Source organism: Streptomyces sp. NPDC079167, assembly GCF_040686735.1.
Taxonomy (GTDB): Bacteria; Actinomycetota; Actinomycetes; order Streptomycetales; family Streptomycetaceae; genus Streptomyces.
In genome coordinates this window covers 173,015-373,805 of sequence record NZ_JBFBLO010000008.1, presented here as the reverse complement: position 1 = coordinate 373,805, position 200,791 = coordinate 173,015, and the positions used below count along the sequence as shown (strand labels likewise).

General features: G+C 70.8%; 188 protein-coding genes, 6 pseudogenes and 1 riboswitch (1 of these 195 only partly in view). Of the genes and pseudogenes, 81 read left to right on the top strand and 113 right to left on the bottom strand.

Annotated elements, in window-relative coordinates:
- Positions 1–350: 350 nt before the first annotated feature.
- Positions 351–962, bottom strand: a complete 612-nt coding sequence (locus tag AB0P41_RS19740) for a DNA-3-methyladenine glycosylase (protein WP_365933166.1) — start codon at positions 960–962, stop codon at positions 351–353.
- Between the two features lie 199 nt (positions 963–1,161).
- On the opposite strand from AB0P41_RS19740, the gene AB0P41_RS19735 reads away from it, so the two are divergent.
- From AB0P41_RS19735 to AB0P41_RS19725, 3 genes are all read left to right on the top strand, one after another.
- Positions 1,162–1,944 carry a sporulation protein gene (locus AB0P41_RS19735; RefSeq protein ID WP_356711821.1) on the top strand — a complete coding sequence of 261 codons (783 nt, stop codon included), beginning with the start codon at positions 1,162–1,164 and terminating at the stop codon, positions 1,942–1,944.
- 55 nt (positions 1,945–1,999) lie between these two features.
- Positions 2,000–2,533, top strand: coding sequence for a YbhB/YbcL family Raf kinase inhibitor-like protein (locus AB0P41_RS19730; RefSeq protein WP_356711823.1), 534 nt, complete (start codon positions 2,000–2,002; stop codon positions 2,531–2,533).
- A gap of 141 nt (positions 2,534–2,674) precedes the next feature.
- Positions 2,675–3,181 (top strand): HNH endonuclease, encoded by a 507-nt coding sequence (locus AB0P41_RS19725; RefSeq protein ID WP_104790099.1) that lies wholly within the window; start codon positions 2,675–2,677, stop codon positions 3,179–3,181.
- A gap of 71 nt (positions 3,182–3,252) precedes the next feature.
- On the opposite strand, the gene AB0P41_RS19720 is transcribed toward AB0P41_RS19725, so the two are convergent.
- The 4 genes from AB0P41_RS19720 to AB0P41_RS19705 all read right to left on the bottom strand — a co-directional run bounded on the left by AB0P41_RS19720 (position 3,253) and on the right by AB0P41_RS19705 (position 6,451).
- Positions 3,253–4,020, bottom strand: a complete 768-nt coding sequence (locus AB0P41_RS19720; RefSeq protein ID WP_356711825.1) for a sulfite exporter TauE/SafE family protein — start codon at positions 4,018–4,020, stop codon at positions 3,253–3,255.
- A gap of 84 nt (positions 4,021–4,104) precedes the next feature.
- The gene (locus AB0P41_RS19715) at positions 4,105–5,034 is read right to left on the bottom strand and encodes an SPFH domain-containing protein (protein WP_356711827.1); all 930 of its coding nucleotides are present in this window, start codon (positions 5,032–5,034) and stop codon (positions 4,105–4,107) included.
- A 122-nt stretch (positions 5,035–5,156) separates the two neighbouring features.
- Positions 5,157–5,585 carry an NfeD family protein gene (locus AB0P41_RS19710; RefSeq protein ID WP_356711829.1) on the bottom strand — a complete coding sequence of 143 codons (429 nt, stop codon included), beginning with the start codon at positions 5,583–5,585 and terminating at the stop codon, positions 5,157–5,159.
- A gap of 65 nt (positions 5,586–5,650) precedes the next feature.
- Positions 5,651–6,451 carry an ABC transporter ATP-binding protein gene (locus AB0P41_RS19705; protein ID WP_356711831.1) on the bottom strand — a complete coding sequence of 267 codons (801 nt, stop codon included), beginning with the start codon at positions 6,449–6,451 and terminating at the stop codon, positions 5,651–5,653.
- A 120-nt stretch (positions 6,452–6,571) separates the two neighbouring features.
- On the opposite strand from AB0P41_RS19705, the gene AB0P41_RS19700 reads away from it, so the two are divergent.
- On the top strand, positions 6,572–7,351 hold the full coding sequence (locus AB0P41_RS19700) for a hypothetical protein (RefSeq protein WP_356711833.1): 780 nt from the start codon (positions 6,572–6,574) through the stop codon (positions 7,349–7,351).
- Between the two features lie 69 nt (positions 7,352–7,420).
- On the opposite strand, the gene AB0P41_RS19695 is transcribed toward AB0P41_RS19700, so the two are convergent.
- Genes AB0P41_RS19695 through AB0P41_RS19685 form a run of 3 tightly spaced genes read right to left on the bottom strand, consistent with a single transcriptional unit; the run spans position 7,421 to position 9,457 of the window.
- A complete protein-coding gene (locus AB0P41_RS19695) occupies positions 7,421–7,633 on the bottom strand; it encodes a chaplin (protein ID WP_356711836.1) in 213 nt (70 codons plus the stop codon).
- 41 nt (positions 7,634–7,674) lie between these two features.
- The gene (locus tag AB0P41_RS19690; RefSeq protein WP_099175983.1) at positions 7,675–8,319 is read right to left on the bottom strand and encodes a response regulator transcription factor; all 645 of its coding nucleotides are present in this window, start codon (positions 8,317–8,319) and stop codon (positions 7,675–7,677) included.
- Entirely contained in the window at positions 8,312–9,457 is a 1,146-nt protein-coding gene (locus tag AB0P41_RS19685; RefSeq protein WP_356711838.1) for a GAF domain-containing sensor histidine kinase, read from the bottom strand. The genes AB0P41_RS19690 and AB0P41_RS19685 overlap by 8 nt, the downstream gene beginning before the upstream one ends.
- Positions 9,458–9,639: 182 nt before the next feature.
- Between AB0P41_RS19685 and AB0P41_RS19680 the strand changes: the two genes are divergently transcribed.
- The 3 genes from AB0P41_RS19680 to AB0P41_RS19670 all read left to right on the top strand — a co-directional run bounded on the left by AB0P41_RS19680 (position 9,640) and on the right by AB0P41_RS19670 (position 12,456).
- Positions 9,640–10,353, top strand: a complete 714-nt coding sequence (locus AB0P41_RS19680) for an SDR family NAD(P)-dependent oxidoreductase (protein WP_365933180.1) — start codon at positions 9,640–9,642, stop codon at positions 10,351–10,353.
- Positions 10,350–11,402, top strand: a complete 1,053-nt coding sequence (locus AB0P41_RS19675) for an S-adenosylmethionine:tRNA ribosyltransferase-isomerase (RefSeq protein WP_365933161.1) — start codon at positions 10,350–10,352, stop codon at positions 11,400–11,402. Before AB0P41_RS19680 ends, AB0P41_RS19675 begins: the two co-directional genes overlap by 4 nt.
- Before the next feature lie 307 nt (positions 11,403–11,709).
- Positions 11,710–12,456, top strand: a complete 747-nt coding sequence (locus tag AB0P41_RS19670; RefSeq protein WP_356711842.1) for a transglycosylase SLT domain-containing protein — start codon at positions 11,710–11,712, stop codon at positions 12,454–12,456.
- A gap of 140 nt (positions 12,457–12,596) precedes the next feature.
- Here the strand turns inward: AB0P41_RS19670 and AB0P41_RS19665 are convergent, their stop codons facing one another.
- Complete coding sequence (locus AB0P41_RS19665) at positions 12,597–15,167, bottom strand: FHA domain-containing protein (protein ID WP_365933159.1); 2,571 nt, start codon at positions 15,165–15,167, stop codon at positions 12,597–12,599.
- 279 nt (positions 15,168–15,446) lie between these two features.
- Between AB0P41_RS19665 and serB the strand changes: the two genes are divergently transcribed.
- A complete protein-coding gene (gene serB / locus AB0P41_RS19660) occupies positions 15,447–16,703 on the top strand; it encodes a phosphoserine phosphatase SerB (protein ID WP_356711846.1) in 1,257 nt (418 codons plus the stop codon).
- A gap of 59 nt (positions 16,704–16,762) precedes the next feature.
- On the opposite strand, the gene AB0P41_RS19655 is transcribed toward serB, so the two are convergent.
- From AB0P41_RS19655 to AB0P41_RS19640, 4 genes are all read right to left on the bottom strand, one after another.
- Positions 16,763–17,281, bottom strand: coding sequence for a histidine phosphatase family protein (locus AB0P41_RS19655; RefSeq protein ID WP_365933157.1), 519 nt, complete (start codon positions 17,279–17,281; stop codon positions 16,763–16,765).
- Positions 17,282–17,356: 75 nt separating this feature from the next.
- Positions 17,357–17,566 (bottom strand): hypothetical protein, encoded by a 210-nt coding sequence (locus AB0P41_RS19650; RefSeq protein ID WP_356711850.1) that lies wholly within the window; start codon positions 17,564–17,566, stop codon positions 17,357–17,359.
- 136 nt (positions 17,567–17,702) lie between these two features.
- The gene (locus AB0P41_RS19645) at positions 17,703–17,819 is read right to left on the bottom strand and encodes an SGM_5486 family transporter-associated protein (RefSeq protein WP_086010434.1); all 117 of its coding nucleotides are present in this window, start codon (positions 17,817–17,819) and stop codon (positions 17,703–17,705) included.
- 17 nt (positions 17,820–17,836) lie between these two features.
- Positions 17,837–19,099, bottom strand: a complete 1,263-nt coding sequence (locus AB0P41_RS19640; RefSeq protein WP_365933155.1) for an MFS transporter — start codon at positions 19,097–19,099, stop codon at positions 17,837–17,839.
- A 162-nt stretch (positions 19,100–19,261) separates the two neighbouring features.
- On the opposite strand from AB0P41_RS19640, the gene AB0P41_RS19635 reads away from it, so the two are divergent.
- On the top strand, positions 19,262–19,936 hold the full coding sequence (locus tag AB0P41_RS19635; protein WP_356711854.1) for a FadR/GntR family transcriptional regulator: 675 nt from the start codon (positions 19,262–19,264) through the stop codon (positions 19,934–19,936).
- A 17-nt stretch (positions 19,937–19,953) separates the two neighbouring features.
- Here the strand turns inward: AB0P41_RS19635 and AB0P41_RS19630 are convergent, their stop codons facing one another.
- From AB0P41_RS19630 to AB0P41_RS19590, 9 genes are all read right to left on the bottom strand, one after another.
- Entirely contained in the window at positions 19,954–20,316 is a 363-nt protein-coding gene (locus AB0P41_RS19630; RefSeq protein ID WP_365933153.1) for a hypothetical protein, read from the bottom strand.
- Positions 20,317–20,475: 159 nt separating this feature from the next.
- Complete coding sequence (gene fabI, locus AB0P41_RS19625) at positions 20,476–21,243, bottom strand: enoyl-ACP reductase FabI (protein WP_356711857.1); 768 nt, start codon at positions 21,241–21,243, stop codon at positions 20,476–20,478.
- Between the two features lie 5 nt (positions 21,244–21,248).
- Complete coding sequence (gene fabG, locus AB0P41_RS19620; RefSeq protein WP_099175996.1) at positions 21,249–21,968, bottom strand: 3-oxoacyl-[acyl-carrier-protein] reductase; 720 nt, start codon at positions 21,966–21,968, stop codon at positions 21,249–21,251.
- 128 nt (positions 21,969–22,096) lie between these two features.
- Complete coding sequence (locus AB0P41_RS19615; RefSeq protein ID WP_365933178.1) at positions 22,097–22,483, bottom strand: PIN domain-containing protein; 387 nt, start codon at positions 22,481–22,483, stop codon at positions 22,097–22,099.
- A gap of 5 nt (positions 22,484–22,488) precedes the next feature.
- Positions 22,489–22,776: a hypothetical protein gene (locus tag AB0P41_RS19610; RefSeq protein ID WP_365933151.1), complete on the bottom strand. Its 288-nt coding sequence runs from the start codon at positions 22,774–22,776 to the stop codon at positions 22,489–22,491.
- A gap of 88 nt (positions 22,777–22,864) precedes the next feature.
- Complete coding sequence (locus AB0P41_RS19605) at positions 22,865–23,986, bottom strand: restriction endonuclease (RefSeq protein WP_365933149.1); 1,122 nt, start codon at positions 23,984–23,986, stop codon at positions 22,865–22,867.
- Between the two features lie 125 nt (positions 23,987–24,111).
- Positions 24,112–26,316, bottom strand: coding sequence for an AAA family ATPase (locus AB0P41_RS19600; RefSeq protein ID WP_365933147.1), 2,205 nt, complete (start codon positions 26,314–26,316; stop codon positions 24,112–24,114).
- Between the two features lie 28 nt (positions 26,317–26,344).
- On the bottom strand, positions 26,345–27,271 hold the full coding sequence (locus AB0P41_RS19595) for a hypothetical protein (RefSeq protein ID WP_365933146.1): 927 nt from the start codon (positions 27,269–27,271) through the stop codon (positions 26,345–26,347).
- Between the two features lie 466 nt (positions 27,272–27,737).
- The gene (locus AB0P41_RS19590) at positions 27,738–28,190 is read right to left on the bottom strand and encodes an ATP-binding protein (protein ID WP_365933145.1); all 453 of its coding nucleotides are present in this window, start codon (positions 28,188–28,190) and stop codon (positions 27,738–27,740) included.
- Positions 28,191–28,374: 184 nt separating this feature from the next.
- On the opposite strand from AB0P41_RS19590, the gene AB0P41_RS19585 reads away from it, so the two are divergent.
- Together AB0P41_RS19585 and AB0P41_RS19580 are read left to right on the top strand one after the other, a co-directional pair.
- A complete protein-coding gene (locus AB0P41_RS19585; RefSeq protein ID WP_365933143.1) occupies positions 28,375–29,241 on the top strand; it encodes a helix-turn-helix transcriptional regulator in 867 nt (288 codons plus the stop codon).
- A complete protein-coding gene (locus tag AB0P41_RS19580) occupies positions 29,238–29,456 on the top strand; it encodes a DUF397 domain-containing protein (protein ID WP_365933142.1) in 219 nt (72 codons plus the stop codon). Before AB0P41_RS19585 ends, AB0P41_RS19580 begins: the two co-directional genes overlap by 4 nt.
- Before the next feature lie 73 nt (positions 29,457–29,529).
- Here the strand turns inward: AB0P41_RS19580 and AB0P41_RS19575 are convergent, their stop codons facing one another.
- Genes AB0P41_RS19575 through AB0P41_RS19565 form a run of 3 tightly spaced genes read right to left on the bottom strand, consistent with a single transcriptional unit; the run spans position 29,530 to position 42,250 of the window.
- On the bottom strand, positions 29,530–34,011 hold the full coding sequence (locus tag AB0P41_RS19575; RefSeq protein WP_365933141.1) for a DNA methyltransferase: 4,482 nt from the start codon (positions 34,009–34,011) through the stop codon (positions 29,530–29,532).
- Positions 34,008–36,992 carry a helicase-related protein gene (locus AB0P41_RS19570; RefSeq protein WP_365933139.1) on the bottom strand — a complete coding sequence of 995 codons (2,985 nt, stop codon included), beginning with the start codon at positions 36,990–36,992 and terminating at the stop codon, positions 34,008–34,010. Before AB0P41_RS19570 ends, AB0P41_RS19575 begins: the two co-directional genes overlap by 4 nt.
- Positions 36,989–42,250, bottom strand: coding sequence for a DEAD/DEAH box helicase (locus tag AB0P41_RS19565; RefSeq protein ID WP_365933137.1), 5,262 nt, complete (start codon positions 42,248–42,250; stop codon positions 36,989–36,991). Before AB0P41_RS19565 ends, AB0P41_RS19570 begins: the two co-directional genes overlap by 4 nt.
- 189 nt (positions 42,251–42,439) lie before the next feature.
- Here AB0P41_RS19565 and AB0P41_RS19560 point away from each other — a divergent pair, with 189 nt between their 5' ends.
- The 3 genes from AB0P41_RS19560 to tyrS are packed head-to-tail and all read left to right on the top strand — an operon-like array spanning position 42,440 to position 46,675.
- Entirely contained in the window at positions 42,440–43,963 is a 1,524-nt protein-coding gene (locus AB0P41_RS19560) for a TldD/PmbA family protein (protein WP_365933135.1), read from the top strand.
- Positions 43,960–45,354 carry a metallopeptidase TldD-related protein gene (locus AB0P41_RS19555; RefSeq protein WP_365933133.1) on the top strand — a complete coding sequence of 465 codons (1,395 nt, stop codon included), beginning with the start codon at positions 43,960–43,962 and terminating at the stop codon, positions 45,352–45,354. Before AB0P41_RS19560 ends, AB0P41_RS19555 begins: the two co-directional genes overlap by 4 nt.
- 52 nt (positions 45,355–45,406) lie before the next feature.
- The gene (tyrS, locus tag AB0P41_RS19550) at positions 45,407–46,675 is read left to right on the top strand and encodes a tyrosine--tRNA ligase (protein ID WP_356711864.1); all 1,269 of its coding nucleotides are present in this window, start codon (positions 45,407–45,409) and stop codon (positions 46,673–46,675) included.
- 71 nt (positions 46,676–46,746) lie between these two features.
- Here tyrS and AB0P41_RS19545 read toward each other — a convergent pair whose 3' ends face one another.
- Positions 46,747–47,031 carry a GlsB/YeaQ/YmgE family stress response membrane protein gene (locus AB0P41_RS19545; protein ID WP_356711865.1) on the bottom strand — a complete coding sequence of 95 codons (285 nt, stop codon included), beginning with the start codon at positions 47,029–47,031 and terminating at the stop codon, positions 46,747–46,749.
- A gap of 212 nt (positions 47,032–47,243) precedes the next feature.
- On the opposite strand from AB0P41_RS19545, the gene AB0P41_RS19540 reads away from it, so the two are divergent.
- Positions 47,244–47,624 (top strand): DUF3099 domain-containing protein, encoded by a 381-nt coding sequence (locus tag AB0P41_RS19540; protein WP_356711867.1) that lies wholly within the window; start codon positions 47,244–47,246, stop codon positions 47,622–47,624.
- 234 nt (positions 47,625–47,858) lie between these two features.
- The gene (locus AB0P41_RS19535) at positions 47,859–48,107 is read left to right on the top strand and encodes a hypothetical protein (protein ID WP_365933130.1); all 249 of its coding nucleotides are present in this window, start codon (positions 47,859–47,861) and stop codon (positions 48,105–48,107) included.
- A gap of 47 nt (positions 48,108–48,154) precedes the next feature.
- Here the strand turns inward: AB0P41_RS19535 and moaA are convergent, their stop codons facing one another.
- The 3 genes from moaA to AB0P41_RS19520 all read right to left on the bottom strand — a co-directional run bounded on the left by moaA (position 48,155) and on the right by AB0P41_RS19520 (position 51,340).
- A complete protein-coding gene (gene moaA / locus AB0P41_RS19530) occupies positions 48,155–49,144 on the bottom strand; it encodes a GTP 3',8-cyclase MoaA (protein ID WP_365933129.1) in 990 nt (329 codons plus the stop codon).
- 193 nt (positions 49,145–49,337) lie between these two features.
- Complete coding sequence (locus AB0P41_RS19525; RefSeq protein ID WP_365933127.1) at positions 49,338–50,981, bottom strand: cation acetate symporter; 1,644 nt, start codon at positions 50,979–50,981, stop codon at positions 49,338–49,340.
- On the bottom strand, positions 50,978–51,340 hold the full coding sequence (locus AB0P41_RS19520) for a DUF485 domain-containing protein (RefSeq protein ID WP_356711876.1): 363 nt from the start codon (positions 51,338–51,340) through the stop codon (positions 50,978–50,980). The genes AB0P41_RS19525 and AB0P41_RS19520 overlap by 4 nt, the downstream gene beginning before the upstream one ends.
- Positions 51,341–51,649: 309 nt before the next feature.
- Between AB0P41_RS19520 and AB0P41_RS19515 the strand changes: the two genes are divergently transcribed.
- On the top strand, positions 51,650–53,182 hold the full coding sequence (locus AB0P41_RS19515; RefSeq protein ID WP_356711878.1) for a S8 family serine peptidase: 1,533 nt from the start codon (positions 51,650–51,652) through the stop codon (positions 53,180–53,182).
- Here AB0P41_RS19515 and AB0P41_RS19510 read toward each other — a convergent pair.
- Positions 53,137–53,952, bottom strand: coding sequence for a lysoplasmalogenase (locus AB0P41_RS19510; RefSeq protein WP_365933125.1), 816 nt, complete (start codon positions 53,950–53,952; stop codon positions 53,137–53,139). The two genes, AB0P41_RS19515 and AB0P41_RS19510, sit on opposite strands and share 46 nt — an antisense overlap.
- The gene (locus AB0P41_RS19505; protein WP_356711882.1) at positions 53,949–54,839 is read right to left on the bottom strand and encodes a sterol desaturase family protein; all 891 of its coding nucleotides are present in this window, start codon (positions 54,837–54,839) and stop codon (positions 53,949–53,951) included. The genes AB0P41_RS19510 and AB0P41_RS19505 overlap by 4 nt, the downstream gene beginning before the upstream one ends.
- A 726-nt stretch (positions 54,840–55,565) precedes the next feature.
- Here AB0P41_RS19505 and AB0P41_RS19500 point away from each other — a divergent pair.
- Positions 55,566–56,201: pseudogene (locus tag AB0P41_RS19500) on the top strand (NACHT domain-containing protein); the annotation flags it as partial.
- Here AB0P41_RS19500 and AB0P41_RS19495 read toward each other — a convergent pair.
- Together AB0P41_RS19495 and AB0P41_RS19490 are read right to left on the bottom strand one after the other, a co-directional pair.
- Positions 56,084–56,419 (bottom strand): thrombospondin type-1 domain-containing protein, encoded by a 336-nt coding sequence (locus tag AB0P41_RS19495; RefSeq protein WP_365933176.1) that lies wholly within the window; start codon positions 56,417–56,419, stop codon positions 56,084–56,086. The pseudogene AB0P41_RS19500 and the gene AB0P41_RS19495 sit on opposite strands and share 118 nt — an antisense overlap.
- Positions 56,420–58,104: 1,685 nt before the next feature.
- Entirely contained in the window at positions 58,105–58,824 is a 720-nt protein-coding gene (locus tag AB0P41_RS19490) for a VIT family protein (protein ID WP_365933123.1), read from the bottom strand.
- Positions 58,825–58,966: 142 nt separating this feature from the next.
- On the opposite strand from AB0P41_RS19490, the gene AB0P41_RS19485 reads away from it, so the two are divergent.
- The 5 genes from AB0P41_RS19485 (at position 58,967) to AB0P41_RS19465 (ending at position 63,785) form a co-directional block, all read left to right on the top strand.
- Complete coding sequence (locus AB0P41_RS19485; protein WP_356711886.1) at positions 58,967–59,974, top strand: DEDDh family exonuclease; 1,008 nt, start codon at positions 58,967–58,969, stop codon at positions 59,972–59,974.
- A 63-nt stretch (positions 59,975–60,037) separates the two neighbouring features.
- Positions 60,038–60,271: a hypothetical protein gene (locus AB0P41_RS19480; protein ID WP_078850781.1), complete on the top strand. Its 234-nt coding sequence runs from the start codon at positions 60,038–60,040 to the stop codon at positions 60,269–60,271.
- Between the two features lie 68 nt (positions 60,272–60,339).
- The gene (locus AB0P41_RS19475) at positions 60,340–61,140 is read left to right on the top strand and encodes an SURF1 family protein (RefSeq protein WP_365933121.1); all 801 of its coding nucleotides are present in this window, start codon (positions 60,340–60,342) and stop codon (positions 61,138–61,140) included.
- A gap of 73 nt (positions 61,141–61,213) precedes the next feature.
- A complete protein-coding gene (locus AB0P41_RS19470) occupies positions 61,214–63,025 on the top strand; it encodes a glycoside hydrolase family 15 protein (protein ID WP_365933119.1) in 1,812 nt (603 codons plus the stop codon).
- 4 nt (positions 63,026–63,029) lie between these two features.
- Positions 63,030–63,785 (top strand): SDR family oxidoreductase, encoded by a 756-nt coding sequence (locus AB0P41_RS19465; RefSeq protein WP_365933117.1) that lies wholly within the window; start codon positions 63,030–63,032, stop codon positions 63,783–63,785.
- 70 nt (positions 63,786–63,855) lie between these two features.
- Here AB0P41_RS19465 and amaP read toward each other — a convergent pair whose 3' ends face one another.
- The 5 genes from amaP to AB0P41_RS19440 are packed head-to-tail and all read right to left on the bottom strand — an operon-like array spanning position 63,856 to position 66,190.
- Positions 63,856–64,434: an alkaline shock response membrane anchor protein AmaP gene (amaP, locus tag AB0P41_RS19460; RefSeq protein WP_356711894.1), complete on the bottom strand. Its 579-nt coding sequence runs from the start codon at positions 64,432–64,434 to the stop codon at positions 63,856–63,858.
- Between the two features lie 4 nt (positions 64,435–64,438).
- Complete coding sequence (locus AB0P41_RS19455) at positions 64,439–65,125, bottom strand: DUF6286 domain-containing protein (RefSeq protein WP_365933115.1); 687 nt, start codon at positions 65,123–65,125, stop codon at positions 64,439–64,441.
- Positions 65,122–65,475: a hypothetical protein gene (locus tag AB0P41_RS19450; protein ID WP_365933114.1), complete on the bottom strand. Its 354-nt coding sequence runs from the start codon at positions 65,473–65,475 to the stop codon at positions 65,122–65,124. Before AB0P41_RS19450 ends, AB0P41_RS19455 begins: the two co-directional genes overlap by 4 nt.
- Entirely contained in the window at positions 65,472–65,663 is a 192-nt protein-coding gene (locus AB0P41_RS19445; RefSeq protein ID WP_030920082.1) for a hypothetical protein, read from the bottom strand. The genes AB0P41_RS19450 and AB0P41_RS19445 overlap by 4 nt, the downstream gene beginning before the upstream one ends.
- Positions 65,664–65,695: 32 nt before the next feature.
- Entirely contained in the window at positions 65,696–66,190 is a 495-nt protein-coding gene (locus tag AB0P41_RS19440) for an Asp23/Gls24 family envelope stress response protein (protein ID WP_356711901.1), read from the bottom strand.
- A 92-nt stretch (positions 66,191–66,282) separates the two neighbouring features.
- Here AB0P41_RS19440 and AB0P41_RS19435 point away from each other — a divergent pair, with 92 nt between their 5' ends.
- The gene (locus tag AB0P41_RS19435; protein ID WP_356711903.1) at positions 66,283–66,978 is read left to right on the top strand and encodes a hypothetical protein; all 696 of its coding nucleotides are present in this window, start codon (positions 66,283–66,285) and stop codon (positions 66,976–66,978) included.
- A gap of 76 nt (positions 66,979–67,054) precedes the next feature.
- Here the strand turns inward: AB0P41_RS19435 and AB0P41_RS19430 are convergent, their stop codons facing one another.
- From AB0P41_RS19430 to AB0P41_RS19420, 3 genes are all read right to left on the bottom strand, one after another.
- The gene (locus AB0P41_RS19430) at positions 67,055–67,846 is read right to left on the bottom strand and encodes an enoyl-CoA hydratase/isomerase family protein (RefSeq protein WP_365933111.1); all 792 of its coding nucleotides are present in this window, start codon (positions 67,844–67,846) and stop codon (positions 67,055–67,057) included.
- Positions 67,847–68,002: 156 nt separating this feature from the next.
- Positions 68,003–68,224, bottom strand: a complete 222-nt coding sequence (locus tag AB0P41_RS19425) for a helix-turn-helix domain-containing protein (protein ID WP_018518904.1) — start codon at positions 68,222–68,224, stop codon at positions 68,003–68,005.
- A gap of 358 nt (positions 68,225–68,582) precedes the next feature.
- A complete protein-coding gene (locus AB0P41_RS19420; protein ID WP_356711907.1) occupies positions 68,583–70,181 on the bottom strand; it encodes an ABC-F family ATP-binding cassette domain-containing protein in 1,599 nt (532 codons plus the stop codon).
- A 265-nt stretch (positions 70,182–70,446) separates the two neighbouring features.
- On the opposite strand from AB0P41_RS19420, the gene AB0P41_RS19415 reads away from it, so the two are divergent.
- On the top strand, positions 70,447–70,857 hold the full coding sequence (locus tag AB0P41_RS19415; RefSeq protein WP_356711909.1) for a VOC family protein: 411 nt from the start codon (positions 70,447–70,449) through the stop codon (positions 70,855–70,857).
- Between the two features lie 43 nt (positions 70,858–70,900).
- Here the strand turns inward: AB0P41_RS19415 and AB0P41_RS19410 are convergent, their stop codons facing one another.
- From AB0P41_RS19410 to AB0P41_RS19400, 3 genes are all read right to left on the bottom strand, one after another.
- A complete protein-coding gene (locus tag AB0P41_RS19410; RefSeq protein ID WP_365933175.1) occupies positions 70,901–72,199 on the bottom strand; it encodes a hypothetical protein in 1,299 nt (432 codons plus the stop codon).
- 185 nt (positions 72,200–72,384) lie between these two features.
- Complete coding sequence (locus AB0P41_RS19405) at positions 72,385–73,524, bottom strand: alpha/beta fold hydrolase (RefSeq protein WP_365933108.1); 1,140 nt, start codon at positions 73,522–73,524, stop codon at positions 72,385–72,387.
- 67 nt (positions 73,525–73,591) lie between these two features.
- Positions 73,592–74,251, bottom strand: coding sequence for a class II aldolase/adducin family protein (locus AB0P41_RS19400; RefSeq protein WP_356711913.1), 660 nt, complete (start codon positions 74,249–74,251; stop codon positions 73,592–73,594).
- A gap of 247 nt (positions 74,252–74,498) precedes the next feature.
- Here AB0P41_RS19400 and AB0P41_RS19395 point away from each other — a divergent pair, with 247 nt between their 5' ends.
- From AB0P41_RS19395 to AB0P41_RS19365, 7 genes are all read left to right on the top strand, one after another.
- Entirely contained in the window at positions 74,499–75,749 is a 1,251-nt protein-coding gene (locus AB0P41_RS19395) for an inorganic phosphate transporter (protein WP_365933105.1), read from the top strand.
- 12 nt (positions 75,750–75,761) lie between these two features.
- Positions 75,762–75,986 (top strand): hypothetical protein, encoded by a 225-nt coding sequence (locus AB0P41_RS19390; protein WP_356711917.1) that lies wholly within the window; start codon positions 75,762–75,764, stop codon positions 75,984–75,986.
- Between the two features lie 143 nt (positions 75,987–76,129).
- A riboswitch (cobalamin riboswitch) is annotated at positions 76,130–76,320 on the top strand.
- Between the two features lie 107 nt (positions 76,321–76,427).
- Complete coding sequence (locus tag AB0P41_RS19385; protein ID WP_365933103.1) at positions 76,428–77,372, top strand: cobalamin biosynthesis protein; 945 nt, start codon at positions 76,428–76,430, stop codon at positions 77,370–77,372.
- Complete coding sequence (locus AB0P41_RS19380) at positions 77,369–78,919, top strand: cobyric acid synthase (protein WP_365933101.1); 1,551 nt, start codon at positions 77,369–77,371, stop codon at positions 78,917–78,919. Before AB0P41_RS19385 ends, AB0P41_RS19380 begins: the two co-directional genes overlap by 4 nt.
- On the top strand, positions 78,916–80,937 hold the full coding sequence (locus tag AB0P41_RS19375) for a putative cobaltochelatase (RefSeq protein ID WP_365933100.1): 2,022 nt from the start codon (positions 78,916–78,918) through the stop codon (positions 80,935–80,937). Before AB0P41_RS19380 ends, AB0P41_RS19375 begins: the two co-directional genes overlap by 4 nt.
- Positions 80,937–81,536 carry a cob(I)yrinic acid a,c-diamide adenosyltransferase gene (cobO, locus tag AB0P41_RS19370; protein ID WP_267076435.1) on the top strand — a complete coding sequence of 200 codons (600 nt, stop codon included), beginning with the start codon at positions 80,937–80,939 and terminating at the stop codon, positions 81,534–81,536. The genes AB0P41_RS19375 and cobO overlap by 1 nt, the downstream gene beginning before the upstream one ends.
- Positions 81,530–82,876: a cobyrinate a,c-diamide synthase gene (locus AB0P41_RS19365; protein WP_365933098.1), complete on the top strand. Its 1,347-nt coding sequence runs from the start codon at positions 81,530–81,532 to the stop codon at positions 82,874–82,876. The genes cobO and AB0P41_RS19365 overlap by 7 nt, the downstream gene beginning before the upstream one ends.
- Positions 82,877–82,950: 74 nt before the next feature.
- On the opposite strand, the gene AB0P41_RS19360 is transcribed toward AB0P41_RS19365, so the two are convergent.
- Positions 82,951–83,673 carry a ZIP family metal transporter gene (locus AB0P41_RS19360; protein WP_356711928.1) on the bottom strand — a complete coding sequence of 241 codons (723 nt, stop codon included), beginning with the start codon at positions 83,671–83,673 and terminating at the stop codon, positions 82,951–82,953.
- 91 nt (positions 83,674–83,764) lie between these two features.
- On the opposite strand from AB0P41_RS19360, the gene cobC reads away from it, so the two are divergent.
- Complete coding sequence (cobC, locus tag AB0P41_RS19355; RefSeq protein WP_365933096.1) at positions 83,765–85,276, top strand: Rv2231c family pyridoxal phosphate-dependent protein CobC; 1,512 nt, start codon at positions 83,765–83,767, stop codon at positions 85,274–85,276.
- 85 nt (positions 85,277–85,361) lie between these two features.
- Here cobC and AB0P41_RS19350 read toward each other — a convergent pair whose 3' ends face one another.
- Both AB0P41_RS19350 and AB0P41_RS19345 read right to left on the bottom strand, forming a co-directional pair.
- The gene (locus AB0P41_RS19350) at positions 85,362–86,387 is read right to left on the bottom strand and encodes an SCO1860 family LAETG-anchored protein (protein ID WP_365933095.1); all 1,026 of its coding nucleotides are present in this window, start codon (positions 86,385–86,387) and stop codon (positions 85,362–85,364) included.
- Between the two features lie 319 nt (positions 86,388–86,706).
- Positions 86,707–87,807, bottom strand: coding sequence for an amidohydrolase family protein (locus tag AB0P41_RS19345; RefSeq protein ID WP_356711934.1), 1,101 nt, complete (start codon positions 87,805–87,807; stop codon positions 86,707–86,709).
- A 102-nt stretch (positions 87,808–87,909) separates the two neighbouring features.
- On the opposite strand from AB0P41_RS19345, the gene AB0P41_RS19340 reads away from it, so the two are divergent.
- The 7 genes from AB0P41_RS19340 to AB0P41_RS19310 all read left to right on the top strand — a co-directional run bounded on the left by AB0P41_RS19340 (position 87,910) and on the right by AB0P41_RS19310 (position 94,574).
- Positions 87,910–89,016, top strand: coding sequence for an aminotransferase class V-fold PLP-dependent enzyme (locus AB0P41_RS19340; RefSeq protein WP_365933093.1), 1,107 nt, complete (start codon positions 87,910–87,912; stop codon positions 89,014–89,016).
- A gap of 337 nt (positions 89,017–89,353) precedes the next feature.
- Positions 89,354–89,878 (top strand): diaminobutyrate acetyltransferase, encoded by a 525-nt coding sequence (ectA, locus tag AB0P41_RS19335; protein ID WP_356711938.1) that lies wholly within the window; start codon positions 89,354–89,356, stop codon positions 89,876–89,878.
- A 97-nt stretch (positions 89,879–89,975) separates the two neighbouring features.
- On the top strand, positions 89,976–91,238 hold the full coding sequence (gene ectB / locus AB0P41_RS19330; protein ID WP_356711940.1) for a diaminobutyrate--2-oxoglutarate transaminase: 1,263 nt from the start codon (positions 89,976–89,978) through the stop codon (positions 91,236–91,238).
- Between the two features lie 63 nt (positions 91,239–91,301).
- On the top strand, positions 91,302–91,700 hold the full coding sequence (locus AB0P41_RS19325) for an ectoine synthase (RefSeq protein ID WP_099176037.1): 399 nt from the start codon (positions 91,302–91,304) through the stop codon (positions 91,698–91,700).
- A 2-nt stretch (positions 91,701–91,702) separates the two neighbouring features.
- Complete coding sequence (thpD, locus tag AB0P41_RS19320; RefSeq protein WP_356711942.1) at positions 91,703–92,596, top strand: ectoine hydroxylase; 894 nt, start codon at positions 91,703–91,705, stop codon at positions 92,594–92,596.
- Positions 92,597–92,801: 205 nt separating this feature from the next.
- Positions 92,802–94,052: an MFS transporter gene (locus AB0P41_RS19315; protein ID WP_365933090.1), complete on the top strand. Its 1,251-nt coding sequence runs from the start codon at positions 92,802–92,804 to the stop codon at positions 94,050–94,052.
- Between the two features lie 282 nt (positions 94,053–94,334).
- Complete coding sequence (locus tag AB0P41_RS19310; protein WP_365933089.1) at positions 94,335–94,574, top strand: hypothetical protein; 240 nt, start codon at positions 94,335–94,337, stop codon at positions 94,572–94,574.
- A 240-nt stretch (positions 94,575–94,814) separates the two neighbouring features.
- On the opposite strand, the gene AB0P41_RS19305 is transcribed toward AB0P41_RS19310, so the two are convergent.
- Positions 94,815–95,075 carry a hypothetical protein gene (locus AB0P41_RS19305; protein ID WP_356711948.1) on the bottom strand — a complete coding sequence of 87 codons (261 nt, stop codon included), beginning with the start codon at positions 95,073–95,075 and terminating at the stop codon, positions 94,815–94,817.
- A 106-nt stretch (positions 95,076–95,181) separates the two neighbouring features.
- On the opposite strand from AB0P41_RS19305, the gene AB0P41_RS19300 reads away from it, so the two are divergent.
- The 3 genes from AB0P41_RS19300 to AB0P41_RS19290 all read left to right on the top strand — a co-directional run bounded on the left by AB0P41_RS19300 (position 95,182) and on the right by AB0P41_RS19290 (position 97,021).
- Positions 95,182–96,018 (top strand): helix-turn-helix transcriptional regulator, encoded by an 837-nt coding sequence (locus tag AB0P41_RS19300; RefSeq protein WP_356711950.1) that lies wholly within the window; start codon positions 95,182–95,184, stop codon positions 96,016–96,018.
- Positions 96,015–96,221 carry a DUF397 domain-containing protein gene (locus AB0P41_RS19295; protein WP_365933087.1) on the top strand — a complete coding sequence of 69 codons (207 nt, stop codon included), beginning with the start codon at positions 96,015–96,017 and terminating at the stop codon, positions 96,219–96,221. The genes AB0P41_RS19300 and AB0P41_RS19295 overlap by 4 nt, the downstream gene beginning before the upstream one ends.
- Positions 96,222–96,340: 119 nt before the next feature.
- The gene (locus tag AB0P41_RS19290; RefSeq protein WP_365933085.1) at positions 96,341–97,021 is read left to right on the top strand and encodes a hypothetical protein; all 681 of its coding nucleotides are present in this window, start codon (positions 96,341–96,343) and stop codon (positions 97,019–97,021) included.
- 15 nt (positions 97,022–97,036) lie between these two features.
- Here the strand turns inward: AB0P41_RS19290 and AB0P41_RS19285 are convergent.
- Both AB0P41_RS19285 and AB0P41_RS19280 read right to left on the bottom strand, forming a co-directional pair.
- A pseudogene (locus AB0P41_RS19285) lies at positions 97,037–97,946 on the bottom strand (IS5 family transposase).
- Positions 97,947–97,977: 31 nt separating this feature from the next.
- On the bottom strand, positions 97,978–98,562 hold the full coding sequence (locus AB0P41_RS19280) for a S1 RNA-binding domain-containing protein (RefSeq protein ID WP_365933083.1): 585 nt from the start codon (positions 98,560–98,562) through the stop codon (positions 97,978–97,980).
- A gap of 50 nt (positions 98,563–98,612) precedes the next feature.
- Between AB0P41_RS19280 and AB0P41_RS19275 the strand changes: the two genes are divergently transcribed.
- The 4 genes from AB0P41_RS19275 to AB0P41_RS19260 all read left to right on the top strand — a co-directional run bounded on the left by AB0P41_RS19275 (position 98,613) and on the right by AB0P41_RS19260 (position 101,425).
- Entirely contained in the window at positions 98,613–98,765 is a 153-nt protein-coding gene (locus AB0P41_RS19275; protein WP_365933081.1) for a hypothetical protein, read from the top strand.
- A gap of 50 nt (positions 98,766–98,815) precedes the next feature.
- Positions 98,816–99,016, top strand: coding sequence for a type II toxin-antitoxin system VapB family antitoxin (locus AB0P41_RS19270; protein WP_365933079.1), 201 nt, complete (start codon positions 98,816–98,818; stop codon positions 99,014–99,016).
- Positions 99,017–99,269: 253 nt separating this feature from the next.
- Entirely contained in the window at positions 99,270–100,280 is a 1,011-nt protein-coding gene (locus tag AB0P41_RS19265) for an aldo/keto reductase (RefSeq protein ID WP_365933077.1), read from the top strand.
- 137 nt (positions 100,281–100,417) lie between these two features.
- Positions 100,418–101,425, top strand: coding sequence for a VOC family protein (locus AB0P41_RS19260; protein WP_365933075.1), 1,008 nt, complete (start codon positions 100,418–100,420; stop codon positions 101,423–101,425).
- 3 nt (positions 101,426–101,428) lie between these two features.
- Here the strand turns inward: AB0P41_RS19260 and AB0P41_RS19255 are convergent, their stop codons facing one another.
- On the bottom strand, positions 101,429–102,988 hold the full coding sequence (locus tag AB0P41_RS19255) for an arabinogalactan endo-1,4-beta-galactosidase (protein ID WP_365933073.1): 1,560 nt from the start codon (positions 102,986–102,988) through the stop codon (positions 101,429–101,431).
- 43 nt (positions 102,989–103,031) lie between these two features.
- The gene (locus tag AB0P41_RS19250) at positions 103,032–105,077 is read right to left on the bottom strand and encodes a beta-galactosidase (protein ID WP_365933071.1); all 2,046 of its coding nucleotides are present in this window, start codon (positions 105,075–105,077) and stop codon (positions 103,032–103,034) included.
- Between the two features lie 187 nt (positions 105,078–105,264).
- Between AB0P41_RS19250 and AB0P41_RS19245 the strand changes: the two genes are divergently transcribed.
- From AB0P41_RS19245 to AB0P41_RS19230, 4 genes are read left to right on the top strand one after another with little or no spacing between them, the layout of a single operon-like run.
- On the top strand, positions 105,265–106,578 hold the full coding sequence (locus AB0P41_RS19245; RefSeq protein ID WP_356711964.1) for an extracellular solute-binding protein: 1,314 nt from the start codon (positions 105,265–105,267) through the stop codon (positions 106,576–106,578).
- The gene (locus AB0P41_RS19240) at positions 106,575–107,501 is read left to right on the top strand and encodes a sugar ABC transporter permease (RefSeq protein ID WP_365933069.1); all 927 of its coding nucleotides are present in this window, start codon (positions 106,575–106,577) and stop codon (positions 107,499–107,501) included. Before AB0P41_RS19245 ends, AB0P41_RS19240 begins: the two co-directional genes overlap by 4 nt.
- Positions 107,498–108,358, top strand: coding sequence for a carbohydrate ABC transporter permease (locus AB0P41_RS19235; protein WP_356711968.1), 861 nt, complete (start codon positions 107,498–107,500; stop codon positions 108,356–108,358). Before AB0P41_RS19240 ends, AB0P41_RS19235 begins: the two co-directional genes overlap by 4 nt.
- Positions 108,359–108,400: 42 nt before the next feature.
- Positions 108,401–109,435 (top strand): LacI family DNA-binding transcriptional regulator, encoded by a 1,035-nt coding sequence (locus tag AB0P41_RS19230; protein WP_356711970.1) that lies wholly within the window; start codon positions 108,401–108,403, stop codon positions 109,433–109,435.
- Positions 109,436–109,525: 90 nt separating this feature from the next.
- On the opposite strand, the pseudogene AB0P41_RS19225 reads toward AB0P41_RS19230, so the two are convergent.
- Positions 109,526–109,882 (bottom strand): annotated as a pseudogene (locus AB0P41_RS19225) (GNAT family N-acetyltransferase); the annotation flags it as partial.
- A gap of 129 nt (positions 109,883–110,011) precedes the next feature.
- Positions 110,012–111,082: an alkene reductase gene (locus AB0P41_RS19220; RefSeq protein ID WP_365933066.1), complete on the bottom strand. Its 1,071-nt coding sequence runs from the start codon at positions 111,080–111,082 to the stop codon at positions 110,012–110,014.
- Between the two features lie 147 nt (positions 111,083–111,229).
- On the opposite strand from AB0P41_RS19220, the gene AB0P41_RS19215 reads away from it, so the two are divergent.
- Positions 111,230–111,733 carry a MarR family winged helix-turn-helix transcriptional regulator gene (locus AB0P41_RS19215; protein ID WP_365933065.1) on the top strand — a complete coding sequence of 168 codons (504 nt, stop codon included), beginning with the start codon at positions 111,230–111,232 and terminating at the stop codon, positions 111,731–111,733.
- Position 111,734: 1 nt separating this feature from the next.
- On the opposite strand, the gene AB0P41_RS19210 is transcribed toward AB0P41_RS19215, so the two are convergent.
- The 3 genes from AB0P41_RS19210 to AB0P41_RS19200 all read right to left on the bottom strand — a co-directional run bounded on the left by AB0P41_RS19210 (position 111,735) and on the right by AB0P41_RS19200 (position 114,300).
- Complete coding sequence (locus AB0P41_RS19210) at positions 111,735–112,796, bottom strand: aminotransferase class V-fold PLP-dependent enzyme (protein WP_365933064.1); 1,062 nt, start codon at positions 112,794–112,796, stop codon at positions 111,735–111,737.
- 70 nt (positions 112,797–112,866) lie between these two features.
- The gene (locus tag AB0P41_RS19205) at positions 112,867–113,604 is read right to left on the bottom strand and encodes a DsbA family oxidoreductase (RefSeq protein WP_365933063.1); all 738 of its coding nucleotides are present in this window, start codon (positions 113,602–113,604) and stop codon (positions 112,867–112,869) included.
- Between the two features lie 57 nt (positions 113,605–113,661).
- Positions 113,662–114,300: a TetR/AcrR family transcriptional regulator gene (locus tag AB0P41_RS19200; protein WP_356711980.1), complete on the bottom strand. Its 639-nt coding sequence runs from the start codon at positions 114,298–114,300 to the stop codon at positions 113,662–113,664.
- Between the two features lie 171 nt (positions 114,301–114,471).
- Between AB0P41_RS19200 and AB0P41_RS19195 the strand changes: the two genes are divergently transcribed.
- From AB0P41_RS19195 to AB0P41_RS19180, 4 genes are all read left to right on the top strand, one after another.
- A complete protein-coding gene (locus AB0P41_RS19195) occupies positions 114,472–115,620 on the top strand; it encodes an NAD(P)/FAD-dependent oxidoreductase (RefSeq protein WP_365933061.1) in 1,149 nt (382 codons plus the stop codon).
- Positions 115,621–115,756: 136 nt separating this feature from the next.
- Entirely contained in the window at positions 115,757–115,921 is a 165-nt protein-coding gene (locus AB0P41_RS19190) for a hypothetical protein (protein WP_365933059.1), read from the top strand.
- A gap of 45 nt (positions 115,922–115,966) precedes the next feature.
- Positions 115,967–116,461, top strand: coding sequence for a DUF664 domain-containing protein (locus AB0P41_RS19185; protein ID WP_356711988.1), 495 nt, complete (start codon positions 115,967–115,969; stop codon positions 116,459–116,461).
- 19 nt (positions 116,462–116,480) lie between these two features.
- Positions 116,481–116,954: an NUDIX hydrolase gene (locus AB0P41_RS19180; RefSeq protein WP_365933057.1), complete on the top strand. Its 474-nt coding sequence runs from the start codon at positions 116,481–116,483 to the stop codon at positions 116,952–116,954.
- A 90-nt stretch (positions 116,955–117,044) separates the two neighbouring features.
- On the opposite strand, the gene AB0P41_RS19175 is transcribed toward AB0P41_RS19180, so the two are convergent.
- The 4 genes and pseudogenes from AB0P41_RS19175 to AB0P41_RS19160 all read right to left on the bottom strand — a co-directional run bounded on the left by AB0P41_RS19175 (position 117,045) and on the right by AB0P41_RS19160 (position 120,499).
- Positions 117,045–117,986 carry a DUF1963 domain-containing protein gene (locus AB0P41_RS19175; RefSeq protein WP_365933056.1) on the bottom strand — a complete coding sequence of 314 codons (942 nt, stop codon included), beginning with the start codon at positions 117,984–117,986 and terminating at the stop codon, positions 117,045–117,047.
- A gap of 70 nt (positions 117,987–118,056) precedes the next feature.
- Positions 118,057–118,200 (bottom strand): annotated as a pseudogene (locus tag AB0P41_RS19170) (hypothetical protein); the annotation flags it as partial.
- Between the two features lie 167 nt (positions 118,201–118,367).
- Entirely contained in the window at positions 118,368–118,982 is a 615-nt protein-coding gene (locus AB0P41_RS19165; protein ID WP_365933054.1) for a DUF1349 domain-containing protein, read from the bottom strand.
- Positions 118,979–120,499 carry an aldehyde dehydrogenase (NADP(+)) gene (locus tag AB0P41_RS19160; RefSeq protein WP_356711996.1) on the bottom strand — a complete coding sequence of 507 codons (1,521 nt, stop codon included), beginning with the start codon at positions 120,497–120,499 and terminating at the stop codon, positions 118,979–118,981. Before AB0P41_RS19160 ends, AB0P41_RS19165 begins: the two co-directional genes overlap by 4 nt.
- Before the next feature lie 154 nt (positions 120,500–120,653).
- On the opposite strand from AB0P41_RS19160, the gene AB0P41_RS19155 reads away from it, so the two are divergent.
- The 7 genes from AB0P41_RS19155 to AB0P41_RS19125 all read left to right on the top strand — a co-directional run bounded on the left by AB0P41_RS19155 (position 120,654) and on the right by AB0P41_RS19125 (position 128,777).
- A complete protein-coding gene (locus AB0P41_RS19155) occupies positions 120,654–121,424 on the top strand; it encodes an IclR family transcriptional regulator (protein WP_365933052.1) in 771 nt (256 codons plus the stop codon).
- 123 nt (positions 121,425–121,547) lie between these two features.
- Positions 121,548–122,999, top strand: a complete 1,452-nt coding sequence (locus AB0P41_RS19150) for a penicillin-binding protein 2 (RefSeq protein ID WP_365933050.1) — start codon at positions 121,548–121,550, stop codon at positions 122,997–122,999.
- A 143-nt stretch (positions 123,000–123,142) separates the two neighbouring features.
- Positions 123,143–125,158 (top strand): Ig-like domain repeat protein, encoded by a 2,016-nt coding sequence (locus AB0P41_RS19145; protein WP_365933047.1) that lies wholly within the window; start codon positions 123,143–123,145, stop codon positions 125,156–125,158.
- Positions 125,159–125,458: 300 nt separating this feature from the next.
- Positions 125,459–126,031, top strand: a complete 573-nt coding sequence (locus AB0P41_RS19140; RefSeq protein ID WP_356712002.1) for a SigE family RNA polymerase sigma factor — start codon at positions 125,459–125,461, stop codon at positions 126,029–126,031.
- Entirely contained in the window at positions 126,031–126,741 is a 711-nt protein-coding gene (locus AB0P41_RS19135; RefSeq protein WP_365933045.1) for a hypothetical protein, read from the top strand. Before AB0P41_RS19140 ends, AB0P41_RS19135 begins: the two co-directional genes overlap by 1 nt.
- Before the next feature lie 125 nt (positions 126,742–126,866).
- Entirely contained in the window at positions 126,867–127,715 is an 849-nt protein-coding gene (locus AB0P41_RS19130; protein ID WP_365933043.1) for a pectate lyase, read from the top strand.
- A gap of 156 nt (positions 127,716–127,871) precedes the next feature.
- Entirely contained in the window at positions 127,872–128,777 is a 906-nt protein-coding gene (locus tag AB0P41_RS19125) for a hypothetical protein (protein WP_365933041.1), read from the top strand.
- On the opposite strand, the gene AB0P41_RS19120 is transcribed toward AB0P41_RS19125, so the two are convergent.
- The 17 genes and pseudogenes from AB0P41_RS19120 to AB0P41_RS19040 form a co-directional block, all read right to left on the bottom strand.
- Complete coding sequence (locus AB0P41_RS19120; RefSeq protein ID WP_365933039.1) at positions 128,774–129,871, bottom strand: dienelactone hydrolase family protein; 1,098 nt, start codon at positions 129,869–129,871, stop codon at positions 128,774–128,776. The two genes, AB0P41_RS19125 and AB0P41_RS19120, sit on opposite strands and share 4 nt — an antisense overlap.
- On the bottom strand, positions 129,868–130,971 hold the full coding sequence (locus tag AB0P41_RS19115; RefSeq protein WP_356712012.1) for a pectinesterase family protein: 1,104 nt from the start codon (positions 130,969–130,971) through the stop codon (positions 129,868–129,870). The genes AB0P41_RS19120 and AB0P41_RS19115 overlap by 4 nt, the downstream gene beginning before the upstream one ends.
- Before the next feature lie 95 nt (positions 130,972–131,066).
- Positions 131,067–132,395, bottom strand: a complete 1,329-nt coding sequence (locus tag AB0P41_RS19110) for a pectate lyase (protein WP_365933037.1) — start codon at positions 132,393–132,395, stop codon at positions 131,067–131,069.
- A 46-nt stretch (positions 132,396–132,441) separates the two neighbouring features.
- Positions 132,442–133,200: pseudogene (locus AB0P41_RS19105) on the bottom strand (rhamnogalacturonan acetylesterase); the annotation flags it as partial.
- A 123-nt stretch (positions 133,201–133,323) separates the two neighbouring features.
- Positions 133,324–134,658, bottom strand: coding sequence for a sugar ABC transporter substrate-binding protein (locus tag AB0P41_RS19100; protein ID WP_365933036.1), 1,335 nt, complete (start codon positions 134,656–134,658; stop codon positions 133,324–133,326).
- 44 nt (positions 134,659–134,702) lie between these two features.
- Positions 134,703–135,773, bottom strand: coding sequence for a pectin esterase (locus tag AB0P41_RS19095; protein WP_365933034.1), 1,071 nt, complete (start codon positions 135,771–135,773; stop codon positions 134,703–134,705).
- Between the two features lie 24 nt (positions 135,774–135,797).
- On the bottom strand, positions 135,798–137,345 hold the full coding sequence (locus AB0P41_RS19090; RefSeq protein ID WP_365933032.1) for a glycoside hydrolase 43 family protein: 1,548 nt from the start codon (positions 137,343–137,345) through the stop codon (positions 135,798–135,800).
- Positions 137,342–138,166: a PmoA family protein gene (locus AB0P41_RS19085; protein ID WP_356712025.1), complete on the bottom strand. Its 825-nt coding sequence runs from the start codon at positions 138,164–138,166 to the stop codon at positions 137,342–137,344. The genes AB0P41_RS19090 and AB0P41_RS19085 overlap by 4 nt, the downstream gene beginning before the upstream one ends.
- The gene (locus tag AB0P41_RS19080) at positions 138,163–139,332 is read right to left on the bottom strand and encodes a Gfo/Idh/MocA family oxidoreductase (protein WP_356712027.1); all 1,170 of its coding nucleotides are present in this window, start codon (positions 139,330–139,332) and stop codon (positions 138,163–138,165) included. The genes AB0P41_RS19085 and AB0P41_RS19080 overlap by 4 nt, the downstream gene beginning before the upstream one ends.
- Entirely contained in the window at positions 139,329–140,699 is a 1,371-nt protein-coding gene (locus AB0P41_RS19075; protein WP_365933030.1) for a pectate lyase, read from the bottom strand. Before AB0P41_RS19075 ends, AB0P41_RS19080 begins: the two co-directional genes overlap by 4 nt.
- Before the next feature lie 5 nt (positions 140,700–140,704).
- A complete protein-coding gene (locus AB0P41_RS19070) occupies positions 140,705–141,622 on the bottom strand; it encodes a carbohydrate ABC transporter permease (protein ID WP_356712031.1) in 918 nt (305 codons plus the stop codon).
- The gene (locus AB0P41_RS19065; protein ID WP_356712033.1) at positions 141,619–142,557 is read right to left on the bottom strand and encodes a sugar ABC transporter permease; all 939 of its coding nucleotides are present in this window, start codon (positions 142,555–142,557) and stop codon (positions 141,619–141,621) included. The genes AB0P41_RS19070 and AB0P41_RS19065 overlap by 4 nt, the downstream gene beginning before the upstream one ends.
- A gap of 123 nt (positions 142,558–142,680) precedes the next feature.
- Positions 142,681–144,423, bottom strand: coding sequence for an L-arabinonate dehydratase (araD, locus tag AB0P41_RS19060; protein ID WP_356712035.1), 1,743 nt, complete (start codon positions 144,421–144,423; stop codon positions 142,681–142,683).
- Entirely contained in the window at positions 144,420–145,322 is a 903-nt protein-coding gene (locus AB0P41_RS19055; RefSeq protein ID WP_356712037.1) for a dihydrodipicolinate synthase family protein, read from the bottom strand. The genes araD and AB0P41_RS19055 overlap by 4 nt, the downstream gene beginning before the upstream one ends.
- A 50-nt stretch (positions 145,323–145,372) precedes the next feature.
- A complete protein-coding gene (locus tag AB0P41_RS19050) occupies positions 145,373–146,029 on the bottom strand; it encodes a GntR family transcriptional regulator (RefSeq protein ID WP_356712040.1) in 657 nt (218 codons plus the stop codon).
- Between the two features lie 221 nt (positions 146,030–146,250).
- On the bottom strand, positions 146,251–147,435 hold the full coding sequence (locus AB0P41_RS19045) for a hypothetical protein (RefSeq protein WP_365933026.1): 1,185 nt from the start codon (positions 147,433–147,435) through the stop codon (positions 146,251–146,253).
- On the bottom strand, positions 147,432–148,391 hold the full coding sequence (locus AB0P41_RS19040; protein WP_356712045.1) for a 5-dehydro-4-deoxyglucarate dehydratase: 960 nt from the start codon (positions 148,389–148,391) through the stop codon (positions 147,432–147,434). The genes AB0P41_RS19045 and AB0P41_RS19040 overlap by 4 nt, the downstream gene beginning before the upstream one ends.
- A gap of 342 nt (positions 148,392–148,733) precedes the next feature.
- Between AB0P41_RS19040 and AB0P41_RS19035 the strand changes: the two genes are divergently transcribed.
- The 4 genes from AB0P41_RS19035 (at position 148,734) to AB0P41_RS19020 (ending at position 151,862) form a co-directional block, all read left to right on the top strand.
- Positions 148,734–149,543 (top strand): NAD(P)-dependent oxidoreductase, encoded by an 810-nt coding sequence (locus tag AB0P41_RS19035; protein WP_356712048.1) that lies wholly within the window; start codon positions 148,734–148,736, stop codon positions 149,541–149,543.
- A 146-nt stretch (positions 149,544–149,689) separates the two neighbouring features.
- Entirely contained in the window at positions 149,690–150,262 is a 573-nt protein-coding gene (locus AB0P41_RS19030; protein WP_356712051.1) for a peptidoglycan-binding domain-containing protein, read from the top strand.
- Between the two features lie 69 nt (positions 150,263–150,331).
- Positions 150,332–150,565, top strand: coding sequence for a hypothetical protein (locus AB0P41_RS19025; RefSeq protein WP_356712053.1), 234 nt, complete (start codon positions 150,332–150,334; stop codon positions 150,563–150,565).
- A gap of 64 nt (positions 150,566–150,629) precedes the next feature.
- Entirely contained in the window at positions 150,630–151,862 is a 1,233-nt protein-coding gene (locus AB0P41_RS19020; protein WP_365933023.1) for a TerD family protein, read from the top strand.
- A gap of 108 nt (positions 151,863–151,970) precedes the next feature.
- On the opposite strand, the gene AB0P41_RS19015 is transcribed toward AB0P41_RS19020, so the two are convergent.
- The 7 genes and pseudogenes from AB0P41_RS19015 to AB0P41_RS18985 all read right to left on the bottom strand — a co-directional run bounded on the left by AB0P41_RS19015 (position 151,971) and on the right by AB0P41_RS18985 (position 159,697).
- Positions 151,971–152,201, bottom strand: a complete 231-nt coding sequence (locus AB0P41_RS19015) for a hypothetical protein (protein WP_014156926.1) — start codon at positions 152,199–152,201, stop codon at positions 151,971–151,973.
- Positions 152,202–152,280: 79 nt separating this feature from the next.
- Positions 152,281–152,453, bottom strand: a pseudogene (locus AB0P41_RS19010) (TROVE domain-containing protein); the annotation flags it as partial.
- A gap of 7 nt (positions 152,454–152,460) precedes the next feature.
- Positions 152,461–153,930 (bottom strand): alkaline phosphatase PhoX, encoded by a 1,470-nt coding sequence (locus tag AB0P41_RS19005; RefSeq protein WP_356712057.1) that lies wholly within the window; start codon positions 153,928–153,930, stop codon positions 152,461–152,463.
- Between the two features lie 235 nt (positions 153,931–154,165).
- Positions 154,166–156,484 carry an esterase-like activity of phytase family protein gene (locus AB0P41_RS19000; protein WP_365933021.1) on the bottom strand — a complete coding sequence of 773 codons (2,319 nt, stop codon included), beginning with the start codon at positions 156,482–156,484 and terminating at the stop codon, positions 154,166–154,168.
- Positions 156,485–156,674: 190 nt separating this feature from the next.
- Complete coding sequence (locus tag AB0P41_RS18995) at positions 156,675–158,147, bottom strand: hypothetical protein (protein ID WP_365933019.1); 1,473 nt, start codon at positions 158,145–158,147, stop codon at positions 156,675–156,677.
- Between the two features lie 116 nt (positions 158,148–158,263).
- A complete protein-coding gene (locus AB0P41_RS18990) occupies positions 158,264–158,971 on the bottom strand; it encodes an antibiotic biosynthesis monooxygenase (protein WP_365933017.1) in 708 nt (235 codons plus the stop codon).
- Between the two features lie 84 nt (positions 158,972–159,055).
- Positions 159,056–159,697 (bottom strand): DUF4232 domain-containing protein, encoded by a 642-nt coding sequence (locus tag AB0P41_RS18985; protein ID WP_356712066.1) that lies wholly within the window; start codon positions 159,695–159,697, stop codon positions 159,056–159,058.
- Between the two features lie 140 nt (positions 159,698–159,837).
- On the opposite strand from AB0P41_RS18985, the gene dapA reads away from it, so the two are divergent.
- On the top strand, positions 159,838–160,725 hold the full coding sequence (dapA, locus tag AB0P41_RS18980; protein ID WP_365933015.1) for a 4-hydroxy-tetrahydrodipicolinate synthase: 888 nt from the start codon (positions 159,838–159,840) through the stop codon (positions 160,723–160,725).
- Here dapA and dapD read toward each other — a convergent pair.
- The 3 genes from dapD to AB0P41_RS18965 form a co-directional block, all read right to left on the bottom strand.
- A complete protein-coding gene (dapD, locus tag AB0P41_RS18975; protein WP_356712070.1) occupies positions 160,722–161,720 on the bottom strand; it encodes a 2,3,4,5-tetrahydropyridine-2,6-dicarboxylate N-succinyltransferase in 999 nt (332 codons plus the stop codon). The genes dapA and dapD overlap by 4 nt on opposite strands.
- 103 nt (positions 161,721–161,823) lie before the next feature.
- Positions 161,824–162,372 (bottom strand): TetR family transcriptional regulator, encoded by a 549-nt coding sequence (locus tag AB0P41_RS18970; protein WP_356712072.1) that lies wholly within the window; start codon positions 162,370–162,372, stop codon positions 161,824–161,826.
- On the bottom strand, positions 162,372–162,692 hold the full coding sequence (locus AB0P41_RS18965; RefSeq protein ID WP_365933013.1) for a multidrug efflux SMR transporter: 321 nt from the start codon (positions 162,690–162,692) through the stop codon (positions 162,372–162,374). Before AB0P41_RS18965 ends, AB0P41_RS18970 begins: the two co-directional genes overlap by 1 nt.
- A 158-nt stretch (positions 162,693–162,850) precedes the next feature.
- Here AB0P41_RS18965 and AB0P41_RS18960 point away from each other — a divergent pair, with 158 nt between their 5' ends.
- Positions 162,851–163,999, top strand: coding sequence for a hypothetical protein (locus AB0P41_RS18960; protein WP_365933011.1), 1,149 nt, complete (start codon positions 162,851–162,853; stop codon positions 163,997–163,999).
- Between the two features lie 68 nt (positions 164,000–164,067).
- Here the strand turns inward: AB0P41_RS18960 and AB0P41_RS18955 are convergent, their stop codons facing one another.
- The 8 genes from AB0P41_RS18955 to AB0P41_RS18920 are packed head-to-tail and all read right to left on the bottom strand — an operon-like array spanning position 164,068 to position 170,644.
- The gene (locus AB0P41_RS18955) at positions 164,068–164,406 is read right to left on the bottom strand and encodes a metal-sulfur cluster assembly factor (RefSeq protein WP_093539690.1); all 339 of its coding nucleotides are present in this window, start codon (positions 164,404–164,406) and stop codon (positions 164,068–164,070) included.
- Positions 164,403–164,858 carry a Fe-S cluster assembly sulfur transfer protein SufU gene (gene sufU, locus AB0P41_RS18950; protein ID WP_356712079.1) on the bottom strand — a complete coding sequence of 152 codons (456 nt, stop codon included), beginning with the start codon at positions 164,856–164,858 and terminating at the stop codon, positions 164,403–164,405. Before sufU ends, AB0P41_RS18955 begins: the two co-directional genes overlap by 4 nt.
- A gap of 29 nt (positions 164,859–164,887) precedes the next feature.
- The gene (locus AB0P41_RS18945; RefSeq protein ID WP_356712081.1) at positions 164,888–166,156 is read right to left on the bottom strand and encodes a cysteine desulfurase; all 1,269 of its coding nucleotides are present in this window, start codon (positions 166,154–166,156) and stop codon (positions 164,888–164,890) included.
- Positions 166,153–166,917: a Fe-S cluster assembly ATPase SufC gene (gene sufC / locus AB0P41_RS18940; RefSeq protein ID WP_099176101.1), complete on the bottom strand. Its 765-nt coding sequence runs from the start codon at positions 166,915–166,917 to the stop codon at positions 166,153–166,155. Before sufC ends, AB0P41_RS18945 begins: the two co-directional genes overlap by 4 nt.
- Before the next feature lie 7 nt (positions 166,918–166,924).
- Positions 166,925–167,242 (bottom strand): bifunctional 3-phenylpropionate/cinnamic acid dioxygenase ferredoxin subunit, encoded by a 318-nt coding sequence (locus tag AB0P41_RS18935; RefSeq protein WP_018555702.1) that lies wholly within the window; start codon positions 167,240–167,242, stop codon positions 166,925–166,927.
- 1 nt (position 167,243) lies between these two features.
- Entirely contained in the window at positions 167,244–168,425 is a 1,182-nt protein-coding gene (gene sufD, locus AB0P41_RS18930; RefSeq protein ID WP_356712083.1) for a Fe-S cluster assembly protein SufD, read from the bottom strand.
- A gap of 60 nt (positions 168,426–168,485) precedes the next feature.
- The gene (gene sufB / locus AB0P41_RS18925) at positions 168,486–169,907 is read right to left on the bottom strand and encodes a Fe-S cluster assembly protein SufB (protein WP_033303094.1); all 1,422 of its coding nucleotides are present in this window, start codon (positions 169,905–169,907) and stop codon (positions 168,486–168,488) included.
- A complete protein-coding gene (locus AB0P41_RS18920) occupies positions 169,904–170,644 on the bottom strand; it encodes a metalloregulator ArsR/SmtB family transcription factor (protein ID WP_365933009.1) in 741 nt (246 codons plus the stop codon). Before AB0P41_RS18920 ends, sufB begins: the two co-directional genes overlap by 4 nt.
- Positions 170,645–170,878: 234 nt before the next feature.
- Here AB0P41_RS18920 and AB0P41_RS18915 point away from each other — a divergent pair, with 234 nt between their 5' ends.
- The 4 genes from AB0P41_RS18915 to AB0P41_RS18900 all read left to right on the top strand — a co-directional run bounded on the left by AB0P41_RS18915 (position 170,879) and on the right by AB0P41_RS18900 (position 174,262).
- Positions 170,879–171,805 (top strand): ABC transporter ATP-binding protein, encoded by a 927-nt coding sequence (locus tag AB0P41_RS18915; protein WP_356712088.1) that lies wholly within the window; start codon positions 170,879–170,881, stop codon positions 171,803–171,805.
- Positions 171,802–172,569: an ABC transporter permease gene (locus AB0P41_RS18910; protein ID WP_365933006.1), complete on the top strand. Its 768-nt coding sequence runs from the start codon at positions 171,802–171,804 to the stop codon at positions 172,567–172,569. The genes AB0P41_RS18915 and AB0P41_RS18910 overlap by 4 nt, the downstream gene beginning before the upstream one ends.
- A gap of 78 nt (positions 172,570–172,647) precedes the next feature.
- On the top strand, positions 172,648–173,631 hold the full coding sequence (locus AB0P41_RS18905; protein WP_365933174.1) for a COX15/CtaA family protein: 984 nt from the start codon (positions 172,648–172,650) through the stop codon (positions 173,629–173,631).
- A gap of 160 nt (positions 173,632–173,791) precedes the next feature.
- Positions 173,792–174,262, top strand: a complete 471-nt coding sequence (locus AB0P41_RS18900) for a hypothetical protein (RefSeq protein WP_356712091.1) — start codon at positions 173,792–173,794, stop codon at positions 174,260–174,262.
- On the opposite strand, the gene AB0P41_RS18895 is transcribed toward AB0P41_RS18900, so the two are convergent.
- Both AB0P41_RS18895 and AB0P41_RS18890 read right to left on the bottom strand, forming a co-directional pair.
- Entirely contained in the window at positions 174,259–174,627 is a 369-nt protein-coding gene (locus tag AB0P41_RS18895) for a hypothetical protein (protein WP_356712093.1), read from the bottom strand. The two genes, AB0P41_RS18900 and AB0P41_RS18895, sit on opposite strands and share 4 nt — an antisense overlap.
- Before the next feature lie 99 nt (positions 174,628–174,726).
- The gene (locus AB0P41_RS18890; protein WP_356712095.1) at positions 174,727–175,680 is read right to left on the bottom strand and encodes a heme o synthase; all 954 of its coding nucleotides are present in this window, start codon (positions 175,678–175,680) and stop codon (positions 174,727–174,729) included.
- 286 nt (positions 175,681–175,966) lie between these two features.
- Here AB0P41_RS18890 and tkt point away from each other — a divergent pair, with 286 nt between their 5' ends.
- Genes tkt through pgl form a run of 5 tightly spaced genes read left to right on the top strand, consistent with a single transcriptional unit; the run spans position 175,967 to position 182,552 of the window.
- Complete coding sequence (gene tkt, locus AB0P41_RS18885; RefSeq protein ID WP_356712097.1) at positions 175,967–178,054, top strand: transketolase; 2,088 nt, start codon at positions 175,967–175,969, stop codon at positions 178,052–178,054.
- Positions 178,055–178,088: 34 nt separating this feature from the next.
- Entirely contained in the window at positions 178,089–179,207 is a 1,119-nt protein-coding gene (tal, locus tag AB0P41_RS18880; RefSeq protein ID WP_365933003.1) for a transaldolase, read from the top strand.
- Between the two features lie 5 nt (positions 179,208–179,212).
- A complete protein-coding gene (gene zwf / locus AB0P41_RS18875) occupies positions 179,213–180,745 on the top strand; it encodes a glucose-6-phosphate dehydrogenase (protein WP_356712101.1) in 1,533 nt (510 codons plus the stop codon).
- Complete coding sequence (gene opcA, locus AB0P41_RS18870) at positions 180,742–181,773, top strand: glucose-6-phosphate dehydrogenase assembly protein OpcA (RefSeq protein ID WP_365933002.1); 1,032 nt, start codon at positions 180,742–180,744, stop codon at positions 181,771–181,773. Before zwf ends, opcA begins: the two co-directional genes overlap by 4 nt.
- Positions 181,770–182,552 (top strand): 6-phosphogluconolactonase, encoded by a 783-nt coding sequence (gene pgl, locus AB0P41_RS18865; RefSeq protein WP_365933000.1) that lies wholly within the window; start codon positions 181,770–181,772, stop codon positions 182,550–182,552. The genes opcA and pgl overlap by 4 nt, the downstream gene beginning before the upstream one ends.
- Positions 182,553–182,621: 69 nt before the next feature.
- Here pgl and AB0P41_RS18860 read toward each other — a convergent pair whose 3' ends face one another.
- On the bottom strand, positions 182,622–183,674 hold the full coding sequence (locus tag AB0P41_RS18860; protein ID WP_365932999.1) for an alpha/beta fold hydrolase: 1,053 nt from the start codon (positions 183,672–183,674) through the stop codon (positions 182,622–182,624).
- A gap of 223 nt (positions 183,675–183,897) precedes the next feature.
- On the opposite strand from AB0P41_RS18860, the gene AB0P41_RS18855 reads away from it, so the two are divergent.
- Positions 183,898–185,622, top strand: coding sequence for an alpha/beta fold hydrolase (locus AB0P41_RS18855; protein WP_365932997.1), 1,725 nt, complete (start codon positions 183,898–183,900; stop codon positions 185,620–185,622).
- 10 nt (positions 185,623–185,632) lie between these two features.
- Here AB0P41_RS18855 and AB0P41_RS18850 read toward each other — a convergent pair whose 3' ends face one another.
- The gene (locus AB0P41_RS18850; RefSeq protein ID WP_365932996.1) at positions 185,633–186,886 is read right to left on the bottom strand and encodes a beta-ketoacyl-[acyl-carrier-protein] synthase family protein; all 1,254 of its coding nucleotides are present in this window, start codon (positions 186,884–186,886) and stop codon (positions 185,633–185,635) included.
- Positions 186,867–187,049 carry a hypothetical protein gene (locus AB0P41_RS18845; RefSeq protein WP_365932994.1) on the bottom strand — a complete coding sequence of 61 codons (183 nt, stop codon included), beginning with the start codon at positions 187,047–187,049 and terminating at the stop codon, positions 186,867–186,869. The genes AB0P41_RS18850 and AB0P41_RS18845 overlap by 20 nt, the downstream gene beginning before the upstream one ends.
- Before the next feature lie 533 nt (positions 187,050–187,582).
- Between AB0P41_RS18845 and AB0P41_RS18840 the strand changes: the two genes are divergently transcribed.
- Positions 187,583–188,107 (top strand): helix-turn-helix domain-containing protein, encoded by a 525-nt coding sequence (locus AB0P41_RS18840; RefSeq protein WP_356712116.1) that lies wholly within the window; start codon positions 187,583–187,585, stop codon positions 188,105–188,107.
- Between the two features lie 64 nt (positions 188,108–188,171).
- On the opposite strand, the gene AB0P41_RS18835 is transcribed toward AB0P41_RS18840, so the two are convergent.
- From AB0P41_RS18835 to AB0P41_RS18810, 6 genes are all read right to left on the bottom strand, one after another.
- Positions 188,172–188,921 carry a response regulator transcription factor gene (locus tag AB0P41_RS18835; protein ID WP_365932991.1) on the bottom strand — a complete coding sequence of 250 codons (750 nt, stop codon included), beginning with the start codon at positions 188,919–188,921 and terminating at the stop codon, positions 188,172–188,174.
- 76 nt (positions 188,922–188,997) lie between these two features.
- Positions 188,998–190,431: an MFS transporter gene (locus AB0P41_RS18830; RefSeq protein WP_365932989.1), complete on the bottom strand. Its 1,434-nt coding sequence runs from the start codon at positions 190,429–190,431 to the stop codon at positions 188,998–189,000.
- Between the two features lie 98 nt (positions 190,432–190,529).
- Positions 190,530–191,459: a ThiF family adenylyltransferase gene (locus AB0P41_RS18825; RefSeq protein WP_365932987.1), complete on the bottom strand. Its 930-nt coding sequence runs from the start codon at positions 191,457–191,459 to the stop codon at positions 190,530–190,532.
- Positions 191,456–192,451: a hypothetical protein gene (locus AB0P41_RS18820; RefSeq protein ID WP_356712124.1), complete on the bottom strand. Its 996-nt coding sequence runs from the start codon at positions 192,449–192,451 to the stop codon at positions 191,456–191,458. The genes AB0P41_RS18825 and AB0P41_RS18820 overlap by 4 nt, the downstream gene beginning before the upstream one ends.
- Complete coding sequence (locus AB0P41_RS18815) at positions 192,448–193,674, bottom strand: acyl-CoA dehydrogenase family protein (protein WP_356712126.1); 1,227 nt, start codon at positions 193,672–193,674, stop codon at positions 192,448–192,450. The genes AB0P41_RS18820 and AB0P41_RS18815 overlap by 4 nt, the downstream gene beginning before the upstream one ends.
- Positions 193,675–193,736: 62 nt before the next feature.
- Positions 193,737–194,129 (bottom strand): hypothetical protein, encoded by a 393-nt coding sequence (locus AB0P41_RS18810; protein ID WP_365932985.1) that lies wholly within the window; start codon positions 194,127–194,129, stop codon positions 193,737–193,739.
- Between the two features lie 627 nt (positions 194,130–194,756).
- Between AB0P41_RS18810 and AB0P41_RS18805 the strand changes: the two genes are divergently transcribed.
- Entirely contained in the window at positions 194,757–195,905 is a 1,149-nt protein-coding gene (locus tag AB0P41_RS18805; protein ID WP_365932983.1) for a SagB/ThcOx family dehydrogenase, read from the top strand.
- Between the two features lie 21 nt (positions 195,906–195,926).
- Here AB0P41_RS18805 and AB0P41_RS18800 read toward each other — a convergent pair whose 3' ends face one another.
- The 6 genes from AB0P41_RS18800 to tpiA form a co-directional block, all read right to left on the bottom strand.
- Entirely contained in the window at positions 195,927–197,432 is a 1,506-nt protein-coding gene (locus tag AB0P41_RS18800) for a PH domain-containing protein (RefSeq protein ID WP_365932981.1), read from the bottom strand.
- The gene (locus tag AB0P41_RS18795) at positions 197,429–197,932 is read right to left on the bottom strand and encodes a PH domain-containing protein (RefSeq protein WP_356712134.1); all 504 of its coding nucleotides are present in this window, start codon (positions 197,930–197,932) and stop codon (positions 197,429–197,431) included. The genes AB0P41_RS18800 and AB0P41_RS18795 overlap by 4 nt, the downstream gene beginning before the upstream one ends.
- Positions 197,933–197,935: 3 nt before the next feature.
- Complete coding sequence (pgi, locus tag AB0P41_RS18790) at positions 197,936–199,588, bottom strand: glucose-6-phosphate isomerase (protein ID WP_356712136.1); 1,653 nt, start codon at positions 199,586–199,588, stop codon at positions 197,936–197,938.
- A gap of 156 nt (positions 199,589–199,744) precedes the next feature.
- Positions 199,745–200,080, bottom strand: a complete 336-nt coding sequence (locus tag AB0P41_RS18785; protein ID WP_099176117.1) for an RNA polymerase-binding protein RbpA — start codon at positions 200,078–200,080, stop codon at positions 199,745–199,747.
- Positions 200,081–200,189: 109 nt separating this feature from the next.
- Positions 200,190–200,426 (bottom strand): preprotein translocase subunit SecG, encoded by a 237-nt coding sequence (secG, locus tag AB0P41_RS18780; protein WP_031094498.1) that lies wholly within the window; start codon positions 200,424–200,426, stop codon positions 200,190–200,192.
- A 113-nt stretch (positions 200,427–200,539) separates the two neighbouring features.
- Positions 200,540–200,791: the 3' portion of a triose-phosphate isomerase gene (gene tpiA, locus AB0P41_RS18775; RefSeq protein WP_356712138.1), read on the bottom strand. 525 nt of this gene lie beyond the right edge of the window; 252 of the gene's 777 nt are visible here — the last part of the coding sequence; its start codon lies beyond the right edge, outside the window; the stop codon is at positions 200,540–200,542.

The window sequence follows — 200,791 nt, the reverse complement described above, 5'->3', positions numbered from 1 at the left end:
TTCCGACTCTATCAGACTCTTTCGTGTCCGATTCCCGGCCGAAGCGGGTTCCTGCTCAATCGCTTTCCAGTTCTTCGCTTTCGCGTTTCCCTTTCGGCGTGGTCACTACATTAGCCGATTTCCTCGGCGACTCATAATCGAGTCGATGGGCGAATTTCGGCATGCCGAAATCGCACCCGCCAGGGGTGAATCGTAGGTAGTGGTTGGCCCTCTCACGATGCTTCGACCCGGTCCGACGGACCGTGCCAAGAACGACTGCATCCGTTCAAGCGGCTCGGACTACATTAGGGAAACAGCAAGGGCGAGTCAAGTTGCCCTGCGGCGCGGCACATGAGTGCGCAACGGCCGGCTCAGACTTCGGCGGCCGGCTTGGCCCTGGGGCTCAGCCGGTACGCCGAGACCGTCGGGTCACCGGCGAGGTAGAAGCGGTGCTCCCAGTCGTGGGCCTTGCTGACGCCTACCCGGGGACCGACCCTGATGAGCGTGTCGGGAACCGGCTCACCCTCGGACAGCGTGACCGCCGTGCCTGCCAGCAGACCGGTTCCGTCGTGCTCCGCCGTGATGCCGAGCGCCTGGCAGAAGTTTCCCGGGCCCCGCGCGAGGCGTGGACTCTCGACCTTCGCCCCTCGCCGCTCACGTGCGAGGTCTTCCCCCTCGATGACCTTGCCCGCCCGGATGAGGACGGCCGAGGCGATGCCGTCCGTTCCGGTGACGATGTTGGCGCACCAGTGCAGGCCGTGGGACCGGTAGACGTACAGATGTCCTGCGGGCCCGAACATGACGGCGTTGCGGCGTGTCCTGCCCCGGTAGGCGTGGGAGGCGGGGTCGGTCGCACCGGAGTACGCCTCGGTCTCCGTGATGGTGATGCTGACGGTTCCCTCGGGAGCCTCGTGGGTGAGGACGGCGCCCAGGAGCTTGGGCGCGACTTCCTCGGCGGGGTGCGCGAGATCCACGACGTTCATGCCGACCGCCTCGCCGGGCCGTGGATCCGGTCCCGGAGGCAGGGTGCCGCCTCCGGGGCGGCCCTGTCGGAGAAGTCCCGCGTCAGCGGCGTACGGTCCATGCCTTCGTTCATGTCGTCCGAGGGTACTGGGACCGGTACGACGGGAACCGGCTACGGTCATGGCGCGTATGTAGGGGACAGGACCTAGGAGGAAAAACATGGGCTTCAAGCGGCTGCTCGCGAGCATGGGTGCCGGCGGTGCCTCGGTCGAGACCGAACTCACCGAACTCAACGTCGTCCCTGGAGGGGTGGTCCAGGGCGAGGTGCGGATCCAGGGCGGATCCGTGGACCAGCAGATCGAGGGACTCTCGGTCGGTCTGCAGGCGCGGGTCGAGGTCGAGGGCGGGGACCAGGAGACCAAGCAGGACATCGAGTTCGCCAAGCTGCGCCTCGGTGGCGCCTTCGCGGTGCAGGCGGGCGCGGTGCACGTCGTGCCGTTCGGGCTGGAGATCCCCTGGGAGACGCCCATCACCATGTTCGCCGGGCAGCAGTTGCGCGGCATGAACATCGGGGTGACCACGGAGCTGGAGATCGCCCGCGCTCTGGACTCCGGCGACCTGGACCCGGTCAACGTGCACCCGCTGCCCGCGCAGCAGGCGATCCTGGACGCCTTCGGCCAGCTGGGCTTCGGCTTCCGCAGCGCCGACATGGAGCGCGGCCACATCCGCGGTACGCGCCAGCGCCTGCCGTTCTACCAGGAGATCGAGTTCGTCCCCCCGCAGCAGTACCGGGGGCTGAACCAGGTGGAGCTGACGTTCGTCGCGGACGACCGCGAGATGGACGTCATCCTGGAGATGGACAAGAAGCCGGGGCTCTTCAGCGAGGGCAGCGACTCCTACCGTGCCTTCAAGGTCGGTCTCAACGACTTCCAGGGCACGGACTGGGCGGCGTACCTCAACCAGTGGCTCGCGCAGGTCGGCGGCCAGCGCAACTGGCTCTGAGGCACCCTCTAGGGTCGGTGGGAAGAACGCACAGCCGACCAGGAGAGGTGCTGACGTGACCGAACCGAAGAGGGCGCCGCTGCCGCACGACTTCCATCCCGAGGTCCCCTCGTTCACTGTGGTGAGCGAGGACCTAGCGCCGGGAGCCGTACTCGCGGACGCCCAGGTGTTCGCGGCGGGGAACACCTCGCCGCAGCTGCGGTGGGAGGGCTTCCCCGCGGAGACGAAGAGCTTCGCCGTGACGTGCTTCGACCCGGACGCCCCGACGGGCAGCGGGTTCTGGCACTGGGTGGTGTTCGACATCCCCGCCTCGGTGACCGCGCTTCCCGCCGGCGCGGGGAGCGGGGCGTTCGAGGGTCTGCCCGGGGGCGCCGTCCAGGCCCGCAACGACTACGGGGCGAAGGAGTTCGGCGGTGCCGCGCCTCCTGCCGGTGAGAATCACCGCTACGTCTTCACCGTGTACGCGGTGGACACCGAGAAGCTCGGGCCCGACAGCGACGCCTCGCCCGCCGTCGTCGGATTCAACCTGCGTTTCCACACACTGGGCCGTGCCCAGCTGATCGGGGAGTACGCCGCCCCCGGAAGCTGAAGGTTCGCCTGCTGTTTGCCCTGCCCTGGTCTTGGAGAGATCAGGGCAGGGCACTTTTTATTGCGTTGTCCATCACGGCTCGCCCGGACAGAGTTGATCCGGGCCCGCCGACCGACGGGCGGCACACGGGAGGTGGGCAGGATGCGGGACACACTTGTACTCAACGCGAGCTTCGAGCCACTGTCGACGGTGACGCTCAACCGTGCGGTGGTTCTGATCCTGCAGGACAAGGCTGTCGTCGAGCAGTCGCATCCCGGGCTCCGTATGCGTGGCGCCGCCGTGGACATTCCGGTACCCCGCGTGATCAGGCTCTGCCGGTACGTACGGGTGCCGTTCCGAAGACACGCGCCGTGGTCCAGGAGGGGGGTGCTCATACGGGACCAGCACCGGTGCGCGTACTGCGGGCGGCGGGCCAGCACCGTGGATCACGTGGTCCCGCGGGCCCAGGGCGGTCAGGACACCTGGCTGAACACCGTGGCCTCGTGCGCGGAGGACAACCACCGCAAGGCGGCCCGGACACCGGAGCAGGCGGGCATGCCGCTGCTGCGGGAGCCGTTCGTGCCTTCGCCGGCGGACGCGATGCTGCTCGCCCTGGGTGCCGGGGGCCGGTCGGCGCTGCCGGAGTGGCTGGCGCACTCCGCGGCGTAGACGCCTCGTCTCCCCCACATGACCATGTGCGGAGCCCGTCCCCCCGTGACCGGAGGGGCGGGCTCCGTCCGTCAGCGCAGCAGCAGTTGGACGATGGCCGCGGTACCGACGACCACGATCAGTGCGCGCAGGAAGCCCGGGCTGAGCCGCCGGCCCACCCTGGCACCTATCTGGCCGCCGATCGCGGATCCGACCGCGATGAGCACGACGGCCGTCCAGTCGAAGTGCGCGACGAAGAGGAAGAAGAGCGCCGCGACGCTGTTGACGACGGCGGCGAGGACGTTCTTGACCGCGTTGAGGCGCTGCATCGTGTCGTCGAGCAGCATGCCCATCAGGGAGAGGTAGATGATGCCCTGGGCCGCGGTGAAGTAGCCGCCGTAGACGCTGGCGAGCATGATCCCGGTGAACAGCAGGGGCCCGCCGTCGAGGCGGGCGGGGGTGCCGGTCCGGTCGCGGCGGCGCTGGACCGCTCTGCTGATGCGGGGCTGCAGGATGACCAGCACCAGTGCGAGGGTGACGAGGACGGGGACGATCGTCTCGAACGCGGTGGAGGGCAGGGCGAGCAGGAGGGTGGCGCCGGTGAGTCCGCCGATCAGCGCCCCGGCGCTCAGCTTCAGTATGCGGCGGCGCTGGCCGGCCAGTTCCTCGCGGTAGCCGATGGCGCCGCTGATGGAGCCGGGGATCAGGCCGAGCGCGTTGGACACGGTCGCGGTGACCGGCGGCAGTCCGGTGGCGAGCAGGACGGGAAACGTGATCAGCGTTCCCGAGCCGACGATGGTGTTGATCGTGCCGGCGCCGATCCCGGCCGCGAAGACCGCGAGCATTTCCCAGATGGACAAGGCCATCTCCTTCGATGGTCAGTGACGCCTCCCCGCCTTCAAGGTCGAGGGGCCTCACTGATCATGCACGAAGGTGTTCTCCGGTCATTCGACCGGGGGCTGCTCCCTGCGTTCCGTGCCGGTGTTGAAGCCGGGGACGCCGCCGCCGAGGTTGCCGAACGCACCGCTGAGGCCCTTGAGGGCGTCGCCGATCTCGCTGGGCACGATCCAGAGCTTGTTGGCGTCGCCCTCGGCGATCTTGGGAAGCATCTGGAGGTACTGGTACGAGAGGAGCTTCTGGTCCGGGTCTCCGGCGTGGATGGACTCGAAGACCGTGCGGATGGCCTGGGCCTCGCCCTCGGCGCGCAGTGCGGACGCCTTGGCCTCACCTTCGGCACGCAGGATCGCGGACTGCTTCTCGCCCTCCGCGGTGAGGATCGCGGACTGCCTGATGCCTTCGGCTGTGAGGATGGCTGCGCGCTTGTCGCGGTCGGCGCGCATCTGCTTCTCCATCGAGTCCTGGATGGAGGTGGGCGGTTCGATGGCCTTGAGCTCGACACGGTTGACGCGGATGCCCCACTTGCCGGTGGCTTCGTCGAGGACTCCGCGCAGCGCGGCGTTGATCTCCTCGCGGGAGGTCAGGGTCCGCTCGAGGTCCATGCCGCCGATGATGTTGCGGAGCGTGGTGACGGTGAGCTGCTCGATCGCCTGGATGTAGCTGGCGACTTCGTACGTCGCGGCGCGGGCGTCGGTCACCTGGTAGTAGATGACGGTGTCGATGTTGACGACGAGGTTGTCCTGGGTGATCACCGGCTGGGGCGGGAAGGGGACGACCTGTTCGCGGAGGTCGATCCTGTTGCGGATCGAGTCGATGAACGGGACGACGATGTTCAGCCCGGCGTTGAGCGTGCGGGTGTAGCGGCCGAAGCGCTCCACGATGGCGGCGCTGGCCTGCGGGATGACCTGGATCGTCTTGATCAGGGCGATGAATACGAGCACCACCAGAATGATCAGGACGATGATGATCGAATTCATCGTGTGCCTCGTGCCCTTCGGTTGCCGACGGATCGCGGTGATCGAGGTCGAGCGGTCAAGACGGTTTCATGATGATCGACTTCGAGTTTGGCAGACTGCGGCCTGCCGTGTGACCAGTTCGCTCACATGACGACGGCCGTTGCGCCGTCGATGTCCACGACGTCCACCTGGCGGCCGGGTTCGAAGACCTGGTCGCCGTCGAGGGAGCGTGCGGACCAGACCTCGCCGGCGAGCTTGATGCGCCCGCCGCTGCCGTCCACCCGTTCCAGGACGACGGCCTGACGGCCTTTCAGGGCGTCGATGCCGGTGGCCTCCCCTGGCCTGGACGCCCGGTGTCCGGCCGCGATCGGGCGGACGACCGCGATCAGCGCGACCGACACCACGACAAACACCAGGACTTGGGCGACGACACCGCCGCCGAGGGCCGCCACGACAGCCGCGGCCACCGCTCCGACGGCGAACATCCCGAATTCGGGCATCGCGGTCAGGACGAGGGGGATGCCCAGTCCCACCGCGCCGATCAGCCACCACACCCACGCGTCGATGTCCACATGGTCATCGTAGGACCGCGAGTGCCTTCCCCGACAGGGCGCAGAGGAGGTTGGCTGTGGTGCGACTACTGGCCGAGGGGCAGTCCGTGTGCGGTGTAGCGGTCGCCGCGGTGCTCGACGACGAGCGGCAGACCGAAGCAGAGGGAGAGGTTCCGGGAGCTGAGCTCGGTCTCCATGGGGCCGGCTGCGAGGACCTTGCCCTGGCGGATCATCAGGACGTGGGTGAAGCCGGGTGCGATCTCCTCGACATGGTGGGTGACCATGACCATGGAGGGGGCGTACGGGTCACGGGCCAGTCTGCCGAGCCGGCGGACCAGGTCCTCGCGTCCGCCGAGGTCCAGCCCGGCGGCCGGCTCGTCGAGGAGGAGCAGTTCGGGGTCGGTCATCATGGCGCGGGCGATGAGAGTGCGCTTGCGCTCGCCCTCGGAGAGCGTGCCGAACTTGCGGTCGAGGAACTCGGTCATGCCGAGGCGGTCGAGGAAGGCGCGGGCGCGCTCCTCGTCGACGGCCTCGTAGTCCTCGTGCCAGGTGGCGGTCATGCCGTAGGCGGCGGTGAGCACCGTCTGGAGCACGGTCTGCCGCTTGGGGAGCTTTTCGGCCATGGCGACGCCGGCGATGCCGATGCGGGGGCGGAGCTCGAAGACGTCGGTGCCGACGCCGCCGAGCCGCTCACCGAGGATCCTGGCCGTGCCGGTGCTGGGGAAGAGGTAGCTGGAGGCGATGTTGAGGAGGGTGGTCTTGCCGGCGCCGTTCGGTCCGAGGATGACCCAGCGCTCCCCCTCCTTGACCGACCAGGAGACGTCGTCCACCAGAGCGCGTCCGTCGCGGACCACGGATACGTCCACCAGCTCCAGTACATCGCTCATGGCGCGTTGTCTCCCCATACAGTGTCGAGATCGTCGCGTGCCTGTGGGCACAGCTCCCAGGGAAAACCTACGCCACCCGAGGAGTGCTCAGGCCCTGGGGCCGTTCCCTAGGCTGTTCCCATGCTTTCGGAACCACGCTCAGGGCGGCTTGCCGCATGGGGAAACGCGCTTCTGTCCGGACTTGTCTCACCGGACGACGCGGCGCTCGCGATCGTCGGGGAGGACGCGGTGCACCGCGTCGAGGGGCTGCCGGGTGAGGCGGGGCCTGTCGGGCTCACGCTGGCCCTCGGCCGGCTGAGGGGGCTCGGTGCGACCGGTTTCCGGGTCGCTCTGCCGGTGCCCGGCCATCCGCTGGGGCTCAGCGGGCCGCCGGACTTCAACGCCCGTGCGCTGGAGGCGGAGGAGGCGGTGGTCACGTCCGGGGCGCCGTACGGCCTGGTGCCGGAGGTGAGTGAGGCGGGGCCGGTGGGCGATCTGCACGTCGAGGTGGTGTGGCGCTGTCTGCCGGTACGGGAGGCGCCGCCCGCGGATGTGCCGTCGCTGAGCGAGGCGGAGCGGGAGCTCGCCGAGGCGCTGCGGGATGCGACGGCGGTGCTGGCGCGACTGGACGTCGCCGGGTCCGGCCCGGTCGCGGAGGCCGCCGTGGACGCCTACCGGGCGCGGGCGGAGCGGGGGCGGGAGGTACTGGCTCCGGGCTATCCGCCCCGCGCGGTGCGGGTGCTGGAGCTGGCCCAGCGCGTGGGGCTGCTCGTGGCGGTGGCCCATGAGAACGGGCACGGCGGGGCCGTGAGCGCTTCCGAGATCGCGGCGCGGGGCGAGGCGCTGCGGCCGGTGGAGCGGGTGGCCCGTCGGGCGCAGGTCGCGGCGTACAACGCGTACGTGGAGGAGCGGGGGCGGTAGCGGGCGAGGCAGCGCCGGGGCCCCGGCCGCCGGCCGGGCTCCGGTGGGCCTGCCCGGCGGCGGCGTCGGTCAGCCGTTCGGGCCGGAGCCGCCGAAGGCCGGGTTGAGCGGGCCCACCACGTCGACCGTGTTGCCGACCCCGCTCACCGGGACCTGGACGAGGTTGCCCGGGACGACGCCCGGGGAGCCGACGGCCGTGCCGTGGGCGGTGGCGCCGTGGCCCGGGGCGGAGGCGGCCCCGGCACCGGCGGCGACGATTTGCGACCGGTGCCGGGGCCGCACGGAGTGGAACCGTCCGCTCGTCCTGCGGCAGGGCGTCCTCCTCAGCCGGCCGCCCCGTGCCGGACCGCCCACAGAGCGGCCTGGGTCCTGTCCGACAGGTCGAGCTTCATCAGGATGTTCGAGACGTGCGTCTTCACGGTCTTCTCCGACAGGACCAGCGCGCGGGCGATCTCCCGGTTGGAGCGGCCGTCGGCGATCAGTCCGAGCACCTCCCGCTCCCGCTCGGTCAGGGTGCTGCCCCGCCCGGTGCCGTTCCCGGTGTCGTCCTGGGCCAGCAGCGCTCCGGCGACCTCGGGCTGGAGCAGCACATGGCCGGCGTGGACCGAGCGGATGGCCCCGGCCAGGGCGTCCGGGTCGACGTCCTTGTACACGTAGCCCGACGCTCCCGCCCGCAGGGCAGGCACCACCGTGCGCTGCTCGGTGAAGCTGGTGACGATCAGCACCTTGGCGGGGTTCTCCAGCTCCCTGAGCCTGCGGAGGGCCTCGATGCCGTCCGTGCCGGGCATCTTGATGTCCATCAGGACCACGTCGGGCCGCAGCTCCTCGGTCCTGGCGACGCCCTCGGCCCCGTCCGAGGCCTCCCCCACCACCTCGATGTCGTCCTGGATCTCGAGGAACGTACGCAGACCCCGCCGGACCACCTGGTGGTCGTCGACCAGGAGCACCTTGATGATCTTGTCAGCCACAGGGGACCTCCATCTGGACCGTGGTGCCCTTGCCGGGCTCCGAAGCGACGGTGAGGCGGCCGCCGACGCCGCCGGCCCGGTGCCGCATCGAGACGAGGCCCAGATGACGGCCCGCGCGCCGGACGGCGTGGGTGTCGAAGCCGCGGCCGTCGTCGGTGATCCGCAGCACCGTGGCCGAGGTGTGCCGGCTGAGGGTGACGGCCACCTGACCGGCGCCCGAGTGGCGCAGGGCGTTGTGCAGGGCCTCCTGGGCGACCCGGAGGACCGCCTCCTCCTGGGCGGCGGGCAGGGCGCGCACCCCGGCGCTCTCGAAGGTGACGTGGGCGGTGTGGGCGCGGTCCATGACCTGGATCTGGGTACGGAGCGTGGCGACCAGGCCGTCCTCGTCCAGGGCTGCGGGGCGCAGCTCTACGACGGCGGCGCGCAGCTCGTCCACGGCCTCCCCGGCCAGGGTGGCGACCTGCTGGAGCTCGCCCTTGGCGCGCACCGGGTCGCGGTCGACGAGGGCCGCGGCGGCCTGGGCGGTGAGCCGGAGCGAGAAGAGCTTCTGGCTGACCGCGTCGTGCAGCTCGTGCGCGAGCCGTGAGCGCTCCTCGGCGATGGTGAGCTCACGGCTGCGCTCGTAGAGCCGGGCGTTGGTGAGGGCGATCGCGGCGTGCTGGGCGAGGATCCCGAGGAGCTCCTCGTCCTCCTCGGTGAAGTTGCAGCCGCCCGTCGGGCTGGTGCAGCGCTTGTTGGCGAGGAAGAGCGCGCCGATCGTCTCGTCGCCGTCCTGGATGGGCAGGCCGAGGAAGTCGGACATGTCCGGGTGCGCGTCGGGCCACCCTTCGAACCGGGGGTCCTCGCGGACGTCGGCGAGCCGCTGGGGCTTGGCCTCGTGGAGCATCGCCGCGAGGATGCCGTGCTGGCGGGGCAGCGGGCCGATGGCCTTCCACTGTTCGTCGCTGACGCCGTCGACGACGAACTGGGCGAAGCCGCCGTGGTCGTCCGGCACGCCGAGGGCGGCGTACTCGGCGTCCAGCAGTTCACGGGCGGAGGCGACGATCGTCTTGAGGACGTCCCTCATCTCCAGGTGCCGGCTCATGGCGAGCAGCGCGGCGCTGACAGCGGCCAGGCCCGACGGTGGGCGATCACTCATGTGTTCACCGTACCGGCGGGCCCACCGCCCCCGTATCGGGCTGAGGACCACCGTCGTACGGGGCTGCGGACCTAGTCCCAAGTGCCGTACCCGGCTGCGGCGGACGGACGAGGCGGCGGGGCTCGCACCGTTCCTACGTTGGGTGGCGTCGGAACTCCACGAGGTGCGAGGGGATGGCTGTCATGCCGATCGCGATGATCACGGGCGGTTCGAAAGGGCTGGGGCGCGCGCTCGGCGCGGCCCTGGCCGCAAGGGGATGGGACCTGGTGCTGGGCGCCAGGTCGCAGGACGTGCTCCGTGCGACGGCCGCGGAGCTGGGCGGCCGGTACGGGACACGCGTGGTGGCCGTGGCCGGGGACGTCACGGATCCGGCGCACCGTGCGGCCCTGGTGGCGGCCGCCGGGGAGCTGGGCGGTCTCGACGTACTGGTGAGCAACGCGAGCGCCCTGGGCGCCGAGCCGCTCGTACGGCTGGAGGCGCTGCCGCTCGCGGGGCTGCGGCAGGCGCTGGAGACGAACGTGGTCGCCGCGCTCGGGCTCGTACAGGAGGCGCTGCCGCTGCTGCGGGCCTCGGCGGCCGGGGCGGTGGTCACGGTGAGCTCGGACGCGGCCACCGAGCCGTACGGGACCTGGGGTGGTTACGGGGCGTCGAAGGCGGCGCTCGACCAGCTGGCCGCGGTGCTCGGCGAGGAGGAACCGGGCCTGCGGGTGTGGGCCGTGGACCCCGGTGACATGGGGACGGACCTCTATACGGCTGCGGTGCCGGACGACACCGGGCCCCGGCCGCGTCCGGAGGGCGTGGCGCCCGCCTTCGTACGGTTGCTGGAGCTGCGCCCCGCAAGCGGCAGGTACACGGCCTCCGCACTGCTGGACGCGGACCGGCGGGCGGAGCGGTGACCGCGCTGGACTCCCTGCGGGTGCCTCCGGAGCTCTCGGCGCGGGTCCCGGCCGAGCAGCGGGGTGCGGGACGGGACGATGTGCGGCTGCTGGTCTCACGGGGCGAGGCGGTCACGCACCGGCGATTCAGGGAGCTGCCCGGCGAGCTGCGGGCCGGGGACGTGCTGGTGGTCAACACGTCGACGACGCTGGCGGCCGCGGTCGACGGGCGCCTTGGCGGTGAGCGGGTCGTCGTGCACTTCTCGACCCGGGGTGAGGACGGCCGGTGGGCGGTGGAGCTGCGCCGGCCGGACGGTGACGGGACGACCCGGCCGCGTCCCGGCGGCCCGGCGGGAGGGGCGGTACGGCTTCCGGGCGGGGAGGCGCTGGTGCTGGACGAGCCCCTCGGGCCGCGGGAGGGGGCCAGGCTCTGGTGGGCGCGGGTGGGGCGGGACCTGCCCGGACTGCTGAGCCGGTACGGGCGGCCGATCCGGTACGCGTACACGGAGCGGGACCAGCCGCTGTCGGCGTACCGGACGGTGTTCGCCGTGCCGTCGCCCGACGGGAGCGGTTCGGCCGAGATGCCGAGCGCGGCGCGGCCCTTCACGGCGGGTCTGGTGGCGGCGCTGGTGAGCCGCGGGGTGCAGTTCGCACCGCTGACGCTGCATACGGGGGTGGCCTCGGCCGAGGTGCACGAGCCGCCCTACCCGGAGCGCTTCGAGGTGCCGCGCTCCACGGCATGGCTGGTGAACGCGGCTCGGGCAGGTGGGGGCAGGGTGATCGCGGTGGGTACCACGGCGGTGCGGGCGCTGGAGTCCGCGGCGGGCGAGGACGCGGTGGTGCGGGCCTCGGCGGGCTGGACGGATCTGGTGGTGACGCCGCGACGGGGTGTGCGGGTCGTGGACGGATTGCTGACCGGGCTGCACGAGCCCGAGGCCTCCCACCTGCTGATGCTGGAGGCGGTCGCGGGGCGGGAGACGCTGCGGCGGGGGTACGCCCAGGCCCTGGACCACCGGTATCTCTGGCACGAGTTCGGGGACGCCCACCTGCTGCTGCCTCCTGCCCGATAAGTCGCTTACGCTCCGCATTACTGGAGCAACTTTTCGTGAGCGCGAAGGGGTCCCCGTGTGAGCCCAGGCATAGGACCCACGTCACTTACGAAGTCGGATAGTTGGCGTAAAACGGGCAACTCGCCTGGGTTCAAACCGGACAAGGAGGTATTAACGAGACCCCGTCCCACTACCCGGCTTCGTACGTCACACCTTTGCCACGCCATTTTGCTGGCGCTAAGAATTGCATCTGTCCCCGACGGAGATGCCTCGGCTCTTCCGTCTCGTCCTCGCCGAGGACCCCTGCAATTCGAAGAGGTACGACTGTATGTCCGTGTCCCGCATCACCAGCCGTAGCCGTCGCCTGAACAAGGCGCAGAAGCTCTCCGTCGCGGGGGTCTCGACCCTGGCCGCCGCCGCTGTCGCCTTCTCGCTCGTCCCCAACGACGCTTCGGCCACCACCGAGCCGCAGGCCGCCTCGGCCGCCGCGCCCGTCGCCTACACCGGCTCGCAGACCAAGAACATCCAGGCCGGCGCGATCGAGAAGAACTCGACGGCCGAGCAGCTGGTCAAGGCCGCCGACGCCGCCAAGGCCAAGGACGCCGCCGAGAAGAAGAAGGCCGCCGCCAAGGCGGAGGCCAAGGCCAAGGCCGTCGCCGAGGCCAAGAGCGAGGCCGCCGCGAAGGCGAAGGCCGACGCGAAGAAGCGTTCCGCCAAGAAGGCCAGCCGCGCGGCCGACCGCAAGCCGGTCTACGCCAACAACCTGGACGGCTGGATCCGTGAGGCGCTCGCCATCATGGACAAGAAGAACATCCCCGGTACGTACGAGGGCCTGCACCGCAACATCATCCGCGAGTCCAGCGGTAACCCGCGCGCCATCAACAACTGGGACATCAACGCGATCAACGGCATCCCCTCGAAGGGTCTGCTGCAGGTGATCAAGCCGACCTTCGACTACTACCACGTCAAGGGCACCAAGCACGACCAGTACGACCCGGTCGCCAACATCACCGCGGCCGCCAACTACGCCGCGGACAAGTACGGCTCGATCGACAACGTCGACAGCGCGTACTGAGCCACGCACGCACGAGCACAACCTGGCAGAGCTGACCTGCCGGTCCGCAGCGTCGCGTGACCGGCCGGCACATGCCGAAGGGCGGCACCCCACGGGGTGCCGCCCTCGGGCGTTTCCGGGTCCGGCGAGGACCGGCGGCGTTACTTGCGCATGACCTCGGGCTCGTGACGGCGCAGCAGTCGCGAGACGACGAAGAAGAGGGCCACGGCCATGAACAGCAGCACCGCGATGTTCACCCCCCACTGGCCGGCCGAGCTCTCCCAGAGCGGGTCCAGATCGGTCGGGTTGTCCGTGTCCCACGGCGGCATGAGGTGGGCGAGGTCTAGCGTGGCCCCGGCCGCGGCGACCGCCCAGCGCGAAGGCATCAGCCAGGCGAACTGCTCGAGACCGGGCGAACCGTAGAGCTGGAAGAGCACCCCGGTGAAGACCACCTGGACGATGGCGAACATGACCAGCAGCGGCATGGTCTTCTCGGCGGTCTTCACCAGCGCGGAGATCATCAGCCCGACCATCATCGAGGTGAACCCGAGCGCGATGATCGCCAGGCAGATCTCCGCGGCCGGGGACATGAACAGTCCCTCGTCGGGCAGCTTCCGGGTGGACAGGCCGATCCCGCAGATGATCACGCCTTGCAGGGCGGTGATCACACCGAGGACGATCACCTTGGAGGTCAGATAGGCGGAACGGGAGAGGCCGGTGGCCCGTTCCCGCTCGTAGATGACCCGCTCCTTGATCAGTTCCCGTACGGAGTTGGCCGACCCGGCGAAGCACATACCGACCGCGAGGATCAGCAGAATGGTGCCGGCCTTGCTGTTGAACCGCTTGTTGGGCACGTCGGGCGGGGCGAGCCCGAACTCCGCGGGGATGACGACGCTGACGATACCGAGCACCGCCGGCAGGACCACCATCAGGGCGAGGAAGCCCTTGTCGGACACGATCACCGAGATGTACCGGCGCATCAGCGTCAACAACTGCGCCGTCCAGCCCGACGGCTTCGGCGGCCGGATCCGCTGCGGCGGAGGCATGTGCACCGGCTGCGCGGCGACGGCGTCGATGTCCGCGGCGTACATCTGGTAGTGCTGCGAGCCGCGCCAGCGTCCCGCCCAGTCGTAGTCGCGGTAGTTCTCGAACGCGGAGAAGACGTCGGCCCAGCTGGTGTAGCCGAAGAAGTTCAGCGCCTCCTCGGGGGGACCGAAGTAGGCGACGGACCCGCCGGGCGCCATCACGAGGAGCTTGTCGCAGATGGCCAGCTCGGCCACGGAGTGCGTGACCACGAGGACCGTACGGCCGTCGTCGGCCAGGCCGCGCAGCAGTTGCATGACATCGCGGTCCATGCCCGGGTCGAGGCCGGAGGTCGGCTCGTCCAGGAAGATCAGCGACGGCTTGGTCAGCAGCTCCAGGGCGACCGACACGCGCTTGCGCTGGCCGCCGGAGAGCGAGGTGATCTTCTTGTCCTTGTGGATGTCGAGCTTGAGCTCGGCGAGGACCTCGTGGATCCGGGCGGTGCGCTCGGCCTCGGTGGTGTCCGCGGGGAAGCGGAGCTTGGCCGCGTACCGCAGAGCCCTGGTGACCGTGAGCTCCTTGTGCAGGATGTCGTCCTGCGGGACCAGGCCGATGCGCTGCCTGAGCTCGGCGAACTGCTTGTACAGGTTCCGGTTGTCGTAGAGGACGTCGCCCTGGTTGGCGGGCCGGTAGCCGGTGAGCGCCTTGAGCAGGGTGGACTTTCCGGAGCCCGACGGGCCGATGACGGCGATCAGCGACTTCTCGGGGACGCCGAACGAGACGTCCTTGAGGATGTCCTTGCCGCCGTCGACCGTCACCGTGAGGTGGCGGGCCGAGAAGGAGACCTCACCGGTGTCGACGAACTCTTCCAGCCGGTCCCCGACCAGCCGGAAGGTCGAGTGACCCACGCCGACGATGTCGTTCGGGCCGATGAGCGCGGAGCCGGACTTGCCGAGCGGCTGGCCGTTGACGTACGTGCCGTTGTGAGATCCGAGGTCCCGGATCTCGAAGCGGCCGTCGGGCGTCGCCCGGAATTCGGCGTGCAGGCGCGAGACCTGGAGGTCGGAGACGACCAGTTCGTTCTCCAGCGCACGGCCGATGCGCATGACCCGGCCGAGGTCCAGCTGGTGGAACGTGGTCGGGCTGCGGTCGCCGTAGACCGGCGGCGGTGCCGCGGCGGCGCCGTGCCCGCCGGCTCCGGGCGGGCCGGCGTGACCCTGCTGGTGCGGGAACGGGGGCTGCTGCTGCATCTGCGGTGCCTGCTGCTGCGCCGGGCCGCCGGGCCAGCCGGCGGCACCCTGCTGCTGAGGCTGCTGCGGCTTGCTCACCGGGGCCTGCTGCACGTGCGCGGCAGGCGCGGGCGCCTGCTGCGGCGCCGCCTGCCCGCCGTGGGCACCGGCGCCCGCCGCCGCGGTGAGGTTCAGCCGCGGGCCGTCGGTGGCGTTGCCCAGGTGGACCGACGTCCCCGGGGCGATCTCCATCTGCTGGATACGCCGGCCCTGCACGTAGGTGCCGTTCGTGCTGCCGTGGTCCTCGATGGACCAGCCGCGGCCGTTCCAGCTGATCGTGGCATGCCGCCACGACACTCTGGCGTCGTCGATCACAAGGTCGCCCTGCGGATCACGTCCGAGGGTGTACGACCTGGACGGATCGAGCGCCCAGGTCCTTCCATTCAATTCCAGTACGAGTTCCGGCACTCCGCGCCCCACTAGTTGTCCCCCGTGTCGCCCCCGTCGCAGGGAGCCTAGGGATGCTGAACATCGTGGGGAACTATTCCAGGAGCGGTCCCCTCACGGAAAGCCGGGCGGCGTGAAGAGCGCGCGGAGGCTGCCCGTCCCCTTCCGCGACCGGGGAGAAACAGGTCCGGAGCACCCCATTCGCGACGCCCCGTTCCCGGACCGGCGTCCGCGCCCCGAGCCGGCCTCCGGCTGTCCGCCACTCGGGACGGCTTCGGAGCCCGACCCGCCGCCCTATACGGTGGGACCACCATGAGCGCATCTCAGCCACCTCGGTCACCCCGGTCTCCTGAGCCCCCCGAGTCCCCTCGGGACACGGACGCCCCCACTCTTCTCGTCAAGATCTTCGGGAAGGACCGGCCGGGCATCACCGCCGGACTCTTCGACACTCTTGCCGCCTACGCCGTCGACGTCGTGGACATCGAGCAGGTCGTCACCCGTGGCCGCATCGTCCTGTGCGCCCTGGTGACCTCGCCGACGCCCGACGGCACAACGGAGGGCGACCTCCGGGCGACCGTGCACAGCTGGGCGGAGTCGCTGAAGCTCCAGGCCGAGATCATCTCGGGCACGGGCGACAACCGCCCCCGCGGCTCCGGCCGGTCCCATGTGACCGTGCTGGGGCACCCGCTGACCGCGGAGTCCACGGCGCTGATAGCGGCCAGGATCACCTCGACCGGTGGCAACATCGACCGGATCTTCCGTCTGGCCAAGTACCCGGTCACCGCCGTCGAGTTCGCGGTGTCCGGTGCCGGAACCGAGGACCTGCGGACGGCGCTGGCGACGGAGGCCGCGAACATCGGCGTCGACATCGCCGTCATGTCGGCGGGGCTGAGCCGCCGGGCGCAGCGGCTGGTCGTCATGGACGTGGACTCGACACTCATCCAGGACGAGGTCATCGAGCTCTTCGCGGCCCACGCGGGCTGCGAGGCCGAGGTCGCCGCGGTGACCGAGCAGGCGATGCGCGGCGAGCTCGACTTCGAGCAGTCCCTGCACGCGCGCGTGGCGCTGCTGGCCGGGCTCGACGTGTCGGTGGTGGAGAAGGTGCGCGCGGAGGTCCGGCTGACTCCCGGCGCCCGCACCCTGATCCGGACGCTGAAGCGGCTCGGCTACCAAGTGGGCGTGGTCTCGGGGGGCTTCACCCAGGTCACGGACGACCTCAAGGAGCGTCTCGGGCTCGACTTCGCCTCCGCCAACACGCTGGAGGTCGTCGACGGCAAGCTCACCGGCCGGGTCGTGGGCGACATCGTGGACCGGGCGGGCAAGGCCCGGCTGCTGCGCAGCTTCGCGGAGCAGGCGGGGGTGCCGCTGGCGCAGACGGTGGCGATCGGCGACGGCGCCAACGATCTGGACATGCTGAACACCGCGGGCCTGGGTGTCGCCTTCAACGCCAAGCCGGTCGTCCGTCAGGCCGCCCACACGGCGGTGAACGTCCCCTTCCTGGACACCGTGCTGTATCTGCTCGGGATCACCCGCGAAGAGGTCGAGACGGCAGACGGCCTGGTGGACTGACCGTACGCACGCGAGGGGCCCCGGCACAGCTGCTGTGCCGGGGCCCTCGCACTTCCTGCTCAGTCGTTCGGCGTCCAGTACTCGACGAGCTTGCCCACGCCGTGTTCGACGCTCTTCCACGAGCCGGGAAACTCCACCACGGCGTAGGCGGCCGTGGGGAAGCCGTCCTTGGTCATGCGGGCGAGCGCATCGCCCTGCGCCCCGCCGGAGAGCGCGTCCGCGGCAGCGTGCATGCCGGGATTGTGGCCGATGACCAGCAGATTCCGTACGTCGTCGGAGGTCTCGGCGAACAGCGCGATCAGCTCTCCGAGGGAGGCCTCGTACAGCCTCTCCTCGTACACGGTCCTGGGGCGCTGCTCGAATTCGTGGACCGCCAGCTTCCAGGTCTCACGGGTCCTGGTGGCGGTCGAGCACAGAGCCAGGTCGAAGACGGTGCCTGAATCGGCCAGCTTGCGGCCGGCGACGGGGGCGTCCTTCCTGCCCCGTTCCGCCAGTGGCCGCTCATGGTCGGACTCCTGCGACCATTCCGCCTTTGCGTGCCTGAGAAGGACGATCCTGCGAGGTGTATCGGCGCTCATACACCTCAGCTTCGCACGAATTGTGCCTCCGGGCGCAGGGTGTTGACGTGCTCGCCCGCTGGGGTGAAGGGCCGGTCAGGCGCGCAGCAGCCCCGCGATGTGCCCGAGCAGCCGCCCGAGGGCGGGGTCGCCGGCCGAGGCGTGCGCCTGGCCGGGTTCCACGATCAGCAGGAGGAGCGCCGCGAAGGCGAGTGCGGGCAGCGCGACGGCCCACCACGGCAGCCTGACCTCGACGGAGTCCGTGGCGGCCGGGCGGTGGGTCCGGGTGTGCGTACGGGCCGACATGTCCGCCTCCGTGGGTCCTCGGCTGTGTTACCCAGAACCTACGGGCCGGGCGGCGGCGGTCCCATCCGGTGACCCACCCACTCGACCCTGAACCTGGCCCCCTAGGGGACAGGGGGGCTGGCCCCACCCCCGGGGATCAGGGGGAGGCGATCGTGGCGATCACACCGATGACCACGGAGATGAGAAGCATCGTCCCGAAGACGAGGAGGAGCTTCTTCTGACCGTTCTGGGGATTCGGATCGAGCACTGGCATGCGCACAGTCTCGCATCTCAGCATTCGTCCTCGATCGCCCGGTCCCGGCCCGCGAGGATGCCGGCGATCGTCTGGGGCACGAGGAGCGCCGCCATGAGGGCGAGCGGCAGGCCCCAGCCGCCGCTGTGCTGGTAGAGCACGCCGACCAGCAAGGGGCCGGGGATCGAGAGCAGGTAGCCGGTGGACTGCGCGAAGGCGGAGAGCCTGACCACACCCGCGCCGGTCCGTGAACGCATCCCGATCATGGTGAGGGCGAGCGGGAAGGCGCAGTTGGCTATGCCCAGCAGCAGCGCCCAGAGCCAGGCACCGCCGGCCGGGGCCAGGTAGAGGCCCGCGTAGCCGAGGAGGCCGCAGGCGCTGAGGACGAGGACGATCGGGCCCTGGGTCCGCAGCCGGGTGGCGACCCGGGGGATCACGAAGGCCAGGGGCACACCCATGGCCATGACCACGGCGAGCAGGACGCCCGAGGTGCCCGCCGAGATCCCCGCGTCGCGGAAGATCTGCGGAATCCAGCCCATCGTGATGTACGCGGCCGTGGCCTGGAGCCCGAAGAAGCAGGCGAGGGCCCAGGACGTACGGCTACGGGTGATCCTGAGTGCGGCCGCCTGCTCCTTGGCCCGCCCCCCGGGCTGCCCGGCGCCTGTGCCGCGATCCCGTACGAGCGCGGTCCAGGGCAGGATCGCGACGGCCGACAGCGCCGCCCAGACGGCCAGTCCCGTCTTCCAGCTGCCGCCCAGCGCGTCCGTCAGGGGCACGGTGAGGGCGGCCGCGAGGGCGGTGCCCAGGGCCAGGGCCATCGAGTAGAGGCCGGTGACGGTGCCGACCCGGTCGGGGAACCAGCGCTTGACGACGACGGGCATCAGGACGTTGCTGACCGCGATACCCATCAGGGCGAGGGCGCTGGCGGCGAGGAACCCGGCGGTGCCGCCGACGAAGGGGCGGATCAGCAGGCCGACGGTGATGGCGACCATGCCCGCGCAGACGACGGCGCCGATGCCGAACCGGCGGGCCAGCCGTGGCGCCATGAAGCCGAACACCGCGAAGCAGAGCGGCGGCACGGAGGTCAGGACACCGGCGACGCTGCCGCTCATGTGCAGGGTGTCCCGGACCTCTTCGAGGAGGGGGCCGAGGCTGGTGATGGCGGGCCGGAGGTTGAGCGCGGCGAGGACCAGACCGACGGTGACGATCCGCAGCACCCAGGGGGAGGGTCCGGGGCCTTCGGACGTGGGGGTGCGGGGGCCGGCGGGAGGGCTCAGGGTCGGGGTCTCGTCGTGACGCATGGGCCCATCATAGAATCATGGGATGATTGACTGTCCACTCCGATTCCCTCCCTGAGACAATCGGAGCGGCGATCCGACGGGCCCGCACCTCCCGGACGACCTCCCCACCACCTTCCGGCCACCGCCGGGACCACCTCTTCCGGAACACGAGCAAGGAGCACCATGGCGCTGACGTCCACGCGGCGTTCGGCTCTCGCCGACCAGGTGATTGCCCAGCTGAGGAACCAGATCACCACGGGCGAGTGGCCTGTGGGCTCCCGGATCCCCACCGAGCCCGAGCTGGTCGAGCAGCTCGGCGTCGCCCGCAACACGGTGCGCGAGGCGGTGCGCGCCCTGGCGCACAACGGGCTGCTGGACATCCGCCAGGGCTCCGGCACGTACGTGGTGGCGACCAGTGAGCTGGCCGGGGTGATGCACCGCCGGTTCGCGGACGCCGACCCCCGGCACGTCGCCGAGCTGCGCTCCACGCTGGAGTCCTCGGCGGCCCGGCTCGCCGCCCTGCGCCGCACGGACCGGGATCTGCGGCAGCTGGACGCGCTGATGGCCCGGCGCGAGGAGACCTGGGCGTCCGGGGACGCGGAGGCCTTCGTGGCCGCCGACGCGACACTGCACCTCGCCGTGGTCGCGGCCTCGCACAACGACGTGCTGACCGAGCTCTACGCCGACCTGAACGACCTGCTCCGTGACTACCTGCGCGACGACGTGGGCCCGGAGCTGAGGCCGGAGGCGCACATGGACCACGCACGGCTCGTCGAGGCGATCCGGGCGGGCGACGCGGAGACGGCGGCGGCCGAGGCGGCCGCTCACGCGCTGAGCTGCCTGCAGGAACGGGTCTGAACCGGGAAGCTGGATCCCTAGGACACCGAGTGGCTGACCCAGGCCGAGCCGACCTCTTTCCAGCAGCGGTCCTCGAGCTTGACCGTCCGGCCGGGCTGCACCGCGACCGCACCGCCGTCGGCGTCGACGTCCCACCAGCGCGCGCACTCGGTGTGGAGCTGGACGAGATCGGTCGTGGGGTACGGGTTGTGGCAGTAGGCGACCACCCGGGAGCCCTCGACCGACGTACGGCATTCGGCGCCCGACGGCTCCGGTTCCGGGGGTGCGGCCGCTCCGCTCCCCGCCCGGTTGGCCGCGCTGACGGCCACCGGGGCCAGGAGCCCCGCGACCACGGCCGCCGCTGCGAGCAGGGCCCAGGTTCGGCGACGTGTGGAGCGCACAGCGATCTCCTCCCCACAGCCTGACCAAAAGTCCGGTTCCACCACATTCTGCGGTGGAACGGCCATCTTTTCGACTTGAGCGCCTGTGGAGGCCAGGACACGCGCGACGGCCGCGCACCCCGGCGAGGGGTACGCGGCCGTCGGTGAGGCGTGAGCGGGTCAGGCGCCCATCATGTGCACGCCGCCGTCGACGTGGATGATCTCGCCCGTCGTCTTCGGGAAGAAGTCCGAGAGCAGCGCCACGATGCCGCGGCCGGCCGGCTCGGGGTCGGTCATGTCCCACTCCAGCGGGGAGCGGTGGTTCCAGACGTCCGCGAGCTCACCGAAGCCCGGGATGGACTTGGCGGCCATGGAGCCGAGCGGTCCGGCCGAGACCAGGTTGCAGCGGATGCTGTCCTTGCCCAGGTCACGGGCGAGGTAGCGGGAGGTGGCCTCCAGCGCGGCCTTGGCCGGGCCCATCCAGTCGTACTGCGGCCAGGCGAACTGCGCGTCGAAGGTGAGGCCGACGATCGAGCCGCCGTCGTTCATCAGGGGCTTGCAGGCCATGGCGAGCGACTTCAGCGAGAAGGCCGAGACGTGCATCGCGGTGGCGACCGACTCGAACGGGGTGTTCAGGAAGTTGCCGCCGAGCGCGTCCTGCGGGGCGAAGCCGATGGAGTGCACGACGCCGTCCAGCGAGCCGAGCTCGTCCTTGACCAGGCCGGCGAGCCGCTCCAGGTGCTCGTCGTTGGTGACGTCGAGCTCGAGGACCTTGACGGGCTTCGGGAGCTTCCTGGCGATCCGCTCGGTCAGCGTCGGCCGGGGGAAGGCCGTCAGGATGACCTCGGCGCCCTGCTCCTGGGCCACCTTCGCGGCGTGGAAAGCGATGGACGACTCCATCAGCACACCCGTGATGAGGATGCGCTTGCCGTCGAGAATTCCGCTCATGGTGATCAGTGACCCATGCCCAATCCGCCGTCAACGGGAATGACGGCTCCAGTGATGTACGACGCGTCGTCGGACGCGAGGAAGCGCACCGCGGCGGCGATCTCGGCGGGCTGCGCGTAGCGCCCGAGCGGCACCTGCGACACGATGCCCTTGCGCTGCTCGTCCGTGAGCACCTGGGTCATGTCGGTGTCGACGAACCCGGGTGCGACGACGTTGAACGTGATGTTCCGCGAGCCGAGCTCACGGGCCAGCGACCGGGCGAAGCCGACCAGGCCCGCCTTGGACGCCGCGTAGTTGGCCTGTCCGGCCGAGCCGAGGAGGCCGACGACGGAGGAGATGAGGACGACGCGGCCCTTCTTGGCACGCAGCATCGCGCGGTTGGCCCGCTTGACGACGCGGAAGGTGCCGGTGAGGTTGGTGTCGACCACGGACGTGAAGTCGTCCTCGGTCATCCGCATCAGCAACTGGTCCTTGGTGATACCGGCGTTGGCGACCAGCACCTCCACGGGACCGTGCTTCTCCTCGATCTCCTTGTAGGCCTGCTCCACCTGCTCGGTGTCGGTGATGTCGCACCGGACCGCGAGGACACCCGCCTCGGTGAGCGCCTGCGGCGGCTCTCCGGAACGGTAGGTGACGGCCACCTTGTCGCCGTTGTCGGCGAAGGCGCGGGCGATGGCGAGGCCGATGCCCCGGTTTCCTCCGGTGACGAGAACCGAGCGGCTCAACGGATCACCCTTTCCTTGGCGGTCTGGTACATCGAAAACCTATCGGTACCACCCCTCATCCAAGGAATCGGCCTCTGACAGCGCCGCCGGGCCGCGACTGTCGGGTTCCCACAGTCTCGACGGCTGCCTCAGTCCGCCATGCCGGGCGCGAAAGCGGCCAGTCCTGTCTCCCGGGCCGCGTCAAGCATCCGTTTGTCGTACGTGATCAGAGAATCGATGGCGTCGCCGATCGCCAGCGCGCTCGCCACGTGGATGGCGTCCAGGGACCGCAGAGAGGCGGGAACCCTGGTGGCCAGGTCACGGACCTCTTCGGTGAGAAGGATTTCGGTGACCGTGGAATCGAGATCCGCGAGAGCGTGAGGGAACGATCCGACTCTGTCGAGCTGCCGGACCGTCTCTACCACACCGACCGTACTGGTGGCGATGGGCAGACCGGGACGGGCGGCCAGGAAGCTTCTGAGTTCCCCGGCGTTGGTCCGCCCTGTCAGCAGAGTCAGAAGGGCGGACGAATCCATGTAGATCAACGGTCGTCCTCCTCTCGCTCGGCGAGAAGGAGCGCCACCGGGTCGGGCGCGTCCGCAGGGAGTTCGTACGCGGCCATGCCGGCGAGTTCCGAGGTGGTGGCCGACTTGAGCCGTATCTTCCCCTGTGCGACGAGGTCGGAGTAGCGCGCCATGGGCCCGGAACTGGGGAGGAGCATGGCGATGACATTGCCATGGCGGGTCACCTGAACCGCCTCGCCCTTCTCCACGCGGGCGAAGACGGCGCTCGGGTTGTACGAGAACTCGCGGACGGAGATCGTGCTCACGAGGGGCCCCTTCAGCGTCTCACGGAAAAGTACCTACATTCGCGAATTGTACCTACAATGAAGGCAGCACGGACCAGGATCCCGGGAGCTACACGGTCGGGGACGGTAGTTTCGCCGCGCGATAGCTCGTGGGCAGCGACTCCGCGAGGGTTGCGGCAAGCCGGTCGATCCGGTTCCTCAGCTCCTGATGCGGCAGCCCCAGATCCAGCACGTGCCGGTGCAGCCTTATCTCACCGTCGCGCACCGGTACCCGCACCACGTTAGGTTTGCCGCCCGCGTACACGAGATGTCCGTCGTCGAGCCCGAGCCGCACGCAGTAAGCGAGCATCTGGTAGAGGTCATCGCGATGGAAGGCACGCTTGTATTTGGCGTCCACCACGATCGCGGGCTTCGATACACCGGACTCGCCGGGGAGGTAGTGCAAGAGGTCGGGCATCAGCAGATGCCGCCGCCCGGCAGTGAGGTAGTGGTTGCGATCTGCGGGTTCCGCCCTACCGCCCACCGTACTGACCAGTGCCTCACCGAGGGCGCGGCCGAGAAAGTCCTCGTAGACCTGCCACATCCGGAACACCAGGCCATCGACAGCAATCGTGCGTCCGTCCGCGAGCTCGTAGGACGCTCCTCCAAGGATCAGCGCCGCCAGAGCGAGCACCGGCTGGTATCGCTGGTTGAGACGGCTCGGCTGCCACACCGGCAACGGCGCACCGGGCATCTGCGGTGCCACGCCGTCCAACTGAGCAGCAAATCCCTGCAACTCCGCACGAAGGCGTGGGTCGAGGCCCGGTACTCGCAGCAGCCTGCGCACCGCACCGAGCAGCAACCTGTTCTCCGGTACATCGACGGTGTGCTCGTCATACGTCACCTCCAGCGGCACCATGAGCCCTGGGTGCCTGCTCAGCTGATCGGATGCCCTCAGCCGCCCCCGCAGTACCGGCAGGGTGTCATCGGTCTCCCGGTAGCCGCGCAGAGGCCCTGATCGCAGGGCCCGCCGGGTAGCGCGGTTGAAGGCGTGCGCGACGGCAGGCAGGAGGTCGGTGCGTGCCACTGCGTCGACCTGCTGTTTGTCCCAGACCAGTCGGTCCGGCGCATACCCGAGCAGATACATCAGCCGGTCCACCGGAACCTTCGGGTCGATGGACAGCCGCACGCGCCCGGCACCGCGCCCGAGCCGAACGGCGCCGACCTGGTCCCTGGCACGCAGCCTGCTCATCCCCACGCGGCCCGCGGCCCGCACATCGACGAGTTCGGACCGGTCCAGCTCCCACGCCTGTTCCGGCGTCAGCGACCACTCGGACCACGCCTCTCCTTCACGAAGCCGTACGTGCGTCTCACGCGTCATGCGTCGCTGCCCGGCCGACCTGTCTCCTCCGGTCCCAGTCCGAGGTGCTTCCTGATGCTCGGCAGACCGTACGTTTCCTCGATCTCCGTGCCGTCGCCCCAGTGGTACTCGGTGAGCAGCGGCAGGACCTGGGTACGCCAGATCAGATCCACGGCGCTTGGGCTGCTGTGGGCCATGGACTGCATCAGGTAGGAGTGCCCGACGCGGAAGTCCCGGTCGGTCGCGGGCCCTTCGGCGATGCGGCGGTTCAGCTCGTCGAGCAGCTGCGCGGCGGCCTGCGGGTACTCATTGGCTTCGAGCCAGCGACTGAGCAGTCCGGTGAGCGGGGGGACATCCGGGTGCAGTTCCATGAAGGAGAAGCGGCGACGCATGGCCGCGTCCATCAGCGCCACGGTCCGGTCGACAGTGTTCATCGTGCCGATGATGTAGAGGTTGGGCGGCAGCCGGAAGCCGCGTCCTTCGTCCGATCCGTAGAGGAGATGTACGAACTCCCTGCGGTACTCCAGCAGGAAGTACATCTCGCCGAAGACCTTGGCGAGATTGCCCCGGTTGATCTCGTCGATGACCAGGACGAAGACCTCGGCGGGACGCTCCTGCGCCGCGTCCGCCAGCCTTCGCAGCGGCCCTTGGACCAAGTCGAAGGCAAGGCCGGTCGCGGTGTCGTTGTTCCGCTCGTCGACCCGGCCGCCGGAGGGCTGCTTCTTCGGCAGCCGAGGGCGAAAGCCCTCGAAGAAGTCCTCGTAGGTGTACGCCGGGTGGAACTGCACCAGTCGTACGTTGCTGAGGCTGCCGCCTGTCAGGTGGCGGGCCAGCGCGAGTGCGGTGAAGGTCTTCCCCGTGCCGGGCGGGCCGTGGAAGATCAGCTGCGGTTTGCCCCGGAGCAGCTCGACGCATTCCTGCAGCCATTGGGTGCCGTCCAGGAAGAGCCCGTCCGCGAATTCCTGGGTGACGTCGGGAAGCCGGGCCTCGACATCGCGGGAGGGAGCGGCCCGCTCGGGCTCCGGTCCGACGAGCGGCTCAAGGCGGGACGCGAAGTGGCTGATGTCGACGATGCGGGCGTCCGCGTCGGCGACGCGGCCCGTCAGCTCACTGGGCAGGTCGCGGACGAAGTCGAGCGGTGCGTCGAGGTTCTGCCAGGCGACGGACCGTGTGTAGTGGGCCGCGTCGTCGCTCGGTGCCGAGTAGCCGGCGGGTCCCCGCACCACGCCCAAGTACGCCTTGGGCCCGTCGGTGCACACCACGATGTCCCCCTCCTGTATCCGGGAGAGGAAGATGTGGAGCTCCTCGGCCCGTCGGTCACGCTGGGCACCGGTCGCCCCGGAGTCGGCATCGTCGACGGCTTTACGGACCCGCTGCGGACCTGTGCCCTGCGGTAGCGGTGGCAGCCTGTCGGCAGGCAGCGTCACCACGCCTTCGTCGCACCAAAGGGTACGAATCAAGCTCGCACCCCGCTGGTCCGTACCCCGGATGATCCAGACCCGGCGCGGACGCTGCGGAACGCCCTCCTGGCCGGGCTCCTCCCCCAGCACGAGTGCGGTGAACTCCTCCGCTGTCAGCCGTCTGTCTGACAGTGCCCGTACGACATCGAGGCTCGACCTCGCCTCGTCGAACAGCTCGTCGCGTTCGAGGAGCAGCCGCCATGCCTCGGTCTCCGCTGGGAGCAGAGGCAGGCCGACTCCTGCCACACCGTCTTCCGAGAGAGCAAGATGCCAGCCATCGGGACGGGTCCCCTGCAAGCAGGCAGCCAGCGCCTCCGCGTCCACGTCGTACTCGCCCGCCAGGTCCTCCAGACTCACCCACCGTTCGTCGGGCAGCGTGGACAGGACTTTGGCGGCGGCATCGAAGCCGGTCCTTTTACTGACCCAGTAGTCGTAGCGGGCGTTCGCCTCCCAGAGGAAGGTGACCTCATCCGGGTAGGCGCCGAGCGCTTCGAGGCCCAGACCCGTAAGCCGCCAGATGCGGTTGGCGCGGGTCAGCCACCCGGCCTTGCTCAGCGCGGTCGCGGTGTAGCCGAGATTGGTGTCTACATCGCTCTTCGCCCTGGGGCCACGAGCGGCAACCCAGTCGTCCGCCAGGGCAGAGTCAGCCCGGTGGATCGACCGCTTCACTTCGCGGAAGGGAAGGCCGTCCGGAAGATGCTGGGCGAGGACGGTCGCTGCCAGACGGACGGCACGGGCGCTGATCTCGAATGCGGTGGGCACAACTTCCTTTCGTGGGGCCGCGGGGTGTTCAGTCCAGGGCGACGGGCGTGGTTGGCTCCACGGCGCCGTTCACGGTGACCAGCAGTAGGTCACCGACGGTCGCGTCGTCCCCGAGTCCCAGGTCCGACACAGGCCGTGCCCCTGGAATGTCACGTGCGGCGACCGGCATGAGATGAAGCTCGTTATTATCTCCCTGGAAGGCGAGCATCACGTAGGTCTCGTCTGCATGGATCTTCGACGCCACAGCGCTGAGAAGGTCGGGGAGTACGGCGCAGACCACGGTCAACCGCTGCCTTTCGGCCCGAGGGAAGGCCGAGATCATTTCCAGCAGCCCTGGGGCGGAGAGGGTGCCTTCCAGCAGGCGCGCCACAGCTGCCCGGTCGCCTGACCGCTCGTCCTCCTGCGCGTACACGAACCGTACGATCGGCAAGCCGTCGTCGAGCACCTGTTGCCAGCGGGGCAGCATGAAGTCGATGTGCAACGCGTCCTCACGGGTCGCTCCCGCGTCGCCGACACGCTCACCGAGGCCGGCCAGCCAGGCATTGATCTCGGCCCAGCGCCAGACGAGCGAGCGCCCGACCGTGCCCTCCGGGTCCGGAAACGCGCCGGCGTCTGATCGGCGCTCCCCGTTCACCCATTGGAGGACGTTCTGCCGACTGCGGCCTGTCCGCTCTGCGATATCCGACACGCCCACCAGATCGGGGTCCAGCCGCAGCAGTCGTAGCTGGGGCAGAACGCTTCTCAACCGTACGACCAGGCGGTGTGCGGCGTCGATGGCGCTGTCGCCCGACTCGGAGAGGTCAAGCAGGTGCTTGTCCCTGTGCTGAGTGAGCAGCCCGTCGAACTCGTCGAAAATGACGCCGACCGCCAGGTCGTCGTCCACGCTGATGCCGTCCACGACGAATAGAAACTCGTACTCCATCTCGCCCTCGTCCCCCTTTGGCTGTGCTGTCACATGCCTGCGCGCCAGGGTTCGCCACCCCTGTGAGGCAGACTTACCCAGGACCCATGCGTTGTCAAACGACAACGCCCCCGCTACGGGCACGGCGCGGATCACCTTCCGGGAGCGGGCAGAGCTTCGCGCGCCGCGCGAGGTTGCGTGCCGCGCGCCCCGGGTTCTTCGCCGTGCCCGGGACCGGGATGGTGAGGCAGCCCCCTTCGGGACAGGAGCAGTAGAGGCGACCCCAGTGCCCCTCTTTATGCAGAGTCCAGCCGTCAGCTATGAGCTGCTTGAGGACTATGCGGATCTCTTTGTCCTGGTGGTCCGCCGGTGACAACTTTGGCCCGACCATGCACCGTCTCCCCAACGTTCGGCGCCGGCAACACAGTTGAACGTCAACTCGGCGTGACGGAGAGACTACCCCCAGAGACTGACAACCGGCGAAATCGCACGTCAATGCAGCAATTGAACGGGAGTTCGATCAGTTGCGACTGTGCGGGAGCAGGCAACGGACCTGCTTGCCTACGGGCGTCAGCGCGACGTCCCAGCCGGGCGCGAGGAGGTCCATGAGCGGGAGCCCGCAGCCGGACTCGGCGGCGGGGTCGTCGAGTTGGACCCCTGAGCGATGCGGCAGGCGACACCGGTCGGGATCGTGGAGCCGGACCCACACACCGGCCGGGTCCGACTCGACCTCTGCGATCAGCGGGACGTAGTGGCCGCAGGCGTGGACGGCGTTGCCGTAGAGCTCGGAGAGGACGAGCTGGGCGGAGTCGACGAGGTCGGGAGCGACGCCCGCCCCGAGCAGGGTCGCCTCGGTGAGGCCACGGACCGCGCGGAGGTTGCGCGGGGAGGCGGACACATGGAGGGCGAAGCCGGTTTGGGTTGGAGTGAGGTAGTGACCCAGGGCGGCACTGGGGCGGGGCGCGTATTGCACATGAACCTCCGAGTGGGCGCTCTTTCGCGCGGGGCCTGACGACTCACCGAATGCACTAAGTCGCTTTGAGTGACCACCCGAGAATGCACACTTTCCATAGTTGGGCGCAACTTTTCTACCCAAACGGGTTACGGATCACCTCGGTTGCCCTCGCAACCTCACCCGGGGGTGCCAGACTTCGGCCATGCCCAACGCTCCCCTGGTCCCGACAGTCCGCCGTCGACGCCTTGGCGCGACACTCCGCAAGCTTCGCCACGACGCCGGTCTGACGCTCGATGAAGCCGCTACGGCCATGGGTTGGAAGGGCCCGAAGATGTCGAAGATTGAGAACGCGGCGCAGGGCGTTCGCCCCAACGATCTCCTCGGCCTGCTCGACGTCTACGGCGTGGCCGACTCCGAGGCGCGCACTGCCTTGGAGGGACTGGCTAAAGACGCAGGAAAACGAGGTTGGTGGCAGACGTACTCGGTGGTCGTCTCGCCCTCCTACGCAGACTTCATCTCGCTTGAGACCGACGCTGAGAAGATCTGCAGTTGGACACCGCTCCTCATCCCGGGGCTGCTCCAAACCGCTGCCTACGCCCGGGAAACCATCTCTGGAATCACAACGACGCGCAGTCCCGAGGAAGTAGCTGCTCTGGCAGAGGTCCGCATGGCCAGACAGTCAGTGCTCACTCGACCAGGCGCTTCCTTGGAGCTGTGGGCGATCATTCACGAGTCGGCACTCCACCAACGCTTCGCTGCTCGACCCGCCACCATGCGGGAACAGCTACGCCGGCTGCTGGACGCATCCGAGATGCCCAACGTGACAGTGCAGCTCATGCCGTTGACCTCAACTGCCCACCCGGGGCTGCTGGGTGGCTTCAGCCTGGCCAGCTTCGCCCGGCCGCTGCCGGAGGTTGTCGTCCTGGAGAATCTGAGCGGCGCGGCATACGTTGAGGGTGAGGACGCAGCTCCTTACGCACGCGCGTTCCAGCACGTTCAAGCGACGGCGCTGTCAGTGGAAGACTCGCTCGTGCGTATCACCGAGATGGAAGAAGGCCTCCGGAAGTGAACCGCAAGGCAGACCTGTACGCCCAGGACCTCACCGACTCCATATGGCGCAAGTCCTCGGCCAGCGGCGCGGAGCACGACTGCGTCGAGATCGCCGAGTTGCCGGGCGGCGCCAGGGCCGTTCGGGACTCGAAGAACCCCGAGCGAGCACCCCTGCGTTTCACTGCTTCGGAGTGGGCCGCGTTCCGGGCGGGTGTGATCGCGAACGAGCTCTGACCCGCCGCAGCACCCGAACGGCCACCCACCCGAATTGTCCGGGGAGCGGCCGCTGCTGCGCTCGGATGCCCAATCACTCCTCGCGTCCGAAGATGTCGAGCTGCACGTCGATTCCCTCGACCTCCTCCAGGCCGAACAGGGCACCCAGCTGACCGCCCGTGACCGGCTTGCTGCTCTTCCTTGTGGGCACGCGCGGAGGCTGCGCAGGCGGGGTGGGCGGAGCCACGCGGGTCAGAGGGCTCGTGCCGGGATCGTGGCGGGGGCCTTGGCCCGGGGGCGGAGCGAGGGACGTGACGTACGGGCCGGCTGTCATCGCCTCGTAGATGCGGATGATCTCGTCCTTGGTGCGCTTGAACAGCTCCGGCTTCCTATTACGGAAGGCCCGGAAGCTGTCCAGGACGAGGTCGAGATCCTGACGCGCGATGCCGTAGAGGTGGAGGTATGCGGCATCCAACTCTGCGCGCATCAGGAAGCGGCGGTCCTCATCCCAGATGAAGGGGGCGCCGTCATCGTCTAGGTAGCTGGCCCACGGTTTCGTTTCGTAGGACGTGTAGGTCAATTCGAGGATGCGGGCGCGAATCCAGGGGGCGGATGCATTGCCGTCCAGCCAGTCAACCGGGTTGGCGTACTCGCCTGGGGCGAGGACAGGGAGCTGCTCCAAATACGTGTATGTCAGGTGCGCACCCTGGATCTTTTGTCGGGCAGCAAAGTCAAGGACACATGAGGAAAGGTTCGCAAGGAAGGCGTCGAGCGGGGGCGTCAGGCTAGTAGGCATGAACAGGGGTTCTGTGTGGCCCACCGCTGTCCGGGGCAGTACAGACGCAATGACCGTCCGCTCGTCCGAAGCACGGCATACATCACGCCAGCCGAGCAGCCAGTTGTGCGGCCACTCCTTCCGTACGTTCGCCAAGTCCTCTGCGAGCCGCACATCGACCTCGGCTTCATGCACCCAATGCCGGGGCAAGGGCAGCGCCGTCGGGTCTTGGTGGGTCTCAGTGCCCAGCCTTGGCAGGGTGCCCTTGTTGATCTGAGCCTGGCTAGCGTTCTCGTAGGTCGCGAACCGCCCATCAAAGTGGTGGACGAACTTGCCCTCGTAGAGTGGCAGGTATCGCTCGTCGCCCTTGGTGAAGACAGTCCCCCTACGGACCCATTCCCCCCTTCTGAGCTGGTCAGCGGAGCGGAAGGACTTCGAGTTGGTGGCCATGTCCAGCATGCGCAGGAAGGGACCCAGTTCCCACTGATTGACTTCTGGCTCGCCAGGAGCCTTGCGCCAGAGAAGCGGAACACGCTTGTGGATCCCCTGAAGCACCCGCAAGTGCTCCGGGCTCTCACACACCGGCGCCGTCCGGCTGTTCGGGTTGATCCGGCGGAATCCCTCCGCATCCAGCGTGAACTCGCGGGCGTCCAGCTGATCCGGGCGGCGGGCCCGGAACGCGAGGCGGACGTGCGCGTACTCGTGGGCCAAGCCGCCGAAGGTGAACAGACAGAAGCGGTACTGGTTATGGACGTCCGCGAAGAGCTTCTCCTCGTTCTCCAGGTCCAGCACCGTGTTCAGCTGCCGCCGCTCCACCAGGTCCGAGAAGAACGCCGACGTCGTCTTGTCCGTCGCGATACCCGTCGGCAGGACCAGCCCCGCCATCCCCTCCGGACCCACCAGCATCCGTGACTTCTCCGCGAACACCGCGTACGTATTGACGTCGCCCTTGCCCGTCAGCGGGAAGATTCCTGAGTCCCGGAGCATGTTCGTCGTGCCCTTGGACTCGCGCTGAGCGGTCAGATACTCCCGGTGCAGCTTCCGGTCGTCCTCGATCACATTCCCGTGTTCATCGACCGACTCCAGAAGACGACCGATCCGGTACTCGCGCTCACTCGCCGTCCCGGCATCCGCGACATACGGGTTCTGCGCGGCGAACCACTCCTTCTTCTGAATCTTCACCCGCTCCCACGGCGGGTTCCCCAGCACACAGTCGAAGCCGCCCTGCCACCCCGTCACCGGATTCGCGTCGGCCGCATCGCGGTCCTCGACCCGGAACACGCGCGGGAACTCCAGGTGCCAGTGGAAGAATCGGTTACGGGCCACAACATCGCGCAGCTCCCGCTCCCCCGCGCTTTCACGCCACTCGCGGTCCTCGTCCGACTCCGGCACCGGGTCTTCGCCCATCGGCGGCAAGGGCTCCGGGATGCCGTCGAGCGCCTCGCCCAGCTCCAGCCGCTTCAGGGTCGACGTCGTAATCGGCGCCGGGGCGTCCTTCCGCTTGGGCCAGATGAAGGCCGCACACCAGGCGTCAGCCACCCGCTTGAGACGTTCCAGCTCCGGGTTGGCCTCGAACTCCTTGTGCCGCTTCGCCAACTCGCGGATGGCAGCGAGCCCCCTGCCTACCGGCTTCGCCGCTGCCTCCTCCGCCGCGACCCGCACCTTTGCGGTGCTCGTGTGGACCGCCGGCTCCCCCAGCTGGCTCTGGACCCAGACCTCAACGCCCTTCAGTTCCTTGCGGTTGCGGTCACGCGCCTCGTTGATCGCCGGGCCTTCGTCACCCTCCAGCTTCTTGAAGGCGTTCTCCGGGATTCCCGCCTCCAGCAGCAGCGGTGTCGTCCCCAGCAGGGCGTTGCCGACCTTGATGCGGTCGTCCAGGAAGGCGAGCGGCTCCCCCGGGTTCAGGGATTCCAGCCACAGGGACACCTTGGCGATCTCTGCGGCGAGCGGGTTGATGTCTACACCGTGGACGCAGGACCGTACGACCTTGCCCATCGCCTCGCGCACCTTGTCCGGTGCGGGCTCCAGCTCGTTGTCGTGCAGCTGGGCATAGCGCAGAGCTATGCGCCGGGCCGCCGCGACCAGGACATGGCCCGAGCCACAGCTGGGATCCACGAAGCGGATCCTGAGGAGGTGATCGGGGATGCCCGACTCGGCGTGGCGCTTGATCACCGGGTCGAGGGCGTTGTCGAGGAGCTTCTCGATGAGCACGGACGGCGTGTAGTACGAGCCGGTCGTCTTCCGCTTGTTCCCGGCAACCAGGTCCTGGAGCCAGAACTCCCGCTTCTCCGGGTCATGGCGCGGGATGAGCTCCAGCAAGGACTCGTAGACACTGCCGAGTTCGTCTGCGCCCAGGTGGCGGTAGTCCACCCGGCTCAGGCGGCCCTGCTTGTCCCGCACTCGGGAGAGAAGCCGTACCGCGTCGAGCAGGTTCTCGTTGGGGAGCTTCGCCGAGCGCAGGGGTTCCGGGCTGCCGGGGAGCAGGGCCAGATGTTCCTCACCGCCGTCTGCTCGGAAGTACAGGCCGCCGAGCTCGGGGAGCGCGAGGGCTTCCAGGCCACCGTCCTGGCCGAGCGCGTCCAGGACGATGCGCACGCCCTCCCACAGGTCGGTGTTGTGGTCGCCCTTCCTGCGTGAGGCGATCCGGCGCAGCCGGGCCGTCGAGAAGTAGCGGGCGTAGCGGGCGCGGGCCCGTTCGAGGGCGTCGATCTGCTTGCGGGAGGCGCCTGCCTCCGACTGCATGAGCAGCGCGTTGCGGTCCTCGGCGACGAAGAGGAAGACCAGCTGGTAGGCGAGTCGGAGCAGCTCGTGGTGGAAGTCGTCCAGGGCGGGCTTGCCGTTACGGGTGAGCGCCTCGCCGAACTTCGGGTTTGCCTGGAGAAAACCCGAGCCGAGGATGCTCAGGGCCTGCTTGACCTGATTGCGGAGGCGGTCCCGGGCGCGGATGCCGGTCTCGATGGAGTAGGCGCGCCACCATTCGAGGCGGCAGTCGGCCGGAGTGAGGACGGTCAGGTCGTCGTCGGCGGCTTCGTCGAGCGTGTCCTCGTCGGTCCCGGCCTCGGCGGTGTCGTTGTCTTCCTCGACCTCGGCGGCCGCGGCTCCGCGCCGCTTCTTCTCCGGCTTCGGCACCAGCTCGAAGCGAGTGGAGTGGAGCATCGCGTAGAGCAGCAGGAAGTCGGCGAACTGGTCGCCGCCGAAGATCGCTTCGAGGTTGAACTCGACGTACGCGGAGCCGACGAGTGCGGTCGAGTCGCGCAGGACGCGCAGGACCCTGCCGTTGGAAAGGAGGGCCCACAGGTGCTCGTCGGAGACGTTGAGGAGTTCCTGGACCATGGACTGTGGTGCGCGGTCGGTGCCGATGCCTCGGTCGAGGTCGGTGTTCCAGCCCAGGAGGTGGACGGGCAGGTGCTGCTGCCACTGGTGGCTCACCCCGTACGGGTCGGGTCGCCCCGGCACACGAATGCGCTCGCGCTTGGGCACGGTGGTGAGGCCCGCGTAGCCGAGCTCGTCGAGGAGGACCCCGAGCCATTCCTTGACCGTGACCTTTGCCGGGTCGGTGTTGTCGCCGAGCTCGTCGAGCTGGTCCTGGAAGGTCGCGTACGTGGCCTTGAGGTACTCCCACTTGCGGCTGGCTGCGTCTTCGACCCGTACACCGCGCGGCAGACGGTAGTCGGCGGGGGCAGCTCCGGGGAGCTCCCGGTCACCGAAGCGGATCTTGTTGATGAGGTCGGCGGAGAGCAGCGCTCCTTCGACGCGTACGGCTGTGCTCGCCGGAAGGTGGTCGGGGGCGAGAGTGGTCACCTGGATCCTCCGGGACGCTTGACGTACACGTACACACCGAGCAGGTCGGGTTCACCCGCGGGCTCGGCGGTGATGCGGCGGGCGGCTGCCGCACCACGTGCCCGGCCCCGCTCGCCGGCTGCCTCGCGTACGCGTTGGTGGGCGGCTTCGAGGCGGCGGGCGACCTGATCACCGTGGGCGGTCAGGTGGTCCTCGACCTCTTTGAGTTCCTCCAGGGCACGGGTGATCTGCTGGCCGCGCATCGACTGGTTGGTGTTGCGGTCGGGGGCGGCGAGGAGCAGTTGGGCGGTCTCCTCGTCGGTGAGCCATTCCCGCTTGCCCTCGGGGTCGTTGCGCCACGCCAGCAGCTGGGCGTCCTCGGCGACCAGTTCGCGCAGGGCCTCGGTGGTACGCCCGGTGCGGCGGCCGGGGAGGGTGAGGCGGAAACGGTAGCGGACCAGGAGAAGGACGGTGCGGTGGGCGACGTCGGGGGTGCGGATGACGCCGAGCCGACGGGCCGGACGGTCGTTCTCGCTCAGGCCCGGGTCGAGGGCCGAGTCCAGGGCGTAACGGGCGACGGCGCGTACCGCGGGGTCCGTACGGAACAGGGCGTGCGCCCCGGCCGGGACGGGGAGGTCTTGGTGGAAGACCAGGTTGTCCGCTGCCGGTTTGCGGCTCTTGGCCTTGGCCGTACGGGCCGTGGCCTGGGCGGCGCCGGGTCCGAGGGCCTGGTCGGCGTCCTCGTAGATGCCCAGGGCGTGGCGCAGACCGCGGGGCAGAGCTGCTGTCGGCGCGGTGAAACCGGTGGAGCGTGCGTCGGGGCGTACCGGGGAGCCGAGGGCCTTCAGCGTCTCGCGGGTGAACTCCGCGATGTCGGCGGGGTCGCCGAGGGCCTGGCGCAGAGCATCGAGTTCGGCCTTGACCTCGTCGGGGTGAAGACCACTCTGGGCGAATTTGGTCGGGACCTTCGACTCGCGCTCGGCCGCGCTCTCCCACTCGGTGTCGAGCTGTTGGCGTGCGAGGCCGAAGAGTTCGCTCGAGTCGAAGTCGAGAGCGAGCTGTCCGTCGCCCGCGCCCTCGCGGCCCCTGAGCAGGAGAGCCTTGGACAGCGCCTGCAGCACTCCGGCTCCACCGTCGGGGACCGGGACGATGACGCCCACCTGTTCGGCGATCTCCCGGTGCTTGCGGATGAGTACGTCCAGGACGAGGCCGTCGATCCCGGTGTCCGTGTCGTACATGGTGAGGGCGCGGACGTTTTCGCGGGACTGGCCGAAGCGGTCGACGCGGCCTTCGCGCTGTTCGTGCCGGGCGGGGTTCCAGGAGAGGTCGTAGTGGACGACGGCGCCGAAGTGCTCTTGGAGGTTGACTCCTTCGGAGAGGCAGTCGGTGGCGACCAGGACATGCCGGCCGCGCTTGGCGGTGAGTTCGTCGATGCGTGCCTGGCGGGCGTCGGGGTGGAGCATTCCGGTGACGGCGTCGACGTGGGCGCTGCGGCCGAGCGCTTCGGCGAGGTGCTGGGCGACGTACTCGGCGGTGGGGATGTAACGGCAGAAGACGATGGGGTCGTATCCGTCGACGAGGAGGCCCTTCACCGCGTCGATGAGGAAGGCCAGCTTGGTGTCGTGCTCCGGACCGGCCAGCGAGGCGGCGCGGTCGGCGAACTTCTTCAGCTGGCGGCTGCCGCCTCGAGTGGTGGTCTCCCCGTCGTCGACGTCTTCGAGGAGGGAGCCGGGTACGGCATCGAGTCCTTCGCCCGTTTCGTCATCGGTGAGTTCGAGGACCGCCTTGCGCCCGATGCGCTCGGCCTCGTCGGAGGTGCGTGCCGCGGCGACAGCAGCACGCACCTTGAGGGTCTCTGCCGCCGCGGCCGGCGAGGAGAGCACACAGCGCAGCAGGGCGAGGACGGACCACCAGGTGAGGCGCTGCTGCAAGGCGCCGTCGGGACGGCGGACCTGCTCGCGGGCGAAGGCGAGGACGTCGGCGACGAAGCGGGCGTACTCGGTGCCCAGCTGGTAGGGGGCCGGGCGCAGTTTTCGGTCGCGCGGAAAGGGGGTGTCCTCATCGAGGTAGCGCCGGATGTCGCGGCGGCGGCGCTGCACGAAGTGGCGGGCGAGCCGGTCGCGGTGGGCCGGCACGGTCGGGTCGAGCTCCTGGAGGCCGGGGTCGAGCAGGCTGGTGAGCTTGGCGAAGGCCTGGGCGTCGCCGCTGTGCGGCGTGGCGGTGACCAGGACCAGGTGACGGCTCTCGTCCTGGGCGAGCGCGCGAAGGAGTTCGTAGCGCTGCTGGTGGCCGGTGCCCGCTCCGACGCAGGTGTGCGCCTCGTCGACGATCAACAGGTCCGGGCAGGTGCGGCGGAATGCCTCACGGCGGTCGGGCTGCTTGATGAAGTCGGTGGAGACGATCGTGCAGGGGTAGCGCTCGAAGAGTGTCTGGCCGGGTTCGACGCCCTTTTGCAGACGGGCGGCGGTGGAGGGAAGGACCAGCTCCGCCTCCATCCCGAACTTCTCCCGCAGCTCGGACTGCCACTGCTCGGCGAGGGAGGGCGAGCAGAGCACCGACATGCTGGTGGCCGAGCCCTGTTCGAGGAGTTCCTTCGCGATGAGCGCGGCCTCGATGGTCTTGCCGATACCGACGTCGTCACCGATGAGGAGACGCACGGTGTCCATCCGCAGGGCCATCATCAGCGGGACCAGCTGGTACTGGCGCGGCTGGACGGCGATGGAGGCAAGGCTGCGGAAGGGCCCCGCACCATGAGTCGCGGCGATCCGCAGGGCCGTGCGCAGAAGTCCGGCCGACGCGAAGTCGCCGATCTCGCCCTCTGCCGCACGCGGTCGGCCGAAGCCGGGTTCCTTGATCTCGTACGGGAAGAGCGCGGTGATGAACTCACGGTCACCGTCGAGGGGCTGGGCGATCACGAGATCGTCGGACGCACCGGGCAGGACTACCCAGTCCCGCCCGCGGGCCGATACGAGATCGCCGGGGGCGCGGTCGGCGGCCGTCATCGGATGCTCCGTCCGGGGCCGAATACATCCGGGTGTGCGCGCACAGTGCTTTCCCATTCCTCGGTGTCGGCGCCGGCCCTGATCACGAGCCAGCCGTCGTCGATGAGCCGGTACTCGGCCGGCTTGTCCAGGTGCCGACCGGCCGCCGTGTCCAGGTAGACCGCGACATCCGCGCCGGGCAGGCGGTAGACGATGTCGGGATGGACGGGGGCGCCGGTCTGCTCCGTGTGTGTCTCATCGGGCAACCGGTGCCCCGAGCGGTCGAGCCACCCCACGAAGTCGGCCACCGGCCCCTGGGCACTCTCGGTCGCCCGCTCCAGCGCCCGGGCCCGCTGGGCTGCCGGAGTGGTCTGCCGCTCGCCCCTGGTGGTGGCCGCGGCGAGTCTCAGCAACAGCGGGACAGCGGTGTGCCGGTCGATACGGGTGTGGAAACGCTGGTTGCTGTAGGAGAGAAGGCAGTCGTAGCAGCCGAGCTCACACCGCTCGGGAGCGCCCTCGGCCCTGTCCTCGTCCTCGCCGCTGTCCGGGTTCACGTGAATGATCTTCAGCGCCGCACGGGCGACTTCGGCCAGAGCTCCCGGATCGTCGTGCAGCAGCCGCAGAACCCCTGCGCCGCCCTCCGCACCCTCGACGAAGAGCATCCGGCCACGCAGGTCCTCGTCGGGGAGGTCCTGACTGTCCAGCTCGGAGTCCTCCAGCTGGTAGCGAGCTTCTATACCGCGCTCAAGGGCATATCTGAGCGTGATGGCGATCTTCTCGTCGACCGGTTCGGCCAGTCTCAGTACGGCGATGTTCTTACGGTCCTCGACGTACGGAATGACCTGGAGCGCACGGTCCGCGGACGAAAACGCGCCCAACGCCTCGTCCTCTGCTGACGCCTCCTGTGCTTCGTTCACCTTCTTGGCACTGAGCCACCTTCCCTGTACCGGGTCGAGCCAGAATCCGCGGTCGCCGGGATGCTTGCGCTTGCGGCGGCCGATGTTGAAGACGCGGACGCGTGCGGTGTCGCCGTAGCTCACGCCGAGGACCGGCCCGTGGGTATCGGCGGAGACGGCGTCCAGCCGGCCGGCCGACTGGGAGAACTGATAACCCGTCAGGAGCTCGAAGCCGGATTTGAGGCGTTCCTCCTCGTCGGAGGAGATACGTCGTACCGGCGAGGCCTGGACGGTGGTCAGGACCATCGTCCGGCTCAGGGTGAGAGTGAGCGGGACGTGGCAGTCGTCACACTGGTCCGCGCCCTCGGAACGGTCGTACCAGGTGCCACAACTGCCACAGATCCGCACATCGCTGGTGGCGACCTGGCCGGGGGCGGAGCCCGTCGGGACCTGTACGCGGTCGACCGCGTACCGCTGCCCCTCGTGATAGATGAGTGCTCCGGGGCCGAACTCGGAGATGGCGATGAAGCGTGGACGCTGGATGTACGCACCGTTCTTCTGGCCATACCTACCCTCACCCCGCTGACCGGGAATGTAGGCGGCCAGCGGCAGGCGCGGGAAGGAGTAGCCGGGGAGAAACCCTTCCGAAGCGAAATAGCGGTAGGTGTAGAAGTCGCTGAAGGACTCCTCGCTGTCCTCGTTGCGCAGCAGCTTCAGCCGGCTCTCGGCCTCGGCGCGGCGGGCCTGTGCCCGGCGCCGGGACTTCGGGTCGACGGTGAGGTCTCCGGCGGTGCGATGCTGCTCCTCGCGTTCGGTGAGCGCTGAGCGGTAAAGGCGGCGCCAGCGCTCGCAGTCGTCGTCGAACCGGCGCGGCGCCGACCGTACGACGTCCTCGATCCAGCCGTCGTACCACCAGGTGGTGCGCTCCTCCAGATCGACCAGCAGAGGTCCCAGAACCTCGGCCGCCCTCGCGATGGCACGACGGCGGGCCGTCTCGCTGTCGAGCTGGTTACGCATCGCTTCGGTGAGCCGCAGAGGCACCGGTTCGCCGGGGGCCGCAGGAGTCTCCGCGTCCAGGAAATCGGTCATACGGGATTCGAGGGAGGCGCCTGTCTCGGCCAGCCAGATGGCATGGACGTGCGAGCGCAGCAGCTCCTCGTTGGCGAGGTCGAGACGGGGCGGTGTGACGCTGCCCGCGACCATCAGCTCGGGGCGACGGAAGTAGTACTGGTCGTGGGCGCTGCCTGTCGAACAGTACGTGGTGACCAGGGCAGGCTGTCCGGACCGTCCCGCGCGGCCGGAGCGCTGGGCGTAGTTGGCCGGAGTAGGCGGGGCGTTACGCATGGCCACCGCGTTCAAGGTGGCGATGTCCACGCCGAGTTCCATCGTCGGTGAGCAGTAGAGCAGGCTCAGCTCGCCCTCTCTGAATGCCTCCTCACGGATCTCACGTAGAGCCGAGGGAACCTGAGCGGTGTGCTCACGGGCTTCCAGGCCGATTAGTTCGGCCGCGCTGTCCCGGTAGAGGTCACGGAAGTAGGTATTGACGTGCGGCTCGGCGTCCGGGTCACTGACCTTCCGCAACGGGTCGGGCTCGGGGGTGGACCCGTCTCCGGGAAGCCAACGCAGCGCGGCGGACCTGACCTGGTGCCCCCGCGAACCGTCACGCTCCTCACGGACGACCGCGACCAGACCGTGGGTCTCCAGCACCTGGAGCAAGCTACGGATGACTGCGTCGGCATCCGCGACCGACATACGCCGACCGGCGAGGCCGGCAATGTCTCCGAACTGGCCGGGCCGGCGCAGGAAGCGTCCGTACGCTCCGAGACCACTGAGGTAGATGGCCTCGCCCGACGGGGCTCCCTTGGGTCCGCTGCCGGGGAACGCGACGCGCGAGGGAACGCGGGGTTCCTTCGTGGGCAACGCCCACACGCCGAGCAGGTGCCCCTCGGACAGTCGCTGAAGCTGGTCGAAGCCCTCCTGGGTGAGCAGCGGATCGTCCACGGCGAGCGACCGGCGGAGCTCGTCCAGCAGCACGCGGGCCAGGTGGGCACGATGTTCGGGCGAGTCGCCGGTGAGGGCTGGATGCGCACCCTGCCAGCACTCCTCATCGGCAGCGATCTCCGTGAGATCGGTGTAGCCGAAGCGGAGAAGCCCGGTTTGGGTGAGGTTGGGCATGGTGATGCGCCAGCCACGCTCCAGGTCTGCGTGGACCCGGTAGGCCAGGACGGTACGCAGCGCGGACCGCGCTGACTCCCGCTGACTGTATTTGGCACCCGGGTTGCGCGCGAATGCCTCCATGGGCAGGCCGAGCGCCTTCTCGACCGCCTGTGGCAGCACATCGTGCCGCAGCCCTTCGGGGCCTGCGGCGGCCAGAGCCCGGTAGAGCGCCCCGCGGATCTGGGTCACCTGGGCGAAGTCATTGAAGTGTCCGGCTTGGAGGCTGGCGTCCTGTCGGTTGTCGACGAAGGTCAGCAGTTTGCGGGCCCGCTCGTCGATGTCCTGCTGTGCGCGCAGGGAACGCACCACGCTGGCACTGATCAGGGAGACGGCCGAGCTGCGGCCCTCGGCGGCGAATGTCGCCAGCTTGACGAAGTCCCTGGCACGCAGCTGCTCATGGCTGACGCGGCAGCGCAGGCAGAACCGGAACGGAGCTCCGATCCACCAGGCGCGCAGCCCGTGCTCGCCTGAGGTCAGGAGAGTGCCGTCCGGAGCGACCCTGACCTCACGCGGCACGTCCCCCGACCGCGCCTGTACGACGGTCCTGGTGCCGTCTTCCGACGTTTCCACCCAGCTGTCGGGAAGACGGGACAGCCGCTGCTCGCTCTCGGTGGGCCACGGCTGCTCCTGGCTGACGTACAGATAACCGTCCGCAGCCTCGGCCGGGGCCTCCGGGTCCCGACGTGCGGTGAGGCGTGGCCCGGCCGGGCCCTCCTCCCGGGTCACCACCAGGTAGTCGTGTCCGCAGTCGCGGCAGAATGCCAGAGGAATCAGCGGTTTTTCCCGGTGCTCAGGCACGCTGACCTGGTACTGGCTGGTCAGGTGGCGCTGCCCGGCAGGTTCGAAGCTGGTGTAGACCGTGTCGCCTTTGGAGAGAAACTGGTGCAGCCGGAAGGCGAACAGCGGGCGCCGATGCTGCGGGTGCCGCGCCTCGGCGCCCGCCCGGAGAATCGCCTCGATGGCAGCTCTGCACAGGTCCTCGGGCTGCCCGCTCGCCTTGGCGAGTGCATGGCCAGCGTAGGGCACGGTGACAGGTGTCCGGCGCACAAGCCGCCCGCCGGACTTCTTGTCCTCCACCAGACCGAAGGAGTCCTCCACCCACACAGCGAGCGGGTCGGTCTGGAGGATCCTGTAGTCGCGTGGCAGCGCGTGGGGCTCCTCGGCTGCACGGCGTACAGCCTCGCCCAGGGCCGAGCGCCGTTCGCGGGCGGAGCCGCCGGATGAAGCACCGGGGTCCGTGGCGCGCTCGAGCGTCTCACCGATCACCCGCTCCGGGCGGACCACGGTACCGAAGAGGCTGGTGGCAACATCCGCAACCTTCGACTGTGCTTCGCCGAACGTGGCAGCACTGGCCATGGTCGCGGAGGTGCCGATGCACTGGAGCTCCGGAGCCGCGCAGGCGTCCCGCAGTCTCCGTACCAGCAGTGCGACGTCGGCTCCCTGTCGGCCGCGATACGTGTGCAGCTCGTCCAACGCAAGGAAACGCAGGCCCTGAGCAGCTCCGATCAGCTCTTCGCGCTCTTGGGGGCGGGTCAGCAGGTACTCCAGCATGACGTAGTTCGTCAGCAGGATGTCCGGCTTGGCGCGCAGGACCGCAGCCTTCTTCTCTCGGTCCTCCTGCCCGGTGTAGCGGGCGAAGGTCACCTTCCGGTCGGTTTCCGGAATGCCCCACTGCAGGTAGCGTGCCAGCTCGTGCTGCTGACTGTTGGCGAGGGCGTTCATGGGATAGACGACGATGGCGGAGATGCCATCAGGGTTGGGGCGGCGCAGCACCGCGTCAACGACGGGAAGAATATAGGCCAGGCTCTTTCCGGAACCCGTTCCTGTCGTCAGAACATAGGAATCCCCGGAGGCGGCCGCTTCAATGGCTTCTCGCTGGTGGCGGTGAAGGGTGAGCGTCCGGGAGCCGGGATCGTTCTCGTGCTCCTTGGAGCGGAAGTAACGGCGGCACCCATGATGCAGGAGACCTTCGTCGACGAGCTCAGCGACGGTTCCCCCGCTACGGAAACTGGGGTTGAGCGAAATGCGCGGGTCCGGCCAGCGGGCCTTGCGGTTTCGCTCCTCGTCGAGGTGCCGTTGGATATCTCGGTCCCGCACGCCGACCAGCGAGCTGGTGAAAGCGTCATAGTCCGTGATGAGTCTCTGGTGGACCCCGAAAACATCCATCGTCGCGCGTGCTCCCCATTACCTGCCGTGATGCGCGGCCCTGCCGACATCACTGCCGGCCCCCCGGCCATCGGTGACGATCAGCCTACTGCCGCACGACACCCTCGGGACCCGGGAAACGTGTGGCCGACCGGAGCCGTGCCGTTGCATGGTTCACTCCGGTGTACTCAGAGAGAAGGAGAGCCCTTCGTGGCCCACGAGGTAGATCAGTCGTTCCTGGCCCTGCCGCTGCGTGCCCTCGCCGACGCGGCTCTCGCCCGCGCCCGTGCGCTCGGCGCCGTACACGCGGACTTCAGGTTCGAGCGGGTGCGCGGTGCCTCCTGGCGGCTGCGGGACGCCCGGCCGTCCGGGACGTCGGACACCACCGACACCGGGTACGCGGTCCGGGTGGTGCACGGCGGGGCCTGGGGGTTCGCGTCCGGGGTGGACCTGACGATGGACGCGGCGGCGAAGGTGGCCTCGCAGGCGGTCGCCATGGCCAAGCTGTCCGCGAAGGTGATCGCGGCGGCCGGTTCCGACGAGCGTGTGGAGCTGGCCGACGAGCCGGTGCACGGCGAGCGGACCTGGGTGTCGGCGTACGACGTCGACCCGTTCTCCGTGCCGGACGAGGAGAAGGCCGGGCTGCTCTTGGAGTGGAGTGCGCGGCTGCTGGCGGCCGACGGAGTCGCGCATGTGGACGCCTCGCTGATGACGGTCCACGAGAACAAGTTCTACGCGGACACGGCCGGTACCGTCACCACCCAGCAGCGGGTGCGGGTGCATCCGCAGCTGACCGCCGTGGCCGTGGACGGCACGACCGGCGAGTTCGACTCGATGCGGACGATCGCTCCGCCGGTGGGCCGGGGCTGGGAGTACCTCACGGGCACCGGGTGGGACTGGGACGCGGAGCTGGAGCGCATTCCGGGGCTGCTGGCCGAGAAGATGCGGGCGCCGAGCGTCGAGGCGGGGACGTACGACCTGGTGGTCGACCCGTCCAATCTCTGGCTGACCATCCACGAGTCGATCGGCCACGCGACCGAGCTGGACCGGGCGCTGGGCTACGAGGCGGCGTACGCGGGCACCTCGTTCGCGACCTTCGACCAGCTGGGGAAGCTGACGTACGGCTCCCCCGTGATGAACGTGACCGGTGACCGCACCGCCGAGCACGGGCTCGCGACGGTCGGCTACGACGACGAGGGCGTCGAGGCCCAGTCCTGGGACCTGGTCAAGGACGGAACGCTGGTCGGTTACCAGACGGACCGGCGGATCGCGAAGCTGACGGGCCTGGGCCGGTCCAACGGGTGCGCGTACGCCGACTCCCCCGAGCACGTCCCCGTGCAGCGCATGGCCAACGTGTCGCTGCAGCCGGATCCGGGCGGGCTCTCCACCGAGGACCTGATCGGCGGGGTGGAGCGCGGGATCTACGTGGTCGGCGACCGGTCCTGGTCGATCGACATGCAGAGGTACAACTTCCAGTTCACCGGGCAGCGGTTCTTCAGGATCGAGAACGGCAGGCTGGCGGGCCAGCTGCGGGACGTGGCCTACCAGGCGACGACGACGGACTTCTGGGGCTCGATGGAGAAGGTCGGCGGCCCGCAGACCTACGTCCTGGGCGGCGCGTTCAACTGCGGCAAGGCCCAGCCGGGCCAGGTCGCGGCCGTCTCGCACGGCTGCCCGTCCGCCCTCTTCCGAGGCGTGAACATCCTCAACACGACGCAGGAGGCCGGGCGATGAGCCGCGTCAGCAAGCCGTACGAGATCGTCGAGCGCGCGCTGGAGCTGTCCACCGCCGACGGCTGCGTGGTCGTCGCGGACGAGAGCTCCTCCGCCAATCTGCGCTGGGCCGGCAACGCGCTCACCACGAACGGGGTGACGCGGGGGCGGACCCTGACCGTGATCGCGACCGTGGACGGCGCGGAGGGGACGGCGTCGGGTGTGGTGTCCCGTTCGGCCGTCACGAGGGACGACCTGGAACCGCTGGTGCGGGCCGCCGAGGCCGCCGCGCGTGGTGCCGGTCCGGCCGAGGACGCGCAGCCGCTGGTGTCCGGGGTGCCGGTGTCCGCCGACTTCACGGAGCCGCCGGCCGAGACCGGCTCCGCCGTCTTCGACGGCTTCGCCCCGGCGCTCGGCGACGCCTTCGCGCGGGCCCGCTCGGGCGGCCGTGAGCTGTACGGCTTCGCCCACCACCAGCTGAACTCGACGTATCTGGGTACGTCGACGGGGCTGCGGCTGCGCCACGACCAGCCGAACGGGACGCTGGAGCTGAACGCCAAGTCCCCGGACCGGACCCGTTCAGCCTGGGCGGGCCGGGCCACGCGCGACTTCAAGGACGTCGACCCGGCGGCCCTGGACGCGGAGCTGGCGCGGCGCCTCGGGTGGGCGGAGCGCAGGATCGAGCTGCCGGCCGGGCGCTACGAGACGCTGCTGCCGCCGACCGCGGTCGCGGACCTGCTGATCTACCAGTACTGGTCGGCGGGCGCGCGGGACGCCGCGGAGGGCCGGACGGTCTTCTCCCGGCCCGGAGGCGGTACGAGGATCGGCGAGACGCTGTCCGAGCTGCCGCTGACCCTGCGCAGTGATCCGCACGCGCCGGGCCTGGAGTCGGCCCCCTTCGTGATCGCGCACGCGTCGGGGGACGGGGCTTCGGTCTTCGACAACGGGTTGCCGCTGGCCCCGACCGAATGGATCAAGGACGGCAGGCTGGAGCGGCTGACCACGACCCGTCATTCCGCGGGGCTGACGGGCCTGCCGGTCGCCCCCTCGATGGACAACCTCGTCCTGGAGGGCGGCGGCGAGCGGTCCCTGGAGGAGATGGTGGCCGCGACGACCGGCCGCACCCTGCTGCTGACCTGCCTCTGGTACATCCGGGAGGTGGACCCGGCCTCCCTGCTGCTGACCGGCCTGACCAGGGACGGGGTGTATCTGGTGGAGGACGGCGAGGTCCTCGGCGAGGTGAACAACTTCCGGTTCAACGAGTCGCCGGTCGGGCTGCTGTCCCGGGCGTCGGAGGCGGGCCGTACGGAGAGGACCCTGCCGCGCGAGTGGGGCGACTACTTCACCCGGGCCGCGATGCCCGCGCTGCGCGTCCCCGACTTCCATATGAGCTCGGTCAGCCGGGGCGTATGACCCCCATAGACTGACCGGACAACCAATCGAACCCCGCAAGGAGAAAACGACCGTGACGGACATCGTCGACGAGCTGAAGTGGCGCGGGCTGTTCGCCCAGTCCACCGACGAGGACGCACTGCGCAAGGCTCTCGCGGACGGCCCGGTCACCTTCTATTGCGGCTTCGACCCGACCGCGGCGAGTCTGCACGTGGGCCATCTGGTGCAGGTGCTCACCATGCGGCGGCTCCAGCTCGCCGGCCTGAAGCCGCTCGCCCTGGTCGGCGGGGCGACCGGCCAGATCGGTGACCCACGGCCGACCGCGGAGCGCACGCTGAACGACCCGGAGACCATCGCCGCGTGGGTCCAGCGGCTGCGCGGGCAGATCGAGCCCTTCCTCACCTTCGAGGGCCCGAACGCCGCCACGATGGTGAACAACCTGGACTGGACCGCGGGCCTGTCCGCGATCGAGTTCCTCCGGGACATCGGCAAGCACTTCCGGGTCAACAAGATGCTCACCAAGGACTCGGTGGCCCGCCGGCTGGAGTCCCAGGAGGGCATCAGCTACACGGAGTTCAGCTACCAGCTCCTCCAGGGCATGGACTACCTGGAGCTGTACCGGCGCTACGGCTGCACCCTCCAGCAGGGCGGCAGCGACCAGTGGGGCAACCTCACGGCCGGGATCGACCTGATCCACCGCCTGGAGCCGGGTGCCGCCGTACACGCACTGGCGACGCCGCTGATGGTGAAGGCCGACGGCACCAAGTTCGGCAAGTCCGAGAGCGGAGCCGTCTGGCTCGACCCGGAGATGACGACGCCGTACGCGTTCTACCAGTTCTGGCTGAACGTGGACGACCGGGATATCTCGACGTACATGCGCATCCTCAGCTTCAAGAGCCGTGAGGAGCTCGACGAGCTGGAGAAGCTCACCGAGGAGCGTCCTCAGGCACGTTCGGCGCAGCGGTCGCTGGCCGAGGAGCTGACGACGCTGGTGCACGGCGGCGAGCAGTGCGCGGCGGTCATCGCGGCGTCGAAGGCGCTGTTCGGCCAGGGTGAGCTCGGCGAGCTGGACGAGGCGACGCTGAGCGCCGCCCTGTCCGAGGTGCCGCACGCCCGGGTCACCGAGCTGGGCCCGGTGGTGGACCTCCTGGTCGAGGTCGGGCTCTCCGCCAGCAAGTCGGCCGCCCGCCGCACGGTCAAGGAGGGCGGGGCCTACGTGAACAACGCGAAGGTCACCGACGGCGAGAGCGCGCCGGCCCACGAGGAGCTGCTGCACGGTCGCTGGCTGGTCCTGCGCCGGGGCAAGAAGAATCTGGCCGCCGTGGAGGTCACCGCCGGCTGAGTCCGGCGAGCACGGCACCGCGGCCGGTCACGCTTCACGCGTGACCGGCCGCGGTGCTGTGTCTTACGGGATCAGGCTCGCCGGCTCCTGCCCCGTTTGCCCCGGATCGACTGCCAGAGCATGTCTCCGACACCGACGACGACCACGGCACCGATCAGCTGCAGCACGTGGCGGATCCAGTCGATGCCCTTGGTGTCGTTGACACCGATCCAGGTGGCGACGGCGTTGCCGAGGATGCTGCCGAGGATGCCGAACACCACCGTCAGCCAGAGAGGGATGTCCTGCTTACCGGGCAGGATCGCCCGGGCGATGACACCCAGCACCAGCCCTACGATGATTGCCCACAACCAGCTCATATCGCCTCCTCGTGCGGCGCGGTGTGCGCACGTTCGCCCAGTCTCGGTCGGCCGGACGTACGCCGCATGCCGGACAGGGCCGTACGTGGGACCGCGGGCCGGAGCCGGGCGTACGGGGCTCGCCCCGGTCTCGAAGGAGGCGGGCGCCGGGCGTACCGTAGGAGCGCACCGTCCGGGGAAGTCCGGCACAGAGATCTGGTGGTGGAATCACGATGCGGAAGCAGAGCGGTACGGAGGTCTTCCGGATCACCGGTGCCCGTCAGGGGCTTGCCGACGATGTGCGGGGCAGACAGCGGCGCTACATCATCTCGATGTCCGTGCGCACCGTCTCCGTGGTGCTGGCCACGACCCTGTGGAACGTCGAGAGGCATGTGGCCGTGGTGGCGCTCGCGCTGGGTGTCCTGCTTCCCTATGTCGCGGTGGTCATCGCCAACGCCGGCCGTGAGAACGCCCCTTCGCTCCCCACGACGTTCGTGCCCGCGCCGATGCGGCCGGTTCTCGGCGCGGCTCCCGTGGCCGGCGCCGCCGAGCCCGCTCCGGAGCCGGTCACGGATCCCGGGCCGGCCGGCGGCGGTCCGCGGCCTGCGGGCTGAGCGGAAGGGCTCCGCCAAGCTCGCTCCGCGGAAGCTCAAGAAAAGCTCAGTTCAATCATGCCGTTCCGGTGCACCGGACCCTGACCCCCGTGGCATACTTCGGATGCGCTCCGCATCCCCCGTCGGAGCGACGGACCGACGCCGGGCAGCTCCCCCCGTGGCTGCCCGGCGTCGCCATTCTCCGGCGGGGATGCGTCGCGAAGGCCCCGCGCGGGAGCCCTTAGGGTTGAGGCCGTGAACCTCCCCGAGACTTCCGCCGAGAGCGCCTCCGGCGCACCGGTCTGCTCCGCCAAGGGCTGCCGCGCCGACGCCGTATGGGTGCTCGCCTGGAACAATCCCAAGCTGCACACCCCGGAGCGCCGCAAGACCTGGCTGGCCTGCGAGGAGCACCGGGAGCACCTCTCGTCGTTCCTCGGTGTGCGCGGCTTCCTCAAGGACGTCGTGACGCTCGCGGAGTGGGAGTCCTCAGAGGCCGCCGGGTGACCTCGGGCCTGGCGTGGCCCGCCCGGTCCGGGTCACCCGGCAGCCTCTCAGCCGCCGATCGCCGACATGGGCCGGTCGGGCTGGAGGAAGGTCGGGTCGTCGAGGCCGGAGCCCGCCTTCTTGCCCCACATCGCGAGCTTCCAGATCCTGGCGATCTCCTCGTCCGGCGCGTCGGACCGCAGTGCGCCGCGCAGGTCGGTCTCCTCGCGGGCGAAGAGGCAGGTGCGGACCTGTCCGTCGGCGGTGAGCCGGGTGCGGTCGCAGGCTCCGCAGAAGGGCCTGGTCACGGAGGCGATGACGCCGACGCGGTGCGGGCCGCCGTCCACGGTCCAGCGCTCGGCGGGGGCCGATCCGCGCTCCTCGTCGCCCTCGGCGGTGAGGGTGAAGCGCGTGCGCAGCGAGGTGAGGATGTCGCCCGCCGTGATCATGCCGTCGCGCTTCCAGCCGTGCTGGGCGTCGAGCGGCATCTGCTCGATGAAGCGGAGCTCGTAGGCGTTGTCCACGGCCCAGGCGAGCAGGTCGGGGGCCTCGTCCTCGTTGAGCCCGGGCATGAGGACGGAGTTGACCTTGACGGGGGTGAGTCCGGCCTCGCGTGCGGCCTCGAGCCCTTCCAGCACGTCCTGGTGCCGGTCGCGGCGGGTGAGCGTCTTGAAGACGTCCGGGCGCAGGGTGTCCAGGGAGACGTTGACCCGGTCGAGGCCCGCCGTCTTCAGGGCCGCCGCGGTGCGCTTGAGCCCGATGCCGTTGGTGGTGAGCGACATCCGGGGCCGGGGCTCCAGGGCGGCGCACTGCTCGACGATGGAGACCAGCCCGGGCCGCAGCAAGGGCTCGCCGCCGGTGAAGCGGACCTCCGTGATACCGAGCTCGGTGACGGCGATCCGGATGAGCCGGACGATCTCGTCGTCGCTGAGCAGCTCGGTCTTGGAGAGCCACTGCAGGCCTTCTTCGGGCATGCAGTACGTACAGCGGAGATTGCACTTGTCGGTCAGTGAGACACGCAGGTCGGTGGCGACCCGCCCGTAGGTGTCGATGAGCACTGTGGGCCCCCTCCCCCGGCGATGTCCGCGGATGCGGTCTGACACCACCGAGACTACGCGAGGCCTGTGACATCGCGGGGGCTCGGTTGACACGAGGTGCGGCAGGGCCCCGTCGTAGGTCTGTACGACGGGGCCCCGCCGCAGGTCTCCGGGACGGGGCCCCGCCGGGGCGTGGCCGGTGCGGCAGGGCCGGTCAGTGGGCTCCGGTGCCGGTGAGGGACTTGACCTCGAGTTCGGCGTACTTGCCCCTGTCCGGCTCCTCCTTGGAGACCACCGAGCCGACCCAGCCGAGGAGGAAGCCCAGCGGGATGGAGATGAGGCCCGGGTTCTCCAGGGGGAACCAGGCGAAGTCCACGTCCGGGAACATCGAGCTGGCCTTCCCCGAGACGACCGGGGAGAACAGCACCAGCAGGACGGACGAGGCGAGGCCGCCGTAGATGGACCAGAGGGCGCCCTGGGTGGTGAAGCGCTTCCAGAAGAGGCTGTAGAGGATGGTCGGCAGGTTGGCCGACGCGGCGACGGCGAAGGCGAGGGCGACGAGTCCCGCGACGTTCAGGTCGCGTGCCATCGCACCGAGGCCGATGGAGACGACGCCGATCGCGACGGTGGCCCACCGGGCGGCGCGCATCTCCTCCTTCTCGGTGGCCTTCCCCCTGCGGATGACGTTGGCGTAGATGTCGTGGGCGAAGGAGGACGAGGAGGCGAGGGTGAGCCCCGCGACGACGGCGAGGATCGTCGCGAAGGCGACGGCGGAGATGACGGCGAGCATGACGGCGCCGCCGGTGGTGCCGAGTCCGCCGAGGTACTCGGCTAGCTGGGGTGCCGCCGCGTTGCCCGCCGGGTTCTTCGCCTTGATCTCCTCGGGTCCGATGAGGGCCGCGGCGCCGAAGCCGAGGGCGATCGTCATCAGGTAGAAGGCGCCGATGATGCCGATGGCCCAGTTCACGGACTTACGGGCGGCCTTGGCGGTCGGGACGGTGTAGAAGCGGATCAGGATGTGCGGGAGACCGGCGGTGCCGAGGACGAGCGCGATGCCGAGCGAGATGAAGTCCAGCTTGGACACGTCGGTGACGCCGTACTTGAGGCCGGGCTCCAGGAACGCCGAGCCGTGGCCGCTCTTCTCCGCGGCGGTGCCGAGGAGGTCGGAGACGTTGAAGTCGAACTTCCACAGCACCATCAGGGTCATCAGCAGGGCGCCCGCGATGAGCAGCACGGCCTTGACCATCTGCACCCAGGTGGTGCCCTTCATGCCGCCGATGGTGACGTAGAGGATCATGAGCACGCCGACCAGCGCCACGATGAGGATCTTGCCCGCGTCGCTGGTGATGCCGAGCAGCAGGGCGACGAGTACGCCGGCGCCCGCCATCTGGGCCAGCAGGTAGAAGATCGACACGACGATGGTGGACACGCCCGCGGCGGTACGCACCGGCCGTTGCCGCATGCGGTAGGCGAGGACGTCGCCCATGGTGTAGCGGCCCGAGTTGCGCAGCGGTTCGGCGACGAGCAGCAGGGCGACGAGCCAGGCGACGAGGAAGCCGATGGAGTAGAGGAAGCCGTCGTAGCCGAAGAGCGCGATGGCACCGGCGATACCGAGGAAGGACGCCGCCGACATGTAGTCGCCGGAGACGGCGAGGCCGTTCTGGAAGGCGGTGAACTGCCGTCCGCCCGCGTAGAAGTCCGACGCGCTCTTGGTCTGCCGGCCGGCCCAGACGGTGATGCCGAGGGTCGCCGCGACGAAGACCGCGAAGAGGGTGATGATCAGCGGCCGGTGCTCGCTCGTCGACGACGTCTCCGCGGCGAGCTGGATCACGGCGTGCGAGGTGTGGGCGGCGCTCATGCGTCGGCCTCCAGACGGGACTTGATGGCCGCCGCCTGCGGGTCGAGCTTGTTCGTGGCGTGGCGCGAGTAGAACCAGGCGATGAGGAACGTGGTGGCGAACTGGGCGAGGCCGAACACGAAGGCGACGTTGAAGTTCGCGAAGACGATCTTGCTCATGAAGTCGTCGGCATAGCTGGACAGCAGCACGTACAGCAGGTACCAGGCGATGAAGCCGACGGTCAGCGGAAAGGCGAAGGAGCGGTGGGAGCGGCGCAGTTCGGCGAACTCCGGGCTGTTCTGCTCCTCGATGAACGCCTCGGTCGTGGGCTGGACGGGACCGCCCTCAGGGGTCTGGGGCGGCGGTGCTTCGGTGGCCACGGATTCTCCTCGCGACGCGGGTGCGGTGGTGGGAACGGTGGATTTCACGGGAAGTCCTCTGCGCTTTCGGCCGGCGGGGGCTGCTCGCACGACTCCCTGTGCAACGGCACGGAGAGCGCGGCGAGGCGGTTCACCGCAGGTTCTGTCTTCTCGGGCCGGCTCCCACGCACGCGACTCCCAGAGGTCACACCTCGAACTCACTTGCCCGTATTCATTGATACGCCGGGAAGATCAGCGATAGCTTCACTCGTCATGTACCGGACGGACACACCGGTGTCCGGCCCACGGCACGGATGATGTGGAGAACCCATGGCTCATCTGGCATCCAGACGGACTCGCGTACTCACGCTGCCCGTCGGACTCGCGCTCACGGCCTCGCTCGGCTTCCTCCCGACGGGGACCGCGGCCGCGGCACCCGCGGACGAGCCTGCGGCGACGGTTCGAACGGACGGCCCCGAGCTGTCGTACGTCGTGAACACGCGGGCTGGTCACGGCACGGTCAAGCAGGTGCGGAAGGCGATATCCGCGGCCGGCGGCACCGTCGTGACGTCGTACGACAAGATAGGCGTCATCGTCGTCCACTCGCAGAACCCGGACTTCGGCGCGACGATACGCAAGGCCAGGGGCGTCCAGTCGGCGGGCGCCACCCGCACCAGCCCCATCGCTCCGGCGGCGACGAAGGACATCGGGGTCGAGCAGCCCCTCACCGCGGCGGCGGCGCGGGCGGCGTCGGCGGACGCAGTGGCGGGGCAGGACCCGCTGGAGCCGCTGCAGTGGGACCTGCCGGCCATCAAGGCGGACCAGGCGCACAAGAAGTCGCTCGGCAGCAGCAAGGTCACGGTCGGCGTCATCGACACCGGCGTGGACGACACGCACCCGGACCTGGCCCCGAACTTCGACCGCGCGGCGTCGGTGAACTGTGTGTCCGGCGCCCCCGACACCACGGACGGCGCCTGGCGGCCCGCGGCCGGCGAGAGCGACCACGGCACGCACGTCGCGGGCACCATAGCCGCGGCGAAGAACGGCACCGGCGTCACCGGCGTCGCGCCCGGCGTGAAGGTCTCCGGTATCAAGGTGTCCACGCCGGCCGGGTTCTTCTACACGGAGGCCGTCGTCTGCGGCTTCGTCTGGGCCGCCGAGCACGGCGTCGACGTGACGAACAGCAGCTACTACACCGACCCGTGGCTCTTCAACTGCAAGAACGACCCCGACCAGGGCGCCCTGGTGGAGGCGGTCACCCGCGCCACCCGTTACGCCGAGGGCAAGGGCGTCGTGAACGTCGCCGCGGCCGGCAACTCCGACCACGACCTGGCCCTCGACGCCATCGAGGACACGACGAGCCCCAACGACTCGACGACGGTCACCCGCACGGTCGACCCGAGCGCCTGCCCCGACATCCCGACCATGCTGCCGGGTGTCGTGACGGTCTCCGCGACCGGTGCGAAGAACCTCAAGTCCTCCTACTCGAACTACGGTCTCGGAGTCATCGACGTGGCTGCCCCCGGCGGTGACTCGACGCGCTACCAGGCGCCCGACGCACCGGCGGACAACGGTCTGATCCTGTCCACGCTGCCCGGCGGCGGATTCGGCTACAAGGCCGGTACGTCCATGGCGTCCCCGCACGTCGCGGGTGTCGCGGCCCTGATCAAGTCGACCCACCCGCGCGCCTCGGCGGGCGCGGTGAAGGCGCTGCTGACGCTCCAGGCCGACGCCACCGCGTGCGGAGCGCCGTACGACATCGACGGTGACGGCACCGTCGACGCGGTCTGCGAAGGCGGCAAGCAGTACAACGGCTTCTACGGAGCCGGCGTCGTGGACGCGCTGGACGCGGTCCGCTGGTAACAACGCATGAGGGAGGGGCCGGGGGCAGCTGTCCCCGGCCCCTCCCGCGCGTGGCTACGGAGTGATGAGGACCTTGAGCGCCGTGCGCTCGTCCATCGCCTTGTAGCCGCCCGGCACCCCGTCCGGACCCACCGAGAGGCATCCGCCGTTCCGCCGAGCGCCCCCCTGGTGAGCAGGTACTGCGCGGCCAGATAGGTCAGCATGATCCAGAAGTCGTGGGCGGGGAGCTGCGGCCGGCCGGCGATGCCGGTGGCGATGAGCGCGTCGGAGAGCAGGAAGAGCGCGCCGCCGAGCGCGGCGTACCGGCCGAGCGCGCCGGCCCGCCAGGCCATGGCCGCGAGGAGCAGGCTGTATCCGGTCAGCGGGATCCGGAGCTCGCCCGGCAGCCCGGTCCAGAGGTAGGCGAGGAAGGCCACGAGGACGGCGGCGTACGCGAGTCCCGCGGCCGGACGGAGCCGGGCACGGCCGAAGAGCAGGAGATAGCAGACGTGGCCCGCGGCGAAGCAGGCCATCCCTGCGAGGAAGGCGGCCTCCGAGTCGGGCAACAGCAGCACGTCCCCGGCCCAGCCGCACAGCAGGGCGGCGACGAGCAGCCGGGGACCGCCGCGCGCCGCCGCGCAGGCGGCGAGCAGGGGCATCAGCAGCGGTTTGGCGACGAGGTGCGCGGTCTGCGCCCCGGCCAGGAGTCCGGCCAGGTCGACGGCGGCCACCGCGAGGAAGGCGACGAGCAGCGGGCGCACGAGCCGGGGCGCACCCGCGCGGGGCGTCATCCGGTGCGCTCGGCGGCGGGGCGCGGCTTCACGGTCGCGGCGGCGTCCGCGGGGCGCGACGGCTGCCAGCCCGGCCCGCGGAAGATCCGTCCGGCCCGTTCGCCCCAGGTGGTGGCCGCCCGTACGTCCCGGGCGATGGCGGCGTACTCATGGGTGGCGACGCGGAGCGGGTTGTGGGTGGCGATGTTCTTGGTGAGCCCGAAGACGGGCCGCTCGGTCTCGGCGGTGAAGGAGCCGAAGAGCCGGTCCCAGACGATCAGGATCCCGCCGAAGTTCCGGTCGAGGTATCCGCCCTGGGAGGCGTGGTGGACCCGGTGGTGCGAGGGGGTGTTGAGGACGAACTCGAAGGGCCGGGGCAGCTTGTCGATCCGTTCGGTGTGCACCCAGAACTGGTAGACGAGGTTCGCCGACGAGCAGAAGGCGAGCGCGGCCGGGTGGACCCCGCAGGCGATGAGCGGGACGTAGAACGGCCAGACGGTCAGCGAGGTCCAGGGCTGGCGCAGCGCCGTCGTGAGGTTGAACTTCCGGCTGGAGTGGTGGACCACGTGGCAGGCCCAGAGGATCCGGATGACGTGGTGGCCCCGGTGGGACCAGTAGTAGAAGAAGTCCTGGGCGAGCAGCATCAGAAGGACCGTCCACCACAGGACGGGGACGCGCAGCGGTGTCAGCTCGTAGACGGCCGCGTAGATCGCGACGATGGGTATCTTCCACAGCAGGTCGAAGACCAGGCTGCCGAGTCCCATGGTGACGCTGGTGGCGGCGTCCTTGGCGTCGTACCCGGCGGCGTCCTCGTCCGGGTGGAGCCGGTGGAGTGCCATTTCGAGGACGGTGAGCAGGACGAAGGCCGGGATCGACCACAGCACGACATCGGGCAGGTTCGGCTCCATGCGAGCACCGTAGAGCCCGGCGAGGTGCCGGGCATAGACGTTGTTACCGACAAGTATGTGAGACGTGGCGTCATCAGGATTTGGCGGGTTCCGCCAACTCCCCCGTCGTAGGATCTCCGGCACGCGCGCCGTCGAGGGGGAGGAACGCACGTGAGCGGTACGGAAGTTGCGCTGATCCGACTGGCCACCACGGTCGTCGGCACGGTCGCCAGGTCACTGCTGACCCCCAGGCCCGGCGCCGGGCTGGTCCCGGACCCGGTCCGGCCGCTTCCCCGCCCCGCGAAACCGGACCGGCTGGTCGAGGTGCTCGGCGGCAGGCTCACCGAGCGGTACGCGGACCTGCCCGAGCACGAGCGCCTCGCGGCCCTCGACTCCGTACACGCCGCCTTCGCCACGGCCGGTGACCTGGACGCGGAACGGCTGTTCGCGCTCGGCCTGGACGCCGGCCGGCTGCGGGCGGAGCTGTCGGCGCCCGCGGCCGGTCTCGCGCCACGCGCGGCCGAGCTGTACGAGGAGGTGCTCGGCCGGTGCTGCGAGCACCTCGTCGAGCAGTTGACCGCACACCCGTCGTTCGCCGCCCGTGCGGCGGTGGAACAGACCCGGGCGGGGGCGCGGACGCGGGAGCTGGTGGAGGACGTGCGCAGCCGGGTCGGCCCCAGGCCGGACGCCGCCGCTCTCGCCTTCGAGCAGCGGTACGCCGATTTCGTGGCCACGACGAACAGCCGGATGGGGCTGTTCGGGCTGACGCTCGGCCGGTCGGCGAGCGAGTGGCCGCTGGAGACGGCGTACATCAGTCTGAGCGTGAGCGGCGAGACGGCCGGGCAGGACGGACTGGACCGCACCGCCCCGACGACGCTCTCCATGGAGCAGGCGCTGTCCGGGACGGGCCGGCTGCTGCTGCGCGGCCCGGCCGGCTCCGGCAAGAGCACACTGGTGCAGTGGCTGGCGCTGAACGCGGCCCGGCGCACGTTCGGCAGCGGTCTGGAGGACTGGAACCGCTGCGTGCCGTTCGTCCTGCGGCTGCGCGCCTTCGCCCAGCACGGGACACTGCCCACCCCCGAGGAGTTCCTGCGCGCGGCAGGCGTGCCGCTGCACGGCGCCGAGCCGGCCGGCTGGGTCGACGGGCTGCTGACGGAGGGGCGGGGCCTGATCCTGGTGGACGGGGTCGACGAGGTTCCGGCCCGGTTGCGCCACCGTACGGAGATGTGGCTGAAGCACCTGATCGCTGCCTACCCGAGGTGCCGTTACGTGGTGACGACCCGTCCGTCGGCCGTACCGGAGAGCTGGCTGGCCGGATTCGGATTCGAGGCGCACTCCCTGCTGGCCATGGAACGCAAGGATCTCCTCGCGTTCATCGGCCACTGGCACGCGGCCGCCCGCTCCGAATGCCCGGAGCCGCAGGAGCGCGAGCAGCTCGAGGTGTACGAGGCCTCGCTGCGGCGCGCGGTCACGACCCGCCTCGACCTCGGCCGGCTCGCGACGAATCCCCTGATGTGCGCCCTGCTCTGCGCGCTGAACCGCGACCGGCGGATGCAGCTGCCCCGGGCCCGTAAGGAGCTGTACGACGCCGCGCTGGACATGCTGCTTGTACGCCGCGACACGGAGCGCGAGATCATCGGCGTCGAGGGCGTCGACCTGACCCGGGAGGAGCAGACGGCGCTGCTGCAGCGGCTGGCGTACTGGCTGATCCGTAACGGCCAGGCGGAGGCCGACCGCGACGAGGCCCTGGCCATGGTGGCCGAGTGGATGACGGCGATGCCCCAGGTCCGGGGCACGGCCGAGGAGGTGTTCGCGCACCTGCTGATCCGGAGTGGTCTGCTGCGCGAACCTGCCCCGCGGGCGGTGGGCTTCGTGCACCGGACGTTCCAGGACTACCTCGGGGCGAAGGCCGCCGTGGAGGCCCGCGACTTCGGCGTGCTGGTCAAGCACGCGCACGACGACCAGTGGCACGACGTGGTTCAGATGGCGGTGGGCCATGCCCGCCCCGACGAACGGGCCCGGCTCCTGCGCCAGTTGCTCAAACGCGCCGACCGGACACGCGAGCACCGGAACCGGCTGGTGCTGCTGGCCGCGGCGAGCCTGGAGCACGCACCGGAGCTGGACCCGGCCGTGCGGGCCGAGGTGCAGCAGCAGACCGCGGCCCTGCTGCCGCCGCGCAGCCGGGCGGAGGCGGAGGAGCTGGCCGGGGCCGGCGAACTGGTCCTGGAACTGCTGCCGGGACCGGACGAGGCCCCGGGCGCGAACGCGGCGGGCTACGTCGTGCTGACGGCCGCCCTCGTCGGCGGTGACGCGGCCTACGAGGTGATCAAGCGCTACCGGGAGGACGGGCGGGACTCGGTGGCCGCCCAACTCACCTACGCGTGGAGCTCCTTCGACGCCGAGACCTACGCCCGGGAAGTGCTCGCGCCACAGACGTGGAGCCGGGTCGACGTGTCGGTGGCCGACGCCCGGCAGATGGCTGCCCTGCGCCATGTCCCGGAGGCACGGCGTATCCGGCTGCAGGGCGACCACGGGGATCTCTCCTCGCTGGTCCCCAGAAAGGACATGTGGCGGCTCTTCGTCTACGACAACGAGGCACTGACAGGCATCGAGTCCCTGGCCTCGATGCGATCACTCACCGAGGTGGGTCTCAGCATGTGTCCCCGGATCAGTGATATCAGCCCTCTGGCGGATCTCAGGCTGACCTGGCTGTCGCTGGTCCGGCTGAATCCCGGCCTGCCGAAGGAACACCTGGAACCGCTCACGGAGATCAGCGAGCTCACCCTGAGCCATCGCTTTCCCGTCGAGAGCGTCGGCGAACTGGCTCTGGGCCGTCGCCTCAGGACACTCTTCCTGGGCCGCGAGGCCGGAGACCTGACCCTGGAGGGCATCGAACAGTGGACGGAACTCCGGGAGCTCGGACTGGTCGACCTGCGGCACCTCAGGTACGTGGGCCGCACCCCGTTCTTCCAGCGCCTCACCCGTCTGGACCTCGCCCAGCTGGCCCTTCCCGACCTGGCCCTGCTGAAGGGCCTCACGTCCCTGCGCGCACTCGTCCTCACTCACTGCCTGCTCACCAAGGGCCTGGGGCCCCTGCGGGAACTTCCCGCCCTGAGCCATCTGTACCTGTACTCCACCTACGACGACGGCCCGGTCGATCTGACACCGCTGGCGGATCTCGAAGGGCTGACGGTGCACCTGGGTGCCGACACGATGGCCATCGGCACCGACCTCTTCGCGCCGGAGCAGATCCTGCGGGACATGTAGAGGCGCTCGGGGGCCGGCCTCACACCCCCGCCGCACCCAGCAGCGCCCCCGCCGCGTACGTCACCCCCATGGCCACCGCTCCCCCGGCCATGTTCCGCAGCACCGCGCGCCGTACCGGTGCCTCGCCCAGGCGGGCGCTCCACCAGCCGGTGAGGGCCAGCGCCGCGAGCACCGACACGACGGTGACCGGCAGCCGCACGGAGACGGGGGGCAGCACGATCGCGAGGAGCGGCAGCAGCGCGCCCACGGTGAACGCCAGGAAGCTCGCCCCCGCCGCGTGCCACGGGTTGGTCAGCTCGTCCGGGTCGATGCCCAGCTCGACCTCGGCGTGGGCGCGCAGCGCGTCGCGCTGCGTGAGCTGGACGGCGGCCTCCCGGGCGAGAGTGTTGCTCAGCCCCTTCTCCTCCAGCAGTCCGGTCAGTTCGTCGAGCTCGGCCTCCGGGGTCTCCTCCAGCTCCCGCTTCTCGGTGGCCAGGGCGGCCCTCTCCGAGTCGCGCTGGGTGGACACCGAGACGTATTCGCCCGCCGCCATCGACATGGACCCCGCGAGCAGCCCGGCGAGGCCGGCCGTCAGCAGGGTGGAACGGGCGTCGGTGGCCCCGGCCACGCCGACGACGAGGCCGGCGGTGGAGACCACCCCGTCGTTGGCCCCGAGGACCGCGGCCCGGAGCCAGTTGAGCCGGGTGCCGAGGCCGCCTCGGTGGGGTTCGTCGTGTGTCTGCGCATGCGGGTCCGTCACCCCGGGAGCGTCTCACCGCGCCCTCCCCGGGCGCATCCCCGACCCGCGTCTCCGGAGGCGCGGTCAACTGCTCGGAAGCGGCTCCGCGTTCGCTTCGGGGGCCGCCCGGATAGGCCGCTGTCGGTCCCGGCCCGTATTCTCTGTGACCATGCTCGACGACCGTCAGACCGCAGCGCCGTGGCCGGCCGCGTATCCCCAGGGGTACGCGGTCGTCGACGTGGAGACCACCGGACTCGCCCGCGACGACCGGATAGTGTCCGCTGCCGTGTACCGACTGGACGCGAGAGGCGAGGTCGAGGACCACTGGTACACCCTGGTGAATCCCGAGCGGGACCCCGGCCCCGTCTGGATCCACGGGCTGACCAGCGATGTCCTGGAAGGCGCCCCGCTCTTCCCCGAGGTCGCCGCCCAGCTGTCCGAGCGGCTCGCCGGCCGGGTGCTCGTCGCCCACAACGCCGCGTTCGACTGGTCGATGATCGCCCGGGAGTACGCGCGTGCGGCGGTCACCGCGCCCGTCGAGCAGCGGCTGTGCACCATCGCGCTCGCCAAGGAGCTCCGGCTCCCCCTGCCCAACCACAAGCTGGAGTCGCTGGCCGCGCACTTCGGCGTGGTGCAGGAGCGCGCGCACCACGCGCTGGACGACGCGCGGGTGCTGGCCGAGGCCTTCCGGCCGAGCCTGCTCGCCGCGGCGAGGGACGGGGTGCGGCTGCCGCTGCTGGAGTGCCGCCCGCTGACCGAGTGGTACGACTCCCCGGTCACCCCGCGCGCCGGGTACCGCCCCTCGGGAGGCCAGGGCAGCTGGCGCCCCTCGCGCAAGCGGCCCGCGTGCCCGTATCCGAACCCCGGGCGCTACGAGTCGGACAAACCCCTCATGCAGGGCATGCGGGTGGCGTTCTCCGGTGACACGTCCGTCGACCGGGAGCTTCTGGAGGACCGCGCGGTGGAGGCGGGTCTGCACGTGGCGACCAGCGTGTCGCGGCTGACGAGCCTGCTCGTCACCAACGACCCGGACTCGGCGACGTCGAAGACGGTGAAGGCGAAGTCGTTCGGCACCCCCGTCCTGGAGGAGAGCGCCTTCACCCATCTGCTGAGGGACGTCGCACCGGCCAGGACGGTCGCCGTGCCGAAGCCGTCACCGTCATCGGAGTGAACCGGGGGCGACTCGCCCCGCTTCGGCTCGCCCGCCGCGGCCCGGCGTCCCACCCTGTGGCGCATGGCACGTTGTGAGGTTTGCGGAAACGACTACGGGATGTCCTTCGAGGTGCACGCGCAGGGCGCGGTGCATGTCTTCGACTGCTTCTCCTGCGCCATTCACCGCATGGCGCCTATCTGTGAGCACTGCCGGGTCCAGGTCATCGGCCAGGGCGTCGAGGCCGACGGTCACTGGTACTGCGGCGGCCACTGCGCCCGCGCCGAGGGAAGGGCGGGCATCGTGGACAAAGTATGACGGGCCGGCCCGTCCGCACGGGGGACCCTCCGTGCCGCACCCCATGACCCCGGTTGTACGGTCATGGGGTGTACCGCTTCCTGTTGACCCGGCAGTGGGTGATTCTCACCCTCCTCGTCCTCGCCATGATTCCCACGATGGTGGAGCTGGGCTTCTGGCAGCTGCACCGGCATGAACACCGGGTCGAGCAGAACGCGCTGATCACACGGAACCTGGAGGCGGACCCGGTCTCCGTCACCCGTCTCACCTCTCCCGGACACACGGTCCCCCGCTCCGACTACTGGCGGGCCGTGAAGGCCACCGGGACGTTCGACACCGAGCACGAGGTGGTCGTGCGCCGCCGCACCTCGCAGGACGAGCGCATCGGCGTACTGGTCCTGACCCCGCTGGACCTCAAGGGCGGCGGCACCGTCCTGGTCAACCGCGGCTGGGTCCCGGCCGCGGCCGACCAGCAGTCCTTCCCCGAGGTTCCCGCCCCGCCGCGCGGCGAGGTCACCGTCACGGGCCGGCTCAAGGCGGACGAGACGACGAGCGCGAGCGGCATCAAGGACCTCCAGGGCCTGCCGGACCGCCAGGTGATGCTGATCAACAGCTCCCAGCAGTCGCAGCTGCTCGGCCGTCCCGTGCTGGGCGGGTACGTCGAGCTGACCGCCCCCCAGCCCGCCGACGGCAGCCCCGAGACGATCGCCGCCCCCGACGACAGCTCCATCGGCCCGCACATGGCGTACGCCGTCCAGTGGTGGCTCTTCGCCGCCGGTGTCCCGGTGGGCTGGGTCATCCTCGTACGCCGTGAGAAGCGCGACCGCGAGGAGGCCGCCGCGGACAAGGACGGCGACACCGCGGCACGGCCGGAACCGGCGACCGCGTAGGGCCTGGGCCGCACCGTCCGTTCGTACCGCTTTCGCTGCTTAGCGGGGCTCAGGTTCGGGAAGACGCCAGAGCGTGACCCCACGCATCGAGGACTACGCCATCATCGGCGATCTCCAGACCGCCGCCCTGGTCGGCAGGAACGGTTCTGTCGACTGGCTCTGTCTGCCCCGCTTCGACTCGGGCGCCTGCTTCGCCGCCCTGCTCGGCGACGAGGACAACGGACACTGGCGCATCGCCCCCCAGGGCACGGACAGCACCGACACCTGCACCCGGCGCGCCTACGTGGGCGACTCCCTGGTCCTGGAGACCTTCTGGGAGACCAGGACCGGGACCGTCAAGGTCATCGACTTCATGCCGCAGCGCGACAAGGCGCCCGACGTCATGCGGATCGTCGAGGGCGTCAGCGGCAGCGTCGACATGAGCTCCGTCCTGCGGCTGCGGTTCGACTTCGGTTCCGTGGTCCCGTGGATGCGCCGCTCGCACGGCCACCGGGTGGCCGTCGCGGGCCCCGACTCCGTCTGGCTGCGCAGCGAGCCGCCGGTGAAGACGTGGGGCCAGCAGTTCAGCACCTGCTCCTCCTTCACGGTCGCCGAGGGCGAGACCGTGGCGTTCGTCCTCACCTGGCACCCTTCGCACTCCCCCCGCCCCAAGCTGATCGACCCTCACAAGGCGCTGAAGCACACCCTCACCGACTGGGCTAAGTGGGCGGCACGGTGCACCTACCACGGCAGGTACCGGGAGGCGGTGCTCCGTTCCCTGATCACCCTGAAGGCACTCACGTACGCCCCCACCGGCGGGATCGTGGCGGCCCTCACGACCTCGCTACCCGAGGAGATCGGCGGCGTACGGAACTGGGACTACCGCTACTGCTGGCTGCGGGACTCCACGCTCACCCTGGCCGCGATGGTCTCGGCCGGATACGTGGAGGAGGCGGCCGCGTGGCGGGACTGGCTGCTGCGGGCCGTGGCCGGCGACCCCGCGGATCTCCAGATCATGTACGGGCTCGCCGGTGAGCGCAGACTTCCCGAGACGGAGCTGCCGTGGCTGCGGGGGTACGAGAACTCCCTGCCGGTCCGCATCGGCAACGCCGCCGTGCGACAACAGCAGCTCGACGTGTACGGCGAGGTCATCGACTCGCTCAGGCTGGCCCGCGACGCCGGGCTCGACGACAAGCCGCACGCCTGGAACCTTCAGCTCAGTCTGCTCGGCTTCCTGGAATCCACCTGGCGTGAGCCGGACGAGGGGCTGTGGGAGGTCCGGGGGCAGCGCCGCCATTTCACCCACTCCAAGGTGATGGCCTGGGTCGCGGCCGACCGGGCGGTGCGCACCCTGGAGGAGAACCCCGGTCTGCCGGGCGACGCCGACCGGTGGCGGGCGATGCGGGACGCCGTGCACGCGGAGGTCTGCGAGAAGGGTTACGACCCCGTGCGCAACACCTTCACCCAGTACTACGGCTCCCAGGAGCTGGACGCCTCGACGCTGCTGATCGTGCGCACCGGCTTCCTGCCGCCGGACGACCCCCGGGTGACGGGGACCGTCGACGCGGTGAGCCGTGAGCTCGCCCACGACGGTCTGATCCGCCGCTACAGCACCGAGGGCGTGTCGGTGGACGGGCTCCCCGGGGACGAGGGGGCGTTCCTCGCCTGCTCCTTCTGGCTGGTCGACGCCCTGACCCGGACGGGCCGGAGGGACGAGGCCGAGGCCCTGTTCGAACGGCTCCTGGAGCTGCGCAACGACGTGGGGCTGCTGGCCGAGGAGTACGACCCGGTGGCCCGGCGCCAGCTCGGCAACTATCCGCAGGCGTTCAGCCACATCGGCCTGGTGAACAGCGCGGTCGACCTCGCCGGTGCGGTCGACCCCGCCGGCGAGGACTTGGCAGGATAGGGCCATGGATCTTGGACTGAAGGACCGTGTGTACATCGTCACCGGAGCCACCCGCGGGCTGGGCAACGCCACCGCGCGCGCCCTGGCCGCCGACGGCGCGAAGGTGATCATCTCCGGGCGTGACGAGAAGACCGCCGCCGAGGCCGCCGCGGAGCTGGGCCCCGACGCCGTCGGGCTCGCCGCGGACAACGCCGACCCGCTGGCCGCCAGGCGGCTGGTGGACGCGGCGAAGGAACGCTTCGGCCGGCTGGACGGCATCCTCATCAGCGTCGGCGGCCCGGCGCCCGGCTTCGTCACCGACAACACGGACGACCAGTGGCAGTCGGCCTTCGAGTCGGTCTTCCTCGGCGCCGTGCGTCTGGCCCGTACGGCGGCCGAGGCGCTCGGCGAGGGCGGCGTCATCGGCTTCGTCCTGTCCGGCTCCGTGCACGAGCCGATCCCCGGCCTGACCATCTCCAACGGGCTGCGTCCCGGTCTCGCCGGCTTCGCCAAGTCCCTCGCCGACGAGCTGGGCCCGCGCGGCATCCGGGTGGTCGGGGTGCTGCCGGCCCGGATCGACACGGACCGGGTGCGCGAGCTGGACGCCTTGTCCGGCGACGCGGACGCGTCCCGTACGGCGAACGAGGCGCGCATCCCGTTGCGCCGCTACGGCACCCCGGAGGAGTTCGGGAAGACCTCGGCCTTCCTGCTCTCCCCGGCCGCCTCCTATCTGACCGGCATCATGGTGCCGGTCGACGGCGGCGCCCGGCACGGTTTCTGACGGCTCCCCCAGGAGGGCGGGTCCCCGGGGATCCCCGGAGCGGATCCCCGGGCCGTTCCCGGGGCGCCCGTCAGGTCACCCGCTCCGCGCGGTGCTTGACCGCCTTCAGCCGGACCTCGGCGGGCAGCTCGTCCAGCCCGGCCGAGGTCCGCGCGTGGGTCAGCGCCCCCTCGGAGAGACCGCGCAGCACCAGTCCCGGGGACGCGTGCGGCTCCATCAGCAGCCGGACCCGTGCGCGGGGTGCGGTGCGCCGGCCGGTCAGCGTGGCCCTGGCCCCGGACACCCCGTCCAGGGCCCCGGCCTCGTCGCCGAGCGCGCTCTCCAGGGCCTTGCCGCGCAGCAGCGCTCCCTCGCCGTCGCCGCTGTCGACCAGCACCTCGGAGAGGCGCCCGCGGCGCAGCTGGGCCAGGAGCCACCACAGCGCGAGGACGACCAGAACGGCGAGGACCGCGATGACGGTGGGCCACCACCAGCCCTCGTCCCGCCACCTGGTCCGGTCGGCCTTGCTGAGCAGCACGTCGTCGGTGCCGCCGAAGGGCCACCAGGAGGGCGCGGACAGCCCGAGTCCCGTGGCGAGAACGGCGCCGCCGACGACGACGAGGATCAGCCCTGCCAGGCCGAGCAGGACCCGGTTGACGGTTTTGATCACGGGTTCACCCCTTCTTCGCCGGCCGGCGCACGTGAACCGAGAGGCCGGGCGGCCGCGCCAGGCCCAGTTCGCTGATGGCGTTCGTCAGGACGGTGTCCAGGTCGGCCCTGACATCGTCGAGTTCACGGAAGTGCGGGAGGGCGCGCACCTTCGCCTTGCGTCGGCTCGTCCTCACCCGGACGGACTGCACACCGGGCACTTCCACGGCCCGGTCGCGCAGGACGAAGGCGGCGGCGGTCCGGTCGAGCCCGGCCCGTACACCGGTGTGCCGGCGGGTCATGGGAAGCAGGGCGCGGAGTCCCGGGGTGAGGGCCAGGAGAAGCAGCCAGAGACCGAGCGCGGCCGCCAGCGCCGAGCCCGCGAGGACCCATACATCGTCCAGGTGACGGCTCGCCAGGTCGTCGGCGGCCGAGCGCCGCCACTGCATGGCCGGGTGGTCGGCCCGCACCGCCGCGATGTCGTACAGCAGAAGGCCGGCGCCGCCGAGCACGATCAGCGCGAGCAGGGCGGCGGGGATCCTGCGCCCCGACCAGAAACGGCCCGCCCTGCCGGCGGTCCGCTCCTGCGCGGGGGCGGCTTCGTAGGTGGAACCCGACGCGGACTGGTCCATCTCCAGCACGCCGCCGGGTGGCGACGACTCGACGACGGGCAGACGGCGCGTGCTGTTCTCCGGGTCCTGGGGCTCGGTCATCGGATGCTCCCCTCAGGCGCGGTGCCCTCTCCTGACCGGTGCAGCCGTTCGACCTGCACCGCCACTTCGGGCACCACCATCCCCGCGAGGTCCCTTACCCGTTCGGCCACGCGACGACGCACCGCGCCGCACTGCCGGCCGATGTCACAGGGATAGGCCAGGTCGAGACTGACCCGCACCCGGGCGGTGTCACGGTGCACGGTGACCGTGGCGCGCGGTGCGTCGGCGTCCTTGGGCCGTTCGTCGACGGCCTCCTTCGCCGCCTGCGCGGCGATCTTCGCGACGACCCGGTCGGCGATCCGGGTCTGCCCTCGCGCGGCGGCGTCGACCCGGTCTGTCACCCCCGTCACCGTCGCCGGTCGCCGCGCTCGCGACTCCGGAAGAAGTCGCCGGGTTCGAGGTCGCCGTCCAGGAAGCGGCCGGCGATGAAGCCGACCGCGCCCAGCGCGGCCACCAGCAGAAAGGCCCCGAATCCACCGAAGTATCCGGCGAAACCGAGCGCCATGCCGGCCACCAGGCCGACCACAGCCATGCTCATCGTGTGCTCCTCAACTGCCGCGCGGGGAAGGCCTACTGGACGCGTGACTCGGACTCGTCCTCGTCGTCGTCCTCATCGGGCAGCTTGACGTCGCTCACGGCGATGTTGACCTCGACGACTTCGAGGCCGGTCATCCGCTCGACCGCCGCGATGACGTTCTCGCGCACGTCGCGCGCCACTTCGGCGATCGCCACGCCGTAGTCGACGACGATCTCCAGATCGAGGGCGGCCTGCGATTCGCCGACCTCCGCCTTGACTCCGCGGGACACGGACTTGTTGCCGCCGGGCACCCGGTCGCGTACCGCGCCGAACGTCCGGGAGATGCCGCTGCCCATCGCGTGGACCCCGACGACGTCCCGTGCCGCCATTCCGGCGATCTTCTCGACCACGCCGTCGGCGATGGTGGTGCGGCCGCGTGTCGCGGGGGCTCCCCCGCCGCGCTTGTTGAACTGGCTCTGCCTGCCGTCGTCCCCGCCGGTCACACTGCCGGGGTTGTCGGGCCGGTTCCGCTGTGGGCTCTCGGTCATCGCCGCTCTTCCCTTCGGGGCGGGTGAACTTCCGTGGCCCACAGTAAGTGCGCTTGCCCGGTCCCGCGCCGTGGATGGGGCAGGGTGGAGCAATGACAACGGCTGACAGCCCGCACCGGGCGGATGGATGGACGTCTGCGGTACGCCAACGGCTCGGCCTCGGCAGACTGCTCCCTCTGGGCGGCCCCGCAGACGGATCCTGGATCGCGGAACGAGCGGCGGCGGAGGTGCTGAGGGACGCCGCGGCCGGAACGGGGGCCGCGCTCGGGAAGCTCAGGATCGGGCCGGCCGACGAGGACAGCGCCCCGGATCCCGTGGTGCCACGGCCTCCCAGCGGTCTGCGGCCCGGACCGCTGCGCATCGAGGCCGGCTTCTCCGCCACGGCGCGGCGGCCGCTGCCCGCCACCGCTGACGCCTTGCGCGCGGCGCTGCTGGCGGCGGCGGCCCAGCGGCTCGGCCTGGTGGTCGACGAGGTGGACCTCAGGGTGACGGAGCTGCTGGAGGAGGAGCCCCGCCCCGCCACGGAGCCGTCCGCCGTCGTCCACGCGGCGGAACCCGACGGATCCGCGGGAACGACGGCGGCGGGGGTACCGGGCGTCGTCTCGTTGACGCGGGTGCTGGGCAGCGCGGTGCAGCTCTCGGAAGGACATGTCCAGGTGGAGCTCGCGACAGCGGGGGACCACCGTGCGCTCGATGTCGCGCAGGCGGTGCGCGGAGCGGTGGCCGAGGCCCTGGAGGGCAGGCCGACGGTCGCCGTGGTGGTCACAGCGGTCGTGAACCGGGGCTGACACGGCCCCCCGCCGGACGGCGGGGGGCGGGGCATGCGGCTGCTGCCCAGCCGGGTTCAGCCGGGTTCAGTCGGGTTCAGTCGGAGAGGCCCGCGAGGTCGCGCAGACGGCGGCCCTGGGCGGCCCGCTCGGCGGTGCGCTGCTCCTCGTACGTACGTGAGAGGGCGCCGCTCAGCAGTGCCTTGGTCTCCACGACCGCGTCGCGCGGGGCGGCGAGCAGGGCCCCGGCCAGGTCGCGCGCCGCCGCGTCGAGCTGGTCGGCGGGGACGACGAGGTTGGCGAGGCCGGTGCGCTCGGCCTCCTCGGCGTGCACGAAGCGGCCGGTGGCGCAGATTTCCAGGGCGCGGGCGTATCCCACCAGGTTCACCAGGGGGTGGGTGCCCGTGAGGTCGGGGACGAGACCGAGACCGGTCTCGCGCATGGCGAACTGCACGTCCTCGGCGACGATTCGCAGATCGCAGGCGAGGGCGAGCTGGAAGCCGGCACCGATCGCGTGTCCCTGGACGGCCGCTATCGACACGATGTCGTTGCGGCGCCACCAGGTGAACGCCTCCTGGTACTCGGCGATGGTCGCGTCGAGTTCGGCCTCCGGGCCGCGCGCCATGTCGAGGAAGGACGGCTCGCCGTCGAAGCCCTCGGGTGCGAATGCCTGCCGGTCGAGGCCCGCGGAGAAGGACTTGCCCTCGCCGCGGAGCACGACGACCCGCACGCTGCCGGGGAGTCCCCGTCCGGCCTCTGTCAACGCCCGCCACAGAGCGGGAGACTGAGCGTTGCGCTTGGCCGGGTTGGTGAGCGTCACCGTGGCAACCGCGTCATCGACGGTGAGCCGTACGCCGTCCTTGTCGAGCACAGAGTCGAGCGAGGTCATGGAGCGCCTCCGGATCGGGTGCAGTCAGCACTTACTGGCAAGTAACTGAACTGAACAGTAACCACCCGGACGACCTCGCGGTCGGCCGGGTGGCCACCCGGTGTTCCGGTGAGCCCCGGGAGCGGACGCACGCCCGCTCCGAACCCGCTGCCGCCGTCAGGCCGTGGCGGCCTTCTTGCCGCGAGTCGCTCCGCCGCGTCCCCGCAGCGTGACTCCGGACTCGCTGAGCATCCGGTGGACGAATCCGTAGGAGCGGCCCGTTTCCTCGGCCAGCGCCCGGATGCTCGCACCGGAGTCGTACTTCTTCTTCAGGTCTGCCGCGAGCTTGTCGCGCGCGGCGCCGGTCACCCGGCTGCCCTTCTTCAGAGTCTCGGCCACCCGTGCCTCCTCAAGGAAGTGCGCTCTGGACTCTCATGATCACCCCTACCGCGCCTCCTGGCCACCCATTCGGCAAGGTCCGTACGACCCGATTCCGCGCAGGGAAGCGGCAGAACACAAGCGGAATCAGGCATTCCAGAGGCTTCCGGGGCCCTGAGGAGCGGCACCCGGGAAAAATGACCAGGTCAGGGCCGTACGGGGTGGAGTGGCCGGAAATGAGTGCGCCCGGCAGCTATCTGCCGGGCGCCGCGCCGGGGTACGAGACCCCCTCACCCAGATGATGGATCACCGATGGGCCGAATGATCCAGACGCATGGGATCACCGGGTCCCGCACCGGATCCAGGAGCCCCGGGCGGGTCAGGCGAGGGCCACCAGGTCCCGGTAGTCCGAACCCCAGAGGTCCTCGACCCCGTCGGGCAGCAGGATGATCCGCTCCGGCTGGAGCGCCTCGACGGCGCCCTCGTCGTGGGTGACGAGGACGACGGCACCCTTGTAGGTGCGCAGGGCCCCGAGGATCTCCTCGCGGCTGGCCGGGTCGAGGTTGTTCGTCGGCTCGTCGAGCAGCAGCACGTTGGCGGAGGAGACGACGAGCGTCGCCAGGGCGAGCCGGGTCTTCTCACCGCCGGAGAGCACTCCGGCGGGCTTGTCCACGTCGTCACCGGAGAAGAGGAAGGAGCCGAGCGTCTTGCGGACCTCGACGAGGTCGAGGTCGGGCGCCGCGGAGCGCATGTTCTCCAGGACGGTGCGCTCCGGGTCCAGGGTCTCGTGCTCCTGGGCGTAGTAGCCGAGTTTGAGGCCGTGACCCTCGATGATCTGACCGGTGTCGGGCTTCTCGGCACCGCCGAGAAGCCGCAGCAGCGTGGTCTTGCCCGCGCCGTTGAGCCCGAGGATGACGACGCGTGAGCCCTTGTCGATGGCGAGGTCCACGTCGGTGAAGATCTCCAGCGACCCGTAGGACTTGGAGAGGCCCTCGGCCATCAGCGGGGTCTTGCCGCAGGGCGACGGCTCGGGGAAGCGCAGCTTGGCCACCTTGTCGGAGACGCGCACGGCCTCCAGCCCCGAGAGCAGGCGCTCGGCCCGCTTGGCCATGTTCTGCGCCGCGACGGTCTTGGTCGCCTTGGCGCGCATCTTGTCGGCCTGCGAGTTGAGGGACGCGGCCTTCTTCTCGGCGTTCTGGCGCTCACGCTTGCGGCGCTTCTCGTCGGCCTCGCGCTGCTGCTGGTAGAGCTTCCAGCCCATGTTGTAGATGTCGATCTGCGCGCGGTTGGCGTCGAGGTAGAACACCTTGTTGACCACGGTCTCGACGAGCTCGACATCGTGGGAGATCACGATGAAGCCGCCGCGGTAGGTCTTGAGGTAGTCGCGCAGCCAGACGATCGAGTCCGCGTCGAGGTGGTTGGTGGGCTCGTCGAGCAGCAGGGTGTCGGCGTCCGAGAAGAGGATGCGGGCGAGCTCGACACGGCGGCGCTGACCACCGGAGAGGGTGTGCAGGGGCTGTCCGAGCACCCGGTCGGGCAGGCTCAGCGCGGCGGCGATGGTGGCGGCCTCGGCCTCGGCGGCGTACCCGCCCTTGGTGAGGAACTCCGTCTCCAGGCGCTCGTACCGCTTCATGGCCTTCTCGCGGGTGGCGCCCTTGCCGTTCGCCATCCGCTCCTCGTTCTCCCGCATCTTGCGCAGGATCTCGTCGAGCCCGCGGGCGGAGAGGATGCGGTCGCGGGCCAGGACGTCGAGGTCACCGGTGCGCGGGTCCTGCGGGAGGTAGCCGACCTCACCGCTGTTGGTGATGGTGCCGCCGGCCGGTGTCCCCTCCCCCGCGAGGCACTTGGTGAGGGTCGTCTTGCCGGCGCCGTTGCGGCCGACCAGGCCGATGCGGTCGCCCTTGGCGATACGGAAGGAGGCGGACTCGATGAGGATGCGGGCGCCGGCGCGCAGCTCGATGCCGGAAGCGGTGATCACGGAAAAACTCCAGGGCGGTATGGACGGCGGAGGGACAGCGGGCTCACGACTCGACGCCGTCTAATGCACAAGGAGAATTGCCATGGGACTCAGTCTACTGGCGGTGTCCACCTGCTTTACCGCATGCTCCGGCTGCTCTGCCGCACGCCCCCACCCCGTCACCGCGGCGCGTACGAGGCCTGCGACACCTTCGGCTGACGTTGTCGGTGGCCGGTGCGAGACTGAGACGGAGATCACATCGAATTGGCTGGAGAGGGTGAGCGTGATGGCGGGCACGGACGGTGTTCCCACGATCTTCCCGACACTTCTGTACGACGACGCGAAGGCCGCGATCGGAGTGCTGACCCAGGCCCTGGGGTTCACCGAGGAAGCGGTGTACGAGGGCGAGGACGGCAGCGTGCTCCATGCCGAGCTGTCCTGCGGCAACGGCCGGGTGATGCTCGGCTCCAAGGGGGGCGGGGGTGTCTTCGCCAGGGCCATGGCCGGCGCCGGACCCGCCGGGGTGTACGTGGTGGTGGAGGACGTGGACGCCCACCACGCGCGGGCCGTGGAGCACGGCGTGGAGATCCTGATGCCGCCCACCGACCAGGACTACGGCTCACGCGACTACATGGCGCGGGACGCGGAGGGCAACGTGTGGAGCTTCGGGACGTACGCCCCGGGGGCCTCGGGCTGAGTCCCCCGGGGGCCCGCCGTCGCCGCGGCGACGGCGCGCGCGGTCAGGCACCGCCCGTGTGCACCTGGAAGGCGGCGCGGCGTACGGCTTTGGCGAGCGCCGGGTCCGGGTGGGCGGCGGCCAGGGCGACCAGTACCTGGACGGTCCGCGGATGCCCCACGGCGCGCACCTCGTCCAGGAGCGCGGGGACCGTGCCCTGGACAGCGGAGTCGAGATGGCGGACCAGCAGCCCGGTCTCGCCGTGGTCGGCCACGGCCGCGGCCGTGTCGACCCAGAGCCAGGTCGCCTCCTCACGGCTGAGGACGTCCTGGGCGTCGTCCGGGTCGGTGCCCTCGTACTCGGCCAGCCAGAGCAGTGCGTACGGGCGCAGCGGCGCTTCCGTGACGACGGAGCGGACGACGGGCTCGGCGGGGGCGCCGACGACGCGCAGCGCCTCGAAGGCGAGGCCGCGCAGCAGGGCGTCCTCGCCGCGGGCGACGGCCAGCAGTTCGGCGACGGCGCTGCCGACGGGCCGGGCGGCGAGCCAGGCCCGGTATTCGGCGCGGGCCGGGCCGGGGGTGAGCCGCGCGCAGCCGAGCAGCATGTCGGCCGCGGACTGCTCGATGTTGCCGGCCGGGCTCTGTGCGGCGACACAGATCTGTTCGAGCTTGACCCAGACCGCCCAGTTGCCCAGCGGAGTGAGGGTGGCGTGGCCGGCGCCGAGCGTGAGGGCGCCGACGGAGGCGAGGCCCTCGAGCGCCCAGTCGAGCAGCAGCGCGTTGAGGTCGGCGGACCGGCCGCCCGCGGCCACGGGCTGTTCCCTCGGCCCGTACGGCACCTCGCACCGCTCCTCGTGGAGCTCCGCGACGCGCTGGCCCAGCAGGTCGAGGAGCGCGGGCACGGTGACGGCGCCCGCCGAGAGCTGGAGCAGGGAGAGGACCTGGGGCACCGCCTCGACGGCTTCCGCCACAGCGGTCGCCTCGATGCCGTCGGGTGAGGCGTGGACCAGCGACCAGGCGTCGAAGAGCGCCACCCAGCCCCGGAGCACGGCGGAGTCGTCGCGGTCCCAGGCCCTCAGCCGCCAGCCGGGGCGGGCGGTGTCGCCGTGCAGCTCGATCAGCCCGGCCAGCCTGGCCCGGTCCCAGCCGGCCCGGACCTGCGCCGGGGACAGCTCCAGTGCGGCGGCGGCCCGCTCCAGAGCCTGGGCGGCGAGCGGGGCGGAGCCCGTGCCCGTACCGTCCGCGGCCCAGTGGGCGATCCGTACGGCGTCGGCCAGTACGGCCCTGGCCTGGCGTGCCAGTTCCGCCGGGGGTGGTGTGCCCTCGGGTGGGCGGGGGGCCGGCCTGGTGCGCCGGGTCGTCACGGCCTTGCGGGCGGTCGCCTGGGGTCGCGGGCGGACAAGTCGCAGCCTGGAGTCGCGCGGGGTACGGGACGTCACGAGGAGCAGTCTTGCCTCTGACGGCCCGAAAGCCCAAACGGAAGCCGTGTCAACGGGGTTCGGAGGGCTCCGGGACCGGGGTGCCAACCGGGCGGTTCCGGCGCATCAGCTCACATCAGGGGCGTGAGGAAGCGCCGGAGCGCCTCTTCGTAACCGGCCGGGTCGGCATTCCACATCGCCGCATGCGGAGCCAGGGGTACGGAGTGCAGGGACACCAGGTCCTGGCGGCGTTCGGCGAGCTCCCTGGACTGCTGCCAGGGGGCCAGGGTGTCGTCGGGGCCGTGGACGATCATCGTGGGGACGTGCAGGGCCGTCGGCACCGAGGTGGCCAGGAGCGGGGCCCCGTGCAGTCCGGTCTGGCCCTGGGCGGCCCGGACGGCGAGCGGCAGCAGCGCGGAGGGGACGCCCCGGGCCGAGGCGAGGGCGCGCAGGGTGGTCTTCCAGTCCAGGACCGGGGAGTCGAGGACGAGGCCGCTGATGCGGTCACGGAGGGCGGAGTTGACGGCCGCGTGCAGGGCCATCGAGGCGCCGGAGGACCAGCCGTACAGGATGACGTTCTCGGCCCCGTAGCGCACCGCGTAGCGGATGGCCGCGTCGAGGTCGCGCCATTCGGACTCACCGAGGTGGGAGAGCCCGTCCGGGGAACGGGGGGCGCCCTCGTCGCCGCGGTAGGCCAGGTCGAGCACCGGGAGCTGCTGGTCGTTGAGGAACCCCATCACGTTCATGGGGTGGTCCCTGGTGGTGCCCAGGCCGTGCACCGTGATCACCCAGGTGTCCCGGGCTGCGGGTACGAACCAGGCGGGCAGGGGACCCAGTTCGCCGGGGATTTCGACCTCCTTGTAGGCGAGGCCGAGGGCGGCGAGCGGGTCGCCGCGGTGGAGCTCCGGGGTGAGACGGACCCGGGCACCCGGCTTCAGGCTGCCGAGGGTCACGCGCTCCAGCCGGCGGACCACGGTGTCGGGAGAGATGACGGAACGGCCCGGCACCTGCTCGATCACCGGGCCGGTCACCGCGTGGACGCCCCGGCCGGCCAGTCCGTACGTACCGGGGCGCAGCGCGGGAAAGGAGCGGGTCAGAGTGATCTGCCCGGCCGCGGTGGCGTGCACGGTGAGACGGCGGTCGGCCGGGAAGGGCCGTGGCGAGGGCGCCCCGAGGGCGGCGTCGCTGGCGTAGCGGCCGGCGGCGACCGCTGCCGCGCCGACGCCGAGGATCGAGGTGGCGGCCACTGCCGCCGCTGTTGCCGGGCGCACGGCTCCAGTGTCCTGGGCCGGGGCGCCGTTGGCCAGTGGGCGGGGCCCGTACGGTGCGGCGCCGGGCTCAGCCGCGCTGGCCGTAGCCCTTCAGGGCGTCCTGGACGTCGTCCAGCTGGGCCGGGGTGAGGAGGCTCGGGGTGTGGCCGGGCACGGAGCTCGCGGTGAGCCAGAGCCTGCACATCCATTCGAGCTGCGCGGTGCGGTCGTATGCCTCGTCGAGGGTGCGCCCGTAGGTGACGGTGCCGTGGTTCCGCAGCAGGCAGCCGGTGCGGTCGCGCAGGGCGGCCAGCATGTTGTGGGCGAGCTCCGGCGTGCCGTAGCGCGCGTAGGCGGCGGTGCGGACGGGACCGCCGAGCAGGGCGGCGGCGTAGTGGATGAGCGGCACCTCGGGGACGAGGGTGGAGACGGCCGTGGCGTGCACGGCGTGGGTGTGGACGACCGCCGCGGCGTCGCTGCCTCGGTAGACGGCCAGGTGGAGCGGGAGTTCGCTGGTCGGGACCAGGTCGCCGATGACCTGGCGTCCTTCGAGGTCGACGCCGACGGCGTCCCCGGGGCCGAGCCGGTCGTAGGGCACCCCGCTGGGGGTGACCAGGACGATGTCGCCGACCCGGGCCGACACGTTGCCGGAGGTTCCGACGACCAGGCCGTCCGCCGCCGTCCTCCGGGCCGTCGCGACGACACCGGCCCACGCCTGTTCCACAGCACGCTCATCCATGTCACCCATACGGGGATCCTAGGGTCACGTGACCGATGTCTCCCCGAAGGGGTGAATCGGCCACGGTCAAGATCCCCCGCGGCGGGTGGCACCGGGCCCCGCACCGAACGGCGGCGGTCCGGCCCACCCACCGTGCACACAAGCGGAACCTGTGCACGCGGTTGGGGTCACCGTGCCGCCCTGCCCAGTTCATCTTCCGTTCACCCTGGTTGCTTACGTTCCACGTGCCAATGACGTCGAACGATTGCCTGGGTAAATGGAACACATCACGCTGCTGCTTGCGATTGTGATCGTGACAGCTCTCGTGTTCGATTTCACGAACGGTTTCCACGACACCGCCAACGCGATGGCCACCACCATCTCGACCGGCGCTCTCAAGCCCAAGACAGCGGTGGCGATGTCCGCCGTTCTCAACCTCGTCGGCGCGTTCCTGTCGGTGGAGGTCGCCAAGACGATCTCCGGCGGGATCATCAACGAGAACGGCCTCAGAACCGAGGTCATCTTCGCGGCGCTCGTCGGCGCGATCCTGTGGAATCTGCTGACCTGGCTGGTCGGCCTGCCCTCCAGTTCCTCCCACGCACTCTTCGGCGGCCTCATCGGCGCCGCGGTCATGTCGGCCGGCTGGTCCTCGATCGACGGCGGCACCGTCGTCACGAAGGTCCTGCTGCCCGCGATCGCCGCCCCGGTCGTGGCCGGTATCGCCGCGCTGCTGGCGACGAAGCTGACGTACCGCCTCAACCGGAAGATCACCGACGAGGCGCAGCTGAAGTCGACCGCCAAGGGGTACCGCGCCGGGCAGATCGCCTCGGCCGGGCTCGTCTCGCTCGCCCACGGCACCAACGACGCGCAGAAGACGATGGGCATCATCACCCTGGCCCTGGTCACCGGTGGCGTCCTCTCCCCCGGCTCCAACCCGCCGGTCTGGGTCATCGCCTCCGCGGGTATCGCCATCGCGTTGGGCACCTACCTCGGCGGCTGGCGCATCATCCGCACCATGGGCAGCGGCCTCACCGACCTGCGTCCGCCGCAGGGCTTCGCGGCCCAGACCAGTGCGGCCACGGTCATCCTGGCCTCCTCCCACCTCGGCTTCTCCCTCTCCACCACGCAGTCCTGCTCCGGCGCCGTCATGGGCGCGGGTCTCGGCCGCAAGGGGGGCGTGGTCCGCTGGTCCACCGCCACCCGGATGTTCGTGGCCTGGGGCCTGACCTTGCCGGCCGCCGGTCTGATGGGCGCGGGCGCCGAGTTCCTGACCAAGCAGGGCCCCTGGGGCGTCGGCGTGGTCGCCGTCCTCCTCGTCGCGGGCTCCGGCGCCATCTGGCTGCTGTCGCGCCGCAAGCCGGTCGACCACACCAACGTGAACGCGGAGGCCGAGCCCGCGGGCGTCGTCACCACCGCCATCTCCGCGGTCAGCCCGCCCCCCGCCGGTACCGTCGTACCGGAGCTCAAGACCACCATCTCGGCCCCGGCCACGTCGGCCGGAACCCCGGCCGACCCGGCCACGGTGTAAGGACGGATCCGCATGAACATCGACTGGGCAGCTCTCGCGTCCGTCTTCGGCGTCAGCCTCGTGGTCACCGTCGCGCTGGTCGGCCTCTTCACGCTCGGCATCACGGGCATGGCCAGGCAGACCCCGACCGCACAGGGCGGCGGCGGTGCCAACGGCCTGGTGCGCACCGGTGCGTACGCCTGCTTCGGGCTGTGCGCGGCGGCCGTCGCGTACGGGATCTATCTGATCGTCGCCTGACCGCCCCGCGCGGACACCGACCCGGGCCGGACACACCACGTGTGTCCGGCCCGGTGTGCGTCTGAGCACATAGAAGCCTCGCAGGTCAGCGGCAGGTTGACGGGCGTTCGCGGGTCATGGTGGACTGCCGGAGCCATTTAGGCCGACCGGCACACATGTGACGGCCGGTCTTACGGCGACAGGAGAGGAAGCCGGTGCGAATCCGGCGCGGTCCCGCCACTGTCACCGGGGAGCAGCCTCCATACGGAAGTCACGGCCCGTCACCACGGGCTGGAAGGCCGGAGGAACTGCGGATCCGGAAGCCAGGAGACTCTCGTCGCCGGTCACGTCGAACCAGGGCGCGGACCCTGAGTGAGGACATACGCCATGTCTGGCTGCCCTGTGCCGGTCGCTGCACCACCTGCCACGAAGGTCCTCCGAGGCGCGACGGCCGGCTGAGCGGTGCGAGCCGACCGCATCTTCGCGTACGGAGCCGCCGCCGGTCTGATCGGCGACCTGCTGTTCGGTGATCCCCGGCGCGGCCACCCCGTCGCCGCCTTCGGGCGTGCGGCTGCGGGCGCCGAGCGCCGCCTGTGGCGCGACCACCGGGGCTGGGGCGCGCTGCACACGCTCGTCTGCGCCGGGGGTGCCGCGGGCGCCGCCGCGCTGGCCGCGCGTGGCGTCCGGAACCGTCCCGTCGCCGCCGTGGCGCTGACCGCCGCCGCCACCTGGTCCGTCGTCGGCGGCACCTCGCTGGGCCGTGAGGCCCGCGCCATCGGCGGGGCGCTGGCCGCCGGGGACATCGAGCTTGCCCGGGAGCGGCTCCCGCATCTGTGCGGCCGCGACCCGCAGTCGCTGGACGGGCAGCAGATCGCCCGCGCCGTGGTGGAGTCCGTCGCCGAGAACACCTCCGACGCCGTCGTGGGGGCCCTGGTGTGGGGTGCTCTCGGCGGAGTGCCGGGGCTGGTGGCCTTCCGGGCCGTCAACACTCTCGACGCCATGGTCGGGCACAAGTCGCCCCGCTACCGGCGCTACGGCTGGGCGTCCGCCCGGCTCGACGATGTCGCCGGCTGGCCCGGCGCCCGGCTCACCGCCGTGCTCGCGGTGACCGCCGGGGGGCGCCCGCGCGAGGCGGTCAGTGCCTGGCGGGCGGACGCGGGCCGGCATCCCAGCCCCAACGCGGGCCCGGTGGAGGCCTCGTTCGCGGGTGCGCTCGGCGTACGGCTCGGCGGCACCCTCGCGTACGGCGGGCGGGTCGAGCACCGGCCGGTGCTCAACGGCGGGGCCGGAAGGGACGTGCGGGTCACGGACATCGAACGCGCGGTGCGGCTGTCGCGCCGGGTGAGTGTGCTGGCCCTCGTCGTGTGCGCGGCGGGGCGGTCGGCCATGGGACGGAGAGTCGGATGAGCGGCGGGCTGCTGGTCGCGGGGACCACTTCGGACGCGGGCAAGAGCGTCGTCACGGCGGGAATCTGCCGGTGGCTGGTGCGCCGGGGGGTGAAGGTCGCGCCGTTCAAGGCGCAGAACATGTCGCTGAACTCGTTCGTCACCCGGGAGGGGGCGGAGATCGGCCGCGCCCAGGCGATGCAGGCGCAGGCCGCCCGGGTGGAGCCGTCGGCGCTGATGAACCCGGTGCTGCTCAAGCCCGGCGGCGACCGGTCGAGCCAGGTCGTCCTGATGGGCAGGCCGGTCGGCGAGATGAGCGCCCACGGCTATCACGGCGGCCGCCAGGAAGCGCTGCTGGGGACGGTCGTGGACTGTCTGGAGCAGCTGCGGGGCGCGTACGACGCCGTGATCTGCGAGGGGGCGGGCAGTCCGGCCGAGATCAATCTGCGGCGCACGGACATCGTGAACATGGGCATCGCCCGGGCCGCGCGCTTTCCCGTGCTGGTGGTCGGTGACATCGACCGGGGCGGCGTGTTCGCCTCGTTCTTCGGCACGACGGCGCTGCTGAGCCCCGAGGACCAGTCGCTGGTCGCGGGGTATCTCGTCAACAAGTTCCGCGGTGACGTGTCACTGCTGGAGCCCGGTCTCGACATGCTGCTCGGGCTCACGGGGCGGCCGACGTACGGAGTGCTGCCCTACGCCCACGGTCTGGGTATCGACGAGGAGGACGGCCTGCGCGTGTCGATGCGCGGCACCGTGCGGGAGTCCGTCGTGGCGCCGCCGCACGGCGAGGACGTGCTGCGGGTCGCGGTGTGCGCGGTGCCGCTGATGTCGAACTTCACCGATGTGGACGCGCTGGCGGCCGAGCCGGGTGTGGTGGTGCGGTTCGTGGACCGGGCGGAGGAGCTCGTCGACGCGGACCTCGTGATCGTGCCCGGGACGCGGGGCACCGTGAAGGCACTGGCGTGGCTGCGCGAGCGGGGGCTGGCCGACGCGCTGGTCCGGCGTGCCGCGGAAGGCCGCCCGGTGCTGGGGATCTGCGGAGGGTTCCAGGTCCTGGGCGAGCGCATCGAGGACGACGTGGAGTCGCGGGCCGGTCTCGTCGAGGGGCTCGGTCTGCTGCCCGTACGCGTCCGGTTCGGCCGGGAGAAGGTCCTGGGACGGCCCGTCGGGTCGGCGCTCGGGGAGCCGGTGGAGGGTTACGAGATCCATCACGGGGTCGCCGGGGTGAGCGGCGGCGAGCCGTTCCTCGACGGGTGCCGGGTGGGTTCGGTCTGGGGGACGCACTGGCACGGGTCGCTGGAGAGCGACGCGTTCCGGCGGGCGTTCCTGGGCGAGGTCGCGCGGGCTGCGGGGCGGCGGTTCACCGCGGCGCCGGACACGAGCTTCGGGGCGTTGCGGGAGGAACAGCTGGACCGGCTGGGAGATCTGATCGAGGAACACGCGGACACGGACGCGCTGTGGCGGCTGATCGAGACCGGCGCGCCGAAGGGGCTGCCGTTCATCCCGCCGGGCGCGCCGCCCGCGCCCGGACATGACGTTGTGGTTGCGACAGAGGAGGCCCTGTGAGTACGCCGTATCCCTTCACCGCCATCGTCGGACAGGACGACCTGCGGCTGGGTCTCCTGCTCAACGCGGTCAGTCCCGCCGTCGGCGGGGTCCTGGTCCGCGGCGAGAAGGGCACCGCCAAGTCCACCGCCGTACGCGCGCTCGCCGCGCTGATGCCCGAGGTCGACGTCGTGGCGGGGTGCCGCTTCTCGTGCGACCCGGGAGCCCCCGATCCGGCGTGTCCCGACGGCCCGCACGAGACGGGTACGGGCGTGTCGCGTCCGGCGCGGACCGTGGAGCTCCCGGTCGGCGCGTCGGAGGACCGGCTGGTCGGCGCCCTCGACATCGAACGGGCCCTCTCGGAGGGGGTGAAGGCCTTCGAGCCGGGACTCCTCGCCGACGCCCATCGCGGGATCCTCTACGTCGACGAGGTCAATCTCCTCCATGACCATCTGGTGGACCTGCTGCTCGACGCGGCGGCCATGGGCGCTTCGTACGTCGAGCGCGAAGGTGTCTCCGTCCGTCACGCGGCGCGCTTCCTGCTGGTCGGGACGATGAACCCGGAGGAGGGCGAGCTCAGGCCGCAGCTGCTGGACCGCTTCGGGCTGACCGTCGAGGTGGCGGCCTCGCGCGACACGGACCTGCGCGTCGAGGTCGTACGGCGCAGGCTCGCCTACGACGACGACCCGGCCGGCTTCGCGGCCCGGTGGGCCGACGAGGAGTCCGCGTTGCGTGAGCGGATCGTCGCCGCGCGCGCCCTGCTTCCCCACGTGGTGCTCGGCGACGCCGTGCTGCGGCAGATCGCGGCGACGTGCGCGGCGTTCGAGGTCGACGGCATGCGTGCCGACATCGTCATGGCGCGCACCGCGACGGCGCTGGCCGCGTGGGCGGGCCGTGAGGAGGTCGTCGAGGACGACGTACGGCAGGCCGCGCTCCTGGCGCTCCCCCACCGGCGCCGGCGCAACCCGTTCGACGCGCCCGGGCTGGACGAGGACAAGCTGGACGAGGCCCTCCAGGACGCGGCGGACGGCGACGGCGGGGGCGACGACGACCCGGACCCGGACGGGCCCGGCGGCGGTGTGCCCCCGCAGGGCGGCGGCCCCGACGACGGCGGTACGGACCCGGACGGGCCGGGTGACGACACGCCCGGCCGCGACGAGGCGGGCAGCGGCGACGCGCCCGCGCCGGGCGGCGGCGCCGGGGAACAGCAGCCGGTGCGGGCCGGCGAGCCGTTCCGTACGAAGATGCTCAGCGTGCCCGGGCTCGGCGAGGGCGCGGCCGGGCGGCGGTCGAGGGCGCGTACGGAGCACGGCAGGACCACCGGTTCGCGGCGGCCCGAGGGCGCGTTGACGAAGCTGCACCTGGCGGCGACCGTACAGGCGGCGGCGCCGCACCAGCGGGCGCGCGGGCGTTCGGGACGGGGTCTCGTCGTGCGGCGCGACGATCTGCGGCAGGCCACGCGGGAGGGGCGCGAGGGCAATCTCGTGCTGTTCGTCGTGGACGCCTCCGGGTCGATGGCGGCCCGGCAGCGGATGGCCGCCGTGAAGGGGGCGGTGATGTCGCTGTTGCTGGACGCCTATCAGCGCCGCGACAAGGTCGGCCTGGTCACCTTCCGGGGCAAGGACGCCGAGGTGGCGCTGCCGCCCACGTCGTCGGTGGACGCCGCCGCCGCGCGGCTGGAGACGCTGCCCACGGGTGGGCGCACCCCGCTGGCCGCCGGACTGCTCAGGGCGCACGACGTGCTGCGGGTGGAGCGGCTGCGTGATCCTTCGCGCCGGCCGCTGCTCGTGGTCGTGACGGACGGCCGGGCGACCGGGGGCGTCGACCCGGTGGCGCTGGCGGCGCGGGCCGGGCGGCTGCACGCCTCCGAGGGCACCGCGTCGGTCGTCGTGGACTGCGAGTCGGGGATCGTACGCCTCGGGCTCGCCGCACAGCTCGCACGGGATCTGGGGGGCAGCGCGGTCACGCTCGACGAGCTGCGCGCCGACTCGATCGCCGGGATGGTCAAGGACATCACTGCTACGGGAAGGGCCGCTTGATGCCACAGGGACAGCCGGTTTCGGTACCGGACGACGGACTGACGACACGTCAGCGGCGTAACCGCCCGCTGCTGTTCGTCCACACGGGCATCGGCAAGGGCAAGTCGACGGCGGCCTTCGGGCTGGCGCTGCGCGCCTGGAACCAGGGCTGGCCGATCGGGGTGTTCCAGTTCGTGAAGTCGGCGAAGTGGAAGGTCGGCGAGGAGAACGCGCTGAAGGTGCTGGGCGCGAGCGGCGAGGGCGGCACCGTCGACTGGCACAAGATGGGCGAGGGGTGGTCGTGGGTCCAGCGCGACAACCAGCTGGACAACGAGGAGAAGGCCCGCGAGGGCTGGGAGCAGGTCAAGCGTGACCTGGCCGCCGAGACGTACAAGCTGTACGTGCTCGACGAGTTCGCCTACCCGATGCACTGGGGCTGGATCGACACCGACGAGGTCGTCGAGGTGATGCGGGACCGTCCGGGCACGCAGCACGTGGTGATCACGGGCCGGAACGCGCCGCAGAAGCTGATCGAGGCCGCCGACCTGGTGACCGACATGTCGAAGGTCAAGCACCCGATGGACGCCGGCCAGAAGGGCCAGAGAGGCATCGAGTGGTGAGTGTTCCCCGACTGGTCGTCGCCGCACCGGCGTCCGGCAGCGGCAAGACCACCGTCGCCACGGGCCTGATGGCCGCCTTCGCGGGGCTCGGCCTCGCGGTCTCCCCGCACAAGGTGGGGCCCGACTACATAGACCCGGGGTACCACGCGCTGGCCACCGGCCGCCCGGGGCGCAACCTCGACGCGTACATGTGCGGGCCCGGTCTGATCGCCCCGCTGTTCACGCACGGGGCGAGCGGCTGCGACCTGGCCGTCGTCGAAGGGGTGATGGGGCTGTACGACGGAGCCTCGGGGCAGGGCGAGCTGGCCTCGACGGCCCAGGTGTCCAAGCTGCTGCGGGCTCCCGTCGTGCTGGTCGTCGACGCGTCCTCGCAGTCACGGTCGGTCGCGGCCCTCGTGCACGGTTTCGCCTCCTGGGACCCGGAGGTGCGGATCGGCGGCGTCATCCTGAACAAGGTGGCCTCGGACCGCCATGAGGCGCTGCTCCTGGAGGCGCTCGACGAGTCCGGGCTGCCGGTGCTCGGGGTGCTGCGGCGGGCACCGCAGGTGGCGACCCCGTCACGCCATCTGGGTCTGGTCCCGGTGGCCGAGCGACAGGCCGACGCCCTCGACGCCGTACGGGCGATGGGTGAACGCGTACGTGCGGGCTGCGACCTGGACGCGCTGATGGCGCTGGCGCGTTCGGCGCCCGCCCTGCCCGACGAGGCGTGGGAGCCGCAGGCCCACCCCCAGGAGGGGGCCCGGCCGGTGGTGGCCGTGGCGGGCGGCGCGGCGTTCACCTTCGCCTACGCGGAGCACGCCGAGCTGCTGACGGCGGCGGGCGCGGAGGTGGCCGTCTTCGACCCGCTGCACGACGAGAAGCTGCCCACGGGCACGGCGGGTCTGGTCATCGGCGGCGGCTTCCCCGAGGTGTACGGGCCGGAGCTGTCCGCGAACGAGCCGCTGCGCCGGGCGGTCACGGATCTGGCGCTCTCCGGTGCTCCCGTGGCGGCGGAGTGCGCGGGGCTGCTCTATCTGGCGCGTGAGCTGGACGGGCGGCCGATGTGCGGGGTGCTGGACGCCTCGGCCCGGATGTCCGAGCGGCTGACGCTCGGCTACCGGCAGGCGGTGGCGGTGTCCGACAGCGTGCTGGCCGTGGCCGGGACCCGGCTGCGCGGGCACGAGTTCCACCGGACGGTGCTGGAGCCCGGGGCGGGCGCGACGCCCGCCTGGGGTCTGCATCAGCCGGAGCGCCGGGTGGAGGGCTTCGTGCAGCAGGGTGTGCACGCGAGTTATCTGCACACGCACTGGGCGGCGGAGCCCGGGGTGGCCCGGCGTTTCGTGGAGCGGTGCCGGGGGTGACGCCGCTCCGCCCGCGCGGGCCGGTGCCGGGGGTTGCGCCGCTCCGCCGCCGTGGGCCGGTGCCGGGGGCGGTGTCACTCCGCGACGCCGACCACCAGCCAGATGAAACCCACTCCCGCGACCGTGCACAGCAGCGTGGAGCGGGCCGGGTGGTCGTGGTGCGCCTCGGGGAGGATCTCGGCAGCGGCGAGGTAGAGGAGCGCCCCTCCGAAGAAGCCGAGATAACAGCCGAGCAGTTCCTCCGGAAGGGTGAACAGCAGGGTCGTCGCAGCGCCGACGATCGGGGCCAGCGCGTCCGCGAAGAGCATCAGCAGCGCCTTGCGTCGGGCGTTCCCGTACAGGCTGGTGAGCGTGTACGTGTTGAAGCCGTCGGCGAAGTCGTGGGTGATGACGGCGAGCGCGACGGCGGCCCCCATGCCGCCGCCGATCTGGAAGGCGGCGCCGAGCGCGACGCCGTCCATCAGGCTGTGGCCCACCATCGCTGCGGCCGCCGTCAGCCCGACCTGGGGCACCCGTTCCTCGCTCGCCCCGTGTGCCGCCTGGCGTACGGCCAGCGAACGCTCCACGAGATGGGCCGTCAGGAAGCCGCCCACGAACAGCAGCAGGGCGGCGGGTACGCCGAACACCACGCCGCCCGCGGCCTCCACGGCCTCGGGCAGCAGGTCGAGACCGACGACGCCCAGCATCAGTCCGCCGGCGAAGCCGAGCACGAGGTGGCGGCGGTCGCTGACGCGCTGCGCGACCCAGCCGCCCGCCAGGGTCATCAGGAACGCGCCGAGCGCGACGAATACCGCCATGGGCCCTTGCTAGCGGATTGACCCCGCTTCCCGCACCTCAGGCCGCCCTTACCCGTGTCGCCCAGCCCTGCCCCCGGAAGGACCCTCTGTCATGACCCGAGCCGCGCTCGTCGTCGGTGTCGGCGCGCGTCGCGACGTCCAGGCCGAGGAGGTGCTCGGGCTGATCCGGCGGACGCTCAGAGAGGCCGGACTCGCGGCCGGTGACGTGGTCGAGCTTGCGACCCTGGACACCAGGGCGGACGACCCGGGGATCGCCGGCGCGGCGGAGCGCCTGGGGGTGCCGGTGCGGTCGTACACGGCCGGAGCCCTGGCGGAGGTTTCCGTGCCCAACCCTTCGGAGGCGCCCCGTAGGGCGGTGGCCACCGGATCGGTCGCGGAGGCCGCGGCGCTCGCGGACGCCGGTGAACTGCTGGTGCCCAAGCGGAAGTCGGCATCGGCGACGTGTGCGGTGGCCCGCCGGAGGCCATCGGCGGACACCTCGGCATCGACGAATGGCTCCGAGCCGTTCACCATTGCTGCCATGCTGCCCCCCACTGAGCACATCGAGAGCGCCGGGCCCGATCTGCGGCACCACGGCGACGCCGAAGTACGCGGCCTGGATCTGACCGACCTGGCCGTCAACGTACGGACCCACACGCCACCGGACTGGCTGCGGCAGCGGATAGCCGCGTCGCTGGTGTCGCTGGCCGCCTACCCGGACGGGCGGCCGGCACGGGCGGCGGTCGCGGGGCGGCACGGGCTGCCCGAGGAGAGGGTCCTGCTCACGGCGGGCGCGGCCGAGGCGTTCGTGCTGATCGCCAGGGCGCTGCCCGCCCGGCGGCCGGTCGTCGTGCATCCGCAGTTCACCGAACCCGAGGCGGCCCTGCGCGCGGCGGGGCACGAGGTCGTGCGGGTGCTGCTGCGCCCGGAGGACGGCTTCCGGCTGGATCCGGCGGCGGTGCCGGAGGACGCGGACCTGGTGGTCGTCGGCAACCCGACCAACCCGACGTCCGTGCTTCATCCCGCGGGGGTGCTGGAGCGGCTGGCGCGCCCCGGGCGGACCCTCGTGGTCGACGAGGCGTTCATGGACGCCGTACCGGGTGAGCGCGAGGCGCTGTGCGGGCGTACCGACGTCCCGGGGCTGGTGGTGCTGCGGAGCCTGACGAAGACCTGGGGGCTGGCGGGGCTGCGGATCGGTTATGTGCTGGCCGAACCGGCGACGATCGCCCTGCTGCAGGAGGCGCAGCCTCTGTGGCCGGTGTCCTCCCCCGCGCTGGCGGCGGCCGAGGCGTGCATGGAGCCGCGCGCCCTGGTCGAGGCGGCGGACGCGGCGGACCGGATCGCGGTGGACCGGGCGCATCTGCTGGCCGGGCTCGCGGAGTTCAGCGAGGTGCGGGTGGTGGAGCCGGCCGCCGGGCCGTTCGTGCTGCTGCGGCTGAAGCGGGCGGGCGAGGTACGGGAGCTGCTGCGCTCACGCGGATTCGCGGCGCGGCGCGGGGACACGTTTCCCGGGCTGGGCGGTGAGTATCTGCGGCTCGCCGTACGTGACCGTGTGACGACCAACAGGTTTCTGCAGGCGCTCGATCTGGCGCTGCAGGGGCTGCCCCGGAGAGCCGTCGGCTGACGGTTCTCCGGCTGAGCGAGAGCGGTGCTCCGGGCGAGCGAGAGCGGTGCTCCGATGTGCGGGCACCGCTCCCGCCGGAGGGTGATCAGCCTCGGGCGCGCTTACGGGCGAGGACCGTGGCGCCCGCTCCGACCGCCAGCAGGACGGCGGCTCCACCCGCGATGTACGGGGTCGAGGAGCTGGATCCGGTCTCGGCGAGGTCGCCGGAGCCCGCAGCGGCCTCGACCGGGTCGGATCCTGTCTGGGGCTTCACGTCGACGGGCTCTTCCTTGCCACCGGTGCCGCCGCTGTCGCCGCCCGTCGATCCGCCGTTGCCGGAGGAGCCCCCGGTCTCCGAGCCGCCGTTCCCGGAACCGCCGTTGTCGGAGCCTCCGTTGTCCGAACCGCCGCCCTCGGGCGTCTCGCACGTCGCCTCGGCCAGCGTGATCTCGCCCTCCACCTCGGCGACGTTCAGCTTCAACGGGTTCACGGAGACCCTCAGTCGCAGCGCCGTCGCGGCCGCCGTCCGCTCGGTCGTGACGGTCTCCGACAGGTCGAGCGTCACATCGCCGACGCCGGGCACCTCGACCTTCGTCGTGCCTGCCGACGTGAGCGTGGTCTTCTTGCCGAGCACCGTCACGTGCCCCAGCACGTTCGACTCCGCGACGGGCTTGTGGCCCACCTCGCACACGGCCTTGGACGTGACCTTCTGGATCTCGATCAGCGAGAGCGCCCGCAGCCCCGGCACGTGCACCCGAGCCCTGGCGAGGTTGCTGTACCCCTCCGCCTTGTGCGCGTCCACCGTGGCATTCGCCGTGGCGACGTCGGCCTTCAGCATGGAGAAGGGACGGCCCTTGTCGACGCCGTCGAGCTCGACGGTGAGCGCGGTCTTCTCCGCGCTCGCCGGCGCGTGGACCTCGTTGAGCGAGGTCTTGAGCGGCACCTGGACCGACTTGTTGAGGAGCGAGACGTCGAGTCCGGCGCGGAGCACGACCGCGCTCGCCTTTCCGTGGCCTCCGTCCGGAGTGGCCGGGGCCGTCGCGGTGGCTGCGTGCGCGGGGACGGCGACGAGCAGTGCGACGGGAGCTGCGGCGATCGCCAGGGCAGCCGAACGGAAGGTGTTGCTGTTCAAGATGGTGGAACCCCCACAAGAGACATGGAGCCACCGGAGCCGTCCAATGGGGGACATCGCGGGCACCGGTGGCCTCGACTCCGTGAATCTTTACGCACAGAGGGTGAACTGGCGGATACCTGGCGTCAGTTCACTCCAAAGAGGGGTTTCCGCTTGCACATTCGAATCCAACGGCACAGGAGTTCCTCGGAATCACCCGTTTCACGCCTCCTGGACGTACTCGACGGACAGCCCGGGCGGCACACCGAGAGGGTTCAACGAGAGCCGGGGCCCGGGGTCACCGCCGGTCAACGCGGCGTCCTCCGGGGCCGGCGGGCGGTCAGCCCATCACCCGTCCGTTGAGCACGACCGCGCGCGGGGACGCCAGCACCCGTACGTCCGCCCTGGGGTCCTCGTCGTACATCACCAGATCCGCCGGGGCCCCCTCCTCCAGCACCGGCCGGCCGAGCCACCGCCGCGCGCCCCAGGCCGTGGCGGAGAGCGCGTCGAGGGGCGGAATGCCGGCCTTCACCAGTTCGGCCACCTCGTCAGCGATCAGGCCGTGGGCGAGCGAGCCGCCCGCGTCCGTGCCGGTGAAGACCGGGATTCCCGCGTCGTACGCCGCTCGCACGGTGTCGTACCGGTCGGCGTGCAGCCGCCGCATGTGGGCGGACCAGCGGGGGAATCGGGCCTCTCCCCCTGCCGCGAGATCCGGGAAGGTGGCGATGTTGACCAGGGTCGGGACGATCGCCACGCCGCGCTCCGCGAAGAGCGGAATGGTGTCCTCGGTCAGCCCCGTCGCGTGCTCGATGCAGTCGATCCCGGCCTCCACCAGATCCCGCAGCGCGTCCTCGGCGAAGCAGTGCGCGGTGACCCGGGCGCCGAGCCGGTGCGCCTCGGCGATCGCGGCCTCGACCTCGCCACGCGGCCAGCAGGCGGCCAGGTCACCGGCGTCCCGGTCGATCCAGTCACCCACGAGCTTCACCCAGCCGTCACCCCGCCGCGCCTCCCGGGCGACGTAGGCGACGAGGTCGCCGGGCTCGATCTCATGGGCGAAGTTGCGGATGTAACGACGCGTCCTGGCGATGTGCCGCCCCGCCCTGATGATCTTCGGCAGGTCCTCGCGGTCGTCCACCCACCGGGTGTCGGAGGGCGATCCGGCGTCGCGGATGAGCAGCGTGCCGGCCTCCCGGTCGGTGAGGGCCTGCTTCTCGCTGGTCGCCGCGTCGACGGGCCCCTGGTGCCCGAGCCCCACATGGCAGTGCGCGTCGACGAGGCCGGGCAGCACCCATCCGGTGAGGGTCACGGCGTCGTCGGCGCCCGGCGGCCTCTCGTAGGTGATCCGCCCGTCGACCGCCCAGAGCCCGTCCCTCACCTCGTCGGGTCCGACGAGCACCTGCCCCTTGATCCGCAGCACCCGCGCCACCTCGTGATCACTCATGCACAGCACTGTACGAGGCCGTCCGGCGAGGAAGCAGAGGGCGGTCAGTACCCTCGTCCCAGGCGCTGAGCGCGCACCGGACGACCCGAAGAGAGCAGCACCGTGACACACCCGTTCCTCGACCTCGCCCCGCTCACCCCCGCGCGTTTCGCAGCGATCGAGCGGCGGGTGGCCGCCCTCCTCGGCACCGAGCAGGACGTCGTCATCATGCAGGGCGAGGCGCTGCTGCCCCTGGAAGGCTGCATCCGGGGCGGCGCCCGGCCCGGCTCGACCGCGCTGAACATCGTCACGGGTCCGTACGGCCGGACCTTCGGCGACTGGCTGCGCGACTGCGGCGCCGAGGTCGTCGATCTGCCGGTGCCGTTCCACACGGCGGTCACGGCCGGACAGGTCGAGCAGGCGCTGGCCGAGCACCCCGCCATCGACTTCGTGTCGCTCGTGCACGCGGAGGCGGCGACCGGCAACACCAACCCGGTCGCGGAGATCGGCGAGGTCGTGCGGGCGCACGGCGCACTGTTCATGGTGGACGCCGTCGCGTCGGTGGGCGCGGAGCCTCTGCTCGTGGACGACTGGGGCGTGGACCTGTGCGTCATCGGCGCGCAGAAGGCCATGGGCGGCCCGGCTGGGGTGTCCGCGGTGTCGGTGAGCGCGCGGGCATGGGAGCGGATGGCCGCCAACCCGCAGGCCCCGCGGCAGTCGTACCTCTCGCTGCTCGACTGGAAGGCCCGCTGGATCGACGGGGGCCGGAAGGCGCTGCCGCACGCGCCCGCCCAGCTGGAGATGCTGGCGCTCGACGCGTGTCTGGAGCGGATCGAGGCGGACGGCCCGGACACGGTCATGGCGCGGCACGCCTCGGCCGCCGCGGCGACCCGGGCGGGTGCGACTGCGCTCGGCGGCGGGCTGGAGCCGTACGTCCACGATGCCCGTGACGCGGCCCCGGTCGCCACGACACTGCGGGTGCCGGCGGACCTCGACGCGGCGGCGCTGGTCGGCCGTGCGCTCGCGGCCGACTCCTCGCTGCCGCTGATCGCCGGCGGCGGGTCTCTGTCCAAGGAGATGATCCGGGTCAATCACTACGGTGTGCACGCGACGCGGGACGCGGTGCTGTCCTCGCTGGCCGCCCTGGGCGCCGCACTCGAGGAGGCGGGCCGGAAGACCGATACCGATGCTTCCCGCCGAGCCGTCACGGAAACCTGGCAGAACAACTGAATTAATTGAAGCCCGCAACGTCGGCAATTCAACCGACGCGAAAGGGGAGCTGCTTTATCGGGAGCAGCTCCCCGCATTCTTCTTCCCCCGTTTTTCGAGGCTAAACGCCACAGTTTTCACCCGATCGGCCTACGCAATGCGAACGGATCTCAGGAGAGTTACAACGTTGTGACCGACTCCACATCGCGTCCGTTATGGCCGGTAAATTCCGGACAACACTAGCGAAATCGCCCCTGGGTCAGGCCGGGCCCGCGCCCGCGTGATAGCACAACGGGCCCGTTGACCCAACCCCCTGGGGCGATGCAATTTTGATTTTTGCTGGGTAAATTCAATTCGCATGACCGCCGCACCAGCAGATTTTGCAAGTGCCCGAAGCGAATTCCTCAGAATCGACACCCCGCGAGTGGAGGACGGAGCCGCGATCTGGCGCATAGCCCGCGACTCCGAGGTACTGGACCTCAACTCCTCGTACAGCTACCTGCTGTGGTGCCGTGACTTCGCGGCGACCTCCGTGGTCGCCCGCGACGAGAACGGCGACCCGATCGCCTTCGTGACCGGATACATCCGCCCCGACCGCCCCGAGACGCTCGTCGTCTGGCAGGTGGCCGTCGACCAGGCCCACCGGGGCAAGGGACTGGCGGCCACGCTGCTGGACGCACTGACCTCCCGTGTCGCCTCCGACCAGGGCCTGTCCTCGGTAGAGACCACGGTCACCCCGGACAACACCGCCTCCGACCGGCTGTTCACCTCCTTCGCGCAGCGGCACGACGTGCCGCTGGAGCGCGAGGTGCTCTTCGAGGGGGCGCTGTTCCCCGAGGGGACGCACCTGCCGGAGGTCCTCTACCGCATCGGTCCGTTCTAGGGCCTCTCAGCGCCCCACCGCGCCCCGCCCGGGCGCGGCTTTCCCGGGCATGCCTGACCCGCCGCCCGTCACACCCCCCTCGAGCAGGAGATCCGCTGTGACCATCACCCCGCCCGCCCTGAGTGTCTTCGAGACCCTGGAGTCGGAAGTACGCAGCTACTGCCGCGGTTGGCCCGCAGTCTTCGACCGCGCGCAGGGCGCCCGCCTCACCGACGAGGACGGACACTCGTACCTCGACTTCTTCGCCGGTGCCGGTTCACTGAACTACGGCCACAACAACCCGGTGCTGAAACGCGCGCTGATCGACTACATCGAGCGTGACGGCATCACCCACGGTCTGGACATGGCCACGACGGCCAAACGGGCGTTCCTCGAGACCTTCGAGAACGTGATCCTGCGCCCGCGCGACCTGCCCTACAAGGTGATGTTCCCCGGCCCGACCGGCACCAACGCCGTCGAGGCGGCGCTGAAGCTCGCCCGCAAGGTCAAGGGCCGCGAGTCCGTCGTCTCGTTCACCAACGCCTTCCACGGCATGTCGCTCGGCTCGCTCGCCGTGACCGGCAACGCCTTCAAGCGCGCCGGAGCCGGCATCCCGCTGGTGCACGGCACCCCGATGCCGTTCGACAACTACTTCGACGGCACCGTGCCCGACTTCATCTGGTTCGAGCGGCTCCTGGAGGACCAGGGATCCGGGCTGAACAAGCCCGCCGCGGTGATCGTGGAGACCGTGCAGGGTGAGGGCGGCATCAATGTCGCCCGCGCCGAGTGGCTCCGCGCCCTGCAGGAGCTCTGCCACCGCCAGGACATGCTCCTGATCGTCGACGACATCCAGATGGGCTGCGGCCGGACCGGCGGCTTCTTCTCCTTCGAGGAGGCCGGCATCGTCCCGGACATCGTCACGCTGTCGAAGTCCATCAGCGGCTACGGCATGCCCATGTCGCTCTGCCTCTTCAAGGGCGAGCTGGACATCTGGGAGCCGGGCGAGCACAACGGCACGTTCCGGGGCAACAACCCGGCCTTCGTCACCGCCGCCGCCACGCTCGACGCCTACTGGGCCGACGGCCAGATGGAGAAGCAGACCCTGGCCCGCGGCGAGCAGGTCGAGCAGACCATGCTGGCCATCTGCGGCGAGGAGCCGACCGCGCAGTTCCGTGGCCGCGGCCTGGTCTGGGGCCTGGAGTTCAGCGACCCCGAGCGTGCCTCCGCCGTCTGCGCGCGCGCCTTCGAGCTGGGCCTGCTGCTGGAGACCTCCGGCCCGCAGTCCGAGGTCGTGAAGCTGCTGCCGCCGCTGACCATCACCCCCGAAGAGCTGGACGAGGGCCTGCGCACGCTGGCCCGGTCCGTCCGCGAGACCGCCTGAGCGGGGCACGCACCCCGCGCAGGCACCACAGAGCAGGACAGAAGAGAAAGGCACCATCCCACCGTGATCGTCCGATCTTTCAGTGACATCGAGAACACCGACCGGCACATCAAGTCCGCTTCAGGTACCTGGGAGAGCAAGCGCATCGTGCTCGCCAAGGAGAAGGTGGGCTTCTCGCTCCACGAGACCGTGCTGTACGCGGGCACGGAGACGTCGATGTGGTACGCGAACCACATCGAGGCCGTTCTGTGCACCGAGGGCGAGGCCGAGCTCACCAACGACGAGACCGGCGAGAAGCACTGGATCTCCCCCGGAACGATGTACCTGCTGAACGGGCACGAGCACCACACCCTGCGGCCGAAGACCGACTTCCGCTGCGTGTGCGTCTTCAATCCCCCCGTCACCGGACGGGAGGACCATGACGAGAACGGTGTATACCCGCTGCTGACAGAGGAGGGCTGACCATGACCACCGATGTACGCGCCGACCTGTACCCCTCGCGCGGCGCCGCCGAGATGACCACTCCCCGCCAGGACCCGGTCATCTGGTCCGCGCCGGGCGCGCCGGGACCGATCGCCGCGAAGGACCTCCAGTCCTTCGAGCACGACGGCTTCCTCGCCATCGACCAGCTCATCTCGCCCGACGAGGTGGCCGGCTACCACGCGGAGCTGGACCGGCTGATCGCCGATCCGCGGGTCCGCGCCGACGAACGCTCGATCATCGAGCCGAAGACGCAGAGCGTGCGGTCCGTCTTCGAGGTCCACAAGCTCAGCGAGGTCTTCGCGAACCTGGTCCGCGACGAGCGCGTGGTGGGCCGGGCCCGCCAGATCCTGGGCTCCGACGTGTACGTCCACCAGTCGAGGATCAACGTCAAGCCGGGCTTCGGCGCCTCGGGCTTCTACTGGCACTCGGACTTCGAGACCTGGCACGCCGAGGACGGTCTGCCGAACATGCGGACCGTGTCGGTCTCGATCGCGCTGACCGAGAACTACGACACCAACGGCGGGCTGATGATCATGCCCGGCTCGCACAAGTCGTTCGTAGGCTGCGCGGGCGAGACGCCGAAGGACAACTACAAGAAGTCCCTGCAGATGCAGGACGCCGGCATCCCGTCCGACGAAGTGCTGACCAAGATGGCCGACCGCCACGGCATCAAGCTCTTCACCGGCAAGGCCGGCTCGGCGACCTGGTTCGACTGCAACGCGATGCACGGGTCGGGCGACAACATCACCCCGTACGCGCGCAGCAACGTCTTCATCGTCTTCAACAGCGTGGACAACACGGCGCAGGAGCCCTTCGCGGCTCCGATCCGCCGGCCCGAGTTCATCGGGGCGCGTGACTTCACGCCGGTGAAGTAGGGGCGTACGACGGTCAGGTGGGGCGGGACGCATCGCGCGTCCCGCCCCTCCGGCGTGCAGGTCGCCGGGCCCCGCCGGTTCCGGTCCGGGAAGTGGCCCGCCCTGACCACCCACGATTGGCCCGTGTTCCCAGGACGCCCCCTACCTAGGGTTGCCGGGCCAGCGACGGTGAGCGGCCCCCGGGCCACTTCGGCCAGGGAGTTCTGTGTCCATACGGTTGTCACCGCCCCCGGGCGCGCCTCGGACGCTGGCCGCCGCCCAGCTGAGCAACTCCATCGGCGACGGCATGTACTACACCTGCTCGGCGCTCTACTTCACCCAGATCGTCGGCCTCTCTCCTGCGCGCCTCGGCCTCGGCCTGACCGTCGCCTGGGCCATCGGCTCCCTGGCCGGAGTCCCCCTGGGCCACCTCGCGGACCGGCGTGGGCCGCGCACGCTCGCGGTCCTGCTCGCCCTGGCCACCGCGGCGTTCGTCGCCTCGTTCCTGGTCATTCGCTCGTTCGTGCCGTTCCTGCTGGTCGCCTGCCTGTACGCGACCGCCCAGTCCGGTCTGGCGGCGGTCCGCCAGGCCCTCCTCGCGGGCCTCGTCACGCCCGCCGAGCGGACCGGCGTCCTCGCCCACATGCAGTCCACGCTCAACGCGGGCCTGGCGCTGGGCGCGGCGCTGGGTGGTCTGGCCCTGAGCATCGGGACCCGCCCCGCCTATCTGGCCGTCTTCGCTCTCGACGCGCTGAGCTTCCTGGCCGGCGCGCTGATCCTGCTGCGACTACCCGTCGTACGGGGCACGCCCCGGCGTACGGACGACGAACCACGCCTCGCCGTACTGCGTGACCGCCCCTATGCCGTCGTCACCCTCGTCAACACGGTCCTGCTGCTCAGGCTGCCGCTGCTCAGCCTCGCCATCCCCCTGTGGATCGCCACCCGTTTCCCCGGACTGACCTGGCTGGCCTCCGGGCTCTTCGTCCTCAACACCGTTGCCGTGATGCTCTTCCAGGTGCGCACCGCACGCAGGGTCACCGGTCTGCGCTCGGCCGGACAGACCGTGCGCCGCGCGGGCGTCATCCTTCTCGCCTCGTGCGCCGTCTTCGCCCTCTCGGCGGCCCGCCTGCCGGTCTGGGCCACCGTGGCGGTGCTCACCGCCGGTGCGACGCTCCAGGTCATCGGGGAGATGAAGCAGTCGGCCGGATCCTGGCAGATCGGTTTCGATCTCGCCCCGCCCCACCAGATCGGCCAGTACCAGGGCTTCTTCGGCACCGGTGTGGCCGTGGCGCGCACCCTCGGCCCGGTACTGGTCACCGCACTCGTGGTGACCTGGGGAGTCCCCGGCTGGCTGCTGCTCGGCGGGCTCTTCGTCGCCGCCGGGTACGCCATGGGGCCGGCGGTGCGGTGGGCGGAGGCCGGCCGCCCCGGCCGCGTGCCGGAGTCCGGCACCCGGGGGGACCTCAGCCGGGCGTAGCTCCGTGGAAGGCGTCACCGGTGGTCGTCGGTTCGCATCCCGTGTGTCAGCGGCTGACCGGCCGTGGGCGGGCACGGAACCGCCGGGTGGGCCCGGTGCATCTCTCCTGGCGACGAGAGACGGGAAGGGGGCGAGGCCGTGGCGGGGAGCGCCGTGGACACCGGCCGGGGCAGGCGGCCGGGAGGCGGTCTCTGGGGACCTGGACTGGTGAACCTCGCTCTCGGCGTACCGGCGATGATTCCGCTCGACCGCGCGTGATGGCTGCTGACCGAGTACCTGCCGATGAGCTGCCGGAGCACGAAGGACGTGGGCCGCCCCGGGCATGCCGACTGCGAGTACACCACCCTTGATTACGCGGGCTCTGCGATGTTCATGCTGACGGTGGCCGGGCTGCTCGTGCTCCTGCTGGTCCTGTTGGTGGACGTGATCCTGCCACTGCGGCGTGGTGACCGTCTCGGCAGGCGGTTCGGCACAGCCGTCCTCATCCTGGCACCGATCACGGTGTGCGCGGCGCTGGACTAGGCAGGCCAGCCAGGCGCTGCGGGAAGACCCGGCCCCCTACCTGGCCGAACTGGTTCTCGACGCCGTGTTCCCCCTCCAGATGGATACGGAGCCTGACGCGCTCATCCGTCGCCCTGGACGGGTCGGCCTCCTTGTCGGCCAGCTTCTCCGCGCACACGAGACGGTCGCACCCAGGACACCCGGGCACGGGCTCCGGCGCCTTCAGCGGGAACGAGCCACACAAGTCGTCATCCTGACGGTTCACAGGTAACGCCCTTCGCTCCTGGCGTTGCACCGCGAGTTCTCCGCGCGGAGCCGCTCTATCGGAGTCGCGAGCCGCACGTACGCCGGGTCCGCCTCCCATTCGGCGCCGCCCTGAGCCGGGCGCAGTGACCAGTAGGGGCCGGCAACTCCTCGGAACTCCCCTACCCGGTCGTCACGGACGGTGTCCACGACGAGGGTGCCGGGGGGCGGGGGTTGTGGGGGTTCCTGCTCGCTTACGGGAACGTATGTCCCAGCCATCGCGACTCCACTCCGTAGTCATTCCACTACCAAGGCGGCTCAGCGTGGCCTAGAGTCAGCTCGTCTTCAACATGTCATTCGCGAGCGGAAGGTTGGGAGAAGCCCTTTGAACCGCAAGGAGCTGAACCCCGAGAGCAGCCCGCAAGCCGCTTACGGCGCGCGGTTACGCAGGTCACGCGAAGCCCGTGGGTGGAAGCAGGAAGACCTCGCGGCACGCACGGAGTATTCGAGTACGCATATCTCCGCGGTCGAAACCGGCCGCAAGGTTCCAACTCTGCGTTTCTCGCGCAGTACTGATCTCGCCTTCGGTATCGCAGGAACGAAGGACGCCTTCGAGCGCGAGTGGGCCGAACTCCGGAACGGGTCCCTGCTGGAGGGCTTCCCCGAGTATGTGGGCTACGAAGGACGCGCGGTCGAGATCCGCCTGTTCGAGATCGGGCTCGTTCCCGGGCTTCTGCAGACGCCGCAGTACGCACGGGCGTTGGCCCAGGGAGAGGTTCAACGCGGCGCCAGCACCACCGAACAAGCCGACGAGCGGGTCGCGTTCCTCGCGGAGCGCCAGACTGTGCTGGCGCGGCGCCGACCGCCGATGATGCTCGTGGTGATGGATGAGAGTTGCATTCGGCATCAGGTCGGTGGCGCCGAGGTCATGGCCCCGCAACTGCAGCGATTGGCAGAGTTCGCCGCCCTCCCCAATACCGTGCTGCAGGTCTCGCCCTTCGACGTCGGCGCGAGGCGAGCGTTCAACCTGCCGGTCAACTTGCTCACCATGGCTGACCGCAGCATGGTGAGCTACGCCGAGTCCCAGGCGCAGGGGCACGTGGACCGGGAAACCACGTACGTCCTCTCCATGCTGACCGCCTACCATCATCTGCAGGCCGAAGCGTTGTCGCAGGCGGCTTCCGTAGCCATGATCCAGGGTATGAAAGGGACGTTTCCGTGACCGTCGAGCCCCGCTGGCGCAAGTCCTCCCACAGCTCAAACGGCGGCAACTGCGTCGAGGTCGCCGCCAACCTCGCCGCCCCCCACGGGATCGTCCCCGTCCGCGACTCCAAGAACCCGGTCGGCCCCGTCCTGGACCTGCCCGCCGCCTCCTTCGCCTCCTTCGTGGCCGGCGTCAAGGCAGGCGCGTTCGGCGCCGTCTGACCGACACCGGGCAGGCTCTCAGGAAGCCGTTGCTAGGCTCCCACTACCGATCATGACCGTGATCGTGCACGTGGTGGAGCGGTGGGGGCCCGATGCGAGCGATACACAGGACGACGGCGATGACACTGACGTGTCTGCTGACCGGGGCCGCGCTCGCCGGATGCGGAGGCGATGGTGACGAGGCCGCTCAGAAGCCGGCGGACGCCATGCTCGACGCGGCCAACGCCCGGATGGGCGAACTGAAATCCCTCACCATCAAGATCACCAACAAGGTCGGCGACGACACGGTGACATGGCGCATGACCACCGATCTGAAGAGCCGGTGCCAGGTGAAGAACACCTACTCCCGCAGCGGCACCCTGGAACAGATCCGGATCGGCGAGACGGACTACGTCCGCCCGGACAAGGCGTACCTGGAGACGTGGAGCGGCAACGACCTCGACACCGCCGGGCCGGGTAAATGGGCGAAGGTTCCCGTCGCCGAGGCGAAGCCGGGCGGCGGGCTGTCCCAGTGCACCCGGCCGTTCGAGTCCTTCGGCACGGTCACGAAGGGCGAGTCCACCCGCATCGACGGCCGGGAGGCGCTCGGGCTGAAGGTGACCGATCCGTCGGACAAGGGGGGCACGTACACCTTCTACGTCGCCACCGAGGGCGAGCCGTACCTCCTGAAGGCCGTGTACAAGGGCGGTGAGGGCGGAAAGCAGCTCACCACCACGTCGTTCAGTGATTTCGACGAGCCACTGGACATCCAGCCGCCCGATTCAGCGGAGGTGCTGGACATGAGCGACGCCACCGGCTAGGAATTTTCCGGGCGATCACGTGCGGAGCCAGATAACGAGGGCTGCTGCGGTGACGGTGCCGAGGAAGACGTAGCCGCGCTTGTCGTATCGAGTGGCGACGGCTCTGGCGTGCTTGAGCTTGTTGATGGCCCGCTCGAGGGTGTCGCGCTTCTTGTACCGCTCTTCGTTGCACGCGGGCGGCCGCCCGCCTCCTGAACCCTTACGTAGGCGGGCGGCCTGGCTGTCAGCCTTCTCCGGGATCGTGTGCCGGACGCCGCGGCGCCGCAAGTAGTCGCGGACAGGGCCGTTGCTGTATGCCTTGTCCGCAGCGAGGCTGTCCGGCTTCTTGCGGGGCCTGCCCGCCCCGAGACGGGGGACCCGGATCTTCTCCAGCACCGATTCGAACTGGGTACAGTCCCGCTGCCCTGGCGTGACGACCAGGGACAGTGGACGGCAGCGGCCATCCGCGCTCAGGTGGATCTTGCTGCTGAAACCGCCCCGCGAGCGGCCCAAGCCCTCGTCTCCAGCAGCACCTCCACCAGGCGGCCGCGAAGGCTCTGACATGTCGCCTCGTTCTGGTGTTCTGCCTTTGCGTCCCCCTTTGAAGCGAGGGCTGGCGGCAGGGCGCTGCGGGCGCCGGCCGCATGCTGATGCGCACGCACCACGGTGGAGTCGACAGAGACGTCCCAGTCGATCTCCCCGACCGCGTCGGTCTCGGCCTGGACCTGCTGGAGCAGATGCTCCCAAGTCCCGTCGGCCGACCACAAACGGTGGCGTTCATAGACGGTCTTCCACGGTCCGAACCTCTCGGGCAGATCACGCCACTGCACCCCGGTCCGCACTCGGTGCAGAATCCCGTCGATCACCTGCCACAACGCCCGCTGCTGACCGGCAGGATCGGCCGCAGCCGTGCCCACTCGGCATCCGTTAGATCGCCCCGCCCCATGCTCACCTCAACGATTCGGGCAGGGCGGCCGTCACGTGGGCAGTACGACACCTGCGTACTGGCTACTCTCTGGCCTGGAGAGGAACACCCGGCGCTTCGGCAGCTCGATCTCCGCGACGACGACGGCGATCTGCTCTCCGACCTCGAAGTCTTCTGCCGGACTCGCCGCAGGGCGGCCGTCGATCTCTCTGAAGGGGATCAGCCCGAGGATCCCATCCCCGAGGTCGACGAAGGCCCCGATGGGAACAACCTTCTCAACCGTCCCGCGGAATTTCTGGCCCACCACCGTGCGCCCGGCGAAAGCCTGGAGTGGGTCGGGCTCCAGAGCCTTCAAAGAAAGTCTGGCCTCAGCGTTGTGGGTGTCGGACCCCATGAACTCGCACGAGACACGCTGCCCTACCTGAACAACATCGGTGGGATCATCAAAGCGCCGCCAGGACAGTTCGGGGATGCCGAGGAACCCGGCACCGGGCAGGGTGGGGTGTTCAGGCCCGTCGTCCAAGGCCACGAAGACCCCGAACCGTTCGATCGCCACAACGGTGCCGGACAAGATCTCGCCGCGGTGCAGGGACTCGAGAAATGCCCAGAGTTCTGGGCTCCCAGACTGCCAAGCCATACCCGCAACCATGGCACACGGCGTCGTGTGCCAGCCATACCCTCAGGTTGATGCGATCGTGCACAATCCCGCCATGCCTCAGCCGCCAGCACCTGGTCAGCCTGATCGGCGCCGTCACGGGCCTGTTCTGGTTCGTGGCCCTGATCATGGCCGTGTCGATGCGTACCCGCGGCTCCGGAACGGCGCTCCGGCCGAGCGCCTGACCGGAGGCGCGACGGCTGATACGGTCGCGGGCCGACGAAGGGGGCCACCCATGGCCAAGGTCAACATCCGCCTCGACGCCGAACTGGTGGTGGAAGTGATGGTCCTGGCAGGGGTTGGATCCCCTCAGGATGCCGTTGAAGCGGTCGTGCGCGACTACATCGCCCGGGGGCACCGCACCGAGGCACGCACCGAGCGCACGGACCAGAGCCTGCGCGAGGTCGACGTCAAGCCACAGGACACTCAGGCCTGACCGGTGAGCCCGTGCGCTGCCTGAGGCGGCACTAGGACTTGTCCGGGCGACCCGTGCTCCGGAACACCGGTGGCACCTGAGCGTGCGGCCGCCGCTCCGGATGCCCTGGCCCAGGCTGCTCGGCCGTCGGCGACGCACTGGGGCGGGCACAGGAGCCCTGAGTCGGAACCGCCAGGACACACATGCCCCACGCCTCCGGATTCCGGACCGAGACGTTTGCGTTGGAACGCACTCCAGCTCCTAGGTTCGGCGCATGCGATACATCAAGCTCGGAAGAACCGGACTGGAAGTCTCCGCCATCGCCCTCGGCTGCATGAGCTTCGGCGAGCCGGACCGGGGCGGCGAGCCCTGGTCGCTGGGCGCGGACGCCAGTCGGGACATCATCAGGCAGGCGATCGAGGGCGGCGTCAACTTCCTCGACACGGCCAATGGGTACAGCGCCGGAAGCAGCGAGGAGATCGTCGGCCAGGCGGTCAAGGACTTCACCCGGCGCGAGGAGGTCGTTCTCGCCACCAAGGTCTGGATGCGGATGCGCCCCGGTCCGAACGGCGCCGGGCTGTCCCGCAAGGCGATCTTCGCCGAGCTCGACGCCTCCCTGAAGCGACTGGGGACCGACTACATCGACCTGTACCAGATCCACCGCTGGGACTACGACACCCCGATCGAGGAAACCCTCGAGGCGCTGCACGACGCGGTCAAGTCCGGGAAGGTCCGCCACATCGGAGCCTCCTCCATGTACGCCTGGCAGTTCGCCAAGGCTCTCTACCTGGCAGATCTGAACGGCTGGACCCGGTTCGTGTCGATGCAGGACCACTACAACCTCATCCACCGGGAAGCGGAGCGGGAGATGCTCCCGCTCTGCGCCGACCAGGGCATCGGCGTGATCCCGTGGAGCCCGCTGGCGCGGGGCAGACTGACGCGGGTCCAGCACACCGCCACGGCGCGTGCCGGGACCGACGAAGGCGGCAAGATCCTCTACCGCGACGGGGACCAGGCGGTGGCCGAGCGCGTCCACGAGATCGCGGGCAAGCGGGGCCTGTCCCCGGCCCAGGTCGCCCTGGCCTGGGTCATGCGTAACCCGGCGGTGACCGCGCCCATCGTCGGGGTCACCAAGCCGGCACAACTGGCCGACGCGGTCGCCGCGGTGGACGTCGAACTCGACGAGGACGAGACCGCCTACCTGGAGGAGCCCTACCAACCGCACGAGACCGCCTACCTGCAGGAGTCCTTCTACGACCCGCGCCCCATGCCGGCCTCCCGGTAGTCGGGCATGGGTCATTGGGAGGTCGTGGACGCTCAAATCGGTTATACCGACCGGCATTCCGTCTTCAACTTCCCAATGACCTGTCGCCATTTCAATCCGCTGGACCTTGGTGCGGTTCAGGGGCGACAGTGGCGGCCATGACTTCGCTCGTACAGCACATCACCATCGACTGCGCCGACGCCTACGAACTTGCCCTCTTCTGGGCCGAGGTGCTCGGTTCGCCCGTGTCCGACGACGACGCGCCCGGTGATCCCGAGGCGCTCGTGGAGGCGCCCGGGGCGGCGCTGCTCTTCGTCACGGTGCCGGAACCCAAGGGCACCAAGAACCGGGTCCATCTCGACGTCCGGCCCGAGCACCGCACCCGCGACGAGGAAGTGGAGCGGCTGCTCGCGCTCGGCGCCACCCTGGTCGCCGACCACCGCAAGCCGAACGGGCGGGGCTGGGCGACCCTGGCCGACCCGGAGGGCAACGAGTTCTGCGTGGAGTGCGGCGCGGCCGAGCGCGCGGCGCTGAGCGGGACCCGGCTGCCGGTCACCGCCGATGACGTGACGCTGGCGGTGCGGCTGGCGGCCGACGCCCTCGCGGGGTCACCGAAGGACGACTGGCGTGTCCCCGCCGGGTCGTTGACGTGGGACTGCTGGGAGACCGTGGAGCATCTGAGCGACGACCTCTTCGCTTACGCCGTCCAGCTCGGTCCGCGTAAGCCCCCGTTGGAGAGCGAGGTCCCCTACCGCTGGGCGCCGGAGCGCGAGGGCGGCCCCTGGAACGCGGTCTTCGCGGACCCGGAGGCGGGGACCGCCGGGCTGCTCCAGACGCTGGAGGCCAGTGGCGCTCTGCTGGCCGCGATGGTGCGGACAGCCTCCCCCGACCTGCGTTCCTACCACTCGTACGGCGTCTCCGACCCGGAGGGCTTCGCCGCGATGGGTGTGGTCGAGACCCTGGTGCACACCCACGATGTCGCCGCCGGGCTGTCGCTCTCCTGGACCCCGCCCCGGGACCTCTGCGACCGGGTGCTGGCCCGGCTCTTCCCCGACGCCCCGGACGACGACGACCGGTGGACCGTCCTGCTGTGGTCCACCGGCCGCGCGGATCTGCCGGGCCGCGACCGCGTCACCTCGTGGAAGTGGCACGGCGCGCCGCTGTAGCCGTCAGCGGTGGGAGAACCACTTCGCCGCCGGGAGCAGCCCGCCGTCGTAGTCGAACACCGCCTGGTTCTCCCAGGCGTTGCCCGACGCCGGGTCGGCCGGGTCCCAGCCGCTGCCGGTGACGGCGGTCCAGGCCGGCTCCCAGTAGACGGCGCCGAGTCCCCGGCCGTTCGGGACGGCCTCGACGACGTTCATGACGTCCCGGAGGTTCGCCGCCTGGCCGGCCGGGGTCGCGGGGTAGCCGGGGACCAGCTGGCCGGCGGTGGCGACGTTGTTCTCCAGGCCGTCGTCGTCCGCGAGCGTATGGGCGTAGGCGGTCTCGGCGACCATCACCGGCTTCCCGTAGCGGGAGGCGGCGTCGTCCAGGTTGGTCTGGAGCTCGGTCAGGGAGCCGTGCCAGTAGCCGTAGTAGGAGAGGGCTATGACGTCGAAGGGCACCTTCCGCGCCACCGCGTTGTCGAACCACCAGCGGGTGCCCTCGTTGTCGCCGCCTTCGGCGAGGTGCAGCGCCACCTTCGTGGTGGAGGAGACCGCCTTCGCGGCGTCCGCGCCCGAGGTGAGGAGCCCGGCCAGCTGGGGCCAGTTGTCGGTGGAGCCCTCCGGCCAGAGCATCCCGCCGTTGATCTCGTTGCCGATCTGCACCATGTCGGCGGTGGTGCCCTGGGCCTTGAGGGCGTTCAGTACGTCGTAGGTGTGGTTGTAGACGTCCGTGCGGAGCCGCGCGTAGCTGTGGCCCGCCCAGGCCGCGGGCTTGTTCTGCTTGCCGGGGTCGGCCCAGGCGTCGGAGTAGTGGAAGTCGACGAGCGTCTTCATGCCGAGGGCCTTGGCACGCTTGGCCATGGCCAGGACACGGGCCTTGTCGTTGTAGCCGTCGGCCGGGTCCACCCAGACCTTGAGGCGTACGTAGTTCATCCCGGAGCTCTTGAGGATGCTCATGGCGTCCCCGGCCCTGCCACTCGCGTCGCTGTACGTCGCGCCGTGCGCCTCGTTCTTCGGGAGGGTGGACAGGTCACCGCCCCGGATGCTCAGTCCGGTGGACCCCGGGGTGAAGGTGATGTCGTCGAAGTTGGCCCACTCCCCCGCGTGCGCGTCGGAGTTGAGGCTGATCGTGCAGGCCCCGCCGGTCACCTTGACGGAGGTGACCAGCCGGACCCAGTCGCCGTTCGCGGTCGGCGGCAGGTCGGTGCGCTGCTCGGCGGCGCCGCAGTTGCGCAGGGCGATGTAGGCGCTGTTCTGGCCGCCGCCGGAGCGGACCCAGGCGCTCAGGGTGTACGTGCCGTCGGTGAGGCCGCTCAGGTACTGGTAGGTCTCGACCTTGTACGCCGAGGCCGACCAGTGGCTGAGCCGGGTGCTGCCGCCGTGGCCGCCCGCCTCGGTGAAGGAGGCGGCGTCCTGCCCGCCGGCCGAGTACGTCGACCAGCCGGTGGCGCCCGACTCGAAACCGGTGTTGACGGGGGTGGTGGCCGCGTGGGCGGCCTGGGCGGGGAGTGCGGCGAACACGAGGCCGGACAGTGCGGCCACCGTCCCGGCCGCTTTCGCGCGGGTGTGCATCGTTCCGTACATCGTCGATGTCCCTTCGACCGTTGTGCGGGGTGAGCGGGGGGCCTCAGCCGTCGAGCCGTACGACGCGGACCGCCCCCGCCGGAACGGCGAGCTTGTCCACGGCGGGCTCGCCGGTGAGGAGTTCGGTGCCGGGGGCGTCCAGCGCCACCCCGGCGTCGGCGTCCGAGTGGTTGATCACGAAGAGGTAGCTGCCGGTGGCGCCGGTGCGGCGCACCACCTCGACGTCGTACGGCAGGTTCGTGCGCGGTTCGATGCCGGCGTCGGCGGCGGCGCGGGTCAGGACGGTGTCCAGGGCGGGGCCGGAGAGCCGGGTGGAGAGGTACCAGGCGGTGCCCTCGCCGAGCCGGTTACGGGTCACGGCGGGGCGGCCGGCCGGGATGCCGTCGGCGTACGCCCAGACGGTCTCGGCGCCGCGCGGGATCACCACGTCCGACCAGACGTCGCCGGTCAGCTCCGGGCCCTCCGGGGCGCCCTCGGGGGTGATGAGGCGGACCGTGCCGCCCTCGCCGAGCGGGGAAAACTCCTCGACGGTCAGGCCGAGGACGTCACGGAGCGCGCCCGGATAGGGGCCGGGATGCACCGCGTCGTCGGTGTCGACGATGCCGGAGAAGTACGAGACGACGAGGGTGCCGCCGTTCTCGACGTACCGGCGCAGATTGCGGCCGCTCTCCTCGGTGGTGAGGTAGAGGGCGGGGACGACGACCAGCGGGTAGCGGGAGAGGTCGGAGTCCGGGTGGGCGAAGTCGACCGTGAGGTGCTGGTCGTAGAGCGAGGCGTAGAACGTGTCGGCGCGCTCGCGGGCGTCGTGCTCCTCGCTCGGGCGCCACTCCAGGCGCTGCGCCCACCAGGACTCCCAGTCCCACAGCATCGCCACGTCGGCGACGGTCCGGGTGGAGCGGACATCCTCCAGCAGGCCGAGCCCGGCGCCGAGCGCGCTCACCTCCCGCCAGATCCGTGAGTCGGTTCCGGCGTGCGGGACCATCGCGGAGTGGAACTTCTCGGCGCCGCGCCGGGACTGCCGCCACTGGAAGAACATCGCGCCCTCGGATCCCCGGGCGACGTGGGCGAGGCTGTTGCGGGCCATCTCGCCGGGGCGCTTGGCGGGGTTGCGGGGCTGCCAGTTGACGCCGCTCGTGGAGTGCTCCAGGAGCAGCCAGGGTGCGCCGCCCGCGACCGAGCGGGTGAGGTCGGCGGCCATCGCGAGGTTGACGTGGGTGCGGCGGCCGTCGGTGATCAGGTAGTGGTCGTTGGTGACGAGGTCGACCTCGCGGCCCCAGGCCCAGTAGTCGACGGAGTCGCACTGGCTGAGGGCGGTCATGAAGTTGGTGGTGACGGGAATGCCGGGGGCGAGCCGGTGCAGGATGTCGCGTTCGGCGGTGAAGTTCTCCCGCATGGTGGCGTCGGCGAAGCGGGCGTAGTCGAGCTGCTGGGCGGGGTTGCCGACGGTCGGGGTGGTGCGGGGCGGGTCGATGTCGTCGAGGGTGCGGTAGCGCTGGCCCCAGAAGGCGGTCCCCCATGCCTCGTTGACCGCGTCGACCGAGCCGTGCCGGGCGGTGAGCCAGCGGCGGAAGTGGGCGGCGCAGTTGTCGCAGTAGCAGGCGCTGACGGGGACGCCGTACTCGTTGTGGACGTGCCACATCGCGAGGGCGGGGTGGTTGGCATAGCGGCGGGCGAGCTGCTCGGTGATGTTCGCCGCCGCCGCGCGGTAGGGGGCCGAGCTGTGGCAGATCGCGCCGCGTGATCCGAAGGCGAGGCGCACCCCGTCGCGGCTGAGCGGGAGCGCCTCGGGGTGGGCGCGGTAGAACCAGGCGGGCGGTGCGACGGTGGGGGTTCCGAGGTCGGCGCGGACGCCGTTGACGTGCAGCAGGTCCAGGAGCCGGTCGAGCCAGCTGAAGTCGTAGGTGCCCGGTTCGGGCTCCAGCAGCGCCCAGGAGAAGATCCCGACGCTGACCATGGTCACGCCGGCTTCCCGCATCAGGCGTACGTCCTCGTGCCAGACCTCTTCGGGCCACTGCTCGGGGTTGTAGTCGCCGCCGAAGGCCAGCTTGTGCAGACCGACCGGGTACGGCGTGGGTTCTGAGTGCGGCATGGACAGCTCCTGGCTCTTTCGGACAACTTCTGGGAACGTGCACACACACTCTCGGCGGCGCAGGGCCAACATAACCGCACAGCAACAACCATTGACAAGTGTCGGTTTCGTTTCTCTACTGTGAACGCTCACAGCGCCTTTCCGGCCGGTCCGCCGAGGGTCTGTTCGTCTCGTCAGGGGAGAAACCATGAAGTACCGCACCGTCGCGGTGTCCACAGCCGCCGCACTCGCCGCCACCGCCCTGCTCTCCGGGTGCGGCTCGGACGACGGCGGCGACGAGCCGGCCTCCTCCGGGCCCGCGTCGCTGACCTACTGGGCGTGGGCGCCCGGCATGGACAAGGTCGCGGACATCTGGAACAAGGGCCCGGGCAAGGAGGCCGGCATCACCGTCACGGTGAAGAAGCAGGCGTCCGGTGACGACCTGGTCACCAAGATCATCACGGCGGCGAAGGCCCACAAGGCCCCCGACCTGGTCCAGGCCGAGTACCAGGCACTCCCCACCCTGGTCTCCAACGATGTCCTCGCCGACATATCCGAGGAGGCGGGGGACGCGAAGAGCGAGTTCGCCGACGGGATCTGGCAGCAGACGACGCTCGGCTCGGACGCCCTGTACGCCCTGCCGCAGGACTCCGGCCCGCTGATGTTCTACTACCGCGAGGACCTCTTCGAGCAGTACGGCCTGACCGTGCCCACCACCTGGGACGAGTTCGCCGAGACCGCCCGCGCGCTGAAGAAGAAGGCGCCGGACAAGGACCTCACCACCTTCTCCTCCAACGACTCGGGCCTCTTCGCGGGCCTCGCCCAGCAGGCGGGCGCGAAGTGGTGGACCACGGGCGGCGACAAGTGGAAGGTCGCCATCGACGACCCGGCCACGCGGAAGGTCGCCGACTTCTGGGGCGGCCTCGTCGAGGAGGGGGCCATCGACAACCAGCCGATGTACACCCCGGCCTGGAACAAGGCGCTCAACACCGGAAAGCAGGTCGCCTGGGTCAGCGCCGTCTGGGCGCCGGGCACCCTGACCACGGCGGCGCCCGAGACCAAGGGCAAGTGGGCGATGGCCCCGCTCCCCCAGTGGAAGGCGGGCGAGAACGTCACCGGCAGCTGGGGCGGTTCCTCCACGGCGGTCACCAACGACTCGAAGGACAAGAAGGCCGCCGCCGCCTTCGCGAAGTGGCTGAACACCGATCCCACGGCCCTCGCCGCACTGGTGAAGGAGGGCGGCATCTACCCCGCCGCTACGGCCGCCCAGACCGGCGGCGCGCTCGCGAAGGCGCCGGACTACTTCTCGAACCAGCCCGACTTCTACACCGAGGCCGCCACGATCGCCCAGGGCACCGCACCGGCCGCCTGGGGCCCGAACGTCAACGTCGCGTACAGCGCCTTCAAGGACAACTTCGCCGCCGCGGCCAAGAACAAGTCGGACTTCGGCGCCGCGCTGTCCGCCATGCAGGACGCCACCGTCACGGACCTGAAGAAGCAGGGCTTCGGAGTCTCGGAGTGACGCGTACACCCCGCGGGAAGGCGTACGGGGTCAAGAGCGCCCCGTACGCCTTCCTGGTCCCCGCCACCGTCCTGTTCCTGCTCTTCTTCGCCCTGCCCATCGGCTACGCCGTGTACCTCAGCTTCCGCCGGACCGAGGTGAAGGGGCTCGGTCTCGGCAAGGGCGCCCGCGACGAGATCTGGGCCGGGCTCTCCAACTACACCGACGCCCTCTCCGACTCGGAGCTGCTGCACGGAGCGCTGCGCATCCTCGGCTACGGCGCGATCGTCGTCCCGGTGATGCTCGGTCTCGCCCTGCTCTTCGCCCTGCTGCTGGACACCGACGGGCTCCGGCTGCGCGGCTTCACCAGGCTGGCGATCTTCCTGCCGTACGCGATCCCCGGGGTCATCGCCGCGCTGATGTGGGGCTTCCTCTATCTGCCCGACGTCAGCCCCTTCCTGTACGTGCTCGACGCGGTGGGGCTGCCGCAGCCCGATCTGCTGGACGGCGGGCCGCTGTACCTCTCGCTGGCCAACATCGCGGTGTGGGGTGGCACCGGCTTCAACATGATCGTGATCTACACCTCGCTGCGGGCGATTCCCGCCGAGATCTTCGAGGCCGCGCGGCTCGACGGCTGCTCGCAGCTCCAGATCGCGCTGCGGATCAAGATCCCGATGGTGGCGCCGTCCCTGATCCTGACCTTCTTCTTCTCGATCATCGCGACGCTCCAGGTATTCAGCGAGCCCACCACCCTGAAGCCGCTCACCAACTCGCTGTCCACCACCTGGAGTCCGCTGATGAAGGTCTACCAGGACGCCTTCGTCAACAACGACATCCACGCGGCGGCGGCCCAGGCGGTCATCATCGCCCTCGCCACCCTCGCCCTGTCCTTCGGCTTCCTCAGGGCGGCCAACTCCCGTACGAAGCAGGGAGACTCCCGATGAGCACCCCGTCCCTCGCCGCGCCCGGCCGCCGGCGTCTCCCCCTGGTCCCCACGGCCGCGCTGCTCCTCGGCGCCGTCTACTGCCTGCTGCCCGTCCTCTGGGTGCTGGTCGCCTCGACGAAGTCCGGCAGCGAGCTGTTCTCCACCTTCACCTTCCTGCCCGGCTCCGGGTTCACCGACAACGTCGCCGACCTCACGGAGTACCGCGACGGGGTCTACTGGAAGTGGATGGCCAACTCGGCCTTCTACGCCGGGGTGGGCGCCCTGCTGTCCACGGCGGTGTCCGCGGTCTCGGGGTACGCGCTGGCGGTGTACCGCTTCCGCGGCAAGGAGACGGTCTTCAACATCCTGCTCGCCGGGGTGCTGATGCCCCCGGTGATCCTGGCCGTGCCGCAGTACCTGCTGCTGGCCGAAGCCGACATGACCGACTCCTACCTCTCGGTCCTGCTGCCGCTGATCCTCTCCCCGTACGGGGTCTACCTCGCCCGCATCTACGCGGCGGCCGCCGTGCCGGCCGATGTGATCGAGGCGGGACGCATGGACGGCGGCGGCGAGTGGCGGATCTTCCGGACCATCGCGCTGCCGATGATGCTGCCGGGGCTGGTGACGGTGTTCCTGTTCCAGTTCGTGGCGGTCTGGAACAACTTCCTGCTGCCCTACATCATGCTCGGCGACGACGAGAAGTTCCCCGTGACCCTGGGGCTCTACACGCTGCTCCAGCAGGGCGCCAACACCCCGGCGCTCTACACGCTGGTCATCACGGGCGCTCTGCTGGCGATCATCCCGCTGGTCGCCCTGTTCCTGGTGATCCAGCGGTTCTGGAGCCTGGACCTGCTCTCCGGCGCCGTAAAGTCCTGACTGCTCCTCAACAGGGCGACCTTTGATGAAAGATCATGCAACATGAGCCGCACAGAACAGAACGGCGCGGGACGCCGCAGGCCGCCGACGATCCACGACGTCGCCCGGGAGGCCGGGGTCTCCCGGGGCACGGTCTCGCGGGTGCTCAACGGCGGTCACAACGTCAGCCCGGCCGCGCTCGACGCGGTTCAGTCCGCCATCCGGCGGACCGGCTACACCGTGAACCGGCATGCCCGGTCCCTGATCACCGGGCGCTCCGACTCGGTGGCGTTCCTGCTGACCGAGCCCCAGGAGCGCTTCTTCGAGGACCCGAACTTCAACGTGCTGCTGCGCGGCTGCACCACCGCGCTCGCCGCCCACGACATCCCGCTGCTCCTGATGATCGCGGGCACGGAGGCGGAGCGGCGCCGCAACATGCGCTACATCGCGGGGCACGTGGACGGGGTGCTGCTGGTCTCCAGCCACTCGGGGGACCCGGTCGCCGCGCAGCTGCACGAGGCCGGGGTGCCACTGGTGGCCTGCGGGAAGCCGCTCGGGCAGGGGTCGCGGGTCAGCTATGTGGCCGCCGACGACCGGCACGGCGCCCGGGACATGGTGCGCTTCCTGTACGGGTCGGGGCGCCGCCGGATCGCCACGGTCACCGGCCCCCTGGACACCCCGGGCGGGGTGGACCGGCTGGCGGGTTACCGGGAGACGCTCACGGAGTGCGGGCTGCCGGTCGACGAGGCCCTGATCGTGCCGGGCGACTACAGCCGGGCGGGCGGTGAGGCGGCGGCCGCGCTGCTGCTGGAGCGGGCGCCCGACGTGGACGCGGTGTTCGTCGCTTCGGACCTGATGGCGCAGGGGGTGCTGACCACGCTGGAGCGGGCCGGCCGGCGTGTGCCGCAGGACATCGCGGTCGGCGGGTTCGACGACTCACCCGCGGCGCTCGCGGCGCGCCCGGAACTCACGACGGTACGTCAGCCGTGGGACCGGATCAGCGCCGAGATGGTGCGGGTGCTGCTGGCACAGATCGGCGGGGAGGACCCCGCCGCGGTCATCCTCCCCACCGAACTGGTGCGCCGGGACTCGGCGTAGGGCCGGGCGGCGGCGCGGGGCCGGGGCCTGAGGGTCTCCCGTCGCCGGACACCTACCCGTCCCAGCCGGCACGCACCGGTCTCAGCCGGCCCGCAGAAGGCCGACCTTGGCCCGCCGGGTCTCCTCCACGGCATGGGCCGGCAGAGCCACGGCATGGGCCGGCAGAGCCGCCCCGACGCCCGGCCCGGCGTGCCGGCGGTCGGAGACGAGCAGGCGCACATACCGCTCCGGTTCACCGGCCGCCGCGATCGGCATCCGCGGGCTGGGACCGGAGTCGAGCACCAGCGCCCCGGCGGGCACACCGTCCAGCTCCGCGACGTACGGAGAGTTCACGGTGGTGTACCGCTCGATCCGGGCCGGACCGCCGGACGTCTGCGAGTACGGAACCGTGCCCCGCTGTTCGGTGCTGCCGCGGGCGTTCATCCAGGCCACCGCGGAGTCGAGCATGTCCAGGATCGCCGGTGCGTCGGCCGGGCTTCCCGGCCTGATCCGTATGCCGTGCTTCGTGTCGTCGCTCACGGCGGGACTCTGCCACGGAGGCCCGCACGGCTTCGGGCCTCCGCCTCGGGGGTCCGGTCAGACGGCGTCCAGCGCCGGGTAGTCGGTGTAACCCTTCGCGTCGCCGCCGAAGAAGGTCTTCGGGTCCGGAGTGTTGAAGGGACCGCCGGCCTTCAGGCGGGCCGGCAGGTCCGGGTTGGCGAGGAACAGGGCGCCGTAGGAGATGATGTCGGCGATTCCGTCGTCGATGACCGTGTGGTGTCCGGGGCCCGTCGGCCCTTCGGAGAAGACGTTGAGGACGAGAGCCCCCGTGAACTGCTTGCGCAGCGCGAGCGTCAGCTCACGGCCGTCCGCCTGCTCCAGCACGTGCAGGTACGCCAGTCCGAGCGGCTCCAGCTCCGCGACGAGCGCCCTGTAGACGGCGTCCGGCTCGGGCTCCTCGATGCCGTTGTAGGGGTTTCCGGGCGAGATGCGGATCGCGGTCCGCTCGGCGCCGATCTCGGCGACGACCGCCTTGACCACTTCGACGGCGAAGCGGATACGGGCGGTGTCGGAGCCGCCCCACTCGTCGGTGCGCAGGTTGGTGTTGGGCGCCAGGAACTGCTGGATCAGGTATCCGTTGGCTCCGTGCAGCTCGACGCCGTCGAAGCCGGCCTCCACCGCGTTACGGGAGGCCGTGACGAAGTCGCCGATGGTCGCGCGGATCTCCGCGTCGGTGAGCTCGTGCGGCTCGACGAAGTCCTTCGGGCCCGCCTGGGTGTAGACCTGGCCGGGGGCGGCGACCGGGGAGGGTGCCACGGGGATCAGTCCGTCCGGCAGCAGGACGGGGTGGCCGATCCGGCCCGCGTGCATGATCTGGGCGAAGATCCGCCCACCCGCCGCGTGGACGGAGTCGGTGACCTTGCGCCAGGAGGCGACCTGTTCGGCGCTGTGCAGGCCGGGGGTGGAGGGGTACCCCTGGCCCACCACGGAGGGCTGGACGCCCTCGGTGATGATCAGCCCGGCCGAGGCGCGCTGGGTGTAGTACTCGACGGTGAGGTCGGTGGCGGTGCCTCCCTCCCCGGCCCGGCTGCGGGTCATGGGGGCGAGGGCGATGCGGTTGGACAGCTGGGTGCCGGAGAGGTCGACGGGGTCGAAAACGGTGGTCACGGAAGCCTCCGAGGTATTTACATGGTCGGCCAAGTAAGTGGGTGCCAGGTCACTGTAACCCATTAATTGGCCGACCAAGGTAAAGTTCATGAGGACGTCATGAACCCCGGCACCGACCGGGCCGCGACACCGCCCCGAGGAGCCCCGATGAAGGATGACAGCACCGCCCCCGCCGATGAGGCCTGCGTCGGCGCGCTGCCGAGCGCGGCCCTCGGCGGCCCGGTCAGCCATGCCGTGTCCCGGGTCGCCCGGCTGCACAGGATCACGGCCGGCCGCATGCTCAAGGGGCTCGGGCTCTACCCGGGCCAGGAGTTCCTGATGATGCACCTGTGGGACACAGGGGCGGTCCGCCAGGCCGAGCTGATCAAGGCCGTGGACCTCGACCCGTCCACCGTCACCAAGATGCTCCAGCGCCTCGAACAGGCCGGGCACGTACGCCGCCGCCCCGATCCGGACGACCGGCGGGCCGTCCTGGTCGAGGCGACCGGGGAGAGCTGCGCCCTGCACGACGAGGTGCGCAGCGCCTGGTCGGGCCTGGAGGAGCACACCCTCGCGGGGCTGGACCCGGCCGACCGGGCGGAGCTGACCCGGCTGCTCGCCAAGGTGGAGAAGAACCTCTGCCAGGAGGCCGGGGAGTACCCCGCGCAGTAGCTCAGCCGGACAGGACGTCCAGGGCGTGGTCGACGTCGGCCTCGGTGTTGTAGAGGTGGAACGCGGCCCGCAGATTTCCCGCCCGGGCCGAGACCATCACCCCCGCCGCTGCAAGGTCGGGCTCACGGGCGCCCAGGCCGGGCACGGCGACGATGGCCGAGGTGCCGGGCACCGCCTCGTGGCCGATCGACGCCAGCCCCTCCCGGAAGCGGGCGGCGAGCCCGGTGGCGTGCGCGTACACGGAGTCCACCCCCACCTCGGCCAGCAGGTCCAGCGACCGCTCGGCCCCGTGGTAGGCGAGGAACGCGACCGGTTCGTCGAAGCGCCGGGCGTCGGCGGCGAGCTTCTCGACCGGCCCGTAGGTGCTGTTCCAGCGGTCCTCGGCCGCGACCCAGCCCGCGTAGAGGGCAGGCAGGGTCGGCTGCGCCTCCTCCGTCACGGTGAGGAACGACGTGCCCCGGGGACCCATCAGGAACTTGTACCCGCCGGTGACCGTGTAGTCGTACGCTCCGGCGTCCAGCGGCAGCCAGCCGGCCGACTGACTGGCGTCGAGCATCGTGCGGGCGCCGTGCGCGGCGGCGGCCGCACGGACGGCGTCCAGGTCGGCGACCCGGCCGTCGGAGGACTGGACCGCCGAGAAGGCGACGATCGCGGTCCCCGGCCGCACCGCGTCGGCCAGTTCGATCAGCGGGACGTAACGCATCTTCAGGTCACCGCGCACGGCGAAGGGGCTGACGACGGAGCTGAACTCCCCCGTCGGAGCGAGGACTTCGGCCCCTGCCGGGAGTGAGGCCGCGACGAGCCCCACATGCGTGGCGACGGAGCCGCCGACGGCCACCCGCGCGGGCGCGACACCCGCGATCCGGGCGAACCCGGCGCGGGTGGCGTCCACGGATTCGAAGCTGCCCACCCCGCCACGGACGCCTACGGCGCTGTCCGATGCGAGCGCCTTGACGGCCTCGACGGCGCGACGGGGCAGGAGCCCGCAGCTGGAGGTGTTGAGATAGGTGGTCTCTGATGCGAATTCGGTGGCTCTGGCCCGGTCGATCGCAGAAGTCTCCATGCGGGACAGCCTGACGGCCGCTCAACCCCACGTCAATCACGCGAGTTCGAGCGGCACGCCAAAGAGATCCTTATACGCGCTGGTCGGACGGGCTGCCCTCGGGCACTTCGCAGGACCCGTCCGCGTCGCAGGCGGCGGCGTCCCCGCCCACCTGGGTGAGGCCGGGGGCCTGATGGTCCTTCCACGCCTGCTCCAGCGCCTGCACGAAGACCTCGGCCGGCTGGCCGCCGGAGATGCCGTAGCGGCGGTCGAAGACGAAGAACGGCACGGCGTCGGCTCCGAGTTCGGCCGCCTCCCGCTCGTCGGCGCGTACGTCGTCGGCGTACGCCTCGGGGTCGGCCAGCACCCTGCGCGCCTCGTCGGCGTCGAGCCCCGCCTCGGCGGCCAGGTCGGCGAGCACCGCGTCGTCGAAGACGGAGCGGTCCTCGGCGAAGTTCGCCCGGTAGACGAGGGTCAGCAGCTCGTCCTGGCGCCCGCGGGCCTTGGCGAGGTGGAGCAGCCGGTGGATGTCGAAGGTGTTGCCGTGGTCACGCCCCTCGGTGCGGTAGCCCAGCCCCTCGGCCTGCGCGTTCGCCGCGACGTTGCCCTCCATGGCCCGGGCTTCCTCGGGGCTGCGCCCGTACTTCTGGGCCAGCATGTCGATCACCAGCTCGGTGTCGCCCTTGGCCCGTCCCGGGTCGAGCTCGAAGGAGCGGTGGACCACCTCGATCTCGTCACGGTGATCGAACCCGGCCAGCCCCTTCTCGAAGCGCGCCTTTCCGACGTAGCACCACGGGCAGGCGATGTCGCTCCATATCTCGACGCGCATGACTCTTCCGCTCTCCAGTTCTGCTGTACCGGTGCGGAGGGGGCCTCCGCCGCCGGTTCAACGTGTCGGCCGGGCGGCTGATTCCCCGCGCACCTGACCTTCGGACACCTTCCCGTCGACCTGCGCCTGCCAGCCGTAGGTCAGCAGGTCGAAAACCGTCTCCACAGTCGCGCGCGGATCGTCCCGGCCCTTGGACAAGGTCGGGACCTCCAGGACGAACCGCGCGAGGGCCGCGCAGGCGAGATCATCCGACTCCCGTCCCAGTTCCTCCGCGATCACGGCACCGAGGGTGTCCGCGTGCCGCATCCACATGCGCTCCGCGTACTCACGGAGGGCCGGCGTGCCGTCCACCAGCGCGGTGAACCGCTCCAGCCGCGGGTCCGACGCGAGCGAGACCCAGGATTCCAGCGCGTGCGCGCGGAGCGCCTCGACGACACCTTGCCCCGCGGGCCGCTCACGGACGGCGGCGGCCAGCTTGGCGTCGACGCCCTCCTCCCGGTCGAAGACCAGTGCTTCCTTGCTCGGGTAGTGCGCGAACAACGTCGTCGTCGACACGTCGGCCCTTTCGGCGACGTCACGGACGCTCACCCGCTCGAAGCCGTGCTCCAGGAAGAGCTCGAGGGCGGCGTCGGCGATGGCCTGTCTCGTCGCGGCCTTCTTACGCTCGCGACGGCCAGGGGTCGGGGAGTGGGACATGGCAGCATCCTACCCCATCACTGAACCAATGCAGAAACCGTACTGGTTGCACTTATTGACTCGCTTCTGCTTTGCTGAGTCAGCAGGGGCTGCCGACCCGCCGGGTCGCGGCACCGGTCGTCGCCGTGCCACGCGCCACCGGATGCCCCACCGAACGAAGGAACCCACCCCATGAACTCTCCGACGCCCGCGAACGCCCGGATCAGCATCATCGGCGCAGGCCCGGGAGGCCTCACCTGCGCACGGATTCTCCAGCGGCAGGGCATCGCCGTGACGGTGTACGACCGCGATCCGGACGCGGACTCCCGCGACCAGGGCGGCTCGCTCGACCTCCACGAGGAGGACGGCCAGCTCGCACTCCGGGAGGCGGGCCTGCTGGAGCATTTCTTCGCACTCGCCAGGTTCGAGGGGCAGGAGGCGTACGACATGGACCTGACGGGACGCGTCCTCGCGCACCATCTGCCGGGCGAGGGCGAAACGGCCGCCCCCGAGATCGACCGCGGACAGCTCCGCGCTCTCCTCCTGCGCTCGCTCACCGCGGGGACGGTCAGGTGGGGACGCACTCTCGAGTCGGTGAGCGGACCGGCCGACGGGCCTCGCACGCTGACGTTCACCGACGGAACCACTGCCGAGACGGATCTCGTGATCGGCGCGGACGGCGCCTTCTCCCGTGTCCGCGCTGCGGTGTCACCCGCGACCCCGCACTACACCGGGGTCAGCTTCCTCGAGGCCTGGTTTGACGACATGGAGAACGCACACCCCGAGCTCTCCGCACTGGTCGGGCAGGGCAGCGCCCACGCCGCCGACGGCGAGCAGGGCTTCTTCGCGCAGCGCAACAGCGGCGGCCACATGCGCGTCTACATCATGCAGCGCGTGCCCCTGGACTGGATCGCGGCGGCCGGGCTTCACTCCGAGGACACGGAAGGCATCCGCGCACACCTGCTCAACACGTATGCGGCCTGGTCGCCGGAGCTGCTCCGCCTGATCACCGACAACGACGGCCCCTACGTCGATCGTCCGATCTTCGCCCTTCCTGTGCCGCACACATGGGAGTACTCGCCGAGCGTGGCACTCCTGGGAGACGCCGCACACCTCATGCCGCCGCTCGGTGTCGGCGTCAACCTCGCCATGCTCGACGCCTGCGAACTGGCGCTCGCGCTCGGCCGCTCGTCGACCGTCGACGACGCCGTGCGCAACTACGAGAAGTCGATGCTCCCGCGCGCGGCCGAGAACGCCCGGATGCTCGAAGGCGCGGCCGAGCACCTTCTGTCCGTGCCCGCCCGCGACGAGGACGCGCCGGCTGATCGCACCCGGCACTGACCTCACACCCGGCGGCCGGGCCGGTGCCGCGGGGCACCGAACGGGCCGCCGGCCGGCGGCGGACCCTCAGACCTTCTCCACAGTGTTCCTGGCCGCCGGAATGTCCAGCAGGGCCATTGCCCAGATGGTCCCCTGCATGACCGAGCCCACTTCGGACAGGGCACGGACAGCCTTGACCGCGATGAATCAGGAACGGACGCGCCTTTCCTCCACGATCGACAGCTTGACCGCCGCCAGAGAGGCCCTCGATCAACTGATCGACGTGAACCGGGACTTCCTGGCAGCCGGAGCGGACACGTGAGCAAGTAGGACATTTTCCGTCCTGTTCTCTTCCTGGGCTCCCCGCATGACTCCAGAGACCGAAGGCATCCTGCAGGCGCTCCGTGAAGCGCGCCGGCTCCTCCTCATCACCGTGCGGGACGCCACGGACACACAGCTCACCGAGCGCTCCACGGTGAGCGAGCTGACGCTCGGCGGCATCCTCAACCACCTCACGCGGGGCGAGAGGGTCTGGACGCACATCCTCACCGACGCCACCGGCCGGACTCCGGACGGCATGTGGGACATGAGCCAGTACCAGGCACCGGAGGGCGCCACCCTCACCGGCCTGCGCGCCGCCTACGAGGAGGCCGCCCGCGCAACCGACGAGGCCGCCGCGAAGGCGGACCCGGACGCGGAGGTCCCCCTGCCGGAGACCCCCTGGGAGCCCGGGACCGTCCACCACTGGCCGGTACGCAGGATCCTGCTGCACCTCCTCCAGGAGACGGCCCAGCACACCGGGCACGCGGACATCGTCCGCGAGGCGATCGACGGCGCGAACAGCACGGCGGGGCGGGGCTGAGGCCCCGTAGCCTGCGGGGATGGACCTGCGACTGGCCGCGTACGCCGTGTGCATCGAGAACGGGCGGGTGCTGCTCGCCCGTCATGTCCCACCGGAGGGCGAGCCCAACTGGACCCTTCCGGGCGGCAGGGTCGAGCACGCGGAGGACCCGTTCGACGCGGTGGTCCGGGAGGTCGCCGAGGAGACCGGTCTGGAGGCAGTGGTCGAGCGTCTGCTGGGCGTGGACTCACGGGTGGTCCCGGCGGGCGAACGCCGACTGCCCGGCCGGCCCGAGCTCCAGAACGTGGGGATCTTCTACCGGGTCCGCATCACCGGCGGCCGGCTCCGTCCCGAGCCGAACGGCGAGACCGCCGAGTCGGTCTGGACTCCGCTCCCCGACATCGCCGGCCTCGGCCGGTCCTCGCTGGTCGACATCGGCCTGGCCCTGGCACGGACCGTCCCGCCGACCGGCCACGTCGCTCCGGTCCCGGTCGGGGGCCTGATCCGGCACTGACGTCAATCCTCCCGGGGAGATCGCCGACAGCTTCGGCGGCAAACAGCCTTCACCGGCCCTCTCCCGGTGGCAGAGGTGCGTCGAACCTGGTCACGGGGCCTCGAAGGTGGTCACGGCCAGCGCCTTGTCCACCCGCGCGGCAGCCAGGTCGTCGTGGCGGATCGCGAAACTCGTGCAGTACTCCTCGTAGACCCGGGCTTCCCTCGCGAGCACGATCCATTCGCTCGTCAACCGGTGCTTCTCCTTCTCCAGGTGGGAATACCATTCCGCAATCGGGATGGCTGGGATCTCGCCCGCCTTCTCACGCCCAGCGAGGGACTGCTCCGCAATGCTGTGGATCACCTCGTCATCGGCATACCCGCCGATGACGACGAAGGCGTCGGACGGCCAGAGGTCGTGGGCCAGAGCCCGAAGTTCGTCCAGGTGCGGCAGGTCACGCTCCATGTACCGGGCCAACTCCTGCTGAAAGGGCGACATGTCCTCCCAGTCAAGATCCTCCCAGAACTCGTGCCAGTCCTCGTCGCCCTCCTGAAGCCAGAGGGGCAGTTCGGCTCTGAGTCCTGCGCTGACATCGAGCTGTTCGCGGGCGCACTGGGAGCTGGGGGCTTCGACGGCCTCGGTTTTGGTGCCGTCCGGTACGTACACGACTCGCGCGTACCTCCCGGAAGTGTCCTCGAGGTCCATCTCCTGGTGCACGAAGAAGAGCAGCGTCCCGTCCGCCGGCAGGTCGAAGCCGTCGACTCCCGGCAGCGCCCCGCAATCGACGGAAAGGAGCAACGGCAGCGGAACGTCCCCGGTGGACGGCCACTTCATGCCCACCGGCAGCTGGGCCGGCCCACCGAACCGCCCGACCGGAGAAGCACCGCCCACGGACAGTCCGATCGTCAGACGAAGGTGCCGGCCGAATCTGCTGATCTCGTCGTCCGGGACGCCCAACTCGAGCGCTGCCCGGCGAAACTCTCCCTGATGGTCCATGCCCGAGAAGATAAGCCCCTTCCAACGTGACTGTGTCATCGAGGTGTTGGCGGACACGGCGGGCGCCGGCCGGGAGCAGCAGCCGGAAGGTGCGCCCCTCGCCGGGGCGGGTGTCGAGTTCCAGGCGGCCTCCGTGGGCCTCGGCGATCGTCGAGACGACGGCGAGGCCGAGGCCGGTTCCGCTGTCGCGGGGGCGCCGGAGGGCAGGGCGGATGGCCCCCGTACGGCCGGCCGGCGCCTCCCGTACGGGGGCCGGTGTGCGCGCTGCCATCGCGTACGTGGAGCAGGGTGCGCGGCGGAGTGTGGGTGCAGGCGTTGTTCAGGAAGGCTGGAGAGCACCTGGGCGAGCTGGTGGGGGTTGGCAGCGCCCGGCCCTCCAGCCCGGAGGGCCCGGAATCCTTTCGGATCCGGGCCCTCTGCGGGTGTACGTGTGCGGGGTCAGCTGCCGTCGCGCAGATCTCCGAGGCCGACGGGCCGGAAGACGATCCGGTCGAACGTCACCGTGCAGCCGTCGCCGGTGGGTGACTGGGCGAGGAAGCCGATCCGGGCGGCGGCCCGCTCCTCCTCCGTGCCGAGGGTGAACAGCCGGACGAAGGTCCAGCGTTCACCGTCCGCCGAGGCGTGGAAGGCGAAGGCGTCGCCGATGCGGCTGAGGCGCAGCCAGGAGCTGTCCCCCTCCACGACCGCGGAGTTCACGTCGTCGGAGTGGCCTCGGGTGACCACGGTGCAGATCGTCGGGCGCTCCGGGGAGAGCTCCAGACACAGCTTGGCCCACTCCCGCTCCCCGACGTGGAGGTAGAGCACCCCCGCGTCGAAGGCGGCGGCGAAGCCGACGCTCACCCGGGCGATCAGCTGGAAGTCGCCCTCCGGCGCCGGGCCCAGCAGGCGCGGCGCATCGGATGCGGGCTCCAGGGAGTCGCCGCCGGGCGGGACGAAACGGTCCTGCTCGGCCCCGGCCGTACCGGTCAGCACGCCGTCCTCGTACGCCCATCCGCCCTCGGGCCCGAAGGGCTCCAGGGCGAAGGGCAGCTCCGGGAGCTGTACGGCCGTCATGCGCGGCGCCCGTCGACCCGGCGCGGCAGGTTCTGCGGGTTGTCCTCGCGGAGCTCCGGCGGCAGGAGCGCCTCGGGCGTGGACTGGTAGCTGACCGGGCGCAGCCAGCGCTCGATCGCGGTGGCGCCGACCGAGGTGGAGGTGGAGGTGGTGGCCGGGTAGGGGCCGCCGTGGTGCTGTGCGGGGGCGACGGCGACACCGGTCGGCCAGCCGTTGACCAGGACACGTCCGGCCACCGGGGTGAGCTCGGCCAGCAGTCCGGCGGCGCTGCCGTCGGCCTCCTCCGTGGCGATCTGGAGGGTGGCGGTGAGGTTGCCGGGGAGGCGCGACAGCACGGCGGTGATCTCGTCCGCGGAGTCGTAGCGCGCCACGACGGTGACCGGACCGAAGCACTCCTCCAGGAGCGCGTCGTGCGGCCCCTCCTGGGCGAGCCGTCGTGCCGGCACGGTGAAGAAGCCGGCGGAGACCGTGTGCTCGCCGCCCGCGCCCGGAGTGACCGGGGCGTCCACGTCCTGGAGCGCGGCCCGCTCGGCCACTCCCTGGACGAAGGCGTCGCGCATCCGGTGGTCGAGCATGACCCCGGCGCCCGTACCGCTCACCGTCTCGGTCAGCGACTTCAGCAGCTGGTCGCCCGCCTCCCCGGACGGAGCGAACACGAAGCCGGGCTTGGTGCAGAACTGTCCGGCGCCCATGGTCATCGAGCCGCCGAGGCCGGCACCGATCTGCTCACCGCGCTCGGCGGCGGCCGCCTCGGTGACGACGACGGGGTTGAGCGAACCGAGCTCACCGTGGAAGGGGATCGGGGTGGGGCGGGAGGCCGCCGCGTCGAACAGGGCGCGGCCGCCGCGGATCGAGCCGGTGAACCCGGCGGCGGAGACGAGCGGGTGCTTCACCAGCTCGACACCCGCCTCGAAGCCGTGGACCACGGTCAGTACGTCCTCGGGCAGACCGTGCTGCGCCGCTGCCCTGCGCAGGAGCGAGGCGCAGATCTCCGAGGTGGCGGGGTGGTCGGGGTGCGCCTTGACGACGACCGGGCAGCCCGCGGCGAGCGCGCTCGCGGTGTCGCCGCCGGGGACGGAGAAGGCGAGCGGGAAGTTGCTGGCCGCGTACACGGCGACGACGCCGAGCGGGATCTTGTAGCGGCGCAGATCCGGCCACGGCGGGGTGCGGCTGCCGTCCTCGTGGTCGATGTGGATGTCGAGGTACGCGCCCTCGTCGACGACCTCGGCGAAGGCCCGCAGCTGGGCCGCCGTGCGGGCCAGCTCGCCGGTCAGCCGGGCGGGGCCGAGCGCGGTCTCCGCGTCGGCGGCCTCGATGACGTGGTCCTTGGCCTCGGCGAGGAGGTCGGCCGCGGTGCGGAGGAACGCGGCGCGCACGGTGCGGTCGGCCAGCGCCCCGCGAACGGCGTGCGCCGCCCGGACCGCACGGTCGACCTCCTCCGCTGTAGCCTCCACCGCAACCTGCTCACGCGGGTTCCCCGTTCGGGGGTCGACGCTCCAGACTGGTGCTGCTGCCACCGTGATTCCTTCCGTTCCACTGCCACACAGGAGAGGTTGTTCGGTATTCTGAACAGCGTTCCTGAACGTGAATACACAGGAACTCTATTTCCGGGCGTTCCGTGTTGGCAAGAAGTCGCAGGGTCGTACAAGAAGGCTGGAAGGGACATAAGGCATGTCGGTTGGCGAGTCCGGTGGGGCACAGGTCAAGTCCGCTGTACGGACGGTGGAACTCCTCGAATACTTCGCGGGGCGCCCCGGCATGCACTCGCTGGCCGCGGTGCAGGAAGCGGTCGGCTACCCCAAGTCCAGCCTCTACATGCTGCTGCGGACCCTGGTGGAGCTCGGCTGGGTGGAGACCGACGCCACGGGCACGCGGTACGGGATCGGCGTGCGCGCCCTGCTCGTCGGCACCTCGTACATCGACGGAGACGAGGCCGTCGCGGCCGCCCGGCCCACGCTGGACCGGCTCTCCGACGACACCACGGAGACCATCCACCTGGCCCGGCTGGACGGGACGAACGTCGTCTACCTCGCCACCCGGCAGTCCCAGCACTACCTCCGGCCCTTCACCCGCGTCGGCCGCCGGCTGCCCGCGCACTCCACCTCGCTGGGCAAGGCGCTGCTGGCGACCCACAGCGACGAGCAGGTCCGCAAGATGCTGCCCGAGACCCTGCCGGCCCTGACGGAACACACCCTCACCGACCGCGAGAAGCTGATCGAGGAGCTGCACCTCATCCGCGAGCAGGGTTACGCGGTGGACCGCGAGGAGAACACCCTGGGGCTGCGCTGCTTCGGCGTCGCGATCCCGTACCGCACTCCGGCGCGCGACGCCATCAGTTGCTCGGTGCCGGTCGCCCGGCTCACTCCGGCGCACGAGCAGATGGTCAAGGACGCCCTGTTCGACGCCCGCGACCGGCTCACCCTCGCGACCCGCAGGCTCTGAGCGCCTGCGCGCCCGGCGCGGTGCGTCCGGAGCGCCGTGCCCGCCCGCGCCGCGTCTGAGAAACCGGTGAGAAGGAACACGGACGGGAACGCCCCCGGTGTCCCCGTTCGTCCCTCCAGCGGGATGAACAAGACGATCAGGCGCGCTTCGGTCTTCTGTCTGCTCATGGTCCTCGCCCTGCTGGTGCGGGCGACCTGGGTGCAGGCGTACGAGGCACGGGCGCTCGCAGACGACGAACACAACCGGCGGAACACGATCGCGCAGTACGCGCAGCCGCTCGGTGACATCATCGTGGCCGGATCCCCGGTCACCGGTTCGAAGGAGACCGAGGGCGACGACCTCCGCTACAAACGCACCTACACCCAGGGCGAGCTGTACGCGGCGGTCACCGGCTACAGCTCGCAGGCCTACGGAGCCACGCAGCTGGAGGGCATCTACAGCGACGTCCTCGACGGCACGGACGACCGGCTGAAGAACCCCACCGATCTGCTCACCGGTGAGCAGACCTCCCCGGGCGATGTGCTGACGACCATCGATCCGGCGGTGCAGAAGGCGGCCTTCGAGGCGCTCGGCGACGACCAGGGCGCGGCAGTGGCGATGGACCCGGAGACCGGGCGGATCCTGGGGATGGTCTCCTCCCCGTCGTACGATCCCTCCGACATCAGCGGGACGAATGACGGGGACGCCTGGCAGAAGCTGCTCGACGACAAGACCAAACCCCTGGTCAACCGGGCGCTGCGGCAGCCGCTGCCACCCGGTTCGACCTTCAAGCTGGTGGTGGCATCGGCGGCGCTGGAGAACGGCCTGTACGGCTCGGTCGACGAGCCCACCGACAGCCCCGACCCGTACACCCTGCCGAACACGAGCACGGTCCTGTCCAACGAGAACCCCTCGGCCCCCTGCGAGAACGCCACCCTGCGCACCGCCCTCCAGTACTCCTGCAACAACGTCTTCGCGAAGGTCGCGGCCGATCTCGGCCAGGACAAGCTGAAGGCGATGGCGGACACCTTCGGATTCGACACCGAGAAGCTGGACGTGCCGGTGCGGGCGTCGCCGAGCGTGTACCCGACCGGGATGGACAAGGCGCAGACCGCGCTGACCGGCATCGGCCAGTTCGAGGTGACCGCGACGCCGATGCAGATGGCCATGGTCTCGGCCGCCCTCTCCAACGGCGGCGAGCTGGCCTCGCCGCACATGGTCGCGAAGGTGACCGACGCCGACGGCTCCACGCTCCAGCAGTATCCGGACGGCGAGACCGAGCGGGTCGTGAAGGAGTCGACGGCCGAGCAGCTGCGCAGTGCGATGGTCACCGTCGTGGAGAAGGGGACCGGCAGCAACGCGCAGATCGACGGCGCCGAGGTGGGCGGCAAGACGGGAACCGCGCAGAACGGCGTGGACAACAGCAACACCCCGTACGCCTGGTTCACGTCGTACGCGAAGGACGAGTCGACCGGCGAGCAGGTCGCGGTCGCGGTGCTCGTCGAGGACTCCGGGGCGGCGCGTTCGGAGGTCAGCGGCAACGGCCTGGCGGCGCCGATCGCGCAGAAGATGATGGAGGCCGCCCTGAAGAGGTGATGCGTACCGCCGCCGCCTACGTGAAGAAGTGATGTGTACCGCCCCCGATGCCCTGACCGGCTGATCACCTGTCACAGGCGTCGCATACGCTGCGACCCAACGGGGGCGTTCACACAGTTTCTTCACCCTGGGGGGTACGGATCATGGTGCGAAGACAGAAGCACAGACGCACGGTCACCACCGCGACGGCGCTCGCGGTCCTTTTCAGCTCGGCGGCGCTGAGCGTCACGGCGGCCGGTCCGGCCGCAGCGGCCGACACCTCGAAGGTCCTCTCCCTGAAATCCACGGGAGACGTCCTGGTGGACGGCGTCCACCAGCGGGTCTACATCTCGGATCCGAAGGCCGGCAGGATCGTCGTCACCGACTACGCGGCAACGGTCGTCGCCACGCTCACCGGCCTGTCCGGTGTGAACGGCCTGGAACTCTCGGCCGACTCGGGCCTGGTGTACGCGGCCGTCACCGGCGGCAGCCGGATCGTCGCGGTCGACACGCAGACGTACGCGCAGAGCGCGAGTTACGCACTCGGCGGCCTCGACGGGGTCAGCACGCTCGCCCAGGCCGGCGGCAGGCTGTGGTTCGGGTACAAGGAGGAGCACACCGGCGCCATCGGCTCGCTCGACCTGTCGGGCCCCGAACCCGTCGTCCAGCTCTCCCAGCAGAGCTCCGACACCTACAGCGGCAGCATCGCCCCGGAGTTCGGCTCCGACCCGGCCGCCCCCGGTGTGCTGGCCGTCGGCGCGCTGGAGAGCAACGTCGTCAGCGTCTACGACGTGACGGACTCCGGGCTGACGCTGCGCGTCAGCGAGTCGGTGGCGGGGAACCTCCAGGAACTGGACATCACCCCGGACGGCAAGGAAGTCATCACCGCGAGCGGCGCGCCGTACGTGCACCCGGCGTTCTCCACCGCCGACCTGTCGCCGGTCGTGACCTACCAGTCGTCCGACTACCCCAACGCCGTGGACGTCGCCCCGGGCGGCGAGGTCGCGGGCGGTACCTTCTCCTGGTACGGGCCGGACGTCCACATCTTCTCGCACGGCAACCCGAAGACGGTCCGGACCTTCGAGTTCCCCAACACGGGCAACTCCTCCGGCGGGGACACCCTCGCGTCGGGCGCCCTGGCCTGGGCGCCGGACGGCAGCCGGATCTTCGCGGTGTCGGTGAACAGCCAGGGAGTGTTCTCCCTGCGCGTCCTGGGCGACCCCGCGAAGTCGCTCCCGGCGATCACGGTGAGCGCGCCTTCCAGCGCGGCGCGCGCCAAGGCCCTGACGGTCACCGGCCGGATCACCGCGAGCGTGGCGGTGCCCGCCGGGACCCGTCTGACGGTGACGCGCACCGACCTCGAGTCCCCCAAGGGCAAGGCGCTGCCCGCCGTCGTCACCAAGGCGGGCGGCACGTTCTCCTTCTCCGACACCCCGCCGGCCGGCGGAAAGGTGACGTACAAGGTCTCCTACGCGGGCGACGCCACGCACACGTCGGCGAGCGGATCCGACACCGTCGCGGTGTCACGGAGCGCGGTCACCCTCAGCCTGAACAACAACAAGAAGGTCTTCCCCTACGGGAAGCCGGTCGCCTTCACGGCCTCACTCGGCAAGACGTACAAGAACCGCACGGTGAAGATCTACGCTGACCGGGCCGGGGACGGCAAGGGCAAGTACCTGATCAAGTCGGGCACGGTGAACAGCAAGGGCAAGCTCTCCGGCAACCTGAACATGTTCCGGGACTCCTCCGTCTACGCCGTGTACGACGGCGACGCACGGACCGCGGCGAAGACCGTGACCGTGTGGGCGGGAGGCAAGGCCAAGGTGGGCACGTCCATCTCCCGGCACTACAAGACCGGGAAGATCGGCTCGACGACGTACTCCTACGTCCACAAGACGTCGCAGCCGTACTTCAACACCACGATGAACCCCTACCCGGGCCGCAAGCAGCGCCTGGACATCCAGGTGTACTACCAGGGCTCCTGGCGCAGCGGCGGCTCCGAGTACTTCAAGCTGAGCTCGTCCGGCAAGTCGGTCGTCAACCTCGGGAAGCCGGGGGCCGGTTCCGTCGGCTACAAGTTCCGGTTCCGGTCGGCGTACGTCAGGGGCGCCGACTACTCCGGCGACGGCGTGAACTCGACGGTCTACGGCTCGTGGAAGTACATGTACGTCACCAAGTGACGGAGCGTCCCGCACGACAGCGTCGGCCTTCGAGCGCCCCGACCGGGTCCCGGAGGCCGGCGCGCACGGGCGTTGATACACGGGCCGGAGGCCGGCGGAGAAGAAGTGGACCAGGGGCTTCAAGTTTTCGCCGTGTTACGCCTTACTGGGAGGCGCACGCGTCGAAGCGCTTCCGGGTGCGCACCGATACCCTCTCCCCCCGGGCACGGGGCGGGGAGCGGGAACGGGGCGGGGAACGGAACTGGGAACGTACACAGTCCGCCCGGACGCGCAGGGATCCAGGGCCGAGGAGAGGTACCCGTGGGCACAGTCGTGGATGATGCCGCTGCCGCTGAGTTCCATGCGTTCTTCGAGGCGCACTACGCCGAACTCGCCCGGCTCGCCCATCTGCTGACGGGTGAGGCGGACGCGGCGGACGACGTGGCCGCCGACGCGCTGATGGCGCTCTGGCACCGCTGGGACCGGGTCAGAGCCGCCGACCACCCGGTTGCGTACGCGAGGGGGGTCGTCGCCAACCTGGCCCGCTCACGCATCCGCAGCGCGGTGCGTGAGCGCCGGAGGATCGCCCTGTTCTGGGCGCCCCGCGGGGCCGGGGACGGCTGCGCGGCGGACGGCCCCGACGTGTCGGCCGTGGTGGACGTCCAAGGCGCCCTGCGCCGCCTGCCGTTCCGCAAGCGCGCGTGCGTGGTGCTGAGGCACGCCTTCGACCTGTCGGAACGCGACACCGCTCTGGTCCTCGGGGTCTCGGTGGGTACGGTGAAGAGCCAGACCTCGCGCGGTGTGGCGGAACTGCAGCGGCTGCTCGGCCCCGGGACCCCGGCGGCACAGGTACAGGTGGCGGCCGCCGGGCAGCGCACCGGAGAAGGGCAGTGATGGACGAGGACCTGCGGGAGCGGCTGCGCACCGCCGCCGCTTCGCACCGCCCCGACCGGGCACGGATGCTGGCCCGGATCGAGCGCGGCATGGCGGAGGAACCGCCGGCCCGGCGCGTGCGCGGCCCCCGTGCGCCGATGCCGTGGCTGCGGGTCGTCGGCGCGACGGCGGCGGTGTGCGGGGTGCTGACGGCCGGGGCGTTCGCGGTCACGTCGGCGGGCCGGGAGGAGCCGGCGGGCGGGCAGCGGATGGCCGCCGGGCCCGCGTCACCGACCCTCACGACGCCGTCCCCGGGCCGGGGCGGCGCCCTGCCGTCGAAGGCCGGCCCGCTGTGGTCGGACGGCTCGCTGAACCCGCACGGCAACGCCTACTGGGCGCAGAGCGAAGTGACGGTCAGGACGTCCCGGCCGCTGGCCGCGCTCACGGTCGAGCTGCGGATCGCTCTGAACGGCGGGGTGGCCACCACGGGTTCCTGGCGCTCCCTGCCGGAGCAGGACTTCACGGTGTCGGCGCGCGAGGAGGACGGCTTCCTCGTCTACCGCTGGTCCCTGAGACCGGGACGGAGCGTGCCGACCGGCACGCACACCTTCGCGGGGCAGTACAACCACGCGGAGGGCACCCGCGACGCGGGGCGGGACGACTACACGGCGCGGGCGCGTACGGCGACCGGACCGGTGGCGGTGGGCGGCGGCTTCGGCGCCACGCGCTGAGCGCCCGACGGTGTCTCCGGGCGCCGGCGGAAACAGTCGCGGAACGTGGCAACCCTTCGGTGGACGGTGGCGACTCAGAGGTGCAGGACGCTCCCCCCACCTCCTAGGAATCAGGACCAGCCGACATGAGTGAACGAGCGCACACGCACCGCCGCCGCCGCGGAAAGCGCCGTATGGCCGCGGCGCTGACCGCGGCCCTGGGTTTCACCGGTGCGGCACTGGCCACGAACATCGTGCTCCAGCCCGCCGGCGCGGCGACGGCGGACGGAACGACGGCCGCCGCGGCCGAGTGGCCCGACCCCAGCGGCAGCCAGGCCGTCCCGGAGACCATCGAGGTCTCGGGGACGTACGACGGTGACCTCAAGGAGTTCTACGGCGAGGGCGATCTGGGCGGCGACGGTCAGGAGGAGGGCCAGGACGCACTCTTCGAACTCGCCGACGGGGCGACCCTCAAGAACGTCGTCCTGGGCTCTCCTGCCGCCGACGGTGTGCACTGCTCCGGCAGTTGCACCCTGGAGAACGTCTGGTGGACGGACGTCGGCGAGGACGCCGCGAGCTTCAAGGGCAGGTCGACGGGCTCCGTGTACACGGTGAGCGGCGGCGGGGCCAAGGGCGCCGACGACAAGGTGTTCCAGTTCAACGGCGCGGGAAAGCTGACCGTCTCGGGTTTCCAGGTCGAGGACTTCGGCAAGCTCGTCCGGTCCTGCGGCAACTGCTCCACCATGTACAAGCGCGACATCGTCGTGAAGGACGTCGACGTCACGGCGCCGGGCACGTCCCTGGTCGGCATCAACAGCAACTACGGGGACACCGCCACGCTGAGCTCGATCCGGATCCACGGCGACAGCGACAGGAAGATCGAGCCGTGCGTCCGCTACGAGGGCAACGACAACGGTGACGAGCCGGAGGAGGTGGGCAGCGGCCCCGACGGCGAGTACTGCCTCTACTCCGAGTCGGACATCAGCTACGACTAGTCACCCGGCCCGCCCCCGCCTGCCGCACCGGGCCGGTGGGGGCGGGCCGCGCTGTCCGGGCGGCGCACGGCACCGGCGATTGCGGCATGGTTTCGCCCGGTCGACACTGGGACGTGAGAATCCTGCTCGCGGATCCCACCGAGGATGTGGCGCACCATGCCCAGCTCCCACAGCACCGGCCGCGAGGGCCGGGACCAGGACGCCGGGGTCGTGGTCCCGGAGGACGACGGCGGCCCTGACACCGGGCCGTCGGACGTCTTCCTGGACGTTCCCGCGCTCCATGTGGACAAGCTGGGCCTGGAGGTCGACGACCTGGAGGCCCATGTCTCCCTGAAGGCCGAGGTGCTCGACCTCCTCAAGCTGAACGTCGGGGCGGACGTACGGCTCGGGAGCGTCCAGCTGGACATCGAGGGTGTGGATGTCCAGGCACAGCTCAAGGTACGGCTGCACCACATCGCGGCCATCGTCACCCGGCTGCTGGCCACGGTCGACGGCAACCCCCAGATCCTCGAACAGCTGACCCGCGGAGTGGGTGCGGCGGTCGAGGACGTCGGGGCCGGCACCGGCCGGGCCGCGGGAGAGCTGGGCGAGGGTGCCGGTGCCGCCGTGAGCGAGGTCGGCCGGGGAGCGGGGACCGCGGTCGAGTCCGTCGGTGCGGGTACGGGCACGGCGGTGGAGGGCGTCGGCGACGCGGCGGGCTCCGCCGTCGAGGCCGGCGGGAAGGCGCTCGGCGGCGGGCAGGAGGAGAAGGCGGAGGAAGAACCCGGCCGCCCGGCCCCCCGCCGCAGGCGCAGGACTCCTGAGCGCTCCGCCGAGCCGGACGAGCCCCGCCGTACGGCTCCCGCGAAGAAGGCGAGCAGGAGCAGGAAGGCGGCCACCGGAACCACGTCCGCAGAGGGAAGCGAGCCCCCGGCCGGGAAACCGGTGACCAGGAAGAAGACGGCGGCCGGGAAGAAGACGGCGGCCGGGAAGCCGGTGGCCAGGAAGGCCGCGGCGAAGAAGTCGTCCGCTGCGAAGACGGGCACGAAGAAGACCGCGGGCCGCCCCCGGCACCGGACCTAGAGGTTCTCGGCCGGAGCGGCCAGCCATGTGTCCAGCCAGGCGTACACCTCGTCCTGCATGGCGGCCGTGAAGGCGTGGCCGGTGTCCGGCCGGACGGTGGTGGTGAGCCGGTCGCCCGCTCCCTGCGACTCCCAGACCGCGCGCAGCTTCGCGTACGCCGCCGCCACCCCGGCCGGTGTGAAGAGGTGGTCCCGGCCGCCCGCGAGGAACAGCGCGGGCTTGGGGGCGGCGAGGGAGGCCACGTCCGGGATGTCGAGGCTGCGGTGCAGCCCGGGGTGGAGCATGAAGTACGCGGACTGGCCGCGCAGCGCGTTGTTGCCCGGGACCATCATCTCCTTGAGCCCTGTCATCCAGCAGACGGCCGCCGCCGCCCTGACGCCGTCGGAGAGGGCGGACAGCTGCCAGGCGCGGTAGGCGCCCATGGAGAAGCCCAGCGCCCCGACGCGCCGCTCGTCCACCTCGGGCAGTGAGGCGAGGAAGGCCGCGGCACGGATGTCCTCGTGGGCGGAGAGTCCGGCCGGCGAGGTGCCCAGTTGGAGGAGGTTGGCGGCCAGGGCCTGCTGGTCCTCGTAGGCGAGCGGTCCCCGGTCGCCCCAGCCCAGGGTGTCCACGGCGAGCACGGCGTAGCCGCGGGCGGCCAGTTCGTCGCCGATGAACCGGCCGCCGTAGTTCCGGTCCGCCCACGCGGTGGCTCGCGCGAGGCGGTCCGGGTCCGACCGGGGCCGCACGGTCTTCTCACGGCCGATCGTGAACTCGCTCCCGTGGTCGTGGAGGGCCAGCACCGCCGGGAAGGGTCCGGACCCGTGCGGGATCAGCAGGGAGCCGCGCGCCCGCCCGTAACGGCTGAGGGCGAACTCCACGGTGCGCGCGGTGTACGGCCCGGCGTCGGTCGCTTCGACGGTCACCGGGTCGAAGGGGTCGGGGTCGGGGGCCAGGGGCTGCATCAGCGCCTTCCCGGCCACGGCGCGCGCCTCGGCGCGCCAGGCCGGGAAGTCACGGCCCCCGGACCTCTCCCAGGAGAGCGGAAAGGTGAGTTCGTCCCTGAGCCGCTCGTGGAAGGCGGGCAGCACCCCTTGGGTGATCCCCAGGTTCACGCGTACGGCCGCCAGTCGCCCAGGTATGCGGCCGCGGTGTGCCTCCTGGCCTCGGTGGCGGTCAGTTGCGGGCGGTTGCCGGGGACCGTGATGCGCGCGCCGGGGCCGGAGTTGCGGTACTCGGCGAAGCGCTGGTCCTGCCAGGGGAAGCCCGAGGACATCGTGCCGTACGGCGTGACCGCGTCGATGCCCGCGCCGAGGTGGCTGTCGCGGACGGTCAGCATCGGGTGGGCGGTCAGGTCCGATGAGGGCACCCAGGGGCGGGCCAGCTTGTAGTACGCGTCGGGGGCGGTGCTGGTGATCCGGGAGCGCAGGACCAGGTAGCCGCGCGGGTTGGCCCCGGCGGTGCTGGGCGCGAAGACGAAGCCGTACGGGGCCGAGGCCAGGTCGGTGCGGGTCAGGGTGCGGAAGTGGCAGCGGTCGTAGACGGCGGTGGCGCGGCCGAAGACGAAGTCGACGTCGCCCTCCACGTAGCAGTCGCGGTAGTACTGCCGGGCGAAGGCGGTGAGGGCGAGGGTGTCTGCGTACAGGGTGTCCTGGTGGCCGAGGAAGCGGCAGCCGTAGAACGCGGAGCGGTCGCCCTGCACCTTGATGGCGACGGCCTGGGTGCCGGTGTACTCGGGGTTGTCGGAGCGCAGCCAGTCGTTGGCGAAGGTGATGTCGCGGGCGGTGAAGCCGGCGGCCTGGACGGTGAAGGTGGCAGATCCGCTGGTGCCGTAGGTGCCGGACCCGTCGGGCTTGGGCGTGCCGGCGGCGTTGTCGTACACGATGACGGTGTCACGGGGGTCGCCGCTCGCGCCGATCAGCGTGAGCTCCGCCCGGTCGGCGGTGACGAGGACCGTGGAACGGTAGGTGCCGGGTGCGAGCACCAGGGTGCGGCCGGTGCCGGTCGCGGCGTCGACGGCGGACCGCACGTCGGTGTGGTCTCCCCTGCCGCGCGGGTCGACGTAGAGCGTCCGTGCGTCGAGTCGCCGGGACGGCGAGCCGTAGCGGCCGAAGGGGCGGGGGTGCGCGGGACGGGCCCGGGCGGCGGGCGTACCGAGGGCGAGGGCTGCGCCCGCGCCCGCGAACAGGGTCAGCGCACTGCGTCTGCTGGGCATGGCGGTACTCCTTGCGAAGAGGGGGCGGGCCGGAGCGGCGCCTTCCGGGGTGGTGGAAGGGTGCGGTGCCGCTCCGGCCGGTCAGGGGGTGGGGGTCAGCGGGCCGACGTCTTGCCGGCACCCGCCTTGAGCCCCACCAGCAGGGGGACGGCGAGGGGGTGGTCGACCTTCGTGCGCAGCGTCGGGGTCCAGCCGGCGCCCTCGGTGAGCTGCTCGGCGGGAACGCCCGCGTTGTGCACGGCGATCAGGTCGGTCTTACGCCCGTTGACGTAGTTGTTCCCGGCCGTGAGTGAGGACTCGGACCACTTCTTGAGGATGGCCGCCTTGTCGAAGCCCTTGGGGACGGTGAACGCGTTGTGCTCCGCGACGAGGTGGGACTCGGCGCCGATGCCGTACGTGTAGCCGTACGCGGCGCCCTTGGTGGCGGCGAACCAGTTGTTGTACGAGTCGACCTGCCCGAAGCGGACGCGGGGCGCGCGTTCCTTCACGTCCTTGAAGAGGTTGTGGTGCAGCGTCACGCGGAGCTTGCCGCGGTCGGACGCCCCGGCGCCGTCGCTGTTGCCGATGAGCATGGTCTTGTCGTGGTCCTTGAGGACGTTCCACGACACGGTGACGAGGTCGGCGCCGCGCACGATGTCGAAGAGGCCGTCGTGCTGCTGGTACACCTGCCCGAAGTAGTGCGGCTGGCCGGCGTCGGGGCGGTCGCCGTCGCTGAAGGTGTTGTGGTCGACCCAGACGTGGCTGGAGCCGTACACGACGAGGTTGTCGTACTCGGAGTTCCAGGCGCCCTGGTCACCGTCGGTGGGGTCCCACTGGGGGAAGCAGTCGTAGGTGTCCTCGAACGAGATGTTGCGGACGATCACGTTGGAGACGTTCTTCACCTGGAGGCTGGCGCCGATGATCGTGGCGTCCTTGCCGACGCCGACGAGCGTGGTGTTGGACGGGACGTTCACGTTGACCGCGGCGGCCTGCAGCTTCGCGGACGCGGCGCGGGCGTCCTCCAGCGGGCCCGACGGGACCGCGTCGGTGCCCCAGACGGCCGGGTCGTAGGCCGCGAGGTACTTCTCCAGGGTGTAGCCGTCCTGCTGGTAGGCCTCGCAGCCGATCGGTGTGCCGGCGGCGTCGGAGTTGCCGTGGACGGTGCCGGCGATTCTGACGATCTTCGGCGCGTCCCCGGCGTCCTCGAAGGCGGCGATGAGCTCGGCCCGGTTGCTCACGGTGTAGACGTGGTCGGGGGTGGCCTTCGCGCCCCCCGTGGTGGAGCCCTCGGCGGCGGCCCAGCCGTCGCCCGGGGGAAGTACGGCGCGCTCGATGCCCTTGCCGTGGCGGTGCGATGCCTGGGCGGGGAGGCTCACGGCGAGGGCGAGCGAGGCGCAGCCCGTCACCACGGCGATGGCGCGGACATGTCTCATGCGTGCGGGCATGGCGGATCCCTAACTGTCGTACGGGGAATGGAGTGAAGGGGAGCCCGAGCACGCGCCGGTCCAGCAGGGCGCGGGCGGTCATCCTGGCCACCTCGACGGCTCCGTCGGGCCGGAAGTGGGTGTTGTCCTGCTTGCCGTCGGGGTAGTTGGGCGACTCGCCGGGCTCCAGCCGGTTGAAGTACGCCTCGGTCCCGTCGGGGCCCAGTTCCTGCCAGCGGGCGAGGGAGAGCGCCTGGAGGTCGAGCAGCGGCACGTCCTCCTGGGACGCCAGGGCGCGCATCGCGGCGGGGTACTCCCCGTGTGTGGGCTTCGCGGTGCCGTCCTCGGCGAACCGGCGGCGCTCGACCGGGGTGAGCAGCACGGGTTCCGCGCGACGGGCGCGAGCGCCCTTGACGTACTGGCGCAGGTATTCCTGGTAGGTGGTGTACGGGTCGGTGCCGCGGGCGGGGTCCTCGGTCTTCTCGTCGTTGTGCCCGAACTGGACGAGGACGATGTCGCCCGGGTGTACGCCGTCGAGGAGTGCGGCGAGGCGTCCCTCGTCGATGAAGCTCTTGGAACTCCGGCCGTTCACCGCGTGGTTGGCGACGGCGAGCGACCGGCTGAGGAAGAAGGGAAGGGCCATGCCCCAGCCGGTCTCGGGCGCGGCGGCGGCGTACTTCTGGGCCGCTGTCGAGTCGCCCGCGATATGGAGGGTGCGGAGCCGGGGCCTGCCTCCTCCTCCACCGTGTGCGAGCGCGGGGGTGGCGGAGAGGGCGAGAGGCAGCGCGAGGAGCGCGGCTGCCGTACGTCTGCGGGTCAGTGACACAGGTCGGCTTCCTTCTCGGAGGACACATGTGTGGTGGTGCGCAGGAAGAGGGACCGGCGGCGGGGTGCGACCCGGACCGCCGCCGGTCCCCCGGTCAATGGGGGCTGGGCGGGACGGCAGGGATCAGCCGTTGCCCAGTTCAGTCCACTCCTTCTGGGCGGCGTTCAGCTCGTCGGCCATCTTGTCGAGGAAGTCCTTGGCCGTGACCTTGCCGAGGAGCAGCTTCTGGAACTCGGGCTCGTTGTCAGCCTTGCTGATGTTGTTCCAGTCGGGCAGGTAGTACGGCAGGTCGACGATCTTGGTGGAGCCGTCGGTGAGGGCCTTCGCGGCGAGCGCGGTGGGCTCGGTCTCGTTGATCCACGGGTCCTTGGCCGCTTCGGTGTTGGCCGGGATGGCGCCCGCGGACTTGTTCCACTTGCTGTTGGACTCGTGCGAGGCCGCGAACTCGATGAACTTCCAGGCCGCGTTCTTGTTCTTGCTGGACCGGAAGAGGCCGAGACCGTCGACGGGGTTGGAGACCTGGACGCGCGTGCCGCCCTCCCCGATGGGGGCGGGTATGCCGGCGAACTTGTCCTCGCCCAGCGCCTTCAGGTGGTCCTGGTAGGAGCCGAGGTTGTGGCTGAGCATCCCGATGGTGCCGGTGTCCCACTGGGCGACCATCTTGGTGAAGTCGTTGTTGACGTCGGCCGCCGGCGTCGTCTTCTTGAAGAGGGCGGCGTACTTCTCGAGTGCCGCGACGTTCTTCGGGTCGTTCAGGGTGGTCTTGTCGCCGTCCCAGAACTCCGTGATGCCGGTCTGGCCGTAGATCGCGTCCAGGGCCTGCGCGATGGAGCCGGCGCCGCCGCGGATGGTGTAGCCGAACTTGTTGTTCTTCGCGTCGGTGAGCTTGTCGGCGGCCTCGTAGAACTTGGGCCAGGTGGTGGGCGCGTCCAGCTTCGCCGCCTCGAACAGATCGGTGCGGTACCAGAGCGCGCCGTTGTTCGCGGAGGTCGGCACGGTGTACATGTCGTCGCCCCGGCCGGCCGCGGCTCTGACGCTCTCGACCATGCCCTCGACGAGCTTGCCCTTCAGCTCCGACTTCTCCAGCCGGTCGCTGATCGGTTCCAGGGCCTCCTGGGACACGATGTTGGCCAGGTACGCGGTGCCCACGCCGCCGACGTCCGGCAGGCCGCCGCCCGCGATGGCCGTGTCGTACTTGGACTGGACGTCGGCGATCGGGATCGGGACGTACTTGACCTTGATGTCCGGGTTCTTCTTCTCGAAGTCCTTGATGATCTCGGTCCAGATGGCGGTGCGCGGGCCACCGTTGTTGTCCCAGAAGGTGATCTCGCCCTTCCCGCTGCCCTCCGTGCCCGAGCTGCTGCCGTCGTCGCCGCAGCCGGTGGCCGCGAGTGCCAGGACCGCGGTGAGGGACACCGCGGTCGCGGTACGCCCCCGGAGCGTCTTCGAGATGTTCATGTCGGCTCTTCTCTCTCGGATCTGTACGCGTACGTGGGGGGAGGTCAGTGGTGTGTGCGGTGCGGCGCGGTGCCGATGTACTCCTGCGGACCCGCGTTCCGGGTCACGAGCCTCGGTACGTCGGCGGCGCGGTCCAGCGTGTACGGGTAGAAGTCACGCGGTTCGAACGCGGCGCCCCAGGCGTCGGTGCGGCCCGTGGTGTTCCTCAGGATCGATCCGCGCTGCACCAGCTCGGCCGTGGCGTCGGCCTGGTAGGGGTGCTGGACGTCCCGGTAGTAGCTGTTCTCGATGACCATCTTCGTGGCGCCGCGCGCCCAGTTGCCGTACGTCCACAGCGGGTCCCCGTCCGTCACCTGCGCGGAGAGGTAGTTGTTGTAGAGGTGGGCGTAGGCGCAGTTGTCGGCGGAGGGGTTGCGCTGCTTCGTGCCGCTGAACCAGTTGTGGTCGATCGTGATCTGCGTGGTGACGTTCTCGGTCCAGCCGATGCCGAGCGCCTTGTTGTGGTTGTCGAAGTGGTTGTGCGACACGGTGATGTACTGGCTGTCCTTGCGGATGTCGAGCAGCCCGTCACCCATGTGCGTCAGCCGGTTGTGGTCGATCCAGACGTGGTCGGCGGTGTCCATCTGGATCGCGTCGAAGTCTGAGGTCTTCCCGTCCCAGTCGCCCTCGACGTAGGAGTCGCGGATGGTGAGGTTACGGATGATGACGTTGCTGGTGCCCGGGTTCAGGTGGAGTTCGCCGTGGACGATCTCGCCCGTGCCGCCCACCCCGACGATGGTCTTGTCGGACGCGACGTCGATGTCCGCGCCGAAGGGTTCGACGGCGATGGAGCTGGCCACCCGGATGACGTAGGGCTCCTCGGCTCCGGCGTACCTCTCCAGGCCCGCCTGGTCGGTGACGGTGACCACCTCGCCGCCCCGGCCCCCTGTGGTGCCGCCCGCCAGTGAGGCGAAGCCGTGCGGTGTGGCGCCGCCGTGGTGCGCCTCACCGGCGGGCCGTGACCCGGTGGCGGCCGAAGCCCCGCCCGGGGCGGTGGGCAGGAGAAAGGCGGCCGCGAGTGCGATCGCCGTGCACAGCGTTCTCGTTCTGGTGCGCTCGGTACGGAGGTGCGTCATTGCGTCTCCCAAAGCGGTGCGGGGTCAGGTTCTGGGTGGTGTTCCGGTGGTGCGGAACGCGGTGAAGCCGGCTGTTCCGGACGGTCCTGTCCCGGCCGGCGCGGTGGCGAAGAGCCCTAGGAGCGCTCCCACCCAGCGCCAGGGGGTGGCCGCGAAGACCTGGCCGGACGCCTGGAAGCCGGTCCCGTCACCGGTGTCGGCGTAGAAGCGGCAGCGGGCGCCCCGGGTGACCTCGATACGGACGCGGACGGCGGCCCCGGGCGCGGGGCGCGGGTGTTCCGCGTCCCGCTCGTGCTCGGCGACCGTCTCTGCGTACCGGTGCACGAGCCTGGCCGCCCCGTCGGCCCCGGCCTCCAGGCCGATCCACGAGAAGGCGTCCCCGAGCACGGCGAGTCCGGCCTTGGCACCGGGTTCGGCGGAGTCCAGCGTGATGCCGGTCTCGACGGTGAACTCCTCGGCCGGCAGCCGCTGCACCAGGACGTTGGGCAGGGCGCGCAGATCATGGGCGTACGCGGTCCGTACGCAGCTGAGGCGCAGCCCGTCGCCGCCGTGTCCGACCGTCCAGCCGGGCCGCGGGTTGGCCGTCCACTGCCACTGACGGCCGTAGCGGCCGCCGGGGAAGTCGTCGCTTGAGGCGGGGGCTTCGACGGGCTGCTCGGGGGCGGTGGGGCGGCGGTGTGTGAGGACGGGTTCGCCCTCGTCGCCGATGACCGGCCAGCCTCCCTCCCAGCGCATCGGCTGGAGGTGCACCACACGGCCGTACGCTCCGCGGGCCTGGAAGTGCAGGAACCAGTCCTCACCGGCGGCCGTCCTGACCCAGCCGCCCTGGTGCGGGCCGTTGACCTCGGTGGTGCCCTGCGCGAGGACGACCCGCTCCTCGTAGGGCCCGTCGAACGTCCGTGAGCGGAAGGCGCCCTGCCAGCCGGTCTCCACTCCCCCGGCCGGGGCGAAGATCCAGAACCAGCCGTCGTGCCGGTAGAGCTTGGGGCCCTCCAGCGTGAACCAGCCCGGGATCGTGTCGGCGTCGATCAGGGTCGTGCCCTCGTCGAGCAGCTCCCGGCCGTCGGGGCTCATCCGGTGGCCGGTGAGCCGGTTCTTGATGCCGGAGCGGGACTTCGCCCAGGCGTGCACCAGGTAGGCCTCGCCGGTCTCCTCGTCCCACAGGGGGCACGCGTCGATCAGGCCCTTGCCGGACTTCACGAGGTGCGGGGCGCTCCAGGGGCCGCGGATGTCCTCGGCGTTGATCTGCTGGATGCCGTGGTCGGGATCGCCCCAGAAGATCCAGAAGCGTCCCGCGTGGTGGCGCAGCGAGGGCGCCCACACCCCGCAGTCGTGGCGGGGCACGGCGAAGTCGGCGTCCGGTCCGAGCCGGTCGAGGGCGTGGCCGACCAGGGTCCAGTTGACGAGGTCGCGGGAGTGCAGCAGGGGCAGCCCGGGGACGCGGCCGAAGCTGGACGCGGTGAGGTAGTAGTCGTCGCCGACGCGTACGACGTCGGGGTCGGACCAGTCGGCGTTGAGGACCGGGTTGCGGTAGGTGCCGTCCCCGAGGTCGGACTTCCAGGGCATCGTCATGCGGAGACCGCCTTGCGGACGTGGGAGGCAGCGGCGTCCCGGTCGAGGCGTCCGTCGGCGACGACGGTGACGACCCGGCGCACGACGGTGTCCCCGGCGGGGACGGGAAGCCGGCGGTCGGCGGCGAGGGAGGAGCCGACCCCCGGGTATTCGGTGGTCCGTACGAACCACGGGTCGCGCCGGGTCTCGTCGGTCGCGCCGGCGAAGACCAGGGTCCAGCCGTCCCCCACGAGGGCCAGCCAGTCGGCGGCCCTGCCGTGCACGGCTTCCTCGCCGTCGAGCGTTCCGCTGAACACGGCGGGCGGCGTGGCCTCCTTGGGGGCGCGCCAGAAGAAGCCGCCGTATCCGGCGCCGGGGCGGCCGTTGGTGGCGGGGCTGCCGATGGAGAGGTCCGTGGAGCCGCGGTTGGAGAGGGAGAAGGAGAAGTCCAGCGCCCAGGCGGTGCCGGAGATCTCGGTGACGGCGACCGTGCGGTGCTCGCGCAGCAGCTCGGCGCCGCCGGCCTCCCAGCTGAGCTCCTCCACGAACCCGTCCGGGTCGCGGAGCTTCCAGCCGAGGTGGCGCTGCGTCCCGTGGTTGTCGAGCTCGGTGGGGCCCTGGTCGCGGACGAAGGTGCGGCCGCCCCAGAAGTTGTGTCCGGCGACGTCGGGCACCGCGACGGACGCGCCCAGGTGGTGGATGTGGTCGGCCGGACGCTCCTCGGTGACGAGGGTGCCGGAGAGCGTGGTGACGGGGTGCAGACGGGGGCGGCTGTCCGTCCCCTGCCCGTAGCCGTAGCGGCCGACGGGGCGTCCGGCGCAGCTGAGGAGTGCGGTGGTCATGGGGTGCTCACCTCGCTGGGTCGCGCCCAGGAGGCGCCTAGTTCGGAGAAGAGGGTGAGGGTGTCGGCGGCGGCGGCGACGGTGCCGTCGATGCCGCGCACGATGCGCCGTACGCCGTCGCCGGTGTCGGCGGGCCGGGTGTGCCAGGCGGTGGCGGGCAGCGCGGTGGGCTCGGGGGCGGTGCGTACGGCGTCGAGGACCCGCATGAAGGCGCCGGTGCGCTCGGGCGGTACGAGGAGCGCTGTGCCGTGTTCCAGGTGGTCGACGAGGTTCTCCAGGAGGTCGGTCCGTCCGTGCACGGTCTCCTCGGGGCCGTGTCCGGCGCGCTGGACGAGGACCCGGTCCTGCTTGTACCAGAAGGTGACGCGGCCGCGGTCGCCGTGGACGATCACGTACGGTTCGCCGGCCTCCTCCGCGCAGAGGGTGACCGCGACGGTCACGGGCAGCCCGTCGGTGGTGGTGACCCGGACGCAGCTGGTGTCGTCGGACTCGATGTCGTGGGCCCGGAAGAGCTCGGTCTCGATGGACGCGACGTCCTCGGCCCTTCCCCGGTCCGCGAGTTCGAGCGCGGTGGCGACGGCGTGCGCCAGCGGGTTGGTGAGCACCCCGTCGACCACGTCGGTCCCGCCCATCCGGCGGCGCCCGGCCCAGGGCGCGCGCCGGAAGTAGGCGTCGTCGCGGACCCAGGCGCCGGCGGCGCCGATGCCCCGCACGGTGCCGATGGCCCCGGTGCGTACGAGGTCCTTGACGGCGGTCACGGCGTGCGAGCCGAAGGACTGGAAGCCGATCTGGCAGGCGATGCCCGCCTCCCGTACCCCGTCGGCCATGCGGGCGTAGTCGTCCCAGGTGGCGGCGGGCGGCTTCTCCAGGAGGAGGTGTACGCCACGGGCCGCTGCGGTCAGGGCCAGCGTGGTGTGGGTCGGGATGGGGGTGCAGATGACGGCGGCGCGTGCGCCGGTGGAGTCCAGGAGGGCCCCGAAGTCGGCGGACTGCTCGGGCATCTCGTCGGCGAACATGTCGAGTTCGGCGTCGGTCAGCGGGTTCAGCTCGCAGACGCCCGCCAGTCTGACCAGGCCCTGGTGCTGGAGGCGGCGGATGTTGGCGAGGTGCCAGCGGCCGTGGCCGCGGGCGCCGGCCAGGACGACGGGCAGCGGTGTCACGCTCATCCGGCCCTCCCCGCTCCGGCCTTGCGGGCGACCTCGGCGGCGGCCTTCCCGGCGCTGTCGACGGGGCCGTGCAGGGTGGGTGTCCAGCCCGTGTCGGTAGCGAGGTCGGTCTCGCTGCCGGAGTTGTAGGCGTTGTAGATGGAGACCAGGTCGACGGGGAAGCCGTTGAACACGGTGCCGCGCTGGGTGAGCGCGCTGCCGTTCCAGCTCTTCAGCAGGTCGGCGACCTCGACGTGGCCCGGGGTCACGAACGCGTTGTTCTCGGCGACGATCCGGGACTCGGTGGAGATGCCGAGGGAGTAGCGGTAGTCACCGTCCTCGGGGATGACGTAGCGGTTGTTGTAGAGGTGCACCTGGCCGAAGCGGACCCGGGGGGCGCGCTGCACGACCGAGTGGAACTCGTTGTGGTGCAGGGTGACGCGGAGCTTGCCCCGGTCGGTGGTCACGCCGTCACCGTTGCCGATGAGCATCGCCTTGTCGTGGTCGGCGAACCGGCTCCAGGAGACGGTGACGAGGTCGGAGCCGTTGGTGATGTCGAGGAGCCCGTCGTGGCGCAGGTAGTTGCGCCCGAAGTAGGTGGGCTCCCGGTCGTCGGCGTGGCCCTTGTCGCTCGCGGTGACGTGGTCGATCCAGACGTGGGTGGCGCCGCGCAGCCACAGCGTGTCGTACGCGGTCTTCCAGTCGCCGAGGCCGCCGGTGTTGGGCTGCCAGGCCGGGAAGCAGTCGTAGGCGTCGCGGAGTTCGAGGTTGCGGATGATGACGTTGTCGGCGCCCTCGACCTGGAGGCTCGCGCCCTTGAGCACGGCGCCCGCACCGGTCCCGACGATCGTGGTGTTCGACCCGACCAGCAGTTCGACGCGCTCGGCCTGGCGGGCGGCGGACGCCTTGCGGGCGTCCTCCTGCGGCCCGGAGGGTTTGGCCCCGCCCCAGGTGCGGGGGTCGTAGGCGGCGAGGTACGCGCCGAGGCCGTAGCCGTCGGTGGCGTAGTCGGCGCAGTCCAGCCGCCGTCCCCGGTCGTCGGTGTTGGCGTCGATCGTGCCCGCCACCTTGATGATCTTGGGGACGGAGCTGCCGCCGTCGAGCGCCGCGACGAGCTGGGCGCGGTTGCGCACGGTGAGCACGTGGTCCTCGTCGGCGGCCGAGCCTCCCGTGGTGCCCGCGCCTTCCGCGGCCCAGCCGTCGTTGTCGGCGAGCACCTCCCGGCCGAGGTCCCGGCCGGAGGCCGTCGCGGGTGCGGAGGCCTCCGGCGCCGTCTCCGGCGAGGCGGTGGCCGCCCGGGCGCCCGGCTGGAGGACCAGGCTGCCCAGCAGCAGGGCGAGCGCGGCGGTGGTGCGGCGCACGGTGCGGGGGCGGTGCTTCCAGGTCATGTCCCTCATCCCTTCACGGCGCCGGCGCTGAAGCCGGTGATGAGCCACTTCTGGATGAAGGCGAAGACGATCACCACGGGCACGGCGGCGATGACACCGCCCGCGGCCAGCGCCCCGAGGTCGACGCTGTCGGCGCCGATCAGGGTGTTGAGGCCGACCGGGATCGTCTGCTTGTCCTGTTCGCTGAGGAACATCAGGGCGAACAGGAAGTGGTTCCAGCTGTGGACGAAGGCGAACGAGCCGACCGCGATCAGTCCGGGGCGCAGCAGCGGCAGGACGACGGCGCAGAAGGCCTTGAAGCGCGAGCAGCCGTCCACCCAGGCGGCCTCTTCGAGGGAGACCGGGACGTTCTTGATGAAGCCGCTGATCAGGATGATCGAGAGGGGGAGCTGGAAGACGGTCTCCGCGATGACGACGCTCCCCAAGGAGTTGATCATCTGGAGGTTCTTGAAGATCTCGAAGAGCGGCACGAGCATCAGGGCGCCCGGGATGAACTGCGAGCAGAGCAGCGCCAGCATGAAGGCGCCCTTGATCTTGAAGTCGAACCGGGCCAGGGCGTAGCCGCCGGCCAGCGCGACCAGGGTCGTGGCGATCAGCGTCGCGACGCCGACGATCATGCTGTTCTGGAAGAAGAGGGCGAAGCTGCGCTCGTTCCAGACCTTGGAGAAGTGCTCCCCCGTCATCGGCCAGGGCACCAGCGAGGTGGAGCCGGCGGGCCGTACGGCGAAGAGGAACATCCAGTAGAACGGGATGAGGGTGAAGAGCAGATAGATGCCGAGCGGCACGTAGATCTGCCAGCGCGGTACGTCGTCGAAGGCGCGCTCACGCTTCGTGCGGCGGCGCGAGGAGGGCGGCGGGAGGTCGTTGCCCCCGGACGGTCCCGGCGTGCGGGCGTCGTTCTTCTCCACGAGTGCGGCGGTCACTTGTTGTCGCCTCCGAACTTGCTCAGGCGCAGATAGACGATCGAGCAGAAGAGGAGGATCACGAAGGCGACGGTGGTGAGCGCGGAGGCGTATCCGAAGTCGTGGCCCTCGATGCCTGTGTTGGCGACGTAGAGGGGCAAGGTGGTGGTCTCGCCCGCCGGTCCGCCGCCGGTGAGGGTGTAGAGCAGGTCGACGTTGTTGAACTCCCAGACCCCGCGCAGCAGGGTGGCCAGGATGATCGCGTCGCGCAGGTGCGGGAGCGTGATGTGGAAGAACTGCCGCAGCCGGCCGGCACCGTCCACCGACGCCGCTTCGTACAGCTCCTTGGAGACGGACTGCAGGTCGGCGAGGATGAGGATGGCGAAGAAGGGGACTCCGCGCCAGAGTTCGGAGATGGTCGCCGCCCAGAAGACGGTCCCGGTGTCGGAGAGGACCGACGTGCCGTACTCACCGATCCCGGCGTCCGCGAGGTAGCGGCTGAAGCCGGTCGAGGAGTTGTAGAGCAGGATCCAGATGGTGCTGGTCAGCACCCCGGAGACGGCCCAGGGCGAGAAGACCATGGCGCGGGATATGCCGCGGCCGATGAAGGTCTGGTTGACGATCAGCGCGAGGGCGAGACCGAGCGCGAGCTGCAGGGTCACCTGGGTGAAGACCCACTGGGCGCTGAAGCCGAGCGTCGGCCAGAACTGCTCGTCCTCGGTGAAGATCCTGGTGAAGTTGTCGAAGCCGGCGAAGCCGTTCCGCCACGGCTTGGTGACGTTGTAGTCCTGCAGGCTGTAGTAGAAGACGCTGACCACCGGATAGGCGATGAAGCCCAGCATCAGCAGGCCCGCGGGCGCGATCAGCAGATACGGCAGGCGGCGGGGTGTGGCCGAGCGGCGCTTGGACGCCTTCCCCTTGGGGGGCGGTGTGGCCACGGCTGCGGATTGGGCCATGACGCGTCTCCGATCTCTGGAAAGTGCTGGATGTGCCGTGCTTTCGGTGCATCGTGCAAGCGCTTACCGTTTGCCGTTCGGTATCCCGGACGGGGCGGCGCGCGGAATTCTCTTCGCCCGGTCTCAGCCGGCGTACGGGTCGGGCACTTCTCCCTGCCGTGCCAGGAACGCGAAGTCGCATCCGGTGTCGGCCTGGGTGATCTGGTCCTGGTAGAGCGCGCCGTAACCGCGCCCGTAGCGGGCGGGCGGCTCGGTCCACTCGGACCTGCGCAGTTCCAGCTCCTCGTCGGTCACGTCGAGGTGGAGCAGCCGTGCCTCGACGTCCAGCGTGATGCTGTCACCGGTGCGGACGAGGGCGAGCGGTCCGCCGACGAAGGACTCGGGCGCGACGTGCAGGACGCAGGCCCCGTAACTGGTGCCGCTCATCCGGGCGTCGGAGATCCGCACCATGTCCCGTACGCCCTGCTTCAGCAGGTAGTCCGGGATCGGCAGCATGCCGTACTCGGGCATGCCGGGGCCGCCCTTGGGGCCGGCGTTGCGGAGCACCAGCACATGGTCGGGGGTGAGGGCCAGGGCCGGGTCGTTGATGGTGCGCTGCATCTCCTTGTAGTCGTCGAAGACGACCGCAGGACCGGTGTGGCGCAGCAGGTGCGGCTCGGCGGCGATGTGCTTGATGACCGCGCCGTCGGGGCAGAGGTTGCCGCGCAGGACGGCCACACCGCCCTCCTCCGCCAGCGGGTTGTCGCGCTCCCTGATGACGTCGGCGTCGTGGACGAGCGCCCCGTCGAGCTGTTCGCGCATCGTGGCGTGCGCGACGGTGGGCCGGTCCAGGTGGAGTACGTCGGTGAGCCTGGCCAGGAACCCGGGCAGCCCTCCGGCGAAGTGGAAGTCCTCCATCAGGTACTTGCCGCCGGGGCGGAGGTTGGCGAGGACGGGCACGGTGCGGGCGATGCGGTCGAAGTCGTCCAGGGTGAGCTTCACCCCGGAGCGGCCGGCCATCGCGATCAGGTGGATGACGGCGTTGGTGGAGCCGCCGAGGGCGAGGACGGTGGCGACCGCGTCCTCGTAGGCGTCCGCCGTGAGGAGTTGCGACAGCTTCAGCTGCTGCCACACCAGTTCGACGATGCGGAGTCCGGACTGTGCCGCCATGCGGTCGTGACCGGAGTCCACGGCCGGGATCGAGGAGGCGCCCGGCACGGTGACGCCCAGCGCCTCGGCGGCGGCCGTCAGGGTCGAGGCGGTGCCCATCGTCATGCAGTGGCCGGGCGAGCGGGCGAGCCCGTTCTCCAGTTCGGCCATCTCGCAGTCGCCGATCAGGCCGGCCCGCTTGTCGTCCCAGTACTTCCACATGTCCGTGCCGGAGCCCAGGACCTCGTTGCGCCAGTGCCCCGGCAGCATCGGCCCGGCGGGCACGAAGACCGTCGGCAGGTCGACGGAGGCGGCGCCCATCAGCAGGGCGGGCGTGGACTTGTCGCAGCCGCCCAGCAGCACCGCGCCGTCGACGGGGTAGGAGCGCAGCAGCTCCTCCGTCTCCATCGCCAGCATGTTGCGGTAGAGCATCGGGGTCGGCTTCTGGAAGGTCTCCGAGAGCGTGGAGACCGGGAATTCGAGCGGGAAGCCGCCCGCCTGCCAGACGCCCCGCTTGACCGCCTGCGCGCGGTCGCGCAGATGGACGTGGCAGGGGTTGATGTCGGACCAGGTGTTGAGGATCGCGATGACCGGCTTGCCCAGGTGCTCCTCGGGGAGGTAGCCGAGCTGCCGGGTGCGGGCGCGGTGGCTGAACGAGCGGAGCCCGTCCGTGCCCCACCACTGGTGGCTGCGCAGCTCCTCGGGGGCGATGCGGCCCGCCGTGCCGTTGTCCGTCATACCGACCACCCGGCGACCAGACCGGCGACCTCGGCGCGCTGCTCCTCGGGAAGTGCCCGGCTCGGTGCGCGTACGTCGCGGCGGCAGAGCCCGAGCGAGGCCAGGGCCTCCTTGACGACCGTCACGTTGTTGGCGGACTGGCGGTCGGCGCGCAGGTCCTCGAAGCGGCGGATCTGCTCCCAGACCTTCATCGCCGCGAGGTAGTCGCCGGCCCGCAGCGCCTCCAGCATCGCGAGCGAGACACCGGGGGCGACGTTGACGAGTCCGGAGGTGAAACCGCTGGCACCGGTCGCGAAGTAGGACGGGGCGTAGAGCTCGGCGAGCCCGGCGACCCATACGAACCGCTCCAGGCCGGCGTCCCGGGCGAACGCGCCGAAGCGGGCGGCGTCCGGGACGGCGTACTTCACGCCGATGACGTTGGGGCAGCTGTCCGCGAGCTCGGCGAGGCGCTCGCCGGCGAGCAGCGGGTTGCGGATGTACGGGACGACCCCGAGCCCGGGAACGGCCTCGGCGATGGCCCGGTGGTAGTCGATCCAGCCCTCCTGCGAGACGTAGGGGTGCACCGGCTGGTGCACCATCACCATCTCGGCCCCGGCGTCCCTGGCGTGCTCGGCGGCGGCCACGGCGGTCGGCACGTCGTGGCCGACCCCCACCAGGACGGTGGCGCGGCCGCCGGCCTCCTCGATGGTCAGCTCGGTGACGGTGCGCCGCTCGTCGGGGGTGAGTGCGTAGAACTCACCGGTGTTGCCGTTCGGGGTGACGATGCGGACGCCGCCGTCGAGCAGCCGTCGCAGCAGTGCGCGGTGCGACGGGACGTCGATGCTTCCGTCCTCGGCGAACGGGGTCACCGGGATCGCGACGACGTCTGCGAGGGCCGCCTTCAGCGGAGAGAGGTCCATGCGGACTGGCCTTTCGTCGAGGTGCTGGCAATCCGTGTCCAGCGGGTGGTTCACGCCGTGTCACCCCCGTCTTCGTCGTCGGGGAAGGCACGGCGTACGAACGATGCGATGTGGTCGTGCAGAGCGCCTGCGGCGGCTGCCGCGTCGTCGGCGAGGGCGAGCCGCAGGATCTCCCGGTGCTCGGCCGCCTCGCGCTCCCAGGACGGGATCGCCGACCAGGCCACGGTCGACACGAGGGCGGCCTGGTCGCGGATCTCGTCGAGCATCCGGGCGAGCAGCGGGTTCCCGCAAGGCAGGTAGAGGGCCCGGTGGAAGTCCCGGTTGGCGAGCGACCTGTCCGCCTTGTCGATCGCCGAGTCGGCACGCTCCAGGGCCTCCTGGGCCGCCTCCAGCGAGACCTTGCGGGTGATGGAGCGGCGCAGCGCCTCCGGCTCCAGGAGCAGGCGCACGTCGTACACCTCCCGGGCCATGGTCGCGTCGACGAGCCGCACGGTGGCACCCTTGTACTGGCTCATGACCACCAGCCCGGTGCCGGCGAGCGTCTTCAGCGCCTCGCGTACGGGCGTCTTGGACACCCCGAACTGCGCGGCGAGTTCGGTCTCCACGAGCGCTTGCCCTGGCTGCAGCTGCGCGGTGAGGATCGCGTGCTTGATCGCCTCCAGCACGTACTGGGTCCTGGACGGGATCGGGGCAGGCGCAAAGGTCATGGGTGAAGAGCTCTCACATCTCGCGTATCGCGTCTCATATATGACGTACGAAGTACGACGCGATGAAGCTAGAGCGGTGGGAATGTTTCGTCAACGCTTCTGGCAAAAGAAGTTCTGCGTATACGGATCCGGGGCCCGGCGGGGCTGTGCACGGACATGGCGCAGACCCCCGACTGCCTGCCGGGGGTCTGCACCGCGAAGGGCGTGAGGACGCTGCGGGATCAGCCGCCGCGGATCGCGGAGAGGGCGCCCGCGACCGCGCTCAGGTCCGGCCCCGAGGCCAGACCGGCGTGGTAGAGGCGCAGCTCGTTCGCGCCGAGCGAGGCCGCGTGCGCGGCGTCGCGCTCCAGCGTGGCGGGGCTGCCGCCCATGCCGCTCACCACGTTGAAGTTGGCCGCCAGCACCCCGGACAGCCCCGCGAACGGCCCGAGGACGGCCTCGCGCGCCTGCTCGCCGCCGGTGCAGGGCAGCACGACGCCGTCCGCCGTGGACAGGATGTCCGAAGCATGGACTCCCGCGTTGGCGCCCGTGCGGTAGGAGGCGGGGTCGGCGTGCAGCAGGACCTGGAAGTCCGGGTTCGGCGCCGCCCGGCGCACCGCGGCGACGGCCGACTCCTGCAGCGTCCGTGCCACCCGGCCCCGCCAGCGCCAGGTGGCGGCGGCGAGGCGGCCCCCCAGCAGCTTCTCGACACCGGACCAGCCGGTCTCCCGGGAGCCCGCCCCTGCCCAGACCGGCTCCAGGGCGCGGCGCACCGCCGCACCCAGTTCGTCGGCGTCCAGCCCGGTCCCGCCGTAACCGTCCCGGCACGCGGCGCAGAAGCAGAGGGACATCAGATACTGCGCGGCGTCCCCGAGCGCGACCCCGGAGGTCTTGTCGTGGGCGTGCAGGTGGGCGAAGCCGTACCAGCCGCACGACTCCAGCTCGGTGCCCGCGGTCCCGGGGCGTACGGCGGCCTCCGCCGCCAGGTCCACCAGGTAGGTGTGGACGGCGGGCTGCGCGATGCACGGCGCCCAGGGGTAGCGGTCGCCGTAGGCGTTGACCACGGAGGTGTCCGGATGCTCCGCGCCCAGGCGCGAGTTGTGCGCGAGGACCACCCAGGAGTGCACCTCCAGGCCGGCGACCGCGAGGGCCTCGGCCGCCTCGGCGTACGGGTCCTCCCCCGGCACCCAGGACTGCGCGTAGGGGCGCAGCTCACGCCCCGCCCAGCGCGTGGCGTCCGGCGGGTAGAGCACCGCCGCGTGCTCGGCGGTCACGATCCGGCGGCCGGGGTGGCGCGGGGTGAGCGCCCGGGTGGAGTGGTAGGCGGAGGCGAGCGTCACCTGCTGGACGCCGAGGCCGGCGAGGCGGGCGGGGGCGTCCGGATCCCCCACGACGTCCCAGGGGTACAGGAAAGCCGATGCCTTCACTTCGCCTCACCCGCGCGGTACTTCTCCAGGACCGCGCGGCCGTTGGCGATGATCGAGGTCAGCTCCTCGATGTGCGCGGCCGGGGGCTCGGTGAGCGGGGTGCGCACCGTCCCGACGGCCAGGCCCTCGAGCCGTACGGCCGCCTTCACGAGCGAGACCGCGTAGCCGTGGCCCTTGGCACGGAGTTCGACGAGCGGGCGGTAGAAGTGGTCGAGCAGCGCGTTGACCAGGTCGTCGTCGCCGGAGTCCAGCGCCCGGTAGAACGCCAGGGCGATGTCGGGGGCGAAGGCGAAGACCGCGGAGGAGTAGAGCGTGACGCCGATGCCCCGGTAGGCGAGCCCGGTGAGCTCCGCGGTGGGCAGGCCGTTGAAGTACAGGAAGTCCTCGCCGGGCAGCCCGGTGCGCACGGCGCTGACGATGCGCTGCATCAGGTCGAGGTCGCCGTAGCCGTCCTTGAGGCCGATGATCCCGGGGGTCCGGGCCAGGGCCACGACGGTCTCCGGAGTGAAGACCGCGTTGTCCCGCTGGTAGACGACGGTCTCCAGGGAGGTGGCGGCGGCGAGGGCGGTGTAGTGGGCCAGCAGCCCTTCCTGGCCGGCGACGACGAGATAGGGCGGCATGGCGAGGAGCCCGTCCGCGCCCGCCTCCTCGGCGAGCTTCGCGTACTGGATCGCGAGCGCGGTGCCGTAGCCGGCGCCGGCGACCACGGGCACCTGGCCCGCGGTCTCCTCGACGGCCGCACGGACGACGAGCCGGAACTCCTCCGGGGCCAGTGCGTGGAACTCGCCGGTGCCACAGCAGGCGAAGACGGCCGCGGCACCGGCGTCCACGCCCTTGCGCACGTGCGCGCGGAAGGCGTCGAGGTCGACGGCGCCGTCCGGCCCGTAGGCGGTGACGGGGAAGAAGAGCGGCCCGGCGACGTCGGTGAGTCGGGCGGCAAGAGGGGCTGAGGTCACGGGCGCTCCCTGTGCAGATTCAGTCGTGCACAATTATGATCGGTGTCCATATCTCTGAACGCCGCCACGCTAAGGCAGCCATACGGCGCCGGTCAAGACGCGAACACCCGGCCTCGGGCCGGAGAGGCCCGGAGCGAGCGACACTTGACGCGGTCCGCCGCGAGTTCTTAGCGTGTCCACGCATGTGAATGCTGCCCATGATTTTGACGCACCGGGCGGTCGCGTGACTCCGGCGTGCCCCGCGCACCCCGCTGCCCCGCACGCCCGCTCCGCGCAGCACCGCATCGCCCCGTCCGCGCACGCCGCGCCCGCGCCCTGCGCCCGCACCGAGGAGATCCCCGAATGCCAGCTCCGCGCACCGTCCTTCTCACCGGCGCCGCCGGCGGCCTCGGCACCCTCATGCGGGGACTGCTTCCCGCGTACGGCTACGACCTCCGGCTCTTCGACGTCACCCCCATCGAGGGCGAACCGGACGCCGTCACCGCCGACCTCGGTGACAAGGCCGCGCTGCGGGAAGCGGTACGTGGCGTCGACGCGGTCATCCACCTGGCGGGCATCTCCCTGGAGTCCTCGTTCGACAAGATCCTGCGCTCCAACATCGAGGGCACCTACAACCTCTACGAGGCGGCACGCGAGGAAGGCGTCGGACGCATCGTGTTCGCCTCCTCGAACCACGCGATCGGCTACACCCCGCGTCCGGTCGCCGGTGACCCGCTGATCCCGGTCGACACCCCGCGCCGCCCCGACACCTTCTACGGCCTGTCCAAGTCCTTCGGCGAGGACCTCGCACAGTTCTACTGGGACAAGCACGGCATCGAGACCGTCTCCGTGCGGATCGGCTCCTGCTTCATGGAGCCGACGTCGGTACGGATGCTGTCCGTCTGGATGAGCCCCGGCGACGGCGCGCGTCTGTTCCACGCGGCCCTCACCGCGAAGGACGTGCGGCACACGGTGGTCTACGGCTCCTCCGACAACACCCGGCTCTGGTGGGACCTGACGACGGCCCGCTCCCTCGGCTACGAACCACAGGACGACTCCGAGCAGTACGCGGAGAAGCTCGTCGCCGAGCACGGGGAACTGGACCCGGCGAACCCCGACCACGCCCACATCGGCGGCCACTTCGTCACGGACCCGCCGATCTGGCCGTACTGACCCGGCGCCCGGCGCCCGGCGGCGTGGACGGTCGCGTCCGCGCCCTGTAACTGTGCAGGGTCACGGCGGCGGCGCGGCGCGGTACTTTCTGTTCCGCCGCGCCCCCGGAGACGTACCGGGCGCGCCCAGAGGGGGAAGGAAACCTGATGCTCCGCAAGCGCATCGCCGCCGCTGTCGTCGCCCTGGCCTCCGTCGGAGTCCTCGGCGTGTGCACCAGCCCCGCCGCCGCCGCCACATCCGACGGCTGGATCAGGGGTTACGACGCCTGGAGGGACGACTTCAACGACGAGGGCCCGCTGTCCACCTGGCTCCACCCCGACTCCAACGCCGCCTGCATGTGGCAGCGCATCCTCTACGCCGAGGGCGCGACGCTCGACAACGGCAGCCGTTTCGAGCTCCCCGGCATCGACGGGCACTTCGGTTCGCGCACCGAACAGGCGACCAGAAGTCTTCAGCGGCGCTGGGGGCTGGACGACGACGGGATCGTGGGTCCCGACACGCTCAGGAGGGCGATCGACCAGCCCGGCACGGTGTTCCGGGGCATGTACGAGAAGTCCGGCAGCACCGCGAGGGGCGAGACGCTGAGCCTGGGCTACGTCGGCAAGCACCACAGCGAGCCCTTCAAGCGCAACACCGAGGGCAAGTACCTCTTCCTCGACCGCCAGAGCACCTGGCGCCAGGCGGGTTACGACTACCACACCTGCCAGGACGTGAACTGAGGGCCGCCCCGTAGCGGCGGCACCGGTATCCCACGCGACAGGTCCGGGACGGGCAGGCATCATGCCCGCATGCCGAAACCCTCAGGATTCCAGTACGAGCAGCACGGCGACGCGAGCGTCACCCTCACGCACCACGGCCGCCCCGCGGGCACCCTGCGGGGCGGCCGGGCGGAGAAGTTCCTCGCGGAGGTGACGTCCGGCGACGCCCAGCTCGTCATGGCCCGCTGGACGGGCGCGTACCGGCACGGCAACGAGCGCACCGCCCGCGAACACCCCCGCAACCGGGCGCGTGGCGGGCGCTGAGCCGTACGGATCAAGTCCGCGAAGGTAAGGGAACGGCAAAGCCGGGTCGTTCGTTACCCCGTGCATGACCGCAATGACCCCCGGCTCGAACATCCCTCTCTCCGCCGCCCGCGTGGCGGTGGACGTCGCCGCACCGGTGCGGCTCGACGTCTCGGGCCTGCTGCTCACCGCCGACGGCAAGGTGCGCTCCGACGACGACTTCATCTTCTACAACCAGCCCTCGGGCCCCGGCGTGACCTACCGCTCGGGCGGCGGGTCGGCGCCCGACGCGATCGTGGTGGACACCGCCGCGGTCCCCCCGGGCATCGAGAAGATCGTGGTCACGGCGAGCCCCGACGCCGCGGGCCAGACCTTCCGGGGCGTGGAGCCCACCGCCACCGTGCGCAACGCGGACGACGGCAGCGCCCTCGCCACGTTCACCCCGCCGCAGCTGGGCGGGGAGACCGCTCTGGTGGTCATCGAGATCTACCTGCGCAACGGCGCCTGGAAGGCCCGCGCGGTCGGCCAGGGCTACGCGAACGGGCTGGCCGGCATCGCCACGGACTTCGGTGTCTCGGTGGAGGAGCCCGCCCCGGCGGCGGCGCCCGCCCCGGCCGCCGCACCCGTCGCACCGCCCGCCGCTCCGCCCATGACTCCCCCGGCTGCCGCGCCCGTCGACCCGCGGATCGCGCCGCCGGCCCCCGCCGCGCCGCCCGCACCGCCGGCCCCCGCCGGCTCCGGCAAGATCAACCTCGACAAGGGCCGGATCAGCCTCCAGAAGAACCAGACCGTGTCCCTGGTCAAGGGCGGCAAGCCGCTGCTCTCGCAGGTCAAGATGGGCCTCGGCTGGGAGCCCGCGTTCCGTGGCAAGGACATCGACCTCGACGCCTCGGTGATCGCGTACGGCCCCAACCGCAACCACCTGGACAGCTGCTACTTCGGCAAGCTCTCCATCCTGAACGGCGCCGTCAAGCACTCCGGCGACAACCTCACCGGCGAGGGCGCCGGCGACGACGAGGTGATCGTCGTCGACCTCGGCCGGATCCCCGCGGACGCGACCGGCCTGGTCTTCACGGTCAACTCGTTCACCGGACAGAAGTTCACCGAGGTCGCTAAGGCCTACTGCCGGCTGATCGACGCGGCCACCGGCGAGGAGCTGGTCCGCTTCGACCTGACCGGCGCGGAGCCGCAGACCGGCGTGATGATGGCCAAGCTGATCAAGCAGTTCTCCGGCGAGTGGGAGATGACCGGAATGGGCGAGTTCGTGAAGTCCCGGACCGTCCGCGGCATGGTCAAGCCAGCCGCGAAGGCCCTGTAGCACCGCCGTCCCCCGGAAACGGCTTCCGGGGCACCCGCGGGTTCTCCCCTCAGGTGCCCCGGATCCGGACGGTATCCGGTGGGACGCGGTGCGTGCTCGTTCGCTCTCTCAGAGCTTGGTCAGCTTGGAGTACGGGCTCAGGATCCTCCCCTGTCGCCCAGAGAAGTCGATGAGCACTGCGTCGTTGTCGCCCTCGACAGCGAGGACTCGGCCGAGTCCGAACTGGTCGTGCGACACCCTGTCGCCCACATCGAAGCATTCGACCGGTGGGGCCGCCTGGGCCGGGCGGTTGAAGGGACTGGAAGGCAGGTGACGCCGGGAACCGGCTGACTGTTTCATTACGGTCGAGTATGCGCCCTGTAAGCGCCCGACGCCATGCCCGACCGCTCCGGAGCGGGCAGTAGTGCCGCATTCGTAATCAGCGGTTCCAGGGCCGGTCCCCGCTCCTGCCCGCTTCCAGCAAGGGCACCATGCGGAACGCCGCGTCGGAGAGAGACCCCCGAAGGTGTGGCGGTTATCGCTTTCCGACGGCGCGTGCCCGACCCGGTACCGGGCGAGGTTCCAGGTGTGGACGGGCACGGTCGTCGGTACGGAGGTGTCAGTGCTTGTTCGGCTGGCGCTTCCACGGACCCGTGATGGCGAGCATGATGCCCGGGGTCTGGATGTTGGCGAACAGCGTCTTTCCGTCCGGGGAGAAGGTGACCCCGGCGATCTCGCTGTAGGAGGGGTCCTCCTCCGTGCCGGCGTTGAGGTCGTTGCGCGCGATCGGGTAGGTGCGGCCGCTGTCGGTCGCGCCGAAGAGGTGCTGGATCCCGTTGCCGTCCTCGGAGATGACGATGCCGCCGTAAGGGGACACGGTGATGTTGTCCGGGCCGTCGAAGGCTCCGTCCACGGACGGGTCGGCGTTGACGCCGAGAAGGATCTTGAGGGTGACCGTGCGGCGCTTGGGATCGTAGAACCAGACCTGGCCGTCGTGGGCCACGGGGCTCTCGTCCCGGGCGAACGAGGAGACGAAGTAGGCGCCGCCGTCGCCCCACCACATGCCTTCGAGCTTGCGGGCGCGGGTCACCTGGGTGTCGGTGAACTGCTTGCGCACGGAGACGGTCCTGGCGTCCCGGTCGGGCACGTCGACCCAGTCCACGCCGTAGACGGTGCCGATCTCCGTGGCGCGGGACAGGTCGTCGACGAACGCGCCCCTCTTGTCGTAGCACTTGGTGGCCTGGAGGACACCGGCGTCGTCGGCGAGGGTGCGCAGCTTCCCGCGCCCGTGCTTGAAGCCGTGCGGCGGGACCCAGCGGTAGAGCAGGCCGTTGGGGCCGGACGCGTCCTCGGTCAGGTAGGCGTGTCCCCGCTTCGGGTCGATGACGACGGCCTCGTGGGCGTACCGGCCGAACGCCTTGATGGGGCGCGGGTCGCGGTTGGCGCGCTTGTCGTACGGGTCTACCTCGAAGACGTAGCCGTGGTCCTTGAGCAGGCCGTTCTTCCCGGCCTTGTCCTCGGTCTCCTCGCAGGTGAGCCAGGTGCCCCACGCGGTGCTGCCGCCGGCGCAGTTGGTCGACGTACCCGCGATGCCGACCCACTCGGCGGTACGGCCGTCGCGACGGGTCTCCACGACGGTGCAGCCGCCGGCCGCGACCGGGTCGTAGACGAGGCCCTCGGTGAGCGGTACGGGGTACTTCCAGCCGGCCCGGGTGCCGGCCAGCTCGTGGTTGTTGACCAGGAGCGTGACACCGCGGGCGCCCTCGAAGGCGGCGGTGCCGTCGTGGTTGGAGGGGGTCGGCTCGCCGGTCTCCAGCTTGGTGACCCCGCTGTGGGTGATGACGCGGTACGAGAATCCGGCGGGCAGCGCGAGGATGCCCTTCGGGTCGTCGATCAGCGGGCCGTAGCCCGGTTCCCTGCCGTGCCCGTGACCGTGGCCCTTGTCGTCGTCGTGCCCGTGACCGTGCCGCGAGTCGTCGGCGGCCAGGGCGCCGGGTGCCGTGGCCAGTGCGCCGACGGCGCCGGTCAGGGCTATCCCCGCGCCGGTGAGGGCGGACTGTCTGCTGAATTCCCTGCGAGTGATCGGCATGGCGGGCTCTCCTGGTGGTGCGTGGCCGGGTGGTTTGGCGTGATCACGTTCCCTCCCTCCCACCAACACCAGCTGAACACCACCCGGCACACCGGAGTCCTGTGCCCCAACCTGGTTCCCGTCCCAGGACAAACCCGCCCAACGGTGCGGCCGTGACGGGCCGTCTCTGGCCGGAACACGCCGGTCCGGACCGGCTGCCTCCGCCGTGGAGCGGTGGAGGCAGCCCCCGAACAGGTCAGCCGCGGCCGAGGACCTTGCGGGCGTTTCCGAGGTCGAGGAAGACGGTCTCCCCCGTGGAGTCGTCCAGGCCGTCGTTGTCGGTGACGGCGTAGACGTGGCCGTTGCCCGCCACGGTGAGCCCTTCGAGCTTCTCCTGCGTCCAGCCCTTCGTGGCCCGCAGGTCGGGCAGTACGTCATGGGCGAGGGCCTTGGGCAGGACGGTGAGCTCGCCCTCCGGGGCGGCGGTCCTCGGCAGGCCGACCGTGTAGATCCGCTTGACCCTGGCGGCGGGACCGTTCAGTTTGTCGCGCTCGATGACGGCGAGCCTGTTCCCCACCACGGTGATCTCGGAGAGGCCGATCCAGTCGCCGGGCGTGGTGGTGGTGCCGAGCCGGTAGCCGTACCAGCTCCAGGTGCCTGCCCGCACGTCGTAACGGCCGAGCCGGACGACGCCGGCCGGGTCGGCCCCCGCCCGGCGCTGGAGTGCCGCCCAGACGATCTCGCGGCCGTCGCGGTCCGTGGTGGCGGTGACGCCCTCGAAGCCCTGGGGGCCGAGGCCCGCGGCGACGTCGGACGGGAGCGGGACGACCTCCCGGGTCACGCCGTGGCGGTCCAGGCGCACCAGCTGGTTGCCGGCGCCCGTACCGCCCTCGACGGCCAGCCAGAAGCCGCCCTGCGGGCGGGCGTGGATGCCTTCGGCGTCGTAGCCGACGGGCTTGCCCGTGGCGTCCTTGACGGTCAGCTCGCGCGTGATGACGGCCGGTTCGCGGTCCGCGTCGATCGTCAGGACACGGGTGGTGGAGTACGCCGCGTCGGTGACGGTGTACAGCTCGTCGGCGCGGCCCGGCACGGCCGACAGCGCGCCGAGCGCGCCCCAGCCGACGGGGGCGCCGGTGGAGTCCGGGCCCGAGACGAGCGAGGGGAAGGAGGGCGTGCCCCTGCCCAGCTCGAACAGGCTCACCGAGGCGCGCACCCCGGCCTCGGCGTCGTCCTCCTCGCTGGAGACCGCGAGCAGTCCGCGTGAGGGGATGGGCAGCAGGCCTTCGGGGCCGTTGGTGGCCGGCAGCACCTGTCTGAAGACCGGCCGGGTGGGGTTGCTGACGTCGTACACGGCGACGAAGTTGCTGCGCTCGGAGCCGACGAAGGCGTAGCGCACCCCGTCGTAGGTGGCGACGGCCAGCCCTTCGGGCTCGGTGCCCTTGTTCTCGGAGCGGTCGTCGTTCAGCGGGCCGTGGCGCGCCGCGATGCGTTCGAAGCTGTTGCCCGCGTCCCAGGCCACCTTGCCGGTACGGCTGTCGAAGACGGTCCAGCCCCGGGTGCCGCCCTTCCAGTCGCCCTCGTCGGCGGTGGCCAGGTAGCGGTCGTCGATCCAGCCGAGCGCGTCCGGTTCGCGCGGCACGTCGGTGAGGGATCCGGTCCGGTCGATGACGCCGTCCTCGACGGTGTCGATGCCGTCGACGGATGCCGTGCCGGCGCTGAACGCCTTGGTGAGACGCCCCGACGCGAGGTCGATCATGACGACGCCGTTGTTCTCCTGGAGGGTCACGGCGAGCTGACCCCGGCTGTTGACGGAGACGTACTCCGGCTCCGGGTCGGTGGGTTCGGTGATTCCGGCGGCCGTGAGCAGGGGCAGCGCGGAGCCGTCCGCCCGGGTCAGCGGCACCGCGCGGGTGGTCCACCGGTCGGGCGAGGAACCCTTGAGGTCGACGATGCGGACGAACCCGGCAGGTGCCTGCGGGAGGTCGCCCTCCTCGCCGCCGGGCGGGGTGGCCTCCTCGTCGCGCTCGTTCTCGATGGCGACGGCGGCGTACCGCTTGTCCTTGCTGACCGCGATCGAGTCGGGCTGGCCGCCCAGGTCGTGACTGGCCACCCGCTCGCGGGTGGCCAGCGAGATGACGTCGAGGCGTCCGGACGGCCGGCTGTGGCTCGCGCTGGTGTTCACGACGACGAGGACGTGACGGCCGACCACCGTGACCGAGGTGGGCTCGTCCTCCGCGTCGCCCAGTTCGGCCAGCGAGAGCGTGCCGAGTCCCTTCGGCCGGCCGGCGTCGCTGATGTCGAGGAAGCCGATCCGCTTGGCGGCGGCGTCCGTGTAGATCAGGGTGCGGCCGTCCTCGCTGCTCGCGGAGATCTCGGCGACGGTCTGGTCCGCGGCGTCCTCACCGGCCGGCCGGTTCTGGAAGACGGGGTAGGTGGCGGCGCGTTCGAAGGCCAGGGGCTTCCGTCCGCGGTCCCCGCCGTGCGTCTGACCCGCGTTCGCCGTACCTGCGCCCGCCAGGGTGCCCGCGGTCACGGCCAGGACCGCGAGTGCGGCACAGGTTCTCTTCGGGAGCATCGTTCCTCCGGTTCGGTCCATTTCGAGACCGGATGCTCGCAGCCGTGAACCATGGCCGATGGGCGGCCCGGTGAACGGACGGCGAAGATCAGGCGCATCGCCGGAGACCGCCGGGCCGCGGCAGTCCTTCCGCCGCCGTCGTGCCGTACCCGCGCGTCAGCCCTTCCACCGCGGCCGTGTCACCCGCGTGTCAACTCTGGTGCCGCGACCGCGCCTTGTACGCCGCCTTGCGGGCGGCCTTCGCGGCGCCGCGGTCGCTGTGGAGACGGCCCATCGCCTCCAGGACCTCGGCGGTCGCCGGGTGCTCCACCCGCCACGCCTCGTCGAAGAAGCCGCTGTGCTGGCCGGAGAGCCCCTCGACCAGCTCCTGGAGCTCGTCGAGGTCTCCGTCGGCGTCCAGCTGGGCGGCGATCGTGTCCACGGCCAGCCAGAAGATCATCGACTCCGGCGGCGCCGGAACGTCCGCCGCGCCGCGCTCCGCGAGCCAGACCCGCGCCAGACCGCCGAGCTCGGGATCACCGAGCACCGCGCGCACCGCGGGCTCGGCCTCCGGGCCGACCAGGGCGAGGGCCTGCTGGCAGTGGAGCCTGCGCAGCGGTGCGCGCCGGTCGGCGCCGCGTGCCGCGTCCAGGAGCTCCACCGCGGCGGCCGCCGCGCCCTCGGCTCCGCGCCGGCCGAGCCAGAGACCGACCTCGGTGCGCGCGGCCTCCTCGGGGTAGTACGCGATGCCGTCGAGGAGGGCGTCGGCCCCCTTGTCGGCGAGGTCGCCGACGGCGGGGGCGTCCACGCCGGCCTCCAGCATCCGCTCCCGGATGCCGTAGAGGCCGAGCGGGGTCAGCTTCACCATGCCGTAGCGGGTGACGTCCTCGTCGTCCGCGGGCGGTGTCGCCTCCTCGCCCTCCTCGGTCAGCAACGACTCGTCCACCGGCCGGTATTCGACGATCCCGATGGGTTCGAGGACCCGGAACTGGTCGTCCAGCCGCATCATCGCCTCGGACACCTGCTCAAGGACGTCGTCGGTGGGCTCCCCCATGTCGTCGGGCACCACCACGGACGCGGCGAGGGCCGGCAGCGGCACGGGGCCGTCGGCGGGACCGGCCTCCGAGAGGGTCAGCAGGTAGAGGTTGCCGAGCACCCCGTCGAGGAAGTCGGCCTCCTCCTCCGGGTCCCAGTCCAGGGCGTCGAAGTCGACGCTGCCGTCCTCGCCGATGAGATCGGCGAAGTCGTCGAAGGCCGGGGCGGTGGCGTCCGCGTGCACGGCCTCCAGCCCGTCGAGCCAGATCGCGAGGACGTCCTGCGGTGAGCCGGAGGTCAGCAGCGCCAGGTTCTCGCCGGCCGTGACGGTGCCCTCCGCGTCGCCCTCCCCGCTCCCGTCCGCGTCCTGCGGGTCCTCGAAGTCGACGAGCCCGGTGTCGACGGCGAGTCGCCACGCCTCGCTGGCGTAGGCGGCGCCGTCCTCGTCGTCGCCGAGCCCGAGGTGCCGTGCGGCCTCCGGCAGCTGCGCCTCGACGAGCTCACCACCGGCGCCGACCCGGGTGGCGGGCCCCGCCCAGCGGGCGAGGCGGGCGGCGCGGGCGAGCAGCGGAGCGGCCAGCGCGTCCCGTGCCAGCTCGGCCTCGGTGTGCAGCCGCACCGGCGGCAGGGAGGGGCGCTCTGCGGACATCAGGGGGTTCTCCTCGGGGCGTGCGCGGGCTGTGTGCGAGGGGCCGGCCCCGGTGCGTACGGGGCCTCGGCCGCCCTCCAGCCTAGACGCATTTCGTCCCGAGCCGCCCGGTTCTCCTACAGGCCGGACGAGAGGCTGATCGCGGGTGTGTAGCGGTGGACCGTACTGCGTTTCAGGCCGGGGTGGTTCTGGACCCGGTGCCACTGCGGCGTCGTCGATCCGACCCCGTCACCCGAGGCGGTGAGCGCGTCGACGTGGGCCTGCGCGCTCTCCCACTCGGCGTAGTTGAGCACCCGTGTCCCATCCGTACCGACGTGGAAGTGCGCCGAGATCCGACCGGGTGCCGGCGCCGGTCCGGACGCGAGCGCCTCGAAGACCGCGTCCACCCATTCGCGTTGACGGTCCGGGTCCGGTCCGTCGAGCTCGATGTCGACGATCACGACGCAGCCCGGCTCGCGTGTGCCGCCCTCCAGGCGTCCCGAACGGTACAACTCGAAGGAGTGCAGCCCGAGCCGCTCGATGCCGGGAACGGCCGCGTCGATCTCGGCGTTGCGCGCGTCGCGGCCGCTGCGCACGAAGTCCTGGTAGGCCTCCTCTGCGGACCACTGCGAGTAGTGGAGGAGCGTCCTGCCGTCCTCCCCGGTGTGCACGGTGTAGGAGAGAAGCCCGGGATGCGGCCAGGCCCGGCTGCCCCAGGCTTCGCGGACGGCTTCGACGGTCCGCCGCTGCCGTTCCGGGCCACCGACGTCCCAGGTGCTGACCTTGACGACGCCGACACCTGGACGGGTGAGGTCCGGGCGGGAGTTGAACTGTACGGACGGCATGGTGTGGTCCTCTCGTGGCGTACCCCCGTGGTGCGCCTTCGACCACCACCCTCATACGTCAAGTGCGGTTGAGGTCAACACCCGTCATCCGGCCGGGTCCGTACGCCAGGCCGTCGTGTTCAGCTCGTCCATCAGACGTATGTCGTGGCCCTCCAGCGGGAAGACCCGCGCCCCCGTGTCAGGGGCGGCCGCGATCTCCAGGGCGTCACCCTCGATGAGGTCACCGCCCTCCTTGGTGGAGACCCAGGCCAGCGTCGACCGGACACGCGCGCCGGGCTTCAGCACGACCTCCTCCGGCCCCTCGTCGTGGCCCATCATCGATCCGCCGGCGTTCACCGGGACGGGGATGCGCTCGCCGTGGTCACCCAGCGCGCGGACGGACGGGTAACCGTGCACGCGGTAGGGCTGCTTCCCGCAGTTGGTGAGCGTGAGCGTGACGGCCCGGTTGAACATCGCCGTCTGGACGGGGCCCATGTCGACGACCACTCCGGATGCCGGGCAGTCGCCGTCGCCTGCCGCCGCCGTGGGGCTCGGCGCGCCCTGGGCGGGCGCGTCCGTCGTGGCCCCCGGGTCCACCGGCCGGGTCGGGGCGGCGGGGCCCGGTGTGGGGCTCGTCGTGGGGGCCGGCTCGCCCTCCCCCGCGGGCACCAGGAATCCGGCGCAGCCGGTCAGCGTCAGTGCGGCGACCGTGAGTACGGCTGCCGAGATCGTCCTGCGTACGCGCATGCCGCTTACCCCACCCCTGGAACGGTCCGTCGCCACTCTGTTCGATCATGCCAGACCTCGCCCACTGTTCAGCATCGCTTGCCCCGCACCCCGAGCAGAACTAAGTGGACCCGCGCGTACCGGCGGCCGAGACTGCGGACATGACATCCCACACGGCCAGGCCCTTCGGCCGCACCCTCTGCGCCATGATCACCCCGTTCACCACCGCCGGTGACCTGGACCTGGACGCCGCCCGCCGTCACGCCGCCGGTCTCGTCGCGGACGGCTGCGACGGTCTCGTGCTCAGCGGCACCACCGGCGAGTCACCGACCACGACGGACGAGGAGAAGACCGCGCTGCTGCGGGCCGTCCGGGAGGCGGTCGGCGTCTCCGTGCCGCTCGTCGCGGGCGTGGGCAGTTCCGACACCCGGCACACGGTCCGGCTCGCGCGCGAGGCCGAGGCCGCGGGAGCCGACGGGCTGCTGGTGGTGACGCCGTACTACAGCCGTCCCCCGCAGGCCGCCGTGGAGGCGCACTTCCTGCGGGTCGCGGAGGCCACGGGCCTCGGGCTGATGCTGTACGACATCCCGGGCCGCACCGGCACGAGGATCGAACCGGCGACACTGATCCGGCTGGCCGGACATCCACGTGTCGTGGCGGTCAAGGACTGTTCGTACGACCTGCTCGCCGCCACCAAGGTGATGACGCGGACCTCACTGGCCTACTACTCGGGGTGCGAGGAGCTGAACCTCCCGCTGTACGCGCTCGGCGGCGCCGGCTATGTGAGCACGGTCGCCAACGCGGCCCCACGTCAGATGCGGGCCGTGCTGGACGCGTTCGACGCCGGCGACACCGCGGAGGCGGCCCGTCTCAACGGGCTCACCACCCCGCTGGTCGAGGCCATGATGGCCGCCGGCCTGCCCGGCACGGTCACGGCGAAGGCGCTGCTGGACGCGGGCCCGGTCCGCGAACCGCTGCAGCCCGCCGACCGCGAGGCGGTCGACGGGCTGCGCGGGGTGTACGAGGAACTCCTCGCCGCTACGGACTAGTCGTTGCTGTGCAGTACGTCGTTGAGCCCGTCCCAGACCGCGTTGTTCGGGCGGGCCTCGACGGCGCCGGTGACCGAGTTGCGGCGGAACAGAATGTTCGAGGCGCCGGAGAGCTCGCGGGCCTTGACGACCTGGCCGTCGGGCATCGTGATCCGGGTGCCGGCCGTGACGTACAGCCCGGCCTCGACGACGCACTCGTCGCCGAGCGCGATCCCGATTCCCGCCTCGGCGCCGATCAGGCAGCGCTGCCCGATGGCGATGCGCTCCTTGCCGCCGCCGGACAGTGTGCCCATGGTGGACGCGCCGCCGCCGATGTCGGAGCCGTCGCCGACGACGACGCCCGCGGAGATGCGGCCCTCGACCATGGAGGTGCCGAGGGTGCCCGCGTTGAAGTTGACGAAGCCCTCGTGCATCACGGTCGTGCCGGAGGCCAGGTGGGCCCCGAGCCGCACCCGGTCGGCGTCGGCGATCCGCACGCCCTTGGGCGCGACGTAGTCAGTCATCCGGGGGAACTTGTCCACCGAGGTGACCTGGAGGTGCAGGCCCTCGGCGCGGGCGTTGAGCCGGACCTTCTCCAGGTCGTCGACGGCCACGGGGCCCAGCGAGGTCCAGGCGACGTTGGCGAGGAAGCCGAAGATGCCGTCCAGGTTCTGCCCGTGGGGCTGCACGAGGCGGTGCGAGAGCAGGTGCAGCCGCAGATAGGTGTCGTGCGCGTCGAGCGGCTTGTCGTCCAGCGAGGAGATGACCGTGGACACGGCGACGATCTCCACGCCGCGGCGCGCGTCCACGCCGATGGCCTTGGCCGCGCCGTCGCCGAGACGGTTCACCGCCTCCTCGGGGCTCAGGCGCTGCGTCCCGGCCGGGCCGGGGGTGGCGGTGAGCTCGGGGGCGGGGAACCAGGTGTCGAGGACGGTGCCGTCACCGGCGATGGTGGCGAGGCCGGCGGCGACGGCGCCGGTGGTGCGGGCGGAGCCCTGGGAAGTCGTGTCGGTCATGGACAGAACCTAACCGTCCGAGCCCCGCGCGGGCGAACCGGTCTCAGCTGCCGGAGCGTTCCCGCCCGCGGCGCACCGTCCGGCGGGGCACCTCCGGCAGGTGTCAGCGGCCCGCCCCGTCCACGACCCTGGCCAGCATCTCCCTGGTGTACTCCGGGTCGAAGTCGCCGCCGGTGAGCAGCACCTGGAGGCTGATCCCGTCCAGCAGCGCCGTGAGCGCACGCGCGGTGGCCCGGTCCGTGCGGTCCGCGATCAGCACGGCCAGGGCCTCGGCCCACTCGGCGGCGACCGGCCGCAGCGCGGGCCTGCGGAGGGCCGCGAGGTACAGCTCGTACTCCAGCGCCGGCGGCCCGGGCCCCGCGGCGAACCACTCCCCCAGCAGCCGGGTCAGCTCATCGGCCAGCGGGACCCCGGGGTCGGCGAGGTACGGGCTCTCCCGCACCGTCCGGGCGAAGCTCTCGTTGCACCGGCGCAGAGCGGCGACCAACAGCTCGTCGAGCGAGCCGAAGTGATACGTCGTCGAGCCGAGAGGCACATCGGCCTCGGCTGCCACGGTGCGGTGGCTGAGCCCGCCGATACCCCGGTCCGCGACGACACGGATGGCCGCGTCGATGATGCGCTCACGCCGCTCGGGGTCGTACCGCCGGACCATCAGTGGGCTCCTCCGAGATTGAGGACGACGACCCCCGCGATGACCAGCGCGATGCCCGCCAGCTTGACGAGGCCCGCGGACTCCCCCATCCAGAGGATGCCGATGGCGGCGACGGCCGCGGTGCCCGCCCCCGCCCAGATGGCGTAGGCGGTGCCGATCGACAGCGTCTTGAGGGTCTGGGCCAGCAGTGCGAAGGCCAGGACATAGCCGACGACGGTGATGAGTGAGGGCCACAGCCTGGTGAACCCCTCGCTGTACTTCATGGCCGTCGTCCCGGCCACCTCCACCGCTATGGCCGCGGCCAGCATTCCGTATCCCATGCGTACAAGCGTACACAGCGATGTGTACGGCCGTACACACATGCGGTGCACCAGCGTCGTGACCGGCCAGGAAGGGATTCGAGGGCGCGCCGGGACGCTACGGTGTCCGCATCGGTAGGACCGGATGACAACCGGACGATACGAGCAACGGAGCAGTGGTGACGCAGGACGCAGGGTGGGGCGGGGGCGCCTACGGGGGCGCGGCGTACGGCGGAAGTCCCTACGGGGGCCCGCCGGGGTGGGGCGGCTGGACGCCACCGCCGAAGCCGGGGGTGATACCGCTCGCCCCGCTGAAGCTGGGGGACGTGCTGGGCGGGGCGTTCTCGACGATGGGCAGGTACTGGAAGCAGCTCTTCGGCATGGCCGCCGCCCTGTACGGCGGGGCCGCGCTCCTGATGGCGGCGGCGGTCGCCATCGCCTACTCCGCCGTCTCCGACCACCTGGAGCGGGTGGTCTCCCTCGACTACGACGAGGGAGCCTCGTCCTCGGACATCGTTCCGCTCGTGACCGCGGGCTGCCTCCTCGCCCTGCTGGGCATCGTCACCATGGCGGTCGTCTCCGGTCTGATGTACGCGGCTGTCCCGGCCGTGCTGCAGGACGCGGTCCTGGGCAGGCCCCTGACCTTCTCCACGGTGTGGCAGAGGGCCTGGGCCCATGTCGTCCCCGTGATCGGTGCCCTGATCCTCACCGCCCTGGTCGCGATGGTGCCCGTACTCCTGGTCATGGCGGTCTTCATCGGGGCGATCATCAGCCTCGTCACGACGGACGGTGGCGGTGGCGCCGCCACCGCCATCACGCTGGGCGTCGTCGGCGTCCTGATCACCGGGCCTCTGGCGGTCTGGATCTGGATAAAGGTGAGCCTGGCACCGGCGGCCGTGGTCTTCGAGGGCCGGGGGCCCGTCGCCGCGCTGCGCCGCTCGTCCCAGCTGGTGCGCGGCGACTGGTGGCGGATCTTCGGCATCAGCCTGCTCGCCGGCGTGATAGCGAGCATGGCCGGCTACTTCATCCAGCTGCCCTTCTCGTTCCTCGGTCTCGTCCCCGGCATGATCGGGACGGCGTCGCTGGAGGACGACCCGAGCCCCGCGGCGGTGCTGGTCGCGATGAGCGGCTACCTGGTCGCGACCCTGCTGGGGCAGCTCGTGAGCCAGATCATCTCGACCACGTTCCCGCAGCTGGTGACCGGCCTCCTCTACGTCGACCGGCGGATGCGGACGGAGAACCTGGGCCCCGTCCTGGCCGAGGCCGCCGGCGTCCCCGCACAGGGCCCGGTGCCTCCGTCGTACGCGGACGGCACCCCGCAGTGGTGACCCGGCCGGGCTGACCACAGAAACAAGAAGGCCCCCGGCGCAGCCGGGGGCCTTCAGGACGTCATGGCTCAGACGTTGAAACCGAGCGCGCGAAGCTGCTCGCGACCGTCGTCGGTGATCTTGTCGGGACCCCACGGCGGCATCCAGACCCAGTTGATCCGGAGCTCGTTGACGATGCCGTCCGTCGCGGACTTCGCCTGGTCCTCGATGACGTCGGTCAGCGGACAGGCCGCCGACGTCAGCGTCATGTCGAGGGTGGCGATGTTGGCGTCGTCGATGTGGATGCCGTAGATCAGGCCCAGGTTGACCACGTCGATCCCCAGCTCGGGGTCGACCACGTCGTACAGGGCCTCGCGGACCTCCTCCTCGGAGGCCGGCTTGGTCGTAAGAGTCTCGTTGTCGCTCATGCCGTCTTCCCTTCGGACAGCGCCTGCGCCGTCGCGTCCTTCCACGCCATCCAGCTCAGCAGCGCGCACTTGACCCGGGCCGGATACTTGGAGACGCCGGCGAACGCGACCGCGTCCTCCAGCACCTCCTCCATCGCGTCGTCCGGCTCCAGCTGACCCTTGGACTGCATCAGTTCCAGGAAGGTCTCCTGGATCTTCTGCGCCTCGCCGAGCTGCTTGCCCACCAGCAGGTCGTTGAGCACGGAGGCGCTGGCCTGGCTGATGGAACAGCCCTGGCCCTCGTAGCTGACGTCGGCGACGGTGTCGCCGTCGTACTTCACGCGGAGCGTGATCTCGTCGCCACACGTCGGGTTGACGTGGTGCACCTCGGCGTCGCCGTCCCGCAGGCCACGCCCGTGGGGGTGCTTGTAGTGGTCCAGGATCACTTCCTGGTACATGGAATCAAGCTTCACCAGTCAACCCTCAGCCGCTCTGCCATCTTCTAACCGAAAAAGTTCCGCACGTGCTCGAGCCCGTCCACCAGGGCGTCGACCTCGGCGGGCGTGGAGTACAGATAGAACGACGCTCGCGTCGTCGCAGGAATTCCGTACCTCAGGCACACCGGTCGTGCGCAGTGGTGTCCGACCCGGACCGCGATGCCCTGCTCGTCGAGCACCTGGCCCACATCGTGCGGGTGGATGTCACCGAGCGTGAAGGAGATCGTCGCGCCCCGGTCCTCGGCGGTCGCCGGACCGATGATCCGGAGGTCCGGAACCTCCAGGAGCCGCCGCACCGCGTACTGGGTGATGGCCTGCTCATGGCGGTGGATGTTCTCCATGCCGATCGCGGAGAGGTAGTCCACGGCCGCGCCGAGGCCGACGGCCTGCGCGATCGGGGGCGTACCGGCCTCGAACTTGTGCGGCGCCGGGGCGTACGTCGAGGAGTGCATCGACACGGTCTCGATCATCTCGCCGCCGCCGAGGAAGGGCGGCAGGTCCTCCAGGAGCTCCTGCCGTCCCCAGAGCACGCCGATGCCGGTCGGGCCGACCATCTTGTGGCCGGTGAAGGCCACGAAGTCGGCCTGCAGCGCCTGCACGTCGAGCACCATGTGCGGGGCCGCCTGCGAGGCGTCGATGCAGACCAGCGCGCCGACCTGCTGGGCACGCCGGATGATCTTCTCGACCGGGTTGACCGTGCCCATGATGTTGGAGACCAGGGTGAAGGAGACGATCTTCGTCTTCTCCGTGATGATCTCGTCGATGTTCGACAGGTCCAGCCGGCCGTCGTCCGTGATGTTGAACCACTTGAGCTTCGCGCCGGTGCGCTGCGAGAGCAGCTGCCACGGCACGATGTTGGAGTGGTGCTCCATCTCGGTGGTGACGATCTCGGTGTCGCTGTCCACCCGGTAGGGCTCGTCCGCCCAGCCGAGCATGTTGGCGACGAGGTTCAGCGACTCCGAGGCGTTCTTGGTGAAGATCACCTCGTTGCGGCTGGGTGCGTTGATGAAGGCCGCGACCTTGTCGCGAGCGCCCTCGTACAGCGCGGTGGCCTCCTCGGCGATCGTGTACACACCGCGGTGGACGTTGGCGTTGTGCCGCTCGTAGTACTCGTTGAGCGCGTCGAGCACCTGACGCGGCTTCTGCGAGGTCGCCGCGCTGTCCAGGTACACGATCTTCTTGCCGTCGTGGACCGTGCGGTCCAGGATCGGGAAGTCCTTGCGGATCGCCTCGGTGTCGAGGAGGCCGGAGAGCCCCTGTCGGGCGTCAGTCACGCTGAAGCGCCACCCTTCGTGTAGGCCTCGTAGCCCTCGTTCTCCAGCTGGTCGGCCAGCTCGGCACCGCCGGAGGCGGCGATCCGGCCGTTGGCGAAGACGTGCACGTAGTCGGGCTTGATGTACTTGAGGATGCGCGTGTAGTGCGTGATCAGCAGGGTGCCGACCTCGCCGGTCTCGCGCACGCGGTTGACGCCCTCGGAGACGGTCTTCAGCGCGTCGACGTCCAGACCGGAGTCGGTCTCGTCGAGGATCGCGATCTTCGGCTTGAGGAGCTCCAGCTGAAGGATCTCGTGGCGCTTCTTCTCACCGCCGGAGAAGCCCTCGTTGACGTTGCGCTCGGCGAAGGCCGGGTCCATCTGGAGCTGGGCCATCGTCTCCTTGACCTCCTTCACCCACGTCCGCAGCTTGGGGGCCTCGCCGCGGACGGCGGTGGCGGAGGTGCGCAGGAAGTTGGAGACCGAGACACCGGGGATCTCGACCGGGTACTGCATGGCGAGGAACAGGCCGGCGCGGGCCCGCTCGTCCACGGACATCTCCAGGACGTCCTCGCCGTCCAGGGTCACCGTGCCACTCGTGATCGTGTACTTGGGGTGACCCGCGAGCGAGTACGCGAGGGTGGACTTGCCGGACCCGTTCGGGCCCATGATGGCGTGGGTCTCGCCCTGCTTCACGGTCAGGTCGACGCCCTTGAGGATCTCCTTCGTGGCGTTGTCGGCCTCGACGGAGACGTGCAGGTCGCGGATTTCAAGCGTTGCCATGGGTGACTCAGGACTCCTGGGTGACGGAGACGAGCACATCGTCCCCTTCGATCTTTACGGGGTATACGGGGACGGGGCGCGTCGCGGGAAGACCGGACGGCTTGCCGGTGCGGAGGTCGAAGCTCGATCCGTGCAGCCAGCACTCGATCGAGCAGTCCTCCACCTCGCCCTCCGACAGCGAGACGTTCGCGTGCGAGCAGATGTCGTTGATCGCGAACACCTCGCCCTCGGTGCGGACGACGGAGACCGGCGTGCCGTCGAGCTCCACCCTCTTCGGGGTGTCGTCCTCCAGCTCGCTCAGCGCACAGGCTTTCACGAAGGCCATCTCAGACCGACGCCTTCAGCTCGGCCTCGATCTTGTCGAGGAGACGGGCTTCGACGTCGGGCAGACCGATCTGCTGGACCAGCTCGGCGAAGAAGCCGCGCACGACGAGCCGGCGGGCCTCCTCGGCCGGGATACCGCGGGACTGCAGGTAGAACAGCTGCTCGTCGTCGAAGCGGCCGGTCGCCGAGGCGTGGCCCGCGCCGACGATCTCGCCGGTCTCGATCTCCAGGTTCGGTACGGAGTCGACCCGGGCACCGTCGGTGAGAACCAGGTTGCGGTTCATCTCGTAGGTGTCGGTGCCCTCGGCCGCGGCCTGGATGAGCACGTCACCGATCCACACCGCGTGGGCGTCGTCGCCCTGGAGCGCGCCCTTGTACACCGCGTTGGACTTGCAGTGCGGCGTGTTGTGGTCGACCAGGAGGCGGTGCTCCTGGTGCTGGCCCTTGTCGGTGAAGTACAGGCCGAAGAGCTCGGCCTCGCCGCCCGGGGCCGCGTACGCGACGCGCGGGTGGAGACGGACGAGGTCCCCGCCGAACGTCACGATGACCGACTTGAAGGAGGCGTCGCGGCCGACCAGCGCGTTGTGCTGGCCGACGTGGACGGCCGTGTCGTCCCAGTCCTGGACGGAGACGACGGTCAGCTTGGCACCGTCGCCCAGGACGTAGTCGACGTTGGCCGCGAGCACGGCGTCACCGGTGTGGTCGATGACGACGACGGCCTCGGCGAAGGCGCCCAGCTCGATGACCTGGTGGCCGTAGGCCACGCCGCCCTCGCCGTGCACGGTGATCCGGACCGGCTCGCTGAGCACGGCCTCCTTGGCGACCGTGACGACCGAGGCGTGCTGGAAGGACGAGTACGCCTGGGCGGCGACCCGGTCCACCGGCGTGCCGGCCTTGCCGAGCCGCGCGTCGTCGCGGCCGACGGTCTCGACCGTGACGCCCGAGGGCGCCTCGACGACGACCTTGACCCCGTCGCCGGTGGCGACCGCGGTGCCGTCGTGCAGGCCTCGCAGCCGCTCCAGCGGCGTGAACCGCCACTCCTCCTCGCGGCCGTGCGGGACCGGGAAGTCCGCGACGTCGAAGGACGGGGGCGCGCTCATGCGCGTGGCGACGGTGGACTCGGCCGCCACCGCGATGGAACCGGCGGTCGTCGAACCGGCCGGGATGTTCTGAGCCTCAGCCATGGCTGTCGTAGTGCTCGCTTTCTCAGTCAAGAACTCTTCGGGACGCGGTCGGCGGGCGTACTAGCCGACCGAACCCTCCATCTGCAGCTCGATCAGCCGGTTGAGCTCCAGGGCGTACTCCATGGGCAGCTCCTTGGCGATCGGCTCGACGAAGCCGCGCACGATCATCGCCATGGCCTCGAACTCGGTCATGCCGCGGCTCATCAGGTAGAAGAGCTGGTCCTCGGAGACCTTGGAGACGGTCGCCTCGTGCCCCATCGACACGTCGTCCTCGCGGACGTCGACGTACGGATAGGTGTCGGAGCGGGAGATGGTGTCCACGAGCAGCGCGTCGCACAGCACGTTGGACTTGGCGCCCGGCGCACCCTCGCCGATCTCGATGAGACCGCGGTAGGAGGTGCGGCCACCGCCTCGCGCCACCGACTTGGAGACGATGTTGGAGGAGGTGTTCGGAGCCATGTGGACCATCTTGGCGCCGGCGTCCTGGTGCTGGCCCTCGCCCGCGAAGGCGATGGACAGGGTCTCGCCCTTGGCGTGCTCGCCCATCAGGTAGACGGCCGGGTACTTCATGGTGACCTTGGAGCCGATGTTGCCGTCGACCCACTCCATGGTCGCGCCCTCGTACGCCACGGCACGCTTGGTGACCAGGTTGTAGACGTTGTTCGACCAGTTCTGGATGGTCGTGTAGCGGCAGCGGCCGCCCTTCTTCACGATGATCTCGACGACCGCGGAGTGCAGCGAGTCCGAGGAGTAGATCGGCGCGGTGCAGCCCTCGACGTAGTGGACGTAGGCGTCCTCGTCGACGATGATCAGCGTCCGCTCGAACTGGCCCATGTTCTCCGTGTTGATACGGAAGTAAGCCTGGAGCGGGATTTCGACGTGCACGCCCTTCGGCACGTAGATGAAGGAGCCACCGGACCACACGGCGGAGTTCAGCGAGGCGAACTTGTTGTCACCGACGGGGATGACGGTGCCGAAGTACTCCTTGAAGAGCTCCGGGTGCTCCTTGAGCGCGGTGTCGGTGTCCATGAAGATGACACCCTGCGCCTCGAGCTCCTCGTTGATCTGGTGGTAGACCACCTCGGACTCGTACTGCGCGGCGACACCGGCGACCAGGCGCTGCTTCTCCGCCTCCGGGATGCCGAGCTTGTCGTACGTGTTCTTGATGTCCTCGGGCAGGTCCTCCCAGGACTCCGCCTGCTTCTCCGTGGACCGCACGAAGTACTTGATGTTGTCGAAGTCGATGCCCGAGAGGTCGGAGCCCCAGTTCGGCATGGGCTTCTTGCCGAACAGCTTCAGGCCCTTGAGCCGGAGCTTCAGCATCCACTCCGGTTCGTTCTTCTTCTCCGAGATGTCGCGGACGACAGCTTCGGACAGGCCGCGCTTCGCCGCCGCGCCTGCCGCGTCGGAGTCGGCCCAGCCGAATTCGTACGTACCCAGGCCCTCGAGCTCAGGGTGGGCAGTCTCCGTAGGGAGCGTCATGCGGGGTTCCTCCCGGCCGTACTTGCAGATGCTGAATGGGTGGTCTGTGGTGCCGTGGGGCTGCTGCGCGGAACGAACGTCGTGCACACACCGTCGCCGTGGGCGAGGGTGGCGAGACGCTGCACATGGGTCCCGAGCAGGCTGGAGAAGAATTCCGTCTCCGCCTCGCACAGCTGCGGGAACTGCTCGGCTACGTGCGCGACCGGGCAGTGGTGCTGGCACAGTTGCTCGCCCTGCTGACGGCCCGGCGCGCTGCGCGCCGTAGCAGCGTACCCGTCGGCCGACAAGGCCTTGGCCAAGGCCTCGGTACGGGCCTCGGGGTCCGCGGCCTCGATCACGGACCGGTACTTCTCGGACTGGGAGGCCATCCTGGCGCGGGCGAAGGCGACGAGCGCCTCGTCCCCCGCCGTCTCGGCGATCCAGTGCAGGGCGTCGGCGGCGAGCTTGTCGTAGGACTGGTCGAACGCGTCCCGGCCGCAGTCGGTGAGGGCGAAGACCTTGGCCGGACGGCCGCGGGTCCGCGCTCCGTAGACCCGCTGTTCGCGGGCCTCGACCACATCGTCGGAGACGAGTGCGTCCAGGTGGCGACGGACGGCGGCCTGGGTCAGGCCGACGCGCTTCGCCAGATCGGCGACGGTGGAGGGGCCGTGGTCCAGGATGGAGCGCGCGACCCGGTTACGCGTCGAGCGCTCACCGGTCGCGAGTTCCTCCTGAGGAGCCCCGCCAACGTATTTCACAACGCCATTGTTGCGTAATTCCTGCGGGCGTGACAACCCACCTCCCGGCCGGGCGCGGTGCCCTTCATCACTTAGGCGAACCTAAGTTGACCTGCGGAAACAGACGATCACAGCAGGCCGTCGCAGGTGGGCGCTCTCCCGGCCCGCCGGTGGCCGGACTGCCGGAAAGGCTCCCGGGACCTGCGGGAACCCGGCGCGCCGGACCCCTCTCCTGCCAGCCTAGACTTGCCCGCCATGAGCAGTGAGCCCGTCGTACAGGCCAGGGGCCTCGTCAAGCGGTACGGCACCAGAGCAGCGGTCGACGGCCTCGATCTGAAGGTCGCGGCGGGCGCCGTGACCGCGGTCCTCGGCCCCAACGGCGCCGGCAAGACCACCACGATCGAGACCTGCGAGGGCTACCGCCGTCCGGACGCGGGGACCGTACGGGTCCTGGGACTCGACCCGGTCGCGGACGCCGCGGCGCTCCGGCCCCGTATCGGCGTGATGCTGCAGTCCGGCGGCGTCTACTCGGGCGCCCGCGCAGACGAGATGCTGCGCCACATGGCGAAGCTGCACGCCCATCCCCTGGACGTCGACGCGCTGATCGAACGCCTCGGGCTCGGCAGCTGCGGCCGGACCACCTACCGCCGGCTCTCCGGCGGCCAGCAGCAGCGCCTCGCGCTGGCCATGGCCGTCGTCGGCCGCCCCGAGCTGGTCTTCCTGGACGAGCCGACGGCGGGCCTCGACCCGCAGGCCCGCCGCTCCACCTGGGACCTGATCCGGGAGCTGCGCACCGACGGGGTGTCGGTCGTCCTCACCACCCACTTCATGGACGAGGCCGAGGAGCTCGCCGACGACGTCGCCGTCATCGACGCGGGCCGGGTCATCGCCCAGGGCAGCCCGGAGCAGCTGTGCCGCGGCGGCGCCGAGAACACCCTGCGCTTCACCGGCCGCCCCGGCCTGGACCTCGGCTCGCTGCTGAAGGCGCTGCCCGACGGCAGCGAGGCCGCGGAGCTCACGAAGGGCGCCTACCGCATCACCGGCCGGATCGACCCGGAGCTGCTGGCGACCGTCACCTCCTGGTGCGCCCAGCACGGTGTGATGCCGGACGGCATCGCGGTGGAGCGGCACACCCTCGAGGACGTCTTCCTGGAACTGACCGGCAAGGAGCTGCGCGCATGAGCGCCGGTACGTACACCCCGCGCCCCGGCGCCGCCCCGCTGCCGCGCATGATCGCCGCGCAGGCCGCGCTGGAGACCCGGATGCTCCTGCGCAACGGCGAACAGCTGCTGCTCACCGTGGTCATCCCGACGCTGCTGCTCGTGCTGTTCAGCGCGGTCGACATCGTCGACACGGGCAAGGGCGAGCCGGTCGACTTCCTGGCGCCCGGCGTCCTGGCGCTCGCGGTGATGTCCACGGCCTTCACCGGCCAGGCCATCGCCACCGGATTCGAACGCCGCTACGGAGTGCTCAAGCGGCTGGGTGCCTCACCCCTGCCCCGCTGGGGACTGATGGCGGCGAAGACCATCTCGGTGCTGGTCACGGAGGTGCTGCAGATCGTCCTGCTGACGGTGATCGCCTTCGCTCTGGGCTGGTCGCCCGAGGGCGGTCCGTTCGCCGTGCTGCTGCTCCTGGCCCTGGGCACGGTGGCCTTCTCCGGGCTCGGGCTGCTGATGGCGGGAACGCTGAAGGCCGAGGCGACGCTGGCGGCGGCCAACCTGGTCTTCCTGCTGCTGCTCGTCGGTGGCGGGGTCATCGTGCCGCTGGACAAGTTCCCGGACGCGGCGCAGTCGGTGCTGGGTCTGCTGCCGATCTCGGCACTCTCCGACGGGCTCAGGGACGTCCTCCAGCACGGCACGGCGATGCCCTGGGGCGACGCGGCGATCCTGGCCGTCTGGGCGGTCCTGGGGCTGGGCGCGGCGGCACGCTTCTTCCGCTGGGAGTGAGCGGGCGGGGCCACGTGCGTGTCCGGCCCATCCCGAATGCCCACCCCTCGTGAAAACATGCACAAGCCGTTCCTTACGATGGTGCGCGTGGAAACCCCCATCTCCTACATCGCCAAGCGCTGGACACCGTCGGTGAAGACGGCCAGGCGCGCCGCACTCTCCGCGGTGGTGATGAGCGTCTTCATCATCATCACCGGCGGCGCGGTCCGGCTGACCGGTTCCGGCCTGGGCTGCGACACCTGGCCCAAGTGCACCGACGACAGCCTCTTCGCGACGCCCGAGCAGGGCCTGCACGGTGCCATCGAGTTCGGCAACCGGATGCTCACCTACGTCCTGTCGGCCGCGGTCGGCTGGGCGATCATCGCGGCGCGCTCGCTGAAGCCCCGCCGGCGCGGTCTCACCCGCCTGGCGTGGTCGCAGTTCTGGCTGGTGATGGGGAACGCCGTGATCGGCGGGATCACCGTCTGGCTGGGGCTCAACCCCTGGTCGGTGGCCGGGCACTTCCTGCTCGCCAACTGCCTGCTCACGGTGGCCGTGATCACCTGGGTGAGGATCGGCGAGGGCGACGGCACCCCGCGCCCGCGCGCCCCGCGCCCGGTACGGCAGCTGTCCTGGGCCGTCGTCGCCACCACGGTCGTACTGGTCGTGCTCGGCACCACGGTGACCGGCTCCGGCAAGCACGCCGGTGACAGCAGCGACGTACCGCGCATGCCGTGGGACTGGAGCGCGGCCGCGCACATCCACGCCGTCGCCGCCTGGGTCGTCTGCGCGCTGGCCCTCGCGATGTGGTTCGCCCTGCGCGTCGTCGACGCCCCCGCGGACACCCGGGCACGCGCCCGCGACCTGCTGATCGTGCTGGTGGTGCAGGGCGGCATCGGATACGTCCAGTACTTCAACGACGTGCCGGAGCTCCTGGTCGGGCTCCACATGTTCGGCTCGGCCCTGCTGTGGATCGCGGTGCTGCGCCTGCTGCTGTCGATGCGCGAGCGCCCGGTGACCGACGCCGGCATCCCCGCGCCGGCGGCTGCCGGAGAGCTGCCGGAGCACGCCGCCGCGCGCTGATCAAGAGCGCCTCACCGGCACGGTCCGCCCGGCGTTCCGGACAGAGTGCGTCCGCCCTCTGGACGGGTGCCGCCCCGCCCTCCACCATGGTCCCGGTCGACGACCGCGCGTCCGTCCGGGGGAAGGTGGGGCGATGGGCTCGTGTTCCGGGGAACACCGCATGGCCTGTTTCTACGAGAAGAGCTACGACGTAGGGGCCTTCAAGGACCGCGCCCAGCCACTGCGCCGCGACGAGCTCCCGGCGGTACCCACCCGCGCGCCCCTGCTGATACCGGTGGCCGGGGTGCTGCTGCTGGTGGCCGACTTCTCCTGGAAGCTGGTCGCGCTCGAACTCGTGCTCGTCCCCGTCCTGGTGCTCCTGGCACGCCGGCGGGTACGGGCGAGGACCGGGGCCCGTGAGAAGGCCGCCGCGTTCGCCGAGCGCGCGTACGCGCCTGCGGGCAGCGGCCGGTCGGGCTCGGCGATCAGGCACTGTTCCGGATGCACGGGTGTCCTCGTACGCGCGAAGGACACCGACTCCCCGGACGACTACTCCACTCCCACCGACGCGGACGGCTGGGAGGCCTGGGCCCGCGGCCAGGGCGCGGAGTTCCGGCCGGCCTCGCGGCCGGCCGGGCCCGGGGAGCCTTAGGCCTTGTCGTTGGACGGGCCGCCGACCTGGATGCCCGCCATGCGGGACCACTCGTACGGGCCCGTGCGCACCTTGGCCGCGAACTCCCCGTCGAAGTCCTCGTGGACCGTGATGCCCGCCTTCAGCGTGGCGCTCTCGGCGACGGCGTAGGAAGGCGCGACCAGGTCACCCCAGCCGCCGTCCTCACCGACCAGCACGATGCGGGTGCCCATCTGCCCGAGGTAGGCGAGCTGCCCCTCCGCGCCGCCGTGCGCCTTGGCGAAGGCGCCGATCTGCTTCGCGAGCTTCGCGGCCCTGCGCTCCGCGCGGGCCGCGTGCCTGCTGTCGTCCGTCTGCTGCGTCTGGGGCTCTGCCGTCTCTGCCATGGACAGGATGCTACCGACGGGTAGATCAACTGGCGACGGGCGGGGCACGTGGCATCGGCCACGTCCCCCGCCCGTCGGCAGGACTTCGGTGCGTGCGGGCTACCTCAGGAAGGGGTCAACCGCGACGGCGACGAAGAGGAGCGAGACATAGGTGATGGACCAGTGGAACAGCCGCATCTCCTTGAGCTTGGCGCCCGTCACGCCGGACTTCGCCCGGTTCTGCAGGCCGTGCGCCTCCCAGAGCCAGAAGCCGCCGGTCAGCAGGGCCACGGCCGTGTAGAACCAGCCGGTGTAGCCCAGCGGGGTGAGGAGCAGCGAGACCCCGACCATGACCCAGCTGTAGACGACGATCTGGCGGGCCACCACGCGGTTGGAGGCGACGACCGGGAGCATCGGGACGCCGACCCGGGCGTAGTCCTCCTTCACCTTCATCGACAGCGGCCAGTAGTGCGGCGGCGTCCAGAAGAAGATGACGGCGAAAAGGATCACCGCGGCCCAGCTCATCGAATTGGTCACGGCGGACCAGCCGATGAGCACGGGCATGCAGCCGGCGATTCCGCCCCACACGATGTTCTGCGAGGTACGGCGCTTCAGCAGCATCGTGTAGACGACGACGTAGAACAGAAGTGCGCCGAGTGAGAGGGCCGCGGACAGCCAGTTGACGAGCAGCCCGAACCAGACCGTGGAAATCACCGCGAGGGCGAATCCGAAGGCGAGGCACTCACGGGGGCTCACCATGCCCGTGACCAGCGGGCGCTGCGACGTACGGTCCATCAGCGCGTCGATGTCACGGTCGATATACATGTTGAGCGCATTGGCACCGCCCGCGGAGAGATATCCGCCGATGGTGGTGGTAACTACGAGCCAAAGATCGGGCACGCCCTGAGCGGCGAGGAACATCACCGGAACGGTGGTGATCAGCAGCAGCTCGATGATGCGCGGCTTGGTAAGAGCCACGAATGCCTTGATGCGGGCCCCGAACGGGCGATGGCCCCCTGGGCTCGGAGTCAAGGCGACCCCTGCGGGTCGGGACTCGACGGCCGTCACGCACACCCCTGACAGAGAAATCCCAGCAAGCTCCGGGTATGAGGGCCCGGTAATGACTTGCGCGAACCAGACCACTGTAGACGTTGGGCATACCCCGCTCTTCGCGGGGGTGGGGTCGTGTTGGGGTGGCGCAGAAGTGAACGCGGGCGCTCATACGGGAGGCGAACTCCGCAGGTCGCCCGCACTGTGGAAAGGGCAGAAGTACGGCCTTCCGACGGGGGTAGGCTCGACAATGCCCGGTGCGGTAACCAGTCACCGGTTTACGAACAGTGGAGAGGAGCCCTGACTCAGGGTGAGCACCAAGCCGACCACCACAGACCTCCAGTGGACCGAATTGGACCAGCGGGCCGTGGACACCGTCCGCGTCCTCGCCGCGGACGCCGTACAGAAGGTCGGAAACGGCCACCCGGGTACGGCGATGAGCCTCGCTCCTGCCGCGTACACCCTCTTCCAGAAGGTGATGCGCCATGACCCGGCGGACGCGGACTGGACCGGACGCGACCGGTTCGTGCTGTCCGCGGGCCACTCCAGCCTGACGCTGTACATCCAGCTCTACCTCGCCGGGTACGGCCTGGAGCTGGACGACCTCAAGGCGTTCCGCACCTGGGGCTCCAAGACTCCCGGCCACCCGGAGTACGGGCACACCACCGGTGTCGAGACGACGACCGGCCCGCTGGGCCAGGGTGTCGCCAACGCCGTGGGCATGGCGATGGCCTCCCGCTACGAGCGCGGTCTCTTCGACCCGCAGGCGGCCCCCGGCACCTCCCCGTTCGACCACACCATCTGGGTCATCGCCGGTGACGGCTGTCTCCAGGAGGGCATCTCGGCCGAGGCGTCCTCGCTGGCGGGCCACCAGAAGCTCGGCAACCTGGTGCTGCTGTGGGACGACAACCACATCTCGATCGAGGGCGACACGGAGACCGCGGTCTCCGAGGACACCCTGAAGCGCTACGAGTCCTACGGCTGGCACGTCCAGCGCGTGGACCAGTCGCCGAGCGGCGACCTGGACCCCGAGGGTCTGTACCGCGCGCTGCAGGCGGCCAAGGCCGAGACGGAGCGCCCGTCGTTCATCGCGGCCCGCTCGATCATCGCCTGGCCCGCCCCGAACGCCCAGAACACCGAGGCCGCGCACGGCTCAGCGCTCGGCGACGACGAGATCGCGGCCACCAAGCGGGTGCTCGGCTTCGACCCGGAGAAGACCTTCGAGGTCTCCGACGAGGTCATCGCGCACACCCGTGAGGCGCTGGACCGCGGCCGCGAGGCCAAGGCCGAGTGGGAGAAGTCCTTCGCCGCCTGGCGCACCGCCAATCCGGAGCGCGCCGCCGCCTTCGACCGGATCGACGCCGGTGAGCTGCCCGCGGGCTGGGAGGAGCACCTCCCGGTCTTCGAGGCCGGCCACGGGGTCGCCACGCGTGCCGCCTCCGGCAAGGTCCTCCAGGCGCTCGGCGGTGTCATCCCCGAGCTGTGGGGCGGTTCCGCCGACCTCGCCGGCTCGAACAACACCACGATCGACAAGACGTCGTCGTTCCTCCCGGCCGGCAACCCGCTGCCCGAGGCCGACCCGTACGGCCGGACGATCCACTTCGGCATCCGCGAGCACTCCATGGCCGCGGCCATGAACGGCATCGCGCTGCACGGCAACACCCGCATCTACGGCGGCACCTTCCTGGTGTTCTCCGACTACATGCGCAACGCCGTACGCCTCTCCGCGCTGATGCACCTGCCGGTGACGTACGTGTGGACGCACGACTCGATCGGCCTCGGCGAGGACGGCCCGACCCACCAGCCGGTCGAGCACATCGCCTCGCTGCGCGCGATCCCGGGCCTGAACGTGGTCCGTCCGGCCGACGCCAACGAGACGGCCATCGCCTGGCGCGAGATCCTGCGCCGCTGGACCAAGGTCTTCGGCAAGGGCGCCCCGCACGGTCTGGCGCTGACCCGCCAGGGCGTGCCCACCTACCCGGCGAACGAGGACACCGCCAAGGGCGGTTACGTGCTCTTCGACGCCGAGGGCGGCGAGGCACAGGCCGTGCTGATCGCCACCGGCTCCGAGGTCCAGCTGGCCGTCGAGGCCCGCGACGAGCTCCAGGCGGCCGGTGTGCCGACCCGCGTGGTCTCGATGCCGTGTGTCGAGTGGTTCGAGGAGCAGGACCAGGCGTACAAGGACAGCGTGCTGCCGCCGTCCGTGAAGGCCAGGGTCGCCGTCGAGGCGGGCATCGGTCTCACCTGGCACCGGTACGTGGGCGACGCCGGCCGGATCGTCTCGCTGGAGCACTTCGGTGCGTCGGCGGACGCCAAGGTCCTCTTCCGCGAGTTCGGCTTCACCGCCGCGCACGTGGCGGAAGCCGCCCGGGAATCTCTCGCCGCCGCCGCGCGCTGACGCGGACATACGACTAGTAGGAGATGCAATTCTCATGACAGACGCACTCAAGCGCCTCTCCGACGAGGGCGTGGCGATCTGGCTCGACGACCTGTCGCGCAAGCGGATCACGTCCGGCAACCTCGCCGAGCTGATCGACCAGAGCCACGTCGTGGGTGTCACGACCAACCCGTCGATCTTCCAGAAGGCGATCTCCCAGGGCGACGGTTACGACCAGCAGCTCACCGACCTCGCCGCCCGCCAGGTGACGGTCGAGGAGGCGATCCGCATGATCACGACCGCGGACGTCCGTGACGCCGCCGACATCCTGCGTCCCGTCTTCGACGCGACGGACGGCCAGGACGGCCGTGTCTCCATCGAGGTCGACCCGCGCCTGGCCCACAACACGCTGGCCACGGTCGCCGAGGCCAAGCAGCTGGCCTGGCTGGTGGACCGGCCGAACACGCTCATCAAGATCCCCGCGACCAAGGCCGGCCTGCCGGCGATCACGGAGACCATCGGGCGCGGCATCAGTGTCAACGTGACGCTGATCTTCTCGCTGGAGCGCTACCGCGAGGTCATGGACGCCTACCTGGCGGGCCTGGAGAAGGCGAAGGCCGCGGGCCTGGACCTCTCCAAGATCCACTCGGTCGCCTCGTTCTTCGTGTCCCGCGTGGACACCGAGATCGACAAGCGCCTGGACGCGGTGGGCAGCGACGCGGCGAAGGCCGCGAAGGGCAAGTCCGCCCTCGCCAACGCCCGTCTGGCCTACGAGGCGTACGAGGAGGTCTTCGCGGGTGACCGCTGGGCCGCCCTCGACAAGGCGCACGCCAACAAGCAGCGTCCGCTGTGGGCCTCGACCGGCGTCAAGGACCCGTCCCTCAAGGACACCCTGTACGTCGACGACCTCGTCGCGCCGAACACGGTCAACACCATGCCGGAGGCGACGCTGGAGGCCGTGGCCGACCACGGCGAGATCTCCGGCAACACCGTTGCCGGCCGTTACGACCAGGCCCGTGCCGACCTCGACGCGATCAAGGAGCTCGGGGTCAGCTACGACGACGTCGTCCAGCTGCTCGAGGACGAGGGCGTCGACAAGTTCGAGGCAGCCTGGATCGACCTGCTCAACTCGACCGAGGCCGAGCTCAAGCGCCTCGCTCCTTCGGAGGGCTGACCACCTTGTCTGGTGTTCCCGGAGCCAACCCGCTCCGTGACGCCCAGGACCGACGGCTCCCGCGTATCGCGGGGCCGTCGGGCCTGGTGATCTTTGGCGTCACGGGCGATTTGTCCCGTAAAAAGCTGATGCCCGCCGTCTACGACCTGGCCAATCGCGGCCTGCTGCCACCGGGCTTCTCGCTCATCGGCTTCGCGCGCCGCGACTGGGAGGACGAAGACTTCGCCCAGGTCGTCCATGACGCCGTGAAGGAGCATTCCAGAACCCCGTTCCGCGAAGAGGTCTGGCAGCAGCTCAGCCAGGGCATGCGCTTCGTCCAGGGCAACTTCGACGACGACGAGGCCTTCGAGACCCTCAGGGCGACGATCGAGGAGCTCGACAAGGCGCAGGGAACGGGCGGCAACTTCGCCTTCTACCTCTCCGTGCCGCCGAAGTTCTTCCCGAAGGTCGTCGAGCAGCTCAAGAAGCACGGGCTGGCCGACCAGAAGGAAGGCAGCTGGCGACGGGCCGTCATCGAGAAGCCGTTCGGTCACGACCTGGAGAGCGCGCAGGAGCTCAACCACCTCGTGCACGACGTCTTCCCGCCGAACGAGGTCTTCCGTATCGACCACTACCTCGGCAAGGAGACGGTCCAGAACATCCTGGCGCTGCGCTTCGCCAACACGATGTGGGAGCCGATCTGGAACAGGTCGTACGTCGACCACGTCCAGATCACGATGGCCGAGGACATCGGCATCGGCGGCCGGGCCGGTTACTACGACGGCATCGGTGCGGCGCGCGACGTCATCCAGAACCACCTGCTCCAGCTGCTGGCGCTGACGGCGATGGAGGAGCCCGGCTCCTTCCACCCGAAGGCCCTGGTCGCCGAGAAGCTGAAGGTGCTCACGGCGGTGGAGCTGCCCGAGGACCTGGGCAGGCACACGGTGCGCGGGCAGTACGCGCACGCCTGGCAGGGCGGTCAGGAAGCGCTCGGCTATCTGGAGGAGGACGGCATCGACCCCAAGTCGAAGACCGACACCTTCGCCGCGATCAAGCTGACGATCAACAACCGCCGCTGGGCGGGCGTGCCGTTCTACCTCCGTACCGGCAAGCGCCTCGGCCGCCGCGTCACCGAGATCGCGGTCGTCTTCAAGCGCGCCCCCTACCTCCCCTTCGAGTCCGGTGCGACGGAGGAGCTCGGCGGCAACGCCCTGGTCATCCGGGTGCAGCCGGACGAGGGGGTCACGGTCAGGTTCGGTTCCAAGGTGCCCGGCACCTCCATGGAGGTGCGGGACGTCACGATGGACTTCGCCTACGGCGAGTCCTTCACGGAGTCCAGCCCGGAGGCGTACGAGCGGCTCATCCTCGATGTGCTGCTCGGTGACGCCAACCTCTTCCCGCGCCACCAGGAGGTCGAGCTCTCCTGGAACATCCTCGATCCGATCGAGGAGTACTGGGACAAGCACGGCAAGCCCGCCCAGTACGCGGCCGGCACGTGGGGACCGGCCGAGGCCGACGAGATGCTCGCACGCGACGGACGGAGCTGGCGCCGGCCATGAAGATCGATCTCACGGAAACCACGTCCAGCAAGATCAACCAGGCCCTGGTCTCGGCGCGCCGTTCCATCGGCACGCCGGCCATCGGCATGGTCCTCACCCTCGTCATCGTCACCGACGAGGAGAACGCCTACGACGCGCTCCGGGCGGCGAGCGACTCGTCCCGCGAGCACCCGTCGCGGATCATCGCGGTGATCAAGCGGGTCAGCAAGTCGCCTCGCGCCCGGCGCGACGCACGGCTCGACGCCGAGATCCGGGTCGGTTCCGACGCGGGCTCGGGCGAGACCGTCGTGCTGCGTCTCCACGGTGAGCTGGCCAACCACGCCCAGTCGGTCGTCCTGCCGCTGCTGCTGCCGGACGCCCCGGTCGTGGTGTGGTGGCCCGAGGACGCCCCGGCGGATCCGGCCAAGGACCCGCTGGGCGCGCTCGCCCAGCGCCGTATCACCGACACGTACTCCGCCGAGCACCCGCTCGACGAGTTGTCGGTGCGCGCGGCGACGTACCGGCCCGGGGACACCGACCTGGCCTGGACGCGCATCACGCCGTGGCGCTCGATGCTGGCGGCGGCGCTCGACCAGCAGCCGGCGAAGGTCATCTCGGCGACGGTCGAGGGCGAGTCCGACAACCCGAGCTGCGAACTGCTGGCCATGTGGCTCGCGGACCGTCTCGGGGTGCCGGTGGAGCGCACCCTCTCCGGTGGTCCCGGTCTGACGGCCGTGCGGCTGGAGACCAAGAACGGCGTGATCGTCCTGGACCGTCCCGACGGTTCGCTGGCCACGCTCTGCATGGCCGGGCAGCCGGACCGTGCGGTCGCGCTGAAGCGGCGGGAGACCGCCGAGCTCCTCGCCGAGGAGCTGCGCCGCCTGGATCCGGACAACATCTACGAGGCCACGGTGAAGTTCGGCGTGGAGCGCCTCGGCGGGCCCTCGGAGCCGTCGTCCGTCGGTGCGGGGCAGAAGCAGCCGGAGCCCGCGGGTTCCGCCGCTCCCGCCGCGAAGAAGGCGGCGGCCAAGAAGGCGGCGTCGAAGTGAGTGCTCCGCAGCTCGTCGTGCACCGCGACAAGGAGCTGATGGCCCAGGCCGCGGCGGCCAGGCTGATCACGAGGATCGTGGACGCCCAGGCCGCTCGCGGTTCCGCCTCGGTGGTCCTCACCGGTGGGCGCAACGGCAACGGCCTGCTGGCCGCGCTCGCCGGCTCGCCCGCCCGGGACGCGGTCGACTGGTCGCGGCTCGATCTGTGGTGGGGCGACGAGCGGTTCCTGCCGGAAGGCGATCCGGAGCGCAATGTCACACAGGCCCGGGAGGCCCTGCTGGACAAGGTGGAGCTGGACCCCTCCCGGGTCCACGCGATGCCCGCGTCCGACGGACCGCACGGCGGCGACGCCGACGCCGCGGCCGCGGGGTACGCGGCGGAACTCGCCGCCGCGGCGGGCCCGGAGGACCACGGGCCGGTGCCGACGTTCGACGTGCTGATGCTGGGCGTCGGCCCGGACACGCATGTCGCGTCGCTCTTCCCGGAACTGCCCGCGGTGCGGGAGACCGAGCGCACCGTCGTCGGTGTGCACGGCGCTCCCAAGCCGCCGCCGACCCGCGTCTCGCTCACACTGCCCGCCATCCGGGCGGCGCGTGAGGTGTGGCTTCTGGCGGCGGGCGAGGACAAGGCGGAGGCGGCCGAGATCGCGCTGTCCGGGGCCGGGGAGATCCAGGCTCCGGCTGCGGGGGCCTACGGCCGCAGCCGCACACTGTGGCTGCTGGACGCCGCGGCGGCCTCGAAGCTGCCGCGTGCGCTCCTTCCGCCCGCCTCGGCGTAGCGGATCATCCCGTCGCGAAGGCCCGGCCCGCTCCTGAGAGCGGGCCGGGCCTTCGCGCGTGGGTCTCCCCTATGAGGGGCCCCGGCCGGGGGCGGCCGGAGCGGGGCCGCAGTCGGGGCGCCGGGCGGTCGCGGGGTCGAGGGCATTGCTCACCAGGCGCAGCACCACGGGGTCGTAGGGGGTGCCCATGTGCCCCGTACGGTCCTGCGGGCACACGTCCTGGACGGTGAGGTTGGTGACCTCGCCGGCGGAGGGACCGGGGCGGAGGTACTGACGCTCGTACGGGGTGACGATCCTGTCCCGCCGGGTGACGAGCGTGGTGTAGCGCACGCCGCGCATGGTGTCGCCGCCCGCGTCGAGCCGACGGTTGACGGCTGAGCCGATCGTCTGGTCGGCCAGTGCCTGCCCGCCGAATCCGGCGACCGGGGCGAGGACACGCAGCCGCTGGGCGAGGGTGGCGAGCCCCGACACGGTGCTGCCGTGGTTGGCCGGGGAGATGCCGATCAAGTGGTGCACCTTGTTGCGGGCGGGATCACCCGGGTCGGCTCCGCCCGCGAATTTCAGGTAGTAGCGCGGCAGGATTCCGCCGCCCTGGGAGTGGCCCACCACGTCGACCTGGCGGGCTCCCGTCCGGTCGAGGACCCGGTCGACGAAGCGGGCGACCTCCGCGGCGGAGTCGGGGACGGCGGCTCTGCCCTTGTTGACGTCTCCGCGTGGGGCACCGAAGTTGACGGCGAAGACGCAGTAACCCTCGGCACTGAGCCGGGGCGAGAGCGCGCTCCAGTTGCTGAAGGCGTTCTCGTACGTGCCGTGGACGAGGACGACCGGCCTGGGGTGGCGGGCGGCCGGTTCGCAGTCCCAGTCGTTGGCACGCGGCGGCGGGGCGTCGGGGTGGTCGACGGAGGCGAGGAACGCGCGCTTCCAGCGCGGGTGCCCGGGGTCGGGGCCGCCCGCGGAGCCGGCGGGGAGCGGGGCGCGGCCGTCCGGAGCGGACGCGACGACGAGGGCGAAGAGGAGCCCGAGGGCCGTCAGGACGGCCGGCCCGCGGAACACGCGGCCGCTCCGGGGCCTTCGGCCGGCGGGGAGGCCGGGCTCGGTGGTGCGGAGATGCGGGACCTTCATGGAGGTGCCTCCCGGATGGGTTCTCAGGTCCGTTCACGGACGCGAGCTGATGGGGTGTCTGCCGGCCGCCGCACGTGCCGGTGCGCTTACGGGTGACGCCGGGCCATGCCTTGTTCACGGAGAGTGAGACTGCCGGTACGGTGGGGAGCGTGTGCGGGCCGGTGCGTCCGCTCCGTCCCCCGACGCAAACACGTCACCTCGTGCCCGGCCGCAAGGAGATGGCATGCCCGCGAACTCTGTTGTCTTCGGTGCCGGTGGCTTCATCGGCCGCTCCCTGGTGGCGGAACTCCTGCGCCGCGGCCAGGAGGTCGCCGCGGCCGTGCACAGCGGCGGTGACCGGCTGACCCGGTGGCTCGCCGACCAGCGGGTGGACACCGGCCGGCTCACCGTCGTCCACGCCGACATCACCCGGCCCGGCCTCGGCCTGCCCGCGCAGGACCTGGGCGAGGTGCGGGACGTCTACAACACGGCGGCGCGGTTCGCCTTCGGCATGGACCCGGCCGAGGCCAGGGCGGTCAACGTGGACGGCGCCGTCCATGTGATCGAGTGGGCCGCGGCCCGCCCGCACCTGCGCCGCGTGGTGCACATCAGCGGCTACCGCATGGCCGCGGCCGGCGCCGACTCGCCCGACTACGCGCGCGACGGCGCCTACGAGGCGTCCAAGCGTGAGGGTGACGCCGCGACGCGGGCACGCGCCCGCGAACTGGGCGTCCCGCTGACGGTCGCCAATCCCAGCACGGTGATCGGTCCGGGGCAGTACGTCGGCCTGGCCGACCTGGCCGGAGAGCTCTGGCGGGGCCGCCTCGCCGCACTGCCCGGCGGGCCCGACATCTTCCTGCCGGTCGTCACGCTCGACTACTTCGTCCAGTTCCTGGCCTTCCTTCCAGAGCGTCAGGAGAGCGCGGACAACACCTACTGGCTGCTGGACGACGCCACACCGCCGCTGCCGCGGCTCGTCGCGCTGCTCGCCGAGCACATGGGCGTACGGGCTCCGCGCCGGTCCGTCCCCCTCGGCCTCCTGAAGCGGCTGCCCCGCGCACTCACCAGGGCGGACCCCGAGACGCTGTCGTTTCTCTCCACCGACCGATACGACACCTCGTCCGCGCGGAAGTTCGCCGCGTCGTGCGGGCTGGAGATGCCGCCGGTGCGCGATGCCCTGCGCGGGTGGACCGACGACCTGGTCGCCGCCCGCTTCGGCCGGGCCCGGGCACCGCGCGGCCCGTACGGCTTCCAGCAGGTCGGCAAGGACCGGACCTGGGTGACGGGCGACCGGGAGGAGCCGGGCTACGTCTTCCTGCACGGGCTCCCCGTCGACGCCGACTCGTGGGCCCCCGTGGCCGACCGGGTGGACGCCTCCACCCTGGCGGCCGACCTGCCGGGTTTCGGGCGGTCCGCGCCCGCCCGGCAGTCGCACGACGCCTGGCTGAGCGCCTTCCTCGCACCGGTCCGGGGCCGGCCGGTCCTGGTCGCGCACTCCTACTCCTGCGGGCCGGCCCTGCGCTACGCGCTGCGGCACCCCGAGCGCGTGGGCGCGCTGGTCCTCGTCTCCCCGGCCTTCCTCCAGCCCGCCTCCTCGTGGCTGACGCGCTCACCTCTCGCCGTACCCGTGCTGCGCGGGATGTCCGCCGAGCGGCTGGCCGGATCGCTCGGGCTGCCGCACGACGGTTACCTCGACGGGCCGGCGGCGGACCTGCGCCGGGCGGGGGCGGCGCTCCGGGTGGTGGCCGCCCTGCGTTCGGCGTACGGGCAGCGCGGTGCCCTGCGGAGCGCCCTGCCCCGTGTCACGGTGCCGGTGGAACTGGTCGTCGGAGCGGAGGACCCGCTGGAGGAGCCGAGCGTCCTGCCGGTCACCGAGATCGCGTCGGCCGGCCACTACCCCCAGCTCACCCGTCCTGATGACGTCGCCCGTCACCTCGTCCTGGTGAGGGAGCGGGCAGCGGCCCGCTAGCGGCCGGTGCTCAGTCACGGGTGAAGGCCAGCACCACGTTGTGCCCGCCGAAGCCGAAGGACGTCGACAGAGCCGCGGTGGCGGGGGCCTCGCGTGGTGCGCCGGTCACCAGGTCGAGTCCGATGCCGTCCCCGGCCTCCTCCAGGTTGCGTACCGGCGGCACCAGCGATTCCTTCAGCGCGAGCACCGTGAGGATCGCCTCCACCGCGCCCGAGGCGCCCAGCAGGTGGCCCGTGGAGGACTTCGGGGCCGTGACCACCGGGTGATCGCCCACCGCGGCCGTCACGGCCCGGGACTCGGCGACGTCGCCCTGGGGTGTGCCTGTCGCGTGTGCGTTGACGTGGCCGATGTCGCCGCCGGTCAGCCCCGCGTCGCGCAGCGCCTCGTCGATCGCCCGCGCCTGGCCGGCCGCGTCGGGCAGCGTGATGTCGTGTGCGTCGGACGTGACCCCCGCCCCGGCCAGCGCCGCGTGGACGCGGGCGCCCCGGGCACGTGCGAAGTCGCCCCGTTCCAGGACGACCATGCCCGCGCCCTCGGACATCACGAAGCCGTCCCGCCGCCGGTCGAACGGCCTGGACGCCCGGTCGGGTGCGTCGTTGCGCAACGACAGGGCGCGCATCTGTGCGAACGCGCCGAGTGAGAGCGGATGGATGCAGGCGTCCGTGCCCCCGGCCACCACCACATCGGCACGGCCGGCTCGGATCAGCAGGGCGGCCACCGCGATCGCCTCGGCGCCCGAGGCGCAGGCACTGGTCGGGGCGTGGGTGCCGGCCCGTGCTCCGAGCATCAGGCTGACCACGGCCGAAGCGCCGTTGGGCATCAGCCGGGGGACGGTGTACGGGGAGACGGCACGCTGTCCGCGCTCCCCCATGCGGTCGTGCTGGTCCAGTATGGTCAGCGCGCCCCCGATCCCGGTGCCCACCACGACGGCCAGCCGTTCGGGTTCGACCTCCGGCGGCCCCGCGTCGGACCACGCCTCCCTGGCCGCGACCAGCGCCGCCGCCTGGCTCCGGTCCAGCCGTCGGCGCTGCACCCGGTCCACGTCGGCGTACGGGTCCTGGAGCATGGAGCCGGCGATGTGCACCGGCAGCCGCGTGACCCAGGGAGCGGTGATCGGCGAGATGCCGGAGCGGCCCGCCAGCAGCCCGTCCCAGGTGCCCGGGACGTCGGCGCCGAGCGGGGTGGTGGCCCCCATGCCCGTCACCAGCACGTCGTCTCCCGCCCGGCCTCGGGGCCGCGCGGTTTCACCGACCGTACGCCGCACGGCCGGCCCCCTTGCCGGAGCCGCGGGCCGACCACGCGCACGCGCTCAGTCCGGCCGCGGTGAGCCGCACCACGGCGAGCATCAGGTCGCGGCTGCCGGCCACCTGGGCCGGGTTGTCGTGGACGTCCGGCCGCCCGGACTCCCCGCCATAAAATGCATTCACGTCCACAGTCACACACATACCATCTCTCCATTCCTTTGCACCGCGTATGGCTTGAAAATGCCGTAGCCCGCCGGGCGGGCACACGGAATGCCACACGGGCACGGCCGGGTTAGCGGGCTACGGATTCATCTCCCCGCCACTGCGACTCAATCTATGCGCACCACCTCCTGACCACCTCGGCTATTCTGTCGAATTATCGCCTCCCCCTTTCAGCGGATTCTCCTCCATCAGGGGGGCGCAGGGGGCGCAGCCGGCATCCCCGGAAGGCGCCCAACTTGCCCTGCGCGTACAGTATGCCGAGCTCAGCACCATGATCAAATTCTTTCTGACTTGTCGTACAATGCCTTCGATTATTGCTTATTGCCACAACACTCAGGAATGCTGCATAGTGAAGAAAGAGGCTGCAGAGAACAGTTTTCCACCGCCGACCCCGGACTCCGGTGCACTTCAAAAATAAATCAATGCACAGTAGGGGCCAGGGCAGCTCACGGATGACTTTCCCGTTCTCCTGCAAAATTCGGAAAGGGAGATTCGTGCCGCACACCAAAAGGCCTCAGCCGTCCTCGGACGAGGAACAGGTTCACGTAGTCCGCTGGCCCCTCGAAGCGTCGAAGCTGGAACACTTCCGTCACAAGGGCGCCCTCCGTCTCCTCGTGATCGAGAACGGGGCGACACCGCCCGTGTCGACGGACGTGCGGGAGGACTGGGTCCGATCGCCGATCACCCGGGAGGACTTCGCCGCACGTGTCTCGGCCCTGCGCGCCAGGGCCTCGTCGCACGACGTGCCGGCGCTGGACCACGACGGTCTGCTCAGGTACTGCAGCCGGGTGGTGCCGGTGTCCCCGACGGAGATGTACCTGCTGCGGCCGCTGGTGCAGCGCTTCGGGAGCCTGGTGGGCCGTGAAGAGCTGCTCACGCTGCTGAGCACCCGGGGCAGCACCGCGAGCCGGAACGCGCTGGACCTGCACGTGATGCGGATCCGGCGCCGTGTCCTGCCGCTGGGTCTGCGGGTCCGCACCGCCAGCCGGCGCGGTTATCTGCTGGAGGCGCTGGGCTGACCGCGGAGCCCCTGCCGGACGTCGGTCCGGCAGGGGCTCCATGGGCGGGTGAGGTCGTCCGCACTCAGCCCGCTCCGGTCCGCTGCGGGCCGGAGCAGGCACAGAGCGCGGGCGCCAGTCCCGTCCGGTGTGCGTAGATCACCGCGTGCACCCGGTTACGCAGCTGCAGCTTGTCGAGCAGGTTCTGCACGTGTGACTTCACCGTGCTCTCGCTCACCACGAGTTCGGCGGACATCTCGGCGTTGCTGAGGCCGCGGGCGAGGAGCTGCAGCACCTCGTGCTCCCGGCGCGTCAGCAGCCCGGCGCGTGCGCGGTCCGCGTCCGGCCCCGGCCGGGGGGCGGTCGCGAGCCACGGTTCCCCGGCGCCCGCGCCGTGCCGGAGGCCGGCTGCGGTGTAGACGGCGTACCCCGCCGAGACCATGTGGACGGCGGAGACCAGCTGCTCCGGAGTGGCACTGCTCAGGACGACGCCCGTGGCGCCGGCCCGCACTGCCTCCCGCGCGGTGGGGTCGGTGCCCTGGGCGGTCAGCAGGACGGCCGGCATGGTGTCCCCGCACCGTGCGGCCAGCGCGGCGATCATGCCGACGATGTCGAGGCCGGGTGACTGCGCGTCGGCGAGCACCACCGCGGGGCTGAGGCGGAGCACCTCCCGCTCGGCGGCCGCGGCGTCGGAGGCCTCCCCGACCACCTCGACGGTTCCGTCCTGCTCGAGGATGGCGCGGATGCCGGTCCGGGTGATGGCTCGGTCGTCGACGAGCAGGACGCGGACGGATGCGGTGATCGGTCTCTCCTTTCCTCTGGAGCGTGGGAACACTCCGGGGTGATCCGGACCTCGGCCGGGGGGCCGTCGGGCGGGCCGTCGCGCGGGCCGTCGGGGGGGAGGCCGGAGGTCAGGCCTGGGCGTTACCGGCGCCGGAAATCGTCATGGCGGCGTCCCTTCCGGCGGTCCGTTCCGTTTTCGGGCGCCTCGGTGTCGTGAGCACCGCGACAGCGCCGACGGCGATGAGGCACGCGCCGGTCCACAGGGCGGGGACCATGCCGTCGGTGAAGCTGCTCGGCGTCGCGAGGTCACCGTGCGCGGTGAACACGGAGGCGAGCACGGCGACTCCGAGGACACCGCCCAGCTCCCGCAGCGAGTTGACCGCGCCCGAGGCCATCCCCCGGTCCTGGGCGTCGACCGAGCTCATCACCAGGTTCGCGGTCGGGGAGAAGTAGAAGGTCATGCCGAGCCCGCACAGGACCAGGGCCGGCACCAGGGAGACGTAGTCGACGTCCGGTGAGACCCGGGCGGCGATCCAGCCCAGCCCGCAGGCCTGGAAGGTCAGGCCGATCGCCACGATGGTCCGGCTGCCGATCCGGTCGGAGAGGAATCCGACGATCGGGGCGACGAAGATCGGCACCGCCGTCCAGGGCAGGATGCGCAGGCCGGCCTCCATCGGGGAGTAGCCGCGCGGACCCTGGAAGAACTGGGTGAGGAGGAAGACCGACCCGAACATGCCCGCGAACATCAGCAGCCCGGCGGCGTTCATGCCGCTGAAGGTGCGGTGTCGGAACAGCCGCATCGGGAACATGGGCATGGCGGTGCGGAGTTCCCAGGTGACGAACGCGGCCACGACCAGGGCGCCCCCGGCCAGTGCGGTCAGGACGTGGGGACTCGTCCAGCCGTCCGTGGGGCCCTGGATGAGGCCGAAGACGATGCCGAACAGACCGGCACCGGCCAGTACGGTCCCGACCAGGTCGAACCGGGAGTTGGGGCCACGGCTCTCGGCGAGCTTCCACCGGCCGAGCGGCAGCAGGACGAGGCCGATGGGCACGTTGATCCAGAAGATCCACTGCCAGGTGAGGTGCTCCACCATCACCCCGCCGACGAGCGGCCCCATCGCGATGGCCAGGCCCTCGACGGCGCTCAGCGCCCCCAGGACGGCGCCTCGGCGGTGGGGCGGAGCGACCGCCGTGAGCAGGGTGAGGTTGAGGGGCATCAGCGCGGCGGCACCGAGGCCCTGCAACGCCCGGGCAGCGATGAGCGCGCCGATGCCGGGGGCGAGCGCCGCCGCGGCCGACGCGGCGGTGAAGACGCCCAGGCCCACCACGAACATCCGCCGCCGGCCGAACCGGTCGCCCAGCGCCGCACCGGGGAGCATCAGGACGGCGTAGGTGAGTGTGTAGGCGTTGACGGTCCACTCGAGTTGCTGGATGTCGCCGCCGAGGCTCTCGCGGATCGCGGGCAGGGCGGTGATGACGACCAGATTGTCGAGGGAGACCATGGCCACGCCGAGGCCACAGCAGAGGAACGTCCACAGGACGCTCCGCTTGGAGACATGCATGATTGCCTTTTCCTGGAGGGTGTCGCCGCGGCCGGACACCGGCGGCGGCCTCGCGGAAGCCCGCGGGGCCGCCGCCGGTGAGGCGTGCGCGGTCGCGTTCAGCGCGCGCCGGACCGGCGCATGAGGCGGAGCATCGGCGGCACCAGGGCCGCCAGTTCGAACGGCCGTCGCAGGCGGGTCAGCCAGCGCTCGCCGAGCGGCCGGGCCATCTGGTGCACGTCCAGGCTGATCTCCTGACGCACCCGTTTCCCGGCGAGGACCCGTACGGCCATGTGGGAGCTGAGCACGCCGAACGCGGTGGCGGTGTACGCGACCTGGGGGAAGCTGTAGTCCGTGCGCAGGTGGTTCGCCCGGATCTCCGCCAGCATCTCGGCCGGCACCCGGCGCAGCGGCACCGCGCGGCGCAGGAGCTCCCAGGTGTCCACCCGCTCGATGTCGGCGAGGGTGATGGCTCCGGCGAAGGGCTCCCGGACGCGCCGGTAGTCGTAGCAGCGCACGTACTGGGTTCCGGCCATGTCCCAGCCGGTGATGAGGGGGAGCTTCCGCTGGACCGCCACGCGGTGCAGGAGGTGCTTCGCGTGCCATCCGTCGGCAGTGGTGACGTCCACCCCGTCGATGATGATCTGACAGTGCGCGGTGAGCCGCTGCACCGTCGCCTCGGTCACCCCCTCGGTGAACACGCTGACCCGGGCGTGCGGGTTGATCGACATGATGCGTTCCGCCGCGCCGGCGGCCTTGTTCTGCTCGATGTCGGCGGCGACCGCACTCTGGCGGTTGAGGTTGTTCAGTTCGAACGTTCCGGGGTCCGCCACCAGGAAGCGCTGCGCCCCGAGCCGGGTCAGCGGCTCGACGGCGGCGCCTCCGATGGACCCGCAGCCCGCCACCAGGATCGTGGCGTTGCGCAGCGCCAGCTGTTCGTCGGCGGAGACGACGCCCGCGTTGCGGGTGACCAGTTCCTCGTAGAAGAGGCTGTGCGGTCCCGACTCCTCGCTGCCCGCCGCCGGCAGGCCCATGCTCTCCGGGGTCATACGGCACCTCCTCGCTGGCGGGGGATCAGGGAGCCGCCCACCGCCTGCCTGCGTCCGGCGAGCCGGGCGACCATCTCGTGGTACGAGGTCAGGTCGCTGCTGCCGTCCATGTACGAGCGGACGACGTCGCGGTACCAGGGCAGGTCCCGGGGCACCGGCGCCACGAAGGGCTTGGCGAGGACGCCCTGGTGGTAGATCGGCGCCAGAGGGTCCGACGAGGGCAGGCTCGGGGATGTGTCCTCGACGACATGGAGGTCGAAACCGGCCAGCCGGAGGTGGCGCAGGGCCACGTGTTCCTTGGCGTCGCCGAGGACGAGGCGGATCGAGTCGTCGAGCTGGATCATCGCCTCGCCCATGCCGAGCATGAGGTGCCACGGCACCCGGTCGTGCTGGATACCGAGCGGCATCGACTGGTCGCGCAGGAAGCGCTTGAGCTCGAAGACCTGGTGGGTCCCAAGACCCAGGCGCGCGTACTGTCCCAGCAGGTCGATGCCGTGGGCGGCCTCGGTCGGGAACAGGGCGCGCCGTGGCGAGTCGAGGGGCAGGCTCACGGGGTCCGCCGAGCAGCTCAGTCCGACGTAGCCGCGGATCCTTCCGGTGCGCGAGCAGAGGGTGACCGTGTGGATGCTCTCCATCTGGCCCGGGCGGGGCAGCGGTTCGTGGTACGCCGCCGTCCGGTAGACGAGGTCGGCCGAGATCCAGCTCAGCCGCAGGTACTGGGCCAGCCGGAAGCCGAGGATGCCCCTGAGGTACCGGGCGGGGATCTGGCTGTCCCGTGCGGTGAGGGTGATCAGCCCGCTGTGTACGTCCTCCGCGTGGTACAGCGGGGTTCCGGAGATCTCCGCCGGCAGCTGCCGGTAGCTGAGGCGTTCGTGCAGTTCGATGATGTCGGCGACGTAGCGCAGGGCGCGGGAGCCCGCCGGGTCGGCGGAGGTCGGGATGGTGGTGCGGGCGGGCCCGTCACCGCCCGCGAGGGGGGAGGCGGTGTTCATTCGGCGTCGTCCTCGGCGTAGAGGCTCTCGGTGATCGTGAGCGCCAGGACCTCGGGGGTGCCCTCGTACACGCGGGTGCCGTAGGCGTCGCGGAGCATCTTCTCCACTCCGTACGACCGGAGGTAGCCTCGCGCGCCGACGAGCGAGAGAGCGGCGTCGGCCACGTCGATCGCGGCCCGGTCGGCGAAGAGTTTGGCGACGGCCGGTTCGTAGGCGGGCGGTGGCAGCTGGGTGTCCACGGTGTTCGCCGCGTGCAGGTACAGCAGGCGGGCGGCGTCCACCTGGGCGCTCATCGCGGCCAGTTTCGCCGCGGTGAACTGGTGCCGGTGCAGGAGTTGACCACCCTGGACGCGTTCACCGGCCCAGGCGACGGCCTGCTCCAGGGCGCCGCGGGCCACGCCGGTGGAGATGCCGGCGACGGCGGCGCGGGCCATGTTGCTCTGGGCCATGTTGATGGGCATGCCCTCACCCTCGCCGCCGATCATGTTCTCGGCGGGTACCCGGACCTCGTGGAACTCCAACTCGCTGCCCAGGCAGGCGCGGTAGCCCATCTTGTCGGCGACCGGGCCGCGTACGACCCCGGGGAGGTTCAGGGGCACGATGAAGGAGGTGAGCCCGGTGGCTCCGGGGCTGCCCTCCATGTTCGCGAACACGGAGGCGAACGCGGCGAAACGGGCGTTGGTGATGAACCGCTTCCTGCCGGTGAGCACGTACGCGTCGCCGTCCCGCCGGGCGGTCATGACGTTGCGCGCGTGCTGTGCGTTGGCCGGGATGATCAGGTCGCACCCGGCGTCCTCCTCCGTCACGGCGTTGCACGCGAGCACCGGTTCGTCACCGGAGAAGAGCGGGAGGTAGCGCGCCTGGAGGCGGGGGTCGCCGGAGAGGAGGAGCGGGGCCTGGCCGAGCATGGTGGCCCCGAAGACGAGCGCGGTGCCGGGGCACACGGCGGCCACTTCCTCCAGGGCGGTGGCTACTCCCAGCATGCCGAGCCCGAGCCCGCCGTAGTCGGTGGGGACGGCCGCCCGGGTCAGACCGATCTCGTGGCCGCGGCGCACCACGTCCCAGTCGAAGTCCTCCGCCGGTGCCTGGTCGAGCTGCCCGACCAGAGGTTTCACGGTCTCCTGCGCGAACCGCCGCGCTTCGTCCTTGAGTTGCCGCACATCCGGGGGCAGCACGTCGAAGTTGAGCTCTGGGGAGAGTTCTGCCGGTACGTCGATGGTCATGGGTTTCGTGGCTCCTCTTTCACAGGTGTCGTCGGGGGCGGTCGGGGGACGCAGGAGGCGGGTCAGGCGCCGACGCCCGCTTCCGCGGCGATCGTGGGGTAGCTGTCGAAGGCGGGCTGGAGCATCGGAACCAGCTCCAGCACCTTGGCGATGCGGCCGCGGATCCGGACCTTGCCGGTGGCGATGGCGGCGGGCACCAGCAGCCGGCCCGACCACAGCGCGTGCGCGGTGTCGCAGGACATCTTGAGAGTGATCGCGGCCTTGAACGGCACGTCGTCCCCGAGGACGACGCCCTCGGACGAGACGAAGATCCGGCAGTCGGGCTTGCTGTGCACCAGCTGCACCGACAGGGCTTCCTTGCGCGCCTTCTCCACGAACTGCTCGTCCTCCAGCAGTACGCCGAAAAGCCGGCCGAAGACTTCGGAGGCCATTTCGCTGGACGTAAAAACGGTCATGCTTCCCCTTCGCGATTTCGGTGGTCGGCGCCCGGCCCGCAATGAATGAACGCATTGCCGGCCGCTTCTTCCGTTCGTCGAGTGCCGATGTCCGCACGTTATGACACCTTCCGAAGAGCTTCGCCCGCATCGACAGGTAGCCGAAAAAAGACTGAAAGAAATTGGTAAGCAGCCGCCCTGAAAGGCTCTGACCAGCAGCGATCTACCGGAAGGAACCCCACCTCCCGCATACGAGACACGTTGACAGCGCGTGAGAACGCTCCCCATGAATGCGACGCGAAAGAAAAGCGAAGGCCATGGATCCGACCACGAAAGAGTGATTGGAGAAATCAGGTCTTGCGCATCACGATTCCGTGTTGCGTCATGGATATGCCGTCGCGGCGACGCACAGAGGAGCAACCCCCGAGCACGGAATAAGGAGGTGAAGAAGAATGCGCAGGATCGAGATGAAGCACCGGATCGCCATCCGGGCCGACCGCCCGAAGGCCGGTGAGGGTTCCACCTGGAACTGGACGTGGGCCTACCGCCAGGCGTGACCGCGCGCGTGGGGCCGGGTACCCCCTTGCCCGGCCCCACGCGTACGTCCGGTTCCGTTTCGTCCCCCTACTTCCCCTTGCAGGAGTCACCGTGCGTCTACGTCGTTCCCGCTGTCTGACCTGCTACTGGCACGACAGCGCCTTCGTCGTCCACCCCCACCCGCACGGCACGCCCACGGCGCTGCACCCGGCCGCCGCGGAGATCCTTGCGGCGTTCGAGGAGTGGAGCACTCCCGACGAGGCCGCCGGACACCTCGACCATCTGACCCCGGACACGGTCGAGGACGCCGTCGAGGCGCTGGTGCGGAGCGGAGCCCTGCTGGCCCACGGCAGCGCGGCAGCGCAGCTCGACGAGCGGATCGCCGGGCAGTGGGGCGCGTGGATGCCCGAGGCGTCGTTCTTCCACTACGCCACGCAGGACGTGTACGACTCCCCGCAGGCCGTGGACCCCTCCGGCGAGGAGCGGGACGCGGGGGCCGCGGGGTCGCCCGGACCGGAGCGGGAGTCACTGCCTCCCCTGTTCACCGGGTATCCGGACGCTCCCCGGCTCCTGTTGCCCCGCGGGCCGGCCGGGCTCGGGGCCCCGTTCGAACAGGTTCTGTACGACCGCCGCACCCACCGCGACTTCACCGGTGCGCCGGTGTCGCTGGAGACGCTGGCCACCTTGCTGGCCACGGTCTTCGGCCCGGTCGACTTCATCGACTGCGGGCGGGGCGCCCTGTACCGGCGGACCAGTCCGCAGGGCGGTTCCCGGCAGGAGATCGACGCGTACGTCGGCGTCCTCGGCGTCAGCGGCCTGGCCCCGGGCTGGTACCACTACAACGGCTTGCAGCACGCGCTCGAACTGCTCTCCGAGGGCCTCACGCCCGCTGAAGCCGCCCGTCTCTGCGCCGACCAGTCGTGGGCCGCGCGCCCCGCCTTCCTCGTCGTTCTCGCCGCGCGTCTGGAACGGATGAGCGTGAAGTACCCGACGCCCCGCGCCTACCGGGTCTGTCTGCTCGACGCGGGACACCTGGGGCAGACCTTCGCGCTGACCGCTACGGCGCTCGGGCTCGGCCCCGCCCAGACCGGCGCCTTCAGGGACTCCGCGGTCGCCGGCCGGTGCGGCCTGGACAACACGGGCCACACCCCGCTGTACGTACTGGCCGCCGGGCATCCCGCTGCGGCACCCCAGGACGCTCCCCCACCGGCCGGCCTTCCGGCGTTCGGCGCCACCGCGCTGCTCGACGGTCGGCCCTGACCGGACGGCGTGCCCCTCGGCTCAGCCGCGTTCCAGGAAGGGCCCCAGAAGCCCCGGCACGGCGTCGGCGGCGAAGGTGAGACCTTCGGACGGGTCGGTGTCGTGTGCCGTGTAGGCGCCGCCTCCGGCGGCCGTCGTGGCGGTGACGCTCAGCAGCCCGGCGCGGCGCTGGAAGACGGACTGCTTCACCGTCCAGCCGATCACTCCGGACCGCTGCAGGGCCGCGGTGGACCGCCGGACCGTGCCGGAGCGGGTCACCAGGTAGTCACCGCTGAGCGTGTGCCCCAGCGAGCGGTACGCGTCGACCGCCAGGAGCACGGCGACGGGCACCGCCACCACCGCGCTGCCGAGCGCGGTCCAGAGCAGCACGGGCGTCAGCAGGACGCCCAGCAGCACCTGGGCCAGCACGGGCGCCAGGGCCACCCCCAGGGCGCGGCGCAGCCGTCGCCCACGGGCCGCCCGCGGATGCGCCGTGAGCGGTGCGCCGGTCGGGGTGGCCGGCTCGCGCAGCACCTCCGCGGCGATGGCGTCCGCCAGCGCGCGGGGCACCGCAGGCAGGAGTGTGTTGTGGTCGGCGCTCCGCGACTCCTCGTCCCTGCTCAGGCCCGTGGCGATCGCGTCGACCCGGGCGGCGCCCGCGAGCCTCACCCCGAGGGGCTCCACCAGGTCCACCCCCCGCAGTCGCCGTTCCTCGACGGACAGGGAGCGCGACGTGAAGAGTCCGCGCCGCACGCGCAGGGTGCCGCCCGGCTCGCGCTCCAGGCGGTAGTTCCACCAGCTCTCGACCCACAGCCCGAGGGCCCCGGCCACACCGGCGGCCAGGGCCGCCACGAACAGGACGGCGATCATCCAGAGCAGCGGGGTGTCCCGGAAGCGGTCGGCGATCCAGTGGATCACCTCGGTCTGCGCCCCCACCCAGTCGCTGATCTGCATCACCCCGCCGGCTGCGGCGCCGCCGAGCAGGGGCGTGGCGAAGGAGACGGGCGCGTAGCGGATCCACCGGAGGTCGAGCCTGGCCAGTTCACCGTCCCGGTGCGTCACGGAGAGGTCCGGGGCGGCGCGGTCGAGGAGTTCACGGCGCAGCCGCTCGCCCTCGGCGCGGGCGACGGGGTCCAGTGTGAGCGTGGAGTCGCCTCCCGCTTGCTCCCCGGTGCCGATGCGGACCGAGACAAGACCCAGGATCCGCAGCAGCGGATGGGCGGTGAGGTCGACGCTGCGGATCCGCTCGCGGGCCAGCGAGCGGCGCTTGAGCAGGAGGAGCCCGGTGTGCAGATCGACGCGCTCGGTGCCGACGCGGTACCGGGTGCGCCGCCACCGTACGTGGTCCCCGGCGGCGGCGCAGCCGATCAGCAGGGCGGCTCCCGCCAGGGCCCAGCCGATGGCTGCCCCGTATCCGAGACGGCCGGAGAGCGCGACCGTGACCGGTACGGCCGCGCCCGCTGCGACTCCCGCCGTGACCAGCACGGTGACGAGGACCGTGCGGGGATGGAGCCGCCGCCAGCCGGCGCTGTCGACGGCCGTGCTCATGTGGCGTCCCCGGGGGTGGCCTGGGTGATGCGGGTCAGCCGCTCCACGAGCTCGGTGGCGACCTCATGGGTCAGCCCCGCGATCTCCACGGCGCCCTTGGCGGACGCGGTGGTGACGGTGACCGTCGCCAGCCCGAAGAGCTGTTCCAGCGGACCCCGCACGGTGTCCACGGTCTGGATGCGGGACATCGGGGCGATCCGCCACTCCCGCAGGAGGGCCCCGGTACTCACGTAGACCGCCTCGTCGGTGACCTCCCAGCGGTGGGTGCGGAACCACCAGAGGGGGAAGAGGACGGCGCACAGCAGACCGACGGCGCCGAGCACGGCGGCGGGTGTCAGCAGCCAGAGTCTGGCGGGCCCGATGAGCGCGCCCAGGATGCCGAGGACCGCGACCGGGGCCGCGGTCAGCAGCAGCCACTGGGTCCGCCACCAGCCGACGGCCCGCCGGTCGGGCGCGTTGCGCGGCGGCCTGAGCCGTATCGTCCCCTCCCCCGTGGTCATCGCTCAGCGACCCCGCAGTGAGCGGTACGTCGAGACGAGCGCGGCGGTGGAGCTGTCCAGCTGTTCGCCGCCGGTGCCCTCGGTGAGGACCGGCTCGATCTTCTTGGCCAGGACCTTGCCGAGCTCGACGCCCCACTGGTCGAAGGAGTCGATGTTCCAGACGGCGCCCTGGACGAAGACCTTGTGCTCGTACAGCGCGATCAGCTGGCCGAGCACCGACGGGGTGAGGCGGTCCGCGAGGATCGTGGTCGTCGGGTGGTTGCCGCGGAACGTCTTGTGCGGCACGAGCTCCTCGGGCACACCCTCCGCGCGGACCTCCTCGGGCGTCTTGCCGAAGGCGAGGGCCTGGGTCTGCGCGAAGAAGTTGGCCATCAGCAGGTCGTGCTGGGCGATCAGCCCGGGCAGCAGGTCGTGGACCGGTGCGGCGAAGCCGATGAAGTCGGCCGGGATGATCTTGGTGCCCTGGTGGATCAGCTGGTAGTAGGCGTGCTGCCCGTTGGTGCCGGGGGTGCCCCAGACGACCGGTCCGGTCTCCCACTCCACCGGATCGCCGTCCCGGTCCACGGACTTGCCGTTGGACTCCATGTCCAGCTGCTGCAGGTACGCGGTGAACTTGGACAGATAGTGGCTGTAGGGCAGCACCGCGTGCGACTGGGCGTCGAAGAACTGGCCGTACCAGATGCCCAGCAGACCCAGCAGCAGCGGGGCGTTCTCCTCGGCAGGGGCGGTGCGGAAGTGCTCGTCGACGAGGTGGAAGCCGTCGAGCATCTCGCGGAACCGGTCCGGTCCGACGGCGATCATCAGCGACAGGCCGATCGCCGAGTCGAAGGAGTACCGCCCTCCGACCCAGTCCCAGAACTCGAACATGTTGGCCGTGTCGATGCCGAAGTCCGCGACCTTCTCGGCGTTGGTCGACAGCGCCACGAAGTGCTTGGCGACGGCTTCCTGACCGGCCCTCAGCTCGGTGAGCAGCCAGTCGCGGGCGGAGGTGGCGTTGGTGATGGTCTCGATCGTCGTGAACGTCTTGGACGCGACGATGAAGAGGGTCTCGGCCGGGTCGAGGCCCTGTACCGCCTCGTGGAGGTCGGCGCCGTCGACGTTCGACACGAAGCGGACGGTGAGCGAACGGTCCGTGAAGGAGCGCAGGACCTCGTACGCCATGGCGGGGCCGAGGTCCGACCCGCCGATACCGATGTTGACGATGTTCTTGATCGGCTTGCCGGTGTGGCCGGTCCACCCGCCCGACCGGATCCGGTCGGAGAAGGCGGCCATCCTGTCGAGGACGGCGTGCACGGCGGGCACCACGTTCTCACCGTCGACCTCGATCACGGCGTCCCGCGGCGCGCGGAGCGCGGTGTGCAGGACGGCGCGGTCCTCCGTCGTGTTGATCTTGTCGCCGCGGAACATGGCGTCCCGCAGCCCGGCGACGTCCGTGGCGGCCGCGAGCTCGCGCAGCAGCCGCAGCGTCTCGTCGGTGACCAGGTGCTTGGAGTAGTCGATGTGGAGGTCACCGACCCGGAGGGTGTACTGCTTCCCCCGGTCCGGCGCGTCCGCGAACAGCTGCCGCAGTTGTGTCCCCCCGAACTGCTCACGGTGCTTGCCGAGAGCCGTCCACTCGGACATCTGGTTGAGCTTGGTTCGGCTTTGTGCGTTCATCCCGGAAATCGCCCACTTCTCTCGTACCTGCAACCTTCCCCGCTGCCCCTCCAACCTAATTGATCAGGAGGGTCCGGCGGGGCACCGGCGAGCTGGTGGACGGCATACCGATTCCGGCCGGGCACCCAGGGGGTGACCGGCCGGTGAACAGAAGTCTCAGATCTCGCCGCGGAGTTTCGCGAGGGCCTCGGCGAGGATCGCCTCGCCGTCGGCGTCGCTGCGCCGCTCGCGCACGTACGCCAGGTGCGTCTTGTACGGCTCGGTGCGCGGCGGGGCCGGCGGGCTGTCCCGGTCCTGCCCGGCCGGGAAGCCGCAGCGCGGGCAGTCCCAGGTCTCCGGTACCTGCGCGTCATGGGCGAAGCTCGGCTGCGTCTCGTGCCCGTTCGAGCACCAGAAGGAGATGCGGGCCCGTGGCGCGGACTCGCCGCGCTCGGCCTCCCCCATCGGCCCCGCTCCGACCCGGCTTCCCCGGATCGCGTTGCCACTTGCCACGGTCGTAACTCCCTGCGTGATGGTGCTCGAAGATGCCCCAGTCTACGTAAGGCCCAACGCGCGTCCAGTGAAAGGAGTTACACCCTCACAAGGAATCGCGGACGGCGGGTCAGCTGTCCAGCTTGATGAGCAGAGCAAGGACGACAATGCACGCGAACCAGCCCAGACCGACCACGACGGTGATGCGGTCGAGGTTCCGCTCGGCGACCGAGGAGCCACCCACGGAGGACTGCATTCCACCACCGAACATGTCGGAAAGGCCGCCGCCCTTCCCCTTGTGCATCAGCACCAGCAGCATCAGCAGCAGGCTGAAGACGATCAGGGCGATCTCGAACGCCAAAACCACGGCTGGTCCCTACTTTCCGGAATTCCTAGGACTGCATGTACGAACAGCGGGGGCCCGGGGGTAGACCCCCCTCGGCCCCCGCAAGGGTACGACGGATCCGCGCTACCGCATACTCACTGGTCGCGGAAGCGGACGATCTTGACGAACTCGTCGGCGTCGAGTGCGGCGCCGCCGATGAGGGCACCGTCGACATCGGGCTGCGCCATGATGGCCGCGACGTTGCCCGACTTCACGGAGCCGCCGTACTGGATACGGACCGCGTCGGCCAGCTCCTGCGAGTACAGCTCGGCGAGACGGCCGCGGATCGCGCCGCAGACCTCCTGGGCGTCCTCGGGGGTGGCGACCTCGCCGGTCCCGATGGCCCA

Excerpts from the sequence above, each read along its gene's own strand:
- AB0P41_RS19740 (WP_365933166.1), bottom strand. The coding sequence starts at position 962 with ATGAACGTCGTGGATCTCGCGCACCCCGCCGAGGAAGTCGCGCCCAAG.
- AB0P41_RS19735 (WP_356711821.1), top strand. The coding sequence starts at position 1,162 with ATGGGCTTCAAGCGGCTGCTCGCGAGCATGGGTGCCGGCGGTGCCTCG.
- AB0P41_RS19725 (WP_104790099.1), top strand. The coding sequence starts at position 2,675 with ATGCGGGACACACTTGTACTCAACGCGAGCTTCGAGCCACTGTCGACG.
- AB0P41_RS19715 (WP_356711827.1), bottom strand. The coding sequence starts at position 5,034 with ATGAATTCGATCATCATCGTCCTGATCATTCTGGTGGTGCTCGTATTC.
- AB0P41_RS19705 (WP_356711831.1), bottom strand. The coding sequence starts at position 6,451 with ATGAGCGATGTACTGGAGCTGGTGGACGTATCCGTGGTCCGCGACGGA.
- AB0P41_RS19700 (WP_356711833.1), top strand. The coding sequence starts at position 6,572 with ATGCTTTCGGAACCACGCTCAGGGCGGCTTGCCGCATGGGGAAACGCG.
- AB0P41_RS19685 (WP_356711838.1), bottom strand. The coding sequence starts at position 9,457 with ATGAGTGATCGCCCACCGTCGGGCCTGGCCGCTGTCAGCGCCGCGCTG.
- AB0P41_RS19680 (WP_365933180.1), top strand. The coding sequence starts at position 9,640 with ATGCCGATCGCGATGATCACGGGCGGTTCGAAAGGGCTGGGGCGCGCG.
- AB0P41_RS19670 (WP_356711842.1), top strand. The coding sequence starts at position 11,710 with ATGTCCGTGTCCCGCATCACCAGCCGTAGCCGTCGCCTGAACAAGGCG.
- serB (WP_356711846.1), top strand. The coding sequence starts at position 15,447 with ATGAGCGCATCTCAGCCACCTCGGTCACCCCGGTCTCCTGAGCCCCCC.
- AB0P41_RS19655 (WP_365933157.1), bottom strand. The coding sequence starts at position 17,281 with ATGAGCGCCGATACACCTCGCAGGATCGTCCTTCTCAGGCACGCAAAG.
- AB0P41_RS19650 (WP_356711850.1), bottom strand. The coding sequence starts at position 17,566 with ATGTCGGCCCGTACGCACACCCGGACCCACCGCCCGGCCGCCACGGAC.
- AB0P41_RS19645 (WP_086010434.1), bottom strand. The coding sequence starts at position 17,819 with ATGCCAGTGCTCGATCCGAATCCCCAGAACGGTCAGAAGAAGCTCCTC.
- AB0P41_RS19640 (WP_365933155.1), bottom strand. The coding sequence starts at position 19,099 with ATGCGTCACGACGAGACCCCGACCCTGAGCCCTCCCGCCGGCCCCCGC.
- AB0P41_RS19635 (WP_356711854.1), top strand. The coding sequence starts at position 19,262 with ATGGCGCTGACGTCCACGCGGCGTTCGGCTCTCGCCGACCAGGTGATT.
- fabI (WP_356711857.1), bottom strand. The coding sequence starts at position 21,243 with ATGAGCGGAATTCTCGACGGCAAGCGCATCCTCATCACGGGTGTGCTG.
- AB0P41_RS19615 (WP_365933178.1), bottom strand. The coding sequence starts at position 22,483 with ATGGATTCGTCCGCCCTTCTGACTCTGCTGACAGGGCGGACCAACGCC.
- AB0P41_RS19605 (WP_365933149.1), bottom strand. The coding sequence starts at position 23,986 with ATGAGCAGGCTGCGTGCCAGGGACCAGGTCGGCGCCGTTCGGCTCGGG.
- AB0P41_RS19585 (WP_365933143.1), top strand. The coding sequence starts at position 28,375 with ATGCCCAACGCTCCCCTGGTCCCGACAGTCCGCCGTCGACGCCTTGGC.
- AB0P41_RS19570 (WP_365933139.1), bottom strand. The coding sequence starts at position 36,992 with ATGACGGCCGCCGACCGCGCCCCCGGCGATCTCGTATCGGCCCGCGGG.
- AB0P41_RS19565 (WP_365933137.1), bottom strand. The coding sequence starts at position 42,250 with ATGGATGTTTTCGGGGTCCACCAGAGACTCATCACGGACTATGACGCT.
- AB0P41_RS19555 (WP_365933133.1), top strand. The coding sequence starts at position 43,960 with ATGAGCCGCGTCAGCAAGCCGTACGAGATCGTCGAGCGCGCGCTGGAG.
- AB0P41_RS19545 (WP_356711865.1), bottom strand. The coding sequence starts at position 47,031 with ATGAGCTGGTTGTGGGCAATCATCGTAGGGCTGGTGCTGGGTGTCATC.
- AB0P41_RS19540 (WP_356711867.1), top strand. The coding sequence starts at position 47,244 with ATGCGGAAGCAGAGCGGTACGGAGGTCTTCCGGATCACCGGTGCCCGT.
- AB0P41_RS19525 (WP_365933127.1), bottom strand. The coding sequence starts at position 50,981 with ATGAGCGCCGCCCACACCTCGCACGCCGTGATCCAGCTCGCCGCGGAG.
- AB0P41_RS19515 (WP_356711878.1), top strand. The coding sequence starts at position 51,650 with ATGGCTCATCTGGCATCCAGACGGACTCGCGTACTCACGCTGCCCGTC.
- AB0P41_RS19510 (WP_365933125.1), bottom strand. The coding sequence starts at position 53,952 with ATGACGCCCCGCGCGGGTGCGCCCCGGCTCGTGCGCCCGCTGCTCGTC.
- AB0P41_RS19505 (WP_356711882.1), bottom strand. The coding sequence starts at position 54,839 with ATGGAGCCGAACCTGCCCGATGTCGTGCTGTGGTCGATCCCGGCCTTC.
- AB0P41_RS19495 (WP_365933176.1), bottom strand. The coding sequence starts at position 56,419 with ATGTCCAGCGCGGCGTCGTACAGCTCCTTACGGGCCCGGGGCAGCTGC.
- AB0P41_RS19480 (WP_078850781.1), top strand. The coding sequence starts at position 60,038 with ATGGCACGTTGTGAGGTTTGCGGAAACGACTACGGGATGTCCTTCGAG.
- AB0P41_RS19465 (WP_365933117.1), top strand. The coding sequence starts at position 63,030 with ATGGATCTTGGACTGAAGGACCGTGTGTACATCGTCACCGGAGCCACC.
- AB0P41_RS19455 (WP_365933115.1), bottom strand. The coding sequence starts at position 65,125 with ATGACCGAGCCCCAGGACCCGGAGAACAGCACGCGCCGTCTGCCCGTC.
- AB0P41_RS19445 (WP_030920082.1), bottom strand. The coding sequence starts at position 65,663 with ATGAGCATGGCTGTGGTCGGCCTGGTGGCCGGCATGGCGCTCGGTTTC.
- AB0P41_RS19440 (WP_356711901.1), bottom strand. The coding sequence starts at position 66,190 with ATGACCGAGAGCCCACAGCGGAACCGGCCCGACAACCCCGGCAGTGTG.
- AB0P41_RS19435 (WP_356711903.1), top strand. The coding sequence starts at position 66,283 with ATGACAACGGCTGACAGCCCGCACCGGGCGGATGGATGGACGTCTGCG.
- AB0P41_RS19430 (WP_365933111.1), bottom strand. The coding sequence starts at position 67,846 with ATGACCTCGCTCGACTCTGTGCTCGACAAGGACGGCGTACGGCTCACC.
- AB0P41_RS19415 (WP_356711909.1), top strand. The coding sequence starts at position 70,447 with ATGGCGGGCACGGACGGTGTTCCCACGATCTTCCCGACACTTCTGTAC.
- AB0P41_RS19400 (WP_356711913.1), bottom strand. The coding sequence starts at position 74,251 with ATGGGTGACATGGATGAGCGTGCTGTGGAACAGGCGTGGGCCGGTGTC.
- AB0P41_RS19395 (WP_365933105.1), top strand. The coding sequence starts at position 74,499 with ATGGAACACATCACGCTGCTGCTTGCGATTGTGATCGTGACAGCTCTC.
- AB0P41_RS19390 (WP_356711917.1), top strand. The coding sequence starts at position 75,762 with ATGAACATCGACTGGGCAGCTCTCGCGTCCGTCTTCGGCGTCAGCCTC.
- AB0P41_RS19380 (WP_365933101.1), top strand. The coding sequence starts at position 77,369 with ATGAGCGGCGGGCTGCTGGTCGCGGGGACCACTTCGGACGCGGGCAAG.
- cobO (WP_267076435.1), top strand. The coding sequence starts at position 80,937 with ATGCCACAGGGACAGCCGGTTTCGGTACCGGACGACGGACTGACGACA.
- AB0P41_RS19360 (WP_356711928.1), bottom strand. The coding sequence starts at position 83,673 with ATGGCGGTATTCGTCGCGCTCGGCGCGTTCCTGATGACCCTGGCGGGC.
- cobC (WP_365933096.1), top strand. The coding sequence starts at position 83,765 with ATGACCCGAGCCGCGCTCGTCGTCGGTGTCGGCGCGCGTCGCGACGTC.
- AB0P41_RS19345 (WP_356711934.1), bottom strand. The coding sequence starts at position 87,807 with ATGAGTGATCACGAGGTGGCGCGGGTGCTGCGGATCAAGGGGCAGGTG.
- ectA (WP_356711938.1), top strand. The coding sequence starts at position 89,354 with ATGACCGCCGCACCAGCAGATTTTGCAAGTGCCCGAAGCGAATTCCTC.
- thpD (WP_356711942.1), top strand. The coding sequence starts at position 91,703 with ATGACCACCGATGTACGCGCCGACCTGTACCCCTCGCGCGGCGCCGCC.
- AB0P41_RS19310 (WP_365933089.1), top strand. The coding sequence starts at position 94,335 with ATGAGCTGCCGGAGCACGAAGGACGTGGGCCGCCCCGGGCATGCCGAC.
- AB0P41_RS19305 (WP_356711948.1), bottom strand. The coding sequence starts at position 95,075 with ATGGCTGGGACATACGTTCCCGTAAGCGAGCAGGAACCCCCACAACCC.
- AB0P41_RS19290 (WP_365933085.1), top strand. The coding sequence starts at position 96,341 with ATGACACTGACGTGTCTGCTGACCGGGGCCGCGCTCGCCGGATGCGGA.
- AB0P41_RS19280 (WP_365933083.1), bottom strand. The coding sequence starts at position 98,562 with ATGGCTTGGCAGTCTGGGAGCCCAGAACTCTGGGCATTTCTCGAGTCC.
- AB0P41_RS19275 (WP_365933081.1), top strand. The coding sequence starts at position 98,613 with ATGCGATCGTGCACAATCCCGCCATGCCTCAGCCGCCAGCACCTGGTC.
- AB0P41_RS19270 (WP_365933079.1), top strand. The coding sequence starts at position 98,816 with ATGGCCAAGGTCAACATCCGCCTCGACGCCGAACTGGTGGTGGAAGTG.
- AB0P41_RS19265 (WP_365933077.1), top strand. The coding sequence starts at position 99,270 with ATGCGATACATCAAGCTCGGAAGAACCGGACTGGAAGTCTCCGCCATC.
- AB0P41_RS19260 (WP_365933075.1), top strand. The coding sequence starts at position 100,418 with ATGACTTCGCTCGTACAGCACATCACCATCGACTGCGCCGACGCCTAC.
- AB0P41_RS19255 (WP_365933073.1), bottom strand. The coding sequence starts at position 102,988 with ATGTACGGAACGATGCACACCCGCGCGAAAGCGGCCGGGACGGTGGCC.
- AB0P41_RS19250 (WP_365933071.1), bottom strand. The coding sequence starts at position 105,077 with ATGCCGCACTCAGAACCCACGCCGTACCCGGTCGGTCTGCACAAGCTG.
- AB0P41_RS19245 (WP_356711964.1), top strand. The coding sequence starts at position 105,265 with ATGAAGTACCGCACCGTCGCGGTGTCCACAGCCGCCGCACTCGCCGCC.
- AB0P41_RS19235 (WP_356711968.1), top strand. The coding sequence starts at position 107,498 with ATGAGCACCCCGTCCCTCGCCGCGCCCGGCCGCCGGCGTCTCCCCCTG.
- AB0P41_RS19230 (WP_356711970.1), top strand. The coding sequence starts at position 108,401 with ATGAGCCGCACAGAACAGAACGGCGCGGGACGCCGCAGGCCGCCGACG.
- AB0P41_RS19215 (WP_365933065.1), top strand. The coding sequence starts at position 111,230 with ATGAAGGATGACAGCACCGCCCCCGCCGATGAGGCCTGCGTCGGCGCG.
- AB0P41_RS19210 (WP_365933064.1), bottom strand. The coding sequence starts at position 112,796 with ATGGAGACTTCTGCGATCGACCGGGCCAGAGCCACCGAATTCGCATCA.
- AB0P41_RS19205 (WP_365933063.1), bottom strand. The coding sequence starts at position 113,604 with ATGCGCGTCGAGATATGGAGCGACATCGCCTGCCCGTGGTGCTACGTC.
- AB0P41_RS19200 (WP_356711980.1), bottom strand. The coding sequence starts at position 114,300 with ATGTCCCACTCCCCGACCCCTGGCCGTCGCGAGCGTAAGAAGGCCGCG.
- AB0P41_RS19195 (WP_365933061.1), top strand. The coding sequence starts at position 114,472 with ATGAACTCTCCGACGCCCGCGAACGCCCGGATCAGCATCATCGGCGCA.
- AB0P41_RS19190 (WP_365933059.1), top strand. The coding sequence starts at position 115,757 with ATGACCGAGCCCACTTCGGACAGGGCACGGACAGCCTTGACCGCGATG.
- AB0P41_RS19185 (WP_356711988.1), top strand. The coding sequence starts at position 115,967 with ATGACTCCAGAGACCGAAGGCATCCTGCAGGCGCTCCGTGAAGCGCGC.
- AB0P41_RS19180 (WP_365933057.1), top strand. The coding sequence starts at position 116,481 with ATGGACCTGCGACTGGCCGCGTACGCCGTGTGCATCGAGAACGGGCGG.
- AB0P41_RS19165 (WP_365933054.1), bottom strand. The coding sequence starts at position 118,982 with ATGACGGCCGTACAGCTCCCGGAGCTGCCCTTCGCCCTGGAGCCCTTC.
- AB0P41_RS19155 (WP_365933052.1), top strand. The coding sequence starts at position 120,654 with ATGTCGGTTGGCGAGTCCGGTGGGGCACAGGTCAAGTCCGCTGTACGG.
- AB0P41_RS19150 (WP_365933050.1), top strand. The coding sequence starts at position 121,548 with ATGAACAAGACGATCAGGCGCGCTTCGGTCTTCTGTCTGCTCATGGTC.
- AB0P41_RS19145 (WP_365933047.1), top strand. The coding sequence starts at position 123,143 with ATGGTGCGAAGACAGAAGCACAGACGCACGGTCACCACCGCGACGGCG.
- AB0P41_RS19135 (WP_365933045.1), top strand. The coding sequence starts at position 126,031 with ATGGACGAGGACCTGCGGGAGCGGCTGCGCACCGCCGCCGCTTCGCAC.
- AB0P41_RS19130 (WP_365933043.1), top strand. The coding sequence starts at position 126,867 with ATGAGTGAACGAGCGCACACGCACCGCCGCCGCCGCGGAAAGCGCCGT.
- AB0P41_RS19125 (WP_365933041.1), top strand. The coding sequence starts at position 127,872 with ATGCCCAGCTCCCACAGCACCGGCCGCGAGGGCCGGGACCAGGACGCC.
- AB0P41_RS19115 (WP_356712012.1), bottom strand. The coding sequence starts at position 130,971 with ATGCCCAGCAGACGCAGTGCGCTGACCCTGTTCGCGGGCGCGGGCGCA.
- AB0P41_RS19110 (WP_365933037.1), bottom strand. The coding sequence starts at position 132,395 with ATGCCCGCACGCATGAGACATGTCCGCGCCATCGCCGTGGTGACGGGC.
- AB0P41_RS19100 (WP_365933036.1), bottom strand. The coding sequence starts at position 134,658 with ATGAACATCTCGAAGACGCTCCGGGGGCGTACCGCGACCGCGGTGTCC.
- AB0P41_RS19095 (WP_365933034.1), bottom strand. The coding sequence starts at position 135,773 with ATGACGCACCTCCGTACCGAGCGCACCAGAACGAGAACGCTGTGCACG.
- AB0P41_RS19090 (WP_365933032.1), bottom strand. The coding sequence starts at position 137,345 with ATGACGATGCCCTGGAAGTCCGACCTCGGGGACGGCACCTACCGCAAC.
- AB0P41_RS19085 (WP_356712025.1), bottom strand. The coding sequence starts at position 138,166 with ATGACCACCGCACTCCTCAGCTGCGCCGGACGCCCCGTCGGCCGCTAC.
- AB0P41_RS19080 (WP_356712027.1), bottom strand. The coding sequence starts at position 139,332 with ATGAGCGTGACACCGCTGCCCGTCGTCCTGGCCGGCGCCCGCGGCCAC.
- AB0P41_RS19075 (WP_365933030.1), bottom strand. The coding sequence starts at position 140,699 with ATGACCTGGAAGCACCGCCCCCGCACCGTGCGCCGCACCACCGCCGCG.
- AB0P41_RS19065 (WP_356712033.1), bottom strand. The coding sequence starts at position 142,557 with ATGGCCCAATCCGCAGCCGTGGCCACACCGCCCCCCAAGGGGAAGGCG.
- araD (WP_356712035.1), bottom strand. The coding sequence starts at position 144,423 with ATGACGGACAACGGCACGGCGGGCCGCATCGCCCCCGAGGAGCTGCGC.
- AB0P41_RS19055 (WP_356712037.1), bottom strand. The coding sequence starts at position 145,322 with ATGGACCTCTCTCCGCTGAAGGCGGCCCTCGCAGACGTCGTCGCGATC.
- AB0P41_RS19050 (WP_356712040.1), bottom strand. The coding sequence starts at position 146,029 with ATGACCTTTGCGCCTGCCCCGATCCCGTCCAGGACCCAGTACGTGCTG.
- AB0P41_RS19035 (WP_356712048.1), top strand. The coding sequence starts at position 148,734 with ATGCCAGCTCCGCGCACCGTCCTTCTCACCGGCGCCGCCGGCGGCCTC.
- AB0P41_RS19030 (WP_356712051.1), top strand. The coding sequence starts at position 149,690 with ATGCTCCGCAAGCGCATCGCCGCCGCTGTCGTCGCCCTGGCCTCCGTC.
- AB0P41_RS19025 (WP_356712053.1), top strand. The coding sequence starts at position 150,332 with ATGCCGAAACCCTCAGGATTCCAGTACGAGCAGCACGGCGACGCGAGC.
- AB0P41_RS19020 (WP_365933023.1), top strand. The coding sequence starts at position 150,630 with ATGACCGCAATGACCCCCGGCTCGAACATCCCTCTCTCCGCCGCCCGC.
- AB0P41_RS19015 (WP_014156926.1), bottom strand. The coding sequence starts at position 152,201 with ATGAAACAGTCAGCCGGTTCCCGGCGTCACCTGCCTTCCAGTCCCTTC.
- AB0P41_RS19005 (WP_356712057.1), bottom strand. The coding sequence starts at position 153,930 with ATGCCGATCACTCGCAGGGAATTCAGCAGACAGTCCGCCCTCACCGGC.
- AB0P41_RS19000 (WP_365933021.1), bottom strand. The coding sequence starts at position 156,484 with ATGCTCCCGAAGAGAACCTGTGCCGCACTCGCGGTCCTGGCCGTGACC.
- AB0P41_RS18995 (WP_365933019.1), bottom strand. The coding sequence starts at position 158,147 with ATGTCCGCAGAGCGCCCCTCCCTGCCGCCGGTGCGGCTGCACACCGAG.
- AB0P41_RS18990 (WP_365933017.1), bottom strand. The coding sequence starts at position 158,971 with ATGCCGTCCGTACAGTTCAACTCCCGCCCGGACCTCACCCGTCCAGGT.
- AB0P41_RS18985 (WP_356712066.1), bottom strand. The coding sequence starts at position 159,697 with ATGCGCGTACGCAGGACGATCTCGGCAGCCGTACTCACGGTCGCCGCA.
- dapA (WP_365933015.1), top strand. The coding sequence starts at position 159,838 with ATGACATCCCACACGGCCAGGCCCTTCGGCCGCACCCTCTGCGCCATG.
- dapD (WP_356712070.1), bottom strand. The coding sequence starts at position 161,720 with ATGACCGACACGACTTCCCAGGGCTCCGCCCGCACCACCGGCGCCGTC.
- AB0P41_RS18970 (WP_356712072.1), bottom strand. The coding sequence starts at position 162,372 with ATGGTCCGGCGGTACGACCCCGAGCGGCGTGAGCGCATCATCGACGCG.
- AB0P41_RS18965 (WP_365933013.1), bottom strand. The coding sequence starts at position 162,692 with ATGGGATACGGAATGCTGGCCGCGGCCATAGCGGTGGAGGTGGCCGGG.
- AB0P41_RS18955 (WP_093539690.1), bottom strand. The coding sequence starts at position 164,406 with ATGAGCGACAACGAGACTCTTACGACCAAGCCGGCCTCCGAGGAGGAG.
- sufC (WP_099176101.1), bottom strand. The coding sequence starts at position 166,917 with ATGGCAACGCTTGAAATCCGCGACCTGCACGTCTCCGTCGAGGCCGAC.
- AB0P41_RS18935 (WP_018555702.1), bottom strand. The coding sequence starts at position 167,242 with ATGGCCTTCGTGAAAGCCTGTGCGCTGAGCGAGCTGGAGGACGACACC.
- sufD (WP_356712083.1), bottom strand. The coding sequence starts at position 168,425 with ATGGCTGAGGCTCAGAACATCCCGGCCGGTTCGACGACCGCCGGTTCC.
- sufB (WP_033303094.1), bottom strand. The coding sequence starts at position 169,907 with ATGACGCTCCCTACGGAGACTGCCCACCCTGAGCTCGAGGGCCTGGGT.
- AB0P41_RS18915 (WP_356712088.1), top strand. The coding sequence starts at position 170,879 with ATGAGCAGTGAGCCCGTCGTACAGGCCAGGGGCCTCGTCAAGCGGTAC.
- AB0P41_RS18910 (WP_365933006.1), top strand. The coding sequence starts at position 171,802 with ATGAGCGCCGGTACGTACACCCCGCGCCCCGGCGCCGCCCCGCTGCCG.
- AB0P41_RS18905 (WP_365933174.1), top strand. The coding sequence starts at position 172,648 with ATGGTGCGCGTGGAAACCCCCATCTCCTACATCGCCAAGCGCTGGACA.
- AB0P41_RS18900 (WP_356712091.1), top strand. The coding sequence starts at position 173,792 with ATGGCCTGTTTCTACGAGAAGAGCTACGACGTAGGGGCCTTCAAGGAC.
- AB0P41_RS18895 (WP_356712093.1), bottom strand. The coding sequence starts at position 174,627 with ATGGCAGAGACGGCAGAGCCCCAGACGCAGCAGACGGACGACAGCAGG.
- tal (WP_365933003.1), top strand. The coding sequence starts at position 178,089 with ATGACAGACGCACTCAAGCGCCTCTCCGACGAGGGCGTGGCGATCTGG.
- opcA (WP_365933002.1), top strand. The coding sequence starts at position 180,742 with ATGAAGATCGATCTCACGGAAACCACGTCCAGCAAGATCAACCAGGCC.
- AB0P41_RS18860 (WP_365932999.1), bottom strand. The coding sequence starts at position 183,674 with ATGAAGGTCCCGCATCTCCGCACCACCGAGCCCGGCCTCCCCGCCGGC.
- AB0P41_RS18855 (WP_365932997.1), top strand. The coding sequence starts at position 183,898 with ATGCCCGCGAACTCTGTTGTCTTCGGTGCCGGTGGCTTCATCGGCCGC.
- AB0P41_RS18830 (WP_365932989.1), bottom strand. The coding sequence starts at position 190,431 with ATGCATGTCTCCAAGCGGAGCGTCCTGTGGACGTTCCTCTGCTGTGGC.
- AB0P41_RS18825 (WP_365932987.1), bottom strand. The coding sequence starts at position 191,459 with ATGACCCCGGAGAGCATGGGCCTGCCGGCGGCGGGCAGCGAGGAGTCG.
- AB0P41_RS18820 (WP_356712124.1), bottom strand. The coding sequence starts at position 192,451 with ATGAACACCGCCTCCCCCCTCGCGGGCGGTGACGGGCCCGCCCGCACC.
- AB0P41_RS18815 (WP_356712126.1), bottom strand. The coding sequence starts at position 193,674 with ATGACCATCGACGTACCGGCAGAACTCTCCCCAGAGCTCAACTTCGAC.
- AB0P41_RS18810 (WP_365932985.1), bottom strand. The coding sequence starts at position 194,129 with ATGACCGTTTTTACGTCCAGCGAAATGGCCTCCGAAGTCTTCGGCCGG.
- AB0P41_RS18800 (WP_365932981.1), bottom strand. The coding sequence starts at position 197,432 with ATGAGCACGGCCGTCGACAGCGCCGGCTGGCGGCGGCTCCATCCCCGC.
- AB0P41_RS18795 (WP_356712134.1), bottom strand. The coding sequence starts at position 197,932 with ATGACCACGGGGGAGGGGACGATACGGCTCAGGCCGCCGCGCAACGCG.
- pgi (WP_356712136.1), bottom strand. The coding sequence starts at position 199,588 with ATGAACGCACAAAGCCGAACCAAGCTCAACCAGATGTCCGAGTGGACG.